Genomic DNA, 224,393 nt, shown 5'->3' on the forward strand with positions numbered 1-224,393 from the left:
TGGCTGCAGGAGCTGCTGATCTTGCTCGACAGGTCGTTCATCGCGCGGATGGTCTGTTCCACCACCTGGCGGCCGTCCTCGGCCTGGCCGCGGGCATCGGAGGCCTGGGTCGAGGCATCGGCGGCGTTGCGGGCGATCTCCTGGGCCGCGGCGCCCAGCTCGTTGATCGCCGCGGCCACGCTGTTGGTGCGACTGGCCTGCTCGTCGGAGTTGAGCATCGAGGAGTTGGAGGCGTTGACCACCAGCTTGGCCACCTCGTTGACCTGGATGGTGGCCGAGGACACCTCGCGGATCGAGGCGTGAATCCGCTCGACGAAACGGTTGAACGACTTGGCCAGCTCACCGAACTCGTCGTTGGACTGGATCGCCAGGCGCTTGGTCAGGTCGCCTTCGCCCTGGGCGATGTCCTGCATGGCCTTGCCCATCACGCGCAGCGGCTGCATCAGCACGCGGATCAGCATGCTCAGCAGCAGGATGATCAGCACCACGGCGATCAGGGTGGCGACAATGGCCGAGGCGCGGAACTCGCTGAGCATCGCATAGGCCTTGGCCTTGTCGATGGACAGGCCGATGTACCAGGAAACCGAAGGCAGGCCCTTGACCGGGGTGAAGGTGAACAGGCGGGTATTGCCATCCACTTCGGTCTCGCTGAAGTCGCTGCCGATACGCGGGGTGTCCTGGGGGAACACCTCCTTGAGGCTCTTCATCACCAGCGCCTGGTCCGGGTGCACGAGAATCTTGCCGTCGGCGCTGACCAGGAAGGCGTAGCCGATGCCGTTGAAGTCCAGCGAGTTGATCAGGTTGACCAGGGTGCTCAGGCCCAGGTCGCCGCCGACCACACCGGCGGGCTTGGCCGGCGTGGCGATGGTGATGGTCAGCTCGTTGGTGGAGGCATCCACGTAGGGTTCGGTGAGGGTGGTGCCACCGGCGGCCATGGCGTCCTTGTACCAGGGACGGGTACGCGGATCGTAACCCGCCGGCAGATCGCTTTCCGGACGCGAGGTGAAGGTGCCGTCGTCGCCGCCCAGGTAGGCGAAGGCGAAGGTCGAGGCCAGCGCACGTTGTTCCAACAGGCTGACGACCTTGTCATTTGCCGCCTCCCGGGTTATCGACTGGGCCGTGCTCTCCACCAGCAGGATGCGTCCGGACAACCAGTTCTGGATGGTGCCGGCGGTCACCTCACCCATCTCGTGCAGGTAGTTCTCCAGGTTGGCGCGGATCGCGTTGCGCTGCAGGTAGTCGTTGTACAGGGTGAACAGGGAGAAGGCCGCGATCACCACCAGCGAGGCGGCGAGCAGGATCTTGTGGCTGAACTTCAGGCTGTGGGTCATGGCTTATGCTGTCCGTTAGAGGCGGCTGCCAGTCTGGGCTGGCTTGAGGTTTCATGCGGTGCCGGAAATGGGGGCTGTCCAGGCGGCCAGCACTCCCCTTGTGTCGGCATTCGTGGACGAAAGCTTTAACTTGGGAGACACCGAAATGTCCGTATCCGAACAGTTCATTTTTGGCGCCGACAGTTCCGGCCAGCCGGTTGCGCAGCCCCTGCGCCTGGCCAACCGGCACGGGCTGGTCGCGGGGGCGACGGGCACGGGCAAGACGGTGACCCTGCAACGCCTGATCGAGGGTTTCAGCGATGCCGGGGTGGCGGTATTCGCCGCCGACGTGAAGGGCGATCTCTGCGGTCTGGGCGCCGCCGGCGCGCCCCAGGGCAAGGTGGCCGAGCGCATCGCCAGCATGCCCTGGCTGGACCACCGGCCGACGGCCTACCCGCTCACCCTGTGGGATATCCACGGCCAGAGCGGGCACCCGCTGCGTACCACCCTGAGCGAGATGGGGCCCTTGCTGCTCGGCGCGCTGTTGGAGCTGACCGACAGTCAGCAGGCCGCGCTCTACGCCGCCTTCAAGGTGGCCGACCGCGAAGGCCTGCTGCTGCTCGACCTGAAGGATCTGAAGGCCTTGCTGGCTCATCTCAAGGCCCATCCCGAGGTGCTCGGCGACGACAGCGCATTGTTCACCTCAGCCTCGGCCCAGGCCTTGCTGCGCCGCCTGGCGGGCCTCGAGCAGCAGGGCGCCGAGGCCCTGTTCGGCGAACCGGCCCTGCAGCTCGAGGACATCCTGCATCCCGATCGCGATGGTCGCGGGCGCATTCATCTGCTCGACGCCAGTCGCCTGGTGCACGAAGCGCCCAAGGTCTACGCGACCTTTCTGTTGTGGCTGCTGGCCGAGCTGTTCGAGCAGCTGCCCGAGCGCGGCGACGCCGACAAGCCGGTGCTGGCGCTGTTCTTCGACGAGGCACACCTGCTTTTCGCCGACACCCCCAAGGCCTTGCAGGAGCGCCTGGAGCAGGTGGTACGGCTGATCCGCTCGAAAGGTGTCGGGGTGTATTTCGTCACCCAGTCGCCCAGCGACCTGCCCGATGACGTGCTGGCCCAGCTCGGCCTGCGCATCCAGCATGGCCTGCGTGCCTTCACCACCAAGGAGCGCAAGGCCCTGCGCGCGGTGGCCGACGGCTTCCGCGCCAATCCGGCGTTCGACACCCTGAGCCTGCTGACCGAGCTGGGCATCGGCGAGGCCCTGGTCGGCACCCTGGAGGACAAGGGCACGCCGGCCCTGGTCCGGCACGTGGCCATTGCCCCGCCGCAGTCGCGTATCGGCCCGCTGAGCGAGCAGGAGCGCGCCGCACTGATCCGCCAGTCGCCCCTGGGTGGGCGCTACGACCAGGCGGTCGACCGCGAGTCGGCCTATGAGCTGCTGTCTGCCCGTGCCGCCAAGGCCAGCGCCGAGGCCGCCGAACTGCAGGCGCAGCAGGTCAGTGAGAAAGCCGACAAGTCGACGGCTGGAATCGGCGGCATGGCCGGTGGATTGCTCGGCAGCCTGGCCAGCCAGGCGGTGAAGAGCGCCGTGCGCCAGGCCGCCAACCAGATCGGTCGGCAGCTGGTGCGGGGGCTGATGGGCTCGTTGCTGGGCGGTAAGCGCCGCTGATCAGGCAGCCTCGCAGGCCGGCCCGGCCCTGGCAGGGCCTGGTCGGTCATGCGGATCAGTCGCCGGTGCCCGCGGCAACGGCGCGTCGGCGCCGTCAATCTTGCGATTTTTCGGCTTTGCTCTGCAGGTCTTTTTCGATCTTTTCCAGTTCTTTCTCGAATGCTTGATCGAGAAGATTGGCCTTCTTGCGCCAAGGCTTGCGCTCGGGATCAGGTTGAGCGGCGTAGGTAATGACTTCCCCGCCGTATACGTCCTTGTAACGCTGCGCCTGGCGCTCGAGTTCGGCGCGCAGTTCGTCTTTCGTCACGTGGTTACCCATGGTCTGTAACTTATGAGGTGACAACGTAAGGCTGCCTGCCTTACTGCTACGGTCACCGTTTGCGGTGCAGTCAAAGCTGCTTTGATTTTATTGAGTGTATTTGTAACAGGTTTATTGAGTGATAAATCCAATAATAAACAACGACTTAGGTTGTTTACGGGGCTTATTACGGCGCTTTCTATGGGCGCGGTAATAATTATGGCGAACACTCGCTAAAAGTCTAGCGCTGTCTTGAATTCAGTTAAGAACAGTGTGTGTGGCCTGTCACGAAAATCGTTTGCCGGCGATCGCCCAAGTAACACTGCGATATTGATTCGTGCTAGGGATAAGGCTGTAGCGTGACCGCCCGGTCGTTATATTGTCGCCGCAGTCAACGGTATTTTTCTTGAGACTTTCCGCTCGCCTAACTTCGCCGACAAGAATGCGGCGGCCCGCTTTGCGCTCTTTGCCGCGGACTGCGGCGGCGCTCGAGTTGTCCCCCGAGCGTGATACGGGACCTGGTGCTCAGGTATATGTCGCATTCAACGTTTCCAAGGGCCGGCCGAACTGCGATCCTCGCGGACTTCGGCAACCCCTTGCGCCTGAGGTAAGCATGCTCATCAGCTCCGACTTCGACAGCGGCAATATCGAGGTACTCGACGCCAGCAATCCACGGCAGGTTCGGCTCGCCATGCGCCCGGACCTCAATAGCCATCATTTTCAGTGGTTCCACTTCAAGGTGGCGGGCATGAGCCCCGGCCAGCGCTACGGCTTCAGCCTGTGCAACGCCGGCCAGTCGGCCTACAGCCACGCCTGGAGCGGCTACAACGCCGTCGCCTCCTATGACCAGGTCAACTGGTTCCGCGTGCCCAGCCGCTTCGAGGAGGGGGCGCTGCAGTTCGAGCTCGAGCCGCGCGAGGCCCAGGTCTGGTTCGCCTACTTCGAGCCCTACAGCCGTGCCCGCCACGACTGGCTGATCGGCCAGGCGTTGGAGAAGGCCGGGGCCGAGTTGTTCGCCTGCGGCAAGAGCATCGAGGGCCGGGACATCCAGTTGTTGCGGATCAGCCGCACGCCCCAGGCCACGCGCAAGATCTGGATCATCGCCCAGCAGCATCCCGGCGAGCACATGGCCGAGTGGTTCATGGAAGGGTTGATCGAGCGTCTGCAGGACCCGGACGACGCCGAGCTGAATGCCCTGCTGGCTCAGGCCGAACTGTACCTGGTGCCGAACATGAACCCCGATGGCGCCTTCCGCGGGCACCTGCGCACCAACGCCGCCGGCAAGGACCTCAACCGTGCCTGGCAGTCGGCCAGCGAGGCCGAGAGCCCCGAGGTGTTCTTCGTCCAGCAGCAGATGCGCCGGGTCGGTGTTGATCTGTTCCTCGACATCCACGGCGACGAGGAGATTCCCCACGTGTTTACCGCCGGTTGCGAGGGTAATCCCGGCTACAGTCCGCGCCTGGCGGCGCTGGAGGATGAATTCAGGCGTCGCCTGGTGGACATCGGCGCGGAGTTCCAGACCGCCTTCGGCTACCCCCGCGACGAGCCGGGCCAGGCCAACCTGACCCTGGCCTGCAACGCGGTCGGCGAGGAGTTCGACTGCCTGTCGTTCACCATCGAGATGCCGTTCAAGGACCACGACGACAATCCCGAGCCGCTGACGGCGTGGAGCGGTCGGCGCTCGAAACGTCTGGGCCATGATGTGCTCAGCGTGGCGGCGGCGATGGTCGGCACGCTGCGCTGATCGGCTCGTCGGCGGTTAGCCGGGGAGCGTGGCTGCGCCGTTGTCTTCGGCGGGGCCAGGCAGGGTGCGCAACTGAAAGCAGTTGCCGCCGCTGCCTTTGGCGCCGTACATGGCGTCATCGGCGTGCTTGAGCAGTTGCTCGACCGTATCGCCGTGCTCGGGGTAGAGGGCGATGCCGATGCTGGGCAGGATGCACAGGGGCTGGCCGCCCAGGTCCATGGGCAGGTTGAGCAGGCGGCGAATCTTCTCCGCCAGGTGCGCCGCTTGCTCCGGCGTCTGTATGCTCTCGAGCAGCACCACGAATTCGTCGCCGCCGATCCGGGCAACCGTGTCGACGCCGCGCACGCACTGCTTGAGGCGGCTGGCCACCTCCTGCAGCAGCAAGTCGCCGGCGGCATGGCCGAGGCTGTCGTTGACCTGCTTGAAGCGGTCCAGGTCGAGGTACAGCAGGGCCATTCTGTCCTGTTCCCGCCGCGCCCGTTCCAGGGCCGTCTTCAGGCGATCATGCAGCAGGCCGCGATTGGGCAGCTGGGTCAGCTGATCGTACTGCGCCATGTGCCGCAGGCGGGCCTGCAGCTGCTTGCGCTCTATCGCGGCGGCCACCTGATTGGAGACGAACTGCAGCAGTTCGGTGTCCTTTTCGCTGTACTGCGCGCCGCCGCGGTAGCTCTTCAGCGCCAGGGCGCCGATGACGCCGCCCGGCGAATTGAGCGGCACGCCCAGCCAGCACAGGGCGTCCTGGTCGGTGCTCGGCCGCAGCGGCTCGGCCGCCTTGCTCTGGGTTCCGGGGCTCAGCAGCAGCGCCTGGCCGCTGCGGATCACCTCGGCGCAGAGCGCGCCTGCGGTCGAGTTGCCGGACGCGTCGGACTGGTCGCGCTCATCGACGTGATAGGGAAAGCTCAGCCGGTCGTGGAGCGCATCGTATAGCGCCACGGAAAAGTTCTGCGCCGGCAGCAGCTCGCCGATGATCTGGTGAATCTGCCGGAACAGGGCCAGCAGGTCCTCGGCGACGTGCGCCGCCTCGGAGATGGCGTAGAGCGCGGCGTGCAAAGACTCGGCCTGCTTGCGCTCGGTGATGTCGCGGGCCACGGCAATGCGCAGCTGGTCGGACTCCGACCAGCGGGCCGACCACATGATGTGGGCGATCCGGCCGTCCTTGTGTCGGTAGCGGTTCTCGAAATAGGGCTTGGCCTGCCCGGCCATGATCTCGCGCGCTGTCTGCAGGGTCCTTTCTCGATCCTCGGGCAACACCAGGTCGATCATGTTCATGCCGATCATTTCTTCCGGGCGATAGCCGAAGATGCGCTCGCAGGCCGCGCTGACGAACACGAAGTGGCCCTCGGCGTCGACCGCGCACACGGCATCGAGCAGCAGGTCCATGAATCCGGTGGGCGGCGAATAGGGGCTCGTGTCCATAGGCGCTACGTACTGCCTCACTGGCTCGGCGTTATGTCTGGAGCCCGACCGGGCCTTGGCCGCTTGGGCCGCCCCATTGCAGCGGGCGAAGATCCAGCGGTCCGCGGTGGCGGCGGGTATCGCGTTGGGCAGAATGACTCGAAAGGTCCGGGCACGCAGTGGCGGGGACTTACCCTGCATTCTGGCCATCAGATTGCGATCGGGCAAGCCGTGAGGCGTGCAGCGGGGGCTCTAGCGCGAGTGATGCGCCGGAAGGCCCTCGCCGGCAGGCGGCGAGGGCCGGGGGATCAGCCGCGGTAGTAGCGCTGCGGCACGAAGGGGGTCTTGGCCACTTTCATGGCCACGCGCTTGCCGCGCACCAGCGCCCAGACCTCGCTGTCCACCGCCACATGGCTGCTCTGCACGTAGCCCATGGCCACAGGCGCGCCGAGGGTCGGGCCGAAGCCGCCGCTGCACACCTGGCCGATCACCTGGCCGTCGGCGTCGACGATTTCCGCGCCTTCGCGCACCGGCACGCGCTCCTGCGGCAGCAGGCCGACGCGCTTGCTGGCGACGCCTTCACGCAGCTGGGTGAAGATCCGCTCGGCGCCGGGGAAGCCGCCGGCACGGGCGCCGTCGGCGCGGCGGGCCTTGGAGATGGCCCACAGCAGGCTGGCCTCGATCGGCGTGGTGCTGGTGCTCATGTCGTGGCCGTACAGGCACAGGCCGGCTTCCAGACGCAGCGAGTCGCGCGCGCCGAGGCCGATGGCCTCGACTTCCGGCTCGGCCAGCAGGCTGCGGGCCAGGGTCTCGGCGTGCTCGGCCGGCACCGAGATCTCGTAGCCGTCTTCGCCGGTGTAGCCGGAGCGGCTGACGTAGCAGTCGACGCCGAGCAGGCGCACGGCGGCGAACTGCATGAAGGTCATCTTCGCCACTTCCGGGGCCAGGCGCGCCAGCGCGTCGACGGCCTTCGGGCCCTGCAGGGCGAGCAGGGCGCGGTCGAAGTGCGACTCGATCTGGCACTGGCCGGCGATGTGCTGCTGCAGGTGCATCAGGTCCTGCTGCTTGCAGGCGGCGTTGACCACCAGGAACAGGGTGTCGTCGCCCAGGTTGGCGACCATCAGGTCGTCGAGGATGCCGCCGTTCTCATCGGTGAACATGGCGTAGCGCTGCATGCCCACCGGCAGGTCGATGATGTCCACCGGCACCAGGGTTTCCAGGGCCTTGGCGGCCTCGGCGCCGCGCAGGACGATCTGGCCCATGTGCGAGACGTCGAACAGGCCGGCCTGCTCGCGGGTGTGCAGGTGCTCCTTCATCACGCCGAGCGGGTACTGCACCGGCATGTCGTAGCCGGCGAACGGCACCATGCGCGCGCCCAGTTCCAGGTGCAGGGCATGCAGAGGGGTTTTCGCCAGGGTTTCGGTGGTCATGCAATGTCTCCGGTAGGGTGCGCCGAGCGCACCGTTAAAGATCTGGGTGCGCCGTGCGCACGGGTAGGGCGTTGGTGCGTGGGCGCACGGGTAGAGCATTGGTGCGCATAGCGCACCCTACAAATCAGCATTCGATGATGTTGACCGCTAGGCCGCCGCGGGCGGTTTCCTTGTACTTGCTCTTCATGTCGGCGCCGGTCTGGCGCATGGTGCGGATCACCTTGTCCAGCGAGACGAAGTGCTGGCCGTCGCCGCGCAGGGCCATGCGGGCGGCGTTGATCGCCTTCACCGAGCCCATGGCGTTGCGTTCGATGCACGGCACCTGGACCAGGCCGCCGATCGGGTCGCAGGTCAGGCCGAGGTTGTGCTCCATGCCGATCTCGGCGGCGTTCTCCACCTGCGCCACCGTACCGCCGAGCACTTCGCACAGGGCCCCGGCGGCCATCGAGCAGGCCACGCCGACCTCGCCCTGGCAGCCGACCTCGGCGCCGGAGATCGAGGCGTTCTCCTTGTAGAGGATGCCGATGGCCGCGGCGGTGAGCAGGAAGCGCACCACGCCGTCCTCGTTGGCGCCGGCGATGAAGCGCATGTAGTAGTGCAGCACCGCCGGCACGATGCCGGCCGCGCCGTTGGTCGGGGCGGTCACCACGCGGCCGCCGCTGGCGTTTTCCTCGTTGACCGCCAGGGCATAGAGGTTGACCCAGTCGAGCACGCTGAGCGAGTCGCGCAGGGCCGCTTCCGGGTGCTTGCACAGCTGGCGGTGCAGCGCGGCGGCGCGGCGCTTGACCTTGAGCCCGCCGGGCATGATGCCCTCGTTCTGGCAGCCGGCCTCGACGCAGTCCTGCATCACCTGCCAGATCTTCAGCAGGCCTTCGCGGGTTTCCGCCTCGGGGCGCCAGGCGGTCTCGTTGGCCAGCATCACCTGGCTGATCGACAGGTTGTGCTCGGCGCAGTGGGCCAGCAGCTGCTTGGCGGTGGTGAAGGGGTAGGTCAGGGGCGTGCGGTCCTCGACGATGCGGTCGGCGCCGGCGGCTTCCTCGTCGACCACGAAACCGCCACCCACCGAGTAGTACTCGCGCGAACGGATCTGCAGGCCGGCGCCGTCGAAGGCGCGGAAGATCATGCCGTTGGGGTGGTAGGGCAGGGGCTTGCGGATCATCGCCAGGTGTTCTTTCTCGACGAAGCGGATCGCCTTTTCGCCGAGCAGCTTGAGCTCACCGGCCTTGCGCATCGTCGCCAGGCGCGAGTCCACCGTGCGCGTGTCGACGGTGTCCGGTTGCTCGCCCTCGAGGCCGAGCAAGACTGCCTTGTCGCTGCCATGGCCCTTGCCGGTGGCGCCGAGCGAGCCGTACAGCTCGACCTTGATGGATTCGGTGCTGGCGAGCAGGTCGTCGCGGCGCAGGCCTTCGACGAAACGCACGGCGGCGCGCATCGGCCCGACGGTGTGCGAGCTGGAGGGGCCGATGCCGATTTTGAACAGATCGAAAACGCTAAGTGACATGCTGATCTCCGGCTTCTGGCGGTACGGGCGGCGCGCCCAGGAATGGACGCGCTCCGGGCCAGGAAGCGACCTTATCTATTCAGCGTAGACCGGGAAGGTGGCGCACAGGTCCGCGACCTGACCACGGACCCGCTCGATCACGCTGGGGTTGTCCATCTCGTCGAGGATGTCGCAGATCCAGCCGGCCAGCTCACGGCACTCGCCCTGCTTGAAGCCGCGGGTGGTCACCGCCGGGGTGCCGATGCGGATGCCGGAGGTGACGAACGGCGACTGTGGGTCGTTCGGCACGGCGTTCTTGTTCACCGTGATATGCGCCGCGCCGAGCGCCGCGTCGGCGGCCTTGCCGGTCAGGCCCTGCTTGATCAGGCTGAGCAGGAACAGGTGGTTGTCGGTGCCGCCGGAGACCACCTCGTAGCCGCGGCCGACGAACACCTCGGCCATCGCCTGGGCGTTGTCGATCACCTGCTGCTGGTAGGCCTTGAAGCCGGGCTCCAGGGCTTCCTTGAAACACACCGCCTTGGCCGCGATCACGTGCATCAGCGGGCCGCCCTGGGCGCCCGGGAACACCGCGGAGTTGAGCTTCTTCTCGATCTCCTCGTTGGACCTGGCCAGGATCAGGCCGCCGCGCGGGCCGCGCAGGGTCTTGTGGGTGGTGGTGGTGACCACGTCGGCGTAGGGCAGCGGGTTGGGGTACAGGCCGGCGGCGACCAGGCCGGCGACGTGGGCCATGTCGACGAACAGCAGCGCCCCGACCTGGTCGGCGATGGCGCGGAAACGGGCGAAGTCCAGGGTCCGCGAGTAGGCGGAGAAGCCGGCGACGATCATCTTCGGCTGGTGCTCCACGGCCAGGCGCTCGACCTCGGCGTAGTCGATCAGGCCGTTCTCGTCGATGCCGTACTGCACCGCGTTGTACAGCTTGCCGGAGGAGCTGACCTTGGCACCGTGGGTCAGGTGGCCGCCGTGGGCCAGGCTCATGCCGAGGATGGTGTCGCCCGCGTTGAGCAGGGCCAGGTAGACGGCGGCGTTGGCCGAGGAGCCGGAGTGCGGCTGGACGTTGGCGTAGTCGGCGCCGAACAGCTGCTTGGCCCGTTCGATGGCCAGTTGCTCGACCTTGTCGACGTGCTCGCAACCGCCGTAGTAGCGCTTGCCCGGGTAGCCCTCGGCGTACTTGTTGGTCAGCCCGCTGCCCTGGGCCTGCATCACGGCCGGGCTGCAGTAGTTTTCCGAGGCGATCAGCTCGATGTGGTCCTGCTGGCGGCTCTCTTCGGCGGCGATGGCGTGGGCCAGGGCCGGATCGTAGTCGTTGAGGGTCAGGCTCTTGTGGAACATGGGAGAGGTCCTTGGCGAAGGGCGCGACCGTGAACCGGCCGCGCCAGGGTCATGCGAGGGGTTAGCGTTGTACGACAGCGGCGCCGCCGACGCTGGCCTTGTTGGCGAAATGGTCGCGGGTCAGCTTGACCACCACCGGGCTGAGCAGCAGCAGCGACAGCAGGTTGGGCAGTGCCATCAGGCCGTTGAGGGTGTCGGCCAGCAACCAGGCGAAGTCCAGTTGGGCGATGGCGCCGAACGGCACGGCCAGCACCCAGATGATGCGGAACGGCATGATCGCCTTGGTGCCGACCATGAACTCCCAGCACTTCTCGCCGAAGTAGCTCCAGCCGAGGATGGTGGTGAAGGCGAAGACCACCAGGGCGATGCTCAGCAGGGCGCCGCCGAAGCCGGGCATGGCCGCTTCGAAGGCCGCCGCCGACAGGGCCGCGCCGCTCTCGCCGCTGGTCCACACGCCGGAGGCGATGATCGCCAGGCCGGTCATGCTGCAGATGATGATGGTGTCGATGAAGGTCCCGAGCATGCCGATCATCCCCGAGCGCACGGCGCTGTTGGTGATGCCGGCCGCCTGGGCGATGCCGGCGGTGCCCAGGCCCGCCTCGTTGGAGAAGATGCCGCGGGCCACACCGAAGCGGATCGCCGCCATCACCGCCGCGCCGGCGAAGCCACCGGCAGCGGCGATCGGGCTGAAGGCGTGGGTGAAGATCAGCTCGAAGGCGCCGGGGATGGCGTCGGCGAAGGCCACCAGCACCGCCACGGCGGCGACGATGTAGGCCACGCACATGAACGGCACCAGGGTCGCGGCGACCTTGCCGATGCGCTGGATGCCGCCGAGGATCACCAGGCCGACCAGCACCATGCTGACCAGGCCGGTGGCCCACAGCGGGATGTCGAAGGTGCTTTCCAGGGCGTGGGCCATGCTGTTGACCTGGACCATGTTGCCGATGCCGAAGCCGGCCAGGCCGCCGAAGATGGCGAAGGCGGTGCCCAGCCACAGCCACTTCTTGCCCAGGCCGTTCTTGATCGCGTACATCGGCCCGCCGACGTGCTCGCCGCGGTCGTCCTTCTCGCGGTAATGCACCGCCAGCACCACTTCACAGTATTTGGTGGCCATGCCGACCAGGGCGGTGCACCACATCCAGAACAGCGCGCCGGGGCCGCCGAGGAAGATGGCGGTGGCCACGCCGGCGATGTTGCCGGTACCGACGGTGGCGGCCAGGCAGGTCATCAGCGCCTGGAACGGGCTGATCTCGCCGCTGGCCGCATCGTCCTTCTTGCGGCCTTGCCACATCAGGGCGAAGCCGGCGCCGATCTTGCTCAGCGGCATCAGCTTCAGGCGCAGCATGAGGAACAGACCGGTACCGAGGATCGCCACCAGCATCGGTGGGCCCCAGACCAGGCCGTTGATTTGATTGACCAGAGAGGTGATGAATTCCATGTAACGCTCCTTTTCTTGTTGTTAGGGCGCAGGGGTGGCCTGCTTCGAATAAGGGCTGTCGTGCGGTTGTGCCGCGATGGGAATTGCTGTTTTGCGCTAAACGATCCGCCGTGCAACGACGAACCGGTTGTGGGTGCGCGCTGTGTGCCATGGGTTTGCCGACACAGGGACGCACACCGCGCACCCACAAACTCCTGCCGGCCTCGAGCCGCTCAACGCCGCTCGAGGCCACTGTTGGCTGGCCCGGCATGCGCCGGGCCAGGGGTGCTGCTTAGGCGTCCTGGTAGGCCTCGATCGATGGGCAGGCGCAGATCAGGTTGCGGTCGCCGAACACGTTGTCGACCCGGCCGACCGGCGGCCAGTACTTGCCGTCCACCAGGGAGGCGAGCGGGTAGACCGCCTGCTCGCGGCTGTAGCCGTGGGTCCACTCGCCGACCAGCTCCAGGGCGGTGTGCGGCGCGTTCTTCAGCGGGTTGTCCTCGGCGTCCAGGTCACCACGCTCGACCGCGCGGATTTCCTCGCGGATGGCGATCATGGCGTCGCAGAAACGATCCAGTTCTTCCTTGGACTCGCTCTCGGTCGGCTCGATCATCAGCGTGCCGGCCACCGGGAAGGACATGGTCGGGGCGTGGAAGCCGAAGTCGATCAGGCGCTTGGCCACGTCGTCGACGCTGATGCCGCTGCTTTCCTTGAGCGGGCGGATGTCGAGGATGCACTCGTGGGCCACCAGGCCGCCTTCGCCGCTGTACAGCACCGGGTAGTGCTCTTCCAGGCGACGGGCGATGTAGTTGGCGTTGAGGATGGCCATCTGCGAGGCGCGCTTGAGGCCTTCGCCGCCCATCATGGTGATGTACATCCAGGTGATCGGCAGGATGCTGGCGCTGCCGAACGGCGCCGCGCTGACCGCGCCTTCCTTGCGCGCCATCTTGTCGTGGCCCGGCAGGAAGGGGATCAGGTGCGACTTGACGCCGATCGGGCCGACGCCCGGACCGCCACCGCCGTGGGGGATGCAGAAGGTCTTGTGCAGGTTCAGGTGCGAGACGTCGCCGCCGAACTGGCCCGGGGCGCAGAGGCCGACCATGGCGTTCATGTTGGCGCCGTCGATGTACACCTGGCCGCCGTTATCGTGAACGATCTGGCAGATCTCGCGGATGCCTTCCTCGAACACGCCGTGGGTCGACGGGTAGGTGATCATCAGCGCGGCCAGGCGGTGCTGGTGCTCCTGGGCCTTGGCGCGCAGGTCGTCGATGTCGACGTTGCCGCGGGCGTCGCAGGCGGTCACCACCACGCGCATGCCGGCCATGCTGGCGGTGGCCGGGTTGGTGCCGTGGGCGGACTGCGGGATCAGGCAGATGTCGCGCTGCTCCTCGCCGCGGCTGCGGTGGTAGGCGCGGATCGCCAGCAGGCCGGCGTACTCGCCCTGGGAGCCGGCGTTCGGCTGCAGGGACACGCCGTCATAGCCGGTGGCGGCGCACAGCATGGCCTCCAGCTCGTCGGTCAGCTGCTGGTAACCCTGGCTCTGCTCGGCCGGGGCGAAGGGGTGCAGGTTGCCGAACTCCGGCCAGGTGACCGGGATCATCTCGCTGGCGGCGTTGAGCTTCATGGTGCAGGAGCCCAGCGGGATCATGCTGCGGTCCAGGGCCAGGTCCTTGTCGGCCAGCTTGCGCAGGTAGCGCATCAGCTCGGTTTCGCTGTGGTAGCGGTTGAACACTTCGTGCTGCAGGATCGCCGACTGGCGCAGCAGGGCCTGGGGCAGGCGGGCGGCAGTGGCGGCGGCCAGCTCGGCGAAGTCCGGGAGGTTCTGGCCCGGCTCGGCGAAGACTTCCCACAGGCGCTCGACGGCGGCCTGGTCGGTGGTCTCGTCCAGCGACAGGCCGAGGCGCTCGGCGTCGATCTCGCGCAGGTTGATGCCCATCTCGCGGGCCTGCTGGTGCAGCTGCGCGGTGCGCGCACCGGTGGCCAGGGTCAGGGTATCGAAGAAGCTCTCCTGCTCGGCGGCCAGGCCCAGCTTGGCCAGGCCCGCGGCGAGGATGGCGGTCAGCTGGTGCACGCGCTGGGCGATGGCGGTCAGGCCCTGGGGACCGTGGTACACGGCGTACATGCTGGCGATGTTGGCCAGCAGCACCTGGGCGGTGCAGATGTTGCTGGTGGCCTTCTCGCGGCGGATGTGCTGCTCGCGGGTCTGCATGGCCAGGCGCAGGGCCGGCTTGCCGAAACGGTCGACCGAGACGCCGACCAGGCGGCCGGGCATGTCGCGCTTGAAGGTGTCGCGGGTGGCGAAGTAGGCGGCATGCGGGCCGCCGAAGCCCAGCGGCACACCGAAGCGCTGGGCGCTGCCGATGGCCACGTCGGCGCCGAACTCGCCCGGGGCGCTGAGCAGGGTCAGGGCCAGCAGGTCGGCGGCCACGGCGACCAGCGCCTTGGCCTCGTGGAAGCGCTCGACCAGCTCGCGGTAGTCGAAGATGTCGCCGTTGCTGGTCGGGTACTGCAGCAGGGCGCCGAAGTAGGCGCTGGCGTCGGCGATTTCGCGCTCGTCACCGACCACCACTTCGATGCCCAGGGGCTCGGCACGGGTGCGCAGCACGTCGAGGGTCTGCGGGTGGCAATGCTGCGAGGCGAAGAAGGCGTTGCTGGCCTTGTTCTTCGACAGGCGCTTGCAGAAGGTCATGGCCTCGGCGGCGGCGGTGGCTTCGTCCAGCAGCGAGGCGTTGGCGATCGGCAGGCCGGTGAGGTCGCTGATCAGGGTCTGGAAGTTCAGCAGCGCTTCCAGGCGGCCCTGGGAGATTTCCGGCTGGTAGGGGGTGTAGGCGGTGTACCAGGCCGGGTTCTCCAGCAGGTTGCGCAGGATCGGGCTCGGCGTGTGGGTGCCGTAGTAGCCCTGACCGATGTAGGTCTTGAACTGCAGGTTCTTGGCGGCGATGGCCTTGATCTTGGCCAGGGCGTCGGCCTCGCTCAGGCCCGGGGTCTGGCCGAGCACGCTGGTGCCCTTGATGGTCTCCGGGATGACGCTGGCGATCAGCGCCTCGACGGAGTCGAAGCCCAGGGTGGCGAGCATGGCGGCGGTGTCGGCGTCACGCGGGCCGATATGCCGGGCGATGAATTCGTTCTGGGTAGTGAGTTCAGACATGGCGCGGCCCTCAGGCTTCGTCGTTGGCTTTGAGCAGACGCTGGTAGGCGTCCTGGTCGAGCAGGGCGGCGACAGCGCTGGCATCGGTGGGGCGGAAGCGGAAGAACCAGCCCTTGTTCAGCGGGTCTTCGTTGACCAGCTCCGGGCTGCCTTCCAGCTCAGCGTTGACTTCGACGATTTCACCGTCCAGCGGCATGGCGATGTTGCTGGCGGCCTTCACCGACTCCAGCACGGCCACTTCGTCGCCCTGGGCATAACCCTGCGCTTCCGGCAGCTGCACGAACACCACGTCACCCAGGGCTTCCTGGGCATAGGCGGTGATGCCAACGGTAACCAGGCCATCGGCATCCTGACGCAGCCATTCGTGATCGACGGTAAAACGCAATTCGCTCATGTGAACTCCTCAAGTGGGCGGGTTCGCCCGTTTCTGCTGCGGGCGTGATCGGGGCGCTCGTGCCGGGCAGCGAGCCATCTGGCAGAAGACTAAGCAAGGGTAGTGCCATTGATAAAAAAATCAATAAAATCAATAAGTTAACGTTCGGCATATGAAGTGGTGTGCCGATGTTCTGTATTGAAATCAATACGGCTGGGATAGGTGCGAGCCGAATCGACGGGCAGGAGCCGCTGATGTCGCGGTTTGGCAGGTGTGCGTCGCTTTTGTGTCGATTTCGTTACGACGTATCGAAATCGATACGGTCGGACTGCCTTGCCCTACGACTGTCCGCGCCAGGGTGGCGCACCCGGCGCCCGATCAGCCCATCAGGCGTTCCATGAAGTCCGCCAGCCGGGCCGCCAGGGTGCGGCGCCAGGCCGGGCTGCGCGGATTCGCCAGCACCCGGTCCTCGTGGCGGAAACTGTTGGCGATGGCGTTGTAGCCGAGCCAGCGCCAGGGCTCCGGCTCCCAGGCGCGCAGGCTGGTCAGCGGCCGCCCGGCGAGCACCCAGGGTTGTTCGGTCAGGGGGCTGGCGCGGCCGAGCATGAGGTCGGCCAGGGTGCGCCCGGCCAGGTTGCTGGCGCCCACGCCCTCGCCGCCATAGCCGCCGGCCAGGGCGATGCGGCTTTGTCGGTCGAGCAGCATGTGCGGCTGGAAGCGCCTGGCCATGCCGAGGTTGCCGCCCCAGGCATGGCTGATCTCGACATTGCGCAGCTGCGGGAACAGCTCGCCGAGCAGTTCGCGGCGCAGGCCGATTTCCCCGTCATCGAGGGCGAAGTCCTGGCGCAGCCGACCGCCGAAGCGGTAGCCGCCGCGGGCGCCGAACACCAGGCGGTCGTCGGCGCTGCGCTGGCCGTAGGTGACCTGGCGGCTGAACTCGGCGAAGGCCTGGCCGCGGTCCAGGCCGATCTCCTGCCACAGCGCGCGCGGCAGGGGCGCGGTGGCCACCATCAGGCTCTGCACCGGCAGCTGATAGCGGCCCAGAGGCGGCAGTTCGGCGGCATAGCCCTCCACGGCCGGCACTATCCAGTCGGCCTGCAGCTCGCCCTGGGCGGTGCGCAGCAGGCCCGGCTGCCAGTGGCTGACCCGGCTCTGCTCGAACAGCCGTACCCCCAGGCGCTCGACCGCCAGGGCCAGGCCACGGACCAGCCTGGCCGGCTGGAGGGTGGCGCAGTGCGGGCTGTAGATGGCGCCGAGCGCGCCGTTGAGGCGCAGCTGCCGGTTCAGCTCGGCCGGCGTCAGCCAGCGGTAGTCGGCCTCGCCCAGGCCCAGGCGAAGCAGTGCGTCGAGCCAGGTGCGCAGGCGCCCGGCCTGCTCCGGATAGCGCGCCGCGCAGTGCAGCACACCGCCCTTGCGGTAGTCGCAGGCGATGCCCTCGCGCTGCAGCACCGTCGCCACCTCGTCGGGAATGCCGTGCAGCAGCTCGAAGGCCGCGTGGCGGCGCTCGGTCGGCAGGTCGCCGAGCAGGCGTTCCTCGCCCAGCAGGCCGCCCAGCAGCCAGCCACCGTTGCGCCCCGAGGCGCCGAAGCCGGCGTACTCGGCCTCAAGCAGGGCGATGCGCAGCGTGGGCGCCTGGCGCTTGAGGTAGTAGGCGGTCCAGAGGCCCGTGTAGCCGGCGCCGATGATCGCCACGTCGACTTCCAGGCTGCCGGCCAGCGCCGCACGGGTCGGCGCGGGCGGGTCGGCTTGCTCCATCCACAGGCTGATCGGCGGCCGGGCCGGCATCGCGGGCTCCTTCTCGTGCGTCACCCGGCGCGGCGGCGTCAGTGCAGCGCCGGGCTGGCGCTTAGCCGACGCAGGCGCTCGCCGAGCTGCAGGCGCTGGGCCGGCTCATCGCACAGCAGCAGGGCGCGCTGCAGGTCGAAGCGTTCGGCCTGGGGGCAGTCCAGCTGGTGGTAGAGGTCGGCGCGGGCCAGGTGGTCGGCGACGCTCGGCGGGCCCAGTTGCAGCACCCGCTCGGCATCCTTGAGGGCGGCCAGCGGGTCGTCGTTGAGTTGATGCAGCTGGCGCAGGTTACGCGACAGGCGCTGCAGCATGGCCCCGGCGTCGCAGCCCAGCAGGTGCGCGGCCGTCAGTTCGGCGTGGCCGCCGAGCTGACGCAGCAGCAGCTCGCGGCAATCGCGGGTGTACAGGCGCCGCCCGCCGCAGGGGTCGAGCAGGTGGTCGGCCCCCGGCACGCGCAACAGAAAGCGTCCGGGGAAGTTCACCCCCTGCAGGGGGATCTCCAGGCGCCGGGCCAGCTCCAGGGCGATCAGCGCCAGCGACAGCGGCTGGCCGCGGCGCTGGCGCAGCACCAGGTGCAGCAGGGCGCCCCGCGGTTGTGGCGGGCTGGCGTCGTCCTCGTGGAAGTCCAGCTCGTTGAGGCGGCGCAGCAGCGGCTGCGCCAGTTCCCGGGCGGGCAGGTCGGGCAGGCCGTTGGCCACCAGCTGCTGCAAGGAGTGCAGCTCGCGCAGCAGCAGCTGCGGCTGCAGCGCCGGGTCGTGCTCGGCGGCAATCCACAGCGCCGCCTCGAACAGGGCGGGCGGCTCACGGTCCAGGCAGGCAAGGCAGGATTGGCGGGGGCTCATGGTCACCTCGGCGAATCACTGGTTTGTAGCCGGCCAGGACGCTGGCGTCCAGTCTTGTGTCGGCTTGCCCCGGCGCCTGCGGAGGGCCTGCCTATACTGGCGATAACGACGATGCTCGGCGGAGCGGCAAGCGGATCGAGCGCCGCGCCGTCGCGAGCCCAAGGAGCCACAGCATGTTCGCCATGATGGAAGCCTCGCGGCTGGAGGAACTGCACCTCGCCCAGGACCCGGCAACCGGGCTCAAGGCGGTGATCGCCATCCACAGCACCCGCCTGGGTCCGGCCCTCGGCGGTTGCCGCTACCTGCCCTACCCCGACGAGCAGAGCGCCATTCGCGACGCCATCGGCCTGGCCAGGAGCATGAGTTACAAGGCGGCGCTGGCGGGCCTGGAGCAGGGCGGCGGCAAGTCGGTGCTCATCCGCCCGGCCCATGTGGCGAATCGCGGCGCGCTGTTCGAGGCCTTCGGCCGCATGATCGAGAGCCTGGGTGGGCGCTACATCACCGCCGTGGACAGCGGCACCTCCAGCGCCGACATGGACTGCATCGCCCAGCACACCAATCACGTCACCAGCACCACCCGCGGCGGCGACCCCTCGCCGCACACGGCCATGGGCGTGTTCGCCGGGATTCGCGCCACCGCCCTGGCCCGCCTGGGCAGCGACGACCTGACGGGCCTGCGCGTGGCCATCCAGGGCCTCGGCCACGTCGGCTATGCCCTGGCCGAGCAGCTGCACGCGGTCGGCGCCGAGTTGCTGGTCAGCGACCTGGACCCCGGCCGGGTGCAGCTGGCGGTCGAGCAGCTGGGCGCCCAGGCGGTGCCCAGCGAGTCCCTGCTCGCCACGCCCTGCGACATCCTCGCGCCCTGCGGCCTGGGCGGCATCCTCGACGCCGAGACGGTTCAGCAGCTGCGCTGCTCCGCGGTGGCGGGGGCGGCGAACACCCAGCTGGCCAGTGCGGAGGTCGCCGACACCCTGCAGGACCGCGGCATCCTCTATGCGCCGGACTACGTGATCAATTCCGGCGGGCTGATCTACGTGGCGCTGCAGCACCGTGGCGCGAGCCTGGCCACCATTACCGCGCACCTGACCAAGATCAGCGAGCGCCTGACGGAAATCTACGCCCACGCCGAGACCGAGAATCGCTCGCCGGCGCGGGTCGCCGACAGCCTGGCCGAGCGCCTGCTGTACGGCCGCTGAGGGGGCGCGCCGAGCGCCCTGCGACAGAGCGGGATGCCCGCCTACCGGCGGTGCCCCGGGTCAGCCCGCCGCCACGAGCGGCGGGTGCCGCTCAACCACCTACCAGGTGCCGAGGAGGTTTCGCATGCCTGAGAGTCTGAAACTGCCCTACACCCGTTACCTCGATCCGCATGGCGGCCTGGTCGGCGCGCTGCCGGATTGGGCCGACGACTTCGACCTGCTGATCCGCCTGTACCGGCAGATGGTGCTGACCCGCCTGTTCGACCAGAAGGCCGTGGCCCTGCAGCGCACCGGGCGCATCGGCACCTACGCGCCGACCGTCGGTCAGGAGGCCATCGGCGTGGCCATCGGCGCGCGGATGCGCCCCGAGGACGTGCTGGTGCCCTATTACCGCGACACCGCGGCGCAGGTCATGCGCGGGGTGAAGATGGAGGAAATCCTCCTCTACTGGGGCGGCGACGAGCGCGGCAGTGCCTACGTCGATCCGGCCGTGGGGCAGGATTTCCCGCTGTGCGTGCCGATCGCCACCCAGGCCCTGCATGCCTGCGGGGTGGCCACGGCGATGAAGATCCGTGGCGAGCACCGGGTGGCGGTGACCACCTGCGGCGATGGTGCCACCAGCAAGGGCGACTTCCTCGAGGCGCTGAACGTCGCCGGCGCCTGGCAGTTGCCGGTGGTGTTCGTGGTCAACAACAACCAGTGGGCCATCTCGGTGCCGCGACGCATCCAGTGCGGCGCCCCGACCCTGGCGCAGAAGGCCATCGGCGCGGGCTTTCACGGCGAGCAGGTGGACGGCAACGATATCCTCGCCGTCTACGACCGCATGGGCAGCGCCCTGGAGCGCGCCCGCCAGGGCAAGGGGCCGGTGCTGCTGGAGTGCCTCAGCTACCGCCTGGGCGACCACACCACCGCCGACGACGCCAGCCGCTATCGCCCGGCCGCCGAGGTCAAGCAGGCCTGGCAGGAGGAGCCGATCAAGCGCCTGCAGAGCTACCTGGCGGCCCAGGGGGTGTGGGACGAGAAGCGCGAGCAGGAACTGGTCGGCGAGTGCCAGGGCCTGGTGCAGCGGGCCGTGGAAGCCTTCGAGGCGGCCGGCGAGCAGCCCGTCGACAGCGTCTTCGACTACGTCTACGCGCAGTGGCCGGCGGCCCTGGCCGAACAGCGCGAGACGCTCAGGGAGCGGGCCGCGCGCCGCGAGGAGAAGCGCCATGAGTGAGCAGAAGCTGAGCCTGCTGGAGGCGGTCAACCTGGCCCTGCACCGGGCCATGGCCGAGGACGAGAATGTCGTGGTCCTCGGCGAGGACATCGGCGTCAACGGCGGCGTGTTCCGCGCCACCCTCGGCCTGCGCGAGGCCTTCGGCTTCAAGCGGGTGATCGATACGCCACTGGCCGAGACCATGATCGCCGGCCTGGCGGTCGGCATGGCCGCCCAGGGCCTCAAGCCGGTGATGGAAATCCAGTTCATGGGCTTCATCTACCCGGCCCTGGACCACCTGGTGTCCCACGCCAGCCGCCTGCGCAACCGCACCCGCGGCCGCCTGACCTGCCCCATGGTGCTGCGCACGCCGATGGGCGCCGGCATCCGCGCCCCGGAGCACCACAGCGAGAGCACCGAGGCGATGTTCGCCCAGGTGCCCGGCCTGCGCGTGGTCATGCCCTCGTCGCCGGCGCGGGCCTATGGCCTGCTGCTGGCGGCCATCGACGACCCCGACCCGGTGATCTTCCTCGAGCCGACCCGGTTGTACCGGATGAACCCCCAGGTGCTGGTCGACGACGGCAAGCGCCTGCCGCTCGATAGCTGCTTCACCCTGCGCGAGGGCAGCGACCTGACCCTGATCAGCTGGGGCGCCAGTGTGCACGAGACGCTGCAGGCCGCCAGCCAGCTGGCCGAGCAGGGCATCGCCGCCGAGGTGATCGACGTCGCCTGCGTCAAGCCGCTGGACCTCGACACCCTCGAGGCCTCGGTGCGCAAGACCGGGCGCTGCGTGATCGTCCACGAGGCGCCGAAGAGCTGCGCGGTCGGCGCGGAGATCGCCGCCAGCCTCTACGAGCGGGCCCTGCTCGACCTGCAGGCGCCAATCCAGCGGGTCACCGCGCCGGACATTCCACCGCCGCTGTACCGCCTGGAGCAACTCTACATTCCGGGTGTCGAGGACATACTCGCCGCCTGCGAGACGGTACTGAACTACGCCTGAGACGCCGCCGCGCCGATGCGCCCTCATGCACGGCGCATCCTCCGTAGGGTGCGCCCCGCGCACCGGCAACACTGGCGGTACGACGGTGCGCGCAGCGCACCCTACCCAGGCAAACCGTAGGGTGCGCCGTGCGCACCGGCAGCACCACCGCAGGACGACGGTGCGCGTAGCGCACCCTACCCCGGCAAACCGTAGGGTGCGCCGTGCGCACCGGCAGCACCACCGCAGGACGACGGTGCGCGTAGCGCACCCTACTCAGGCAAACCGTAGGGTGCGCCGTGCGCACCGGCAGCACCACCGCGGGACGACGGTGCGCAGAGCGCACCCTACTCAGGCAAACCGTAGGGTGCGCCGTGCGCACCGGCAGCCCCACCGCGGGACGATGGTGCGCAGAGCGCACCCTACGCGGGCACAAGGCCAACGAGGAGATGCAACGATGAAATACTTCAAGCTGCCCGACCTGGGCGAAGGCCTGCAGGAAGCCGAGATCGTCGAGTGGCACGTCAAGGCCGGCGACACGGTGAAGACCGACCAGCTGCTGGTCTCGGTGGAAACCGCCAAGGCCATCGTCGACATCCCCGCGCCCTACGATGGTGTGGTGCACAAGACCTTCGGCGCCGAGGGCGACATCCTGCATGTCGGCGAGCCGCTGTTGGCCTACGAGGGCGAGGCCGACTCCGGCACCGTGGTCGGCCGCTTGGAGGGCGGCGGTGAGGCCCAGGCCGACAGCTTCTTCGTCGGCGCCGCGCCCTCGACCCGCGAGCACCTGGCGCCGCGCGCCACCCCGGCGGTGCGCCAGCTGGCGCGCCAGCTGGGCGTCGACCTGGGCAGCCTGAGCGGCACCGGCAGCGACGGCCTGATCACTCGCGCCGACGTCGAGGCCGCCACCCAGACCGCCCGCGACAAGTTCGGCGGCGAGAAGCTGCGCGGCGTGCGGCGCAGCATGGCGATCAACATGGCCCGCTCCCACGCCGAGGTGGTGCCGGTGGTCATAGTCGGCGACGCCGACCTGCATCGCTGGAAGCAGGCCCGCGACCCGCTGGTGCGTCTGGCCCAGGCCATCGCCGCGGCCTGCGCGGTGGAACCGGTGCTCAACAGCTGGTTCGACGGCAAGAACCTGTCGATCAAGCAGCACGAGCAGCTCGACCTGGGCATCGCCGTGGACAGCCCCGAGGGCCTGTTCGTGCCGGTGCTGCGCAACGTCGGCGCGCGCAGCGCCGAGGACCTGCGCGAAGGGGCGACGCGCCTGCGCGCGGACGTCAAGGCGCGCTCCATCCCGCCCCAGGAAATGATGGGCGCGACCCTCACCCTGTCCAACTTCGGCACCCTGTTCGGCCGCTACGCCAACCCCATCGTGGTGCCGCCGCAGGTGGCGATCATCGGCGCCGGCGGCATCCGCGACGAGCCGGTGGCGGTGGACGGCAAGGTGGTGGTGCACCCGATCCTGCCGCTGTCGCTGACCTTCGACCATCGCGCGGTCACCGGCGGCGAGGCGGCGCGCTTCCTCAAGGCGCTGGTGCAGGCGCTGGAGGCGCCTGAATAGGCGCCTGCGGCCAGGCGGTCAGCGCCACTGGTAGACCCCGCGATTCAAGGCATCGCGCACGGCGGAAATGATCTTTGCGCCGCGCAGGGTGGCGCCGGTCAGGCCATCGTAGTCCTGTACCACCTGGGCCGGCTCATAGAGATCGAAGACCCTTTCCAGGGGCTGGCCTTCCAGGTGGGCGATGGCCTGGCGGTATTGTTGCAGCACCGGGTAGAGCGCCTCCTGCTCGGCCAGTTTCAGATAATCGATACCGGCATAGGCGAGGTAGCGCAGCTCGATGTCGTGCAGCCGATGGTCGCGCAGGTGGAACTGCAGGCTCACCTGCATCTCGCCGCGGTCGGAGAAGTGGCCGCGGTAGATGCCGTCGAGGTAGCTACCCGGCGCCAGGCCGAGCAATACCTTGGCAGAAGGCCGCGACGAGGCGGCATTGGCCGGCGGAATGGCGGCTCCGGTGGCGGCGGTGGGCATGGCCTGCTCCGGCGCCAGGCGGCCGATCAGCAGCGGCTGCAAGAGCCGCGAGGCGCTGGCGCTGTGGGGCTGGCCCGGGCGCTTGTTGTGCCAGGCCTGGCTGGCATCCTTACCGCACCAGGAAAGTGTCTGTTGCGGGTCGCCAGGATGTTCGGCGAGGTAGCGGGTGACGTCGTACACCAGGCCGTCGATGGCCTTCCAACAACTGTCGCGGTGGTCATGCCGGGCCAGTTCGTCCGGAGCGATCAATCGCGGCGTGTCGGCCGCGACGGCATGCTGCGGCGCGCCGGTTCCGAGCAGATGGGCCGCCAGCAGGGTCAGCACGGCGCTGACGAAGGCGACGAGGGCGGTGTAGGCGGTTTTGTTGAGGTTCATAGGAATTCGAATGCCTCCGTGTGGATCAGCTTGGGGTCGGCTCCGGTCGCGCGCAGCAGCGCCTGGACATGCCGGAGCATGGCCGGCGGCCCGCAGATGTAGATCTCGCGCTCACGAAAGTCGGGGCAGTGCGCCTGCAGGAAGGCCTCGCTGAGGGGGCCGCAGTCGAAAAAGTAATGGGTGGTGACGCTCAGCCGCGGCTGGTGGGCCGCGATGGCCTGCAGTTCCTTGAGGTAATAGGCCCGTTCGGCTCGGTCAGCCAGGTACAGCAGGCTGACGTGGCCGGCCGCCCCGGAAGGACCGGCCAGGGCGCGTGCGGCGCTGACGAAGGGCGCGATCCCGATGCCGCCACCCAGCCACAGCTGAGCGCGTGCCGGTGCCCGGCGCTCGAACAGCTGGCCATAGGGGCCCTCGACCTGCACTTGGCTGCCCAGGGGCAGCTCATGCAGGGCGCGGCTGGCATCGCCCAAGGCCTTGATGCCCAGCGTTAGCTCGGCAGCGCCCGGCGCCGAGCTGATGGTGAACGGATGCTCCTCCCCGCAGCCGGCGCTGAGTGATGGCTCCCGGGGGGTGAGGTAGACGAACTGCCCGGCCTGGTGAGCGATGCCGGCACCGCTCGGCCGCAGGCTGATCTCCATGACGTCCGGGGCGAGGCGGGTCAGTGCCGTTACCCGGTAGTTCTGGCGGGCGAAGGTCGGCGCCAGCAGTTTGCGCCAGGCGATCGCCGCCCAGGCGAGCAGGATCAGCAGCCAGACTCCAGGGTTGTCCGGGCTGAGGGGCAGGGCGTGCAGCAGGGCCAGCAGCAAGGTGAGCGCAGACAGCAGGTGCAGGCGCTTCCAGCGCTGATAGTGAAAGCGTTCGGACAGTTGGAAGGTTGGCGCAAGGAACACCACCATCACGGCCAGGGCCAGCCAGCCGACCCAGATCAGGTAGGCCGAGAGTGGCGGGAAGAGCACTTTGGTGGCAGCTGTCGGCGACTCCGGCAAGGCGGCAAAGCCGAGCAGCAGGGCGTGGCCGAGGATCAGGATGAAGGCGATGAAACCCAGGCGCCGGTGCAGCCGCCAAAGGCGCGGCAAACCGCCGAGCCAGCGGTCCAGTCGTGGCAAGCGAATGCACATGGCAGCCGTCACCAGCAGGCTGCACAACCCGGCCACGCCAGCCAGGAGGCCCGCCAAACCCAGCCAGCGCGCGGCGCCCTCGCCAGGCATGGCCCACAGTCGCGGCCAGGCCAGCAAGAGCGGCAGCAGGAGCAGCGCAGCGAGCACCAGGTCGCAGTACTTCAACTTTCCAGGCATCAGGCCTCCTGGGCGAGCCGGCCCATGGCGAGGCATGGGCCACTGATTGCCCAGCTCGGCAATCATCTCCGTTGCAAGCATGGTCGAAAACCCGGGTAGCGCCAGCCGGCTTAGCGCCCGCCCAAGCGCCTGGCGCGAGCACTGCGGCGACAGCGGGACCTCCTATACTGAAATCGGGATTGTGGTTGCTCTGTCAGCGGGGGGCAGTTGTTCAGTCAACGTATCGGCGTTGGCGGGCAGGTGATTGGACGGTTTTGCCAAGGCTGCGTGCAGCCGAGGAGGCCAGATGACTCGCTGGAGCTTCGAGGCGGACTACTTCACCGCCTGCAACTGCGACTGGGGTTGCCCGTGCAACTTCAACGCGCGACCGAGCGAAGGGCGCTGCATGGGCTGGGGCGCCTGGAGCATCCTCACTGGCCAGTTCGCCGAGCTCAAGCTCGATGGCCTGCGCTTCGCCCTCTATTACAAGTTTCCCGGGCTGGTCGAGGAGGGCCAGGGCAGTGCCTGCCTGTACCTCGACAGCCGCGCCGACACCGAGCAGCGCCAGGCCCTGCAGGCCATCGGCAGCGGCCAGGCCGGCGGCGGCATCTTCGAGCTGTTCGGCACGCAGCTGGTCAGCCAGTGGTTGCCGACCAAGGTGGCGCCGATCGACTTCGAGTTCGCCGGCGGCCAGGGCCGGGTGAGCATCGAGGGCTTCGCCGAGGCCGAGAGCGAATTGCTCAGCTACCCCGACGGCAGCGTCATCGAACCCTGGGTCGACCTGCCCCACGGCATCGAATACAAACGCGGCCTGATGACCAACGCCAAGCGCTGGTGGTGGCGCGACGAGCAACTGCTGGCGAGCTACGCCAACAAGTACGGTGCAGTGGCGCGGGTCCGGTTCAGCGAGCAGGGCTGCGTCGGTTGAGGGCTTTGCGGATCTGGACGGGTCATCTGGGCCTGCCTCAGCCCTTGCCCCGCCTCGCCAGCAGTTCGCTCGCGCCCCGGGGCTTGCGGGTGAACCACAGCACGCGGCTGACGCCGCGGGTGATGGCGACATAGGCCAGGCGCAGGCTTTCGTCCTGCATGGCCTGGTCGTAGCTGTTGCGGAAGAACCCCGACTGGGCGTAGAGGGCGTTGCGCAGCGGGTGCTTTTCCGGCGGCGCGCAGTCGTCGACGATGACGGCGACCTCGGCCTGCAGGCCCTTGGCGCGGTGGATGGTGTAGGCCTTGACCGGCAGCTTGCGCTCCAGCTGGGCCTGGATGGCCTGCAGGGGTTGGTTGCGCCGGCTCAGGACCAGCACGGCGGTGCGTTCGCGGCTTGGGCGTGCGGCAGCATGCCGGCACTGCGCCTCGATTTCCTTGATCAGCTCCGGCAGGCGCGCCTTGAGGTCGAAGCCCGTTACCAGCCTGACGCCGTGATCGCCCGGCTGCGCGGCCTTGAACGCCTGGCTGCGCTTGGCCTGATTGAATTCCACCCCTGCCAGCACCGCCTCGCCGTCGCGGATCACCGGCTCGATGGAGCGGTAGTTGGTTTCCAGCATGAGCACGGTGCTGTGCTTCGAGCGGCCGCGGCCAGGGAAATGCCTGTCGAAGTCCATGAACAGTTCGGGCGAGCTGCCGCGCCAGCCGTAGATCGACTGCCAGTCGTCGCCGATCGCCATCAGGCTGACCGCCTGTTTCTGGCGCTGCAGGGCGCGGTGCAGGGCCTGCAGCCACTGCACGATCTGCGGCGAGATGTCCTGGAACTCATCGATCAGCAGGTGCTGGAAGGGCGCCAGGGCCTGGGCCGGGACGTCGGCCGCGCCAGCGGCGAGGCTGTCGGTGAGGCGCTGGAAGGCGCCGTTGAAGGTCATCAGGCCCTGGGCCTGCAGGCTGGCCTGGAAGCAGCGCCAGAACGGGATCAGGGCCTCGACGAAGGTGCGCTCGCCGGCCGCGCCGGACAGCTCCGCCGGCTGCAGCCGCTCGATGCGCAGGCCGATGCTTTCGATGAACCCGGCCTGGGCATGGAAGGCCTCGTACAAGGGCGCCGGGGTGAGCTCGCCAGCCAGCTTGAAGCCGTCCAGGGGCGCCTTGGCGGCCGCCTGGCGCTGGCCTGCGTCGGCGGGCGGCGGCAACCCCAGCAGGCTGTGCACCCGCTGGCGAAACTGCGGGTCCTGGTCGTAGCAATCCTGATACGCCTGCTTGAGCAGGCGCGCCTGGGCCGGGCGCAGCCGCGCACCGGTCAACGGGTTGTCCGGCTCGCCGCCCGCCTTGTCGTCCAGCTGTTCGAACCAGGCCGGCTGGTCGAGCACTTCCCGGGCCAGGGCGGCCATCGCCGAGTGGAAGGTGCGCACCGTTTGCCGGGCCATGGCGGCGTCGAAGGGGAGCTGCCAGAACGCCAGGATCCGCAGCAACTGCTCGCGCAGCTCGGCGCAGGAGGCGTTGGTGAAGGAGATCACCGTCAGCCGGCCGGGCTCGATTCCCAGGTGACAGAGCATGAACACCACGCGCAGCACCAGGGTGGTGGACTTGCCCGAGCCGGCGCCGGCGAAGATGCGCGTGGCCGGCGCGCGGCAGAGGATCATCGCCCACTGCTCCTCGGAAGGCGGGCTGATCACCCTCGCGGCCACGGCGGCGGCGACCCGCTCGCGCATCGCTTGAGCCTGCGCATCCGCGACCGGCAGCGGGGCGGGGCCGTAGATGCCGGGGCTGGCCTGCTGGGTGGCCTTGTTCGGGCCGGGCGCCTTTTTCCGGGGAGTGCTCGGCTTCCTGGCACTGGCGGCGCCGGGCCTGCTCGAGCGCCGGGCGGGAGGCGGTTCGACCAGGCCGGCCTCACGCTCGGCGCGCAGGTAGGCGGTGGTGCGTGGGAAATAGCGTGCCAGCGCCCCGGAGAGCAACAGCTTGTAGCGGGCGACGGCAGCCAGCATTCGATGAGGTTCCCTTGGTTAATAGGTATCTCATTGAATGATATGTGTTTTCTGCATGCGCCTGGCAGCTGTCGGGTTGTTTGCGCCGCGCCGGGGTAGGCGCGGCCGGTTCCGGGTGCTTAGCGGCGCCAGTTGGCGGCGAGCTAGAAGTAGCCTTCGATCTTCTTCTTCTCCATCGAGCCTTCCTGATCGTGGTCGATGATCCGCCCCTGGCGCTCCGAGGTGGTGCAGGTGAGCATTTCCTGAATGATCTGCGGCAGTTCGCGGGCGGTGGAGGCCACCGCGCCGGTCAGCGGGTAGCAGCCGAGGGTGCGGAAGCGCACCCAGCGCGGCTGGACGCTGGCGCGCTGCTGCGCCGTCAGGTGCGGCAGGATGCGCTCGTCGTCGATGCAGATCAGGGTGCCCTGGTGGTCGACCACCGGCCGCTCGGCCGCGCGGTACAGGTCGACGATCTCGATCTGCTCCAGGTGGATGTACTGCCAGATGTCCAGCTCGGTCCAGTTCGACAGGGGGAACACGCGCAGGCTCTCGCCGGGGCCGACCCTGCCGTTGTACAGGTTCCACAGCTCCGGGCGCTGCTGCTTGGGGTCCCAGCGATGCTTGGCGTCGCGGAACGAGAACACCCGCTCCTTGGCCCGCGACTTCTCCTCGTCGCGGCGGGCGCCGCCGAAGCAGGCGTCGAAGCGATAGCGATCCAGGGCCTGCTTGAGCGCCTCGGTCTTCATGATGTCGGTGTACTTGGCCGAGCCGGCGGAGAAGGGCGTGATACCCGCGCTCACTCCGTCGGGGTTGATGTGCACCAGCATCTCCAGGCCCAGCTTGGCGGCCAGGCGGTCGCGAAACGCGCCCATCTCCTGGAACTCCCAGCCGGTGTCCACATGCAGCAGCGGGAAGGGCACCGGGGCGGGGTAGAAGGCCTTGCGCGCCAGGTGCAGGAGCACCGTGGAGTCCTTGCCGATCGAGTAGAACAGGCAGGGATTCTGCCGCTCCGCCACCACCTCGCGGAGAATGTGCATGGCCTCGGCCTCGAGGGCGCGCAGGTGGGTCAGCTGTGGTGCGCCGGCGGGCACCGTTGGCGAATGAATGATGGCGTTCATGGCAGCCTCATGGGTTGCACAGCTGGCAATCGGCTGGGTCGGCCCAGCCCTGGATTTCGCGGCTTTCGCCATGGCTGCAGGCCGGGCACAGCCAGTGCTCGCGCGTCGCCCTCCGGGTCGGATAGTCGCAGGCGCGGCAGCGTTGGCCGGAGTCGATGCGGGCCAGGGCGAAGCCCGGCGCCGTGCATTGCGGGCAACGGCAGCTGAGGCGCTCGGCCAGTCGCCCCGCGGCGCTGCGGATCACCCGCTGGCGGCTCGGGTTGAGGTGCGCGCGCATGTCGCTTTCCAGCCAGAGCTCGCCTTGTGCGGCGAGTATCGCAGCGGCCTGCTGCAGGGCGCTGGCCACGCGCAGGCCCTTGCTGAACCAGGGCTCGCCGCTGCGCCCGAGGATCAGCCCGTGCTCGGGGAAGCCGATCTGGCTGGCGAACTGCTCCACCTCGTCCAGGCGGGTGACCAGGCGCTGCGCATAATTGGTGTCGCTCGAACCCTGGCTGGCGTAGACCGGGTAGCCGCGCTCGCGGTCCCACCAGCACAGCAGCTCGCTGTCCCAGGGCAGGCAGCCGAGATACGGGTCGCGGCCGAAGCTGCCCTCGCTGCCCAGGCCGAAGCGTGTGCCGGCGCGCTCGGCGGCCATGCGGGCCTTGGCCAGGGCGGTTTCCTGGGCACTGCCGGGGCGCTCGACTTCGCGGCTGAAGGTGCCGAAGCGGTCGGTGTCGTAGTCGCCGACCGTCAGCACCTGGTAGCCGCAGGCGGCCAGGGGCTCGGCCACCAGCGGCGCCTTGCCGTGGCAGGTCAGGAAGGCCAGTGTCTGCATGTTGTTCCCCTCAGCCGTGGACCGCGGCGTAACCGGGTGCGCCGTCGAAGTTGTAGAGGTTCTCGGTCTTGATCGGCTCGAAGCCGGCCATGTACAGGCGGGTTTGCAGTGACAGCAGCTCGCCGAAGTCGAGGGTATCGCCTGAGTCCGCGAGGAAGCGGCAGCGCCAGTGGTCGACGCAGGAGGTCTCGGGGAAGCCCTTGGGCCACACCTTGACCCCGCGGTTGGTGATCACCGACAGCGGCAGGCCGGGGATGCCAAGGGACTTGAGGCGCTGGCCGAGGGCATCGGGGTCCCGGCCCTTGTGGTGCAGGAAGATGTCCACGCCCACCAGCTGTTTGCGCGCGGCCGGGCGCTCGGCCAGCGGTTTCAGGGCGATGCGGCTGTCGTCGGGGTAATCCACGGCCTTGAGGCGTTCGGGGCGCTGGCCGAGGCGGGCGATGATGGCCTCGGCGAACTCGCGGGTGCCGAGTTTCTGCCGGCTGTGCTCGGCATCGAAGATGTCGTAGGTGTGCAGGCCCTCTTCCAGGGTGCGCAGCCAGGCGTTGTGGATGCGCGTGGCCACCTCGCCCTGGCCGATGTGCAGGAGCATGAGGATGGCGCCTTGCAAGAGGCCCGAGGGGTTGGCCAGGTTCTGCCCGGCGCGCCGCGGCGCCGAACCGTGGATGGCCTCGAACATCGCGCACTGCTGGCCGATATTGGCCGAGCCGGCCATGCCGACGCTGCCGGCGATCTGCGCGGCGACATCGGAGAGGATGTCGCCGTAGAGGTTGGGCATGACGATGACGTCGAACAGCTCCGGCGTGTCGGCCAGCTTGGCCGCGCCGATGTCGACGATCCAGCAGTCCTGCTCCAGCTCCGGGTAGTCGCGGCCGATCTCATCGAAGACCTGGTGGAACAGGCCGTCGGTGAGCTTCATGATGTTGTCCTTGACGAAGCAGCTGACCTTGCGCCGGCCATGCTGGCGGGCGTATTCGAAGGCGTAGCGGACGATGCGTTCACAGCCCGGGCGCGAGATCAGCTTGAGGCACTGGTAGACCTCGTCGCTCTGGCGGTGCTCGATGCCGGCGTAGAGGTCTTCCTCGTTCTCGCGGACGATCACCAGGTCCATGCTCGGGTGGCGGGTCGCGACGAAGGGCGCGTAGGCCACGCAGGGGCGCACGTTGGCGAACAGGCCGAGGGCCTTGCGGGTGGTGACGTTGAGGCTCTTGTAGCCACCGCCCTGGGGGGTGGTGATCGGCGCCTTGAGAAACACCCGGGTGCGTCGCAGCGAGTCCCAGGCCTCGGGGGCGATGCCCGCGCTCTCGCCGCGCAGGTAGACGGCCTCGCCGACCTCGATCACCTCGGGCGCTATCGCCGCGCCGGCGGCCTCGAGGATCTGCAGGGTGGCCTGCATGATTTCCGGGCCGATGCCGTCGCCGTAGGCCACGGTAATGGGCGTCTTGTACATGGGAACCTCGTCGTTTCGGGTGGGCGAGGCTATTCTCGGAAGAATTCTTCATTGTTGATAATCGATTTAACTGCAAACAAGCATCGCGGATAAGCAATGGAAAGACTGCGTTTTCACACTCGCCAGACCACCTTCCGCCAGCTGGAGATATTCCGCGAGGTGGCCGAGCGCCTGAGCGTTACCGAGGCCGCCCATGCGTTGCACCTGGCCCAGTCGTCGGTGTCCAGCCAGTTGGGCAAGCTGCAGCAGGCCCTGGGCCTGAGCCTGTTCGAGCAGATCGGCAAGCGCCTGTACCTGACCGATGCCGGACGCGAGGTGCTGCACAGTACCCGCGAGCTGTTCGATGCCCTCGACCGCCTGGAGATGCGCCTCGGTCAGTTGCATGGCCTGACCGCCGGCCAGTTGCGCCTGGGCGTGGTGACCACCGCCAAGTACCTGGTGCCGCGCCTGCTCGGCCCGTTCTGCCAGGCGCACCCGGATGTCGAGGTGCAGTTCAACGTCGCCAACCGCTCCGAGGTGATCCGGCGCCTGCAGGACAACCTTGATGACCTCTACGTGTTCAGCCAGCCGCCCGAGCACCTGGATATCCAGGCCACGCCCCTGGCGGACAACCCGTTGGTGGTGATCGCCCCGGCCCGCCACCCGCTGGCCGAGCGTCGCAACCTGCGCTGGGAGTACCTGGCCGACCAGCGTTTCATCAGCCGCGAGGCCGGCTCCGGAACCCGGCGCGCCATCGAGGAGCATTTCGCCCGCTGCGGCTGGACCCTCAAGCCGCACATGACCATCGAAAGCAACGAGGCGATCAAGGAGTCGGTGGCCGCCGGCCTGGGCATTGCGATCCTGTCACGCCATACCCTGGTGCATACGGCGCCGGGCAATCTGGTGGAGTTGGATGTGGAGCAGTTCCCGATCCCCAACCGCTGGTACCTGGTGCGCTGGCGCAGCAAGCCGCCATCGCCGGTGGCGCAGGCGTTCTCCCGCTTCGTGAGTTCGGGCGCTTCATTGCTGTAGGGCGGCGCCGGGTTCCGCCGCCGGATCGATGGATTGGCCGTCCGCGGGCGCTGACTGCGGTTAAAATCGCCGGCAACGCCCTAGTGAATGCGAGTCATGAATCCTGCCGCCCTCGACACCCTGCAGCAACACCTGCTCGACGCCTTGAATCCGCCGCCGGCCGAGGCACGCCGGTTCTTGCACGGACGCGGGCGACGCTGGCCGGGCCTGGAGCAGCTCACCGTCGACTGGTTGCAGGGGGTGCTGCTGGTGGCGCTGTTTCGCCAGCCGCAGGCGGACGAGCTGGCCGGACTGCGGCGGACGTTGCTGGCGCTGGCCGAGTCGACGGCCTGGCGTGCCAGCCAGGCCCAGGCGATTGTGCTGCAGCACCGCTACCTGCCGGACAGCCCCGGCGAGTGGTTGCTGGGCGAGCCCCGCGAGCAATGGCAGATCAGCGAAGGTGGCCTGCGTTTCCAGCTGGACCTGGGGCGAAAGCAGAACACCGGCCTGTTCCTCGACATGCGTTATGGCCGCCGCTGGGTGCGTGAGCATGCCCGGGGCAAGCGGGTGCTCAACCTGTTCGCCTACACCTGCGGCTTCTCGGTGGCGGCGCTCGCCGGTGGCGCCGAGCATGTGCTGAACCTGGACATGGCCAAGGCGGCGCTGAGCCGGGGGCGGGACAACCACCGGCTCAACCGGCACGACCTCGCCCGGGTCAGCTTCCTCGGCCATGACCTGTTCAAGTCCTGGGGCAAGGTGAGGAAGTCCGGGCCCTACGACCTGCTGATCATCGATCCGCCTTCCTTCCAGAAGGGCAGCTTCGTGCTGACCCAGGACTACCAGAAGGTGCTGCGGCGCCTGCCCGACCTGCTGGCGCCGCAGGCCATGGTGCTGGCCTGCCTCAACGATCCGGCCATCGGCGCGCAGTACCTGATCGAGGCGATGGCCAGCCAGGCGCCGGCGCTGCACTTCGTCGAGCGCCTGGACAATCCCCCCGAATTCGCCGATGTCGATCCGCAGGGCGGGCTCAAGGCGCTGGTGTTCAGCCTGGCTGCGCCGGCCAGCTGAGCGCCCCGCGGGTCTTTGCCGCTCAGTCGCTCAGCACCTGGTCCAGCGCCTGTTCCAGGGTGTCGACGGTGCGTTGGATATTGTTCAGCTTGTCCAGGCCGAACAGGCCGATGCGGAAGGTCTGGAAGTCGGCCGGCTCGTCGCATTGCAGGGGCACCCCGGCGGCGGTCTGCAGGCCATGGGCGGCGAACTTCCTGCCGCTCTTGATGCCCTCGTCGTCGGTGTAGCAGACCACCACGCCGGGCGCCTGGAAGCCCTCGGCGGCCACGCTCCTGAAGCCGCGGGCGCTCAGCAGGGTGCGCACCCGCTCGCCGAGTTGCAGCTGTTCGTCGCGCACCTTGGCGAAGCCGTAGGCCTGGGTTTCCAGCATCACCTCGCGAAAGCGCGCCAGGGCGTCGCAGGGCATGGTCGCGTGGTAGGCGTGGCCGCCCTGTTCGTAGGCCTGCATGATCTGCAGCCACTTCTTCAGGTCGCAGGCGAAGCTGCTGCTCTGGGTGGCCTCGACCCGCGCCAGGGCCCGTTCGCTGAGCATCACCAGGGCGCAGCAGGGCGAGCCGCTCCAGCCTTTCTGCGGGGCGCTGATCAGCACGTCGATGCCGCAGGCCTGCATGTCGACCCACAGGGTCCCGGAGGCGATGCAGTCGAGCACGAACAGGCCGCCGACCGCGTGCACGGCGTCGGCCACGGCGCGCAGGTAGTCATCCGGCAGGAGCATGCCGGAGGCGGTTTCCACATGGGGGGCGAACACCAGCTGCGGGCGCTCGGCGGCGATGCTCGCCAGCACTTCGTCGAGGGGCGCGGGGGCGAACGCGGCCTGGCGGCCAGGCTCGACAGGGCGGGCCTTGAGCACCGTGCAGGCGGCCGGGATGTTGCCCATCTCGAAGATCTGGCTCCAGCGGTAGCTGAACCAGCCGTTGCGGATGACCAGGCACTGCTGCCCGGTCGCCAGCTGGCGCGCCACCGCCTCCATGCCGAAGGTGCCGCTGCCCGGCACCACCGCCACGCCCTGGGCGTTGTAGACCTGCTTGAGGGTGCGCGAGATGTCGTTCATCACCTGCTGGAACGACTGCGACATGTGGTTGAGCGAGCGGTCGGTATAGACCACCGAATATTCGATCAGGCCGTCGGGATCGATACTGGGGAAGAGCTTCGACATGGGGGCTTCCTGCGGCAGAGACGTTGGTCTGGTGACCCTGCCGCAGTCCCGGGTAAATGACAAGCTTGTGCCAGTACCAGCCGCTGCGCGTTACTCGGCGCTGTCGTCCTGGCCCAGCTCGCTCAGGGCGTCGGGCTGGTTCTTGAAGGCCTTGGCGAAGATGTCACGGTTCTTCGCCATGTAGATGCCCAGTTCCTCGCCCTGTTGCTCGTTCAGCGAGGGCACGGCCTTCTGCAGCACCTCGGTGAGCAGCTCGGCCAGTTCGAGCATCTTGTCGTGACGGTCGGCTTCGGCCTTATCCATAAACAAACGCTCCAGATCTCGACTGCTGCGGTACACCACTTCGACGGCCATTCATCACCTCTACGCCTTCACGCTGATAGGGTTGCTGGAAACTGTTTATTTATACAGTGGTGGCGCAGTGTAATGCACTCGCGTCGGCCTGCAAAGCCCATGGCGCTCAAGGCGCCGACGCCGCGCCGGTGGGCGCACGGCGATTCAGTCGGTGTAGCGCTGGACGATCCGCTCGATCTCGTGCGACTTCTGCAGCTGCTGCAAGGCCGCGTTCAGCTGGCGGACGAAGTCCTGCTTGTAGGGGAAACGCCCGCCGCCGCGGGCGCTGAAGCCGACGTAGCTGTTTTCCATCGAGATGGTAGGGCCCTCGACTATCACCGTGGCGTCGCTGTCGGTCAACAGGCCTTCGCGGCGCATCTGCGTGAGTTCGGCGAGGATCGACAGGCGTTCGTTGAAGTAGCAGTCGATGCGCCGGTGCAGCAGCTTCTGCAGGTTGGCCCGGTTGCCCGGGGCGTCCTCGACCTCGATCTGCTCGAGGTCCACTGCCCGCCAGAAGGCCGGGTCCGCCGACAGGTAGCCCGGGTTGTTGCCGAAGCGCAGGCCCTGGTAGTCATCCGGCCAGCGCGGCCGCGGCGCCTCGGCGAACACCGCGTGGTGGCAGAACACCACCACCCGCTCCTGGAGGATCGGCTCCGAGTAGGGGTTGATCCACGGCCGCTCCTGGGGCCGGTAGTAGGGCGGCACCACCGCCAGCGCCCGACCGGACTCGATCTCGGTCATCGCCCGGCGCCAGGGCATGGGCTGGAACTCGAGGCGGTAGCCGCGCAGAAGCGGCGCGGCGGCGCGCAGCACATCGACATAGATGCCGGCGGCCCCACCTTCGGCTGTGCGGTAGGTGAAGGGCGGGTAGGCCTCGTCGACCAGCAGGGTCACCAGCGTATCGGCGCGCGGCGCCAGCGGCGTCAGCAGCATCAGCAGGCTCAGCAGCAGCGAGCCGGCTCGCCAGGGCTTGATGTCGTGCATCGGCGGATTCCCTCGGTGGTGGCCATGCGGCGGCGATAGGGGCGATCGGCTCGGCCGGGCATCGCCCCCGCGCGCCTCAGGCGCTCGGCCCCACCCCCTGTGGACTATGGTGATAGCTAAGGCTTGACCCCGTCCTTCTCGCGCTGCCGATTCCGGTGCCCGTTGACTACGCCTGGGATCGGCGGGGGTAGGTGATGAGAAACAGCATAGCTTTCCGCCTCAATGCCCTGTTCGTGGTGCTGGTCACTCTGCTGCTCGGCTGTTCCGGCGCGCTGGCCTACTGGAGCATGCGCAGCCAGTTGCTCGAGCAGTACCAGCGCACCCGCGACAGCGTGCAGCAGCGCCTGCAGACCAATCTGGTCAACCCATTGTGGAATTTCGACACCACCACCCTGCAGGAAAACCTGGCCGCCGAGCTGAAGCCCCCGGTGCTGGGCATCCTGGTGCAAAGCGAACACGGCGAGCAGGTGGCCGCCGTCGGTGTGCTGGAGCCGGCGCGCAGTCGTGCCGGCGACTACGAGCAGCTGAACTTTCCGGTGTACAACCGGGGGCGCAACGAGCAGCAGGTGCTCGGTCGGACGCAGGTGCTGCTGTCGCGCCAGGCCATGCACGACACCCTGAACGAACAGGTGTGGCGGCGCTTCCTGGAGATCCTCGCCCTGGACGTGCTGCTGGTCGCGGCGCTGTCGCTCAGCCTGCGCCTGCAGGTGCTCAAGCCCCTGGCCGGGCTGCGCGACGCACTCAACCAGGCGGCCGAGCACCGTGGCCCGCCCGAGTCGCTGGAGCTGCCGAGCACCCCTCTCGACGAGTTCGGCGAGGTGCTCGGCGGTTTCAAGCGCATCACCCGGCGCCTGGCCGAAGACCTGGACGCCAGGCGCCAGGCCGAGGGCGATATCCGCCGGGCCTACGAGGAATTGCAGCGCGCCCAGGCCACGCTGATCCAGGCGGAGAAGCTGGCGGCCCTGGGCGGCCTGGTCGCCGGGGTCGCCCACGAGATCAACACGCCCCTGGGCATCACCCTGACCGGCGCCAGCGTGCTGGCCGAGCAGACCCGCCGCTTCGACAGCCAGTTGCAGGCCGGACAGCTCAGGAAGTCCGATGTCGAGGGCTACCTGCGCACCGCCGCCGAGAGCGTCGAGCTGATCCTGGCCAATGCCAACCGCGCCGCCCATCTGGTGCACAGCTTCAAGCAGGTGGCGGTGGACCAGACCAGCGAGGCGCGGCGCGAGTTCAACCTCGCCCGCTACCTCGACGAGGTGGTCGAGAGCCTGCGGCCGACCTACAAGCGCCTGCCGATCGAGGTGAGCAACAGCTGCCCGGCGGACATCCAGCTGGACGGCTACCCCGGCGCCCTGGCCCAGGTGGTGACCAACCTGCTGGTCAATGCGGTGACCCATGCCTACCCCTCAGGCGCGGCCGGACGGGTCGAGCTCAGCGCCCGAACCGAGGGCGAGTGGGTGGTCCTGCGCTTCGAGGATGACGGCCAGGGCATCGCCGCCGAGCACCTGCCGCACATCTTCGAGCCCTTCTTCACCACCAAGCGGGGCGCCGGCGGCAGCGGTTTGGGCCTGCATGTGGTCTATAACATTGTGACCCAGCGCCTGGGCGGGCAGATCCAAGTGGCGAGCACGGTCGGCAGCGGCACCTGCTTCACCCTGCACATGCCACGCACAGCCCCGCACCCGGCGGAGGAGGCGACGTGAGCAACGAATATCCTGACGAGGCGGACGACTGGCTGCTCGACGACAGCGTCGAACCCGCCGCCGACAAACCGCTGGCGCCGTGGCGGCTGCTGATAGTCGACGATGAGCCGGACGTACACCGGGTCACCCAACTGGCGCTGCGCGGCATCGAATACAAGGGCCGCGGCCTGGAGTTGCTCAGTGCCCATTCCGGCGAAGAGGGCTTTGCCCTGCTGCGCGACCAGCCGGATATCGCCCTGACCCTGCTCGACGTGGTGATGGAGACCGATGACGCCGGCCTGCGCCTGGTCCGACGGGTGCGCGAGGAGCTGGACAACCAGCTGGTGCGCATCGTCCTGCGCACCGGCCAGCCGGGGCAGGCGCCGGAGCAGGAGGTGATAGTCGCCTACGACATCAACGACTACAAAGCCAAGACCGAGCTGACCCTGCAGAAGCTCTACACCACGGTGATTTCCTCCCTGCGCGCCTACGAGAGCCTGCTGGCCATCGAGCGCAGCCGCCAGGGCCTGAGCAAGATCCTCGAGGGCTCGGCCAACCTCTACCAGATGCACTCGCTGCGCGAGTTCGCCTCCGGCGTGCTGGCGCAGATCGGCGCCATCCTCGATGTCGGTACCCATGGCATCCTCTGCGTGCGCCGCGGCGCCGGCTCGGGATCGGTGGCCCTGCAGGTGCTCGGCGCCACCGGCAGCTTCTCGGACATGGCCCAGCACGACGAACTGGACGAGCAGCACCCGGCCTATCCGCTGATGCTGAAGGCGATCGAGACTCGCCAGAGCCTGTATGACTACCCCAACGAGGTGCTCTACATCCCGACCCAGACCCGCCACGAGTTCCTCCTCTACTTCACCCCGCCCTGGCCGCTGACCGCGGTCGACAAGGACCTGCTGGAGGTGTTCTGCAGCCGCATCGCCTCGGCCTTCGACAACCTGCACCATCACCTGCAGATGACCCGCGCCCAGGAGGCCACAGTGGTGGCCCTGGCCGATCTGGCCGAGTACCGCGACAGCGACACCGGCGACCACGTGCTGCGCGTCGAGCGCTGGACCGCGCGCACCGCCCAGCGCATGGCCGAGCGCGGCGACTACCTCGAGCTGCTGACGCCACGCTTCCTCGAGCTGGTCGGCATGGCCAGCATCCTGCACGACGTCGGCAAGGTCGCGACCCCTGACCTGGTGCTGTTCAAGCCCGGGGTTCATGACGATGAGCAACGCGAGGTGATGCGCCGCCACGCCAGCATCGGCGCGGCCATCCTGCAGCGTTCGGCGCGCATGGTGGAGGGCCAGAGCTACCTGTCGATCGGCGCCGAGATCGCCGGCGGCCACCACGAGCATTTCGATGGCAACGGTTATCCACAGGGGCTCCGGGGCGAGGAAATACCGCTGGCGGCGCGTATCGTCGCGGTGATCGACGTGTTCGATGCGCTGATGCATCGGCGGCCGTACAAGGAGCCCTGGTCGCTGTCCGCTTCCCTGGACTACATCCAGGAGCGCGCCGGCAAGCAGTTCGACCCCAAGGTGGTCGCGGCCTTCCTCGAGGTGGCCGCCGAAGAGTACTCCTAGGGCCGGGCCGCGCCTGCCCGGTGCATGGTGGACGCCATGGTCCAGGCGACCCGAGGCGCGGCGTAGGCGGCTCGCTGCACTAGACTTAGAGAGTGGGCGGTGACGATGGCCGCCAGGCTCGCCAGGGAGGTTGGCAGCCTCCCGCGGCGCGCCACCGGCGCGCGGCGACCACGACCGGCGGCGCAAGCACCGGTTCTCGCAGGTTTCATCGGGACGATGGGGCCGGCGTCAATCCTCAGGCCAGCGGCAGGAGGTGCATCATGACCATGGCCAATCGTTTGCAAAACTATCTGTCGGAGCATCATTCGCGCTACGACATGCTCCAGCACGACCCCTCGATGACCAGCCGCGAAGCGGCCCGGCGTGCCGGCGTGCCGCCGCACCTGATGGCCAAGTCGGTGATCCTCGACGACTTCCAGGGCCACTGGCTGATGGCGGTGGTACCGGCCACGCGTCAGGTCAACCTCAACAAGGTACGCAAGCTGACCAAGCGGCACTGGCGCCTGGCGCGGGAGAACGAATTCACCCCGCGTTTCAGCGACTGCGCCAACGGCGCAATTCCGCCGGTGGGCAGTGCCTTCGAGATGGACACAGTGATCGACGAGTCGCTCAAGGAGGTCAAGGACCTGTACTTCGAGTCCGGCGACCATGAGGGGCTGGTGCACATGAGCTCCAAGCAGTTCCTCAAGCTCATGCCGACCGCCCAGTGTGGCGCCATCAGCGAGTGACCCGGGCGGCGTCCGGCTGAGGGCGCCCCTTTCTTGAACTCTGCGGCGATGCGCCGCAGAGCCTTCCTGCTGCTTCCACGTAGTATCGACCGCGCGAGCCGGCCCGTTCGGCGGCGGGCTGGCCCCGTTGCTGCATAAGACATTGTCACCTGGGGTGTGGGCCTCGACACGGCACGGTGCAACCTGCCGACGTGCATATCCGCGCGGCACACGCCCTGTTGGGGGGCGGTTTCTTGGCCGATGCCCCAATCGGCGTTTTCGTGCAGCCTGCTGGCCGGCGAGCCCAGCTGTCACTGTTTCTGGACTGATTTGAGGTAACCGAGGATGAAGTGGGTCGTAAGCAGCCGCAAGCGTATGCATGATGGGGCAAATTCCATCGGGAATCTGCTGGTCGAGGGGTTTCACTACCTGGGCTTGTTCGCCATCGGGGCGGCCACCGCGTGGGCCTCCGTGATGGCGTTCATGGACATGCTCGACAAAGGCCACGCGAGCATCGACGACATCCTCCTGCTGTTCATCTACCTCGAGCTGGGGGCGATGGTCGGCATCTATTTCAAGACCAACCATCTGCCCATCCGCTTCTTGCTGTACATCGCGATCACCGCACTGACGCGCTACCTGATCGGTGACGTGTCTCACCACAAGGCTCCGGATATCGGCCTGCTCTACCTGTGCGGCGGGATATTCCTGCTGTCGCTCTCGGTCGTGGCGGTCCGGTTCGCGTCATACAAGTTTCCTTCCAGCAAGGCGATCGACGCGACCGGGGAAGTGGTCGGGGACAATGTTCTGGACAGATGATTCACGGGCCGCGCAGACGCTGCCACCTGGCTGGTGCTCCGACGGAAATAGGGCGACAAGAGAGGTCGCGCGCTGCGCAACTCTCGAGCTGACCGTAGCCCGGATGTAATCCGGGAAAGATTTCGACGGCACACCGCACCCGGATTGCATCCGGGCTACGGGGCTGAGGGTAGTCAGTCCAGGGGGGCGAACAGCGCCTGCAGGTCGTCCTCGCTCAGTTGCCACTGCGCCTGGCTGCCGCCCTCCAGCACGCCCTTGGCCAGGCCGGCCTTGGCCTGCTGCAGTTGCTGGATCTTCTCCTCGACGCTGCCGCGGGCGATCAGCTTGTAGACGAACACCGGCTTGTCCTGGCCGATGCGGTAGGCGCGGTCGCTGGCCTGGGCCTCGGCCGCCGGGTTCCACCAGGGGTCGAAGTGGATCACCGTGTCGGCGGCGGTGAGGTTGAGGCCGGCGCCGCCGGCCTTGAGGCTGATCAGGAACACCGGGAACTGCCCGGCCTGGAACTGCTGCACCGGGGTGCGGCGGTCCTGGGTGCTGCCGGTGAGCTTGGCGTAGGCGATGTGCCGGGCCTGCAGTTCCGCCTCGATCAGCTCGAGCATCGAGGTGAACTGGGAGAACAGCAGCACCCGCCGGCCTTCCTCGACCAGTTCCTCGAGCATCTCCAGCAGGGCGCTGAGCTTGCCCGAGTCGCCGCTGTGCAGCTGCCCCGGCTCGTCGCCGAGCAGGCGCAGGTCGCAGCAGGCCTGGCGCAGGCGCAGCAGCGCTTCGAGGATGACGATCTGGCTGCGCGCCAGGCCCTGGCGGGCGATCTCGGCGCGGACCTTCTGGTCCATGGCCAGGCGCAGGGTCTCGTAGCGATCGCGCTGGGCCTCGGTCAGTTCGACCCAGTGGGTGATCTCGGTCTTGGGCGGCAACTCGCGGGCCACCTGTTCCTTGGTGCGGCGCAGCAGGAACGGCTTGATGCGCCCGTGCAGGTGCGCCAGGCGCTGGGCGTTGGCCTGCTTCTCGATCGGTGTGCGGTAGTCGCGGGTGAAGCTCTTGCTGTCACCGAGCCAGCCGGGCATCAGGCAGTTGAACAGCGACCACAGCTCGCCCAGGTGATTCTCCAGCGGCGTGCCGGTCAGGCACAGGCGTTGCCGCGCCTGCAGCTGCCCGGCGGCGAGGGCCGCCTTGCTGCGCGGGTTCTTGATGTTCTGCGCCTCGTCGAGAATCAGCAGCTGGTAGTGCTGCGCCCCCAGCACCTTGAGGTCGCGCGGCAGCAGGGCGTAGGTGGTGAGGATCAGGTCGTGCTCGCCGATCAGCGGAAACTGCGCCCGGCGCTTGGCCCCGTGCAGCGCCAGCACCCTGAGCTGGGGGGTGAAGCGCGCGGCTTCGTCCTGCCAGTTGGGGATCAGGCTGGTGGGCATGACGATCAGCGCCGGCCGCTGCAGGCGCCCGGCCTGCTTCTCGCAGAGGATGTGTGCCAGGGTCTGCAGGGTCTTGCCCAGGCCCATGTCGTCGGCCAGCACGCCGCCGACTTCCAGCTCGGCGAGGGCCTGCATCCAGGCCAGGCCGTGCAGCTGATAGGGGCGCAGCTTGGCCTGCAAGCCGGCCGGGGCCTTGACCCGCTTGCTCGGCAGCGCCTGCAGGCGCTGGGCGAAGCCGCGCAGCTGTTCGCCGCCCTGCCAGTTGAGTGCCGGGCCCTGTTCCAGGCCGCTCAGGCGCGCGGCATCGGCGCGGCCCAGACGCAGGCGCTGGCCGAGCTCGCCGGGCTCGCGGAAGAACAGCTCGCCGAGGGTGCCGAGCAGCGGCTTGAGGCGGGCGAAGGGCAGGGCGATGCGCCGGGCGCTGTGCGGCAGGTTGACCAGCAGCACCTCCTCATCGGCGCGCTGGGCCAGGGCGTCGCCGGTCAGCAGCCAGGGCTTCTGGCGGATCGCCTGCAGCAGGATCGGCAGCAGGCTGATGCGCTGGCCCTCGACCTCGATGCCCAGCTCCAGGTCGAACCAGTCGTGCTCCGGCGCATCCTCGACCTCGGCGTACCAATCATCCACCTGCGCCAGGTTGTACTGGAAGTCCGGCTGCATGCGCACCAGCCAGCCCTCAGCGCGCAACTGCGGCAGCTGCTGCTGGACGAACGCCAGCCAGGCCGCCTCGTCGAGCAGCTCGAAGTGCTCGCCGGGGTGCTCGGCCAGCGCCTCGCTCTGGCGCAGCGCCACCTGCACGCCGCTGCCGAGCAGGCGCTGGCGCAGCGCGGCCTCGGCGCCGGCGTCGCGGATGATGCGCAGGTTGAGCCTGGCGCTCTGGCGCACCACCAGGTCCTTGGTGGCCTTGCCGTGCGCCAGGTGGCCCTGGTAGTCGAAGGCCAGGGCGGCGCGGTGCTGGGTCTGCTCGTGCATGCGCCCCTTGCGCGCATCGAAATGCACCCGCACGTGGCTGCCGAGGGTCAGCACCGGCTGCGGCGCGAGGCCCTCGAGGCGCTGCTCCTCGGCGTCCTTGCTCGGCACGATCAGCGGGCTCAGGTCGATGCCGGCGAGTTGCTGCTGCTCCAGGGTCAGCAGGGCGGCGACCACATGCTTGCAGTTGAACCCCACCGGGCAGTCGCAGTGGCCGGTCACGTCCCAGTGCTGGCCGCGCGGATGCAGGCTGATGCGTTGCCGGTAGGTATTCGCGCCGGAGCCGCGGCAGCTGGCCAACAGGGTATGGTCCTTGAGGCTGAGCAGGCGGCTGCGGCCCTGCTGGGCGTAGACGAGGCCGCGGGTGAAGTCGCCGTCGCCGACGGCCGCCCGCCAGTCATCCTGGTGCAGGTGCAGAATATCCAGGCTCATTGGCTGAGCCCCGTGGGCATGTGGTCGAGTCTTGGCATGCGGGTGCCGAACGCTGAACAGCCGATGATTTTGACACAGCCGCGCCGCCTTGCGGGCGTCAGCCGGCGAATGCGCTGCGGTACTGGCCCGGGGTGGCGGCGAACGCCTGGCGGAAGCGGTTGCTGAAATGGCTGGCGCTGGCGAAGCCGCAGGCCAGGGCGATTTCGCCGAGGGGCAGGGCGCTCTGGCGCAACAGCACCTGGGCGCGGGCCAGGCGCTGGTTGAGCAGGTAGCGGTGCGGCGGCAGGCCGAAGCTCAGCTGGAACATCCGCGCGAAGTGGTATTCGGACAGCGCGCAAAGCGCGGCCAGCTGGCCCAGGCTCAGGGGCTCGGCCAGGTGGCTGTCGATGTACTCGCGCAGCCGCCGCCGCTGCGCCGGCGCCAGGCCGCCGGTCAGGCGCAGGCCGTCGCGGCGGCGGACCTGGGACAGCAGCGCGCGATCGAGCAGTTGGTGGGCCAGGCTGCTGGTCAGCAGGCGCTCGCCGGGCTCGTCCCAGTCCAGCCGGGTCAGGCGGCGGAACAGGCTGGCCTGCAACGGATCATCGAGGAAGGTGCGCTCGCGCAACTGCAACTCGCGCGGTTCGCGGTCGAGCAGGCGCACGGCGCCGAGGGCGAACTGCTCCTGGCTGACATACAGGTGCGCCAGCTGGATCTCGCCATTGATCACCCAGGCCGACTCGTGGCCGGCCGGCAGGATGCACAGCTTGTCCGGCCCGCCCTTGCTGTGCGGCTGATCGCGGCGGAAGGTGCCGGTGCCGCCGGCCAGGTAGCAGGACAGGGTGTGGTGGCTCGGCGCCTGGTAGTCCCGGCAGTCGTGGTGGTTGCTCCACTGCGCCGCCCCCAGCCCGTCGCCCAGCGCGGCGCTGCGCAGCAGACGCGCGTGCGGCGAGCTGTTCATGCTCTGGAAGACCTGTAGCTGATCGAGTGCTGCCATCGACTGTTCCTCTGACCCGGCCATGCTACGCCGCTGCGGCGCAACCGCCAGCCCGTGGGATGAGAAAAGCGCAGCTTCTGCCAGGGGCGGGATTCTCGCCCGCACGCCATCGCCCATCTGCGCCCGTGCCCTCGGCCCGAGCGTCCTGTCCGGCCGGCGCCATAAGCGCCCATCGCTGACCAATTGCACCTCCGACAACACTGGACCCTGTTCGCCGCCCGGCGCGGTCGGGTGAGTGCGCGAATGGATCGCGGATAAACGGCCATTGACAGGACCATCGCAAGCGATGTTTATTGTGCATATCAAAAATATATTTTAAATATTGTTTGGATAGATGAGCGCAGACATGACCTACACCCGAAATCTCCCCGCCGGATTCAAGGCCGAGCTGAACTGCTTCGGTCACTTCGATGTTGTTGTGGTCGGTGGAGGCCCGGCAGGCATCGCCGCCGCCGTCACCGCCGGCGAGCGCGGACTCAGCGTGCTGCTCATCGAGCGCCTGGGGTTCTGTGGCGGCGCCGCGGTGGCTGGCCTGTCCGGCACCATCTGCGGCCTGTACATGACGGTCGAGGACCCGAGCAAGGCCACGCCCGAACAGATCATCTTTGGCTTCGCCGAGCGCTTTCGCGATGCCCTGTACCGCGAGGGCGGCCTGACCGAGCCGCAGATCTACGGCAAGACCTGGGTCGCCACCCATGACTGCGCCAAGTACAAGAAGGTCGCCACCGACATGTTGCGGACGGCCAGGGTGACCGTGCTCTACCACACCCAGATGATCGATGTGATCGCCGAGGAGGAGGAGCTCAAGGGCATGGTGCTGCACACCAAGTCGGGGTTCACCGCGGTGTATGCCAGGAAGGTCATCGACGCCAGCGGCGACGCCGATGTGGTCTACAAGATGGGCCTGAAGACCACCAAGGGCAACAACGGCGTCATCCAGAACCCCTCGATGATGTTCAAGGTCGGCAACGTCAACCTGCCGAAGTACCTCGCCTACTGGGGCCAGGACACCATCTCGCCACCCAAGGTGGTAAGCATGCTGGAAGCCCAGGACGAACTGCTGCGCAAGAAGGTCTGGCTATTCCCCACGGTCAATCCCGGTGAACTGCTGGTCAATGCCACCAAGATCACCGGCTTCGACAAGCGGGCGCTGGACGTCACCGACCCGGTCGACCACAGCGAGGCGGAGCAGTTCTCCATCTACCAGGCCAAGGCCTTCTTCGACTTCATGAAGGCCAACCTGCCGGGCTGCGAAGACAGCTACTTCATCGACTACGCCACCGAGGTCGGCGTGCGCCAGACCCGTTCCATCGACGGCGTGGCGCGCCTGACCAATGACGACGTGACCAGCAAGCGCAAGTTCAGCGACGCCATCGCCAGGACCTCCTGGCCGATCGAACTGCACTACGGCGCCAAGCCGAAGACCGAGTGGCTGGTGGACGACTACTACGAAGTGCCGTTTCACACCCTGGTGCCCAAGGTCGGCAAGAACATCATCGTCGCCGGTCGCTGCCTGAGCAGCGAGCACGAGGCGCTGGCCAGCTGCCGGGTCACCGCGCAGTGCTTCGAATACGGCCGGGCGGCGGCGCTGGCGGCGGACCTGGCGATCAAGGAAGACCTGGCGTTTCAGGTCATCGAAGGCGGACATATGGCCTTCCTGATGCAGCAGTCCGGTTGACGGGCCGGTTGTTCAAACAATTCGTGGCAACTACAACAACAAGAGGTGCTTCAGTGAACATAAAAGCAATGGATATTCCAGCCGAGGAGGCTGCGGTCGAGCGCATCGCCATGCCCATCGAAACCAACCGGCAGATGCAGATCATCAGCCTGTTGATCATCTGCGCTGTGGCGATTCCGCTGGTGGCGTTCCCGGACGAGGGCGCCAGCACCATCAATGCCGTTTTCAAATGGATGACCCACACCTTCGACTTCGTCTTTCTCGCCGTCGGCCTCGGTGCACTGCTCTTTATGCTGGCCCTGGCCTGCTCCAAATACGGTGAGATCAAGCTCAGTGCCGACAAGAACGCCGCGCCCGAGTTCACCAGGTTCGGTTGGGGCACCATGGTGTTTCTCGCCGGCATCGCCTCGGGCCTGATGCTCTGGGCCGGTACCGAGTGGGGCTACCACTTCGCCTGGACGCCGTTCGGCCTGGAGGCCAAGACCAAGGAGATGTACACCGTGGGCCAGGCCTACGGCATCTTCCACTGGGGGCCTACCGCCTGGGCCATATACTGTGTGCCGACCATCGCCATGTCGTACATCTACTACGTGCGCCAGAAACACATCTACAAGATCAGCGAGGCGTGTCGCGGGGCGCTAGGCGACCTGGTGGACGGTCCTGTAGGGACGTTCATCAACTACCTGTTCATTCTCGGCGTGCTGGGTGCGTCCGCCACCTCGCTGGGGCTGGGCACACCGATGATCGGCGGCGCCCTGGCCGAGGTGCTGGGCATTAGTGGCAGCATCTACCTGGACATGGCGATCATCCTCGTCTGCACCGCGGTCTTCACCATCAGCAGCGGCCTGGGCCTGGCCAAGGGGATCAAGCGTCTGAGCACCTTCGCCACCGTGGTTACCCTGGCGATCGTGGTCTACGTCCTACTGGTCGGGCCGACCAAGTTCATCCTGGGGCTGGGCATGGACTCGCTCGGCTATATGGTGGAGAACTACATCCGCATGAGCACCTGGACTGACAGCGTCAACCAGAGCGGCTTCCCGCAGGCCTGGACGGTGTTCTACTGGGCCTGGTGGGTGGCCTACGCGCCGTTCATGGGCATGTTCGTCACCCGCATTTCCCGTGGCCGTACCATCCGCGAGGTGATCGTCGGCATGCTCACCTATGGCACGTTCGGCTGTGCGCTGTTCTACATCGTGCTGGGCGGTTATGGCATCAACCTGCAAATGACCGAGACCCTGGCGCTGTCCGAGCTGGTGAACACCAACGGCGTCGCGCCGGCGATTCTCGAGATGTTCAAGACCCTGCCCATGAGTGGTCTGGTGCTGCTGGCGGTCGCGGTCTCCGGGATCGTGATGCTGGCCACCACCTTCGACTCCGCCGCCTACGTGATGGCTTGCGCCACCACCAAGCAGCTTGGCGAGGGGCAGGAGCCGCAACGCTCCAACCGCCTGTTCTGGTGCTTCGCCATCGCCATCCTGCCCCTGGCGCTGCTGTTTCTGGGCGGCCTGAAAACCATGCAGACTACCTCGGTGATCATCGGCTTGCCGCTGATGGTGATCATGGTGCTGATGATGTTCACCACCATTAAATTCATCAAAGAAGACAACGCCTGATATGACCCAGCCAATTGTGAAAAACATCGAGATCTTCGCGATTGGCCCGGACGGGGAGAAGATCAGCTGGTCTTCTCACCTGGGGCCCATGTACGAAGCGCTGATCGTCGCTCGCCTGACCTTCGATGATGGCTTGCAGGGCATCGCCGGCCTGACCACCTACACCGAGCACGAGTTCGACCAGACGGCCTTCCACAGCCTGGCGCTGATGGCGCCTTTCCTGCTGGGCAGGGGGCTGTACGAGGCGCCGCAGATCGCCAAGGCCTTGGCCGGCAAGTACGTGCCGCTCAAGCACCTGGCGATGTCCCTGTTCGACATCGCCTTGCACGATGCCAAGGCCAAGGCGCTGAACCTGCCCATCTACCAGATGCTCGGCGCCGCCAAGCACAAGATCCGCGCCTATGCCTCCAGCCCGGTCATGGCCGGTGTCGATGAGTACATCGAGTACTGCCACCGGATGCTGGGGCAGGGCTTCAACGCCATCAAGATCCACCCGCGCTGCGTCTTTGCTGAAGACGTCGCCCTGGTCCATGCGCTGCACGAGGAGTTCGGCGAGCGCAATATCGGCTGGAGCCTGGATATCGACGCCAACTACGGTTTCCAGGAGGCCCTGCAGATGGGCCGCCTGCTCGACCGCTACCAGTGGGAATTCTTCGAGGAACCGCTGCCGGACGCCGACCTCGATGGCTACAAGAAGCTGGCTGCGGCCCTGGACCTGGACGTGATCAGCGGCGGCAACTCGCTGCCCAACCTGCAGCTGATCAAGCATGGCCTGCAGAACCACTGCTGGGACCGCAGCCGCTTCGATGTCACCAGCATCGGCGGCTACACTGGCGCCACCCAGGTCATGGGCGTGACCCGCGCCCAGGGTCTGAAGGCGGAACTGCAGTCCTGGGGCTATACCCTGACCCAGGCGGCCAACCTGCACCTGATGCTGGCCCACGACAACTGCGAGTTCTTCGAACAGGCCGCGCCCTACGAGAAGTACGAAGTGGGTGCCCGGCAGGTATTTCGCCCGGACAGTGAGGGCTTCATCCACCCCACCGGTTTGCCCGGCCTGGGCGTCGAGCTGGATTGGGAGGTGCTGGAGCCCTTCATCTACCAGCAGCGCCAGTTCAGCTTGGGGGGCGGACAATGAGCGTGCGGATCGACAGCGTCGAGGTCATCTGCCTGCAGGACCCGCAAGCGGACTTCGTCCGCTTCGAGGGCAGCTACCAGAATGCCCTGGTCGTGGTGCGCGGCGACAACGGCCTGTACGGCATCGGCGAGACCGACTCGCCGCCGCAGGTGATCAAGGCGCTGATCGAGTCGCGGCCCTACAACTACCTGTCTTCGGGACTGGCCAGCGTGCTGGTCGGCGAAGTGCTGGATGACCCGCGGCGCCTGTGGCGCAAGATGTACCAGGGCAGCAACTGGCATGGCCGCTACGGCGTCGCCATCCATGCCATCAGCGCCCTGGATATCGCCCTGTGGGATCTGTTCGCGCGCAGCGAGCGGCGGCCCTTGCACAGCTACTTCGGCGGGCTGAAGCACAGGCAGTTGCCGGTGTACGCCACCCTCTACCCGATGCAGGCGGAGCCGGAGCTGTTCCAGCAGCAAGTCGGCGCCTGCCTGGAGCAGGGCTTCAAACGCATCAAGATCTGCGTCGAGCCCTGGTGGCAGGACTCGGCGAAGGCCATCGGCAACCTCCAGCGCCTGCGCGAGTTCGTCGGCCCCGAGATCGAGCTGATGCTGGACGTGGCCATGGAGTTCACCCGTTTCGAGCAGCTCGAGCCGTTCCTCGACACCTTGCAGGCGCTGGACTTCAAATGGATCGAAGCCCCTTTCGATGCGGACAACCTCGATGACCATCGGCGGCTGCGCACCTCGACCGCCATCCCGGTGGGGGTGGGCGACCTGGGCTTCACCACCTGCAAGGAATTTCAGCCCTACCTGGCGGCCGATGCATTCGACATCGCCCAGCCGGACCTCACCCTGTTCGGTGGCGTCAGCGAGGTGATGAAGCTTCGCGATCTGCTGGCGCCGCAGGGCAAGCGCATCGTGCCCCACGCCTACAACACCGACCTGACCATCGCGGTAAACGCCCAGTTCCTCTGCACGCAGGCGCGCATCGAGCCGCTGGAGTATTCGACCAGTCCATCGCTTCTTCGCCGGCAGCTGGTGGTCAATCCACTTCGCCCGGACGAGCAGGGTATGATCACCCTCGAAGAAGGCGCACACGGGCTCGGACTCGAGCTCAACTGGGACTTGATCGACGCATGCAGAACACCGTAGATAAACGCAGCAAGGCTGAAATCGCCCATGACGAACTGGAGGCGGCGATAGTCGATTGCCGCCTCGCCCCGGGCACGGTCATGACGGAAACCGAGATCAGCGAGTACCTCGGCCTGGGCCGTACCCCCGTGCGTGAGGCGCTGATCGAGCTGGCCAACGAGAACCTCGTGCGCCTGTCGCGCGCCGGCGTGGTGATCCCCGAACTCAACCCGCTGACCATGCTCAAGCTGCTGGAGCCACGGGCGCTGATCGAGCGCCTGTGTATCGAGAAAGCGGTCGAACGACTGGTCGAGGACGACAAGCCACCGATCCGCGAGGTGATCCAGGCGCTTGAAAGCCTGGCGAGCGATGACCGCAAGGGCTTCATGGCCCAGCTGCGGCGCATGCATCACATCCTGGCGCGTTCCTCGAAGAACGAGTTCATTCTCTCGAGCATCAGAACCACCCAGGGCCTTTCCCGGCGCTTCTGGTGCTACTACGCGACGGCTGAAGATCAGGCCTACTGCACCCGGCTGTACATCAAGCAGATGCGCGCCCTGGTCGATCAGGACAAAGACGTCGCCGTGGGGGCTTCTGCCGAGCTCATGCACTACCTGCACGAGTTCACCAGGGCGCATCTGGAACACTTCAAGTAGGCCCCGGCTAGAGGCAGGCCGACGTTTCTCGGTAGTGAACCTGGGCGGCATCAGGCGCTGCGCGAGCTCCTTGCAGCCGCAAGACCGGCCGGACCATGGCGCTGGGCAGGGTGGACAAGGTGTCCTTGTCCGCCAACTTCTGCGGCTGGCCGCAATGCATCGACCGCTGCCGGCCTTGACTGGCCTCAACCGGCCAGGCGCTGCCCCTGGGCGCCTACGAAACCCCAGGGCGGCTCACCGGGAGGAGCCCCCAAGAAACGGAAACGGCCCCTCGCGGCTGAGAACCACTTCTGGGCAGAACTGATTTCGGGGCGACAGGCCGCGCTACTTGTCCTGCATGCGAACCTGACTGGCCCGTCGGGAGGCAGACTCAAAGGTATCGTGATAGCAGTAGCTGTTGCGGATGGGCTCGATGATCTTCCAGGTTGCGCTGGCGCCCGCCTCGATCGTCAGGAAATCGCCTGGTTGCAGGTCAACCACCTCGCCGTCCGAGAAGGTCAAGTCGGCTCTTCCCTGATGCACATAGAGCGAAACCCTGCGCGCGTAAGCGTATTGGAACTCGGGATCGGCACAGTCCCATGTAGCCCAGTTGGCGATCTTGCGTTTGGTGTCTTCGCTGGCCTTGCGGCGCTTGAAGAACCGGGAATCGACGATACGTTCGTGCAGACGGGTCATAACGCTCTCCTTTTCAGATGGCACGGTGATACGCAACGAACTCTGGAGTCAGAGGCGTTTTGCCGAGGATCAGGTCGGCGGCCTTCTCGGCGATCATGTACACGCAGGCATTGATATTGGCGCTGGGCACGGCGGGGATCACCGAGGCATCGACGATGCGCAACCCTTCGATGCCGCGCAGCTTGAGGTTCAGGTCCACCACGGCGCGCTCATCGCCGCTCGCCCCCATGCGTGCCGTGCCGCAGGGGTGGAAGGCCGAGGAGGCATCCTTGCGGATGAATTCATCCAGTTCCACATCCGTTCGCACGTTCACGCCGGGCAGGTCCTCCCGTCGGTGGAAGTCCTTGAAGGTAGGCTGCGACAGCAGCTCGCGGCCCATCTTCAGGCCCTGGCGCATCTCGTACCAATCCCGCTCGGTGGCGAGGTAGTTGGGGTCGATCAGCGGCGCATCCAGCGGATTGGCCGAGGCCAGCCGGACCCTGCCGCGGCTTTCCGGGCGCATCGGGCCTGCCCCCAGGCGATAGCCGTTTTTCGCCGGGTTCGGGATCCAGTTTTCGCCGAAGAACACCGGGAAGAAGTGGAACTGGATATTCGGGTGCGTGACATCCGCATCGGTGCGCAGGAACGCCCCGACATTGCATTGGTTGATCGAGGCCACGCCGCCCTTCCAGCCGAACCACTGCAGCCCGGCCCAGAGCATCAGATGGGGCTTGAGGTATCGATTCAGGGACACCGGCTGGTCCGTCTCCACCTGGATATGCGCCTCCAGGTGGTCCTGCAGGTTCTCGCCCAGCATGGGCGCAGGGTGGACGACCTCGATGCCGTGCTCGCGCAGATGCTTCTCGGGGCCGATCCCCGAGAGCATCAGAATCTGCGGCGTGCCGAACACCCCGGCCGACATCACCACCTCGCGTGAGGCTTGCACCCTGTGGATGCGCCGGCCCTTGGCCAGTTCCACGCCCGTTGCGCGGCCGTTCTGGACGATGACCCGCAAGACCTTGACGCCGGTGACCACATGCAGATTGGCGCGCTTGGCCTGGGCATGCAGGTAGGAACGCGCGGAGCTGCTGCGCACGCCTTTTTCCACCGACATCTCGAAGCGGCTCACGCCTTCCTGCGCATAGCCGTTCACATCCTCAGTCAGCGCATGCCCGGCCTGCTGGCCCGCCTCGAGGAACGCGGCGTTCAACGGGTTGAGGTCCTGCTGGGTCTTCACCCCCACCGGGCCCGAATGACTGCGGTAGTCGTCCGCCGGACCGTCGCGCCGCTCGAGCTTCTTGAAATACGGCAGGCAATCGGCGAAGGACCAACCGCTGCAGCCTTCGATATCCGCCCAGTCGTCATAGTCGCGCGGATTGCCGCGCAAGAAGGTCATGCCGTTGATCGAGGACGATCCGCCCAGCACCTTGCCGCGTGGCTGGTCGATCGCACGATTGTTCAGCTGGCGCTGCGGCGTGGTCTTGAACCAATAGTTGTACTTGCTCGTCGGCTTGAATGCCGAACGCAAGCCGGCCGGCATCTGGATGATCCAGCTGCGGTCATCGCCGCCATGCTCCAGCAACAGCACCGAATACTCGCCGCTTTCGCTCAGCCGATGGGCCAGCACGCAGCCGGCGGTGCCCGCGCCAACGATGATGTAGTCGTAACGGCTGTTCACAGATAGTCCTCCTCGAACGGGCAGTCGCTCAGCGGCACGGGACCATCCTTGGTGATCAGCACGGGCTGTTCGAGCTTCACCCCTTCATCGCCACCGACCGCGCCGATGTAGCTCTCGACGCACACGCACATGCCCTCCTGAAAGGTGCCGGCGTACTGCCAGGTTTCGTGGTCCTCGGGGTAGTAGATCACCGGGAACTCCACGCCGAAGCCGATGCCGTGGACCATCTCGGCATAGCGGTTGGGCACATAGATGTCGGGCATCTTCCAGGACAGTTCGCCGAATTCAGCGAAGCTCATGCCCGGGCGCAGCAGCGCCATGTTGTGCTGCAACTGCTCATGGGCGTGGGCATACAGGCGCCGTTGCTCCGCCGTGGGCCGCCTGTCGCCGATCACGAAGGCGCGGGTCTGGTCGACGAAGACGCCGTCCGGGCCGATCAGGTCGCTGTCGAAGACCAGCATCTCGCCCGCCTCGATCACCTTGCTCGAGGTCTCGGTGAACCAGGGGTTGGTGTGATGCCCCGAGCTCAGCAAGCGCGTCTCCTGCGCTTCGCCGCCATGCTCCAGGTTGTACTGGTTCATCAGCGACATCAGGTAGTTCTCGGTCACCCCGGGCACGGCGTGCTGACGCATGAAGGCGATGGCATCGGTGCAGACCTGCATCGAGTTCCTGATGATCGCCACCTCATCGGCCGACTTGATCGAGCGGGCGATCTCCATTGGCGCCTTGGCGTCCATCATCTGGATACCGCGCTTCTGCAGGGCCAACAGCGGCAGCAGATCGGCCCGGTCGATGCCCAGGGTGGCGCCGCGTCCGCAGGTGGTGTGCAGCAGGTCGACGATCTCTTCGGCCCACTTGCCGGCGTGCTCTTCAGCGCGGCTGCCGGAGCCGAAGTAATCCCAGGACTTCGCCGGTCGGGCCTCGTCGATGGTTTCCAGGTCATCGGACAGGTGCAGCGCACCGCCGTAGTCGAACAGCACCACGGGTCCTGCCGCCGGGACGAAGACGTAGCGCGCCAGGTGGTGCGAGGTCCAGACCTGCATGTTGCGACAACCGGTCGCGTAACGCAGGTTCAGCGGATCGAAGAGCACCGCCGCGTCCATCTTGAAGTGGGCCAACAGTTCGCGCGTGCGCTCGAGCCGATAGGCACGGACGCGTTTCTGGTCGAGGGTGGCGGACAGATCCAGCATGACTCACTCCAAAGGAAGGCTGTTGGGCGAGTATGGAAGGCTGCTATGGTTAATAAAAACTAAATAATTTTACCTTGTAGGTAAGGGAAATTTAATCATGTTGCCGGCGCTAGACCTCGAACTCATTCGGACGTTCCAGACCGTCCTGCAGGAAGGTGGCTTCAAACCCGCGGCCGAAAGACTCAATAAAACCCCCGCCGCTGTCAGCATGCAGATCAAGCGGCTCGAAGAGCTGCTGGGGCAGCGGCTTCTGGAACGCAGCAACCAGGGGATTGCCCTGACCGCGGCCGGGGACATCCTCAAGGAGAAGGGCGAAAAGCTGCTGGGCCTGAACTACGAACTGCTCAGCGATCTGCGCCAGGGCGAGTTGTTCGGCAAATTGAGTTTCGGCACCCCCACCGACTATGCGCCGACGCTGCTGCAGAAACTTCTGCCCATCTTTGGCCGTGAGTTCCCCAAGCTCACTCCCACCATCATTCTCGAACCCAGTCGCTCGCTGCGAGCACGCATCCAGTCCGGTGCACTGGATATGGCCATCGTGGCGCAAGAGCCCGGAACCGATGAGGGGGCTCATCTCTGGTCGGAAGAAATCGCCTGGTTTGGTAGCGCAAGAACCCAGGACGGCAAAGCCAAGGTGGGGGTGCTGACGACCAACTGCATCTTGCGTGATCGCGCGCTCGAAGACCTGAAGACCGTGCCCCGTGAGCACAAGCTGGTGCTCGAGGCCGCGACAGTCGCCTCCCTGCGAGATGGCGTCGAAGAAGGGTTCTGCCAGGCCTTTTTGCCGGTATCCATGGCCGGCAGACTCGTGCGCTCCAAGGAGATCAGGCCGTCCCATTCGCTGATGCTGAACTTCGTCCTGATTGCCGGCGTCGGTGCCGACGGCAGCAAGACTCATAGTGTCGCGTCCAAGTTCAGGCGAGCGCTCCTGGGTTAATCCCAGCGTTCGCCTGGATCAGCAGACCACTACACTGGTCTTTCAGCTAAATGACCCTGTGAGACAAGGCTATGTTGGATTTGCCATATACGTCGGTGATTGAAGGGAATGCAGTGAGGTGGGGACGCTGTGGCAGTGGTGCCCCCTTGGTCGCTATCCATGGCACACCGTTCTCATCCCAGGTCTGGCGCAGAATCATTCCCCATCTGGTCGATCAGAGGACGGTTTATTACTTCGATCTGGTGGGGTACGGGCAGTCCGAAATGCGGGCGGGCCAGGATGTCTCCCTGGCAATCCAGAACAAGGTGCTCGCCGCCCTCTTCGAGGAGTGGGGCATCAGCCGACCTGACGTTCTGGCCCACGATTTTGGCGGAGCCACGGCCCTGCGTGGCTACTACCTGAACGGGCTTCGCTATTCCTCTCTCACGATCTTCGACGCTGTGGCGTTAGCCCCATGGGGCTCGCCATTCGTCCGCCATGTTCGTCAGCATGAGGCCGCATTCGCCGGCATGCCGGACTACATGCACCAGGCTTTGCTCAGGGCGTATCTGCAAACCGCCGCGTGTAATCCACTGTCCGAGGAGGCGATGCAGCTGTACTGCAATCCATGGGTGGGAGCAGTCGGCCAGGCGGCCTTCTATCGACAGATTGCGCAGATGGATGAACGGTTTACCGATGAGGTTCAGGGCCTCTATGGCGCAATGGATTGTCCTGTCAGGGTCTTGTGGGGGCAGGAGGATGCCTGGATCCCAGCGGAGAAGGGCAAAGTGCTCGCCGAGTCGATCTCGGATCGGCCGTGTTTCCTGGTTGAAAACTCCGGGCACCTCATGCAAGAGGATCGCCCGGAGGCGATCGTTGCGGCAGTGCTCAAACAGATCGGCTCCGCCTGAAGCCGAGTGTCGGCTATTGGCTGGTTTTCGCCTGATACGACAGGCGGCTTGGGGCGACTTCCGCCAGGCAGCAGACGCGAAGCCTGGCAAGGAGCAAGCATTCACTGCAAGTCGGGTAGTTCCGCCCCTCTCTCGCTCATAAGCCACTGCCGAACCGCCTGGGTCGGCTCGGGGTGGCGTTGCCGGCGGGGGGCCACGACGTAGAAGTCCTGGGTGCCGCGCATCACAGCAGTGAACGGTTGCACCAACAGACCCGAGGCCAGTTCTGCCTGCACCAGAAAACGGCTGGCCAGGGCGAATCCCTGGCCGGCAATGGCTGCATCTATGGCCAGGCTGGTCTGGTTGAACTGCATGCGCTTGCTCCCGAGGGCATTGGCCTGGCCCAGGGCCCGTTCAAGATACTCGGGCCAGAGGTTGTGGCTGTCCTCGAGCAGCACCTGGCCGCGCAGGTTCGCCGGGGTCATCGGTGCGTCCAGGGACGCAAGCAGGGCGGGGCTGCAGACTGCAATCAGTGTCTGCGCAAACAGAAAATCCACTTCCAGCCCTGGCCCGAACGGCGGACGTCCCTGGCGAATGGCCAGGTCGACGCCATCGGCGTGGAAGCTCGACAGCTGCTCGCTCGCCAGAATGCGCAGGTCGATCAGCGGATGGGCGGCGACGAATCCGGGCAGCCTGGGCAGCAGCCATTTGGCTGCAAAGGTCGGGGTCGCGCTGATCGTCAGGCGAGTGGGGGCGGTGCGCAGGTTTGCCGTGGCGTCGCCGATCAGTTCGAAGGCCCGGCGGATGTTAGGCAGGAAGGCCCGTCCCGCGTCCGTCAACGCCACCCCATGCGCCTCGCGTATGAACAGGCGGATGCCCAGATCATCCTCGAGCTTGCGAATCTGCTGTGCCACCGCCCCCTGGGTGACGTTTAGCTGTTCGGCCGCCAGGCGGAAGTTCAGCTGCTGCGCGACCACGTCGAAGACGCGCAGGGCATTGAGCGGCGGCAGCCGCGCTGAGTTAGTTGTAGTCATGTAGTTTTTCTATAGTCACAAGGCAGTCGATCTGGTTCGAACGTGGGCGCTCATATACCTATAGTTCATGCAATTCATACGGATTTCCAGCAGCGATTTCCGGCATTCATGAGGAGGCAGCATGACTATAGAAAAAGTAGCCATCATTACCGCCGGTGGCAGCGGCATGGGGGCAGCCACCGCCAAACGGCTGGCCAGCGACGGCTTCAAGGTGGCGATCCTGTCGGCGTCGGGCAAGGGCGAGGAGCTGGCCAAGCAACTGGGTGGGCTGGGCGTCACCGGCTCCAACCAGTCGAACGATGATCTGCAACGCCTGGTAGACCTGACGCTTGAACGCTGGGGGCGCATCGATGTGCTGGTCAACAGCGCCGGCCATGGGCCGCGCGCACCGGTGCTCGAGCTGAGCGACGAAGAGTGGCACAGAGGGCTGGAGGTCTACCTGCTGAACGTGATCCGCCCGACGCGCCTGGTGACGCCAACCATGGTCGCCCAGCAGTCAGGCAGCATCATCAACATCTCGACCTTCGCGGCGTTCGAGCCTGATCCGGTGTTTCCGACTTCTGGTGTCTTCCGCGCCGGCCTGGCGGCGTTCAGCAAACTGTTCGCCGATCGCCATGCGGCCGACAACGTGCGCATGAACAATGTGCTGCCAGGCTTCATCGACAGCCTGCCGGAGAAGGAGGAGTTCCGTGCGCGCATCCCCATGGGCCGTTACGGACGCGCCGAGGAGATAGCCGCGACCATCGCCTTCCTCGCCAGCGAGGGGGCGGGCTACATCACCGGGCAGAACCTGCGGGTCGATGGCGGCATCACCCGCTCGGTCTGATCAAGGGAACGACCCTAGCGGGGGCAGGGAGCCGGCAGAAGCCAGCCAAGAGCAAACTGATCCGTACCAAGCTGAACGGGGCTCACATAGAGGCGTCTAGGCATTCAGGCGCGCGGGCCGATTCAATACTCCGCACCCGGCAGCGCCTGGTCCCAGTAAGGTTCCTCACCAAAATACTCGGCGTAGAAATCGATAAAGGCCCGCACCTTGGGGGCTAGCAGGCGTGAACTGGGGTACATCGCCCAGATCGCGGTTTGTGCAAGCAGCGGGCTGTGCGGTAGCACCTGGACCAGGTCGCCATGCGCCAGGTGCTGGTAGACGCTCCAGGTCGAGCTGATGGCGATGCCCAGTCCGCTGACACAGGCGTCACGCATGGCCTCACCGTTGTCGGTACGCAGCTGGCCATGGGTTTTGATGCTGAGCGGGCCATTCGCCGTGGCGAAGACCCAGGTCTCCAGCCCCAGCAGATTGATGCATTGATGATTGAGCAGATCCTGGGGCGAGAGCGGTTCTCCGTAATGCTTCAGATATTCCGGCGCGGCGCAGAGGATGCGCCGGTCCGGCGCCAGCCGGCGGGCCACCAGGCTGGAGTCCTTGAGCTCGGCATTGCGGATCGCAATATCGAAGCCGCCCTCGACCAGGTCGACGATCGAGTCGGACAGCCGCAGATCCAGCGACAGGTGCGGATAACGGGCGAGAAACGTCTTCAGCGAAGGCAGCAGATGCATGCGCCCGAACGAAGCGGGTGCCGTGACCCGCAGCGTCCCCCTGGGCGCCGTGCTGCCCGCGCCCACCGAGGCGCGCGCCATCTCCACGCTGGCCAGCACTTCTTCGGCATAGGGCAGAAAGGCCTCGCCCTCCTGGGTGAGCGACACCTTGCGTGTGGTGCGATGCAGCAAACGCACGCCAAGCCCTTGCTCCAGCTTGCTGATATGGGCGCTGGCCACCGCCGGCGACAGGCCCAATTCCTGGCCGGCCTGGCTGATGTTGTGGGTGACCGCCAGCCTGACGAAGAGCTTGAGATGCTCGATGTTCATGGTCGATATTCAGCGAAATCTAAAAAGTTATTGCTTGAGATGGTCGATTATCAATGGTCTGTCTGTCAAATATGCTGACCCCATCAAGCACACAGCGCTCACGGCAAGCCGTCAGTTCAGGGTGCTCGAATCATGGGCTGGATGAGTCAGCCTGAAGCATCACACCGAGTGGTCCGCACACAGCCTGTATTGCTCTCAGTGCCTCGACCACTTCCCGATATAAGCAGGAGATTTCCCCATGAAAGCAATGATCCTCGAGCAGTACGGCGAAAACGCCGCCTTCCAGGTGGCCGACCTGCCGAAGCCGGTGGTCAGGGCAGGCCATGTGCTGGTGCGCATCGCCGCCACCAGCGTGAACACCGTCGACACCATGATCCGCCAGATGGGCCAGGACCTGCCGCTGTCGCCGGCCCTGCCCGCCGTGCTGGGGATGGATTTCGCCGGCACCGTCGAGGCCGTCGGTGAAGGCGTCAGCGGCTTTGCGCCAGGCGATGAGGTGTACGGCTGTGCCGGTGGCCTGGCCGACCTGCAAGGCACGCTGGCCGAGTACATGCTGGCCGACGCCCGCTTGCTGGCCCACAAGCCCAAGTCGCTGTCGATGCGTGAGGCGGCCGCCTTGCCACTGGTGGGCATCACCGCCTACGAAGGCCTGCAGCGCGCCGGCACCCACGCCGGGCAGCGCGTGCTGGTGCATGGTGGTGCCGGTGGTGTTGGCCACGTGGCCGTGCAACTGGCCAAGTACCTGGGCGCGGAGGTGTACGCCACCTGCTCGGGTGAGCAGCAGGCCAGCGTGATTCAGGGCTATGGCGCCACGCCGATCAACTACAGGAACGAGTCGGTCGCCGACTATGTGGCGAAGCACACCGACGGGAAGGGGTTCGAGGTCGTCTTCGACAGCGTTGGCGGCGCCAACATGGCCAATTCCTTCGAGGCCGCGGCGCTGAATGCTCAGGTGGTGACCACCGTTTCCATGCTGGAGCTTGACCTGACGCCCGCGCACTTCAAGGGCCTGTCGGTGCACGTGGTGTTCATGCTGATCCCCATGCTGCACAACCACAAGCGTGAAGAGCATGGCGCCATTCTCACCAAGCTCGCCGAGATCGCCGATGCCGGGGCCCTCAAGCCGCTGCTGGACGACCCGCGGTTTGCCCTCGAAGACATCGGCCAGGCCCATGCACGCCTGGGCAGCGGCCAGGCGATCGGCAAGGTAGTGGTCGAGGCCTGACCACGCACGGTGGGGCGGGCCCAGGGTTGGAGCCCGCCGCACTCATGGCAAGAGGTGTCGCAATGCTGTCCGAACAACGGGGGTTCGCCCCCATCAATCAGGGCTACGAGGCAGTCTTTCGCCTGAACAGGCTAAGCCTCGGCCTCGTGGTGCCCATCGAGCGCTATGCGGACAGTCCTGTCCCCTCGATGCGCGCTCACCTCGAGCGGGTCAGGCTGGCCGAGCAGCTGGGGTTCGCCGCGGTCTGGCTGCGCGATGTGCCGTTCAACGTGCCGTCATTCGGCGATGCCGGCCAGCTCTACGATCCCTTTGTCTACCTGGGCCTGCTGGCCGGGCAGACCGAACGCATCGCTCTGGGCGTCGCCAGTCTCGTGCTGCCCTTGCGTCATCCGGCCCATGTGGCCAAGGCCGCTGCCAGCGCCGACGCCCTGTCGGGCGGTCGCCTGCTTCTGGGCGTCGCCTCGGGCGACCGGCCGGACGAATACCCCGCCCTCAAACTGAACTACGAGGATCGTGGCACGCGCTTTCGCGACAGCCTCGACTACATCCAGCGGATCTGGCAGCACGCGCCTGCGTTCGACAACCGCTATGGCAGCCCTGGCGGGGGCATGGACATGCTGCCAAAACCCGTCGCAGAAAAAGTGCCGTTGCTGATCACCGGCGCCAGCCAGCAGAACCCGGACTGGCTGGCCAGTCATGGCGACGGCTGGATTACCTACCCGCGGCCCGTGGCGGTTCAGCAGCAGATCATCGGCGACTGGCGAGCACGGGCAGCTGCCGCCGGCCATGGGATCAAGCCCGCCATGCAGTCGCTCTACATCGACCTGCTCGAGAAGGATGATGCACCGCCCCAGGCGATCCACCTCGGCTTTCGCGCGGGCATCCACTACCTGCGGGCCTACCTGAGATCGCTCGAATCCATCGGCATCAACCATGTGGCGCTGAACCTGCGCTTCAACCAGGCCGATATCGAAACCACGCTGCAGCGCATCGCCGACGCGCTGTTGCCGGACTTTACTGCGTGAGGAGGTGACCCATGCAAAAGACCATTCTGATTACCGGCGCCACGGACGGCATCGGCCTGGAAACGGCCAAGCTCCTGTGTTCCCAGGGGCATCGGGTGCTGTTGCATGGCCGCAATCCGGCAAAGCTGGAGGCGGCCCGGCAGGCGCTGTCGGGCGGCTACACGGAGACATACCTGGCCGACCTGTCCGACCCGAGCGAAGTCGTGGCGCTCGCCCAGGCCATCATCGAGCAGCACGACAGGCTCGACGTGCTGATCAACAACGCGGGCATCTTCCGCTCCGAGCAAAGCCGCACGGCCGAGGGTTTCGATGTGCGCTTCGCGGTCAACACCCTCGCCCCCTACCTGTTGACCCAGCGGCTGCTGCCCGTGCTGGGCCCGGACGCCCGGGTGGTCAACCTGTCGTCTGCCGCGCAGGCGCCCGTTGACCTGGATGCGCTGGCTGGGCGGACGCCGATTGCCGACCAGTTCGAAAGCTATGCCCAGAGCAAGCTGGCCCTGACCATGTGGACCCATGGCATGGCGCATGCGCTGAAGGGCAGGGGGCCGTTGCTGGTGGCGGTGAATCCCGGCTCCCTGCTGGCCACCAAGATGGTCAAGGAAGGCTTCGGCATGGCCGGCAAGGACCTGCGTACGGGGGCGGACATATTGGTCAGGGCGGCACTCTCGGATGAGTTCGCCACAGCCTCCGGCCGATACTTCGACAATGACGCCGGGTGCTTCGCCGCGCCGCACCCTGACGCGCTGGATCTGCAGAAGTGCCAAGAGGTCGTTCAGGTTATCGAGGCGGTGCTGGCGAAATATGGCTAGCGCCACTCTTGTCTGTCCTGACATCAGCAAGCCGGATTTAGATGCATGGCTGCATTGTCTACTTCGGGTCGACGCCGGCCTTGGGCAGATGCCCGCTTTCGGCCAAAAGCAGACGATCCAGATTTAGATAAGCTGCCCACAGCTGTGACTTGGAGGTGTCGAGAAAAGTAGGGGCGATTCATTAGAAAGCCTGAGCAATCTTAATAGCGAGTGCTGATGTAAGGATTAGTACTGCCTCATATTTAGAATTTCTAGCGCTGTAAATTATCTAGAGGTCGAACGCCATCATCGAAAACGACGTGCCGCTTTCGGAACGTCGTTCCTTCGATACAGTGCGGTTCTCTGATCCGGTCCATGCGGAAATGCCGAAAGTCTTCACGTGCAGGATCCCAGGCCACCAGATACCAAAGTGGCGGCAGAATCAGCATTGCCTGCGGCTCAACCACACGTATGCTGCTTTCACCTTTCGCATCGCGATAATTGAACCGTAGATGCTGGCGCTGAAGAAAGGCCACCTCGAATTCCGGAAGCAAAGCAGGGTCCATTGTTCCTATATTGGACCTGTCCACCTGCGGGGCAAGTTCTCCGATATACAGGCTGTCCAGAAAATGCCGTAAATCCCGAATTTTATCTGGCGGCAATGCCTTTTCAATCTTTGCAAGCCCGGTGTCCGCAAAGTTTGAAAATGGTAGGTTTCCCGCTGCACGCATCGATGCCACGCTGATCAAAAGGGCAAAAACCTCGGTCACTGAAAGACGTGGCGCGGTCTGAACCGAACGAGGGTCAAGTTGCAGCCCCCCGCCGCGACCAGGTTCAGAACAAATGACAAAACCCTGTTCTCGCAACGGGCTAATGTCACGTAGCAGTGTGCTACGGGATGCCCCCACCTGCCCTGCGAGCTCGGCAATGGTCGCTGATCCATTGCGGCGCAGGCTGCGTATGATGGCTTCTTGTCGAAGGCGAACATTCATCTTCTTTGGATCAATAATCAAAGGTGTCATATTTTGACACCTTTACCTCGTAGATTACGAGTGTCGACGCCAGTTGACGTCCGGCGCTGCCCCCTGACCTACCGGTCATCAAGTGTAGCGCCGCTGCCTGATCACCCATCCAAACACAAAAGGAAGATAAATGTTTAACCCCGATGACTTTCCCAAACCCACTTTGATCTCAGTTAACGGTGTGGAATTGGAAGTCTTTGAAGCCGGAAGTGAAAACTCTAGAAACCCGATCGTGCTGTGTCACGGCTGGCCACAGCATGCTTTTTCCTGGCGATATCAAATCCCCGCACTTGCGGCTGCTGGCTATCACGTCATCGTGCCAAACCAGCGTGGGTATGGAAATTCTGCGCGACCGAATGACGTGACAGCATATGACCTCGCACACCTGACCGGTGACCTTGTCGCCTTGCTCGATCACTTCGGATACGACGACGCCGTCTTTATTGGTCATGACTGGGGCGCAAATGTTGTCTGGGGCATGGCTCTACTGCATCCAAACCGCGTGAGTAAGCTCATCGCGCTCGCACTTCCCTATCAGGAACGGGGTGATATCCCGTGGGTGGAGTTGATCGAAGGCTTCATGGGGCCAGACAATTACATGGTGCATTTCAATAAGCACCCCGGTGTGGCGGATGCGATCCTGGATCAAAACAGGCTACGGTTCCTTCGAAATCTGTATCGCAAGAACCAACAACCACATACACCCGAACCAGGAATGGCAATGATCAATCTGGCGAAGGCTGAGGTTGCTACTGGAGAGGCGCTCATGACAGATGCCGAGCTGTCTGTCCTCGACGCCGCGTTTGAGGTCTCTGGCTTCACGGGCAGTATCAACTGGTATAGAAATCTCGATCGCAACTGGCATCTCTTGGCGGGCGTGGATCCGATTGTTCCCCATCCCGCCCTAATGATCTATGGAGAGCGCGACCTGATACCCAAGTCCCCAAATCTGAGTGACTTTGTGCCAAACGTCGAAATTGTCAGCCTGGACACAGGCCACTGGATTCAGGAGGAAAAGCCCAAAGAGACAACCAAGACAATTCTGGACTGGTTAAAGTAGGTTTCTGCAAGCTGCCCTCAAGAGCAATACCTCGCTTGCGCCCCGCCATGATTGGAGGACGCAAACGGACGCTGAAGGAAAGACAATGGAAGAGCCTACCCTTTTCGTCACTCCTTCGCGTCGATGTTCTGAGTTGTCCCCGTTTTGGTAGACGTATTTGAACGTCAGCTTTTGGCCGAAAGCGGCCGCTCTGCGACAGCTGCCCTAGCCATCCGCTGAGACTGTTAAGGCCCGTGGCCAATAACAACTGGGGGCAGATCGCCATTTCCTGAATCGTGGTCTGCCCCTGATGACGTGAACAACCCTGTCCGCTTTTAAGCTTGGGCCCCTGGGGCGCCGCGAGCGTATTTCTTCTGCAGGATTATCGATGCTTCGCTGTAGGCATTCTGGAAAGCCTCGCCGCTGATCCAGTCCACTGCCGTGTCTTCGTCTTCATCGTGGAAGATCCCCCGGTAGGTGATCAGCAGGCCCATCATGAAGTCGATCGCCGGGTCTTCCTCTTCCTCGGCGACCACCAGCTCCAGCACCGGGTACTGCAGGAACACCAGGCACATCGCCAGCAGGCTGGTGTTTTCGGCGACTTTCATCGCCTGGAACAGGTCGTCGAAGTGCGCCGGGTCGAAGCCGTTCTCTTCGATGTCCTTGAAGTCGAAGGTGCTCAGGTCGATTTCGACATCATCGAAGGGCTCGTCGATCAGCGGATTGGCCAGCAGCGGATGAACCGCATGGGCTTTGGACTTGCCCGAACGGTTCTGCTTGGCCTTGGCTTTGGCCCGCTGGGCGCGTTTCTTCTGTTTGTCTGGGGAGGCCATTGAGGCGAGTTCCTTGTTCGGTGCAGCCATATGCATGGCCCAGGATAATCGGGCGCATAGTGTATTCGGTCGGCCAAAGGGGGCAGATCTATTTTTCCTGCGCTGAGCGTCCGCCTTGGGCCGGCTACTCCTCGAAGCGCCCCGTGGCCTCGCGGTCGTGGGCGTATCGCCGGCTAAGGGGAAACGCCGGCAGCCAGGACTCGCGGCGGACGGTCCAGCTCTCGTAGGTGGGCGTCAGTTGGTCGGGGGCATCCAGGGCGCCCAGGTTCACTTCGATCTCGTCTGCGCTGCGGGCGAAAACCGATGAGCCGCAGCGGGGGCAGAAATACCGCCCGGCGTAGTCGCGGGTTTCTCCCTCGATCGTTACCGCATCCTGGGGGAAGATCGCGGATGCGTGGAACAGCGCGCCATGGTGCTTGCGGCAGTCGAGACAGTGGCAAAGGCCGACCCGGTAGGGGCGTCCCGAGGCCTCGATGCGCACGTTGCCGCACAGGCAACCGCCGGTGAATCGCTCCATGCCGCGTCTCCTCTGCAATCAAACGGTCGAATCTTTCCAGCTCGGGCGTCGATAGACGTTGCGCCAGCGTGCCAGCCTGGGCGAACTCGCGCGCTGTACCGGGTGGACGACCTCGCTCAATTATCCCCGGCGGCCAGCTGTTCCAGGATGCGCGTGTAGTTCTCCACCCCTTGCGCACCGCTGACGAGGTGGCGACGGTTGAAGATCACCGCCGGCACACCGCGAATGCCTTGGTTCAGCCATGCGCTCTCGGCCGCACGCACCGCTGAGGCAAAGCGCTGATCCTGAAGCACCGCCAGGGCTTCGGCTCGCGCCAAGCCGACTTCGGCGGCTACGTCCGCCAGCACGCCGAGGTCGGACAGGTCGCGGCGGTGGGTGAAGTGGGCGGTAAACAGCGCCTGTTCCAGGTCGTGCATGCGCCCCTGCTGATCGGCCCAGTGCAGCAGTTGATGCACGTTGAAGGTGTTGTGCATGCGCATGTCGTCGGCAAAGCGGAACGCGAAGCCGAGCTCTGCGCCGATCGCGGTCAACCTAGCCCGGCTGTCCTCCGATTGCTCCCGGGTGGTGCCGTATTTCTCGGCCACATGGTCGCGCAGGTTCTGCCCCTCGGGCGGCATGTCGGGGTTCAGCTCGAACGGGTGCCAATGGACCTCGTGCGGCGTGCCGGTCGCCTGCAGCGCGGTGGCCAGCTGTCGGTAGCCGATGATGCACCAGGGGCAGACCACATCGGAGACGATGTCGATCCGCAGCGCTTGCGGTGGGGTGGTCATGGAGCCTCCTTGGATCGAGTTCGAGGTGTTGCCCGGCGCTCAGTGTGCAGCCGGTACCGACGCTGTGGCGACCTGTTCGATGCCCGGCGGGCCCGCTGAATATAGTCGAGCGGTTGGCGCTCAGGGCCGGGTGCGCCCCGGCACCAGACTCAACTCGCTGACCGTGCCGCGCCGCTGGCTGAGAAAGCGTGTGCAGCTGACCCGCAGGAAGGAGGCGAAGTTGACCACCTCGCCACGGTAGTCGATGACCTCCTCGTACAGCTTGGTGATCAACTGATTGGTGGTCATGCCATCGACTTCGGCGATCTCGCGCAGGATGTCCCAGAACTGGTTCTCCAGGCGCAGGGTGGTGACCACGCCGCGAATCCGCAGCGATCGGGAGCGCGACTCGTAGAGAATCGGGTCGGCTTTGACGTAGAGCTCGCACATATTCCAAGGTCTCTCGAGCGGGATGCCGTGGCGGCGACCGCAGTCGCTGGCAGGGGACCCGATTGTCGCTTACCGGGCCGTCCTGCGGCCGCTGCCACAGTTGAACGTTACCCTTACAGGCTGATCCTGGTGCCCAGCAGCGTGAGGAAGCCGGCCAGCCAGGCCGGGTGCGCCGGCCAGGCCGGTGCGGTGACCAGGTTGCCCTGGATATGCGCTTGATCCACGGCGATGTCCATATACTCGCCACCGGCCTGCCGCACTTCCGGGGCACAGGCCGGGTATGCGCTGCAGGCACGGCCTTGGAGCACGCCCGCCGCCGTCAGCAGCTGGGCACCGTGACAGACCGCGGCAATCGGCTTGTCGGCCCTGGCGAAGGCCCGGACCAGCTCCAGCACCTGCTCGTTCAGGCGCAGGTATTCCGGGGCACGCCCGCCGGGAATCAACAGCCCCTGGTAATGCTCGGCCTCGACCTTGGCGAAGTCGTAGTTCAGGACGAAGTTGTGCCCGGGCTTTTCGCTGTAGGTCTGATCGCCCTCGAAGTCATGGATGGCGGTGCGCACGCTCTGCCCGGCGACTTTGTCCGGACAGACCGCATGCACGACGTGACCGACCATCTGCAGGGCCTGGAACGGCACCATCACTTCGTAATCTTCGACGTAGTCGCCGACCAGCATCAAAATATTCTTCGCAGCCATGCTGTCCTCCTGACAGGTTGATGACCCGACGAGTTTCCGCCTTCGAGTGCGCAGGCGGGTAATAGCCTGGAACTACGTCGGGGAAAACGGCAGCCGGCACCCAGACGGAGCGCGCGAGGCCCGTCGTCACTTCGTCAGCGTCAGCAGGATATCCGCGTACCAGGTGCAGTTCAGGCCGAGCGCCTCGTCCAGCTCCAGGTCGCGGGTGCCCAGGTCGAGGCGCGCCGAGTGCACACCCAGCAGGCGCCAGGGCAGCTCGTCCGCTTTGCCCTGGCGGTCGGGCAGGCGCAGCACCACCGGGGCGCCGCTGGTGCCGCGGTGGGTGCGGCCGTCGGTGAGGAAGTAGCCCTGGCCCTGGAAACGCAGGCCGAAGGAGGAGGCGAGCACCGCGTGGCGCACCACTGGCATGTGGTGCAGGGTGTCGTGGAAGCCGAGGGGGAAGCCCACCACCAGCAGCGACGAGCCGACCTCGACCGGCTCCTCCGGCCCCGGCAGGTGCTCGGGGGTGAAGGCGCTGTAGACCATGTCCTCGGGCAGGGCGGCGCGGTCCAGCTCGATGGCCGCCACGTCGATCTCGCCGGCGCTGTCCAGGCCCTGGCGCCAGAGGCTCTTGCCGTCGCGGTACAGCGGAATGGAGAAGCCGGTGGAGCTGGCCATGTTGGCCTCGGCGGTGTGCACCTCGATGACGATGCGATCGGGAAAATGCTTGCTCGGCTCGTCGATCATCACGTGGCGGCTGGTCACCACGAACAGGCGTTCGCCGCGGGCGAAGAAGAAGCCGCTGGCGTTGGTCAGCTGGCGCTGGCCGTCGTAGGTGCAGATGCGCGCCGCGGTGAGCAGCAGGGACTCGATCTTCGGCATGGCGGTGCATACTCTGGGTGGTGCGAAGCGGTTATCGACTGGCACCTTAGCACGCCGCTGGCGAACGGCCGGCGCGCGGTGCCCGCCTTCAGCGTGCTGGCGCGAGTTGGCGCGGCTGCACCCGCACGCCATCGCTCAGCTCGGCGCCGGGGTAGAGGATCACCTGCGCGCCGGCGTCCAGGCCGCCGAGTAGCTGCGCCTGGCGGCCGTTGTTGGCACCGACCTCGACCTGGACCAGGCGTGCCCGGCCGTTTTCGACGACGAACAGGGCCCAGTCGCCGTCCTCGCGGAACAGGGCGCTGGACGGCACGCTGAGGGTCTCGGCGGACTGCCAGACGACGATCCGTGCCAGCACCCGGTAGCCGTGGCCGAGGCCGGCGCGGCGCGCGGGCGGGTCGCTCAGGCGGATCAGGGTGTTGACCCGCTGTTCCTCGACGCCGAGGGCGGAGAACTTGGTGAAGCCCGCCGGTTCGACCCGCTCGACTTCGCCGTGCAGCGGGTCGGGGCCACCCCAGTTGTCGATGATCACCGGGTTGCCCGGGGCGACCCGCACCGCATCGCTGGACAGCAGTTCGACGAGCACCTCCAGGTCATTGTCCACGTCGCCGATCTCGAGGATGGGCGCGCCGTCGGCCAGGCTGGTGGCGCTCTCCTGGAGCAGGCGCAGGATCTGTCCGGAAACCGGCGCGAGCAAGGGCACCGCGTCCCCGTTGGCCGCCGTCGCGCCAGCCTCCTCGGCGTCCGGGGCGACCTGGCCCAGGCGCGCCCGGGCACTGGCCTGCTCGGCCTCGGCCCGGGCGACGGCGGCTTCGGCACGCTGTCTTGTCGCGGCAGCCGTGCGGGCGCTGCGCTGGGAGCGCTCCAGTTCGGCCTGGGCGAGGGCATCGCGGGCGTGCAGGCGGCGGGCGCGCTGCAGTTCGCGGTCGGCCAGGCGCCGCTCGGCGTCGGCGCCGGCCAGTTCGGCCGCGGCTGCGCGCTGGGCCGCGGTGCTGGCATCGAGCTGGGCGCGGGCCTGCTCGCGGTCGCGGCGGTCCAGCGGCGGCGGATGGCTCGGCAGCATGCGGGCGACCACGCTCCGGCCGCCCTCGACCCGGTCGCCGGGCTCCACCTCGACCCGCAGCAGGCGCCCGGCGAACGGCGCCGACAGCACATAGCGCTCGCGCACGCGGGTGCGGCCTTCTTCATCGATGCTCAGCTGCATGGGCGCGCGCTGCGCCGTGCCCAGGTCGACCGGCAGCGCGAGCGGCCAGAAGGCATAGGCCAGGGCAGCGGCGAGCAGGGCGCCGAGACCGAGGCTGATCCAGATGCGTGAACCGTTGTGCGCCACCGTTCGGGTCACTCCTGTGTCTTCAGCGCCGCGACCAGCTCGAGGCGGTCGATGTCGCGCTTGACCAGCCAGCCGGACACCACCGCCGCCGCCAGCACCGCCAGGGCCGCGCTGCCATAGCTCTGCGGCACCAGCAGCAGCGGGATGCGGTACAGGTCGGTGCTGAAACCGGCCGATATCGCCTGGGTTAAGTAGTAGCCGAGGAGCGCGCCGAGCGGCAGGGCCAGCAGGGTGATCAGCGCCAGTTCGCCGAGCAGGACGAAGGCCGTCTCGCCGCGGGTGAAGCCCAGCACCCGCAGGCTGGCGAGGTCACGGGCGCGTTCGGCGAAGGCGATGCGCGCGCTGTTGTAGACGATGCCGAAGGTGATGACCGCGGCGATGGCCGCCATCACGTAGCGGATCGCCCCGGCGCCGCTGTCCAGCAGCCGCTTGAAGGCGGCCCGGGCGTCGCTGCGCAGGCTGACGCCGGCCACCGCCGGCATGTCCTTGAGAGCGCGGTAGAGCGCCTCGCCCTGCAGGCTGTCGACCCGCAGGTAGGCACCGGACACCCGCCCGGGCTCGCCCAGCGCCCGGTTCAGCGCGCCCAGCTCGAGGTAGGCCGGGGCGCCGAGCAGGGTCTGGGCGATCCCCGCCACCGGCAGTTGCAGCCGTGGCCGGCGGCCCTCGCGCACCTCGACGGTCAGGTGCTGGCCGGGGCGGATGTGGAGGATCTGCGCCAGGGATTCGGCGAGGATCAGGCCGTCGGCGCGGATGAAGATGCCCTGCATGTCGGCGTCGACCGCGCGGTTCAGGCGCGGCTCGGCGACCAGGCCGCTGATCGCCCCGCGGTAGCTGTGGCGGCCGTGGCGCAGCAGCACCGGCACGCTGCGCAAGGGCTCGACTTCGATCACCCCGGCCATGCGCCCCAGCTCCAGGAGGGTCTTGTCGGACAGCGGCTCGATGAAGCTGACCGTGGCGTCGCTGCGGTCGATGACGCTGAAGCTCAGCTCCAGGCTGCGCTCGAAGGCGCTCATCAGGCTGAGCATCGCCACCGACAGGGCCATGCCGGCGCCGATCCCGCAGGCGGCGGTGAGGGTGCGCGCCGGCTGGCGCAGCAGGCGGCGCAGGACCATGCGACTGGGCTGGTCGAGCAGGCGCAGCAGGGCCTTGTCCAGGCGCGCGGAGCGGCTGTAATCGGCCGGCGCCGGCGGCCGCATGGCGGTGGCCGGGGTCAGCGCAAAGACCTGGCGGAGCACCAGCAGGCCGCCGGCCGAGGCCACCAGCACGCTGATCGCCACCCCGGCGAGGAACACCCCGGGATCGACCCGGAACAGCAGGAAGGGAAACTTGTAGTAGGCCAGGTAGACGTCCACCAGGCTGCGCCCGGCCAGCACCCCGAGCAGGCAGCCGAGCAGGGCGCCGGCCACGGCGATGGCCAGGACGAACTTGGCGTAGTGCAGGCCTACCGCCCGACTGCTGTAGCCGAAGGCCTTGAGCAGGCCGATCTGCTCGCGCTCGGCCTGGATCATCCGCGCGATGACGATGTACAGGAGAAAGGCGGCGACGCCGAGGAAGATCGGCGGCACCACCCGCCGGGAAGCCTTGAGGCCCTCGATCTCCTCGCTGATGAAACGGTTGGACAGCTGGTCGGCCAGGCCGAAGGCGCCGCTGCTGCCATAGGGCGCGAGCAGGCGCTCCAGGCCCTCGAGCACTTCGGCCAGGCGGGCGTCGCGGCTCAGCGCCAGCAGAGCCTGGTTGAACGCGCCGTCCAGGTCGAAGGCCGCGGCCAGGGCCTCCTCGTTCATCCACAGCACGGCGAAGCGCGCGTCGTCCGGGGCCAGCTCGCCCGGCGCCACGGCGTAGAGAAACTCGGGGGCCTGGGCCAGGCCGACGATGCGCAGGGTGCGCCGCGCGCCGTTGAGATTGACCCGCAGCGGGTCGCCGGGCGCCAGGCCCCGGGCCACGGCGAAACCGTGCAGCAGCAGGACCTCGTCGCGGCGCGCGGGGTCGAGCCGGCGCCCCTCCACCAGGTGCACCGCGTTCAGTCGTGGCGGGCGCAAGGCCGGCAGCGACACGGCCTGGGCGCGGATCGGCACCGCCACCCCCGGCAGGTCGATCAGCGCGCCGCCGCTGATGCGTCCCTCGACGGCGGCGACGCCCGGCAGCCCGGCGACCTGCCCGAGCACCTGGCGCGGCGCCCGCTTGACCGGGGCGAACACCTCGGCCAGGCGATAGCGCTGGTAGTAGGCGCGCTGGCTGTCCTCCAGGGAGTTGACCAGGCCGTCCATCATCACCAGCAACAGTACGCCGAGGGCGATGACCACGGCGATGGCCAGGGCCTGGCCGCGCACCCGGTACAGGTCGCGCAGCAGCTTGCGGTCGAGGGGGCTCATGGCTGACGCCGTCCGGCCTTCACCAGACGATCTCCTCGGCCGGGCGCTTGTGGGCGTTGAGTTCGACCTGGCGGATGCGCCCGTCGGCGAAGTGCAGGACGCGGTCGGCCATGGCCGCGGTGGCGGCGGCGTGGGTGATGATCAGCACGCTGGTGCCGAGCTCCTGGTTGATGTCCTGCAGCACCCGCAGCACGGCGCGTCCGGTCTCGCTGTCGAGGGCGCCGGTGGGTTCGTCGCAGAACAGCACGGTCGGGCGCTTGGCGATCGCCCGGGCGATGGCCACGCGCTGCTGCTCGCCGCCGGACAGTTGCGCCGGGAAGTGCTGCAGGCGCTGCTGCAGGCCGACCAGGGCCAGGGCTTCGGCCGGCGCCAGCGGGTCGTCGGCGATCTCGGTGACCAGCTCGACGTTCTCCTCGGCGGTGAGGCTGGGCATCAGGTTGTAGGACTGGAACACGAAGCCGACATGCCGCCGCCGGTACTGGGTGAGCTGGCCATCGCTCATGGCCGTCAGCTCCTGCTCGAAGAAGTGCACGCTGCCGGCGCTCGGCCGGTCCAGGCCGCCGAGGATGTTCAGCAGCGTCGACTTGCCGCTGCCGGAGGCGCCGAGCAGCACCACCAGCTCGCCGCCGGGCAGCTCCAGGTCGACCCCGCGCAGCGCGCGCACGGCCGAGGGGCCCTCGCCATAGACCTTGGTGACCCCCCGGGTGCGGAACACCGCCGCTGCGCTGTTGCTGGAACTGGCCATATACCCCTCAGTATGGGCGCTGGCGCCCCGGGGTCGAGAAAGCCGCAACTTTGTGCAAGCGCCGACCAGCCAAGGCGGCGCAGACTGACGGCCATTCACCGGGAGTCGTGCGATGAGCCTGTCGTTGTATCTGTTGACCGTCCTGATCTGGGGCACCACCTGGATCGCCATCAAGCTGCAGATGGGCGAGGTGGCGATCGCCGCGTCCATCGCCTACCGCTTCGCCCTGGCCGCGGCGGTGCTGTTCGCCGTGCTGCTGCTCAGCGGCCGGCTGCAGAAGCTCGACCGCCGCGGCCAGCTGATCTGCCTGGTGCAGGGGCTGTGCCTGTTCTGCATCAACTTCCTGTGTTTCTACACCGCCAGCCAGTGGATCCCCAGCGGCCTGGTGGCGGTGATCTTCTCCACCGCGACGCTGTGGAATGCGCTGAATGCCCGGTTGTTCTTCAAGCAGCGGATCGCCGCCAACGTGCTGGCCGGCGGCGCCCTGGGCCTGGCCGGCCTGGCCCTGCTGTTCTGGCCGGAGCTGGCCGACCATCCGGCCAGCGGCGAATCGCTGCTGGGCATCGGCCTGGCGCTGCTCGGCACCCTGTGCTTCTCCGCCGGCAACCTGCTCTCCAGCCAGCAGCAGAAGGCCGGCCTCAAGCCGCTGACCACCAATGCCTGGGGCATGCTCTACGGCGCGCTGATGCTGGTGGCGATCTGCCTGGTCAGCGGCACGCCGTTCGGCTTCGAGTGGAGTACACGCTATGTCGGCTCGCTGCTGTACCTGGCCATCCCCGGCTCGGTGATCGGCTTCACCGCCTACCTGACCCTGGTCGGCCGTCTCGGCCCGGAGCGCGCGGCCTATTGCACCGTGCTGTTCCCGGTGGTGGCGTTGAATATCTCGGTATTCGCCGAGGGCTATCAGTGGAGCGCGCCGGCGCTGGTCGGCCTGCTGCTGGTGATGCTCGGCAACGTGCTGGTGTTCAGGAAGCCCAGGCCGGCCGCACCGTTGGCGCAGGGCCTGGCGCAGAGCCGCTAGGCGAAGCACGCGGGTAGGGTGCGCCGTGCGCACCCAGCACCCCGCGGCCCGTTCACCCGCACTCAGTGCCAGCTGGAGCGGGCTTCCCAGGCGCGGAACTTGTCGGCGGGCAGCGGCTGGCTGATGGAGAAGCCCTGGGCGATGTCGCAGCCGAAGTTGCCCAGGCGGGTCAGGGTCTCGTGGTTTTCCACGCCCTCGGCGACCACCTCCAGGTCGAGGTTGTGCGCCAGCTCGACGATGGAACGGACGATCTTCGCCGAATCGTCGTCGTCGCTGAGCATGCCGGTGACGAAGGACTGGTCGATCTTCAGCGAGTCCACCGGCAGCCGTTGCAGGTAGGCCAGGGAGGAGTAGCCGGTGCCGAAGTCGTCGATGGTCAGGCGGCTTTCCAGGTTCCTCAGCTGCACCAGGGTTTCCAGCGCCGTCACCGGGTCGTCCATCAGCGCGCTCTCGGTCAGCTCGAATTCGATCCAGTCCGGCTCGGCCCCCCAGGTGGCGAAGGCGCCGCGCACCCGTTCCACCAGCTTGGGATCGCGCAGGTCGCGGGCCGACAGGTTGACCGAGATCGGCCGGCTGTCGCCTTCCTCGCGCCAGGCGTAGCCCTGGCCCAGCGCGCTGTCCAGCACCCAGTAGGTCAGCGGGGTGATCAGCCCCGAGCTTTCCGCCAGCTTGATGAAGTCGTTGGGCGGCAGCAGCCCGTGCTGCGGGTGCTGCCAGCGCACCAGGGCCTCGGTACCGCAGACCAGGCGGCTGGCGATCTGCAGCTTGGGCTGGTAGTACAGCAGCAACTGGTTGCCGTCGATGGCCCGGCGCAGGTCGCTCATCAGGGTCAGGTGCTGCGCGCATTCGCGGTCCAGGCCGCCGTGGAACAGGGCGTAGCCGTTGCTCGAGCGCTTGGCCTGGTCGAGGGCACTGCCGGCCCGCCGCAGCAGGGTGTCGGCGTCGGTGCCGTGCCCGGGGTAGAGGGCGATGCCGATGCTGGCGCGGGCATCGAGGCACAGCCCGGAGAGGTCGACCGGCTCGTACAGAGCCACCAGGATCTGTTGCGCCAGCTGGGCCGCCTGCTCGGCGCCGCCGCTGGGCATGAGCACGGCATATTCCTTCTCGCCGATGCGCGCCACCGGGCAGCAGGCGCCGACGGCCTGTTGCAGACGGGCGGCGATGGCCTGCTGCAGGCGGTCGCCTTCGCGATAGCCGAGGGTGTCGTTGATCTCCTGGTTGCTGCCGACCTCCAGGCGCAGCAGGCCGAGCGGGTGGTGCTCCTGCCTGGCGCGGGCGATCGCCTCTTCCAGCAGTTCGCCCAGGCGCAGGCGGTTCGGCAGGCCGGTGAGGCAGTCGGTAAAGGCCATGCGCCTGATGGTGGCCTCGGCCTGCAGCGCCCTGGCGCGGGTGCGCAGGGTGGCGATGCCGAAGCCCAGGTCGTTGGCCGTGGCGAACAGCAGGTCGACTTCCCGGGCGTCGAAGGCGTCGGCCTCCGAGGCCATGATCACCAGCCTGCCCAGCGGCGCGCCGTCGAGGCGCAGCGGCAGCACGATCGAGGCGGCGAAGCCGCGCCGGCTGGCTTCCTCGCGCAGCGGCAGGGGCGGACCCTCGGGACGGTCGCGGATCACCAACGGCCGGCCGTCCGCCAGCTCCTGGTCCAGCTTGCGGATATAGGCCTGGCCATCGGCGCTTGCCGCCCAGGCCTGGCCGATGGCGAGAAAACCCTTGTCGACGCCGGCATAGGCGACATGCCGGGACGGTTGCGTGGGGTCTTCGCCCGGGTAGCTGACCCAGGCCAGGCGGTAGCCGCAGTCGTCCACCAGGACCCGGCAGATTTCCCGCAACAGCGCCGGTTCGTCGCTGGCATGAATGACCGCATGATTGACCGCCACCCGCGTCGCCAGGGCGCGGTTGAGGCGCTGCACCTCCTGCTCCGCCTGGGCCCGGCGGGCCTCGAGGCGCAGGGTCTGGAGGCCGAAGGCCAGGTCCTCGGCGGCCTCGCCGAGCAGGTCCAGTTCCTGCTCACCGAAGGCATCCGGCTCCGGCGCGCCGATGCCGAGGGCACCGAAGATCTCGCCCTCGACCCGCAGCGGCAGCGACAGCACCGAGGCGATCCTGTGCTGGATGGCGCCCTCGCGCCAACGCACGGTGTTCGGGTCGGTCAACAGGTTGCGCGACAGGGTCAGGCGACCGGTGCGGATCGCCGTGGCGGTGGGCGCCCGGCCCCGTTCATTGTCGCCCCAGGAAATGTTCAGCGAGTCGATATAGGCCTTTTCGACCCCGGCGAAGGCCACCGGGGTGATCGATTTCGCCGCATCCGCCTCGGCGCGGCCGACCCAGGCCAGGCTGTAGCCGCATTTCTCGACGATGATCCGGCAGATGTCCTGCAGCAGGCAGGCTTCGTTCTTGGCGCGCAGCAGGGCGCGATTACAGCCGCTGAGGGTGCGCAGCGCGCGGGTGAGTTGCTGGTGCTCCTGGTTGGTGGCGCTTGGCTCTGGCATGGCTGGCCTCCAACCCATGCACGACCTGGCTTGAGTATAGAGCCACCCTGCTGGTGCCGGGTTCCGCGCGCCGAGCGGGTCGCGCCCGCCTCTGCGGGCGCTGGCCTCTGCTACTGGTTGCGTGGGTCATCCGCTGGATCGTGATAGCTGATGCCCCAGGGGCCGGTGCCATGCAGCTGCAGGACGGCTTCCTCGGCGCGGGTGCCGGCGGACATGGCCATGCCCGCAGGAATGACCAGGCTGTCGCCGGCCTGGTAGGTCGTGGCCTTGGCCGGGTCGAGGTTGTCGCCGGTGCCGAGGTAGAAACTGCCCGAGAGCACGGTGACCCGTTCGGTGGTGGGGTGGGTATGCACGCCTACGCTCGAGTTGGCGGGCAGCTTCAGGCGGAAGGTGAAGGGGCCGGCGGCCTTGGGGTCGCCCTCGATGACCGCCATCATCGCGCCCGGACCCACCGAAGGCGCCGCGGACCATTGCAGTTCGGACGCTTTGGCGGCGATCAAGGCGCCTTCTTCGGCCGCGGTCGCAGGCGTCAGCCAGGTGGCGCCCAGCACGCTCAGGGCAACGGCGAGGGTGTTCAAGTGGCTCATGATGGTTTCCTCTTGCAGGGTTGAGCCGGGTGGGCTCATCGCCATGCAGGCAACCCGGGAATCACTGCACCCGAGGGCGCGCTGAGCGATCGAGTCCTATCGAATTCTAGTGCCGACGATAGCCGGGGGGCAGGGCCGGCTTATGCCAGTTTGGAACAGCCCCAGAACGCCGCGCTATGGCCTGCCAGGCCAGGGGGCGGGGCGGCAGGCCGGGCCCGTTGCCGGCATGGCCCGCAGGCGGCTGAGCAGCTGGCCGCTGGTCACGACTGTGGCCGGCTGCAGCGGGCAACCACTGGCGCCAAGGGCCTCGGCCAGCCAGGTGTTGCAGGTGCGCAGCAGCGAGTAGCGGCCTTCGGCCCGATAGAAGCGGCTGTCGCGGTACAGCCCCGGCCCGAGGTCGTCCAGCCGGTCTGGCGCCGGACGACTGAAGCTTGCACCGATGAACGCGAGCAGCCGCCGGTAGCCTGGTGCGTCCAGGTGCACGGCGACGGGATCGCGCTCACCCAGGCGCCGCGGATCGACGCTGATGGCGCGTACATGCAGTACCGCCGGCGTTGGCCCGAGCAGCGCCTTGAGGGCCAGGCCGAGGCCGGCCTGCGGGGTCCGGTAGAAGTCTTCGTCGCCCCAGCCGAGTTCGACCCACTCGCCGCCGCCGAGCGTTTCGCCCAGCGCCGGAAGCGCCTGCAGCAGATCGTTGCGGGCGATCAGCAGGCCGGCATGGACGCCGTGATCCAGCAGCAGAACCAGCCGCCCTTCGTCGGTCATCGCCGGGCCAGATGCTGGCGCCGGCGCGACGGCGCAGCCGCACAGGATCAGGCTCAGAAGCAGCACCGCCAGGTTCGGCTTCACGGGGCTCGCGCGCCTTTGCCGAGATTCAGGCTGCGCTGGTCAGTTGCTGGTAGAGCTCCCAGGCGCTGCGCTCGACCCAGCATTCGGCCAGGCGGCCATCACGCACCGTCCAGATGGCGACACCGCTGAAGCAGATATCGCGACCGTCGGCCGGCGTGCCGAGCATGCCGTTGTTGCGCCCCGAGCACAGCCAGCGTGATACCACGCGGTCACCGCCGGGGCTGGCGAACACGTCCTGGCTGTCGGTGCGCGCATCCAGCAGCAGGGTCTGAAAGGCCTTGACCCAGGCCTTGAAGGCATCGCGCCCGCGGATGGTCTGGCCACCGGAGGTGATGACGTAGTCCTCGGTCATCAGCTCGTCGATGGCGTCCAGGTCATGGGGCGGCTGCCATACCCGGTCGAGAAAGGTCAGGGCCAGTTGCTCGGCCTGGCGGCTGGCGGCGGCGTCGAATGGCTGGGTCATCTTGGGGGCTCCCGTGCGGTGGCAGGTCGAAAGCCGCTGGCGCGGCGAGCGGCGCCAGCGGCGAAGTAGCGCCATTGTTATACACCCGGTTTTTCCGACCTGGCCAGGCTCTGGGGGCGGCCTGGCTCAGAGCTGAAGGTTCAAACCGAAGCGCCTTTTCAGCAGCAGGGCCAGCAGGCTTCTGGGCAGCAGCGCGGCCAACAGCGGCATGCTGCGGCTGCCGTTGCCCAGGCGCAGCAGCGCCGGGCGCCTGCGCCGTTGCACGGCGGCCAGCAGGTCGCCGGCGAACCGCCCGGCAGGGGTCGGGTTGTTCTGGGAGGCCTTGGCCCGCGCGCGAATGCCCGCGCGGACCGGCCACCAGGGCGAGCCTTCGGCGATCAGCTGTTCCGCCTCGCGGCTGGCGTTGGCGCCGAAGCTGGAGGCGATGGCGCCGGGCTGCACTTCCATCAGCTCGATGGAGAAGGGCGCCAGCTCCAGCCGCAGGGCGTCGGACAGGGCATGCACGGCCGCCTTGGAGGCGCAGTAGGCACCAGCGAAGGGGGTCGCCAGGACGCCGGAGACGCTGCCGATGTTGATCACCAGGCCGCTGCTCTGGCGCAGCAGCGGAAACAGCGCGCGGGTGACCCCGACCAGGGCGAACACGTTGGTCTCGAACTGCCGGCGCAGGGCCTCGACGCCGCCGTCGAGCAACGGGCCCATGGCGCCGTAGCCGGCATTGTTGATCAGCACATCGAGGCCGCCGGCTTCCTGCTGCAGGCGCGCGGCCAGTTGCTCGAGCGCCGCCCCATCGTTGACATCCAGCTGCACCGCGGTGAAACCCGCGGCCTCCAGCGTGGCGAGGTCTGCGGCCTTGCGTGCGCTGGCCCAGACCCGATAGCCGGCGCCATGGAAGGCATCGGCCAGGGCGCGGCCGATGCCGCTGGAGCATCCGGTGATCAGGACGACGGGCTGGCTCATGGGGGCTTCCTTTCAGGGGGGGATAAATGGCGGACGCGGCTCGCTGCGGCGGCCCGTTCAGTCGACGAAATGGCCCTGCAGACGCTCGGCGCGGAACTCCAGGGTGCTGGCGCGGTAACCGCTGCGCAGGGTCGGCAAGGGCAGGCAGTCCTGCCAGGTGGCGCCGGGAAGCAGGTCGCCGGGACCGCTGTAGCGTGGCGACTCATACAGCTGGCGGGCCAGGTTGACGGTCTCCCCGGGGCGGTAGGCGGCGACCTGCCAGTGCAGCTCCTGCAGGGTGGCGTCGCTGCCATTGGTCAGCTCCAGGGCCAGCGGGCGATTGCCCGGGCAGCGCTCGGGGGCGTACTCCAGGCGCAGCTGCAGTTGGCCCAGACGCTGCGATTCGCGGCTTTCCTGCCAGACCACCCAGCTGGCGACCAGGCCCAGGCCGAGCAGGGCGGCCATGGAGATCGGCAGGGCCTTGCTCGGGTAGCGGAGCAGCAGGATCAGCCAGGTCAACAGCAGAAACACGCCGATTAGCATGGGGGCGGCCTTGATGGACGGACACCGATCCATCCTACACAAGGCCGGGCCGGCGGGCATGCCTGGCGGCGGGAAAAACCTCGCCGAGACTCAGTCCTGCGGCTGGTCGCGCAGGAACACCAGCTTGTCCGCCTTGGACTGCTCCGCGGCGAAGCGGTAGCCCTGGCAGTTGAAGTCCTTGAGGCCTTCCGGGTCGCTCAGGCGCTCCTTGATCACATAGCGGGCCATCAACCCACGGGCCTTCTTGGCGTAGAAGCTGATGATCTTGTACTGGCCGTTCTTCAGGTCCTTGAACTCGGTGTCGATGATCCGCGCGTCGAGCACCTTGCGCTTGACCGCGCCGAAGTACTCGGTGGAGGCCAGGTTGAGCAGCACCTGGTCGCCCTGGGCGGCCAGGGCTTCGTTGAGCCAGCCGCTGATGCGCTCGCCCCAGAAGGCGTAGAGGTCCTTGCCGCGTGGATTGGCCAGCTTGGTGCCCATCTCCAGGCGGTAGGGTTGCATCAGGTCCAGCGGGCGCAGTACGCCGTACAGGCCGGAGAGCATGCGCAGATGCCGCTGGGCGAAGTCGAAGTCCTCCTCGTTGAAGGATTCGGCATCGAGCCCGGTGTAGACGTCGCCCTTGAAGGCCAGCAGCGCCTGCTTGGCGTTCTCGGGGGTGAAGGACGGGGTCCAGCTGCCGAAGCGCGCGGCGTTCAGCCCGGCGAGCTTGTCCGACAGGTGCATCAGCTCGGCGATCTGCGCGGGGCTGAGGTCGCGCAGCTGGGCGATCAGGTCCTGGGCGTGGTCGAGGTGTTCGGGTTGGGTGTAGCGTGGGGTCGCCGGCGGCGTCTCGTAGTCGAGGGTCTTGGCCGGGGAAATCACCATCAGCATCGGGCGGCTCCTTGAAGTCTTGGCGGCGATTCTAGGCCGAGTGGGGGCTATGGCTCTACCTATCGCTGCGATGCACTGCCCGATGGTCGCCCCGCCGATCCGCCGGCATGGGTTGACCTGGGGGCCGCCCCGGCCTTTTAGTGTGGGCAGGAACCCATGGCCAACAAGGAGTCCTGATGAGCGCTTGCAACCATTCCCGCTGGGAACCATCCCACGACTACCGTCCGCTGGAGAGTCGCGCCGAGCGCCAGGCCTGGCAGGTAGCGGCACTGACCGGGGCGACCATGCTGGTGGAGATCGCCGCCGGTTACGCCTTCAACTCCATGGCCCTGCTGGCGGACGGCTGGCACATGGCCTCGCACATGCTCGCCATCGGCCTGACCGCCCTGGCCTATCTGCTGGCGCGGCGTTACGCCAACGACCCGCGCTTCGCCTTCGGCACCTGGAAGGTGGAGGTGCTGTCCGGATTCGCCAGCTCGCTGCTGTTGCTGGTGGTGGTGGCCATGCTGGCCTTCGAGTCCTTGTGGCGGCTGTGGCAACCGCAGGTGATCGCCTTCGACCTGGCCCTGCTGGTGGCGGTGATCGGCCTGCTGGTCAACCTGGCGTCGGCCTGGCTGCTGCGCGATCAGCACGAGCACAGCCACGTCCATGCTCACGGCGACCACGACCACGACCACGACCACGACCATTCCCATGGCCGCGACCTCAATCGCCACGCCGCCTTTCTCCACGTGCTGGCCGATGCCCTGACGTCGGTGGCGGCCATCGTCGCGCTGCTCGGCGGCTGGCTGTTCGGCTGGAACTGGCTGGACCCGCTGATGGGGGTGATAGGCGCGGTGATCATCGCGATCTGGGCCAAGGGCCTGCTGCTGGACACGGCCAAGGTGCTGCTCGATCGGGAGATGGACAGCCCGGTGGTGGCGCGGGTGCGGCAGACCCTGGAACAGGAACCGGATACCGAACTGGCGGACCTGCACCTGTGGCGGGTGGGGCGCGCGCAGTTCGCCTGCATCGTCAGCGTGGTGACCCATGGCAACGGTTCGGCCGATCGTTACAAGGCGCGCCTGGCGAATATTCGCGAGTTGGTACACGTCACGGTCGAGGTCAACCGCTGTGTCGAAGTCGAGGGCTGAGCGGACTGGAAGTGAGTTTTTTGGCGTCATTTACGCCGATAGGACTTCCGACTTTAACGAGGCGCAGGGTACTCGCCAAGCATTATTCGTCCACAGGCAAAATAAACTTCAAAAAACTGAAAAGTCGTTTTCCTGTCATCTTTTTTGGAGTAATTAAAAAGCAAGACCGCCGAACCCTGCAGACAGGTGGCGGCCACCGGCCCCCATCCTGCTTGCACCTCCTCAGCCCCAAACTGAGACGTCGGCGGCCTCCCGCGGCGGAGCGCTGCACTGGCATTCCGTCGCATGGCTTCTTGAAGAAGGTGACCGAGTATGGATGACCATGGACGCTCCACGCGCACCGCTCCGACCCTCTACGCTCTCGACACCAATGTCCTGATCCACGACCCCAATGCGTTGCTGAATTTTCAGGAACACCACGTCGCCATCCCGATGACCGTGCTGGAGGAACTGGACAAACTGAAGACCGGTAAAGCCGGCGTCGCCGCCGAATGTCGCCAGGCCATTCGTCTGATCGACAAGATTCTCGGCAGCGCCGCGCCCGACGAAGTCGAACTTGGCGTACCCATCCAGCGGGAGAAGAGCGGGCCCTGCGGGTTCCTGTCGATTCTCATGAGCAAGAGCGCCTCGCCGATCACCTGGCTGCCGGAAGACCTCAACGACAACAAGATCATCAACCAGTTGGTCGAGCTCAAGTCGCGGCGTCCGGGCGTGGCCGTGGTGCTGGTGACCAAGGACATCAACATGCGCCTGAAGGCGCGCGCCTGCGGCATCGATTCGGAGGACTATCACACCGACCAGCTGGTCGACGACGTGTCTCTGCTGTCCCAGGGCTACCACAGCATGGACGGCTCTTTCTGGGACCGCGTGAGCACCGTGGAGACCCGCCAGGACCATGGTCGCACCTGGCACCGCGTGCAGCTCACCGACAACCTGCCGGCGGTGCACGTCAACGAGTTCATCGTCGACGAACAGGGCTTCGTCGGCTGGATCAAGGGCATCGAGGGCAGCGAGCTGGTGATCCTCGACCTGCACCAGGAGCCCTTGATGCACCAGGAGGCCTGGGGCCTGCGCCCGCGGGACATCTACCAGGCCCTGGCGTTGTACGCCCTGCTGGACCCGGACATCCACCTAGTCAACCTGTCCGGCGCGGCCGGTTCGGGCAAGACCATCCTGGCCCTGGCCGCGGCCATCGAGCAGACCATGGTCAGCAAGCGCTACCGGCGCATCATCGCCACCCGCAGCGTGCAGGGGCTCGACCAGGAGATCGGCTTCCTGCCCGGCACCGAGGCGGAGAAGATGGAGCCCTGGCTCGGCGCCATCACCGACAACCTGGAAGCGCTGCATATGGAGGATGAAAACACCCACGGCAGCGTCGACTACATCCTGCAGAAGGTGCCGCTGCAGTTCAAATCGCTCAACTACATCCGCGGTCGCAGCTTCCAGCAGAGCCTGATCCTCATCGACGAGTGCCAGAACCTCACCCCGCACCAGATGAAGACCATCATCACCCGCGCCGGCAGCGGCTCCAAGGTGGTCTGCCTGGGTAACCTAGCGCAGATCGACACCCCCTACCTGTCGGCGCCCAGCTCGGGCCTGACCTACCTCACCGAACGCTTCAAGGACTTCGAGCACGGCGTGCACATCACCCTGCAAGGGGTGCCGCGCTCGATCCTCGCCGAGTTCGCCGAAAGCCATATGTGACGCCCGTTCCCACCCATCCGCCGCGCCGGGGCTTTCCCGGCGCGGCGGCGCTCGCTCCAGACCCTGCATTCCTTTCCCGACCCTTGGCATTCGCAGGTGCCGAAAGCTGACTCGCGGGTTTACAATCGCCGGATACCCGTCTGGAGCAAGCCTGTGTTGACCCATCTCGATTCCCAAGGTCGCGCCAATATGGTCGATGTCAGCGATAAATCCCTGACCGTCCGTGAAGCCGTGGCTGAAGCCCGGGTGCGCATGCGCCCGCAGACCCTGCAGATGATCGTCGACGGCGATCACCCCAAGGGCGACGTGTTCGCCGTGGCGCGCATCGCCGGCATCCAGGCGGCGAAGAAGACCGCCGACCTGATCCCCCTGTGCCATCCGCTGATGCTCACCAGCGTCAAGGTCGAACTGGCTGCCGAGGGCGGCGACGCGGTGCGCATAACCGCGCGCTGCAAGCTGACCGGGCAGACCGGCGTGGAGATGGAGGCGCTGACCGCCGCCAGCGTCGCCGCGCTGACCATCTACGACATGTGCAAGGCGGTGGACCGCGGCATGCTCATCGAGAGCGTGCGCCTGCTGGAGAAGCTCGGCGGCAAGAGCGGCCACTACAAGGCCGAGGACGAACAATGATCCGCGTGCAGTATTTCGCCCGCTACCGCGAAACCCTGGGCCTGGACGGCGAGCAGCTGCGCGACAGCCAGGACTTCGCCACCCTCGACGACCTGCGCAGGCACCTGCTGGCCCGCGGCGGGGTGTGGCAGGTGCTCGCCGAGCGGAACCTGATGTGCGCCCGCAACCAGGAGCTGTGCAGCCTCGACGAACCCCTGGAGGAGGGCGACGAGGTGGCCTTCTTCCCCACCGTGACCGGAGGCTGAGCATGGCCATTCGAGTGCAGGTCGAGGCGTTCGATCCGGGTGTCGAAACCAATGCGCTGCATGCGGCCAACGTCGGCGTCGGCGCGGTGGTCAGCTTCGTCGGCTACGTGCGCGACTTCAACGAGGGCCGCGAGGTCGGCGGCATGTTCCTCGAGCACTTCCCCGGCATGACCGAGAAGGCCCTGGGCAAGATCGCCGAGGAGGCCGGGCAGCGCTGGCCGCTGCTGAATATCCAGATCATCCACCGTATCGGTCGCCTGGAGCCGGGCGAGCCGATCGTCTTCGTCGGCACCAGCAGCGCCCACCGCCAGGCGGCGTTCGATGCCTGCGCCTTCGTCATGGACTACCTGAAGACCCGCGCGCCGTTCTGGAAGAAGGAGGACACCAGCGAAGGCCCGCGCTGGGTCGAGGGCCGCGTCAGCGACCAGGATGCCGCCGAGCGCTGGCGCAACGCCTAGCGCTCAGGCGCGCAGCCGTGACGGCGACAGCCGTTCGGCGCTGACGCCGAAGCCGGTCAGCTGCGCCGGCAAGTGCTCGTCGCGCACCAGGGCGGCGCAGGCCTGGCCCATCGCCGCCGAAGTCTGGATACCATAGCCGCCCTGGGCGGCGACCCAGAAGAACCCCTGTCCCTCGGACTCGTAGCCGCCGACCAGATCGCCGTCGGCGACGAAGGAGCGCAACCCGGCCCAGCTGTGTTGCGGGCGGTGGATGTGCAGCTGGGTGGCCTGTTCGATGTGGTAGATCCCAGTGGCGATGTCCAGCTCCTCTGGCTGCACGTCATGGGGCTCGACCGGGTCGGCATTGGCCGGCGAGCCGAGCAGCATGCCGGCATCGGGCTTGAGGTAGAAGCTGTCATCGAGGGCCAGCAGCATCGGCCAGCTGTGCACATCCAGCTGCGGCGGCGGGGCGAAGGTGAAGGCCGAGCGGCGCTTGGGCACCAGCCCCAGAGGCCTGACCCCGGCCAGCTCGGCGATCCGGTCGCACCAGGCGCCAGCGGCATTCACCAGGACCCGGGCGTGGTAGTGCTGCTCGCCGCACTGCACGTGCCAGGTTTCGCCGCGCCGCTCGATGGCGGTCACCTCGCGGTTGCAACTGATCTGCCCGCCATGCTGGCGGATGCCGCGCAGGTAGCCCTGATGCAGGGCGTGGGTATCGATGTCGGCGGCAGTGGGGTCGTAGAAGGCGCCAAAGACTCGCTCCCGGCGCAATGCCGGCAGCAGGGCACAGGCCTGTTCGGGCGTCAGCCGCCGGGTCTCGGCCACGCAGGCCCGGGCGGCCTGGTACTGGCGCTCGAGCTCCTCCGGATCGCCGTTGAAATCCACCGTCAGCTCGCCGCGCGGGCTGAGCAGCGGCTGCTCGGCGAAGCCGGGCGGCGGGGCGTCGTAGAAGGCCCGGCTGGCGGCGGTCAGCGCGCGCACATGGGGCGGGCCGTAGGCCACGGTATAGAGCGCGGCCGAGCGCCCGGTGGCGTGATAGCCGGGCTGCGCCTCGCGCTCGAGCACCTGCACCCGGCCGTGGGGCGCCAGCCAGTAGCCGGTGGAGGCGCCGGCGATGCCGGCACCGATGATCAGGTAGTCCGCTTCATGCATGGCGATGGCTCCTTGCGTGGGGTCCGGCGCTGTCTAGTGATTGCGCAACGCCGGCAGAAAGGCCAGCAGGCCTTTGGGCAGGTGGGTGCGCAGGCCGCTGCTCAGCCGCTGGCGATGGCGCTGGTAGAGCAGGCCGAGGCCGATCACCGCCAGGCCGATCAGGCTGAGCACGATGGGAAACAGCAGCGAATCGGCGAACACCTCGTAGGCCAGATGGCCCAGATAGCCGGCCACGCCGAGCGCGCCGAACACCATGAACTGCACCCGACGCAGCAGCACGGCCAGGGCCATCAGCACCAGGTTGATCAGGCAGTAGAGGGCCTTGCCCAGTTCGCTGTCGCTGTCCATCAGGCTCAGGCCGCCCCAGAACGCGGCGAGTCCGGCGAGGTAGCCCCAGAAGGCATAGTCCTGGCGCGTGCGGCCATCCAGGCCGAGGCTGGCCAGCAGCAGCCCCAGGCCGAACCAGAGTGACACCCAGCGGCGCTGCTCCCAGTCGAACGGGCTGCCATAGAAGAGCTCGGTGAGGTCCATGGACATGAACCAGAGCGCCACGGCCATCGGCATGACGATGAAGGGAAACGGCAGCAGGCGCAGCATCAGCGCGCCGACCAGCAGCGTCGCGGCCTCCATGGCCAGCCAACCGCCCTGTACGTAGCGGTAGTAATGCTGGTAATCGTGCTGCTCGTCCTCCAGTGGCCACAGGCCGCTCAGGCGTTGCACGGCGAACACCGCCAGCGGTGTGAGGCTGACCGCCACGGCACCGAGCAGGCCGCCGGGAATCTGCTGACCGTGGCGCCACAGGCCGAGCCCGCACGCGCTGAACAGTCCCATGTAGCCGAGGGCGAGCAACAGCAGTGCGCCATCGCCCACCTGCATCCAGGCCTCGGTCAGCAGCCAGCCGAGGGCGCCGATGATCAGCACGGCGCCGCAGTAGTAGCTGACGTGGGCGAGCTGGAAACTGGCGTGCGGCGGCGCGCTGTGCTCGAGGAACTGCAGCAGGGCCCGGGCCTGGCCGGGCTGCAGGATGCCGGCGGCGGTCGCCCGGTCGAGGTCGGCGGCAGTGAGCTTGACGGACATGCTGTGGGTCCTCCCTTTCCCTGATGGACGCCGGTTGCGCCGCTGCGGGGCACAAAAAAGGCGAAGCATCCGCTTCGCCTTGTCACGCGCCGTCAGTGCTTGCGCGGCACCGGCTTGAGCAACTCGTCCGGCGGCATCTCGCAGTTGATCTTGCGCCCGAGCAGCTCTTCGATCGGCGGCAGGGCGAAGGCGTCGTCCTCGCCGGCGAAGCTGATCGAGGTGCCGCTGCTGCCGGCGCGGCCGGTGCGGCCAATGCGGTGCACGTAGTCGTCCGGGTCTTCCGGCAGGGTGAAGTTGATCACGTGGCTGATGCCTTCGACGTGGATGCCGCGGCCAGCCACGTCGGTGGCCACCATCACCTTGATCTTGCCTTCGCGGAAGCCTTCCAGGGCGCGGATGCGCTTGTGCTGCGGCACGTCGCCGGACATCTGCACGGCGCTGATGCCGTCGCGGGTCAGGCGTTCCTCGATGCGCCGCACCTCGTCCTTGCGGTTGGCGAAGACCATCACCCGGCTCCAGTCGTTCTGGGTGATCAGGTTGTACAGCAGCTTGTACTTGTCGGCGCCGGCGACGGCGTAGACATGCTGCTCGACCGTGTCGCTGGCGACGTTTTCCGGCTCGATCTCGACGATGGCCGGATCAATCGTCCATTGCTTGGCCAGGTTCATCACGTCTTCGGTGAAGGTGGCGGAGAACAGCAGGGTCTGGCGTTCGCCCTTCATCGGGGTCTGGCGGATGATCTGCCGTACCTGGGGGATGAAGCCCATGTCGAGCATGCGGTCGGCCTCGTCGAGCACCATCACCTCGACCATGTCCAGGTGCACCTCGCCGCGCTGGTTGAAGTCCAGCAGGCGACCCGGGGTGGCGACCAGGATGTCGCAGAAGCGCGATTCCAGTTGTTTGAGCTGCTTGTCGAAGTCCATGCCGCCGACGAACTGCATGACGTTGAGCCCGGTGTACTTGTTCAGTTCGGTGGCGTCCTTGGCGATCTGCACCACCAGTTCGCGGGTCGGCGCGATGATCAGTGCCCGCGGCTCGCCCATGTAGCGCTCTTTCGGCGGCGGGGTCTGCAGCAGCTGGGTGATGATCGAGATGAGGAACGCCGCGGTCTTGCCGGTGCCGGTCTGGGCGCGGCCGATGGCGTCCTGGCCCTTGAGGGTATAGCCCAGCACGCCGGCCTGGATCGGCGTGCAATAGGGGAAGCCGAGGTCGTGGATGGCGTGCATCAGCTCCGGGGCGAGCTTGAAGTCATGGAAGCGGGTCTTGCCTTCGGCCGGCTCGACCTTGAAGTCTTCCAGCTTCCAGGTGTCGACGGGCTTGGCCGCGCGCGCGCGTCGGGGCTTGGCGGCGTTGTCCTTGCCATCGCGCGCCGGCTTGGCCGGCTTGCTCGCAGGTTCTGCGCCGGCCGTGTTGGCGGGCGCCGCGTCGTCGCTGCGCTTGGGCTTGGCGGGGCGGCTGGTCGTTTCGGGCGAGGCGTCATTGCCGCGCGGCGTTGCGGGTGTGGCGGGCGTGCTGGGCTGCTCGCCTTCGGCTTTGCCGAACATCTTCTTGAGTGCTTTGAGCACGGTCATCTCATCAATTGGTTAAGGAGTGAACGGCGGCCAGTGTAAAGCAAGAACCCGGCGCGGCGAAGTACCGTGCTCGGGGGCTTGTCAATGCCTGGCGCGCGATATGCCTGAATCCTCTCGCCAGTCGGCTCGATCAGTCCGCCGGCAGGCTGGCGAGCAGCAGCCGTTGCACGTTGCCGCCCATGATCGCGGCGACCTCACTCTGGTTGAAGCCGGCCGCCAGCAGCCCTTCGGTCAGCTGGGCCAGGCCTGTGACGTCGAAGGGCGTATGCACGGTGCCATTGAAGTCCGAGCCGAGGGCGACATGCTCGACGCCGATCAGCTCGGCACTGTAGCGGATGGCCCGGACTATGGCCTCGATCGAGGTGGCGCACACGGCCGTGTCCCAGTAGCCGATGCCGACCACCCCGCCGCTGGCGGCAATGGCCTTGAGGTGGCGGTCGCTGAGGTTGCGCGTGCCGGGGCAGGTGCCTTCCACTCCGGTATGGGAGACCAGCAGTGGTCGTGTGCTCATGGCCAGCACGTCGTCGATCAGGGCGCGGGAGGCGTGGGCCAGGTCGATCAGCATGGCCTTCTCCTCCAGGCGCGTGATCACCTGGCGCCCAAGGGGGGTCAGGCCGCCCTTGTCCAGGCCATGGGCCGAACCGCCGACTTCGTTATCGAAGAAGTGGGTCAGGCCGGCAATGCGGAAGCCGGCATCGTAGAGCCGGTCGAGGTTCTCCAGGCGCTCCTCGAGCGGATGCAGGCCCTCGGTGGCGAGCAGGGCGCCGACCCGTTGCGGATCCTGGCGCCAGGCCTCGACGAAGCGCGCCAGGTCGCCGCGGGTGCGGATCAGCACCAGGCGCCCGGCGCTGTTCGCGGCAGCCGCCTCGAGTTTGCCGGCCTGGTACAGGGCGCGCTGCAGCAGGCTGTTCCAGGTAGCGCGCGGCCAGCGCTGGGCCATGGCCAGCAGGGTGATGTTGTCGCTGTCGGCGCCATTGCGTTCGTAGTTGAGTCCGCGTGGGGTCTTGGTCACGGTGGAGAACACCTGCAGCGCCACCCGCCCTTCGAGCTGGCGCGGCAGGTCGGAATGGCCGTAGCTGTGGCGCTGCAGCGGGTCGCGTTGCCAGAGCAGTGCGTCATCGTGCAGGTCGGCGACAAACAGCCGGTCATGCAAGTGCCGGGCAGCATCACCGGTCGGGTAGGGCGGTGGGCTGGCGACGCTGTTCAGCGTGCGGTCGAGGATGTGCGGCAGGGAGAAGAACACCAGGGTCGAAATGAGCAGCAGGAGCAGGGCGATCAGCAGTTTGCGCATGTTCGGGCCATCCAGGCTTGTCGTTTTGCCGGTCACTCTACAAGAGCGGGTGTGACGATAGCAGCGCGTTGGCCGCTAATCGGCGGCGATGTGCGGCACGTTCGGTTCGCCCAGGTGAGGTGCGGCACTGGCCGGGTGTCGGCGGTGCGTCAGTCCTCTATCCACACAGGCAGTTGCGGCCCTGCTGCTTGGCCCGGTACAGCGCGCTGTCGGCCCGGGCGACCAGACTCGGCAGGCTGTCCTGGTGGCGCATCTGCGCCAGGCCGATGGACAGGGTTACCCCCGGCAGCACGCCGATCGGCGCATAGAAGGAGGGGATGTGCTGCAGGGCCAGACGCAACCGCTCGCCGATGCCCCGCGCTTCCTGCTCGCCGATCTCCGGCAGCAGGATGACGAACTCCTCGCCGCCATAGCGGATCAGGCTGTCCTTGGGGCGCAGCTGGCCGCGCAGGGTCTGGGCGACCAGGCTCAGCGCATAGTCGCCGGCCAGGTGGCCGTGCTGGTCGTTGTAGGCTTTGAAGTGATCGACATCCAGCATCAGCATGCTCAGGGGCTGCCGGTTGAACGCGCAGCGGGTGCTTTCCCGGTCGAACACATGCTCCAGCCAGCGGCGGTTGTATGCGCCGGTGAGGCTGTCGACATTGGCGTTTTGCTCACTGTCCAGCAGGCTGCGGTTGCCTGTGCGCACGCGCTCGCAGAGCAGGCTCAACAGGTTGTGCATCAGGTCCGGCGATTGCTCGAACAAGCCGATCAGTGCGCTGCGGTGCAGGCGCAGCACGCGGCTCGGCTCGCTGGCCACCACATAGGCCGAGGGCGGCTGGTTGTCGATGAGGCTGATTTCTCCGGCGCAGTCGCCCACCTTCAGCGTGCCCACCGGCTGGTTGTCCGGCGAGCCCAGGTAGACCCTGAGCCGGCCCTTGACCAGCAGGTAGAGGTGTTCGTTGCGGTTGAACGGCGAGAGCAGTATCTCGCCGGCTTCCAGCTCGCGGGCGTGAAACGCCTCGAGTACTTGGTTCACGCTGCCGGCGGCGACGTTATTGAACAGTCGCTGCTGGCGAGCGTGCTGCAGGTCGGCCTGCCACTGCGCCTCGTTCATCGCAGGCGCGAGTGACGCGGGCCATGGGGGATGGTGGGCATCGCGAACACTCCCTGTCGTATGGCGATTTCCAATCCCGACAGTATGCCGGCCGGGCGGGGCTGGCAATCCTCAGGCCGCGACTCAACGAGCGGAGGCCGAGATTCTGACTACCCCGTCACGTTTCGGCGCTCGGCGCGCCCGTTGGGGCGTCATGGCGCGGTGCTGGACCCCGGGGTGCGGCGGCTGAGGCGTTCTTCCAGCCAGGCGGCTATGTCGCGTATCTGTTCCGGCAGGACCTCGTGGGCCATCGGGTACTCGCGCCACTTCGCGTCAACGCCCTGGGCCGTCAGATAGTCATGGGCGGCGCGGCCCAGTGTGGGCTGCACCACGTCATCGAAGGTGCCGTGCAGGCACAGCACCGGCACCTGCGTTTTGTCCTCTGTCAATTGGATGTCGTCGTTGAACGTCGGGGCGTAGGTGGACAGCGCCAGTACCCCGCCCAGCGGCCCCTGCCAGCGCAGGAACGCTGCATGCAGGACCACCGCGCCCCCCTGGGAGAACCCGGCCAGGAAGATCCGCGTCGGGTCTATGCCGCTGTCGCGCTGCGCTTCGATCAGGGCGATCACCTGCTGCGCCGAGGCTTCCAGTTGTTCCTGGTTGATTGCCCGGGCCGGACTCATGGCGAGGATGTCGTACCAGCTGGGCATGGCCCAGCCGCCGTTGATGGTCACCGCCTGGGTAGGCGCCTGGGGCAGCACGAAACGGGTGCTGGGCAGGCGCTCCTGCAACGCTTCGGCCACCGGCAGGAAGTCATAGCGGTCCGCGCCCAGGCCGTGCAACCAAATGACGCACGCGTCGGCGCTGGGTGTGGGGTGAAGAATCAGGGGTTCGCTCATGTGTGGCTCCAGTCTGGTGCGGCCGCGCTCATATTGGGCGGCTGGCTTTTCGGCCAGTGACTAATATCGGAAGAAGATGTCGCAAGGTTACAAGTTTTGCGCTTGACCTGTCCGTATGGTGGTAATGGCAAGGTGCTGGTACGGGCTTTGCTACAGCCAAGTGGACTGATGACGTTGCCCGGTGCGGTAACACATTGTGCCAGGCCGGGCGCGGAACAGATGGGAAGCCAATTTGATGGGGTTTCCAAAGGTTCGCCTAGCATTGCATGTGTGGCGATGAGCAAATGGCTATCCGTCTCTGACCCATTCGACCAATGGGTGAGCGAGAGTTTTATGGCCGAAGGAAGATTCGCCAACTAGACTCTCGCACAGGTCTAACCCGCCAGTTGGAGGCGTTGCTGCAGACGCGTTCGACGTGCCCCAAAAGGGTATGGTGGTAAGGCCGAGACTCCTACACAAAAAAAGCAACTGGAGGTTTTAATGAAGATGGTGAAATCCACCCTGGCGGTACTGACTACCGCAGCCGTACTCGGGGTTAGCAGCTTCGCCCAGGCGGGCGCTACTCTGGATGCAGTGCAGAAGAAAGGTTTCGTGCAGTGCGGTATCAGCGATGGTCTGCCGGGCTTCTCCTATGCGGATGAGAAGGGCAACTACCTGGGCCTCGACGTTGACGTGTGCCGTGCCGTGGCAGCCGCCATTTTCGGTGACGCGACCAAGGTCAAGTACAGCCCGCTGACCGCCAAGGAGCGCTTCACCGCGCTGCAGTCCGGCGAAGTCGACATCCTCTCGCGTAACACCACCTGGACCAGCTCGCGTGACGCAGGCCTGGGCCTGAACTTCGCCGGCGTCAACTACTACGACGGTCAGGGCTTCCTGGTGAACAAGAAGCTTGGCGTTTCCAGCGCCAAGGAACTCGATGGCGCCACCGTCTGCATCCAGGCCGGTACCACCACCGAGCTGAACCTCTCCGACTACTTCCGTGCCAATGGCATGAAGTACACCCCGATCACCTACGATACCTCCGACGAGAGCGCCAAGTCGGTTGAGGCCGGTCGTTGCGACGTGCTGACCTCCGACCAGTCGCAGCTGTACGCGCAGCGTATCAAGCTGGCCAACCCGGAGCAGTACGTGGTGCTGCCGGAAGTGATCTCCAAGGAGCCGCTGGGCCCGGTGGTCCGCCAGGGTGATGACGAGTGGTTCAACGTCGTACGCTGGTCGCTGTTCGCCATGGTCAATGCCGAGGAACTGGGTGTGACTTCGTCCAACGTCGTGGAAATGGCCTCATCCACCAAGAACCCGGATATCGCTCGCCTGCTGGGCGCCGAGGGTGAGTTCGGCAAGGACCTGAAGCTGCCGAAAGACTGGGCAGTACAGATCGTCAAGCAAGTGGGTAACTACGGTGAAAGCTTCGAGCGCAATGTCGGTGCCGGCAGCGAGCTGAAGATCGAGCGTGGCCTCAACGCCCTGTGGAACAAAGGTGGTCTGCAGTACGCACCGCCGGTGCGCTGACCGTCTTTGCTGGCGTCCCATTCTGGGCCGCCAGCATCGTTCTGATTACGTGAACCCCTGGCCCGCGGACGCGGGCAAGGGTGTTCCATGAGGGCTCCTATGCAAAACACCGCAGATACCCCGCACCCCAAAGGCTCGGTCTGGACCGATCCCAAGGTCCGCGCATGGATATTCCAGATTCTTGCCGTTATCGCCGTCGTGGCGATCGGTTGGTACTTGTTCGACAACACCCAGTCCAACCTGGAGAAACGCGGGATCACCTCCGGCTTCTCCTTCCTTAGCAACAGCGCCGGTTTCGGTATCGCTCAGCACCTGATCGAGTACACCGAAAGCGATACCTACGGACGAGTCTTCGTTATCGGCCTGCTCAACACCCTGCTGGTGTCGGTCATCGGCATCGTGCTGGCGACCATCCTGGGTTTTATCCTCGGCGTCGCGAGGCTGTCTCACAACTGGCTGATCAGCCGGCTGGCCACCATCTACATCGAGACGTTTCGTAATATCCCGCCACTGCTGCAGATTTTCTTCTGGTACTTCGCGGTCATGCTGTCCCTGCCGGGACCGCGGGGCAGTCTCGAGATCGGCCAGACCTTCTTCCTCAACAGTCGCGGTCTGTACATGCCGGCCCCGGGCGCGTCGGAGGCCTTTGGCACCTTCATCGGCGCGGTGTTGATCGCCATCGTCAGCACCGTGCTGATCGGTCGCTGGGCCAAGGCACGTCGGGAAGCGACGGGCAAGATCTTCCATGTATCCATCGCCGCGCTGGCGCTGATCATCGGGTTGCCGGGGCTGGCGATCATGGTGGCGGGTAATCCGCTGGTATGGAGCACGCCCGAACTGACCGGTTTCAACTTCACCGGCGGCTGGGTGATGATCCCCGAGCTGATCGCTCTGACCCTGGCACTGACCATCTACACCGCCGCGTTTATCGCCGAGAACGTGCGTTCCGGGATCATGGCGGTCAGCCATGGCCAGACCGAGGCGGCCCACTCCCTGGGCCTGAGCCGTGGCCTTACGCTGCGCTTCGTGGTGATTCCCCAGGCGCTGCGGGTGATCATTCCGCCGCTGACCAGCCAGTACCTGAACCTGGCGAAGAACTCCTCCCTGGCGGCCGGTATCGGTTACCCGGACATGGTCTCGCTGTTCGCCGGTACCGTGCTCAATCAGACCGGCCAGGCGATCGAGGTCATTGCCATCACCATGAGCGTGTACCTGGCGATCAGCATCAGCATTTCCATGCTGATGAACTGGTACAACAAGCGCATTGCGCTGATCGAGCGGTAAGGAGCAGCCCATGCAGACTCATACATTCAAACCCGACATGCAGCCTCCGGTGCTGAGCGTCGGTGTGCTCGGTTGGTTGCGCGCCAACCTGTTTTCCAACTGGTTCAACACCCTGCTGACCTTTCTCGCCATCTATCTGGTCTGGCTGATTGTTCCACCGATCATTCAGTGGGCCTTGATCGACGCCAACTGGGTCGGGACCACCCGCGCGGATTGCACCAAGGAAGGCGCGTGCTGGGTCTTCGTGCAGCAGCGTTTCGGCCAGTTCATGTACGGCTTCTACCCGACCGAGCTGCGCTGGCGTGTCGACCTGACGCTGTGGATGGCGGTGATCGGGGCAGCCCCGCTGTTCATCCCGCAGATGCCGCGCAAGGCCATATACGGCCTGAGCTTTCTGGTGGTGTATCCGCTGCTGGCCTTCTGGCTGCTGCATGGCGGCTTCTTAGGCCTGAGCGAGGTGGAAACCAGCCAGTGGGGCGGCCTGATGCTGACCCTGGTGATCGCCGCGGTCGGTATTGTCGGTGCCTTGCCGCTGGGCATCGTGCTGGCCCTCGGCCGGCGCTCGGACATGCCGGCGATCCGGGTGATCTGCGTGACCTTCATCGAGTTCTGGCGCGGCGTACCGCTGATCACCGTGCTGTTCATGTCCTCGGTGATGCTGCCGCTGTTCCTGCCGGAGGGCCTCTCCTTCGACAAGCTGATGCGTGCGTTGATCGGGGTGATCCTGTTCCAGTCGGCCTATATCGCCGAGGTGGTGCGCGGCGGTCTGCAGGCCATTCCCAAGGGCCAGTACGAAGCGGCCGCCGCCATGGGCCTGGGCTACTGGCGGATGATGGGCCTGGTGATCCTGCCGCAGGCGCTGAAGCTGGTGATCCCGGGTATCGTCAACACCTTTATCGCGCTGTTCAAGGACACCAGCCTGGTGATCATCATCGGCCTGTTCGACCTGCTCAACAGCATCAAGCAGGCGACCACCGACCCGGCCTGGCTGGGCATGGCCACCGAAGGCTATGTGTTCGCCGCCCTGGTTTTCTGGATTTTCTGTTTTGGTATGTCCCGCTACTCCATGCATCTGGAGCGCAAGCTGGACACCGGCCATAAGCGTTAGGAGTTTTGTCATGAGTGAAGCTATCAAGCAGTCGATCAGCGCCGCGCCGGGAATCATCCAGATGGACGGCGTGCATAAGTGGTACGGCCAGTTCCATGTGCTCAAGGACATCAACCTGAACGTGCAACAGGGAGAGCGCATCGTATTGTGCGGCCCTTCCGGCTCGGGCAAGTCCACCGCCATTCGTTGCCTCAATCGCCTGGAGGAACACCAGCAGGGGCGCATCGTCATCGACGGTACCGAACTGACCCACGACCTCAAGCACATCGAGGCGGTACGCCGCGAGGTTGGCATGGTGTTCCAGCACTTCAACCTGTTCCCGCACCTCACCGTGCTGCAGAACTGCACCCTGGCGCCGATGTGGGTGCGCAAGCTGCCCAAGCGCGAAGCCGAGGAAGTGGCGATGCATTACCTCGAGCGGGTGCGCATTCCTGAGCAGGCCAACAAGTACCCGGGACAGCTGTCCGGCGGCCAGCAGCAGCGTGTGGCCATTGCCCGTGCGCTGTGCATGAAACCGAAGATCATGCTGTTCGACGAGCCGACCTCGGCTCTCGATCCGGAGATGGTCAAGGAAGTACTGGACACCATGGTCGGCCTGGCCGAGGACGGCATGACCATGCTCTGCGTGACCCACGAGATGGGCTTTGCCCGTACCGTGGCCAATCGGGTGTTGTTCCTCGACAAGGGCGAGATCGTCGAGGAGGCCGACCCGGACACCTTCTTCACCAACCCGAAGAACGAGCGCACCCAGCTGTTCCTCAGCCAGATCCTGCACTGACCAATCGGTAACGTGCCGCATAAAAAAGGGAGCCAGGAGGCTCCCTTTTTTATGCGGCCGTATCTGAGCTTGCGGACCGCAAACGCGGTTCAGGCCGTCTGGCGCAGGCGCTGGCGAAAGGCGCCCGGAGACTCTCCGCACAGCTGCTTGAAGCGTTTGGCGAAGGTCGCGCGGTCGCCGTAGCCGACCTGCTCGGCAATCTGCTCCAGTGATCGCGCCGGATCGCTCAAGGTGCGCTGGGCGGCCTCAATGCGCAGTCAGGTTGTTGTCGATCGCGCTACCGGTCGCCGGCACTATCAGCAGCTCGGCGCTGGCTGCCAGCTCCAGGCCGCCGTCGACCCGGATGCAGGCGAACTCCAGTTCGACCGGTCGGGCATCGGCGCTGAAGCGCTGCAGATTGAACAATGGCCGTCCGGCCAGGCGGTTGCCCAGGGCGAAGGCATCGTGGGCCGTGCTCAGGCTGGAGCACGAGGTTTGCGGGCAGACATGCAGCGCGATCTGGAGCATGGGCTGGGCCGTCGACAGGGGTTTGGCGATTATTGACAAAAGATTGTCGATTGCGCCAATCGCGTCGCGGCGTAGCTGCCCCCATACTCATGGGCCCCATATCTTTGGAGCCGGACCTATGCGTAATCCCAATGCCGAACTGATCAGCCGGTTCTACCGGGCCTTCCAGCAACTGGATGCCGAGACGATGGCCGCCTGCTACGCCGAGGACGTGCGCTTCGGCGATCCGGTATTTCAGGACCTGCGCGGCGAAGAGGCGGCGGACATGTGGCGCATGCTGACGGCGCGGGCGCAGGACTTTTCCCTCACGTTCGACGCCGTGCAGGCCGATGATCACCAGGGCAGCGCGCGCTGGACGGCCCGATACCTGTTCAGTCAGACCGGCAACCACGTGGTCAACCATATCGAGGCGCATTTTCGCTTTGCCGACGGCAAGATCATCGAGCATCGCGATCAGTTCGACCTGTGGAGTTGGGCGCGCCAGGCGCTGGGTCGCAAGGGGCTTCTGCTGGGCTGGGCGCCGCCGGTGCAACGTGCCATTCGGCGCCAGGCAGCCAGGGGCCTGGAGCAGTTCCGGGCGGCGCGTCAGGCGCAGGGCTAACGCCGCGGCGGCGACGGCGATGGCGCAGTGTTAGTCTTGTGCTCTGCCCTTATCGTCGACAGGCAGTGGCATGTCTGCCGAATTGCGCGATGAGTCCATCCCCCGGTCAGGAAGCCGTCCGTGAGTGAATTGTTGCAGTCGATAAGCAAAGCCAAGGCCTGGAGCGTGCACGCGGTGACCGCCAGCGGGGTGATCCTGGCGCTGCTGGCGTTGCTCGCGGTGCTCGATGGGCGGCCCCAGGTGTGCCTGCTGTGGCTGGGTCTCGCGCTGCTGGTCGATGGCCTCGACGGCACGTTGGCCCGCCACTTTCACGTCAAGTCCGTGCTGCCGCATTTCGATGGGGTGACCCTGGACCTGGTGATCGACTACCTGACCTATGTGTTCATCCCGGCGATCTTCGTCTACCGCTTCATCCCCCTGCCCGAATACACCCCGTTGCCCGCGGTCGGGCTGATCCTGCTGTCCTCGCTGTTCTGTTTCTGCAACGTCAACATGAAGAGCCAGGACAACTACTTCGTCGGCTTTCCGGCCGCCTGGAACGTGGTGGTGGTGTACCTGTACCTGCTGGACTTCACGCCCTGGCTGAGCTTCGCCACCATCCTGCTGCTGTCCGGCCTGACCCTGTCGCGGATGAAGTTCCTGCACCCCTTCCGGGTCAGGCAGTTCATGGCGGTCAATATCGCGGTGACCCTGGTGTGGATGCTCGCCTGCGGCGTGCTGATTCTGCTGTACCCGGCCAACCCGACCTGGCTGCTGGTGATCTGGCTGCTGGCATCGACCTACTTCGTCGGCATCTGTCTGTGGCGCACGGCCCGGGAATGGTTCGCCAGCGATGCCTGAAACCCCCGACAAGGCCTGGTTCGTCTATCTGGTACGTGCCGGCAATGGTGCCCTGTACTGCGGCATCAGCGACGATCCGCGGCGACGCTTCGCCCAGCACCAGCGCGGCAGGGGCGCGCGCTTCTTTCATTCCAGTCCGGCGGTGGCGCTGGTCTACACCGAGGCCTGCGCCGGCAAGGGTGACGCGCTGCGCCGCGAGCGGGCGATCAAGCGCCTGGGCAAGGCCGCCAAGGAAAACCTGGTGGCCAGCGGCGGCCTTATCGGCCTTACTGATGACGGGCTATCAGGGTAGCCGGGTAGGCCGACGCGGCGCAGCCGAGTAAGCTTTGACTTTATCCCATACGTTGCGGAGCCATTCATGCACGAGCTGATCCTGCACCATTACCCGACCTCGCCGTTTGCCGAGAAGACCCGCCTGATGCTGGGCTTCAAGCAGCTGTCCTGGCGTTCGGTGATGATCCCGCCGCTCATGCCCAAGCCGGATCTGACCGCGCTGACCGGCGGCTATCGCAAGACCCCGGTGCTGCAAGTAGGGGCCGACATCTACTGCGACACGGCCGCGATCGCCCGCCGCCTGGAGGCGGAGAAAGCCACCCCGGCGCTGTTCCCCGAGGGCCAGGAGTTCAATGTCGCCAGCTTCGCCCAGTGGGCCGACTCGCTGGTGTTCCAGCATGCGGTGAGCCTGGTGTTTCAGCCCGAGTCCGTGGCGGTGCGTTTCGCCTCCCTGCCGCCGGAGTTCCTCAAGGCCTTCGTCGCCGACCGCAGCGCCCTGTTCAGCGGCGGCCAGGCCACCCGTCTGCCCCTCGAGCAGGCCAGGCACCAGTGGCCGACCCTGATGGCGCGCCTGCAACAGCAGTTGAGCCGGGAGCAGGGCGATTTCCTGTTCGGCGAGCCGTCCCTGGCCGACTTCGCCATGGCCCATCCGCTGTGGTTCCTGCGCGGCACCCCGGTGACCGCACCGCTGGTCGATGACTACCCGCTGGTCGCCGCCTGGCTGGCGCGGGTGCTGGGCTTCGGCCACGGTTCGCTCAGCGAGATGAGCGCCGAAGAGGCCATCGCCGTGGCGCGCGAGGCCACCCCTGCGGCCTTGCCGGATGAGCCTTTCGACGATGCCAATGGCTTCCAGCCTAGTCAGCGGGTGGCGATCGCCGCCACCGACTACGGCGTCGACCCGGTCGAGGGCGAGTTGCTGTTCTCCGGTACCGAGGAGCTGATCCTGCGCCGCGAGGATTCGCGCGCCGGCTGCGTGCATGTGCACTTCCCGCGCTTCGGCTTTCGCATCGAGGCGCGCTAGGTAGAGGCAGGTGCGTTGACGGCTGCGGTGAGCCCTGTGCTCGAGGTGTGCCAGTCGGGCGGCCGCTAGGGGCTGCGGCAGAGGGGGCATTGCCCGGGCACCTGGGCCTGGCGCAGGTCGGGCAGTTGCGCGGCGAGCGTCTGGAAGTGCTCCAGGCGCTCGTAGCAGAGCACCAGCTCGGCGCCGGTGCGGTTATACCAGGCGTCCGGTGCGCCGCAGTTGCTCAGGCGCAGCACCAGTTCGCGGGGTAGCCGGTAGGTCTCGCTGGCCCGGCGGGCGATGGCTTCCACCTCGCCGGAGCGGCGCAGCTGTTCGAGCAGGTAACGGCCATTGCCCAGGCGCAGGCTCGGTGGCTCGTAGATCACCCGAATAGTGTGGCGGATCTCCTCGTCGGGACGACGGCCATGTTGCCGCTCGACCCAGGCCAGGGCCGTGCGTACCTGGGCGTATTCCTGGTCGCAATACAGGGCGCGTTCTACCGGCAGGCCGGTGACCTTGGGGATCCACTCCAGGCGGTCCGGATCGCTGCCATAGATCAGGCAAGCGAGGTTGTAGAAGCGCTGGGCGTCCAGGCCGTGGGCGGCCCAGGCGAAGACCTCCTCGGACTCCGGCTTCGCGCGCTGCCATTCCAGGCGCCAGTAGTCGGCGACATCCAGCAGCCTGGCGTAGAAGTCGGCGTCGCGGTGGCGCCCCGAGGAGAGGAACAGGCTGATGAAACCGAGCTGGTCGGCGGCGTCCTCTTCGCGACCGAGCACCGGCAGGCCCAGCTCGGCGATCAGCAGGTGACCCATCTCGTGCAGCAGGGTGAATTCGACATTGACCGCGACGAAGCGCGCGGTGTCGCTGCGCAGCGCCGCCGGCGGCGGCTCCTCGCTGCTCATCACCGTGGCCGGGGCTGCCCAGGCCAGCAGGCCCAGCAGGCCCCGCAGCAGCCATTGGCGGCCTTGTGTGCACATGCTTGCCCGGTGGCCGGGGGATTTCATCTGCGGTTCCTGGCGACTGAGGCTGGACCCCGATCCTCTGACTCTAGTTCAGCATCGCGCGCCGTGGATCAGTCCTTGCGTCGCTTCAGCTGATCGGTCAGCTGGGTCGGCAGGTTGCGGATGATCAGGGTGTCCTGGGCCTCGTCGTACTCGATCTTCGAACCCAGCAGGTGGGACTCGAAGCTGATCGACAGGCCTTCGGCGCGACCGGTGAAGCGGCGGAACTGGTTGAGGGTGCGCTTGTCCGGCGGAATCTCCGGCGACAGGCCGTAGTCCTTGTTGCGGATGTGTTCGTAGAACGCCTGCGGGCGCTCCTCGTCGATCAGTCCGGAAAGCTCCTGCAGGGTCATCGGCTCGCCCTGCTTGGCCTGGCTGCTGGCGTAGTCGACCAGGGTCTTGGTCTTCTCCCGGGCCGACTCTTCCGGCAGGTCTTCGCTCTCCACGAAGTCGCTGAACGCCTTGAGCAGGGTGCGGGTCTCGCCTGGGCCATCGACGCCCTCCTGGCAGCCGATGAAGTCGCGGAAGTATTCCGAGACCTTCTTGCCGTTCTTGCCCTTGATAAAGGAGATGTACTGCTTGGAATTGGCGTTGTTGCGCCATTCCGAGAGGTTGATCCGCGCCGCCAGGTGCAGCTGACCGAGGTCCAGGTGCTTGGCCGGGGTGACATCCAGGGCCTCGGTCACCGCCACCCCTTCGCTGTGGTGCAGCAGGGCGATGGCCAGGTACTCGGTCATGCCCTGCTGGTAATGGGCGAACAGCACGTGGCCGCCGACCGAGAGGTTGGATTCTTCCATCAGCTTCTGCAGATGCTCGACCGCCTGGCGGCTGAAGGCGGTGAAGTCCTGGCCGTCCTCGAGATAGGCCTTCAGCCAGCCGCTGAAGGGGTAGGCGCCGGACTCCTCGTGGAAAAAGCCCCAGGCCTTGCCCTGCTTGGCGTTATAGCTCTCGTTGAGGTCGGCGAGCATGTTCTCGATAGCCTGGGAGCTGCCCAGTTCGCTGTCGCGGGCGTGCAGCACGGCGGGGCTGCCATCGGGCTTCTTGTCGATCAGGTGAACGATGCAGTGGCGGATCGGCATGGGTGACTCTCTCGGCATTCTTCAGCGGTAAGCGCGGTCGTGGCGGCGTGCGGGCGCTGTTCCACGACCTTGGGGCGCGCAGTTTACCCGACGGACTCGCCCTGGGTCGCCCGTCGTCGCTGCAAGGCCTGCAAGCGTTCGATGACGTAGCGCAGGTGCATGTGCAACTGGTACAGCTCGTTGGAGTAGGACAGCGGCACCTCGACCTTGGACAGGCTGTCCTCGAGGCGCTCCAGGCGCTGGATCTCGCTGCCCAGGCGCTCCGGCAGGGTGCCGGCGTCCAGCTGCCGGTCGATCTCGCGCAGGTATTTGTACCAGCGGTAGATGCGTGCGCGGATGCGCCAGCGGTAGAGCGGGCCGACCGCCTTGAACAGGGGGATCAGCACCATCAGCAGGGGGATCAGCAGGATGATGTAGCGGTCGGCCAGGGAGGCGATGCGAAACGGCAGGTAGCGCTGCAGAAGCGGCAGGCCGTTGTTGTAGTAGTGCGCGGCATCGCCGGCCAGGGCAAAGGTGCGTGGTTCGGCGCTGGGGAGGCTGCCGGCCGGGTCCAGCAGGCTGCCGTCCTTCATCACCTGGCGCGCCGCCTCGAGGAACAGCGGCGCCAGCCCCGGGTGGAAGTCCTGATTGACCACCAGGGTGGCGACCGGCGAGAGAATGTCGGTGTCCCGGGTCGGCGCGTTCAGGCGCAGGTTGAGCAGGCCTTCATGGACCGTGACGCGTTTGAGGAAGGGCAGGTGCGCCTGGTAGGCCGCGGCGCGGCCGAAGTGCGCCAGCGTCAGCGTGGGCGTGGCGGCCAGGCGCTGTATCCGGGCATTCTCCGCCGGGCTGACGAAGAAGGCGGCGTCCAGCTCGCCGGCGATCAAGGCATCGGCGGCCGGGTTGCCGCCCAGGGCCTGCCAGCTGCCCGGATACTGCTCGGCGGTGATGCCGTTGGCCGCGAGCAGCGCCTCGCTGGCGGCGCGGGTGCCGCTGCCGGCACCGCCCAGGGCCACCCGCAGGGGCCGCAGGTCGGCGAGCGAGCGGAAGTCGAGGTCCGCTCGGAGGAACAGCCACAAGGGTTCCTGATACACCGCGCCCAGGCTCTCCAGGCGCTCCCGCTCGGCGCTGCCGAGCGGGCGCTCCAGGCCACTCTGCACCAGGGCGATCTGCACCTGTGGCTCATCCGCCAGCAGCCGTTGCAGGTTGTCCCGCGAGCCGGCGCTGGGCTGCAGGGTCAGCTCGAAGCCCTGCTTGGCCAGTTCACCCTTGAGTTTCTCGGCGAAGGCCCGGTAGCCGCCGCCCTCCGAGCCGGTGGCCATGCTGGCGCTCATCGGCGGCGGCGGCGCGACGAAGTAGAACAGGGCGCCCACCAGGCCGGCCACCACCGGCACTATCCACAGATTGGCCAGCAGGATGATCTTCAGGTCTTTGAGCACACGGCGCATGGGGCATCCTTTCGGCGGGTTCGCCCCAAGCATAGAACCAGCTGCTGTCCGCGGTCATCCCGCAGCCCGTCAGGCTGTAGCTAGAGGGTGGTGCGCGTGGCGCCCGGCAATTTGCGCGGCCGCAGGTTGCGAGCGCCGTCGAGCAGCGCCAGCAGGCCCAGCAGTCCCAGGGCATACCAGGCGTCCACGCCGAGCATCGCCAGCACCAGGGTGCAGAGCAGGGTGCTGAGCCCCGCCAGCCAGCGCCACAGGCCTTTGAGCAGATACCAGCCGGCGGCCATGCTCAGCAGGTAGATCAGCACGAAGTTGCCGTTGGCGTAGCGGATCAGCTGATCGACCGACAGCGACAGGCTCCAGGCCAGGGTCGCGCACAGGGCGCAGCTCAACACCACCAGCAGCTGGGCGCGGCCGGGCACGCCATGGCGATTGCGCCGGGCCATGGCGGCGGGCAGCTTGCCTTCGTCGGCCAGGCTCCAGATCAGCCGGGCGAAACCCTGGATATACACGTTCATCGAGGCGAAGCAGGCCAGGTAGCCGACCAGCGCGCTGAGCCAGCGGGCCTTCTCGCCCAGCAGCAGGTCGAGCATGCGTGGCAGCGAGGCGGCGTCCGAGTGCACGTCGCCATAGGCCTGGAAGCTCAGCACGGCGACCGAACAGGCCCAGTACACCAGACCGGCCAGCAGCACGCCGAGCAGCAGGGCGAGGGGGAAGTCACGCTCGGGGCGCTTGAACTCCTCGCCCAGGTGGGTGAAGGCCTCGATGCCGACGAAGCACCAGAACATCACCCCCAGCGCCGCCGGCAGCAGCTGCCAGGAGCCCTCGATGGGCGGCAGCAGCTCCTGGCGCGCCAGTGGCAGTTCGCCGACCCACCAGATCAGCGCGATGGTGGCGATGATCGCCACGGCGATGGCGCCCTGCACGGCCCCGGAGGCCTTGGCCGGGCGCTGCCCGAGCAGCAGGATGGCGCCCAGGGTGGCGAGCTGAATGGCCAGGATCTGGCCGTGGCCGAGGTCGAACAGCGCCAGCCAGAATCCGCTGGCGATGCTCAGCGCCGCCGGCAGGCCGACCGGCAGCACTGCCAGGAACAGCCAGGCACTGATGCGTTCCAGGCGTGGGCCGAAGGCGCGGCCGATCAGGTGCGGCGCGCCACCGGCATGGGGAAAGTGGCGACCCAGTTGGGCGAAGGTGAAGGCCACCGGCAGCACCAGGGCGATGAGGATCAGCCAGGCCCACAGCGAGGCCTCCCCTGCGGCCGTGGCGGCCAGGGCCGGGACGACGAAAATTCCGGTGCCCAGCAGCGAAGTGCTCAGCAGGCCGATCCCTTGCAGCAGGCCCAGTTCTTGGTTGAGGCGGCTCATGATGTATGCTCGTGCGTCCTTTTTGGCCCTGCCATGTTACGCCGCCCAGCGACCTTCGATGGCTGGCGAAGCGCCGGCTTTGACCGGCAAAATGGCGGTATTGCCCGTCAATCTGTTCTTTGCGTGAGACCCCCGAGTGGACAAGTTCGATCAGCAGATACTCGCCCTGTTGCGCGCCGACGCCCGTCTGGCCGTGAGCCAGATCGCCCGCGACATCAACCTGTCGCGCTCCGCGGTCGCCGAGCGCATTCGCCACCTGGAGCAGGCCGGGGTGATCAAGGGCTACCACGCCAGGGTCGCCGAGCCCGCCGGCGCGGCGGTCAAGGCCTACCTGGAGCTGTTCTACCAGGGCGGGCGCTGCGAGAACTACGTGCAGCGCATGCGCAGCTTCAGCGAAGTGCGCCGCTGTAGCGGCATCAGCGGCGAGACCGACATGCTGGTGTACATCGAGGCGCCGTCCATGGAGCGGCTCAGCGAGATCCGCGGACAGATCGAAAACTACCCCGGCATGCACAAGGTCAAGACCCATATGGTGGTCACGGATTGGCCGATGTGAGTGGCTCCATGCGCATCCTCCACACCTCCGACTGGCACCTCGGCCAGCACTTCATGGGCAAGACCCGCCAGGCCGAGCATCGGGCCTTCTGCGCCTGGCTGATCGAGCGGGTTCGCGAGCACGGCGTCGATGCGCTGCTGATCGCCGGCGATGTGTTCGACACCGGCGCGCCGCCCAGTTATGCCCGCGAGCAGTACAACCGCTTGATCGTCGAGCTGCGCGACAGCGGCTGCGCGCTGGTGGTGCTCGGCGGCAACCATGATTCGGTGGCCATGCTCGGCGAGAGCAAGACCCTGCTGGAGCAGCTGGGAACCCGGGTGATTCCCGGGGTGAGCGGGGACCTAGCCGAGCAGTTGCTGGTGCTCACGCGCCGCGATGGCCAGCCCGGTGCCATTCTCTGCGGCATCCCCTTCATTCGCCCGCGCGATGTGCTGCAGAGCCAGGCCGGGCAGAGCGCCGCGGACAAGCAGCAGTCCCTGCAGCAAGCGATCCAGGCGCATTACCGCGACCTGTATGCCCTGGCCGAGGCCAGGCGCGCCGAGTTGGGCGGCGACTTGCCGATCATCGCCACGGGGCACCTGACCACGGTGGGCGCCAGCGCCAGCGAGTCGGTGCGCGAGATCTACGTCGGCAGCCTGGAGGCCTTTCCCACCAGCGCCTTCCCGCCGGCCGCCTATATCGCCCTGGGGCACATCCACCGGCCGCAGAAGGTCGGCGGCCTGGAGCACATCCGCTATTGCGGCTCGCCTATCGCGCTGAGCTTCGACGAGGCGCGGCAGCAGAAGGAGGTGCTGCTGGTCGAGCTGGATGGCGGCGGCCTGCGCGAGGTCAGGGCGCTGCCGGTGCCGCGTTTCCAGCCAATGCTGTCGCTGGGCGGGACGCTGGCCGAGCTGGCGCCGGCGATCGCCGAGGCGGCGGCCCAGGGCAGCGCCGAGCGGCCGGTGTGGCTGGAGGTGCGGGTCAGTGGCGACGACTACCTGAGCGACCTGCAGCAGCGCATCGCGGCCCTGTGCGAGGGGCTGCCGGTGGAGGTGCTGCGCATTCGTCGTGAACGCGGCAATGCCGTAGCGAGCCTGTACAGCCAGGCCCGCGAGACCCTGGATGAACTGAGCGTGGACGAAGTGTTCGCCCAGCGCCTGGCCGGCGAAAGCCTGGACGAGGCCGAGCAGGCGCGCTTGCAGGCGCTGTATCGCCAGGTGGTCGGCGAATTGCGCGAGGACCAGGCATGAAGATCCTCAGCCTGCGTCTGAAGAACCTCAACTCGCTCAAGGGCGAGTGGAAGGTCGACTTCGCCGCCGAGCCGTTCGCCGGCAATGGCCTGTTCGCCATTACCGGGCCGACCGGCGCCGGCAAGACCACCCTGCTCGATGCCATCTGCCTGGCCCTGTATCACCGCACGCCGCGCATGAGCACGCTGTCGGCCAGCGGCAACGAGCTGATGACCCGGCATACCGCCGACTGCCTGGCCGAGGTCGAGTTCGAGGTCAAGGGTACCGCCTACCGCGCGTTCTGGAGCCAGCGCCGGGCACGCGACAAGCTCGACGGCGCGTTGCAGGCGCCCAAGGTGGAGCTGGCGACGGCGGACGGGCAGATCCTCAGCGACAAGATCAGCGAGAAGCTGCGCGAGACCGAGCGCCTCACCGGCCTGGATTTCGAGCGTTTCACCAAATCCATGCTGCTGGCCCAGGGGGGCTTCGCCGCGTTCCTCGAGGCGGGTGCCAACCAGCGCGCGGAACTGCTGGAGGAGCTGACCGGCACCGACATCTATGGCCAGATCTCCCAGCGCGTGTTCGAGCAGACCCGCGAGGCGAAGGCCGCCCTCGAACAATTGCGCGCCAGGGCCGAGGGCGTCGAGCTGCTGAGCGAGGAGCAGCGTGGCGAACTGCAGGCGGAGGCCGAGCGCCTTGGTGCCGAGGAAGGCGCCTTGAGCCGGCAGCAGGCCGAGTTGCAGCGCCAGCGGCAATGGCACGAGGACCTGGCCAAGGCGCAGAGCCAGGAGCAGGCCGCGGCCCTCGCCGAACAGCAGGCCCAGGCCGAATGGCAGGCGGTCCAGGCGCAGCTGGCGCGCCTGGCGGCGAGCGAACCGGCGGCCGAGTTGCAGCCGACGCATCGTGAATGGCAGCGCGCCCGGCGACAGCTGCAGGACAGTCAGGCCGAGCTGCGCCAGATCGAGAATGAACAGCGGGACATGGCCGAGGCCCTGTGCCGCTCGGCCTGGCAGGGCGAGCAGTTGAGCCGGCAGGCGCTGCAGGCGCAGCAGCAGCGCCTGGACACGCTGGGCGAGCGCTGCGCCGAGCTGTCGCAGCGCCTGGCGGTGCAGCCGCAGCGCAGCCGCCTGGGCGAGTTCCTCGGCCTCTGGGGCAGTCAGTTCGAAGCCTTGGACAAGGGGCGAGTAGAACGGCTCGAGCTGGAGTCCCGCCAGCAGCGCGTGCAGGTTCAGCTCGGCGAGGTGGCCGAGCGCCTGCAGCAACAGCAGGCGGCGCTGGACCAGGCGCAGGCGGCGCGCGCCGCGGCGCAGCAGCTGCAGGCCAGCCAGCAGGCGCAGTTGCACGAGCTGCTGGACGGCCAGGATGACGCCGCGCTGCGTGCGCAATGGCAGCAACTGCTCGAGCAGCAGCGCCAGCTGGAGCGCCTGGCGCAGTTGGCCGGCCAGCGCCGGCAGCTGGCCACGCAGCTCGCCCAGCTGCAGCCGCAACTGACCGAGCAGCAGGCCGAGCGGGCCAGGCTGAGCGCCGCGCGCGACGAATTGCGCCGGCGCTTCGGCGAACTGCGCCAGCGGCTCGCGGAGCAGAACAAGCTGCTCGAACAGGAGCGGCGCATCCAGCAACTCGAGCAGTACCGCGCCGCCCTGCAGCCTGGCGAGGCCTGCCCGCTGTGTGGCTCCTGCGAGCACCCGGCGATTGCCGAGTACCAGGCGCTGAACCTGTCGGCCACCCAGCAGGCGCTGCAGGAGACGCAGCAGGCGCTCGACGCGGTGCATGGCCAGGGCGATCGACTGAACCAGCAACTGGCCCGGGTCGAGGCGCAGATCGAGCAGCTTCAGCAGGGCCTCGAGCGTTGCCGGCAGGAGGCGCAGCAGACCGATGAGGCCTGGGCGCAGGCATGCCGACAGGCGGGCCTGGCGCTGGACGATGAGCCGGCGCTGGTGCTCGAGCAGCAGCGTGCGGACGAGCGCCAGGCCGCCCTGCAGCAGCGCCTCGGCCAGCTCGACCGGCTCAAGTCGGCGCTGCAGCAGGCCAGCGAGGCGCTGCTGCAGCGCGACGGCGAGCTGAATGCCAGCCGCAATCAGCTGGCCATGCTGGAAAAGGACCGGCTTAACCTGGAGCAGGCGTTGCGCGACGCCGGCCAGCGCCTGGAGCAGCTGGCCGTGGCCCAGGCCGCGGAGCGCCAGCGTCTGGCTGACAGCCTGGCCGAGCTGGACTATCGGCTGCCGGAGGATGGCGCCGCCTGGTTGGCCGAGCGCGGCCGCGAGTGGCAGGCCTGGCAGCAGGACCGCCAGCAGCTGCAGGAGCTGACGCAGCAGCAAGGCGAACTGCGGCACCTGCTCAGCCGTGACGACGAGCAGGCCCGGCTCTGGCAGCAGCGCTGGCGCGACCAGCAGCGGGACGACCTCGCCGCGCTGCCGGCGGTGGCCGAGCCGCACGCCGCCTTGCAGCAGCTGGAGCGCGATTGGGCGCAGGCGCAGCAGCGCCATCTGCACTTGCAAGGCGGCGCGCAGTCGCTGCAGCGGCGCATCGAGAGCGAACGCCAGGGCCTCGAGGCGGCCTCCGGCGCCTGGCAAGCCGCGCTGGCGCTCAGCCCCTTCGCCGATGAGGCGGCCTTTCTCGCGGCCGTGCTGGACGATCGGCAGCGCCGCGAGCTGCGCGAACTGCAGGCGCGCCTGCAGCGCGCCCTGAACGAGGCCCAGGCCCTGGCCCAGGCGGCCAGGCAGCAGGTGGCCGAGCTACAGGCCGGTGGCCAGGCCGAGTCGGACCGTGAACAGCTGGAGGCGCGCCTGCTGGAGGTCGGCGGGCAGCTGAAGGGCCTGAGTCAGCGCCAGGGCGAAATCCGCGCGCAGCTGCAGGGCGACGCCGCGCGTCGGCTGAACCAGCAGGCGCTGTTCGCGGCGATCGACGCCCGCCAGGCCGACTACGACCTGTGGCAGCAGCTCAACAGCCTGATCGGCTCGGCCGATGGCGCCAAGTACCGCAAGTTCGCCCAGGGCCTGACCCTCGATCACCTGGTCTACCTGGCCAATCGTCAGCTCGAGCGCCTGCACGGCCGCTACCAGCTGGCGCGCAAGGCCGGTGGCGAGCTGGAGCTCGAGGTGATCGACACCTGGCAGGCCGACGTGGCCCGCGACACCCGGACCCTGTCCGGCGGCGAAAGCTTCCTGGTCAGCCTGGCCCTGGCGCTGGCGCTGTCCGATCTGGTCAGCCACAAAACCAGCATCGACTCGCTGTTCCTCGACGAAGGCTTCGGCACTCTCGACGGCGAGACCCTGGAGGTAGCCCTGGATGCCCTCGACAGCCTCAATGCCAGCGGCAAGATGATCGGCGTGATCAGCCATGTCGAGGCGCTCAAGGAACGTATCCCGGTGCAGCTGAAGGTGCACAAGGGCATCGGCCTGGGCTACAGCGGCCTGGACAAGCGCTTCGCCCTGTAGCGGCCGGCGGCGCTAGGTGGGCTGCGAGGCGTGGCCTTGGCTTGGCGTCCAGTCGGGGCAGGGCTGATGCAGCTCATGCGCGGCCTCGAAAGCCGTCCAGTCGAAGCCCCGGGCGAACGGCTCGACCTGCTCCGGCGGCAACGGCCGGGCGATCAGGTAGCCCTGCATCCAGTTGCTGCCGACCGCGCTCAGCCTGGCGAACTGCTCGGCGGTTTCGATGCCCTCGGCGATGACCTTGAGCCCGAGGCGCTGGGCCAGCGCCGCGAGCGTTTCGCAGATGGCCAGGCCCTGCTCGGTGTGGGTGTCGGTGACGAAGCTGCGGTCGATCTTCAGCACGTCCAGCGGCAGCTGGCGCAGGTAGCTGAACGACGAGTAGCCGGTGCCGAAATCGTCCAGGGCCACCTTGACGCCGAGCGCGCGCAGCTCGTGCAGCAGGCAGATATTGGCTTGCGGATTCTGCATCAGCATCGATTCGGTCAGCTCCAGGCTCAGGGCCTCGGCCTGGATGCCGGTGCTCTGGATGGTGTCCCGCAGACGTTCGGCGAAGCCTGGTTGGTTCAGTTGCCTGATCGAGACGTTGACGCACATCTGCTTGATCGGCGACGCCTGGTCCTGCCAGGTCTTGAGCTGGCGGCAGGCGGTTTCCAGGGTCCACTGGCCGACGTCGAGAATCAGCGCCGACTGCTCGAGCATGGTGATGAAGTCCGCTGGGTAGATCAGCCCGAGGGTCGGGTGTTGCCAGCGGATCAGCGCCTCGACGCAATCGATCTGGCCGCTGGCCAGGTTCAGTTCCGGTTGGTAGTGCAGGGTGAATTGCCCCTGGGCCAGGGCCGAGTGCAGGTCGCTGAGCAGCTGCAGGCGCTGCCGCGATTTCTCGTCGAGGTCCTGCTGGAACACCACGGTCTGCCCACGGCCCTGGCGTTTGGCCAGGTACATGGCGGTATCGGCGCTGCGCAACAGTACCGTACCGTCGTTGCCATGCTCCGGATACAGGGCGATGCCGATGCTCGCGTGCACGTAGATCTGCTCGCGGCCCAGGCTGATGGGCTCGCTCAGGCTCTGCTGCAGGCGTTCGGCGATGCCCAGGATCTGCTCCAGGCTGGACTGGTCCGGCAACAGCACGAGGAACTCGTCACCACCGAGGCGGCCGACCATCGAGGCGTGCTCATCCTGTGTGTCCTCGTCCATGGGCAGCTGAAACACCTCGTCCGAGGCCCGCAGGCTCTGCACGAAGCGCTGCGCGACCTCGATCAGCAGGCGATCGCCCACTTCGTGGCCGAGGGTGTCGTTGACCTCCTTGAAATCGTCCAGGTCGATCATCAGCACGGCATAGCGCTCGCGTCTGGGCGGCCTGCGGCTCAGCGCGCTGGACAGCAGCTCGGCGACCAGGCGCCGGTTGGGCAGGCCGGTCAGGGCGTCGTAGTTGGCCATCCGGGTCAGGGTCCGGGTGGAGCGCCGCTGCACCGCGAAGACCCGCGCCACGGCCAGCCCCAGGCCGGCCAGGAGCAGGCTGAGCAGTCCCAGGCGCAGCCACATCTCACGCTGGATGGGGGCGATCGCCGCGGCCAGGTCGGCCGCCGACTTGAAGCGCTGCAGCTGCCAGGCCGAGGTGTAGGGCAACTCGACCGGCTGTTCGAGGTGGATGGCCGGCTGCTCCAGGCCCGCGAGGAAACGCGGCAGCAGGTGACTGCGTCTGTCCATGATGCGGTCGCCGGTCTCGCGATTCTCCAGCACGTATTCGCCCGGCGCAGCGTCGAGGTCGATCCGCTGCTGGGCCAGGATCTCGAGGTCCAGTTCGGTGATCGGCAGCCGCGGCCAGCCGAGCAGCGTGGCTTCCAGCACGTTGGCGCGCAGCACGGCGGTCACCAGTCCCTTGAACCGCTTGCTGGTCAGGTCATAGATCGGGGTGGACAGCAGCAGGCCGTGGCTGTCGCGCTCGTCGCCGTTGGCCAGCGAGGTGTACTGGGAGTTGTCGCAGGTGCGCAGCAACTCCGAGGTGACGGCGGCGATCCCCTGCGGGGCTTCGGCCGGCAGCATCGGCGCGAAGCGGCGCAAATGATCGAGCTGGCGCACGTATTCGTCGTATTCGGCCGCCTCGTACTCTTCGGGTTCGTCGGCGTCGTGGGTGGGCTCGGCCTGCTTGGCCCGGCTGATGCGCTCGAGCAGCACCTGGTCGAACATCAGGAAGGGCACCTGGCCGCGCGTAGGGTCGAAGCCGTCGTAGACCAGATAGATTTCCGATAGGTCGATATCGGCGGCGATGTGGTTGTACAGCTGCTGGATGATGGTGGCGTCGCTGTCGCGAAAGTGGCCCTGCTCGACGACATCCTCGTCGTCGCTTTGACGATTGAGCGGTGTCGCGGCGCGAACCGCCGGTAGCAGCGAGATGGTCCTGATGGTGAGGTAGGTGCGCTCGAGCATCCCCGCCAGGGTTTGCGCCATGGCGCGGGTTTCGATGGCCATCTCGGTGCGGATCTTGGCTTGCGTATCGACCGCCAGGTGCCGGGCGTCACGGTAGATGGCCAGCGCGCCGATCAGCCACAGGAACACGAAGCCGAGGGCAATGGAATACCGCGCCCATCCTCGAAGGCGGCGCTTCGACCTGGCTGTCGGCTTGGGGCGAGCGGACTGATTGCTCATGGTTCCAGCCATTCCTTGCACCTGAGTTCTGGGCATAGGGTGGCGACGTTCGCCGCCGCCCGAGCCACCCGCTTGCGTCCAACCGACGAAAGTCGCCGGTCGCTAGGCTTCGCTGGCATATGGGCTTATAGCCTAGTCGTGGGGCATCTGGCGAGCCATGGGGCGCGGGCGGTACGTGGCATGTCGCTGGCTGGCCTTTGCGGCGGAGCGCGCGTGCCGGCCCTCTGCGGTCGAGCCGGTGGCCTGGCGCGCGGCCCGACGCCATACTGGTGGCCAAAGCGTGGCCGGCAAGCTGCGCCCTTCCTGCAAACCCTCCGCACCAGGGGCTTCCGTGCTCAGCGTATTTTTCGTCAACAGCCTGGTGGTGATCGCCGCGGTGATCATCCACTACGAGTTCCTCTATCGCCTCACCCAGTTGCTGCCGAAACTCAGGGTTCGCCATCGTTTTCGCCTGGTGCTGGGCGTCGGCGGGGCGCTGCTGGCCCATGCGGTCGAGGTGTGGCTATTCGCTTTCGCCTATTTCCTCATGCACAGCGCCGACGGCTGGGGCCGGCTGGAGGGCAACTTCGACGGCAGCTTCATGGCCTGTGTGTACTTCTCCTTCACCACCTTCACCACCCTGGGCTTCGGCGACATCGAGCCACTGGGCGAGCTGCGCTATTTGACCGGGATCGAAGCGCTGACCGGGCTGGTGCTGATCACCTGGACGGCCTCGTTCCTCTTCGTGGAAATGCAGCGCTACTGGCGCTCAAGCTAGCGCCTGGCGTCGCGCAGAGGGCCTACTGCCAGCGCGCCTGGCGCCAGCGCTGGTGCTGTTCGGCGCCCTGGAAGGTCCAGGCGACGAAACGGCTCTGCTTCTGTCCCTGGGCCATTTCCACGGTACGCACCTCGCGGGCGCCGGCTTTCTGCAGGGCGGCATGCACGCCGGGCAGGTTGCTGGCCTTGGACACCAGGGTGCTGAACCACAGCACCTGCTCCGGGCACTGCGCGCTTTCGCGGATCAGCCGGCCGATAAAGGCCGCCTCGCCGCCCTGGCACCAGAGTTCGGCGGCCTGGCCGCCGAAGTTCAGCAGCGGCAGCTTGCGCTTGGGGTCGAGCTTGCCCAGGTTGCGCCACTTGCGCTTGCTGCCGCTGGCCGCTTCGGCGGCCGAGGCATGGAAGGGCGGGTTGCACAGGCTCAGGTCGAAGCGCTCGTCGGCCTGCAGCAGGCCCTGGAAGATGTGCTCGGCGTCGCCCTGCTGGCGCAGTTCGATGGCCTCGCTCAGGCCCGGGTTGCTCTGCACGATGGCCCTGGCCGAGGCGATGGCGCTGGCGGCGATGTCGGCACCGAGGAAACGCCAGCCGTACTCGCGGTTCCCCAGCAAGGGATAGATGCAGTTGGCGCCGACGCCGATGTCCAGGGCGCGCACCCGGACGCCGCGCGGGATCTCGCCGCCGTTGCCGGCGGCCAGCAGGTCGGCCAGGTAGTGCAGGTAGTCGGCGCGACCGGGGATCGGCGGGCACAGGTAGTCCGCCGGAATGTCCCAGTGATCGATGCCGTAGAACTGCTTGAGCAGGGCGCGGTTGAACACCTTGACCGCCGCCGGGTTGGCGAAGTCGATGCTCTGCTTGCCGTAGGGGTTGAGGATGACGAACTCAGCCAGTTCCGGGCTGGCCGCGATCAGCGCGGGGAAGTCGTAGCGGCCCTGGTGGCGGTTGCGCGGGTGCAGCTGGCCCTTGTCTGCCTGGACGGCGGGTTTTGGCGGGCTGGGGCGTTGGCGGCGAGACATGGTAATCCGTGGGGACGAGAACTGGCCGGGGCATTATTCACAATGCGGCGGCCGTGGCTAGCCGCTGGCGATATTCAGCCACATGGCCAGGTAGTCGAAGAACAGGCAATACAGGGCGATCGGCAGCGGCAGGCCGAGCAGGGTGCCGAGCAGGTAATGGCGAAAGGGCACCCCGGCCAGGGCCAGGCTGTAGTTCAGCGCCGGAACGGTCTGGAACAGCATGCGCAGGGCGACGATGCTGGCCAGCGGATGCCGGTCCAGGCCCGCCAGCAGGCGCTGGGCCAGGGGGCTGTCGAGTGTGCGCAAGGCATTGCCGCCGAGCAGGCGGATGATGAAGAAGGTGAACACGCAGGAGAAACTGGCGGCCAGGTAGGTGGCCAGGCCGCCCTGGACCCGGCCCAGGGCCAGCACGGCGGCGGCGAGGAACAGCCAGCCGGGGATCTGGATCAGGTTGCCGAGGGCGAACAGCAGGGTGAACAGCAGCAGGCCGAGCACCGGGTGCATCAGGATCAGTTGCTGCAACGCTTGCAGGTTGAACTGGGCGCGCAGGCCCAGGACCTCGAACAGCAGGAACAGGCCGAGGAGGAACAGGACCACCAGCAGCAGGCGGAGGGAGCTGCGCATGCCAGGCTCCGGATCAGGGATACCCGAGTATGGCCTTGATCTGCGCCAGGTGGCTGGCGATCCACTGCGGGTCGATGGCGCCCCAGTCGCGGATCGCATAGTGGCCGGCGTTGTTGCGTTCACCTTCCTGCTGGACGAATTCGCAGTGGATATCCAGGTCGGCGAGGGCGCTCAGGGTGTCCTGGGCGGTGCGTCGCGGCATGCCGGTGACGGCCATCAGCTCCGGCACGCTGCGCGCGTTGCCACTGTCGATCAGCCAGGCGACGTACAGGCGCCGGTAGAAACTGCTGCGGGTTTTGCTGATTTCCATGGCATGCACCTTGAGAAAGGCAACGGGCGCCTGGCGAAGCACCCGTGCTATTCCATGAGCTAGAGGGCGAAGATGGCCATATAGGTCATCGCACCGGCGATATAGCCGGCGAAGGCCAGGCCGGTAATGTACTTGAGGTACCAGAGAAAGTTGATTTTCTCCATGCCCATGGCGGCCACGCCGGCCGCCGAGCCGATGATCAGGCAGCTGCCGCCGGTGCCGGCGCAGTAGGCGAGCATCTCCCAGAAGTTGCCGTTGACCACGAAATTGCTCAGCCACGGCACCTCAGCGGCGGCGGCCTCTGCCAGGGCTTGCGGGCTGACCAGCGGGTACATCTTCATGGCGCCAGCGACCATCGGCACGTTGTCCACGAGGGCCGAGAGCAGGCCGATGGAAATGGCGATGCTGTAGATGTTGCCCAGGCTGTCCTTGAGGTAGGTCGCCACCTCGAGCAGGTGGCCGGCGGTCGACAGGCTGGAGACCGCCAGCAGGATGCCGAGGAAGAACAGAACGCTGGGTACGTCTACGCGGCGCAGTACGCCGACCACCGAGAGCGGGTCTTTATCTTCGCTGTTCTTGCTGCGGTGGATGATTTCGGTGGTGATCCAGAGGATGCCCAGGCCGAAGAGGATGCCCATGTAAGGCGGCAGCCCGGTGACGGTCTTGAATACCGGGACGAACACCAGCGCAGCCAGGCCTAGGCAGAACACCAGATTGCGTTCGAAGGGGGTCGTGGGGTCCCGGCGGCTCTCCAGGGTTTCCTTGGGCTTTGGCGCCTTGATGTCACCCTTGAGCACGAAACTCATGATGATCAACGGGACCAGCAGGCACACCAGGCTTGGCACGATCAGCTTGACCACGATACCGCTGGCGGTGATCTGGTGGCCGATCCACAGCATGGTGGTGGTGACGTCGCCGATCGGCGACCAGGCGCCGCCGGAGTTGGCGGCGATGACCACGATGCCGGCGTAGAACCAGCGTTCGTGCTGGTCGGCGATCAGCTTGCGCAGCAGGGAGATCATGACGATGGTGGTGGCCAGGTTGTCCAGCGCGGCGGACAGGAAGAAGGTGATCAGCCCGACCAGCCAGAGCAGGTGTACGCGCTTGGTGGTGCGGATGCGGTCGGTGATGACCTTGAAGCCTTCGTGGGCGTCGATCAGCTCGACGATGGTCATGGCGCCCATCAGGAAGAACAGGATTTCCGAGATCTCGCCGAGGTGATGACGCAGTTCGCTCACTGCATAGTGAGCACCGTCGCTACTGCCATGCTCCAGGGCGGCGGCAATCAGCGGGGTGATGCTTTCGGCGCCGAGCACCAGTACGGTCCAGGCCAACACGGCGGTCAGCAGGGCCGAGGCCGCTTTGTCGATCTTCAGCGGGTGCTCGAGGGCGATACACAGGTAGCCGAGTATGAATATCAGGGCCATTAGGGCGTACATAGGCGGGTTCCAGTCAGCAGGTTGTTGTTATTCGGGTCTGAAAGCGGCGGGGAGCATGCCTCAAGCACAGGGTCCGTGGAAAGGCTTGCGCCGCGCCTGGGCGCCTCGCGGCCAAGCGCTAGGCGCTGCCACGGGTGCAAAAAGGCCCGCACGGGGCGGGCCTTTCACTTGGCTTAGAGGCTGGCGATGCGGGCGCGCTGGTCGACCAGCTTGCCCAGGGCCTGTTCCGCCTCGGCGAGCTTGGCGCGCTCCTTGTCGAGCACCTCGGCCGGCGCCTTGGCGACGAAGCCCTCATTGGCGAGCTTGCCGCCGACGCGCTTGACCTCGCCGTCCAGACGGGCGATTTCCTTGTCCAGGCGGGCCAGTTCGGCGTCCTTGTCGATCAGCCCGGCCATCGGCACCAGCACCTGCATCTCGCCGACCAGGGCGGTGGCGGACATCGGCGCTTCTTCGCCGGCCGCCAGCACCCGCACCGACTCCAGCTTGGCCAGCTTGTTCAGCAGCGGCAGGTTGTCGGCCAGGCGGCGTTGGTCTACGTCGCTGGCGTTCTGCAGGATGATGTCGATGCGCTTGGCCATGGAGATCTTCATCTCGCCGCGAATCTGCCGCAGGCCGAGCATCAGCTGCTTGACCCACTCGATGTCGCCTTCGGCGGCGGCGTCGATGCGGCTCTCATTGGCCACCGGCCAGGCCTGCAGCATGATGGTCTCGCCGCTGACGCCAGCTTGCGCCTTGATCCGCTGCCAGATCTCTTCGGTGATGAATGGCATGAACGGGTGGGCCAGGCGCAGGGCCACTTCCAGCACGCGGATCAGCGTGCGGCGGGTGCCACGCTGGCGCTCGATCGGTGCGTTCTCGTCCCACAGCACCGGCTTGACCAGCTCCAGGTACCAGGCGCAGTACTCGTCCCAGATGAATTCGTACAGGGCCTGGGCGGCCAGGTCGAAGCGGAAGGCGTCGAGCTGGCGGGTCACTTCGGCTTCGGTGCGCTGCAGGGCGGAGATGATCCAGCGATCCACCGAGGACAGCTCCACCGGCTCGCCATTCACGCCGGTGTCCTGGCCGTCGGTGTTTTCCAGGACGAAGTTCGCGGCGTTCCAGATCTTGTTGCAGAAGTTGCGGTAACCCTCGACCCGGCCCATGTCGAACTTGATGTCGCGGCCGGTGGAGGCCAGCGCCAGGTTGGTGAAGCGCAGGGCGTCGGTGCCGTAGGCGGCGATGCCTTCGGGGAACTCGGCACGGGTCTGCTTGGCGATCTTCTCCGCCAGCTTGGGCTGCATCATGCCGCTGGTGCGCTTCTCCAGCAGGGCGTCGAGGCTGATGCCGTCGACGATGTCCAGCGGGTCGAGCACGTTGCCCTTGGACTTGGACATCTTCTGCCCCTGGCTGTCGCGGACCAGGCCGTGCACGTACACGGTCTTGAACGGGATCTGCCCGGTCAGGTGGGTCGACAGCATGATCATCCGGGCGACCCAGAAGAAGATGATGTCGAAGCCTGTTACAAGAACATCCGTGGGGTGGAAGGTCTTCAGGTAGTCGGTCTGCTGCGGCCAGCCGAGGGTGGAGAAGGTCCACAGGCCGGAGCTGAACCAGGTGTCCAGCACGTCTTCGTCCTGGCGCAGGTTGGCGTCGCCGAGGTTGTGGGTGGCGCGCACCTCGGCCTCGTCACGACCGACATAGACGTTGCCGGCGTCGTCGTACCAGGCCGGGATGCGGTGGCCCCACCATAGCTGGCGGCTGATGCACCAGTCCTGGATGTCACGCATCCAGCTGAAGTACATGTTCTCGTACTGCTTGGGCACGAACTGGATCTCGCCGCTTTCCACCACGGCGATGGCCTTCTCGGCCAGCGGCTTGGTGCTGACGTACCACTGGTCGGTCAGCCACGGCTCGATGATGGTGCCGGAACGGTCGCCCTTCGGCACCTTCAGCGCATGCTCGTCGATCTTCTCCAGCAGGCCGGCGGCCTCGAAGGCGGCAACGATCTGCTTGCGCGCGACGAAACGGTCCAGGCCGGCGTATTCGCCCGGTAGGCGGCCGTCGACCTGGCTGTTGACGCTGCCGTCGATGTTGAACACCTGGGCCTGCGCCAGCACCGCGGCGTTCTTGTCGAAGATGTTGATCAGCGGCAGGTTGTGGCGCTTGCCCACTTCATAGTCGTTGAAGTCGTGGGCCGGGGTGATCTTCACGCAGCCGGTGCCGAACTCGGGATCGCAATAGTCGTCGGCGATGATCGGAATGCGCCGGCCGACCAGGGGCAGCTCGACGAAGGTGCCGATCAGCGCCTGGTAGCGCTCGTCGTCCGGGTGCACGGCCACGGCGGCGTCGCCGAGCATGGTTTCCGGGCGGGTGGTGGCGACGATCAGGTAGTTCTTGCCGTCGGCGGTCTTGTGGCCGTCGGCCAGCGGGTAGCGCAGGTTCCACAGGCTGCCCTTCTCGTCGTGGTTTTCCACTTCGAGGTCGGAGATGGCGGTGTGGAACTTGGTGTCCCAGTTGACCAGGCGCTTGCCGCGGTAGATCAGGCCGTCCTGGTGCAGGCGCACGAAGGCTTCCTTGACCGCCTCGGACAGGCCCTCGTCCATGGTGAAGCGCTCGCGCGACCAGTCCACCGAGCTGCCCAGGCGACGGATCTGCCGGGTGATGGTGCCGCCGGACTGCTCCTTCCATTCCCAGACCTTCTCCAGGAATTTCTCGCGGCCCAGGTCGTGGCGACCGATGCCGTCGGCGGCTAGCTGGCGCTCGACCACCATCTGGGTGGCGATCCCCGCGTGGTCGGTGCCCGGCTGCCACAGGGTGTTGCGCCCCTGCATGCGGCGGAAGCGGATCAGCGCATCCATGATCGCGTTGTTGAAGCCATGGCCCATGTGCAGGCTGCCGGTGACGTTCGGCGGCGGGATCATGATGGTGTAGGGCTCGCCCGAACCCTGTGGGGCGAAGTAATTGTTCGCCTCCCAGTTCTCGTACAGGGCGGTTTCAATGGCGTGCGGCTGGTAGGTCTTGTCCATGCGCGGCGGGACCCTTTTGACGGCTGATCGGAAAAGCCGGCAAGTATAACGGGGAAGGCGTGGAGGGCGTAAGGCCGCGCGCGGGGAAGCTGACTGGTGGGGCGAGCGTCGTCGGCGGCTGTCAGTTGCGGCGCGGCGGCAGCAGGCGGGTCAGGCGCGCCTCCAGGCGGCGCTTGAGCTCGGCCTCGATCTGCGGCACGAAATCGTCGATGACATCCTGCAGGATCAGCTGGGCGGCGGCACGCAGTTCGCTGTCCAGGCGCTTCATCTCGGCGCCGCTGTCGCGTTGCACCGCCTGCTCCAGGGCGCTGCGCAGGTCTGCCGGGGTGCTGGGCTGGGCCGGCTTGGCCGTTGCCGTGGGGCGGTAGCTGGGCGCCGGAGCCGGGGTGGTTGTCGCGGGTGCGCTGACGATGTCCGAGAGCACGGGGATGCTGTCCGGGTCGAGGGCGTCGACCAGCAGCGGCGGCTCGAGGTCCTGGTCGCCCAGGAGTTCGCGGATCGACTCCAGGTCGTTCAGCAGCTGGGTGGGTTTGTGCGGCGGCTTCGGTTTGTCCATGGCGGGCGGCTAGAGGTCGACTCGTTTGGGATCATAGCCGCGTTGGCGGTAGCTGCGGAAATTCTCCCGGCAGGCGGTCAGCAGGTCCGCTTCCTGGTTGACGATCTCGATGACCCGGCTGAAGCGATCGACGAGCGGCGAGAGGCTCGGATTGAGATTGATCAGCACGCCTTGCTCGGCCGCCGGCGGCTCATCCTGACCGATCACCACCGGGGCGTGCGGATCGTCCTGGTGCAGCTCGTGGGGCACGAAGGCCTCCGCCTTGAAACGCCACAGCAGCTCATCCAGTTCCGCGCACTGCTGGGCATCGGTGCCGCGCAGGAACACCGGCAGGCCGGCGCGCCAGGCCTTCATCGCCAGCTGGCAGGCGGCGCGCAGGCGTTCGGCCGGGGTGGCGGAGGAGAGGACGTAGAACTCGATTCGGGGCATGGCGACTTCGATGATGGACGGCGGAGGCCGGGGCGGACAGGGCCGCCCCGGCGCGGGTCAGGCCTGGCTGCGATCGAGCAGGTACTGGGTCAGCAGCGGCACCGGGCGGCCGGTGGCGCCTTTCTCCTTGCCCCCGCTGATCCAGGCGGTGCCGGCGATATCCAGGTGAGCCCAGGGGTACTGCTTGGCGAAGCGCGAGAGGAAGCAGCCGGCGGTGATGGTACCGGCCTTCGGGCCGCCGATGTTGGCGATGTCGGCGAACGGGCTGTCCAGCTGCTCCTGGTACTCGTCGAACAGCGGCAGCTGCCAGGCACGGTCGTCGGCGTGCTGGCCGGCGGCCAGGAGTTGCTCGACCAGCTCGTCGTTGTTGCCCATCAGGCCCGAGGTGTTGGCGCCCAGGGCGACGATGCAGGCGCCGGTGAGGGTGGCGATGTCGATCACCGCCTGGGGCTTGAAACGCTCGGCGTAGGTCAGGGTGTCGCACAGCACCAGGCGGCCTTCGGCGTCGGTGTTGAGGATCTCCACGGTCTGCCCGCTCATGCTGGTGACGATGTCGCCGGGGCGGGTGGCGCGGCCGCTGGGCATGTTCTCGGCGCAGGCCAGCAGGCACACCAGGTTGATCGGCAGCTGCAGTTCGAGCACGGCTTTCAGGGTGCCGAACACGCTGGCGGCGCCGCACATGTCGTACTTCATCTCGTCCATGCCGGCCGCCGGCTTGATGCTGATGCCGCCGGTGTCGAAGGTGATGCCTTTGCCGACCAGGGCGAAGGGCTTGTCGGTCTTCTTGCCGCCCTGGTAGTGGAGCACGATCATCCGCGGCGGTTGCTCGCTGCCCTGGGCCACGGCGAGGAAGGCGCCGGCGCCGAGCTCCTTGAGCTTCTTCTCGTCGAGGATCTCCACCTTGAGGTTCTTGTGCGCCTTGGCCAGATCTTTGGCTTGGTCGGCCAGGTAGCTGGGGTGGCAGAGGTTCGGCGGCAGGTTGCCCAGGTCGCGGGTGAAGGCCATGCCGGCGGCGATGGCCCGGGCGTGCGTGGTGGCGCGCTCGACCTCCGCCAGGCTGGCCTTGTCGCAGCTCAGGGTCAGCTTCTTCAGGGCGCGCGGCTCGGCTTTCTGGCTCTTGAAGCGATCGAACTGATAGTCACCGTCGGCTAGGCTCTCTACTATCAGGCGCGTTTTGCCGTAGGCGTCGCGGCCCTTGACGCCGAGGTCCTGCAGGGCCAGCACGGCGTCGCTGCCGCCGAGTCCCTTGAGTACCGCGTGGGCGGCGCCGATCAGTTTGCGCAGCTGGCGGTCCGACAGCTCGGCGTCCTTGCCGCTGCCGACCAGCAGCACGCGCTCGGCCTTGAGGCCGGCCAGGTTGTGCACCAGCAAGGTCTGGCCAAGCTTTCCGGCCAGGTCGCCACGCTTGAGCAGGGCGCTGATCGCGCCGGCGCAGGCATTGTCGACAGCGCTCGCCGTTTCACCGAGCTTGCGGCCTTCGCCGACGGCGATGACCAGGGTGGCGGTTTTCAGGGTTTCCGGGCGAGCGCTTTTGGCTAGAAATTCCATGGCGTAGTGTCCCCAAGACAAGAAGTCGGTATTGCAGGATAATGCCGGCTATTTTTTCAGTGGTTCGTCCGTGGGCGAGCCGGCATGCAGTGCGGCTAGTTTGATCGTAGCCGCCTGAGCCTGACAACCCTGGAGTGTCTGGTTTGATCGTCTTCCGTTATCTGTCCCGTGAGGTCTTGATTACCCTGAGTGCGGTGAGCGCCGTGCTGCTGGTGATCATCATGAGTGGCCGCTTCATCAAGTACCTGGCGCAGGCCGCCCAGGGTTTGCTCGATCCCGGGGTGCTGTTTCTGATTATGGGGTATCGCCTGCCCGGCTTTCTCCAGCTGATCCTGCCGCTGGGGCTGTTCCTGGGCATCCTGCTGGCCTACGGGCGGCTCTACCTGGACAGCGAGATGACCGTTCTTTCGGCCACCGGCATGAGTCAGCAACGCCTGATGGTGTACAGCCTGGCGCCGGCGCTGCTGGTGGCGTTGCTGGTGGCCTGGCTGAGCTTGAGTCTGGCACCGCAGGGCGTGGCGGAGCAGATGCGCATCCTCAATGAGCAGGACGCCCTGACCGAGTTCGACACCCTGGTGCCGGGCCGCTTCCAGGCCATGCGGGACGGCTCGCGAGTGACCTACACCCGGGAGCTGTCGAAAGACCGCGGCGAGCTGGCCGGGGTCTTCATCTCCGAGAAGCGCTTCTCCCGTGAGGGTGGCAAGGAGCGCGGCATCACCGTGCTGGTGGCGGAAAGCGGGCGCCAGGAGTTGCAGGCCGACGGCAGTCGCTACCTGATCCTGGAGAACGGCTATCGCTATGACGGCAATCCCGGTCAGGCGGACTACCGGGCGATTCAGTACGACACCTATGGCGTGTTGCTGCCCAAGCCCTCGGTCAGCGGTGAAATCAGCGAGCGCGAGGCGGTGCCGACCCGGGAGCTGATCGGCAGCGACAATCCGCGCCTGCAGTCCGAGTTGCAGTGGCGCCTGTCGATTCCGTTGCTGGTATTCGTCGTCGCCCTGCTGGCCGTGCCCTTGTCGCGGGTCAATCCGCGCCAGGGTCGCTTCCTCAAGCTGCTGCCGGCGATTCTCCTGTACATGGCCTACCTGGCGCTGCTGATCGCCGCGCGTGGCGCCCTGGACAAGGGCAAGATTCCCCAGGAGCTGGGCTTGTGGTGGGTGCATGGGGTGTTCATGTTGATCGGTCTGTTGCTGCTTTACTGGGAGCCGCTGCGCTTGAAGTGGGCCGCTCGTCGTGCTGCGCCGGAGGTGGCTCGTGGTTAGGTTGGATAGGTACATCGGCACCCAGGTGTTCGTCGCGATTCTTTCCGTGCTGGGGATCATCGTCGGGCTGGCCCTGATGTTCGCCTTCATCGATGAGCTGGGGGACGTCGAGGGCGATTACAGCCTGGGCGAGGCCGCCTGGTACGTGTTTCTCACCCTGCCGCGGCGGGTCTACGAGATGTTGCCGATGGCGGCGCTGATCGGTTGCCTGATCGGCCTGGGCAGCCTGGCCAGCAACAGCGAGCTGACCGTCATGCGCGCCGCCGGCGTATCGATCGGGCGCATCGTCTGGGCGGTGATGAAGCCGATGCTGGTGCTCATGCTGGCCGGCATCCTGATCGGCGAGTACCTGGCGCCCTGGAGCGAGAACCAGGCCCAGGCCAATCGCGCCATGGCCCAGGGCGGGGGCGAGGCACAGAGTGCCAAGCGCGGCATGTGGCACCGCCAGGGGCAGGAGTTCGTGCATATCAACGCGGTGCAACCCAATGGCGTGCTGTACGGGGTGACGCGTTACCGTTTCGACGAGCAGCGCCACCTGCTGTCCTCCAGCTTCGCCCGGCGGGCGCAGTACCAGGGCGATCACTGGCGCCTGGAGAACGTCGCCACCACGCATTTCCGTGAGCGCAGCACCGAGGTGGTCAAGTCGCTCAGCGAACGCTGGGACGTCGAGCTCAATCCGCAGTTGCTCGGTACCGTGGTGCTGGAGCCCGATGCGCTGTCGGTGACGGGCTTGTGGCGCTACATCCAGTATCTGGGTGAGCAGGGCCTCAACAATGGCCAGTACTGGCTGGCGTTCTGGACCAAGGTGTTGCAGCCGCTGGTGACCGCGGCCCTGGTGCTGCTGGCGATCTCCTTCATCTTCGGCCCGCTGCGCTCGGTGACCCTGGGGCAGCGGGTATTCACCGGGGTGCTGGTCGGTTTCGTCTTCAGCATCGCCCAGGACCTGCTCGGGCCGTCGAGCCTGGTGTTCGGCTTTTCGCCGCTGCTCGCCGTGCTGATTCCTGCGGTCATCTGTGCGGTAGCGGGCATGGGGCTGCTGCGCAGGGCAGGCTAGTTAATTCGCGCGCAGAAAAAAGCCGGCTCAGCGCCGGCTTTTTTCTGCAGCCTCACTTCTTGTGGATGTTCTTCGGCAGCTGCACGGTCCGGCTGGCGGAATAGATGTCGTGCCAGCTGCGTTTTTCCTTGTCCCAGAGAACCCAGAGAAAGCCCAGGCCGAGGCAGAGCCAGGAGGCGGTGGCGACCAGGAAGCGCAGCAATGCCTGCCACAGGGTGATGGCGCTGCCATCCTGGTTCTGGATGCGCAGGCCCCACACCTGCATGCCCAGGGTCTGGCCGTTGTGCGTCCAGAACTTGGCGAAGAAGCCGAACAGGCTGAACAGCAGAAGGGTCGAGAGCAGCGGGTCGCCGTCCAGGGCGCCGGCGTCGGAGAGTCGCTTGAGCTGCGCCTCGCCATAGAAGCCCATCAGCACCAGCTTGTAGATGAAAGTCACCACTATCAGCAGGGCGATGCACAGCAGGAAGTCGTAGAACATGGCCGCGAGGCGTCGGATCAGGCCGGCAGCGGGAAATTCACCCTGCGGGCGCAACAGGTGTTTCGGCATGGAGGGCTCGTCGGGTAATAGTGCGGTTGGGTCTATATCAGGTTTTTTTGCCTACAAATGGGCATAAAAAAACCCCTGATGATGCCATCAGGGGTTCTTCAAAGCGGCAGGATTAGCTCAGGACTTGAACCTGGTCAGCCTGCATGCCTTTTTGACCTTGCACTGCAACGAAGCTGACTTTCTGGCCTTCTTTCAGGCTCTTGAAGCCGTTGCCTTCGATCGCGCGGAAGTGCACGAACAGATCCGGACCGCTTTCTGGAGTGATAAAACCAAAACCTTTTTCGTCGTTAAACCACTTGACGGTACCGTTCTGACGATTCGACATGTCTTATTTCCTTGAAACTAGAGTTGATGACAGCCCCTAAATAATAGAGGACTGAGACTGGTTGCAAAGAGTAATAGAAGTCGAGCGGGATGTAGCGGATCGAGAGGATCTACTGCATCAGGTCACGATTCACGGCGACCCATGCAAACACAGTTCAATCACTCTACGCTAACTTTTGGGCAAATGCCAACCCCTGCGGAGCCCGAGAATCAAGGCGGATCGAGGTTGTTTGCGGACTATCGAAGAGAGCTGTGCAAGAGGGAGTCTTGGGGCTTTGGAGGGCAGTTCGGTGGGCTGCCGGGTGTCGCTTTGCGCTGGTTGCAGCGACTGGATTATTGGTGCCCCGGGGGAGACTCGAACTCCCACTCCTTTCGGAAACGGATTTTGAATCCGCCGCGTCTACCGGTTCCGCCACCGGGGCACAATGGCGGCGCAGTATAGGGAGGGCGCTGCGCCCGGTCAATCCACTTGCGTGGCCAGTATGCGCGATTTCCGGTAAGCTTTGCCGCCCCGAAATACGACCCCTTTCCGCCATGCGTGTTGCCGACTTTCATTTCGAGCTGCCTGATTCCCTGATCGCCCGTCATCCGCTGGCCGAGCGCCGCGCCAGCCGCCTGCTGGTGCTCGATGGCCCCAGCGGTCAGCTCGCCCATCGCCAGTTCAGCGACCTGCTGGAGTATCTGCGCCCTGGCGATCTGATGGTGTTCAACAATACCCGGGTGATCCCGGCGCGACTGTTCGGCCAAAAGGCGTCGGGCGGCAGGCTCGAAGTGCTGGTCGAGCGCGTGCTGGACGACCATCGGGTGCTGGCCCATGTGCGCTCGAGCAAGTCGCCCAAGCCGGGCTCGACCATTCTGCTCGACGGCGGCGGTGAGGCGCAGATGCTGGCGCGCCATGATGCGCTGTTCGAGTTGCGCTTCAGCGAGGACGTCCTGCCGCTGCTCGAGCGCATCGGTCATATGCCGCTGCCGCCCTATATCGACCGACCAGACGAGGCGGCCGATCGCGAACGCTATCAGACCGTATATGCCGCACGCGCCGGCGCGGTGGCGGCGCCTACGGCCGGGCTGCATTTCGATCAGCCAATGCTCGCGGCGATCGCCGAGATGGGCGTCGAGACCGCCTTCGTCACCTTGCATGTCGGCGCCGGCACCTTCCAGCCGGTGCGGGTCGAGCGCATCGAGGATCACCACATGCACAGCGAATGGCTGGAGGTCAGCCAGGAGGTGGTGGACGCCGTGGCGGCCTGTCGTGCTCGCGGCGGTCGGGTGATCGCGGTCGGCACCACCAGCGTGCGCTCGCTGGAAAGCGCCGCACGGGATGGCGTGCTCAAGGCGTTCAGGGGCGACACCGACATCTTCATCTACCCGGGACGCCCGCTGCATGTGGTCGATGCCCTGATCACCAACTTTCACCTGCCGGAGTCGACCCTGCTGATGCTGGTATCGGCATTCGCCGGCTATCCGGAAACCATGGCGGCCTACCAGAGCGCGGTCGCCGAGGGCTACCGCTTCTTTAGTTACGGTGATGCCATGTTCGTCACCCGCAATCCCGCGCCGCGCGGGCCCGAGGAAACACTATGACGCGCACCTGTCGCATGTCTTTCGAGCTGTTGGCGACCGACGGCAAGGCCCGTCGCGGGCGCCTGAGTTTTCCCCGGGGCGTGGTCGAGACGCCGGCGTTCATGCCGGTCGGCACCTATGGCACGGTGAAGGGCATGTTGCCCCGGGATATCGAGGCGATCGGCGCGCAGATCATTCTCGGCAACACCTTCCACCTGTGGCTGCGCCCGGGTACCGAGGTGATCAAGCGCCATGGCGATCTGCACGACTTCATGCAGTGGCAGGGGCCGATCCTCACCGATTCGGGTGGCTTCCAGGTGTTCAGCCTGGGTGCCATGCGCAAGATCAAGGAGGAGGGCGTGACCTTCGCCTCGCCGGTGGACGGCAGCAAGGTGTTCATGGGGCCGGAGGAGTCGATGCAGGTGCAGCGCGACCTCGGCTCGGACATCGTGATGATCTTCGACGAGTGCACGCCCTATCCGGCCGAGTTCGACGTCGCCAAGCGCTCCATGGAGCTGTCGCTGCGCTGGGCCAGGCGCTCCAAGGAGGCCCATGGCGACAGCAGCGCGGCGCTGTTCGGTATCGTCCAGGGCGGCATGCACGAAGAGCTGCGCATGCGCTCGCTGGAGGGTTTGAGCGAGATCGGTTTCGATGGCCTGGCGATCGGCGGGCTGTCGGTCGGCGAGCCCAAGGAGGAGATGATCCGCGTGCTGGACTATCTGCCGGCGCAGCTGCCGGCGGACAAGCCGCGCTACCTGATGGGCGTCGGCAAGCCGGAAGATTTGGTCGAGGGTGTGCGGCGCGGCGTCGACATGTTCGACTGCGTGATGCCCACGCGCAATGCGCGCAACGGCCATCTGTTCGTCGACACCGGCGTGCTGAAGATTCGCAATTCGGTGCACAAGCATGACGACTCGCCGCTCGATGCAACCTGTGACTGCTACACCTGCCAGCACTTTTCCCGGGCCTACCTGCATCATCTGGATAAGTGCGGCGAAATGCTGGGAAGCATGCTCAATACCATCCATAACTTGCGCCACTATCAGCGCCTTATGGCTGGTTTGCGCGAGGCAATTCAACAGGGTACATTGGCCGCCTTTGTCGATGCCTTCTATGCGCGACGCGGGCTGCCGACACCGCCGCTCGCCTGATCTATCGCTGTTCTAAAGACCTTATCCAACAGGAGTGTTAAATGAGCTTTTTGATCCCCGCTGCTTATGCCGATGCCGCTGCCCCGGCTGCTGGTCCTGCCGGTACCGGTTTCGAGTGGGTGTTTCTGGTCGGTTTCCTGGTCATCTTCTACCTGATGATCTGGCGTCCGCAGGCCAAGCGCGCCAAGGAGCACAAGAACCTGATCGGCAACCTGCAGAAGGGTGACGAAGTGGTGACCAGCGGCGGCATCGCCGGCAAAGTGACCAAGGTCAGCGACGATTTCGTGGTGATCGAGGCGTCGGACACCGTGGAGCTGAAGATCCAGAAGGTGGCCATCGCCGCCACCCTGCCCAAGGGCACGCTGAAAGCCATCTGAGTCACACATCATTACCATTCGACGGGGCGCTTAATGCGCCCCGCGTCATAACGGGCGGCGTCATGCTCAATAAATTTCCTCTGTGGAAGTACCTGCTGATCGCGGCTGTGCTGACGATCGGCTTTATCTATTCGGCACCCAACCTCTATCCAGACGATCCGGCCATCCAGATCAGTGGCAACAGCACGGCGATGCGCGTCGAGCAGGCCGACCTGGAGCGCGCCGGTCGCGCCCTGAGCGATGCCGGCATCGAGGTCAAGGGCGTGAGCCTGGCCGATCAGGGCCGCGCCGGCCTGCTGCGCCTGGTCAGCAAGGAAGATCAGTTGCCGGCCAAGGACGTGGTACGCAAGGCGTTGGGTGGCGATTTCGTGGTCGCCCTGAACCTGGCGCAGACCACCCCGGACTGGCTGCGCAATATCGGCGCCGGGCCGATGAAGCTGGGTCTGGACCTGTCCGGTGGTGTGCACTTCCTGCTCGAAGTGGACATGGACAAGGCGCTGGATGCCCGTCGCAAGGTCTACGAGGGTGAGGTCAAGAGCCTGCTGCGCAAGGAGCGGGTGCGCTATCGCAGCCTGCCGGAAGCCAATGGCGCGATCCAGCTGGGCTTTGCCGATGAGGCGACCCTGGAGCAGGCGCAGCGCCTGATTCGTCGTGATTTCATCGATTTCGAACAGAATGCCGTCGAGCGGGGCGACCAGCAGGTGCTGCGCCTGACCCTGACTCCGGCCAAGCTCGCCGAGATTCGCGAGTATTCGATCAAACAGAACCTGACCACCGTGCGCAACCGGGTCAACGAGCTGGGCGTGGCCGAGCCGCTGGTCCAGCGTCAGGGCGCCAACCGCATCGTCGTCGAGTTGCCGGGTGTGCAGGACACTGCCGAGGCCAAGCGGATTCTCGGCAAGACCGCCAACCTGGAGTTCCGTCTGGCCGCCGAACTGGATGCGCCCAGGGCGGCGACCGAAACCTTCGAGTTCCGCGAAGAAGGGCGCGCGCCGGTGCAACTGGAGCGCGAGCTGATCATCACCGGTGACCAGGTCACCGACGCCCAGGCCAGTTTCGACGAGAACGGTCGTCCGCAGGTGAACATCCGCCTGGATAACCACGGCGGCGACCTGATGAATCGCGCCACGCGCAACAATGTCGGGCGCAGCATGGCGGTGATCTTCATCGAGCAGAAGCCGGTGACCCGTTACGCGCGCCAGGTGGTCGAGGGCGTCGAGCAGGAGGTGGCGATAGCCAGTTTCGTCGAGGAGAAGAAGATCATCAGCCTGGCGACCATCCAGTCGCCGCTCGGCAGCCAGTTCCGTATCACCGGACTGGACGGCCAGGGCGAGTCCTCGGAGCTGGCGCTGCTGCTGCGCGCCGGTGGTCTGGCGGCGCCGATGTACTTCGCCGAAGAGCGCACCATCGGCCCGAGCCTGGGTGCCGACAACATCGCCAAGGGTGTCGATGCGTCGTTGTGGGGCATGCTCTTCGTGTCGCTGTTCATCATGGTGATCTACCGTTTCTTCGGCGTGCTGGCGACCGTCGCGCTGGGCTTCAACATGATCATGCTGCTGGCGCTGATGTCGCTGTTGAGCGCCACCCTGACCCTGCCGGGTATCGCCGGTATCGTGTTGACCATGGGTATGGCGGTGGATGCCAACGTACTGATCTTCTCGCGTATCCGCGAAGAGATCGCCAATGGCATGTCGGTGCAGCGGGCGATTCATGAAGGCTTCGATCGCGCCTTCTCGGCGATCATCGACGCCAACCTGACCACCCTGCTGGTCGGCGGCATCCTCTTCGCCATGGGTACCGGGCCGGTCAAGGGCTTTGCCGTGACCTTGTCGCTGGGCATTCTCACCTCGATGTTCACCGCCGTGCTGGTGACTCGCGCGATGGTCAACCTGATCTTCGGTGGGCGTGACTTCAAGAAGCTTTGGGTTTAAGAGGTCGAGATGAATCGTACGATCAACTTCATGGGCGTGCGCAAACTTGCGTTTGCCCTCACGCTGTTCCTCACCCTGCTGGCGTTGGGCAGTTGGGCGTTCAAGGGCCTGAACCTGGGGCTGGATTTCACTGGCGGCACGCAGATCGAGCTGGGCTACCAGCAGCCGGCCGACTTGAGCGGGATTCGCCAGCAGCTCGCCGCTGCCGGCTTCGCCGATGCCGTGGTGCAGAGCTTCGGCGCCACCACCGATGTGGTGGTACGCATGCAGGGCGATGATCCGGACCTGGGCAACAAGGTGGCCGAGGCGCTGGCGAAATCCGGTGCTGCGCCGGAGGTCAAGAAGGTCGAGTTCGTCGGCCCGCAGGTGGGGGAAGAGCTGCGTGACCAAGGTGGCATCGGCATGCTCCTGGCGCTGGGCGGGGTGCTGCTGTATCTGGCGTTTCGCTTCCAGTGGAAGTTCGCTGTCGGCGCCATCGTCTCGTTGATCCATGACGTGGTGGTGACCCTGGGCATCCTGTCGTTCTTCCAGGTGACTTTCGACCTGACGGTGCTGGCGGCGATCCTGGCGATCATCGGTTACTCGCTGAACGACACCATCGTGGTGTTCGACCGGGTGCGCGAGAACTTCCGCGTGCTGCGCAAGACCAGCCTGATCGACAACATCAATATCTCCACCACCCAGACCCTGTTGCGCACCCTGGCGACCTCGATTTCCACCTTGCTGGCAATCGGTGCGTTGCTGGTGTTCGCCGGCGACAACCTGTTCGGCTTCTCCATCGCGCTGTTCATCGGTGTGCTGGCGGGTACCTACTCGTCGATCTATATCGCCAACGTCGTGCTGCTGTGGCTGGACCTCACGGTCGAGGACCTGATTCCGCCAGTGGTGGCCGAAGAGGTCGACGAGCGTCCCTGAGTCTGTGCGCTCTGTCGCAGTTGGATCGAGCGGCATTGGCGGCGGTGGAACTTGCCGCAGGTCGCCTCGGTCCAACCGTGCGAACAAGGCGAAATTCGCCGGATAGCTAGAGCGTGAGCCAGGAGAAGCCATGAACAAATCGATGCTCGTGGGCGCGGTATTGGGCGCCGTAGGGGTCACTGCCGGGGGTGCTGTCGCGACCTATAAATTGGTCAGCGGTCCGGAGTACGCCGAGGTGCTGGCCGTGCAACCGGTCAAGGAAACCATCCAGACCCCGCGTGAGGAATGTCGCGAAGTCACCGTGACCCGGCAGAAGCCGGTCAAGGACCAGCATCGTATCGCCGGTACGGCGATCGGTGCGGTGGTCGGCGGCTTGCTCGGTAATCAGGTGGGCGGTGGCAATGGCAAGAAGATTGCCACGGTCGCCGGCGCGGTTGGCGGCGGTTACGCCGGCAACAAGGTGCAGGAGAACATGCAGGCCAATGACACCTACACCACCACCGAGACGCGCTGCAATACGGTCACCGATACCAGCGAGAAGCTGGTCGGCTACGACGTGAAATACCAGTTGGACGGCAAGGTGGGCCAGGTGCGCATGGACCATGATCCGGGCCGCCAGATTCCGGTAAAGGACGGTCAGTTGGTATTGGCGGCGTCTACACAGTAAGGCGTTCGGCAGTTGCAACGAAAAAGCGCCCCGCGGGGCGCTTTTTCTATGGGCGATAAAAAACCGGCGCTAGGCCGGTTTTTTCTGAAGCGGGGCGATCAGCGTTTCAGCGCGGTCGACAGGTGCGGCTGGATCGCCGTCAGCACCGCCTTGAAGCACTTGGTGTTGCCGGCGACGATCTGGCCCTTCTCGAGGAAATCGTGGCCGCCGCTGAAGTCGCTGACCAGGCCGCCTGCTTCCTGAATCAGCAGGGCACCGGCGGCCATGTCCCACTCGGACAGGCCGAACTCCCAGAAGGCGTCGAAGCGGCCAGCCGCCACATAGGCCAGGTCCAGGCTGGCGGCGCCGGCGCGGCGTACGCCGGCGGTCTGGCCGACCAGGCTGCGGAACATGCCCAGGTAGTTCTCCAGGTTGTCCAGCTGGCTGTCGCGGAACGGGAAGCCGGTGCCGAGCAGGGCGCCTTCCAGGCTCTTGCGGGTGCTGACGCGCAGGCGGCGGCCATTGAGGGCGGCGCCGCGACCGCGGCTGGCGGTGAACTCTTCCTGGCGAACCGGATCGATGATCACCGCGTGCTCGAGGCGGCCGCGGTATTTGCAGGCGACGCTGACCGCGAAGTGCGGCACGCCGCGGATGAAGTTGGTGGTGCCGTCCAGTGGGTCGATGATCCACTGGTAGTCCGCGCCCTCGCCGCTGCCTTCGATCAGGCCGCCCTCTTCGCCGAGGAAGCCGTGATTCGGGTAGGCCTTGCGCAGGGCCTGGATGATCAGCTGCTCGGCGGAGCGGTCGATTTCGGTCACGTAATCTTTGGCATCTTTCTCGTCGACCGAGATGACGTCCAAGCGTTCGATCGAGCGGAAAATCATTTCACCGGCGCTACGGGCTGCGCGCAGCGCGATATTCAGCATGGGCTGCATGGATGTTCACCTGGGTCGTTAAAGAAAGCCGGCCATTCTAGCAGAAAAGCCACGCGGTTGAAGTGCCGCCTGTGCCGTGCATGGCATTAATCAGGGGGGTTCTGTAAGATTTGCTCCCCTTCTTTTTTCATGTGAGCGTCTACGTTGCTGCAGAACATTCGCGTGGTTTTGGTCAATACCAGTCATCCGGGCAATATCGGCGGTGCTGCGCGAGCCATGAAGAACATGGGGTTGTCGCGCCTGGTGCTGGTCGATCCGATCGACTTTCCCAGTGGCGATGCGGTCGCGCGCGCCTCCGGGGCGACCGATATCCTCGATTCCGCCCAGGTGGTCGGTACGCTCGAGGAGGCGCTGGTCGGTTGCAGTCTGGTGATGGGCACCAGTGCCCGTGATCGGCGCATTCCCTGGCCCCTGCTGGATCCGCGCGAATGCGGTGTGACGGCCTGCGAACAGGCGGCGCAAGGGGGCGAGGTGGCGCTGGTGTTCGGTCGCGAATACGCCGGCCTTACCAACGAGGAACTGCAGCGCTGTCAATTCCATGTGCATATTCCGTCCGACCCGCAGTTCAGCTCGCTGAACCTGGCGGCCGCCGTGCAGGTGTTGGCGTATGAAGTGCGCATGGCCTGGCTGGCTGCGCAGAATCAGCCGACCAAGGTCGCCAAAGTGGAGGCCACGGCGATGCTCGACATGCAGCCGGTGACTGCAGACGAACTGGAGTCCTTCTATGCACACCTGGAGTTGGCGCTGGTGGAGATCGGCTTTCTCGAGCCGGCCAAGCCGCGGCACCTGATGAGTCGTCTGCGTCGGCTGTACGGGCGCAGCGGCGTCAGCAAGCTGGAAATGAATATCTTGCGCGGCATTCTGACGGAGACCGTCAAGGCCGCGCGTGGTCAGCACCATAGGCAGGGGAAATCTGATGTTTGAGCGCATGCGAGAAGATATCCAGAGCGTGTTCCATCGCGATCCGGCGGCGCGCAATACGCTGGAGGTGGTGACCTGCTACCCGGGCTTGCATGCGGTGTGGCTGCATCGCGTGGCGCACGCCTTGTGGGCGGCGGGCTGGAAGTGGCTGGCGCGGGTGGTGTCGAATTTCGGTCGCTGGTTGACCGGGATCGAGATTCATCCCGGGGCGAAAATCGGTCGGCGTTTCTTCATTGATCATGGCATGGGTATCGTCATTGGCGAGACGGCCGAGATCGGCAACGACGTCACGCTTTACCAGGGGGTGACCCTGGGTGGCACCAGCTGGAACAAGGGCAAGCGTCATCCGACTCTGGAAGATGGCGTGGTGGTCGGTGCCGGCGCCAAGGTGCTGGGACCCTTCACGGTCGGTGCGGGCGCGAAGATCGGCTCCAATGCCGTGGTGACCAAGGCGGTGCCGGCCGGGGCCACGGCAGTGGGCATTCCCGGGCGGATCATCGTCAAGGTCGATGGCGAGCAGGAGGCCAAGCGTCAGGCCATGGCCGAAAAGCTTGGCTTCGATGCCTATGGTGTCGGCCAGGACATGCCGGACCCGGTTGCGCGCGCGATCGGCCAGCTGCTCGATCACCTGCAGGCCGTCGACGGGCGCCTGGAGGGCATGTGCAGCGCGCTGACGGCTCTGGGTAGCGACTACTGCGCGAAGGAGCTGCCGGCGCTGCGGGACGAGGACTTCGCTGGCGTCTGCAAGGATCAGGACGACAAGCCGGCTGCGTGATGCGCGGCGCGCGGCATTTTGTTATGCTGCGCGCCCTTCGCGTCGCCTAATCCCGAGTAAAACCATAGGTCTTATAGTTGACTTAAATACTCGGGAATTGCATACTCGCGGCACACAGTGATCCCGTGGTAACCCTCCATGCGTCTGACCACCAAAGGCCGCTACGCCGTCACGGCAATGCTCGACCTCGCGCTTCACGCGCAGCATGGTCCGGTGTCCCTCGCCGACATATCCGAACGTCAGGGCATCTCCCTGTCCTATCTGGAGCAGCTGTTCGCCAAGCTGCGTCGTGGCAACCTGGTTTCCAGTGTGCGCGGCCCGGGCGGCGGCTATCAGCTGGCGCGTGACATGTGCGGCATTCAGGTGGCTCAGGTGATCGATGCGGTCAACGAGTCGGTCGATGCCACCCGTTGCCAGGGGCAGGGTGATTGCCATGCCGGCGACACCTGTCTGACCCACCATTTGTGGTGCGACCTCAGTCAGCAGATTCACGAATTCCTCAGTGGCATCAGCCTCGCCGACCTGGTGACGCGCCGTGAGGTGCAGGAGGTTGCTCAGCGCCAGGATCAGCGTCGCTGCAGCAGTGGCTTGATGCCGCATTTGGACAAGATTGAAGCGTCCACCGTCGATTGAATGCAAGGGCGCCGGGCTGCGAGGTCCGAGACCTGATAGGAGAGAGTCAATGAAATTTCCGATTTACCTCGATTATTCCGCCACCACGCCGGTCGACCCGCGTGTCGCCCAGAAGATGAGTGAGTGCCTGCTGGTCGATGGCAACTTCGGTAACCCGGCCTCGCGCTCCCACGTGTTCGGCTGGAAGGCCGAAGAAGCGGTGGAGAATGCTCGCCGTCAGGTCGCCGAGCTGGTCAATGCCGATCCGCGCGAGATCGTCTGGACCTCCGGTGCCACCGAGTCCGACAACCTTGCGATCAAGGGTGTGGCCAATTTCTACAGCAGCAAGGGCAAGCACCTGGTCACCTCGAAGATCGAGCACAAGGCGGTCCTCGACACCATGCGCCAACTGGAGCGCGAAGGATTCGAGGTCACCTACATCGAGCCCGGCGAAGATGGTCTGATCACCCCGGCCATGGTCGAGGCGGCGCTGCGCGATGACACCGTGCTGGTGTCGATCATGCACGTGAACAACGAGATCGGCACGATCAACGACATCGCCGCCATCGGCGAGCTGACCCGCTCGCGCGGCGTGCTGTTCCATGTGGATGCCGCGCAATCCACCGGCAAGGTGGAAATCGACCTGGAGAAGCTCAAGGTCGACCTGATGTCCTTCTCGGCGCACAAGACCTACGGCCCCAAGGGCGTCGGTGCGCTGTACGTGCGCCGCAAGCCGCGCGTGCGCCTGGAGGCCCAGACCCACGGTGGCGGCCATGAGCGTGGCATGCGCTCCGGCACCCTGGCCACGCACCAGTGCGTCGGCATGGGTGAGGCGTTCCGTATCGCCAAGGAAGAAATGGCCCAGGAAAACCAGCGTGTGCTGGCCCTGCGTGACCGCTTCTTCGCCCAGGTCGATGGCCTGGAAGAGCTGTACGTCAACGGCAGCCTGACGGCCCGCGTGCCGCACAATCTCAATCTCAGCTTCAACTATGTCGAAGGCGAGTCGCTGATCATGGCGCTCAAGGACCTGGCGGTTTCCTCCGGCTCGGCGTGCACCTCGGCCTCCCTGGAACCGTCCTACGTATTGCGCGCCCTGGGCCGCAACGACGAATTGGCGCACAGCTCCATCCGTTTCACCTTCGGTCGCTTCACCACCGAGGAAGAAGTCGACTACGCCGCGCAGAAGGTACGCGAGGCGGTCACCAAGCTGCGCGAGTTGTCGCCGCTGTGGGACATGTACAAGGACGGTGTCGATCTGTCGAAGATCGAGTGGGCAGCACACTAACTAGCGAGCTGCCGAAGAGCGGCACCTGATGAGAGAGGAATAGCAGCATGGCATACAGTGAAAAGGTCATCGACCATTACGAAAACCCGCGCAACGTCGGCAAGATGGACGCGGAAGACCCCAGCGTCGGTACCGGCATGGTCGGTGCGCCGGCCTGCGGTGACGTGATGCGTCTGCAGATCAAGGTCAACGAGCAGGGCGTCATCGAAGATGCCAAGTTCAAGACCTATGGCTGCGGTTCGGCCATCGCCTCCAGCTCCCTCGCTACCGAGTGGATGAAGGGCAAGACCCTGGATGAGGCCGAGACCATCAAGAACACCCAGCTGGCCGAAGAGCTGGCCCTGCCGCCGGTGAAGATTCACTGCTCGGTGCTCGCCGAGGACGCCATCAAGGCGGCCGTGCGCGACTACAAGCAGAAGAAAGGTTTGCTCTAAGGAGGTATGTCGATGGCTATCAGCATGACCGAAGCTGCCGCGCAGCACGTGCGCCGCTCCCTCGAGGGGCGCGGCAAGGGCGAGGGTATTCGCCTGGGTGTGCGTACGACCGGCTGTTCCGGCCTGGCTTATGTGCTGGAGTTCGTCGATGAGCCGGCCAGCGAAGACCAGGTGTTCGAGAGTCACGGCGTCAAGGTGATCATCGATCCGAAGAGCCTGGTCTATCTCGATGGCACCGAGCTGGACTTCGTCAAGGAAGGGTTGAACGAGGGTTTCAAGTTCAACAACCCCAACGTGCGCGGCGAATGTGGCTGCGGCGAGAGCTTCAACATCTGAGGCGCTTGTGGGAAGTCCTTGTCATTTTGCCCTGTTCGACCTGAAGCCGAGTTTCCGTCTGGACCTCGACGAGTTGGGTGCGCGTTATCGCGAGTTGGCGCGCACCGTCCATCCGGATCGATTCGCCGACGCCTCCGAGCGCGAGCAGCGGTTGGCCTTGGAGCGCTCCGCGAGTCTCAATGAGGCCTACCAGACGCTCAGGCATGCCCCGCAGCGAGCGCGCTACCTGCTGACCCTGAGCGGCCCCGAGCTGCCGCTGGAGGTCACGGTGCAGGATCCGGGTTTCCTGATGCAGCAGATGCACTGGCGCGAAGAGCTCGAGGATCTGCAGGACAGCGCCGATCTGGCGGGGGTGGCAGCGTTCAAGCGGCGCCTCAAGGTCGCTCAGGACGAGCTGAACGAAAGCTTTGCCGGCTGCTGGGACGATCCGGTGCGGCGCGAGGAAGCCGAGCGCCTGATGCGCCGGATGCAGTTTCTCGACAAGCTCGCCCATGAGGTGCGCCAGTTGGAAGAGCGCCTCGACGACTAACGCTTGCGCAGCTCGGCTGTGCACCTGAAATCCAGATAAGCATTTATTAATCATGGCCTTACTGCAGATCGCTGAGCCCGGACAGAGCCCCCAGCCACACCAGCGTCGATTGGCTGTGGGGATCGATCTGGGTACCACCAATTCCCTGGTCGCTGCCCTGCGCAGTGGCCTCTCCGAACCCCTGCCGGACGCCGATGGCCAGGTCATCCTGCCGTCCGCGGTGCGCTATCACCCCGATCGAATCGAAGTGGGCGAGGCCGCCAAGGCGGCCGCCTCCAGCGATCCGCTGAACACCGTGCTGTCGGTCAAGCGCCTGATGGGGCGCGGCCTGGAAGACGTCAAGCAGCTGGGCGAACAGTTGCCCTATCGCTTCGTCGACGGCCAGTCGCACATGCCCTTCATCGAGACGGTGCAGGGGCCGAAGAGTCCGGTCGAGGTGTCCGCCGATATTCTCAAGGTGTTGCGTCAGCGCGCCGAAGAGGCCTTGGGTGGCGAGCTGGTTGGCGCGGTGATCACGGTGCCGGCCTACTTCGACGAGGCCCAGCGCCAGGCGACCAAGGATGCCGCGCGCCTCGCCGGGTTGAATGTGCTGCGTCTGCTCAACGAGCCGACCGCGGCCGCCGTGGCCTATGGCCTGGACCAGCAGGCCGAGGGGGTCGTGGCGATCTACGATCTGGGTGGCGGTACCTTCGATATCTCCATCCTGCGCCTGACCCGCGGGGTGTTCGAGGTGCTGGCGACCGGCGGCGACAGCGCCCTGGGTGGCGACGACTTCGACCACGCCATCGCTGGCTGGATAGTCGAGCAGGCCGGCTTGTCCGCCGACCTCGACCCCGGTGCCCAGCGCAGCCTGCTCAGCACCGCCTGTACGGCGAAAGAGGCGCTGAGCGCCAACGCCGAGGTGGAGCTGAGTCATGGTGATTGGCGTGGCGTGCTCAGTCGTGAGCAGTTCGATGCGCTGATCGAGCCCATGGTGGCGCGCAGCCTCAAGGCCTGTCGGCGCGCCGTGCGCGATGCCGGCATCGAGCTGGAGCAGGTCGAGGCGGTGGTCATGGTCGGTGGCTCGACTCGAGTGCCACGGGTGCGTCAGGCCGTCAGCGAAATGTTCGGCCGCGAGCCCTTGACCGATATCGACCCGGACCAGGTGGTCGCCATCGGCGCGGCGATCCAGGCCGACACCCTGGCTGGCAATCAGCGCGGCGAGGGTGAAGAGCTGCTGCTGCTGGATGTGATTCCGCTGTCCCTTGGTCTGGAGACCATGGGCGGCCTGATGGAAAAGGTGATCCCGCGCAACACCACCATTCCAGTGGCGCGCGCCCAGGAATTCACCACCTACAAGGATGGCCAGACGGCCATGATGATCCATGTGCTGCAGGGCGAGCGCGAGCTGATCGGCGATTGCCGCTCCCTGGCGCGCTTCGAGCTGCGTGGTATTCCGCCCATGGTGGCCGGCGCGGCGAAGATCCGCGTGACCTTCCAGGTCGATGCCGACGGCCTGCTCGGGGTGTCGGCTCGCGAGCTGGCGTCCGGGGTGGAGGCGAGCATCCAGGTCAAGCCGTCCTATGGCCTGACCGATGGCGAGATCGCGCGCATGCTGCAGGACTCCTTCCAGCATGCCAGCGACGACAAGGTGGCCCGGGTTCTGCGTGAGCAGCAGGTCGATGCCCAGCGCCTGCTCGAGGCCGTGCAGGCGGCCCTGGAGGCCGATGGCGAGCGCCTGTTGAGCGCCGACGAGCGCCTGGCGATCGAGGCGCAGATGGACGAGTTGCGTGAGCTGATGGCGGGCAACGATGGCCTGGCCATCGAGCAGCAGACCAAGCGCCTGACCCAGTTGACCGACGCTTTCGCCGCGCGTCGCCTGGATGCCACGGTCAAGGCCGCGTTGGCCGGCCGTAGTCTTAACGAGATTGAGGAATAAGCATGCCGCAGTTGATTTTTCTGCCCCACGCCGAGCACTGCCCCGAGGGTGCGGTCATCGAGGTGGAATCGGGCGAGACGGTGCTCAATGCCGCCCTGGCCCATGGCATCGATATCGAGCATGCCTGCGAGAAGTCCTGTGCCTGCACCACCTGTCACGTGGTGATCCGCGAGGGCTTCAACTCCCTGGAACCGTCCGACGAGCTGGAGGACGACATGCTCGACAAGGCCTGGGGTCTGGAGCCCAATTCGCGGCTGTCTTGCCAGGCGGTGGTGGCGGATCAGGATCTGGTGGTGGAGATTCCCAAGTACACCATTAACCAGGTTTCCGAAGGTCACTGAACCCTTTAGTGAAGGAGCAGGTCATGAGTCTGAAATGGACCGATGTGCTGGAGATCGCCATCCAGCTGGCGGAAGCCAAGCCCGAAGTCGATCCGCGCTACGTGAACTTCGTCGATCTGCACCGCTGGGTGCTGGACTTGCCGGAGTTCTCCGACGATCCGCAGCGCGGCGGCGAGAAGGTCCTCGAGGCGATCCAGGCCGCCTGGCTCGAAGAGATCGACTGAGCCGGGCGCCGAGCCGGCGCCGCCCTACGCATTTAACCGGAACCCGCGTATAATTCGCGGGTTTAATTTTTCGCTTTAATCCCTGTTTCTGGAGTTTTTCATGGCTGTTCAACGTACCTTCTCCATCATCAAGCCCGACGCCGTTGCCAAGAACGTCATCGGTGAGATCACCACCCGTTTCGAGAAAGCCGGCCTGCGTGTCGTCGCTTCGAAGATGGTCCAGCTGTCCGAGCGCGAAGCCGCCGGCTTCTACGCCGAGCACAGCGAGCGCGGCTTCTTCAAGGACCTGGTTGCCTTCATGACCTCCGGTCCGGTCATCGTCCAGGTGCTGGAAGGTGAAGACGCCATCGCCAAGAACCGCGAGCTGATGGGCGCCACCAACCCGAAGGAAGCTGCCGCCGGTACCATCCGCGCCGACTTCGCCGTGTCCATCGACGAGAACGCCGTGCACGGCTCCGACTCCGAGGCTTCCGCCGCTCGCGAGATCGCCTACTTCTTCGCTTCCACCGAAGTGTGCGCACGCATTCGCTAAGGCGAACCATGCGAGGGTGAAGCCATGACTGAAGCTACCGGCAAGATCAACCTGCTGGGTCTGACCCAGCCAGAAATGGAGCAGTTCTTCGAGAACATCGGGGAGAAGCGCTTCCGTGCCGGCCAGGTGATGAAATGGATTCACCACTTTGGCGTCGATGACTTCGATGCCATGAGCAATGTGGGCAAGGCCTTGCGCGAGAAGCTCAAGGCCTGTGCCGAGATTCGCGGTCCGGAAGTGGTCAGCGAAGACATTTCCACCGACGGCACTCGCAAGTGGGTCGTGCGGGTGGCGTCCGGCAGTTGCGTCGAGACCGTGTACATTCCCCAGGGCGGGCGTGGCACCCTGTGCGTCTCCTCCCAGGCTGGCTGTGCCCTGGACTGCAGCTTCTGCTCCACCGGCAAACAAGGTTTCAACAGCGATCTGTCTGCCGCCGAAGTGATCGGCCAGGTGTGGATCGCCAACAAGTCTTTCGGCTCCGTGCCGGCGAAGATCGATCGCGCCATCACCAACGTGGTGATGATGGGCATGGGCGAGCCGTTGCTGAATTTCGACAACGTGGTCGCCGCCATGAAGATCATGATGGACGACCTCGGTTATGGCATCTCCAAGCGCAAGGTGACCCTGTCCACCTCCGGCGTGGTGCCGATGATCGACAAGCTGGGCGAGGTCATCGACGTGTCGCTGGCCCTGTCGCTGCACGCGCCGAACGATGAACTGCGCAACCAGCTGGTGCCGATCAACAAGAAGTACCCCCTGGACATGTTGCTGGCAGCCTGCAAGCGCTACGTGTCGCGTCTCGGCGAGAAGCGCGTGCTGACCATCGAGTACACCCTGCTCAAGGATGTCAACGATCAGCCGGCTCATGCTGAGGAAATGATCGCACTTCTCAAGGATGTGCCTTGCAAGATCAACCTGATTCCGTTTAATCCCTTTCCCCACTCTGGGTACGAACGGCCGAGCAATAATGCCATCCGCCGTTTCCAGGACCTGCTGCACAAGGCCGGGCACAACGTCACGGTGCGCACCACCCGTGGCGAGGATATCGACGCCGCCTGTGGTCAGCTGGTCGGTCAGGTCATGGATCGTACCCGCCGCAGTGCGCGTTATATCGCCGTGCGCGAATTGAGCAGCGAGGCGGATGCTTCGCCATCCGCCGCCGATCGAACCTGAAGAGAGGAAACCCATGACCCTGCGCCCAGCGCTGTTCTTGTTGTTCGCCGGCCTGCTGGCCGGATGCGTATCGACTGGCGATGTCGACCCGATGAGAACCGATAAGGGGCGCGACGAGGCGCGTGATGCCTATGTGCAGCTGGGTCTCGGCTATCTCCAGCAAGGCGCCAGCGGGCGTGCCAAGGTGCCGCTGAAGAAGGCCCTGGCCCTCGATCCTTCGAGTGCCGACGCCCACGCGGCCTTGGCCCTGGTGTTTCAGATCGAGATGGAACCCAAGCTGGCCGATGAGCACTATCGCAAGGCGCTGTCGCAGCGCGGCGATGACGCCCGTCTGCTGAACAACTACGGCAGCTTCCTGTTCGAGCAGAAACGCTACGAGGAAGCGCTGCAGCGCTACCAGGAGGCGGCTCGCGACAATCTCTATCCGGAGCGTTCGCGGGTGTTCGAGAACCTCGGTCTGACCGCCATGATGCTCAAACAGCGCGAGCAGGCGAAAACCTATTTCGAGCGTTCGCTGCGGCTCGACAGTCGCCAACCGCGGGCGCTGCTGGAGATGGCGCAGTTGCACTTCGAGGATCGGCAGTACGTGCCGGCGCGCCGCTACTACGAGAGCTACAGCGCACTGGCCGAGCAGAGTGCTCGCAGCCTGTTGCTGGGGGCCCGCCTGGCGGCGATCTTCGAGGACCGCGACCAGGCGGCCAGCCTCGGCCTGCAGTTGAAACGTCTTTATCCGGGGACCCCGGAATATCAGCAATACCTGTCGGAGCAAAGATGAAAGCGGCGCATTCCGAAGAAGCAGTGGCCCAGCAGGTCAATCCCGGCGAATCCTTACGCATCACCCGCGAAAGCAAGGGCTGGAGCATCGCCGAGGTGGCCGCGCAGCTCAACCTGACGCCCCAGCGCCTGGGGCAGATCGAAGACGGTGCCTTCGACAAGTTGCCGGGGCACACCTTCGCCCGCGGTTACATCCGCGCTTATGGCAAGTTGCTGGGCATGGACCAGGCGCGCCTGGTGCTGGAGTTCGATCAGTTCACCGGCAGCAACGCGGCGGGCAGCAGCGTGCACAGCCTCGGCCGCATCGAACAACCATTGAGCCACTCGCAGCACATCCTGCGTTTCGCCGTGCTGGCCGTGCTGGTGGTCCTGGCCGGGGCCGGCCTGTACTGGTGGCAGGAGCAGGCCCAGCGGGCGGCTGAGGAGCCGGCGAGCAGCTTCGAACATGTCGAAGTGGAAGGCGCCGACGGTACCACCCAGATCCATGTGCTGGACGAACCCGAAGACCAGGCGGTAGCCGAGGCCCAGCAGCCCAGCGAGCTCAATCTGTCCGCTACCGCGCTCGAGCCGGCACCGCAGACCGATGAGTCGGCGGCCGAGTCGAACGGCGATGCGGGCTTGGCCGAGCCGGTTGTGGCGGCGCCAGTCGCGCCGGCGCCGAGTCCAGCCGAACCTGCGCCGCAGGCGGCGGTGGCACCGACCCCCGGCGAGCCGGTCGCGCCGGCATCCGCCGCCGAGCAGCCGCCCGTGGCGGCGGCCGGCGAAGGCGTCGTCGAGCTGAGCTTTTCCGCCGATTGCTGGACCCAGCTGACCGATGCCAATGGCAAGATCCTGGTCAGCTCACTCAAGCGTGCCGGCGACAGCCTGCGGCTGGTTGGCAAGGCGCCGCTCGAACTGCGCCTGGGGTTTGCCCGTGGCGCCCAAGTCACCTACAACGGCCAGGCGGTCGATGTGGCGCCCTTCACAACCGGCGAAACCGCGCGCCTGAAACTGGGTGGGCAATAACATGCATTGCGAATCACCGATCAAGCGGCGTCAGTCGCGCAAGATCTGGGTCGGCTCGGTACCGGTGGGCGGCGATTCGCCCATCTCGGTGCAGAGCATGACCAACACCGATACCAATGATGTCGCCGCGACGGTCGCACAGATCCGCCGCCTGGAAGAGGCGGGTGCCGATATCGTGCGCGTCTCGGTGCCGGACATGGACGCCGCCGAGGCCTTCGGCAAGATCAAGCAGCAGGTCGCCCTGCCGCTGGTCGCCGACATCCACTTCGACTACCAGATCGCCCTGCGCGTGGCTGAGCTGGGGGTCGACTGCCTGCGCATCAACCCCGGCAATATCGGCCGCGAGGATCGCGTCCGTGCCGTGGTCGAGGCCGCGCGGGACAAGGGCATTCCGATCCGCATCGGGGTCAATGCCGGCTCCCTGGAAAAAGACCTGCAGAAGAAATACGGCGAGCCGACGCCCCAGGCCCTGGTCGAGTCGGCGCTGCGCCATGTCGAACACCTGGACCGCCTGAACTTCCCGGACTTCAAGGTCAGCGTCAAGGCCTCCGACGTGTTCATGGCGGTGGAGGCCTATCGCCTGCTGGCCAAGCAGATCGAGCAACCGCTGCACCTGGGCATCACCGAGGCCGGCGGCCTGCGCTCCGGCACGGTGAAGTCGGCGGTGGGCCTGGGCATGCTGCTGGCCGAGGGCATCGGCGATACCATCCGCATCTCCCTGGCCGCCGACCCGGTGGAGGAGATCAAGGTCGGCTTCGACATCCTCAAGTCGTTGCGGCTGCGTTCGCGCGGGATCAACTTCATCGCCTGCCCGAGTTGCTCGCGGCAGAACTTCGATGTGGTCAAGACCATGAACGAACTGGAATCGCGCGTCGAAGACCTGCTGGTGCCGCTGGACGTGGCGGTGATCGGTTGCGTGGTCAACGGCCCGGGCGAGGCCAAGGAAGCACATGTCGGCCTGACCGGCGGCACGCCGAACAACCTGGTGTATATCGACGGCAAACCGGCACAGAAACTGACCAACGACAATCTGGTGGATGAGCTGGAGCGGCTGATCCGCCAGAAGGCGGCCGAGAAGGTCGCCGCAGACGCCGCCTTGATCGTGCGCAGCTGAGCCTTCGCGCACCCGTAACAGCTAAGGAATAGAATTGAGCAAGTCCCTGCAAGCCATTCGTGGCATGAACGACATCCTGCCCGAGCAGACCCCCCTCTGGCGTTATTTCGAGGACAAGGTGGCGCGTCTGTTGGATGGCTACGGCTATCGGCAGATCCGCATGCCGATCGTCGAGTTCACCGAGCTGTTCAAGCGCTCCATCGGCGAGGTCACCGACATCGTCGAGAAGGAGATGTACACCTTCGATGATCGCAACGGCGACTCCCTGACCCTGCGTCCGGAAGGCACCGCGGCCTGCGTGCGGGCGGTGCTCGAGCACGGCCTGGCTGGTGGCGGGCAGACCCAGAAGCTCTGGTACATCGGCCCGATGTTCCGTCACGAGCGCCCGCAGAAGGGCCGCTATCGCCAGTTCCATCAGATCGGCGTGGAAGTGTTCAACATCGACGGTCCGGACATCGACGCCGAGCTGATCGTGCTGACCTGGCGCCTGTGGGGCCTGCTGGGGATCCGCGATGCGGTGACCCTGGAGCTGAACAGCCTGGGTACCAGCGAAGCCCGCGCGGTCTACCGCGAGGCGCTGGTCGACTACCTGTCGGCGCGCGCCGATCAGCTCGACGAAGACAGTCGCCGCCGCCTGACCAGCAATCCGCTGCGCGTACTCGACAGCAAGGTGCCGGAAACCCAGGCGCTGCTGGCCGATGCGCCCAAGCTGGCGGACTATCTGGACGAGGACTCGCGCACCCACTTCGAGGGCCTGAAGGCGCGCCTGGATGCTGCCGGCATTCCTTATGTGATCAATCCCAAGCTGGTGCGCGGCCTGGATTACTACAGCAAGACCGTGTTCGAGTGGGTCACCGCCAGCCTCGGTGCCCAGGGCACGGTCTGTGCCGGTGGCCGTTACGACGGCCTGGTCGAGCAGATGGGCGGCAAGCCGACGCCGGGCGTGGGCTTCGCCATGGGCATCGAGCGCCTGGTGCTGCTGATCGAGACGCTGGGCAAGGTACCAGCGGAGATCGCCCGTCAGGTCGATGTCTACCTGTGCGCCTTTGGCGAGCCGGCCGAGCTGGCCGGTCTGGCCCTGGCCGAGCGCCTGCGCGACCAGCTGCCGGGCTTGCGCCTGCAGGTCAACGCCGGCGGCGGCAGCTTCAAGAGCCAGCTGAAGAAGGCCGACAAGAGCGGCGCGCTCTATGCGTTGGTCCTGGGTGAAGACGAACTGGCCCAGCGAGTGGTAGGTTGCAAGCCGCTGCGCGACCAGGGCGAGCAGCAGACTATTGCCTGGGATGCTCTGGTCGAGCGCCTGGCACCCTGCCTCGAGCAGGCTTAAAGCATCAAGCACACGCCGATTTAGCGAACAGGAGTATTGGGGTGGAATCGCGTACCGAAGAAGAACAGCTGGCGTTGATCAAGGAATGGTGGCAGCGCAACGGCATGCCGTTGCTCACCGGCGCGCTATTGGCCCTGGTGGCGGTATTCGGCTGGCAGGGCTGGGAGCGATACCAGAGTAGCCAGGCGCAGAACGCCTCGATGCTTTACCAGCAGCTGCTGGAAACCGCACTCAATCCGAGTGGCGAGCCCGACGCGGCCAAGGTCGTCGAGCTGGGCAATCAGCTCAAGAGTGAATTCGGCGGCAGCCAGTACGCCCAGTACGGCAGCTTGTTCGTCGCCAAGGTCGCGGTCGAGTCCGGCAAGCTGGACGACGCGGCGAACGAGTTGCAGGCGATCGTCGATCAGCCGGCGGACAAGACCCTGGAAGAGCTGGCCCGTCAGCGTCTGGCCAGCGTGCTCGCCGCGCAGGACAAGACCGAAGATGCGCTGGCGCTGCTCGAGGGTGACGCCGCTGCGGCCTATCTGGCCAGCCGCGAGGAGCTCAAGGGCGACCTGCTGGCCAAGCTCGGGCGCGACGATGAGGCCCATGCCGCCTACCTGAAGGCCAAGGCCGCATTGGCGGAGGACGCCGCCGTGGGCGGTTTACAGATGAAGCTCGACGACCTGGCAAAAGGGGATGCGTGACGTGATGCGCTGGAAGAATGCCGCACTGCTGGCCCTGGCCGTTCTGGCCGTAGGTTGCAGCAGCAACAGTAAAAAGGAATTGCCGCCGGCCGAACTCACCGACTTCGAGGAAGAGGTGGTGCTGCAGGAGGAGTGGAGTCGCTCGATTGGCGAAGGCCAGGGTGACACCTTCAACATGCTGGTTCCGGCCGTCGACGGCGAGCGCATCTTTGCCGCCGACGTCGAAGGCCTGGTCATGGCGCTCGACCGCCTGAGCGGCAAGGTGCTCTGGAAGCAAGAACTCGACGCCCCGGTTTCCGGCGCGGTCGGCGCCGGCTATGGCCTGGTCCTGCTGGGTACGCTGAAGGGCGAGGTGATTGCCCTGGACGCGTCCAGCGGCGATGAGAAATGGCGCTCGCGGGTGACTAGCGAAGTGCTGGCGGCGCCGGCTGTCAACGGCGACGTGGTGCTGGTGCAGACCCAGGACGATCGCCTGATCGCCCTCGATGCCGACACCGGCAATCAGCGCTGGATCTTCGAGAACACCCCGGCGGTGCTGACCCTGCGCGGCACCGGTAGCCCGGTGCTGACCAACCGTCTGGCGATTGCCGGGCTGTCCAGTGGCAAGGTCATCGCCATCGACACCCAGCGCGGCCTGCCGGTCTGGGAGCAGCGCGTGGCGATTCCCCAGGGGCGCTCGGAGCTTGATCGGGTGGTAGACATCGACGGTGGCCTGCTGCTGTCCGGCGGCACGCTCTATGTCGTGAGCTACCAGGGCCGCGTGGCGGCGCTGGAGCTGGAGAGCGGCCGCGTGCTCTGGCAGCGCGAGGCGTCCAGCTCGGTCGGCGTGGCCCAGGGCTTCGGCAACGTCTACGTCAGCCTAGCCAACGGCAGCGTCGAAGGCATCGACGAGCGCAGCACCTCGGCGCTGTGGAACAACGATGCATTGGCCCGTCGCCAACTGTCGGCGCCGGAAGTGTTCTCCAGCTATGTCGCCTTCGGGGACCTGGAGGGTTACCTGCACCTGATCAGCCAGGTCGATGGTCGCTTCGTCGGCCGCAAGCGGATCGACAGCGACGGCCTGCGCGCTCGCCCGCTGGTGGTCGGCAACTGGCTGTACGCCTATGGCAACGGTGGCAAACTGGTCGCGCTGACCATCAAGTGACCGAGCGCTAGAGGGCTTGGCTATGCTGCATGGCGACGCCGTGCAGCGGGGCGGCCCCAGTTGTGAATTCGGCCGCTGCCCTGGCAGCGGCCTTTGTATTTTCTGAAATAACGTAGTGGAGAGCCTAATGGTTCCCGTAATTGCCCTGGTGGGTCGTCCGAACGTCGGCAAGTCCACCCTCTTCAACCGCTTGACCAGGACCCGCGACGCCATCGTCGGTGACCTCTCCGGCCTGACCCGCGATCGCCAGTACGGCGAAGCCAAGTGGCAGGGGCGCACCTATATCGTCATCGACACCGGGGGCATCTCCGGTGACGAGGAGGGGATCGACGCGAAGATGGCCGAGCAGTCGCTGCAGGCCATCGAAGAGGCCGATGCCGTGCTGTTCCTGGTCGACGCCCGGGCCGGGCTGTCGGCCTCCGACCAGATGATCGGCGAGCACCTGCGCAAGCGTAACAAGCACAGCTTCCTGGTGATCAACAAGGTCGACAACCTCGACCCCGACCTGGCTCGCGCCGAGTTCAGCCCCCTGGGCATGGGCGAGGCCCTGGCCATTGCCGGCGCCCACGGCCGCGGCATCAGCCAGATGCTCGAGGCGGTGCTCGGCGGTTTCCCCAAGGACGAGGGCGAGCCGCAGGAAGGCGAGGAACTCGAAGTGGTCGCCGAGGGCGAGGAAGCCAAGCGCATTCCCGGACCGAGCGAGAAGGACGGCATCAAGCTGGCGATCATCGGCCGGCCCAACGTCGGCAAGTCGACCCTGGTCAACCGCATGCTCGGCGAAGACCGGGTGATCGTCTATGACCAGGCCGGCACCACCCGCGACAGCATCTACATCCCCTTCGAGCGCGACGACGAGAAGTACACCCTGATCGACACCGCCGGCGTACGCCGTCGCGGCAAGATCTTCGAGGCGGTGGAAAAGTTCTCGGTGGTCAAGACCCTGCAGGCGATCCAGGACTCCAACGTGGTGGTGTTCGTCATGGACGCCCGCGAAGGGGTGGTCGACCACGACCTCAATCTGCTCGGTTTCGTGCTGGAAAGCGGCCGCGCCCTGGTCATCGCCCTGAACAAGTGGGACGGCATGGAGCCGAGCGAGCGCGACTACGTGAAGACCGAGCTGCAGCGCCGGTTGTTCTTCGTCGACTTCGCCGACATCCACTTCATCTCGGCGCTGCACGGCACCGGCGTCGGCCACCTGTACAAGTCGGTGCAGGCCTCGTTCCAGTCGGCCATCACCCGCTGGCCCACCAGCCGCCTGACCCAGATCCTCGAGGACGCGGTGCGCGAGCACCAGCCGCCGCTGGTCAATGGCCGGCGCATCAAGCTGCGCTACGCCCACCTCGGCGGCGCCAACCCGCCGCTGATCGTGATCCACGGCAACCAGGTCGAGTCGGTGCCGCGCGCCTACTCGCGTTACCTGGAGAACACCTACCGGCGCGTGCTCAAGCTGGTCGGCACGCCGATCCGCATCGAGTACAAGGGCGGCGAGAACCCCTACGAGGACAAGAAGAACACTCTGACCGACCGTCAGGTCAACAAGAAGCGCCGGCTGATGAGCCACCACAAGAAGGCCGAGAAGAAGCGCAAGGACAAGAAGCGCTGATTCTGCCCGTCCGGCTCGAACGGAAGGCGCCTGCGGGCGCCTTTTTCGTGTCCGGTCGATCGGCTATCCTGGCTCATCGGCACCGCCAGCCGTTCGCGGTGATCAGCAGGAAGACCTCATGTTCAACAGCAAGCTGCCGACTGTCGGCACCACCATCTTCACCCGCATGTCCCAGCTCGCCGCCGAGACCGGCGCCCTCAACCTGTCCCAGGGCTTCCCCGATTTCGACGGCCCCCAGGCGCTGCGCGACGCGGTCGGCCGGCACATTGCCGCCGGCCACAACCAGTATGCACCGCTGGCCGGGCTGCCGGCGCTGCGCGAGCAGGTGGCGGCGAAGATCGCCCGCAGCTATGGCCGCACGGTCGACATGGACAGCGAGGTGACCATCACCCCGGGCGCCACCCAGGCGATCTTCTGCGCCATCCAGACGCTGATCCACCCGGGCGACGAGGTCATCGTCTTCGACCCCTGCTACGACAGCTATGAGCCCTCGGTGGAGCTGGCCGGCGGCCGCTGCGTGCACGTGCCCCTGGCGCTACCGGATTTCGCCATCGACTGGCAGCGCCTGGCCGACGCGCTGAGCCCCAGGACCCGGCTGATCATCCTCAACAGCCCGCACAACCCCAGCGGCGCGCTGATTTCCCGCGCCGACCTGGACCGCCTGGCCGCGCTGATCCGCGACCGCGACATCTACCTGGTCAGCGACGAGGTCTACGAACACCTGGTGTTCGACGGCGCCCGGCACGCCAGCGTGCTGGCCCACGAGGAGCTGTACCAGCGCGCCTTCGTGGTCAGCTCGTTCGGCAAGACCTATCACGTCACCGGCTGGAAGACCGGCTACGTGGTATCGCCGCCGGCGCTCACCGCCGAGCTGCGCAAGGTGCACCAGTACGTGAGCTTCTGCGGAGTGACGCCGCTGCAGTGGGCGCTGGCCGACTTCATGGCCGAGCACCCCGAGCATGTCGAGGAGTTGCCGGCCTTCTACCAGGCCAAGCGCGACCTGTTCTGCGACCTGCTCAAGGACTCGCGCTTCAGCTTTCAGCGCGCCCCCGGCACCTATTTCCAGCTGGCCGACTATTCGGCGATCCGTGATGACCTGGACGATGTCGCCATGGCCGAGTGGCTGACCCGCGAGCATGGTGTGGCGACCATCCCGGTGTCGGTGTTCTACCAAGAGCCGCCCAAGGACCTGCGCCTGGTGCGCTTATGCTTCGCCAAGCGCGAGGACACCCTGCGCCAGGCCGCGGAGAAGCTATGCGCGATCTGACGGCGTTACCCGACCTGCAGTTGGCCCTGGTGCAGAGTGCACTGGCCTGGCACGATCCGGCCGCCAACCGGGCGCACTTCGAGGCGCTGCTGGAACAGGCCGCTGGCGCCGATCTGGTGGTGCTGCCGGAGATGTTCAGCACCGGCTTCACCATGGACTCGGCCAGCCTGGCCGAGCCCGAGGACGGTCCCAGCACTGTCTGGCTGCAGGAGCAGGCCCGCCGCCTGCAGGCGGTGGTCACCGGCAGCCTGATCATCCAGGCGGCCGACGGCAGCTACCGCAACCGCCTGCTCTGGGCGCGCCCGGACGGCTCGCTGGCGCACTACGACAAGCGCCACCTGTTCCGCATGGCCGGCGAGCACAAGCATTACGCCGCCGGCGAGCAGCAAGTGCTGCTGGAGCTCAAGGGCTGGCGGGTCCGTCCGCTGATCTGCTACGACCTGCGCTTCCCAGTGTGGAGCCGCGATCCGCGCGACACCGACTTGCTGCTCTATACCGCCAACTGGCCGGCCGCGCGGCGTCACCACTGGAACCGCCTGCTGCCGGCGCGGGCCATCGAGAATCTGTGCTACGTGGCGGCGGTCAACCGCGTCGGCGAGGACGGCAAGGGCCATGCCTACAGCGGCGACAGCCAGGTGCTGGATTTCCAGGGCGAGACCCTGCTCAACGCCGAAGCCGCTGCTGGCGTATACCGCTTGGCCCTGTCGGGTGCCGATCTGGCCGCGTACCGCGAACGTTTCCCCGCCTATCTGGATGCCGATGCCTTCGAGCTGCAGCCATAGCCTGGGTGTGGCGTAGCGATATCCCAAGCCAGTGGCAACGCTGCGCTCGAGTCATGCAGCAGATGCGACAGCGCCAGCCAGCATACGCAGCGCCCGTAATCCGGATTGCGTTATATAAGCAAACGCCGGGCAGAGCCCGGCGTTTTTGGTGCAGTCCGCGCTATCAGGCGGCCTGTTCGGCGGCCTGACCCATGGCCCGGTTAAGGGCGCTAAACAGGGCGCGGAAGCTGGCGGTGGTCAGGTTCTCGTCGATGCCCACGCCGTGCAGGGCTCGCCCGCCATTGACCCGCAGCTCGATATAGGCCGCGGCCTTGGCGTTGGTGCCGGCGCCTATGGCGTGCTCGCAGTAGTCCATGATCTCCACGTCCACCGGCAGGCCGGCCACCAGTGCCTCCAGGGGGCCCTTGCCGATGCCACGCCAGTGCTGGCTTTCGCCGTCGCTGACGATTTCCACGTCGACCGCGCTGGTGCCGTTCTCTTCCTGCAGGCGATGGCCCTTGAGGGTGTAGGGCGCACTGGCTTGCAGGTATTCGCGATCGAACAGCTGGTAGATCTGCGCGGCGCTCATCTCCAGGCCCAGGCGGTCGGTTTCCTTCTGCACCACCTGGCTGAACTCGATCTGCATGCGCCGCGGCAGGCTGATGCCGTATTCCTGCTCCAGCAGGTAGGTGATGCCGCCCTTGCCGGACTGGCTGTTGACGCGGATCACCGCCTCGTAGCTGCGGCCGATGTCGGCCGGGTCGATCGGCAGGTAGGGTACCTCCCAGACACCATCCGGGTCCTGCTGGGCGAAGCCCTTGCGAATGGCGTCCTGGTGCGAGCCGGAGAAGGCGGTGTGGACCAGGTCGCCGACATAGGGATGGCGCGGGTGCACCGGGATCTGGTTGCACTCCTCGACCACCTTGCGCACCGCGTCGATGTCGGAGAAATCCAGGCCCGGGTGGATGCCCTGGGTGTAGAGGTTGAGCGCCAGGTTGACCAGGTCGACGTTGCCGGTGCGCTCGCCGTTGCCGAACAGGCAGCCCTCGACGCGGTCGGCGCCGGCCATCAGGCCCAGTTCGCTGGCGGCCACGCCGGTGCCGCGGTCGTTGTGGGTGTGCAGGCTGATCAGCACGCTGTCGCGGCGGCTGATATGGCGGCAGAACCACTCGATCTGGTCGGCGTAGACGTTGGGTGTGGACACTTCCACGGTGGCCGGCAGGTTGAGGATGGCCTTGTTCTCAGGGGTTGGCTGCCAGACGTCGAGCACCGCGTCGCAGACCTCGACGGCGAACTCCAGCTCGGTGGAGGTGAAGATCTCCGGCGAGTACTGGAAGGTCCACTGGGTGCCCGGCTGCTGTTCGGCCAGGTCCTTGATGATCCGCGCGGCATTCACCGCGATGTTCACCACCCCGGCCTTGTCCTGGTTGAAGACGATGCGGCGGAACGAGGGCGCGGTGGCGTTGTAGACGTGGACGATGGCCTTCTTCGCGCCCTTGAGCGACTCGAAGGTGCGGGTGATCAGGTCTTCGCGGGCCTGGGTCAGCACCTGGATGGTGGTGTCCTCGGGGATATGCCCGCCCTCGATCAGCTCGCGGACGAAATCGAAGTCGGTCTGCGAGGCGGAGGGGAAGCCCACTTCGATCTGCTTGATGCCGACCTGCACCAGGGTCTTGAAGAAGCGCATCTTCTTCTGCGCGTCCATCGGCTCGATCAGCGACTGGTTGCCGTCGCGCAGGTCAGAACTGCACCAGACCGGCACTGCGGTGATGGTCTTCGACGGCCAGGTGCGGTCTGGCAGGTCGATGGCGGGAAAGGCGCGGTACTTGCTGGACGGGTCTTTGAGCATGCTCATGGGGAAATCCTTGTGGGCGGCGGCCGCTGAAGGGCCAGGCAATATCGGCAAGATCAGGAAGGGGGGGCGTTAGTCACGCAGTCGCTGGCTGACCAGGCAGAGGTTGGCGTGTTGCCGCAGCAGGATGAGGGTATGGGTAGCGTTCATGGCTTCAACCCTACCTATTTGAGGTAAATGCTGGCAAGCATTGTTGAAAAATTGGCAGAAGTCGTCGTTTGAGTGTCTATGTTGGTTGCCAGTTGCGAGAAGGCGCGCTGGAATGCCGACCGATTGCGCGGCGCTTTTGTCCCGGGGCGGCCTGTGCCCGGGCCGGGGCCGGGGCTCAGGTGGGCGCTCAAGAGGAGGCGCTTGCCGGCGGCAGCGGGCGGCCCAGTTCGCGCATGTCCGAGCCGCTCGGATGCTGGAACACGCGCAGGCCGAATTCCGGCAGGATCGCCAGCATGTGGTCGAAGATATCCGCCTGGATGCCCTCGTAACGCGCCCAGGCGGTGGTGTTGGTGAAGCAATAGAGCTGCAGCGGCAGGCCGTCTGCGGTCGGGCTGAGCTGGCGCACCAGCTGGGTCATCTCCTGATGGACCCCGGGATGTTGGCGCAGGTACTGCTCCACGTAGGCGCGGAAGGTGCCGATATTGGTGACGCGGCGGGTGTTGACCGGCTCGCGGCCGGCGTCGGCCAGGGCGTCGTTCCATTCCTGCAGCTCGCGCTGCTTGTCTTGCAGGTAGTCGCTGAGCAGGCGGAAGCGCCCCAGGCGCTCGATCTGCTCCTGGTCGAGGAAGGCGATGCTGGTCTGGTCCAGGTACAGGTTGCGCATGATCCGCCTGCCGCCGCATTCCTGCATGCCGCGCCAGTTCTTGAACGGGTCGCTGATGAAACGCTTGGTCGGGATGCTGGTGATGGTCTTGTCCCAATTTTGCACCTTGACCATGTGCAGGGCGATGTCGATGACGTCGCCGTCGGCATTGAGCTGCGGCATCTCCACCCAGTCGCCGACCCGGATGATGTCGTTGGAAGAGATCTGCACGCTGGCCACCAGCGACAGCAGGGTGTCCTGGAAGATCAGCATCAGCACCGCGGCCATGGCGCCGAGGCCGGACAGCAGGATCAGCGGCGAGCGGTCGATCAGGCTGGCGACCATGAGGATCGCGGCGATGGCGAAGATCACGATCTTGAGCAACTGCAGGTAGCCCTTGATCGGCTTGAGATGGGCGTCCGGGCGGCGCTGGTAAAGGGTGTTGAGCAGGCTCAGGGTGCCGCTCATGGCCAGGGCCACGGTCAGCACGATAAAGGCGCTGCAGACGTTGTCGACCACGGTCACCGCGGCATCGGGCAGGTGCGGCACCAGGTGGATGCCACTGGAGAGAATCAGCGCCGGCACTATGTTGGCCAGGCGCGCGCTGATCTTCGACTCCGACAGCGCCTTGTCCTGCCCCAGGGGCGTGGCCTCGAGCGCGCGATAGAGGCCGCGCAGGAGGATGCGCTTGACCAGCCAGTTGGCGATCCAGGCGCCGAGCACCAGCAGACCCAGGCTGATCAGGCTGTGCAGGTGCGGGTAGCGCTCGAGCCATTCGAGGGTGGCGGCGTAGTGTTGCTTCATGACGATCCTCGTTTGCTGCGTGTGAAGGCCGCGCAGGGCGAGCGCCTCGAGTCTGGCTCAGTGCGCGGAGGTCGAGGGCAGGCGGGCGACGAGGGCGCACCTTAACAAAGCGGGCCGGCGTTTGCCGTTACCGCTGTCTTGCGAGGTATTGCAGCTAGGGCTTGAAGGCGCCGATAAAGATCGACGGGTCGATGCGCGCATCGTTCAGGCTCACATTCCAGTGCAGGTGCGGCCCGGTGGCGCGGCCAGTGGCGCCGACCTTGCCGAGCACGCCGCCACGCGGCAGCTCCTGCCACAGCTTCACGTCGATCGCCGAGAGGTGGCAGAACATGCTGATCAGGCCCTGGCCGTGGTCGACGAACACCGTCTTGCCGTTGAAGAAGTAGTCGCCGATCAGGATCACCTGGCCCGCCGCCGGCGCCTTGACCGGGGTGCCACGCGCGGCGGCGAAGTCCAGGCCCGAATGGGGGTTGCGCTCCTCGCCATTGAAGAAGCGGCGCAGGCCGAAGGGGCTGGACAGCGGCCCGTCGACCGGCCTGTCGAACAGCAGGTTGCTCGGCTGGCGCGGGCTGAACTGGCGATAGGCGCGGGTCTGTTCGTCCAGCTCGCGCTCGATGCGCTTGAGGTTGGTCGGGTTGGGATTGACCTGCTGCTGGTTCTTCAGGGTGATGCGCTGCTCGGCATAGGCGCGGCCGCCGACCTGGAAGCTGTGCCGCCGGCCGTCCACCTCGATCTGCTGGCTGCCGGGGCGGACGCTCAGGGGCAGGCCGACGATGGCGATCCAGCGCTGGCCGTCCTCGTGAATCACCAGCAGCGGTTTGCCTTGGTAGGTGGCGCGTGGCGCCGTGGCGGCCGGGCCGAGATCGACCACGGCGACCCCGCCCGGCACGGGCTTGTTCAGCAGGCGGCTGATGAAGCCCTCGGCCTGGGTGGGCAAGGCGAGCAGGAGGGTGATCAGCAGTGGGATGAGGCGCATGGTGTACTCCCGGGCAGGGTGGTTGACGCGCTGTTCATCCACCATCGGTAAGGGTCAATCCAGCAGCGACAGGGTCGCCGGCTGTACATGGTTGTCTTCGACCCGCACGTCCAGCTCGCCCTCGCCCAGGCGGGCCTTGAGGCGCTGGCCCGGCTGGGTGTCGCCTGCCCTGCGGATGGCCCGGCCGCGCTCGTCGAGGAGGATGCTGTAGCCGCGGCCCAGGGTCGCCAGGGGGCTGACCGCATTGAGCGTCTGCATCTGGCTGTGCAGTTGCAGGCGGCGCTCCTTGAGGCCTTCGCGCATGGCCCGCGGCAGGCGCTCGGCGAGGCTGGCCAGGCGCTGGCGCAGGAGCTGCAGGGCGCGTTCCGGGTGCTGGCCGGCCAGGCGGGTCTGCAGGCGCGCCAGGCGTTCCTGGCGGGCGGTCAGCTGGCGCGTGAAGGCTCGCTGCAGGCGCATCTCCAGGTCATCCAGGCGCTGCGCCTGCTGGCGCAGGCGTTCGCCGGGGTGACGCAGGCGCCGACGCAGGCCATCCAGTTGCATGTGTTCGCGCGCCAGGCGGCCCTTGATGTAGAGCAGCAGGCGACGCTGCAGGCCGTGCAGGCGCTGCACCAGCTCGCTGGAGTCGGGCGCCAGCAGCTCGGCGGCGGCCGAAGGCGTCGGTGCCCGCACGTCGGCGACGAAATCGCTGATCGAGACGTCGGTCTCGTGACCCACGGCGCTGACGATGGGGGTGGCGCAGGCGTCGATGGCGCGGGCCACCGCTTCTTCGTTGAAGCTCCAGAGGTCTTCCAGGGAGCCGCCACCGCGCGCCAGGATCAGCGCATCGAAGCCCCGGCGGTCGGCCAGTTGCAGGGCTCGAACGATCTGTCCAGTAGCCTCGCGGCCTTGCACAGCGGTGGGGATCAGGGTCAGTTCGACCTGCGGCGCGCGGCGGCGGAACACGCTGACGATGTCGCGAATCACCGCGCCGGTGGGCGAACTGACGATGCCGATGCGCCGCGGGTGGGCGGGCAGGGCAACCTTGCGCTCGGCGGCGAACAGGCCTTCACCGCTGAGCTTTTCCTTCAGTGCCTCGAAGGCCAGGCGCAGGGCGCCGTCGCCGGCCGGCTCCACCGCATCGAGGATCAGCTGGTAGTCGCCGCGCCCCTCGAACAGCGAGACCTTGCCGCGCACCTTCACCGCCAGGCCGTCGCGCAGTGCCTGGCGCACCCGCGCGGCGTTCTGCCGGAACAGCGCGCAGCGCACCTGGGCCTGGCTGTCCTTGAGGGTGAAATAGATGTGCCCGGAGGCTGGCTTGGCCAGGTTGGAAATCTCGCCCTCGACCCAGATACTGGCGAACACGTCCTCCAGCAGCAGGCGGGCGCGGTTGTTGAGCTGGCTGACGCTGAGCACCTCGCGGTCGAGGTTCAGGCGCTGGAAGGGGTCTTTGATCATGGCCGGCATGATAAAGGCTTTGCCGGGCCGGCCATAGGCCGCCGGCCTTGACCGCTGCGCCAGTGGCATTAAGCTGCGCGCCTTTCCTGCAGAGTGGGTCGCTCCATGGCTGAACAACAGACCATCCTCGTGCCGCGTATATCCAGCTTTCCCGGGCATGAGGCGCGGGCGCGGGCGATCGTCCGCTGGCTGGTGCAGCAGGGCATAGTCGATGAGCGGCTGAGCACCTGCGGCGGCCTGGGCAATCGCATGGCCCATGCCATCGGTCCCGGCGCGCGGCGGGTGGTCGAACGCCCGCAGCTGCTGCCCTTCGACCGCCCGGCCAATGGCCTGGAGATCGTCAGCAAACGTTGCATCTATACCCCGACCAGGGACTTTCTCGAGGAAGCCGGCTGCCCCGAGTGTCGCCAGGAAATCGGCGAGGCGCTGTTCGACAGCCTGGAGGAGTGGATGCCCGGGCGCACCGACAACTTCATCTGCCCGGAGTGCGGCCATGAGGACGACGTCAACGGCTTCCTGTTCCTGCAGCCTTGCGCCTTCTCCAACCTGGGCTTCGTCTTCAACGGCTGGGGCGCCGCCGGGTTCAGGCAGAGCTTTCTCGATGAGTTCGCCGAGCGCCTCGGTCATCCCGTCGCGCAGGTCCACGTCGACCTGTGAGTAGCCGGCAGGGGCTGCAGCTCGTCGCCCGGCCTGGCGCCCCTGAGCCTACGGTGCATTCTTTGCATTGAGTGGACGAGGTCGCCTGGGTATAATGGCGCGCTTCCAATTTTCCCGTCTGGGAGCCCCCGCCATGCTGCGTATCAGTCAAGAAGCCCTTACCTTCGACGACGTTCTACTTATTCCTGGTTATTCCGAAGTTCTGCCGAAGGATGTCAGCCTCAAGACTCGCCTGACCCGTGGCATCGAGCTGAATATCCCGCTGCTGTCCGCCGCCATGGACACCGTCACCGAGGCCCGTCTGGCGATCGCCATGGCCCAGGAAGGCGGCATCGGCATCATCCATAAGAACATGACCATCGAGCAGCAGGCTGCCGAAGTGCGCAAGGTCAAGAAGTTCGAGGCCGGCGTGGTCAAGGACCCGATCACCATCGAGGCCGACGCGACCATTCGCGACCTGTTCGAGCTGACCCGGCAGAACAACATCTCCGGCGTGCCGGTGCTGTCCAACGGCGACCTGGTGGGCATCGTCACCTCCCGCGACGTGCGCTTCGAGAACCGCCTGGACGCCACCGTGCGTGAAGTGATGACGCCGAAAGAGCGTCTGGTCACGGTCAAGGAGGGCGCCGACAAGGAGACCGTGCGCGAGCTGCTGCACAAGCACCGCATCGAGAAGGTGCTGATCGTCGACGACGGCTTCAACCTCAAGGGCATGATGACCGTCAAGGACATCGAGAAGGCCAAGGCCTACCCGCTGGCCAGCAAGGACGATCAGGCTCGCCTGCGCGTCGGCGCCGCGGTGGGCACCGGCGCCGATACCGGCGACCGGGTCGCCGCGCTGGCTGCCGCCGGGGTCGATGTGATCATCGTCGACACCGCCCACGGCCATTCCAAGGGCGTGATCGACCGGGTGCGCTGGGTCAAGCAGAACTTCCCCGAAGTCCAGGTGATCGGCGGCAACATCGCCACCGGCGACGCCGCCAGGGCCCTGGTCGAGGCCGGCGCCGACGGCGTCAAGGTCGGCATCGGTCCGGGTTCGATCTGCACCACGCGCATCGTCGCCGGTGTCGGCGTACCGCAGATCTCCGCGGTGGCCAACGTCGCCGCCGCCCTGGCCGGCAGCGGCGTACCGCTGATCGCCGACGGCGGCATCCGCTTCTCCGGCGACCTGTCCAAAGCCATCGTGGCCGGCGCCTCGGCGGTGATGATCGGCTCCATGCTGGCCGGCACCGAAGAGGCGCCGGGCGAGGTCGAGCTGTTCCAGGGCCGCTCCTACAAGGCCTACCGCGGCATGGGGTCGCTGGGGGCGATGTCCCAGGCCCAGGGCTCCTCGGATCGCTATTTCCAGGATTCCTCCGCCGGTGCCGAGAAGCTGGTGCCCGAGGGCATCGAGGGCCGGGTGCCCTACAAGGGCGCCATGGCGGCCATCGTCCACCAGCTGATGGGCGGCCTGCGCGCCTCCATGGGCTACACCGGCTGCGCGACCATCGAGGAGATGCGCACCAAGCCTGAGTTCGTGCGCATCACCGGTGCCGGCATGGCCGAGTCCCATGTGCATGACGTGCAGATCACCAAGGAAGCGCCCAACTACCGTGTTGGGTAACGCCACAGAGTTGCTATGAAGTCACGGGGCTGTTCGATTCAGCCCCGTGTCATTTGTGAATTCCGCTACGAGAGACGGCCATGGCCCATCCTGATATTCACGCCCACCGCATCCTGATCCTGGATTTCGGTTCCCAGTACACCCAGCTGATCGCCCGCCGCGTGCGCGAGATCGGCGTGTATTGCGAGTTGCACCCCTTCGACATGAGCGACGAGGACATCCGCGCCTTCGCCCCGCGCGGCATCATCCTCGCCGGCGGCCCCGAGTCGGTGCATGCGGCTGACAGCCCGCGCGCGCCGCATGCGGTGTTCGACCTCGGCGTGCCGCTGCTCGGTATCTGCTACGGCATGCAGACCATGGCCGAGCAGCTGGGCGGCAAGGTGCAGGGCTCGGACATCCGTGAGTTCGGCTACGCCCGCGTCGACGTCGTCGGCAAGGGTCGCCTGCTCGACGGCATCGAAGACCATGTCGACGACGATGGCGTGTTCGGTCTGGACGTGTGGATGAGCCACGGCGACAAGGTCACCGCCTTGCCGGAAGGCTTCCATATCCTCGCCAGCACCCCGAGCTGCCCGATCGCCGCGATGTCCGACGACGAGCGTCGTTACTACGGCGTGCAGTTCCACCCGGAAGTGACCCACACCAAGCAGGGCGGTCGCATCCTCTCGCGCTTCGCCCTGGATATCTGTGGCTGCGAGGCGCTGTGGACGCCGTCGAATATCGTTGAGGACGCCATCGCCCAGGTGCGCGCCCAGGTCGGCAGCTCCAACGTGCTGCTGGGGCTGTCCGGCGGTGTCGATTCCTCGGTGGTCGCGGCCCTGCTGCACCGCGCCATCGGTGATCAGCTGACCTGCGTGTTCGTCGACAACGGCCTGCTGCGCCTGCACGAGGGTGAGCAGGTGATGGCCATGTTCGCCGAGAACATGGGGGTCAAGGTGATCCGCGCCAACGCCGAGGAGCAGTTCCTCGGTAACCTGGCCGGCGAGGCCGACCCGGAGAAGAAGCGCAAGATCATCGGCCGTACCTTCATCGACGTGTTCGATGCCGAGGCCAGCAAGCTGCACGACATCAAGTTCCTCGCCCAGGGCACCATCTACCCGGACGTGATCGAGTCGGCTGGCGCCAAGACCGGCAAGGCCCACGTGATCAAATCGCACCACAACGTCGGCGGCCTGCCGGAGGAAATGAACCTCAAGCTGGTCGAGCCGCTGCGCGAACTGTTCAAGGACGAGGTGCGCAAGATCGGCCTGGAGCTGGGCCTGCCCTACGACATGGTCTACCGCCACCCGTTCCCGGGCCCGGGTCTGGGCGTGCGCATCCTCGGCGAGGTGAAGAAGGAATACGCCGACCTGCTGCGTCGCGCCGACCACATCTTTATCGAGGAGCTGCGCAACTTCGACTGGTACCACAAGACCAGCCAGGCATTCGTGGTGTTCCAGCCGGTCAAGTCGGTCGGTGTGGTCGGCGATGGCCGTCGCTACGCCTGGGTCGTGGCCCTGCGCGCGGTGGAAACCATCGACTTCATGACCGCACGCTGGGCGCACCTGCCCTACGAGCTGCTGGAGAAGGTCAGCAACCGCATCATCAACGAGATCGAAGGCATCTCCCGCGTCACCTACGACGTGTCGAGCAAGCCGCCTGCCACCATCGAGTGGGAGTGATCTGAACGACAAGGGCAGCCCAGGCTGCCCTTGTCGCATCTGCAGATTGCCGGGCCGCCGCTGGCGATCAGGCTCGCCAGCGGCGCCGCTTAAATGAGAAGATGTTGCAATTGAGTGTCCGGATACGGTCCGGTACGCGACTTTCCCAGATTTCATTCGGGCCACGGAACTGAACATGTCCTTTACCCGCAGACAGATGCTGGCCGGCCTGGCTGGGCTCGGTGTGGTCGGCCTCGGTGCCGGCGGCGTGCGCTATTGGTTGGGGCGGCCGCTGGTCGCCGCCGAGTACGATTACCAGCTGATCGCCGCGCCGCTGGACCTCGAGCTGGTGCCGGGACATCTCACCCCGGCCTGGGCCTTCGGGGGGCAGGCGTCGGGCATGGAGATCCGCGCCAGGCAGGGCGAGTGGCTGCGGGTGCGCTTCATCAATCGCCTGGAGGTGCCGACCACCATTCATTGGCACGGCATCCGTCTGCCGCTGGAGATGGACGGCGTGCCCTATGTCTCGCAGTTGCCGGTGCTGCCGGGCGAGTACTTCGACTACCAGTTCAAGACCCCGGATGCCGGCAGCTTCTGGTATCACCCCCATACCACCAGCAGCGAGCAGCTCGGCCGTGGCCTGGTCGGTCCGCTGATCGTCGAGGAGCGTGAGCCGACGGGCTTCGTGCACGAGCGCACGCTGTGCCTGAAGAACTGGCACCTGGACGAGCAGGGCGCCTTCAGCGCCTTCAGCGTGCCACGCCTAGCGGCGCGCGAGGGCACCCGCGGGCGCCTGAGTACGGTCAACGGCGCCCATGCGCCGACGCTGCGGTTGCCGGCCGGGCAGGTGGTGCGCCTGCGTCTTATCAATGTCGACAACACCGTGACCTACCGGCTCAACCTGCCGGACGCCGAGGCGCGCATCTACGCCCTGGATGGCAACCCGGTCGAGCCGCGGCCGCTGGGCGAGGAGTACTGGCTGGGCCCCGGCATGCGCCTGGATCTGGCGCTCAAGGTGCCGGCCGCCGGCAGCGAGCGGGCCCTGCGTAACGGTCCGCTGCGCCTGGCGACGATCCAGAGCACGGCCAGCGATGCGCCGCTCGGCGACTGGCCGCCGGCCTTGCCGGCCAACCCGGTGGCCGAACCGGACCTGGCCAGCGCGGAAACCCTGAGCTTCAACTTCGAGTGGGCGGCGATGCTCTCGCAGAATGCCGAGCAGGCCGGCTACCGCTATTGGCAGATCAATGGCCAGGCCTGGAACATCAATGACAAGACCTGCGCAGACCGGCCCATCGCCACCCTGAAGCGCGGCGGCCACTACATCTTCGTGTTGCGCAACATGGCCCAGTACCTGCACCCGATTCACCTGCACGGCATGACCTTCAAGGTGCTGGATTCGGATCGGCGCCAGATCACCCCGTACTTCACCGATACCTACCTGCTGGGCAAGAACGAGACGGCGCGCATCGCCCTGGTCGCCGACAATCCCGGGGTGTGGATGTTTCATTGCCATGTCGTCGATCATATGGAAACCGGCCTGATGGCCGCGATTCAGGTGGTGTGATGCGTCAGCCGAAAATCATCGACCGCAGCCAGGATCAGCATTTCATGCGCGAGGCCCTGGCGTTAGCCGCCGAGGGGGCGGCGCTCGGCGAGGTGCCGGTCGGCGCCGTGCTGGTGCTGGGCGGCGCCGTCATCGGTCGCGGCTTCAACTGCCCGATCTCCACCCACGACCCCAGTGCCCATGCCGAGATGGTGGCGATTCGCGCGGCGGCGCAGGCACTCGGCAATTACCGCCTGCCCGGCAGCACCCTGTATGTGACCCTGGAGCCGTGCAGCATGTGCGCGGGCCTGATCGTCCACTCGCGGGTCGAGCGGGTGGTGTACGGCGCCACCGAGCCCAAGGCCGGGGTGGCGATGAGTCGCGGCGAGTTCTTCAGTCAGGGCTTTCTCAACCATCGGGTGCTGATCGAGGGCGGGGTGCTGGCGCAGGAGTGCAGCGAGTTGCTCAGCGCCTTCTTCAAGGCCCGCCGCGGCGCGCGTTAGGGCTCAGAGCGGGGGCAGCTCGTCGCGCGGCGGGTTCTTGTTGACGCCCGGCACGTGCATGCCGGACTCGGCCACCTGGGTGCCTTCCAGTTGTGGCTGCGTGACCCAGGTGAGGATGTCGTAGTAGCGGCGGATGTTGCGCACGAAGTGCACAGGCTCGCCGCCGCGGGCGTAGCCGTAGCGCGTCTTGCTGTACCACTGCTTCTGCGCCAGGCGCGGGAGGATCTTCTGCACGTCCAGCCACTTGTCGGGGTTCAGGCCCGCGGCCTCGGTGAGCTTGCGCGCGTCCTCCAGGTGGCCGGCGCCGACGTTGTAGGCGGCCAGGGCGAACCAGGTTCGGTCCGGCTCGACGATGCTGTCGGGCAGTTGCTTCTTCACCTTGACGATGTACTTGGCGCCGCCGTCGATGCTCTGTTTGGGATCGAGGCGGTTGGATACGCCCATGGCCTGGGCGGTGCGCAGGGTCAGCATCATCAGGCCGCGCACCCCGGTCTTGGAGGTGGCGGTGGGTTGCCACAGCGATTCCTGATAGCCCATGGCGGCGAGCAGGCGCCAGTCCACGCCCTCGACGCGGGCGGCTTCGCGAAAGTACTTTTCGTAGCGCGGCAGGCGCTGCTGCAGGTGTTTGGCGAAGGTATAGGCACCGACATAGCCGAGTACGTCGACATGGCCGTAATAGCGTTCGGTCAGGCGTTTGAGGGTGCCGTTTTCCTGGGCGCGGGCGAGGAAGGCGTTGATCTCGTCCAGCAGGCTGCTGTCCTCGCCGGGGGCGACCGCCCAGCCCAGGCCCTGGGAGTCGCCGAAGTCGAAGGCGACGCGCACGTTGGGGAAGTACACCTGGTTCATCGCCAGCTCGTTGGAGTCGACCAGGGTCAGGTCGATCTGTCCTTCGTCGACCATGCGCAGCAGGTCGACCACCTCCACCTCGGCCGATTCCTCGTACTTCAGTTCCGGCAGTTCGGCCTTGAGCGCCGCCAGTTGCTCGGCGTGACTGCTGCCCTTGAGCACCAGGATGCGCTTGCCGAGCAGGTCCTGCGGGCGGGTCGGACGCTGCTGGGCGTTGCGATAGATGACTTGCGGGGTGATCTGCAGGTAGGGGCGGGAAAACCGAGCGATCTGCTGCCGTCCGTCGCTTGCCACCAGGCCGGCGGCGGCCAGTACCGGCCCCTTGGCCTCGCCGAGGCGGGCGAACAGCTGGTCGAGGTTGTCGGCGGTCTCGATCTGCAGCTCGACATCCAGGTCGCTGGCGAAGCGCTTGAGCAGTTCGTACTCGAAGCCGGTTTCGCCGTTGCGGTCCTGGAAATAGGTGGACGGGCTGTTGCGGGTGATCACGCGCAGCACGCCGTCCGCCTGGACGCGCTCGAGGGTGCTGGGTTCTTCAACACAGCCGCCGAGCAGCAGGAGGATCCCGATCGCTGACAGCCAGCTGGCGCAGCGGGAGCGGAACGCGGATTGGGCAAACATTACCGCAGTATACGCAAAGCACCCGGCGCGCCATATCTCGACAGCAGCAACCTTCTCTGCTAGCGCTCGAGGCGCCGCACAGGCTGCGCTACGGGTGCCGCGGCGCGCTGCTTTAGGCTAGAATGCACGGCCTCAAAGTACACCCCCTTCCCAGAGGCTGTCCCCGATGTTGATCCTGCGCGGCGCTCCCGCCCTTTCTGCTTTCCGCCACGGTAAATTGCTCGAGCAACTGACCGGCAAAGTACCTGCTGTGACCGGGCTGTACGCCGAGTTCGCGCATTTTGCCGACGTCACCGATGTGCTCGGCGCCGACGAAGAGCGGGTGTTGGCCCGTCTGCTGAAGTACGGCCCGAGTGTGCCGGTGCAGGAGCCCAACGGCCGCCTGTTCCTGACCATCCCGCGCTTCGGCACCATCTCGCCCTGGTCGAGCAAGGCCAGCGACATCGCCCGCAACTGCGGCCTGGCGAAGATCCAGCGCATCGAGCGCGGCATTGCCTACTACGTGGCCGGTGAGCTGAGCGCGGTCGAGGCCGAGCAGGTCGCCGCCCTGCTGCACGACCGCATGACCCAGCTGGTGCTGGACACCCTGGAAGGCGCCGCGGCGCTGTTCAGCCATGCAGCGCCCAAGCCGCTGACCGCAGTGGACGTGCTCGGCGGCGGCCGCGCCGCCCTCGAGCAGGCCAACGTCGAGCTGGGCCTGGCCCTGGCCGAAGACGAGATCGACTACCTGGTGCAGAGCTTCAATGACCTGGGGCGCAATCCCCATGACATCGAGCTGATGATGTTCGCCCAGGCCAACTCCGAGCACTGCCGCCACAAGATCTTCAACGCCAGCTGGGATATCGACGGTCAAGCCCAGGAAAAATCCCTGTTCGGCATGATCAAGAACACCTACCAGATGCACAGCGAAGGCGTGCTGTCGGCCTACAAGGACAACGCCGCGGTGATCGTCGGCCACAAGGCCGGGCGCTTCTTCCCGAACGGCGAGACCCGCCAGTACGGCGCGGTCGAAGAGCCGGTGCACATCCTGATGAAGGTGGAGACGCACAACCACCCGACCGCCATCGCACCCTTCCCGGGCGCCTCCACCGGCTCCGGTGGCGAGATCCGCGACGAAGGCGCCACCGGTCGCGGCGCCAAGCCCAAGGCCGGTCTGACCGGCTTCACCGTGTCCAACCTGCAGATCCCCGGTTTCGAGCAGCCCTGGGAAGTGCCCTACGGCAAGCCCGAACGCATCGTCACCGCGCTGGACATCATGATCGAGGGTCCGCTCGGCGGCGCCGCGTTCAACAACGAATTCGGCCGCCCGGCGCTGACCGGCTACTTCCGCACCTTCGAACAGGCGATCAGCACGCCGCGCGGCGAAGAGGTACGCGGCTACCACAAGCCGATCATGCTGGCCGGCGGCATGGGCAACATCCGCGGCGAGCACGTGCAGAAAGGCGAGATCACCGTCGGTGCCAAGCTGATCGTGCTCGGCGGCCCGGCCATGCTGATCGGCCTGGGCGGCGGCGCCGCCTCGTCGATGGCCACCGGCACCAGCTCGGCCGACCTGGACTTCGCCTCGGTGCAGCGCGAGAACCCGGAGATGGAGCGGCGCTGCCAGGAAGTCATCGACCGCTGCTGGCAGCTCGGTGACAAGAACCCGATCGCCTTCATCCACGACGTCGGCGCCGGCGGCTTGTCCAACGCCTTCCCCGAGCTGGTCAACGACGGCGGCCGCGGCGGACGATTCGAGCTGCGCAACGTGCCCAACGACGAGCCGGGCATGGCGCCGCTGGAAATCTGGTGCAACGAGTCCCAGGAGCGCTATGTGCTAGCGGTCGACGCCGCCGATTTCGAGCGTTTCAAGGCGATCTGCGAGCGCGAGCGCTGCCCGTTCGCGGTGGTCGGCGAGGCCACCGAAGAGCCGCACCTGACCGTCGCCGACAGCCATTTCGGCAACAACGCCGTGGACATGCCGCTCAACGTGCTGCTTGGCAAGGCGCCGCGCATGCACCGTTCGGCCTCCCGCGAGGCCGAGCTGGGCGATGACTTCGATGCCGGCAGCCTGGACCTCGAAGAGTCCGTCAGCCGCGTGCTGCGACACCCGGCCGTGGCCAGCAAGAGCTTCCTGATCACCATCGGCGACCGCACCATCACCGGCCTGGTCGCCCGCGACCAGATGGTCGGTCCCTGGCAGGTGCCGGTGGCCGATTGCGCGGTCACCGCCACCAGCTTCGACGTCTACACCGGTGAAGCCATGGCCATGGGCGAGCGCACGCCGCTGGCCCTGCTCGACGCCCCGGCGTCCGGGCGCATGGCGATCGGCGAGACCCTGACCAACCTGGCGGCCTCGCGCATCGAGAAGATTTCCGACATCAAGCTGTCGGCCAACTGGATGGCCGCCGCCGGTCATCCGGGCGAAGACGCGCGCCTGTACGACACGGTCAAGGCCGTCGGCATGGAGCTGTGCCCGGAGCTGGGCATCACCATTCCGGTGGGCAAGGACTCGATGTCGATGAAGACCCGCTGGCAGGACGCGGGCGCCGAGAAGAGCGTCACCGCGCCGCTGTCGCTGATCGTTACCGGCTTCGCCCCGGTCAGCGACATCCGCCAGACCCTGACCCCGCAGCTGCGCATGGACAAGGGCGAGACCGACCTGATCTTGATCGACCTGGGCCGCGGACAGAACCGCATGGGCGCCTCGATCCTCGCCCAGGTTTACGGGCAGATCGGCCGCCAGGCGCCGGATGTCGACGATGCCGAAGACCTCAAGGCGTTCTTCGCGGTGATCCAGGGCTTGAATGCCGACGGCCACCTGCTGGCCTATCACGACCGCTCCGACGGCGGCCTGCTGGTCACCGCGCTGGAGATGGCCTTCGCCGGCCACTGCGGCCTCAACCTGCAGCTCGACGCCCTGGCCGATGGCCGCGAGGAGCTGGCCGCGGTGCTGTTCAACGAGGAACTGGGCGCGGTGATCCAGGTGCGCCAGGATGCCACGCCGGACGTACTGGCGCAGTTCAGCGCCGCCGGCCTGGGTGACTGCGTGGCGGTGATCGGCCAGCCGCTCAACAACGCCGAGGTCAGGATCAGCTTCGACGGCCAGGCGGTGTTCGACGGCGAGCGTCGCCTGCTGCAGCGCCAGTGGTCCGAGACCAGCTACCAGATCCAGCGCCTGCGCGATAACGCCCAGTGTGCCGATCAGGAGTTCGATGCGCTGCTCGAAGAGGACAATCCGGGCCTGAGCGCCAAGCTGGGCTACGACGTCAACGAGGACATCGCCGCGCCCTATATCAAGAAGGGTGTGCGTCCGCAGATCGCCGTGCTGCGTGAGCAGGGCGTCAACGGTCAGGTGGAGATGGCCGCGGCCTTCGACCGCGCCGGCTTCAATGCCATCGACGTGCACATGAGCGATATCCTCGCCGGTCGCGTCGACCTTGAAGCCTTCAAGGGCCTGGTGGCTTGCGGCGGCTTCTCCTATGGCGACGTGCTCGGCGCCGGCGAGGGCTGGGCCAAGTCGATCCTGTTCAACAGCCGCGCGCGCGACGCCTTCCAGGGCTTCTTCGAGCGCAGCGACAGCTTCGCGCTGGGCGTGTGCAACGGCTGCCAGATGCTGTCGAACCTGCATGAACTGATTCCCGGCAGCGAGTTCTGGCCGCACTTCGTGCGTAACCGCTCCGAGCAGTTCGAGGCCCGGGTGGCCATGGTCCAGGTGCAGGAGTCGGCGTCGATCTTTCTGCAGGGCATGGCTGGTTCGCGCATGCCGATTGCCATCGCCCACGGTGAAGGCCATGCCGAGTTCGAGAGCGAAGAGGCGCTGCTGGAGGCCGATCTGTCGGGCTGCGTGGCCATGCGTTTCGTCGACAGCCACGGCAAGGTCACCGAGACCTATCCGGCCAACCCCAACGGTTCGCCGCGCGGGATCACCGGCCTGACCAGCCGTGACGGCCGGGTCACCATCATGATGCCGCACCCGGAGCGGGTGTTCCGCGCCGTGCAGAACTCCTGGTGCCCGGACGACTGGCAGGATGACGCCGGCTGGCTGCGCATGTTCCGCAACGCCCGGGTATGGGTGGACTGATGCCCATGGCGCGGAATCAGGTTCTCTGGTTCCGCGCCTCTCGAGCGCGTTCGTCCCGTCCGTCGGTACAGGGCGGCCGTCGCGCCATGACTGTCACGCCGCCCTGCCGGTTGCCGGGGAATGATTCCGCTGCTCGTCTACTCTTTAATCTGTGAGGGAGGTCCGGGCTCGCCGGCAACCTTTGGCGCCGCCAGGCGGCTGCGCTCGGTTCGGCGAGGCTTGTTGGGCCCAGCTGCGGAGATCGCGATGTACAAGCTGTGTTTCTACGTGCCGGAAAGCCACCTGGAGGCGGTAAAGCAGGCAGTCTTCGCTGCCGGCGGCGGGCGCATCGGCGGCTATGACAGCTGCAGCTGGCAGGCCCTCGGGCAAGGCCAGTTCCGCCCCTTGGCCGGCAGCCAGCCGTATCTTGGGCAGACCGGCCGGCTGGAGCAGCTGGCGGAGTGGAAGGTCGAGCTGGTGGTGGCCGATGAGTTGATCCATGACACGGTCAAGGCGCTCAAGCACAGCCATCCCTACGAGACACCGGCGTTCGAGGTGTGGCGCCTGTCCGATCTGCAGTTCTAGTTCGGCTAATGCCAAAGAAAGGCGCCGCAAGGCGCCTTTTTCATGCCCGCAGCTCAGGCCGTGGGCTCAGGGGCGGATCTCGATCAGGGTGCCGTCCTTGACCAGTTGCCACACCTCGCGCATGTCGTCGTTCTTCATGGCGATGCAGCCCTCGGTCCAGTCCAGGGTGTGGAAGAACCACTCCGGATACTCCTCGTCCAGGGGCGTGCCGTGGATCATGATCATGCCCCCGGCAGGCACGCCCTGTTCGCGAGCGCTGGCCAGGTCGCGGGCGTTGGGATAGGAGATGTGCAGGGACAGCTGGTACTTGTCGCTGGTCTTGCGCCAGTCGATCCAGTAGAGCCCCTCCGGCGTGCGCTTGTCGCCCTCGCGCTGCTTGGCGCCATTGGGTTGCTTGCCCAGGGAGATGCGATAGGACTTGAGTGGCTGGCCGCGGCTGATCAGCTGCAGCTTGCGCTCGGATTTGACCACCAGCACCTTGTCCACGCTGGGGCCGTCGAGGCTGGTGGTGGTGCTGGCCTGGGCGGGTAGGGCCAGGGACAGGCAGAGCAGGGCGAGCAACCGGCGCATGGGGGTATCCAGGGGTCAGAGTGGTTTCTTGTAATGCGCGCGCAACGCTTCCAGGGGCTCGTTGCGTACCGGATACACGTGCTCCCGGCGGTCGGCGAAGAAGCATTCTAAGGTACGGCCCACGGTCGGGAAAGCCAGCTCTGACCAAGGGATATCGCCTTCGTGAAACAGCTGTACCTCGAGGCTTTCCTCGCCCACGGCGAAATCCAGATCGACCAGCTCGGCACGGAAGAACAGGTACACCTGGTTGATGTGCGGCAGGTCGAACAGGGTGTAGAGGGACAGGTCGCGCACCCGGGCGCAGGCTTCTTCCTGGGTTTCCCGGGCCGCCGCCTGCTCCAGGGTCTCACCGTTCTCCATGAAACCGGCGGGCAGGGTCCAGTAGCCACGCCGCGGCTCGATGGCGCGACGGCACAGCAGCACCTGCTCGCCCCAGATCGGCAGGCAGCCGGCGACGATGCGCGGATTCTGATAGTGAATGGTATGGCAGTGTTCGCAGACGTAGCGCAGGCGATTGTCGCCGGCGGGAACGCGCTGGCTGACCGGGTTGCCGCAATGGCTGCAGAACTTCATGCCGATTCCTCCGGGCTCATGAGCTATCTTGGCGCGCCAGCAGGCCTGGCGGCAAGCGCCGTGGGCGATGCGCTCGAGCGGCCGGAGCAACCGGCCAGGTCGGCGGGACTTGGGTGGCGGTCGGCTTTCATGCGATTATCCGGGGCAGAAGAACAAGCTCGAGAGTGCCCATGCTGGACGAGTTACTCCACCGCGTGCGCGGACACCGACCGCGTCTACTGGAGGCCGACCGCGACTTTCCTGAGGCGGCGGTGCTGGTGCCGATAACCCGTAGCGACGAGCCGGAGGTGGTGCTGACCCTGCGCGCCAGCGGGCTGTCCACCCACGGCGGCGAGGTGGCCTTTCCCGGCGGTCGCCGTGATCCGGAAGACCCTGACCTGATCCACACCGCCCTGCGCGAGGCGGAGGAGGAGATCGGCCTGCCGCCTGGCCTGGTCGAAGTGATAGGGCCGCTCAGCTCCGTGGTGTCGCGCCACGGCATCCACGTCACGCCCTATGTCGGCCTGGTGCCGGACTACGTCGAGTACCAGGCCAACGACAGCGAGATCGCCTCGGTATTCTCGGTGCCGCTGGCGTTTTTTCGCGACGATCCGCGGGAGGTGACCCATCGCATCGACTACCTCGGCCAGAGCTGGTATGTGCCGAGCTACCGCTATGGCGAATACAAGATCTGGGGGCTGACGGCGATCATGCTGGTCGAGCTGGTCAACCTGTTGTACGACGCCGAGATTGCCCTGCACCAGCCGCCCGCGCATTTCATCGCGCTCAACTGAACCGCAAGACGAGGAGCAGCCCATGATGTACCGCCTGGGACAGGTGCAGGTCGAAGCCCACCCCGACAGTTGGGTGGCGCCAAATGCCACGCTGGTCGGCAAGGTCAGGCTCGAGGCGCAGGCCAGCGTCTGGTTCAACGCGGTGTTGCGCGGCGACAACGAGCTGATCCATATCGGCGAGCAGAGCAACGTGCAGGACGGCACCGTGATGCACACCGACATGGGCTTTCCGCTGTCCATCGGCAAGGGCGTGACCATCGGCCACAAGGCCATGCTGCACGGCTGCTCGGTGGGCGATTACAGCCTGATCGGCATCAATGCCGTGGTGCTCAATGGCGCCAAGATCGGCAAGTACTGCATCATCGGCGCCAACACCCTGATCGGCGAGGGCAAGGAGATTCCCGACGGTTCGCTGGTGGTCGGTTCCCCGGGCAATGTGATCCGTACCCTGAGCGCGGAACAAAAGAAGATGCTCGAGGCCAGCGCCGCCCACTATGTACGCAACGCTCAGCGCTATGCCCGCGAGCTGGCCGAGCAGGCGCCATGACCCGCGCGGATCGCCCGGTCGCCTCGCCCTGCGTGCAGATTTGCGCATTGGATGACGAGGACATCTGCATCGGTTGCCAGCGCAATGTCGCCGAAATTACCCGTTGGAGCCGCATGGACGACGGCGAGCGGCGACAGGTGCTGGCGCTCTGTCATGAGCGTGCCAGGGCCAAGGGCGTGCTGCTGTAGGAGTGCGGCCTGCCTGTCGCTACATGGTTGTTCCCCTCTTATATACGTAACCTCTCGAGGATGAGTTATGCCCCGTATCGGAACCCCGCTGTCGCCGAGTGCGACCCGCGTCCTGCTCTGTGGCGCTGGCGAATTGGGCAAGGAAGTGGTGATCGAGTTGCAGCGCCTGGGCGTCGAGGTGATCGCCGTGGATCGCTACGCCAACGCCCCGGCCATGCAGGTGGCCCATCGAAGCCATGTCCTGGATATGCTCGACGGTGCGGCGCTGCGTGCGGTTATCGAGCTGGAGCGGCCGCACTACATTGTCCCGGAGATCGAGGCGATCGCCACGGCGACCCTGGTCGAGCTGGAAGCCGAAGGCTATACGGTGATACCCAGCGCGCGGGCCGCGCAGTTGACCATGAATCGCGAGGGTATCCGCCGCCTGGCGGCCGAGGAACTGGGACTGCCGACTTCGCCCTACCAGTTCGCCGATTCCCTCGAGGAATGCCGTGAGGCCGTGCAGGCGTTGGGCTTTCCCTGCCTGATCAAACCGATCATGAGTTCCTCGGGCAAGGGCCAGTCGCTGCTCAGGAGCATCGACGATTTTCCGGCGGCCTGGGACTACGCCCAGGCGGGCGGACGGGCCGGCAAGGGCCGGGTGATAGTCGAGGGCTTCGTCGACTTCGACTACGAAATCGCCCTGCTTACCGTGCGTCACGCCGGCGGCACCACCTTCTGCGCGCCGGTCGGTCATCGCCAGGTCAGGGGTGATTACCAGGAATCCTGGCAGCCGCAGCCGATGAGCGCCAGGGCCCAGGCCGAAGCCGAGCGCATCGCCCTGGCGGTTACCGCCGCGCTGGGTGGGCGCGGGCTGTTCGGCGTCGAGCTGTTCGTCAAGGGCGACCAGGTGTGGTTCTGCGAGATTTCCCCGCGGCCCCACGACACGGGTCTGGTAACCCTGATCTCCCAGGACTTGTCCGAATTCGCCCTGCATGCGCGGGCCATCCTCGGCTTGCCGATTCCGGCGATCCGCCAACTGGGGCCCTCGGCTTCGGCGGTGGTGCTGGCCGAAGGCGAGTCGCAGCAGGTGCGTTTCGGCAATCTCGGCATGGCCCTGGCCGAGCCGGACACCGCCTTGCGCCTGTTCGGCAAGCCGGAGGTCAGGGGCCAGCGCCGCATGGGCGTGCTGCTGGCTCGCGACGAGTCGCTGCAGGCGGCCCGTGACAAGGCGGCCCGCGCGGCCCGGGCGGTCAGCATCGAGCTGTGACGGGCTGGCGCGAACTGGGTTGGTGGCTGCTGCTGGTGCCGGCGCTGCCGCTGCTCGTGCCGCTGGCCCTGCATACCCGTTGCCAGGCGCTGCGCTTGGCGCCGGCAGCGGGACCGACGCACGGGATGGCGGGTGCCGAATTGCCCGGGCAGCCCGTTCGCCTGCTGGTGCTCGGTGAGTCGACGGTGGCCGGGGTCGGCGTCAGTTGCCTGCAGCATGCCCTGGTCGGCTGCCTGGCGCAGGCCCTGTGCGAGCGCCATGGGCGGCCGGTCGTCTGGCGCGCCTGCGGCGAAAATGGCATTACCGCGGCACAGGCCCGCCAGCGCCTGCTGCCGCAGGGGCTGGCGGACGCGCCGGAGCTGGTGCTGCTGGTCTTCGGGGTCAACGACAGTACCGGGCTGACCTCGATGGGGCGTTGGCAGCTGGCGCTTGGGGGGATGGCCGAGGCGTTCCGCTCACATGGTGCGCGGGTGGCCTTCAGTGCGGTGCCGCCCTTGCAGCACTTTCGCGCCTTGCCCTGGCTGCTGCGGGCGTTGCTCGGTGCGCGGGCGGCGTTGCTGGATGCGCGCCTGCGCCGGGTGGCGCGGCTGGTGGAGGCTGACTACTGTTCGGTGAGCCTGCCGTTCTCCCCGCAATACCTCGCGCTGGATGGCTACCATCCGTCCGCGCTGGGCTATCGGCTGTGGGCGCAGGGGCTGGCCGAGCGCCTTACTCTTCCGGGGACTCCGGCTGCGGCGTAGCGCTGGCCTGCCAGACGCGCACGCTCTTCACGCGGTTCTCCGAGGATTGCAGGATTTCCAGGCGGTAGGGGCCGATTTTCAGGCATACCGTGCTTTCGGGAATGCTTTCCAGCGCCTCGGTGATCAGGCCGTTGAGGGTCTTGGGGCCGTCGCAGGGCAGGTGCCAGTCGAGGGCCTTGTTCACCTCGCGGATATAGGCGGCGCCGTCTATCACCTGGGTGCCGTCTTCCTGGGGGTGGATGTCTGGACTGCGCAGGCTGTCCTGGTTGTTGAAGTCGCCGACTATCTCTTCGAGGATGTCCTCCAGGGTGACGATGCCGATCACGTCGCCATACTCGTCGACCACTATACCGATGCGTCGCTTGTGCTTCTGGAAGTTGAACAGCTGGGTCGACAGTGGCGTGCTTTCCGGCACGAAGTAGGGCTCGTTGCAGGCGCCGAGCAGGGCCTCCTTGGTCAGCTGGTCGTGGCTGAGCAGGCGGGCGATCTGGCGCATGTGCACCACGCCCTCGATCTGGTTGATGTCCTCGCGGAACACCGGCAGGCGGGTGTGCGGGGTGGTGCGCAGCTGGGCGATGATGGTCTCGAGGTCGTCTTCCAGGTCGATGCCGACCACCTCGTGGCGCGGGATCATGATGTCGTTCACCGTGACCTTCTCCAGGTCGAGGATGCCCAGCAGCATGCTCTGGCGGTTCTTCGGCAGCTCGTGGCCGGACTCGCGCACCACGCTACGCAGTTCCTCGGTGGTCAGGCTGTCGCTGCTCTTGCTCGCGGGGTCGACGCCGAGCAGGCGCAGCAGGCCGTTGCTGATCCAGCTGAGCAGCACCACCAACGGATAGAGCAGCTTGAGCAGCAGCAGCAGCGGCAGGCTGAACGGATAAGCGACCCGCTCCGGGTGCAGGGCGGCCAGGGTCTTCGGGGTGATCTCGCCGAAAATCAGCAATGCGATGGTCAGGCCGATGGTGGCGATGGCGATTCCCGCTTCGCCCCACAGCTGGATGGCCAGCACGGTGGCGATGGCCGAGGCGAGGATGTTGACGAAGTTGTTGCCGATCAGGATGGTGCCGAGCAGCCGATCCGGGCGGCTCAGCAGGTCGCTGACCCGCTTGGCGCCGCGATGCCCTTCTTTCGCCAGGTGGCGCAGGCGGTAGCGATTGAGGCTGAGGATGCCGGTCTCCGAGCTGGAGAAGAAGGCCGAACAGGCCAGCAGGAAGATCAGCAGGCCGAGCAGGAAACCGGGGTGTACGTTGTCCACGGAGAAGGGCCTAGATATGCAGGATGAATTCGCGGACCAGTTTGCTGCCGAAATACGCCAGCATCAGCAGGCAAAAGCCCGCCAGGGTCCAACGGATGGCCTTGTGTCCGCGCCAGCCGAGCTGATGGCGCCCCCACAGCAGCACCGCGAAGACCACCCAGGCGAAGCTGGAGAGGATGGTCTTGTGCGCCAGGTGTTGGGCGAACAGGTCGTCGAGAAACAGCGCGCCAGACAGCAGTGACAGCGACAGCAGTGCCCAGCCGGCCCAGAGGAAGCCGAACAGCAGGCTTTCCATGGTCTGCAGCGGCGGGAAGCTCTTGATCAGCCCGGACGGGTGCTTGTGCTTTAGCTGGTAGTCCTGCAGCAGCAACAGCAGCGACTGGAAGGCAGCGATGGTGAGAATGCCGTAGGCGATGATCGACAGCAGGATGTGGGCGAGGATGCCGGGATTCTCGTTGATCGGCCGCAGGGTGCCGTTGGGCATGAGCTGGGCGAGTAGTACGGTCAGACAACCCAGGGGGTACAGCAGCAGCAGCAGGTTCTCCACCGGCATGCGCACGCAGGCCAGCAGGCTGAGCAGGATCACCGCGAAGGCGATCAGGCTGGCGGCGTTGAAGAAGTCCAGTGCCAGGCCGGCCGCATGGTTCATCTGCACGAACAGGCTGGCCCCATGAAACAGCAGGGCGAGGACGCCGAGCAGGGCCAGCAGGCGTTTGTCTGGCGTGCTGCGCCGACTGAGTCGAAGGCTTTGGTAGGCAGTGGCGCCGGCGTAAAGGCAGGCGGCTGCGAGGCTGGGCAGCAGAGGGTGCATAAATCCTTGTTAGGCAGGCCCGAAAGGCGCTGAGTGTGGCATACAACCGGCGCCCCACGAAAGACCGCTGGCGGTGTCGGTGCCCGGGAGTCTCCGCTATAATCCGCCGCCTGCCGCAAGCTCAGCCTCGGTTCCGCAGAACCTGAAAGGAACGCGCATGTTCGAAAATCTTACCGACCGCCTCTCGCAGACCCTGCGAAACGTCACTGGCAAAGCCAAGCTGACCGAGGACAACATCAAAGACACCCTGCGCGAAGTGCGCATGGCCCTGCTTGAGGCCGACGTCGCCCTGCCGGTGGTCAAGGACTTCGTCAATAAGGTCAAAGAGCGGGCGGTCGGCACCGAGGTGTCGAAGAGCCTGACGCCGGGCCAGGCGTTCGTGAAGATCGTCCGCGCCGAGCTGGAAAGCCTGATGGGCGCGGCCAACGAAGACCTGGCGTTGAATGTCGCGCCACCGGCGGTGGTGCTGATGGCCGGCCTGCAGGGCGCGGGTAAGACCACCACGGTGGGCAAGCTCGCGCGCTTTCTCAAGGAGCGTAAGAAGAAGAGCGTGCTGGTGGTCTCGGCGGACGTCTACCGGCCAGCGGCGATCAAGCAGCTGGAGACCCTGGCGGCCGATATCGGCGTGACCTTCTTTCCCTCGGACATCACCCAGAAGCCGGTGGCGATCGCCGAGGCGGCAATCCGGGAAGCCAAGCTCAAGTTCATCGATGTGGTGATAGTCGACACCGCTGGTCGCCTGGCCATCGATGCCGAGATGATGGCCGAGATCCAGGTGCTGCACGGGGCGATCAAGCCGGCCGAGACGCTGTTCGTGGTCGATGCCATGACCGGCCAGGACGCCGCTAATACCGCCAAGGCCTTTGCCGATGCGTTGCCGCTGACTGGCGTGGTGCTGACTAAGGTCGATGGCGATGCTCGCGGCGGTGCGGCCCTGTCGGTGCGCCACGTCACCGGCAAGCCGATCAAGTTCATCGGTATGGGGGAGAAGAGCGAGGCGCTCGAGCCCTTCCATCCGGAGCGGATCGCCTCGCGCATCCTCGGCATGGGCGACGTGCTCAGCCTGATCGAGCAGGCCGAACAGACCCTCGACCGCGAGAAAGCCGAGAAACTCACCAAGAAGCTGAAGAAGGGCAAGGGCTTCGACCTGGAAGACTTCCGCGACCAGCTCCAGCAGATGAAGAACATGGGCGGTCTCGGTGGCCTGATGGACAAGCTGCCGCAGATGGGCGGCGTCAATCTGGCGCAGATGGGCAATGCCCAGGGCGCGGCCGAGAAGCAGTTCAAACAGATGGAGGCGATCATCAATTCGATGACGCCTGCCGAGCGTCGCGATCCGGAGATCATCAGCGGTTCGCGCAAGCGCCGCATCGCCATGGGCTCCGGCACCCAGGTGCAGGACATCGGGCGGCTGATCAAGCAGCACAAGCAGATGCAGAAGATGATGAAGAAATTCACCGCCAAGGGCGGCATGGCCAAGATGATGCGCGGCATGGGTGGCATGTTCCCCGGCGGCGGCCTGCCGAAGATTTGATCCCGGCCTGGCCTCGGGCATAGTGGCGCGGCCGCTGCACGCCCCGCGCCCCGGGGCTTGGCGCCGGCACCGACCGGCGGCCGGAAAAAGAGATTTGCAAAAGGCCGGATAATCCTTAGAATATGCGGCCTTTCGGGCCTAGTGCCCTATGCGTGCATTTCAGTTTTGCAGCACCGACTACAGGAACGAAGTTCAATGGTAACCATCCGTCTTGCCCGTGGCGGCTCCAAAAAGCGCCCTTTCTACCACCTGACCGTGACCAACAGCCGCAATGCGCGCGATGGTCGCTTCGTTGAGCGCGTCGGTTTCTTCAACCCGGTTGCCTCGGGTGCCGAAGTGAAGCTGTCCGTGAATCAGGAGCGTGTCAGCTACTGGCTGAGCCAGGGCGCGCAGCCGTCTGAGCGTGTTGCTCAGCTGCTCAAGGAAGCTGCCAAGGCTGCTGCCTAAGCACTCCTTATGAGCACGATGCCGGCGCCCGCCGAGGATCTGGTTGTACTCGGCAAGATTGTTTCGGTGCATGGCGTGCGAGGTGAGGTGAAGGTGTACTCCTTTACTGATCCAGTGGACAACGTGCTCGAATACCACCGTTGGACGCTCAGGCGTGACAACGAGGTAAAGCAGGTCGAATTGGCCAGTGGACGCTTGCAAGGCAAGGTCCTGGTGGCAAAGCTCAAGGGGCTCGATGATCGGGAAGTGGCTCGTACCTTCGCCGGTTTCGATATTTGCGTGCCCCGCAGCGAGCTGCCGGAACTCAGCGATGGCGAGTTCTACTGGTATCAGTTGGAAGGTCTCAGGGTCATAGATCAGGTTGGGCAGCTGCTCGGCAAGATCGATCACCTGTTCGAGACTGGCGCCAACGATGTAATGGTGGTCAAACCCTGCATCGACAGTCTGGATGAGCGCGAGCGCCTGTTGCCCTATACCGAGCAATGCGTGCTGTCGATTGATCTGGCTGCCGGCGAAATGCGGGTCGACTGGGATGCGGACTTCTAAACGCCATGCCGAGCTTGCGCGTTGAAGTCATTACGCTGTTCCCGGAGATGTTTGCCGCCATCGGCGATTACGGCATTACCAGCCGTGCGGTGAAGCAGGGGCTGTTGCAGCTGTCCTGTTGGAATCCGCGCAGCTACACGACGGACCGTCATCACACCGTGGATGACCGGCCTTTCGGTGGCGGTCCCGGCATGGTGATGAAGATCAAGCCGCTTGAGGATGCTTTGCTCGATGCCAAGCAGGCCGCAGGTGGTCAGGCGAAGGTGATCTACCTGTCGCCGCAAGGTCGTCAGCTGACCCAGTCAGCGGTACGCGAGCTGGCGAGCGAGGAGGCATTGATCCTTATCGCCGGACGCTACGAAGGCATCGACGAGCGCTTTATCGAGGCGCATGTCGATGAGGAATGGTCGATCGGGGATTACGTCCTGTCCGGCGGTGAGCTGCCGGCCATGGTGCTGATCGATGCGGTAACGCGCCTATTGCCTGGTGCACTAGGTCATGCGGACTCGGCCGAGGAGGATTCCTTTACGGATGGCCTGCTCGACTGCCCGCACTACACCCGCCCGGAGGTGTATGCGGATAAACGTGTTCCCGAAGTGTTGCTTAGTGGCAACCACGAACACATCCGGCGCTGGCGTTTGCAGCAGTCCCTTGGTCGGACCTGGGAGCGCCGTGCCGATCTTCTGGATAGCCGCTCGCTTTCTGGAGAAGAGAAGAAGCTGCTGGAGGAATTCATCCGCCAGCGGGACGATAGTTAACGTATCGATGACCGGCCCGACGGCCTGTCTTAGGAGCGCAGCATGACCAACAAAATCATTCAGCAGATCGAAGCTGAGCAGATGACCAAAGAGATCCCGACCTTCGCCCCGGGCGACACCGTGGTCGTTCAGGTCAAGGTGAAGGAAGGCGACCGCCAGCGTCTGCAGGCCTTCGAAGGCGTTGTGATCGCCAAGCGTAACCGTGGTCTGAACAGCGCCTTCACCGTGCGCAAGATCTCCAACGGTGTCGGCGTCGAGCGTACCTTCCAGACCTACAGCCCGCTGGTCGACAGCCTGGCTGTCAAGCGTCGCGGCGACGTGCGCAAGGCCAAGCTGTACTACCTGCGTGACCTGTCCGGTAAGGCCGCACGCATCAAGGAGAAGCTCGCCTAAGGCGCGCTTCCCTGCAGAAAAAAGCAGCCCTCGGGCTGCTTTTTTTGTTTCTGGGCTCGGCTCCTGTCCTGCCCGTACCTTGTTCCCCGTGCGCCTGGGCAAATCCCGGGGCAGTCGAGGCCATCGATTTAGCGCGTTCGATCATTCTCCTGCTGGCTGGCTGGCTGGCTGGCCGGGGATATCGGCCCCTGGGGGGCGTGGAGAGTCGCGCCGGCGCCGGCGCCGGCCGCCTGGGCGCCAGGGCGCCAGGGCCGGCGTGGTCTGGATTGCTGCTATCGCTGGTAGGGGTGGTCGACGCCGGTGTTGCCTAGTTTCTGCGCCGGAGGCGCCGAGCCGGGCGCCGCCTGGGCGGCGGCGCTCGGCAGTCCGGCGCGCGGGTTCGTTCAGGAGGCCTGCAGGCTTTCCTGCTTGGCCTTCGCGGTATCGGTGGTCTGGGGCTCTATCAGGGCCACCAGGGTCCAGCCGGCTTGCGGATGCATGGTGTCCTGAGGGGTGATCACGTGCACCCAGCCCTCGCGGTCGCGGGCGAACAGCAGTGTGGCTCGCGCGCCATGCAGGGCCTGGTAGTCCTCCCAGCTGAACGCGTCGGTCAGGGTCGTGCTGTACAGCTCGGCATCCTTGGCCAGCCGGCTGGCTGCCTGGGGGTAGGTCAGTGGCTGGCTGCCCAGGGGGCGGCCACGGTGCTCGTCACTGGCGCGGTGCTTGTCGCTGCGCCGGCTTTCCTGGCCGCTGGCCAGGCTGAACAGCCGGGTGTGCCCGAACTCGTGGCGAAAGCGCATGCTCGCCAGGGTGTTCAGCTCGCCGGCCGGGGACAGCGCCAGCAGGTGGCCAATGCCGACCAGGTCGAGGTGGGCCTCGGCGTGCTGGGAGGCCGGGTTGCCGAAATAGGTCGGCAGGTTGTCCATGCGGGCGGCGCGAATGTTCTCCCAGCTCGAGTCGGTCAGGAGTACGCGGCAACCGAGCTGCTGCAGGGCCTTGCCGATGGTCCGTGCGACCGGGTTGGCGCCGATGATCAGGAAGCCGCTGGGGGCGGGCTCCGCTACGTTCAGCAGGCTCGCCAGGGGACGAGCGGTGGCGCTCTGCAGTACCACGGTGCCGATGATCACGGCGAAGGTTAGCGGAACCAGTAGTTCGGCGCCGGCGTGGCCGGTTTCGCTCAGGCGGATGGCGAAGATCGCCGAAACCGCGGCGGCGACGATGCCACGTGGGGAGATCCAGGCGAGCAGGGCGCGCTCGCGCCAGTTCAGGCTGGAGCCGAAGGTCGACAGGGCGACGTTCAGTGGGCGGGCGATGAACTGGATGATCGCCAGCAGCAACAGCACCGCCGGGCCCAGTGCCAGCAGGGCGCTGAGGTCCAGGCGCGCGGCGAGCAGAATGAACAGGCCGGAAATCAGCAGCACGCTGAGGTTTTCCTTGAAGTGCAGGATGTGTCGGACGTCCACGCCCTTCATGTTGGCCAGCCACATGCCCATCAGGGTCACGGCGAGCAGGCCGGACTCGTGCATCACCTCGTTGGAGGCGATGAACACCCCGAGCACCGTGGCCAGCACGGCGAGGTTGTGCAGGTAGTCGGGCAGCCATTGGCGGCGCAGCACCTGGCCGAGGGCCCAGCCGCCCGCCACGCCGAACAGGGTGCCACAGAGGATGACCCCGGCGAAGGTGGTCAGGCTCTGGCTCCAGCCTTCGCCCTCGCCGCTGGCGATGATGAAGCTGAACACCACGACCGCCAGCAGGGCGCCGATCGGGTCGATGACGATGCCCTCCCAGCGCAGGATATTGGCCACCGAGGCCTTCGGGCGTACCACGCGCAGCATCGGCACTATCACCGTCGGGCCGGTGACCAGGGTCAGGGTGCCGAACAGCAGGGCCATCTCCCAGCTGAAGCCGAGCAGGTAATGAGTGGCGACGGCGATCACGCCCCAGGTGGCCAGGGCGCCGACGGTCACCATGCGCTTGACCACGCTGCCGATCTCCCGCCACTCGGACAGGTGCAGGGTCAGGCTGCCCTCGAAGAGGATCAGCGCGACGGCCATAGACACCATGGGGAACAGCAGCGAGCCGAACAGCGCCTGTGGGTCGAGCCAGCCGAGCACCGGCCCGGCGAGAATGCCGCAGATCAGCAGGAACAGGATCGCCGGCAGGCGCAGGCGCCAGGCCAGCCACTGGCAGGCGAGGGCGGAGGCGCCAATGGTGGCGAAGGCGAAGAGGATTTGCTGTTCGTTCATCGGGTGTCCTTGGAGTGCAGGGCGCTGGCCGTACTTGGCCAGGCTGTGAAAGACTAACCCGCTTTATGACGCCGCCATAGTCCCGCATGCCAGCCATAGACCATCCCCTGATCGACCGCTTCCTTGATGCCCTGTGGCTGGAAAAGGGCCTGTCAGCGCATACGCGTGCGGCCTATCGCAGTGATCTGGCGCACTTCAACGGCTGGCTCGATGAGCGCGGCCTGCTGCTCGAGCGCGCCGGGCGCGAGGCGATTCTCGACCACCTCGCCTGGCGCCTGAACGAAGGCTACAAGGCGCGCTCCACCGCGCGCTTCCTCTCCGCTGCCCGCGGCCTCTATCGCTTCCTGTTGCGCGAGGGGTTGATCGCGCTCGACCCGACCCTGCAGGTCGACCTGCCGCAACTCGGTCGTCCGCTGCCCAAGTCGCTTTCCGAGGCGGATGTCGAGGCGCTGTTGGCGGCCCCGGAGCTGGGCGAGCCACTCGGCCTACGTGATCGGGCCATGCTCGAGGTGCTCTATGCCTGTGGCCTGCGGGTCAGCGAGTTGGTCGGCCTGACGCTGGAGCAGGTCAACCTGCGCCAGGGCGTGCTGCGGGTCTTCGGCAAGGGCAGCAAGGAGCGTCTGGTGCCCCTGGGGGAAGAGGCGATCGCCTGGATCGAGCGCTACAGCAAGGAGGCGCGTCCGCTGCTGCTCGACGGCAGGCCCAGCGACGTGCTGTTTCCCAGCTTGCGCGGCGAGCAGATGACCCGCCAGACCTTCTGGCACCGCATCAAGCTGCAGGCCCGGGTCGCGGGTATTTCCTCATCGCTGTCGCCGCACACCCTGCGCCATGCCTTCGCCACCCACCTGCTCAACCATGGCGCGGACTTGCGCGTGGTGCAGATGCTGCTGGGCCACAGCGACCTGTCGACCACGCAGATTTATACCCATATCGCCCGTGCGCGCCTGCAGGAATTGCACGCCCAGCACCATCCACGGGGCTGAGATGGCCGTCCGGCTGCCGTGGTCTGTCATTGCCGGCTTCTATGGTAGGCTGTGCAAATCTTCGTTAGTCCCTCGCTCGACAGGAGTTTCCATGCGTTTGACCCGCATTTCTGCGGCCCTGGCTGTTGCCCTGGCCAGCACCTTTGTCCTGGCCGCAGATCCCGATCAGGCCATCCGCCAGAACCTGCTGTCGATCCAGCCCGACATGCCGATCGAGGCGATCGCCGAGAGCCCGATGCCGGGTCTCTATCAGGTCCAGCTCAAGGGCGGACGCCAGCTGTATGCCAGCGCCGACGGCCAGTTCGTCCTGCAGGGCTATCTCTACCAGTTCAAGGACGGCCAGGCGATCAACCTGACCGAGCAGGAAGAGAGTCGCGCCATCGCCAAGCAGATCAATGGCATTGCCGCCAAGGAAATGGTGGTGTTCCCGGCCAAGCAGGCCAAGACCCACATCACCGTGTTCACCGATACCGACTGTGGCTACTGCCAGAAGCTGCACAGCGAAGTGCCCGAGCTCAACCGTCTCGGCGTCGAGGTGCGCTACGTAGCATTCCCGCGCCAGGGCTTGCAGAGTCCGGCTTACCAGGAGATGGTCAGTATCTGGTGCGCCAAGGATCGTCTGGCGGCCATGGATCTGGCCAAGGCCCGCAAGGACGTGCCCGAGGCGCAGTGCGACAACCCGGTCGCCCAGCAGTACGCCCTCGGGCAGATGATCGGGGTCAACGGTACGCCGGCGATCGTCCTGGCCAACGGCAAGCTGATCCCCGGTTATCAACCGGCGCCACAGCTGGCCCAGCAGGCCCTGGAGGCCAAGTAGCCCCGGGCCTCGACTCGATTGACTAATAATCGGCCGCTTCGTAAGGTGCGGCTCATTTTCCACGGCCGGAGCTTGCTCCGGCCGTTTTACGCAGTGCAGATGGGGAGTTCAGTGTGAAACCGGTCAAAGTAGGCATCTGTGGGTTGGGCACCGTCGGTGGCGGTACCTTCAACGTGCTCACGCGCAACGCCGAGGAAATCGCGCGTCGTGCCGGGCGTGGCATCGAAGTGGCGCAGATTGCGCTGCGTTCGCAGAACCCGCAGTGCGACATTACCGGTATTGCGATTACCCAGGATGTCTTCGAGCTGGTCGACAATCCCGAGATCGAGATCGTCATCGAGCTGATCGGTGGCTATACCCTGGCTCGCGACCTGGTGCTCAAGGCCATCGACAACGGCAAGCACGTGGTCACTGCGAACAAGGCGCTGATCGCCGTGCACGGCAACGAAATCTTCGCCAAGGCCCGCGAGAAGGGCGTGATCGTCGCCTTCGAGGCGGCCGTGGCCGGCGGTATCCCGGTGATCAAAGCGATTCGCGAGGGCCTGGCCGGCAACCGCATCAACTGGCTGGCCGGGATCATCAACGGCACCGGCAACTTCATCCTCAGCGAGATGCGCGAGAAGGGCCGCGCCTTCGAGGACGTGCTCAAGGAAGCCCAGGCCCTCGGCTACGCCGAAGCCGATCCGACCTTCGACGTCGAAGGCATCGATGCGGCGCACAAGCTGACCATCCTCGCCTCCATCGCCTTCGGCATTCCGCTGCAGTTCGACAAGGCTTACACCGAGGGCATCACCAAGCTGACCACGGCCGACGTCAACTACGCCGAGGCCCTGGGCTACCGCATCAAGCACCTGGGCGTGGCGCGCAGCACCGACGCCGGCATCGAGCTGCGCGTGCACCCGACCCTGATCCCGGCCGACCGCCTGATCGCCAACGTCAACGGCGTGATGAACGCGGTCATGGTCAACGGCGATGCCGCCGGCAGCACCCTGTTCTACGGCGCCGGCGCCGGCATGGAGCCCACCGCTTCCTCGGTGGTGGCCGACCTGGTCGACGTGGTGCGCGCGCTGACCACCGACCCGACCAACCGCGTGCCGCACCTGGCGTTCCAGCCGGATTCGCTGTCCGATCACCCGATCCTGGCGATCGAGTCGTGCGAGAGCGCCTATTACCTGCGCATCCAGGCCAAGGACCATCCGGGCGTGCTGGCCCAGGTGGCGAGCATCCTGTCCGAGCGCGGCATCAACATCGAGTCGATCATGCAGAAGGAAGTCGAGGAGCATGACGGCCTGGTGCCGATGATCCTGGTCACCCACCGGGTGGTCGAGGCGCGCATCAATGGGGCCATCGCCGCCCTGGAGGCGCTGGACGACGTGGTCGGCAGCGTCGTGCGCATCCGTGTCGAGCAACTGGTCTGAGGAACAGAGTCATGCGTTATATCAGTACCCGCGGCCAGGCACCGGCCCTGAATTTCGAAGACGTGCTGCTGGCCGGCCTGGCCAGCGACGGCGGCCTCTACGTGCCGGAGAACCTGCCGCGCTTCACCCAGGAGGAGATCGCCTCCTGGGCCGGCCTGCCCTACCACGAGCTGGCCTTCCGGGTGATGCGCCCGTTCGTGACTGGCAGCATCAGTGACGGCGACTTCAAGAAGATCCTCGAGGAAACCTACGGCGTGTTCGCCCACAACGCCGTGGCGCCGCTGCGCCAGTTGAACGGCAACGAGTGGGTGCTCGAGCTGTTCCACGGCCCGACCCTGGCGTTCAAGGATTTCGCCCTGCAGCTGCTCGGTCGCCTGCTCGATCACGTGCTGGAAAAGCGCGGCGAGCGCGTGGTGATCATGGGCGCGACCTCCGGCGACACCGGCTCGGCGGCCATCGAAGGCTGCCGTCGCTGCGACAACGTCGACATCTTCATCCTCCATCCGCACCAGCGGGTGTCGGAGGTGCAGCGCCGGCAGATGACCACCATCCTCGGCGACAACATCCACAACATCGCCGTGGAAGGCAACTTCGACGACTGCCAGGAGATGGTCAAGGACAGCTTCGCCGACCAGGGCTTCCTCAAGGGTACGCGCCTGGTGGCGGTGAATTCGATCAACTGGGCGCGGATCATGGCCCAGATCGTCTACTACTTCCACGCGGCCCTGCAGCTCGGCGGTCCGGCCCGTTCGGTGGCGTTCTCGGTGCCGACCGGCAACTTCGGCGACATCTTCGCCGGCTACCTGGCGCGCAACATGGGCCTGCCGATCAGTCAGCTGATCGTCGCGACCAACCGCAATGACATCCTGCACCGCTTCATGAGTGGCAACCAGTACGTCAAGGACACCCTGCACCCGACCCTGTCGCCGTCGATGGACATCATGGTCTCGTCGAACTTCGAGCGGTTGCTGTTCGACCTGCATGGACGCAACGGCGCGGCGATCGCCGAGCTGATGGCCAACTTCAAGCAGGGGGGCGGTTTCAGCGTCGAGCAGGATCGCTGGACCGAGGCGCGCAAGCTGTTCGATTCCCTGGCCGTGGATGACCGGGCCACCTGCGAGACCATTGCCGAGGTGTTCAAGGAGTGCGGCGAGTTGCTCGATCCGCACACCGCCATCGGCGTGCGCGCGGCGCGCGAATGCCGGCGCAGCCTGGCCGTGCCGATGGTGATCCTGGGTACCGCCCACCCGGTGAAATTCCCGGAGGCGGTGGAAAAGGCCGGCATCGGCCAGTCGCCGCAGCTGCCGCCGCACCTGGCCGACCTGTTCGAGCGCGAGGAGCGTTGCACCGTGCTGGCCAATGATCTGAAGACCGTACAGGGCTTCGTCACGGCCCACGGCAATCGCGGCAAGCCGCTGTAAGCCCCGCGCCAGCGCCTGCAAAGCCCGTTGTCGCCCCAGGCGGCAGCGGGCTTTCGCGTTTCTGCGGGCGGCGCCGGCGGCCATGGCCGGCTAGGCTCAGAGTGTTACAGGCGTGGCGGCGCGAGGCAGGCCATGAACGAGCAGCGCGATGAATTGCCGCCCCAGGTGATGGCGGCGTTGCAGCAGGGGCACAAGGTCGAGGCGATCAAGGTGCTACGCGAAAGTCGTGGGCTGGAGCTGCGGCAGGCCAAGGCGGTGGTGGACGCTTACCTGCATGCCCATCCGGAGTTGCTTGCGGCTCGGCCCGCGAGCAGCCATCGGCATGGACTGCGCTTCTGGGTGCTGTTGAGCCTGCTGCTGGGCGTGCTTCTGCTGCTGTTCAGCAATCGCCTGTAGGGCGCGGACTCCGCCCCTCAGCTGGCCAGCAACAGGTACGCCAGGCCCATCAGTACGATCAGCGCGACCCACACCAAGGCATTGAGCCGGCTGGAGGCCACGATGCCGGGGCCGCGCAGGGGGATCGGCGGGTTGTCCTCCAGGTAGCGGTCGATGCGCGCTTCGGCCTCCTTGGCGCCGATGGCCGAGTGGGCGCGCAGCAATCCGATGGCCCTCACGCGGTGACCGGCGTGCAGGGCCCGGAGCACGTCAGGCGGCAGTTGCTCTTCGGCCTGCTGCATCGCATGCCTCCCGGTCGCCTTCAGATGACTCCGCTGCGCCGAAGCTCGGCGACCTGCTCTTGCTCATAGCCTAGTTCAGCGAGCAGGGCCTCGGTGTGCTCGCCGAGCCTGGGGCCTATCCACTCGGCAGAGCCCGGGGTGTCCGACAGCTTGGGCACGATGCCGGGCATCTTGAATGGCTTGCCGTCCGGCAGCTTGGCGCTGAGGAACATCTCGCGGGCGAGAAACTGCGGGTCGGTGAACATGTCCTCGGCGCTGAAGATGCGGCTGGCCGGCACCTCGGCCCGGCTCAGGATGGTCAGCACCTGCTCCAGCGGCAGTGCGCCGACCCAGCGGTCGATCACTCCGTAGAGTTCGTCGCGGCGCGCATCGCGGCCGTCGTTGCTGGCCAGCTGCGGGTCGTCGGCCAGGTCGTGGCGGCCGATGGCCTGCATGAAGCGCTTGAAGATGGCGTCGCCATTGGCGCCGATCTGCACGTGCCGGCCGTCGGCGCTGGTGTGGATGGAGGAGGGGGTGATGCCCGGCATGATGTTGCCGCTGCGCTCACGGATGAAGCCGAACACGTCGAACTCCGGGACCATCGACTCCATCATGGCGAACACCGCCTCGTACAGGGCCACGTCCACCACCTGGCCCTGGCCGCCGTTGACCTCGCGATGGCGTAGCGCCATGAGCGCACCGATCACGCCCCAGAGGGCGGCGATCGAGTCGCCGATGCTGATGCCCGTGCGCACCGGCGGGCGATCCTCGAAGCCGGTGATGTAGCGCAGCCCGCCCATGGACTCGCCCACCGCGCCGAAGCCCGGCTGGTCCTTCAGCGGGCCGCTCTGGCCGAAGCCGGACAGACGTACCATCACCAGCCTGGGGTTGAGCGCGTGCAGCACGTCCCAGCCCAGGCCGAGCTTCTCCAGGACCCCGGGGCGGAAGTTCTCGATCAGGATGTCGGCCTCGGCGAGCAGCTTCAGCAGTACCTCGCGGCCCTGCTCATGCTTGAGATTGAGGGTGATCGAGCGCTTGTTGCGTGCCTGCACGAACCACCACAGCGAGGTGCCCTCGTACAGCTTGCGCCACTTGCGCAGCGGGTCGCCGCCGTCCGGTGACTCGACCTTGATCACCTCGGCGCCGAACTCGGCGCAGATGCGCGCGGCGAAGGGGCCGGCGATCAGGCTGCCGAGTTCGATGACCTTGAGGCCGGCGAGGGGTTTGCTGGGATTCATGCATGACTCCGTGTGGATGGCGCTTCGCGCCTAGCCTATTCGATTGCGTGTCTGCAGGCTAAGGGTTGCCATGTCTTATGTGCGGGGCGGCGATCTTGCGTTTGTATGAGACGCAGTTGGCACTTTTGTCGGACGTGCGTGCGGGGTTCTGCGGTTAAATTCCCCGGGGCGTGACGCCCAGCGCTTACGAGTGGCAGGTCGGCTTGCTTCGGCGCTGTCCGGCCTCTTTTCCTGTCTCCAGGTCGACGTCCGTTGGTGGTTGCGGGGCCTTGTTGTTCATCGTCTGAGTCTGTTCAGGAAATTACATGTGATGCATTGATTCATTACATGTGATGGCCTAGTCTCTGCGTCATGGAAAGCAAATCGTCAGCCCATTATCAGCGTTTGTTTCGCCAGCGCCTGCGCGAGCAGGGATTGGTGAAGAAGGAAGTCTGGATATTGCCCGAGCACGCCCAGGTGCTCGCGGCCTTTGAACGGAAACTGCGCCAGCCGCAAACGAGGCTGGCCTCTATGGAGAAGGAGGGAGGTATGCATATGCCTCAGGTTTGGACTGCACAAGCACTGTTCGATGCGCTCTCGGCCGCCGAGCTGTGCAAGGAAGGCGGCGCTTCAATCGAGCTGATACAGGGCGCCGATGCGAGCCTGCATGTGACCATGCGTGAATATGGCGATCTACCGCTGTTTGTCGCCGTGTATGGCGAACAGATTATCGTCGAGGCGCTGCTCTGGCCCGCCAGCGATGTGCGCGACGTTCAGGCCTTCAATGAAGAAGTGCTGCGCAGCCACAAGCTGTTTCCGTTGTCGAGCATCGGTCTGGAAACCCTGCCGGATGGACAGGACTGTTACACCATGTTCGGCGCGTTGAGTGCGGCCTCGACTCTCTCTGATGTGGTACTGGAGATCGAGTTGTTGGCGGACAATGTGATCAAGGCAACCGAAGCCTACGAGGGCTTCCTCAAGGCTAGCGCTTAGAGCCACTGTGAAGGAGAGAGTCCGATGAACGTCTGGAGCAAGTTGCTGACGGCACTGCGTGGCGGTGCCAATGAAATGGGCGAGGCCATAGTCGATGGGCAGGCCTTGCGTATCCTCGACCAGGAAATTCGCGACGCCGATCTGGAGCTGCGCAAGTCCAAGGAGGCTCTGGCCGAGATCATGGCCAAGCAGAAGCTAGCCGCCGAGCGTGCCAGTAAGGGTGCAGCCAAGGTCGCCGAGTATGAGCAGTACGCCCTCAAGGCGCTGGAAGCGGGGGACGAGGGGTTGGCCAAGGAAGTCGCGATGAAGATCGCCAACCTGGAAAGCTCCCTGGCCAGTGATCGTGAGCAGGCCGAAGGCTACGCCGCCAGCGTTGCGCAATTGCGTCACGCGGTGAGCCAGGCCGAGGGCAATATCAAGCGCTTGAAGCAACAGGTGGACACTGTCAAGGCCACAGAAAGCGTGCAGAAAGCTCAGATGGCTGTGGCCCAGCGCTTTGGAGGCTCGCAAGCCAAACTGCACACCGCGGTGGAGTCGCTGGAGCGGATCAAGCAGCAGCAGGCCGAGCGTGCGGCCAAGATGGAGGCCACGGCCGAACTGGCCGCCGCGGAAGGTGGCGATGCAGCGCTGGACAGCAAGCTGCGCGCCGCCGGCATAGTGCCGGATGGCGCCAGCGCCGATAGCGTGTTAGCCCGCCTCAAGGGCAAGGCCAAGACTTGATTGCTCGCTAAAGCGGCGCCGGGGCAGCAAGGCCCCGGCGCGTCGTGCACCGGGATAGGAACCATATGGATATTTTCCTGCAGAGCGCCCTGGCGTTTCCCACACTGCTGTTCAGCTTCCTGCTGAGCCTGGCAATTCTCTACTGGTGTGTCGCCGCCCTGGGGATACTCGAGGTCGACCTGCTGGATATCGAGGCCGATTCGGCGCTCGATTCGCTGCAGCCGGAAGGCCTGGCCGGGCTGCTGCTCAAACTGGGGTTGAATGGCGTGCCGGTGACCCTGGTGCTGACCCTGCTGTGTTTCTTCGCCTGGCTGGTCAGTTACTTCGCCGAGTTGTTTGTGCTGCGTTACCTGCCGCTGGAGCTGTTGCGGTATCCGCTGGGGATCCTGGTGGCCGGTGTAGCACTGCTGTTGGCGGTACCGGTCAGCGCGGCGTTATGCCGCCCGCTGCGCCCGCTGTTTCGCAAGCTGGAGGCTACCAGTAGCAAGTCGGTACTGGGTCAGACTGCGGTGGTGCGCAGCGGGCGAGTCAGCCTGAGTCATGGTGAGGCGCTGTTGGAGGACGGTGGCGCGGGACTGATCCTGCGTGTGCGTGCCGAGGAGGCGAGAGGTTTCAAACGCGGCGACCGAGTCGTGTTGTTGGAATATCTGGAGGGCGAGCATGCCTACCGGGTTATTACCGAGGACGAGTTCAAGGGCCTCTAAGGCCCCACTCACCCCAGAATCAAAGGAGATTGATCGCAATGAGCCTCGAGTTACTGATGCCCTTCCTGACCGGTGTTGGCCTGTTCTTCTTGCTGATATTCGGCTTTTTCGTGCTGTTCAAGGCCTTCTATATCAAGGTCCCGCAGGGCACGGCACTGATCGTCAACGACATGTCGTCGACGCCCAAGGTGCATTTCACCGGCGCCCTGGTCTATCCGGTGATCTACCTCAAGGAGTTCATGAAGATCTCCCTGATCACCCTGGAAGTGGACCGCCGCGCCAAGGACGGTTTGATCTGCAAGGACAACATGCGCGCCGACATCACCGTGGCCTTCTACCTGCGCGTCAATGAGACCCAGGAAGACGTGCTCAAGGTGGCCAAGGCCATCGGCGTGGATCGCGCCTCCGATCGCGCCGCGGTCAACGAGCTGTTCAATGCCAAGTTCTCCGAGGCGCTGAAGACCGTCGGCAAGCAGTTCGACTTCGTCCAGTTGTTCGAGAACCGCCAGGACTTTCGTGACCGCATCGTCGAGGTGATCGGCAACGATCTCAACGGCTATGTCCTGGAAGACGTCGCCATCGACTACCTGGAGCAGACCTCCAAGGCCTCCCTGGACCCAAGCAACATCCTCGACGCCGAAGGCATTCGCAAGATCACCGAGCTGACCGCCGCGCAGAATGTGATCACCAACGATCTGGAGCGCAACGAAGAACTGGCGATCAAGAAGAAGAACGTCGAGACCCGCGAGGCGACCCTGGCCCTGGAGCGCCAGCAGGCCGACGCCGAAGCGCGGCAGAAGCGCGAGATCGAGACCATTCGCGCCCGCGAGGAGGCCGAGACGCTCAAGGTCAAGGAAGAAGAACGGCTTAAGGCGGAGCAGGCGCGTATCCAGACCCAGCAGGAGCTGGACATCCGCGCCGAGAACCATCAGCGCGAGGTCGAGGTGGCGCAGCAGAATCGCCAGCGCGCGGTGGTCATCGAAGTGGAGAAGGTGACCCGCGCCAAGGAGTTGGAAGTGGTGGCCCGCGAGCGCGAAGTCGAGCTGCAGCGTATCGAGAAGGAAAAGGCGCTTGAAGAAGAGCGCAAGAACATCGCCGGGGTGATCCGCGAGCGCGTGGCGGTGGAGAAGACCGTGGCTCAGGAAGAGGAGCGGATCAAGGAGGTGCGCGAGGTCTCCGAGGCCGACCGTGCCAAGCAGGTCATCGTCCTGCAGGCCCAGGCCGAAGCCGAGCAGGAGCTGGTACGCCAGGTCAAGCAGGCCGAGGCCGACGAGACCCGTTCCAAGCACAAGGCGGTGGAGATCAACACCCTGGCCCAGGCCGAACTCGAAGCGGCGGCCAAGCAGGCCGAGGCCAAGAAGAAGCTGGCCGAAGGCATCGAGGCCGAGCGTGCCGCGCCAGGCCTGGCCGACGCCCGAGTGCGCGAAGTCACCGCCGCGGCCAAGGAGAAGGAAGGTCTTGCCGAGGCGCGGGTGCAGGCCGAGCGACTGATCGCCGAAGCCAAGGGCGAGCAGGAGAAAGGCCTGGCCGAGGCGCGGGTTACCGAAGCTCAGGCGGCGGCCAAGGAGAAAGATGGCTTGGCCGAGGCCAGGGTGCTGGAGGAGAAGCTGGGCGCCCAGGCGCGTGGCGAAGAGCAGCTCGGCGTGGCCAAGGCCAAGGCGACCAAGGACCTGGGCATGGCCGAGGCGGACGTCCTGCTGGAGCGCTTGAACGCCGAGGCCGAGGGCCTGGGCAAGAAGTTCGGTGCCCTCGATGCGCTGAGTGACAGCGCCCGGGCTCATGAAGAGTTCCGCATGCAGCTGGAGAAGAGCTTCGAGGAAGCCATGGCGGCTATCGCGGCCAACAAGGACATCGCCAAGGACCAGGCCGAAGTGCTGGCCACCGCACTGGGCAAGGCGAAGATCGAGATCGTCGGCGGCGAAGGCGACTTCTTCAACTCCTTCGCCAAGTCGCTGTCGGTGGGCAAGGCCATCGAGGGCGTGGTAGGCAAGAGCCCGGTGGTTCAAGACGTGCTGGCGCGGCTGCTGAATGGTCGTTCGGCCGAGGCCAAGACGCCGGCAGTGGCGGATATCAAGGAGGCTTGAGGCGCCAGAGCCGCCAGCGCCGCTGAGGGCGCTGGAGGCTGGTCGATCAAGGAACGAGTCGCTCGCTGGGCACCTGCCATGCAGGTGAACGCCGAGCCTCATACCACCAGCAATGAACAGGGAAAGCTTGATGTCGGAACCAAGAGACTATTTGGAAATGTCCTTCCGTTCGATCCAGTGCTTCGCCAATGACGGTCGTCTGGATGTGCAGGAGTTGGGCGCGCTACTGGATATCGCCGAGCGCGACGGGGTGATTGATGACAACGAGATTCGCGTGCTGAAGAGGATCATCGGTCACATCAAAGCGGAGGAGATCGATCAGGCCATGCACGACAAGCTTGCCGAGATCGCGAGAAAAATCGGGGCATAAATAAGGGGCAAAGCCGTTCGTTTCGCCCTCGGGGCAAGCCAAGGCTTGCCCTCTGGCCTCTGCCCCCGCCTGGTGGGGCGTCTTTGCTTGCAGACAGCGCAGATTCAGGAAGACCACGATGTCGGATGCTCCAGCCGTAGCCCAGCCACAGGATGTATTGGACAAGGCCGTCGCCGAAGGCGGCGCCTACGAGGTGCTGCACAAGCGCCTGCAGGAGCAGGGGCAACGCCTGCGCCAGATTACCGAGACGCTCAATCAGCAGCGTCTTGACGAGTTCGGCAGCAGCCAGATGGCGGTGGTCGGGCGGGTGCGCATCCGCACCGAGAACAACTGCACGGCGCGCGATATCGTGCAGGTCGGCGACTGCCTGCTGTTCGGCTACAACGTGTTTCTCGGGCTGAAGAAGGAAACCCGCGTCGGCGACGTGTTTTCCCTCTATCGCCTGAGCGAGCAGGGCGAAGGCTACGAGGCCGAAGCGCTGCCGCTGGATGGCAGCTTTCTGGCCCAGAGCAGCTTCGTCAACGACTTCAACGAGCTCTACACCTATTACAAGAACACCCGCCTGCTGCAGCTGCTGGTGCGCGACGGCAAGCTGCTGGCCAGCTTCCAGATCGGCGAACGCATCAGCGATATCCGGGTGTTCCGCTGGTCGATCTCGGTCGACGGCACGGAGATCCGCTACATCGACAACCGCGGCGAGCGCGACATCGCCTTGCCGGAACCATTCGATTTCGAGTGGCAGAAAACCACTCGCGAGATGGTGGTCAGTGGCCGCCATCCGCACCTGAACATCCTCGATACGCTGTTCGTCGAGACCATCGGCGGCGACCTCACGGTCAAGGTCGAGAACAACACCGAAGATGGCCTGGGCATCTACCGCGAAGCGGTACTGGACAAGACCCAGTCGCTGGATGATGCACAGATCGAGTTCGCCCGGCTGGGCAGTCTGATCCTGCTCAAAGTGCTGCCGTACCGTGAAGAACAGTGGCGCTACCTGGTGTTCAACAGTCTGACGCGCAAGGTCGAGCGCATCGACGCCATAGGCCTAGCCTGTGTGCAGTTGCCGGAAGACCACGGCATCATCTTTCCCGGCGGCTACTACCTGCAGAACGGAGAAAGCAAGGCGTTCGAGCAGTCCATGGCGGGCATGCGCTTCAAGCGCGCAGTACGTTCGCCCAATGGCGAGGACGTGCAGTACATCTTCTATCACCCCGAGCAGGGCCGTTCGGTGCTGCTTACCTACAACATGATCACCCGCCAGTTGCAGAACCCGCTGTTCGGCCACGGCTACGCGCGCCTGGAAGACGGGCGCATGGTGATCTTCGCCGCCGAGGGCGAGGAGCCGACGCGCATTCACCCCATGCAGATCTGGCAGACGCCCTTCTTCACCGAGGAGTTCGCCGCCCGCCAACCGTCCCGCGGCGGTTTCTTCGGGCGCATAGGCAACGCCGAGCTGGTGCGCGGGGTGTCCGATCTCTTCAACCTCAGTCGCGAGATCGACAGCCCGGAGGTCTCGGTCGCCCGTTATACCCAACTGTGCCAGAACACCCGGCGCTTGTTCGATATCTACCACTGGCTCGACGACGCCCAGTGCCAGGGCCTGGCGCCGCTGTTGCGCGAGATAGCCGGCAGCGGCGAACTGGTGCTGGATGAGTTCGAGAAGGTCGAGAGCATCCGTCGTCAATCCAGTCGCGCCATGGGCGAGGCCGAGACCCGGCAGCAGGCATTGCTGGGCAGCTTGCGGACGGACAGCTGGGACCAGGTGCAGCATTTCGTCGATGCGCTCAATGGCCTCACCGCCCAGCGCGGCCAGTTGTTGACCATCCGCGACTACCGCTACATCGACGTGGCGCGCATCGACGCCATGGAAGCCGAGCTGCGCGTCGCCCAGGAGCGGGTGGCGCTGGCTACCTCGGCCTTCCTCGCCAGCGACGCGGCCTTGCAACCCTACGTCGAACAGCTGCAAGCACTGGATGGTCAGGCGCAGAAAGCCGAAAGCGTGGCGCAACTGAGCGAGCCGCTGGCCGAGTTGCGGGCCATGGCCGGCAACCTCGACATGCTCTCCGGGCTGATGGCCTCGTTGCAGATCGACGATGCGACTCAGCGCACCCGCATCGTCGAATCCATCTCGGAGATATACGCTCGTCTCAACCAGGCCAAGGCCCGTGCCGAGCAGCGGCGCAAGGGGCTCGGCTCGGCGGAAGCCGTGGCGCAGTTCGGCGCCCAGTTCAAGTTGTTCAGCCAGGGCATCACCAACGCCCTGGCCATGGCCCAGGACCCCGAGCGCTGCGACGAGGAGCTGTCGCGGCTGCTGGTTCAGCTCGAGGAGCTGGAAAGCCAGTTCGGCGATCATGAGCAGTTCCTCGGCGACATCATGGCCAAGCGCGAAGAGCTGCTGGAGACCTTCGAGGGCCACAAGCAGGCGCTGCTCGACGAGCGTCAGCGCAGGGCCCAGGGCCTGCAGGATGCCGCGCGGCGCATCCTCGACAGCCTCGGCCGGCGTACCGCACGGTTCACCCAGGCCGAGGAGCTGAATGCCTTCTTCGCCGCCGACCCGCTGATCCTCAAACTGCGCGAGTTGGCCGAGCGCCTGCGCGAGTTGAAGGACAGCGTCAAGGCCGACGATGTCGAGGCGCGCCTGAAGGGGGCCAAGGATCAAGCGGTGCGTGCCCTGCGCGACAAGAGCGAGCTGTTCGAGGAAGGCGGTAACGTCATCAAGCTCGGGCCGCGCCATCGCTTCAGCGTCAACACCCAGGAACTCGACCTGACCCTGATGCCACGCGGCGACCAGCTGTACCTGCACCTGACCGGCACCGACTTCCTCGAGCCGTTGCGCGACGCGGAGCTGGAGTCGCTGCGCGATTATTGGCAGGTGTCCCTGGAGTCGGAGTCGGCCAGCCTGTACCGCGCCGAGTACCTGGCCGGTGAGCTGCTGGCGGCAGCCGATGCCGGTCGTGACGGGCTCGATCTGGCGCACGTGAAGAGCCTGCTGATGCAGCCCGAGGGCCTGGTCAAATTGCTCCGCGACTTCGCCGCGCCGCGCTACAAGGAGGGCTACCAGAAAGGCATCCACGACCATGACGCGGCGGCCCTGCTCGGCCAGCTGCTGCCGCTGCGCGAGAGCGCCGGGCTGTTGCGCTACGCGGCACCGTCGCGGGCGCTGGCCAGCCTGTTCTGGAGTCTGCGCCGGGGGCAACCGGCAATCGGCCAGTGGCCGGAGCGGGCGCGTACCAGCCGGCATATCCTTCAGCTATTCGGGCGGCGCGACGGCCTGCTCGGCCTGCAGGCGGAAATCGCCACGGCCCTGCAGGCGTTTCTCGTCGAGCAACCCTTGGGCGTGCCACCAAACCAGGTCGAGGAGGCCGCCGAATATCTGGTGCAGGAGCTGGCGGCCGAGCGTATCGAGTTCACCTTCAGCAAGTACGCCAAGCAGCTGTTGGATGGCCTCAAGTCGCGCTTGCAGGAGGCGCGCATGTGGGACGATTTCCAGCAGGCATTGGCGCGCCTGCACGAGCGTCCGGCGGCGCAATGGGGGCTCGTCGAGAACTGGCTGCATGGCCTGTGCATGGACCCGGGGTTCGCCGCCTTGCGCGGCTATGTTGGCGAGGCGGTGGCCTTGTCGCTCCTGGCCGAGGAGGTACCGCGGCGCATAACCGAGGTCGACCTGCGTTTCACGGTGACCGGGTTGCTGGGCGACCACCCGCGTATTCAGGAGCGCAGCCTGGTGCTGGCGGTGGATGATTACTTCGCCCGCCTGCGCGCCCATCGCGCACAGTTCCTGCCTGGCTTGCAGCGTTATCAGGCGCTGCGCCAGGAGGTGGTCACCCGCGAGCGCGAGGCACTGCGCCTGGCCGAGTTCAAGCCGCGGCCGCTGAGCTCCTTCGTCCGTAACAAGCTGATCAACGATGTCTACCTGGGCGTGATCGGCGACAACCTGGCCAAGCAGATGGGCACCGCCGGGGAAAACAAGCGTAGCGACCTGATGGGCCTGTTGATGCTCATCTCGCCACCGGGCTACGGCAAGACCACGCTGATGGAGTACGTGGCACACCGCCTGGGGCTGATCTTCATGAAGATCAACGGCCCGGCCCTGGGCCATGAGGTGCGCTCCCTCGACCCGGCCCAGGCGCCGGACGCCACCTCGCGGCAGGAGCTGGAAAAGCTCAATTTGGCCCTGGAGATGGGCAACAACGTGATGCTTTATGTCGATGACATCCAGCACACCCATCCGGAGTTCCTGCAGAAGTTCATCTCGCTCTGTGATGGCACCAGGCGTATCGAAGGCGTGTGGAAGGGCAAGACCAAGACCTACGACATGCGCGGCAAGAAGTTCTGCGTGGTGATGTCCGGCAACCCCTATACCGAGTCCGGCGAGGTCTTCAAGATTCCCGACATGCTGGCCAACCGCGCCGATATCTATAACCTCGGCGACACCCTGGGCGGCATGCAGGAAGCTTTCGCGCTGTCCTATATCGAGAACGGCCTGACCTCCAATCCGGTGCTGGCACCGCTGGCCACCCGCGACATGGGCGATGTCTATCGCTTCGTCGCCAAGGCCGAAGGCAAGCCGTTCTCCAGCAATGAACTGAGCCACAGCTACAGCGGCGCAGAGATCAACGAGATCGTCAGCACCTTGCAGCGCCTGATGCAGGTGCGCGACGTGGTGCTCAAGGTCAATCAGCAGTACATCGCCAGCGCCGCCCAGGCCGATCACTACCGCAGTGAGCCGCCTTTCAAGTTGCAGGGCAGTTACCGCAACATGAACAAGATGGCTGAGAAGATCAGCGCGGTGATGAATGATGCCGAGCTGCTGCAGCTGGTCGCCGACCACTACCAGGGTGAGGCGCAGTTGCTGACCACCGGCGCCGAGGAAAACCTGCTGAAACTAGCCGAGCTGCGTGGCAATCAGACCCCCGAGCAGGCCGAGCGCTGGACCCAGATCAAGCGCGACTTCCTGCGCAACAAGGCCATGGGCGGCAGCGACAGCGACGTTGGCGGGCGAGTGGTGGCCCAGCTCAACGACCTGGTCGAAGGCGTTCGCGCCCTCGGCGCCAGCCTGCAGCGGCAGCCTGAGCAGGCCGCACAGTTGCCCTGGGAACAGTTGCTCGCCAGCCTGGAACGCTTCGGCCAGGCGCAGCCGCAGGTGGCGGTGGAGGTAGTGGCGCCAGCGCAACCGGGGGTGCAGGTATTGCTGGAAAAGCTGGCCGACACCCTGCAGAACAGCTTCATGCCGCTGATCAATGCAATGGACAAGAAGCTCGACATCGACCTGCGCACCCACAACCGCATGGGCGAGATGGCCGCGCGGTTGCGCGAGCTTGGCCACTTCGTCGGCCAGCGGCCCGATCAGGCGGAGCCGGAAGCCGGCGAACGATGAGCGCCTGGTGGGCGCCGCGCCTGCAGCTGCTGCTGGGGATTGCGGCGCTGATGCTGGTGCTGCAGCTGTTCAACAGTGTCAGCGGCAATGCGCTGAATGCCTGGGGGCTGTTGCCGCGCCATCCGGCTAGCCTGCCGGGCATCCTGTTCGCGCCTTGGCTACATGGTGGCTGGCTGCACCTGTTGGGCAACCTGCCGGGGGTGCTGGTCCTCGGCTGGCTGGCCATGCTCGATTCGCGCCGGCGCTTCGTCCTGGCCAGTCTGTTCATCATCCTCGGTAGCGGCCTGTTGGTATGGCTGTTCGCCCGCCCGGGCATGCATGTCGGTGCCAGCGGCTGGCTGTTTGGCCTGTGGGGGCTGTTGCTGGCCAACGCCTGGTTCCAGCACAGCCTGCGCAACCTGCTGGTGGCCCTGCTGGTGCTGTTCTATTACGGTGGCTGGTGGTTCGGCCTGTTGCCGCATCAGGGCATTTCGTTTGAATACCATCTTGCCGGTGCCTTGTGCGGGGTGCTCTATGCGGCAATCGCGCGCAGGCCGCGGCAGGGCTGACGACAAGGAGTCAACATGGATTTCCAGCAACTCGACCGGCAGTTGCGTGACAGCCTGGCCGACCTGCGCCTGAGCAACGAGGAGCGCGCCGAGCTGCGCCAGCTCGGCAGCGAACTGACCCCGGACCAGGTGCGTTTCATGCGCAATCGCGCCTTCGCCCTGGTGCGCGAACTGGTCGCCGACCCGGGTAATACCGAGGCGGCGTTGAAATGGCTTGAGCAGGTGGTCAAGACCCTGGATGTCAGTGTCACGCCAGCGCGCCTCGACAGCGCCAGCGCCCACTTCAGCCCCGGAGAAAGCTGTCGCCGGACGATCCGTGAGCTGTGCCGGCAGGCCCGCCGCAGCGTGGATATCTGCGTCTATACCATCTCCGACGACCAGCTCAGCGAGGAGGTCCTCGCCTGTCACCGGCGCGGCATTGCCGTACGAGTGATCAGCGACAACGAAAAGCAGTTCGATGCGGGCAGTGACATCGAGCGCCTGCGCAGTCAGGGCGTGCCCTTGCGCATCGATGCCGGCCCGCACCATATGCACCACAAGTTCGCCCTGTTCGACGGCCGCCTGCTGCTCAACGGCAGTTTCAACTGGACCCGCAGTGCCAGTACCAGTAACGCGGAAAACCTGCTGGTAATCGAGCACCCGCAGCTGGTGGCGGCTTACAGTCGCGAGTTCGACGACCTCTGGGGGCGCTACGCGGATAATTGATGGCAGCAGCTGAACAGGCCGCCGAGCGGGCCCGCCGACTGATTGGTTTCTACCGTAGCTGCTACCTGGCCGACAGCCGTGAGCTGGATCTGGATAACCTGGGCAAGTTACCGGGCGAGCGCTGGGCCTGGTTCTCCGGGGCGGAGGAGTTGGCCAGCGGCGCCTTGCCCAAGCTGCCGCTGCCGCCGGCCCTGGGGGCCGCCCTGGACAAGCAGCAGAGCCTCTATCAGCGCGAACTGCAGCTGGTCTATGGGGTCTTGCCGATCTGCGGGCGCCTGGTGGCCGAAGATGCACCGGTACGCTCGGTCTGCGGGCCGCTGATCTATTACGAGGCGCGGCTGGAGGCCGGCGCGGATGGCCAGAGCTACTTCCTCTCCATCGATTTGCAGCAGCCCCACGGCAACTGGCGCTTGCTGCGCAGCCTGATGACGGACGAGCAAGATGTGGAGCTGGACGGTTTGCCGCTGCCTCAGGAGCCGCTCGACGCGCTTGGTCTGGCCGATCTGCTCGGCTGGGTCAGCCGGCACACCCGGGTGCAGGATGTGACCGGTGCCGCGGCTTTTCCACGCCTGGAGCATGCCGTGGCACTGCAACAGGCGCAGCGGCGCAAGTTCCTGTCCCTTCAGGCGGCGGCCCTGGTGGCGTTGGTGCCGCGTGGCAGCGGCAGTCGTGGTATCGCCCATGAGCTGCAGGAGTTGCAGGGATGCGCGCAGCTATCGCCAGCCTTGCTGCAGCTGCTCGGCGCGACCGACAGGGCTGACCCCGCGGCACCTTCCAGCACGCCCGAGCGCTTGCCGGCGCAGCTCAGCGGGACCCAGGTCGAGGCGCTGGCCAATGCCGCGCGCTTTGCCCTGAGCCAGCTATCCGGGCCGCCGGGCACCGGCAAGACCTATACCTTGGCAGCGCTGGCCCTGGACCGCTACCTCAACGGCGAGACGGTGTTGCTGGTCAGCCGCAGCGAGCAGGCGGTACGCGTGATTGCCCAGAAGCTGCGCGATGATTTCGGACTCGAGGATCTGGTTCTCGCTGGTGATGGGCAGAGCATGCTCGCGAGCCTGCGCGACAGGCTTCAGCGGCTTTTGCAGGGCGACCTGCCGAAGGCATCGAGTCGCGCAGAAGAACGGTTGGCCGTCGAGCTGCAGCGCCTGGAGGCCCGCGAACGTCGCTTGCGCGAGGGCTTCCAGAAGCGCTGCGCGCAAGCCTTACGCTGGAGTGCGCTGTTGGCCCGCGGCGAACGTGGGGCGCTGGGTTTCTGGCAACGCCACCTGCAGCTGCCCTGGGCCCTGCGCCGGGCCCGCGGCAGCGCGCGCCCCTGGGACCTGCTCGATGAGTTGCGCGAGTGCCAGCGGCGCCGCCAGGCGTTGAGCCGCGAGCATATCAACTGCCGTCGCGCGACCAGGCTGGGACGCTTGCTGGGCACCGAGCGGAGTACCTTCGTGCGCTACCACCAGGCGCTGCGGGCCCGCAGTTCGCAGCGCCAGCTGGCCTTGTTCGAGGATATCGATCCAGCGCAGTTGCTGGCGGCCTTTCCTATCTGGGTGGTGACCCTGGACGAATTGCACCGCCTGTTGCCACTGCGCGCAGGCTTGTTCGATGCGATGGTCATGGATGAGGCCACACAATGCGACATCGCCTCGGCCCTGCCGGCTTTCCAGCGCTGCCGGCGAGCGGTGATCAGCGGTGATGCTCGGCAGCTGCGGCATATCTCCTTCCTTTCTCGCGCCCGCGAGCTGCGCCTCTTGCAACAGGCCGGTGTGGGGGGGGAGGAGCGCGAGCAGTGGAGCTATCGCGACAACAGCGTGCTGGATTTGGTGGGGCTGCGGCTGAGCAGCCAGCAAGCGGTGACCTTCCTCGACGAGCACTTTCGCAGCCGCCCGGCGTTGATCCGGTTCAGCAACGACGAGTTCTACCAGCGTCGGCTCAAGGTGATGAAGGAGCGCCCCGGCCAGGAGCACTGCGACAGCCTGCAACTCGAACGGATGGCGGGTGAGCGGGGTGGCGATGGCGTCAATCCGCTCGAGGTCGAGCGGGTGCTGGACGTGCTGCGCGCGCATGTCGAGCGTTATCGCGACAGCCCGTTGAAACCCAGTGTCGGCGTGCTTTCGCCGTTCCGCGCTCAGGTCGAACAGATCCGCCAGCGCATCGCGGCCAGCCTGTCGTTGCAGGTGGTGCATGAGTTTCGCCTGTTGGTGGCGACGCCCTACGGCTTTCAGGGCGAGGAGCGCGATCTGATGATCATCAGCTTCGCCATCCATGGCGGGGCGAGCCAGGCGGCGGCTTACCTCAACCGTGCCGATATGTTCAACGTGGCCATCACCCGCGCCCGCGAGCGTCAACTGCTGTTGTTCAGTGGTGACGAACGCCAGTTGCCGCCGCAGCACCTGCTGCGGCGCTATCTGGAACGGCTCGGGCGATCCGGGCCGGTTGCGCCGCCCGGCGGCCTGGACGATTTCCAGCGGCGAGTCTGCCGGGCCCTGCAGGCCCATGGGGTGACAACCTGGGCAGGCTATCCGTTGGCCGGGCAGTTGCTGGATATCTTCTGCCAGCGTGGTGACAAGTGCCTGGCCATCGATCTGATCGGCTTCCCCGGTGAGGCCGAGGGTTTCCTTCAGCTCGAACGCTACTTGCTGTTGTCGCGCGCCGGGCTGGAGACGCTGCCGCTGAGCTACGCGCTATGGACGCTGCAGCCTGAGGCGACGCTGCAGGCCTTGCTGCAGCGGCTCTAGCGGCATGGCCTGGGCGCGGCAGCGAGGCGGCGATTGCCGTGCCTGGCTTGACGGGGGGCGCTAGGCTGACCTAGGGGTTAACCCGTGGTCTGGCGCTGCGTCAGTCATTCCCACCGTACCAGGAGGCCGTATGTCCTTGCGCAACGCTGTCCAACTGATCGCCTATCCCGACCGCCTTGGTCGCAATCTCGGTGAACTCTACCAGCTGCTCGATCAACACCTGGGCGATGCCCTGGGTGGGGTGCATCTGCTGCCGCTGTATCCGTCCAACGCCGATGGCGGTTTCTCGCCCCTGACCCACATGGAGGTCGATCCGCGCTATGGCGACTGGGCCGATGTCGAGCGCATTTCCGCGCGCTTCGATCTGTGTGTCGACCTGATCATCAGCCATATCGCCGATGAGTCGCCGCAGTTCCTCGACTTCCTCGCTCGCGGCCAGGATTCGCCCCATGCCGAGCTGTTCGTGCAGGTCGACAAGCTGGGCGAGATCAGCCTGGAGGACCTGGCGAAGATCCATATCCGCCGGGAGAAGGAGCCCTTTCGCCAGGTGCAACTGGCCGACGGCACGCAATGCCGGGTCTGGTGCACCTTCACCGAGCAGCAGATCGACCTGAACTACGAGTCGCCGCAGACCTACCGGCTGATGGAGGAGTACATGGCCTTCCTCGCCGCGCGCGGGGTCAAGCTGTTCCGCCTGGATGCCTTCGGCTACACCACCAAGCGCATCGGCAGCAGCTGCTTCCTGGTGGAGCCGGAGGTCTACGGGATTCTCGAGTGGTTCCGCGAAACCGGGGCGAAGTACGGTGCCGAGATGCTCCCCGAGGTGCACGATCACATCAGCTACCAGTACGCCATCTCGCGGCGCAACATGCGGCCCTATGCCTTCGCCCTGCCGCCGCTGGTGCTGCATGCCTTTCTCGCCGGCAACAGCCGCTACCTCAAGCAGTGGTTGCGCATGTGCCCGCGCAACCAGGTCACGGTGCTCGATACCCACGACGGCATCTGCATTCCCGATGTCGAGGGCGTGCTGCCCGAGGCGGAGATCCGCTACCTGGTCGACGAGGTCTCGACCCGCAGCGCCGATCCGATCATGCGCCGCTCGGCGGTCAACGTGCACAGCGTGGGGGCCATCTATCAGCTGACCTGCACCTTCTTCGAGGCGTTGATGCGCAACGAGGAGGCCTATATCGCCGCGCGGGCCATCCAGTTCTTCACCCCCGGCATCCCCCAGGTCTACTACGTCGGCCTGCTGGCCGGCTGCAACGATTTCGAGCTGGCCGAGGCCAGCGGCGAGGCACGCGACGTCAATCGCCACTTCTACAGCCTCGACGAAGCGCAGGCGGCCCTGCAGCAGCCTGTGGTGCAGCGCCTGCTGAGGTTGATGCGCCTGCGTTGCCAGCACCCGGCCTTCGCCGGCCGCTTCGAGCTGATCCAGTCCAGCGACAGCAGCCTGGCCATGGCCTGGCGTCACGGCGAGCATTACTGCCGGCTGCAGGTCGAGCTGAGCACCAGTCAGGCAATCATCCATTACCGCGACCCCGAGGACGGCAGCGAGCGGCAGATGCGCTGCTGACTCGACGGTTCGGCGTTCCGACGCTTCGACGGTCCGGCGATCCGGCAATCCGGCGGCGGCCGTTTCGGGTTAGACTTGCGGCCTTTTCGCCCAGCCAAGAAGCCCGCCCATGGCCCTGCCGTCCACCACCTACAAGATCGACCTGAACCTCACCGACATCGATCGCAGCGTCTACGAGAGCCTGCGTTTCACCGTCGCCCGCCACCCCTCGGAAACCGAGGAGCGCCTGGCCGCCCGGCTGATCGCCTACGTGCTGTTCTACCACGAGCAGCTGGCCTTCGGCCGCGGCCTGTCGGATGTCGACGAGCCGGCGCTGTGGGAGAAGAGCCTGGACGACCGCGTGCTGCACTGGATCGAGGTCGGCCAGCCGGACAGCGAGCGCATCACCTGGTGCTCGCGGCGTACCGAGAAGTTCAGCCTGGTGGCCTATGGCAACCTGCGGGTGTGGCAGACCAAGGAACTCGATCCGGTGCGCAGCCTGAAGAACATCAACGTGGTGGCGGTGGGGCAGGAAGCCCTGGCTAGCCTGGCCCTGGACATGCCGCGGGCGCTGAGCTGGAGTGTGATGATCAGCGATGGCGAGCTGTTCGTCACCGACGAGCGCGGCCAGCACGAGATTCCCCTGGAGTGGCTGGTCGGCGAACGCTGAGCGCCTGCGCCGAGTGGTGCTGCGATCTGCTTCCTCCGGCTTGAGGTGGCAAACGCTTCGCGGTTTTCCACCCTACAGCTGGCTTGTCTAAACCCGATTCAGGAACCCCGATGCGTATCGAACCCCGCCCGCTGCCTGAAACCCTGCCCGACCTGGGCGAACTGCCGCCGCTGCTGACCCGCCTGTATGCCGCCCGCGGCGTGCAATCGGCGGCCGAGCTGGACAAGGGCCTGGCGCGGTTGCTTCCGTATCAGCAGCTCAAGGGCATCGAGGCGGCGGTCGAGTTGCTGGTGCAGGCCCTGGAGCAACGCCAGCGCCTGTTGATCGTCGGTGACTTCGATGCCGACGGCGCCACGGCCAGCACGGTCGGGGTGCTGGGCCTGCGCCTGCTCGGCGCCGCCCATGTCGACTACCTGGTACCCAACCGCTTCGAGTACGGCTACGGCCTGACTCCGGAGATCGTCGCCGTGGCCCTGGAGCGCCGGCCGCAGCTGTTGATCACCGTGGACAACGGCATCTCCAGCGTCGAGGGCGTGGCGGCGGCCAAGGCCGCCGGGCTCAAGGTGCTGGTCACCGATCACCACCTGCCCGGGGCCGAGTTGCCGGCGGCCGACGCCATCGTCAATCCCAACCAGCCGGGCTGCGCCTTCCCCAGCAAGGCCATGGCCGGGGTCGGGGTAATGTTCTACGTGCTGCTGGCCCTGCGCGCGCGCCTGCGCGAGCTGGACTGGTTCGCCCGGGCCGGCGTGGCCGAGTCGCGTCCGGCCGAACCGAACCTGGCCGAGCTGCTCGACCTGGTGGCCCTGGGCAGCGTCGCCGACGTGGTGCCGCTGGACGCCAACAACCGCATCCTCGTCCATCAGGGCCTGGCGCGCATCCGTGCCGGCCGCGCCCGTCCGGGCCTGCGGGCGATTCTCGAGGTGGCCGGCCGCGACCATCGGCGCATCACCTCCACCGACCTGGGCTTCATCCTCGGCCCACGCCTGAATGCCGCCGGGCGCCTGGACGACATGAGCCTGGGCATCGAGTGCCTGCTCTGCGAGGACGAGGCGCTGGCCCGCGACATGGCCCAGCAGCTCGATCAGCTCAACCAGGACCGCAAGGCCATCGAGCAGGGCATGCAGCGCGAAGCCCTGGCCCAGCTCAAGGAGCTGCCGGTGGAAAGCTTGCCGTTCGGCCTGTGCCTGTTCGAGCCGGACTGGCACCAGGGGGTGATCGGCATCCTCGCCTCGCGTCTGAAGGAGCGTTACCACCGCCCGACCATCGCCTTCGCCGATGCCGGCGAGGGTGTGCTCAAGGGCTCGGCGCGTTCGGTGCCGGGCTTCCACATCCGCGATGCGCTGGACGCGGTGGCGGCCAAGCATCCGGGGCTGATCAGCAAGTTCGGCGGACACGCCATGGCCGCCGGCCTGTCCCTGCCGCAGGAGCATTTCGGCGCCTTCGCCGCGGCCTTCGATGCCGAGGTGCGGCGCCAACTGGTGGAGGACGACCTGACCGGGCGCCTGCTCTCCGATGGCAGCCTGGCGGTGGAGGAATTCCATCTGGAGCTGGCCCGGGCGCTGCGCAATGCCGGGCCCTGGGGCCAGCACTTTCCGGAGCCGCTGTTCCACGGCATCTTCCAGATCGTGCAGCAGCGGGTGGTCGGCGAGAAGCACCTCAAGCTGGTGCTCAAGACCGAGTGCGGCGGCCAGACCCTGGACGGCATCGCCTTCAACGTCGACCGCGAGGTCTGGCCCAATCCCACGGTGCGTTGGGTCGAGCTGGCCTACAAGCTGGACGTCAACGAGTACCGCGGCCAGGAAAGCGTGCAGCTGATGGTCGCGCATATCGCCCCGCGCTGAGGCGGGGCGTTCGTCGTTGTGGCTTCAGGACGGCGCGATCTGCGTCCCGTGCGGGGCCGCAGGCGGCGCTGAGGCATTAGCCTCCTGTGACGGCGGCACGTGGAACTCGGCGCAGTTCTTGCCCGCATGCTTGGCGCGGTACAGGGCCTTGTCGGCCAGCTCCAGTGCCTGTTCGATTGCCCTGTGGTCCTGCGGCCAGATGGCGCCGCCGATGCTGCAACTGACGCTGGCCTGGTGCTTGCCCAGGTCCAGGGGCGCGCTCAGTACGTTGAGTACGCGCTGCGCGATCAGGCGCGCCTGCGGCAGGGCTTCAGCGCCGGGCACCCGCAGGACCATGACGAATTCATCGCCGCCCAGGCGCGCCACCAGGTCGCCGTCGCGCAGGCATCCGCGCAGGCGCGCGGCGACCTCCTGAAGCAGCTGGTCGCCGGCGGCATGGCCGAATCGGTCGTTGACCGGTTTGAAGCCATCCAGGTCCAGATAGAGCAGGGCCAGGTGGTTGTTCTGCTCCGGGCAGTGCTGGGCCGCGCTGGCCAGAAACTTCTCCAGGGCGGCGCGGTTGGGCAGGCCGGTCAGGGGGTCGTGGTGGGCAAGGTTTTCCATCTTGCCGAGCGCCGCCTGCTGATGGCTCAGACTGTCCACCAGATGGCGAATCGACTGGCTCAGGCGGCTGATCTCGCGGGTGCTCCGGATATCCGGGATTTCCGTGATCACGCCGGCGCTCAGGCGGTCCGCGGCCTTGGCTATCTGCCGCAGGGGACGGGTGACATAGTCCGCCAGCAGCCAGCCGAGCAGGGCGAACAGCGCGGCCAGGGCGCTGCCCCAGAGCAGAATGCTGCGTTGCATTTCATGGGCCGGGGCGTAGGCCTCGTCCACCGGTTGACGGGCGATCACGGTCCAGCCGAGGCCCGGGTAGTCCTGGTAGCCGTGGCTGAGGCTCAGGCCGGTCAGGTAGCGCCCGCCGTCCGGCCAGCGCTCCAGGCTCCAGCGGCTCTGGCCTTTGCCGAGGCCATCCAGGGCGGCAAGGTCCAGGCGCTGGCCGACCATCTGCTTGTCCCCCAGTAGCACGGTGCGGTCCTGGCCGATGACGAAGAACTCGACATTGCGGCGCTGCTGGATGGGCTCGAGGATCGCCTGGCGGACCTCTTCGGCCCAGGCCCACGACAGGTGCGAGGCCAGTACGCCGACCAGGCTGCCGTCCTTGGCATGCACCGGCAGGCTGATGTCGACGAACTTCATGGCCTCGCCGCTCGGATTGGGCAGCAAGCCGGCCAGCAACACCGCTTCGTGCACGTCGCCGACGAACAAACCCGAGCGGCCCTGCAGGTAGACCGGGCGTTGGGCGATGCTGACGCCCTGCAGGATACCGTCGCTGGCCGCCAGGACCCGGCCGTGCGGATCGGTGAAGCCGATCCAGGCGAAGCTCGGGAACTTGTCCTGCAGGCGGTTGAGCAGGGCGTCGATCTCTTCCAGGTCCTGCGGGGAGGTGAGGGCGCGCAGCCGGCCGAGCACCGCCAGCATGCCGGCGCGGCTCTGCATGTCGCGATCCAGGCGATCGACCATCATGTAGGACACTTCGGCCAGGTCGCGGCCGACTTCCTCGGCAATGCGTCGGCTGGCGTCCTGGCTGATCAGGCTGCCGAACAGCCAGCTCAGGCCCGCGACCAGCAGGGCGATGAGCAGCGCGAAACGACTGCGCAGGCTTTGCGAGGAATGCATGGCGCTTCGGCTCCTTGGGCGGGCACTTATTCTTGGCGGCGGCGATTATGCTGCCGTGCACGGGATTTTGCAGCGCCGTCGGTCCGCATCGCGGCAAAACAGGGTGGTCGCCGTGCTGCCAGGCGCCGGCCGAGTCGGGTATACTCGCCGGCTTTTCCGAAGTTTTACCTGCGAGTGCCGCCAGCCATGGAAATCAACCCGATCCTTAACAGCATCAAGGACCTGTCCGAGCGCACCCAGACTATTCGGGGGTATCTTTGACTACGATCAAAAGCATGATCGTCTGATCGAAGTAAACCGCGAGCTGGAAGACCCGAACGTCTGGAACAATGCCGAGTACGCCCAGAACCTGGGGCGTGAGCGTGCCTCCCTGGCCCTGATCGTCGAGACCCTCGATGACCTGGGCGGCAGCCTGGCCGACTCCCGCGACCTGCTGGAAATGGCCGCCGAGGAAGGCGACCAGGGCGCCGTCGACGATGTCGCCGCCGAGGTCGAGCGCCTGCGCGGCATTCTCGAGAAACTCGAGTTCCGCCGCATGTTCAGCGGCGAGATGGACCCGAACAACGCCTACCTGGACATCCAGGCCGGCTCCGGCGGCACCGAGGCCCAGGACTGGGCCAACATGCTGCTGCGCATGTACCTGCGCTGGGCCGACAAGCGCGGCTTCGACGCCACCATCATGGAGCTGTCCGCCGGCGAAGTGGCGGGGATCAAGGGCGCCACCGTGCATATCAAGGGCGAGTACGCCTTCGGCTGGCTGCGTACCGAGATCGGTGTGCACCGCCTGGTGCGCAAGAGCCCCTTCGACTCCGGCAACCGTCGTCACACCTCGTTCACCGCGGTGTTCGTCTCCCCGGAGATCGACGACAACATCGAGATCGAGATCAACCCGGCCGACCTGCGCATCGACACCTACCGCTCCTCCGGCGCCGGTGGTCAGCACGTCAACACCACCGACTCGGCGGTGCGAATCACCCACGTGCCGACCAACACCGTGGTCAGCTGCCAGAACGAGCGCTCCCAGCACGCCAACAAGGACACCGCCATGAAGATGCTGCGGGCCAAGTTGTACGAGCAGGAAATGCAGAAACGCAACGCCGCCTCCCAGGCCCTGGAAGACTCCAAGTCGGATATCGGCTGGGGTCACCAGATCCGCTCCTATGTGCTCGACCAGTCGCGGATCAAGGATCTGCGCACCGGCATCGAGAACAGCAACTGCGACGCGGTGCTCGACGGCGACCTCGATGAGTTCATCGAGGCCAGCCTGAAACAGGGCCTGTAAGGCTTTTTTACGCCATCCCCCGTCGCCGGGGGAGGACGGGGGTGAGGGGCCGGAGCCTGGCGTTTCCTGCCCGCCCCCTCACCCCGACCCTCCTTCCGCTGGAAAGAGGGGCCGAACCAGTCACGGAACCAAGCGATCATGAGCGACCAACAACTCGACCAGCACGACCACCAAGAACTGCAGCAGGAAGAAAACAAGCTGATTGCCCAGCGCAAGGAAAAGCTTGCCGCCGCGCGTCAGCAGGGCAACCCCTTCCCCAACGATTTCCGCCGCGACTGCTATTGCGCGGACCTGCAGAAACAGTACGTCGACGCGAGCAAGGAAGAGCTGGCCGAGGCCGCCATCCCGGTCAAGGTCGCCGGGCGCATCATGCTCAACCGCGGCGCCTTCATGGTGATCCAGGACATGAGCGGGCGCATCCAGGTCTACGTCAACCGCAAGACCCTGCCGGCCGAGACCCTGGAAGCCATCAAGCACTGGGACCTGGGCGACATCATCGGCTGCGTGGGCACCCTGGCCCGTTCCGGCAAGGGCGACCTGTACGTCGAGATGACCGACGTGCGCCTGCTGACCAAGTCGCTGCGCCCGCTGCCGGACAAGCACCACGGCCTGACCGACACCGAGCTGCGCTACCGCCAGCGCTACGTCGACCTGATGGTCAACGAGGAAGTGCGTCACAGCTTCCGCGTGCGTTCCCAGGTGATCGCCCATATCCGCAACTTCCTCATGCAGCGCGACTTCCTCGAAGTGGAAACGCCGATGCTGCAGACCATTCCCGGCGGCGCCGCGGCCAAGCCGTTCGAGACCCACCACAATGCCCTGGACATGCAGATGTTCCTGCGCATCGCCCCGGAGCTGTACCTCAAGCGCCTGGTGGTCGGCGGCTTCGAGCGGGTCTTCGAGATCAACCGCAACTTCCGTAACGAAGGCGTCTCGACCCGGCACAACCCCGAGTTCACCATGCTCGAGTTCTACCAGGCCTACGCCGACTACGAAGACAACATGGACCTGACCGAGGAGCTGTTCCGCGAGCTGGCCCAGCTGGTGCTCGGCAGCACCGACGTGCCCTACCAGGGCAAGGTGTTCCATTTCGGCGAGCCCTTCGCCCGCCTGTCGGTGTTCGACTCGATCCTCAAGTTCAACCCGGAGATCAGCGCCGCCGACCTGATGGACATCGACAAGGCCCGCGCCATCGCCAAGCAGGCCGGCGCCAAGGTGCTGGGCTTCGAGGGCCTGGGCAAGCTGCAGGTGATGATTTTCGAGGAGCTGGTCGAGCACAAGCTGGAGCAGCCGACCTTCATCACCAAGTACCCCTTCGAGGTGTCGCCACTGGCCCGGCGCAACGACCAGGACCCGAGCGTCACCGACCGCTTCGAGCTGTTCATCGGCGGCCGCGAGATCGCCAACGCCTATTCCGAGTTGAACGATGCCGAGGACCAGGCCGAGCGCTTCATGGCCCAGGTGGCCGACAAGGATGCCGGTGACGACGAGGCCATGCACTACGACGCCGACTTCGTCCGCGCCCTGGAGTACGGCATGCCGCCCACCGCCGGCGAGGGCATCGGTATCGACCGCCTGGTCATGCTGCTCACCGACGCGCCGTCGATCCGCGACGTGATCCTCTTCCCGCACATGCGCCCACAGGCCTGACGGGAATGCAAGCCGCCTTAGGGCGGCTTTTTTGTGAGCGGACCATGGCCTATCCTGCGGTCTAGAGGCTGTACCTGAAGTCAGTTCGTTCGCGCCAGAGGATTGTTCCACCGTGATTCTTACGCCTGCTCAAGAAAACGCCACCCGCGTGGCCACCGCCGTCGCCGAGAGTGTCCAGTACCAGGGGCGCAAGGCCAGCCGGCGCGGCAGCGAACAGCGCCGCCAGGCGATTCTCGACGCGGCCATGCGCATCATCGTGCGCGAGGGAGTGCGGGCCGTGCGCCATCGCGCGGTGGCGGCCGAGGCCGGGGTGCCGCTGTCGGCCACCACCTACTATTTCAAAGACATCAACGACCTGATCACCGACACCTTCGCCCAGTTCGTCGAGCGCAGCGCCGCCTACATGGCCAAGTTCTGGAGCAGCACCGAGGGCGTATTGCAGGAGCTGGTCGGCCAGCTCGACGGCACGCGCGAGGCGCGGCGCCAGCTGGCCGATGAGATCGCCCGGCTGGCGGTGGAGTACGTGCGCTATCAGCTGGTCAATCGCCGCGATCACCTGCTGGCCGAGCAGGCGTTCCAGCAGGAGGCCTTGCTCAACCCGCGGCTGCACGGGCTGGTGCGTGCCCACGCGCAGATCCTCGCCCAGGGCGTCATCCAGTTCTTCGAGGTGCTCGGTTCGCAACAGCCGGAGCAGGATGCCCGGCTGCTGACCGCGATCATCCTGCGCATGGAGTACCAGGGCCTGCTCGACGGCGTCGAGCACCTGGACAACCAGGGCATGCTGGCCACCCTCAAGCGCTATATGCACCTGGTCCTGGGCCTCTGAGCGCCCGGCCCACGCCACGTCGAGGTGGGCCCGGGGCAGGCGGCTGTGTTATACGCTTAAGTTATATGTGAGCCTTGGGCTGGTGGCGAACCTCTCAACGGCGGGGTTTGTCATATATGACGAGCCGGCTGAGTCCGGCGGGCAATGCCGAATCGTTTCACAAGGAGATCGTAATGAGAGCCTGGCGCATGGTAGTCGCCGTGTCCTTCCTGTTGTTGAGTGGCTGTCTGGTCACCGTCAAGGACCCGATCCCGGCCAACGAGGCGGCGCCGATCCCGCTGCTCGGCGAGTGGGCGCGCACCAACGAGTGGGGTGAGGAACAGTTCCTGCAGATCAGTCGTTCCGGCGCCAATACCTACAAGGCCGAGACCTATGACGACGACCCGGACAACCTCGACAGTCGCAAGGAATATGGCTTCACCGTGGCCCACCACGGTCGGCGCTGGTACCTGTCGCTCGGCCTGCCCAAGCGCCTGGGGGCGAACTTCGCCATCGCCGGGTTCGAGCTGACCCCGCGCAGTGAGCTGGTGCTCTACAGCCTGGATGTCGATCGCATCCTGCAGGTGCTGGAGCAGGGCGTGCTGGAGGGTGAAGTGGTGGAGACATCCCAGGGCGACGGCGCGCTGATCACCAGCCCGCTGGACAAGGTCTTCGCCTACCTCGACGACCCGGCCAACTCGGACGTGTTCGTCGAGGTGGCGCGCTATCAGCGCGTCGGCCAGTAACCGGCCCTTCACCCATGAGCGTGCGCTGCACCGAGGATTCGATGAACAGTCTTAGTGAGCTGGACGAGTATCAGATGACCGTGCGGGGGCTGTCCGACCGCATCGTCGAGGCGCAGACGCCGATTCGCGTGCTGGATGCGGTGAAGTGGGATGAGAACGTCCGCGCTGACTTTCTCAAGCACAAGGGCAAGAAGCTGCCGGTGGTCGATCGCGACTACTACGCCGGGCGCCCGCTGGCCTTCGACACCGCGGCGAAGAAGCTGGAGTTCCAGAACATCGAGCGCGACATCACCCGCCAGCTCGGCCAGTTCAATCCGGTCGGGCAGATCATGCGGCGCATGTGCCGCGAATACCGCATGGTCATCCGCATGCTCGAGGCGCGTGGCACCGAGGACTTCGGCCTGATCTCCCAGGACCTCTATGGCGCGGCGTCCGATGCCTTCCATGCCGGCGACCCGACCCTGTCCGACCTGGGGCTGATGTTCTCCGAGTTCCTGAACAACATCGACGACCGCGGCGACCTCAAGGACGAACCGAAGGACCTCACGGCCAAGCAGGCGGTCGATATGCTGCAGCATCGCCTGAACAAGGTGTTCGGCGAGGCGGAGGAGACCATTCGGGTGTTCGAGTCCGACGGCATCCTCGCCGATGCGGCGGCCGGCGCCGACTACATCAAGATCCGCACCGACGCCATGTTCAACGAGCGCGACGTCAGGGCCCTGGAGGTGCACGAGGGCCTGGTGCACGTGGCCACCACGCTGAACGGACAGAACCAGCCGATCTGCACCTTCCTGGCCAAGGGGCCGCCGTCGTCCACCGTGACCCAGGAAGGCCTGGCGATTCTCATGGAGGTGATCGCCTTCGCCTCCTACCCGACCCGGCTGCGCAAGCTGACCAATCGCACCCGTGCCATTCACATGGCCGAGGAGGGCGCCGACTTCCTCCAGGTCTGCGGTTTCTACCGCGAGCAGGGTTTTAGCCTGGAAGACAGCTACAGCAATGCCAGCCGCGCCTTTCGCGGATCGTCGCCGACCGGGCTACCCTTCACCAAGGACCTGTCCTATCTGAAGGGCTTCATCATGGTCTACAACTACATTCAACTGGCCGTGCGCAAGGGCAAGCTGGAGCAGATCCCGCTGCTGTTCTGTGGCAAGACCACCCTGGAGGACATGCGCACCCTGCGCCAGCTGGTCGACGAGGGCCTGGTGGTGGCGCCGAAATACCTGCCGCCGCAGTTCAGCGACCTCAACTCGCTGTCGGCCTGGATGTGCTTCTCCAACTTCCTCAACCACCTGAGCCTGGATCGGATCGAGGCCGATTACGCCAATATCCTCTGAAAGCTGCCGCATGCGGCGCTGAGGGGGAGGCCGAAAACGCTTACTTACTCCGGTAAACGGCGCTTTTCGGCCCCACCTTCGCCCAGCCTGAACTGCGTTCATGATGCCTTCAGACGCAGTGCCTGGTCCTCCAGCGGGGGCCTGTTCCGGATGAAATCCGGGAGGCACTCAACCCTATAGCCGGAGCCTTGTGCAGTGCCCAGCCACCAGCTCGAATACGAAATCCTCGGAACCTCGGCGCAGAGCGTGGAGATCATCCTCGACCCGGGTGAGACGGTGATCGCCGAAGCCGGGGTGATGAACTACATGACCGAGGGCGTGCGTTTCGAGACGCGCATGGGCGACGGCTCGACCAGCGGGGTGTTGGGCAAGCTGTGGGGCGTCGGCAAGCGCCTGCTCACCGGCGAGTCGCTGTTCATGACCCACTTCAGCAATGCCGGCAAGCGCCCGGCGCGGGTGGCCTTCGCCGCGCCCTATCCGGGCACCGTGGTGCCGATCCAGCTGGCCGAGGTGGGCGGCCGGCTGATTTGCCAGAAGGACGCCTTTCTCTGCGCCGCCCACGGCACGGCGCTGGGCATCAGCTTCAACAAGCGCCTGGGCGCCGGTTTCTTCGGCGGCGAGGGCTTCATCCTGCAGAAGCTCGAAGGCGACGGCCTGGCCTTCGTGCATGCCGGCGGCACGGTGATTCGCAAGGAACTGAACAACGAGACCCTGCGCCTGGACACCGGTTGCCTGGTGGCGTTCAGCTCGGGTATCGACTACGACATCGCCCTGGCCGGCGGGCTCAAGAGCATGCTGTTCGGCGGCGAGGGCATCCTCCTGGCGACGCTCAAGGGCAGCGGCACGGTGTGGATCCAGAGCCTGCCGTTCTCGCGCCTGGCCGAGCGGGTCTACGAGGCCACCTTCAAGGCGCGTGAGGAAACTCGCGCCGGCGGCAAGTGAACCGCCGCGCCTGGCTCCTGGCCGCGCTGCTGTCGCTGCATGGCTGCAGCGAACTGCTGTTCTACCCCGAGCGGGGGCTGCCTTTCACCCCGGCCAATGCCCGCCTGGACTACCGCGACCAATACCTGCGGGCGGCAGACGGCACGCGCCTGCATGCCTGGTGGCTGCCGGCCAAGGCCGGCGTCGAGGTGCGCGGTACGGTGCTGCACCTGCACGGCAATGGCGGCAACCTGTCCAGCCACCTGGGCGGCACCTGGTGGCTGCCGGAGCAGGGCTACCAGGTGCTGATGCTGGATTACCGCGGCTATGGCCTGTCCCAGGGCGAGCCGAGTCTGCCGGCGGTGTATCAGGATATCGAGGCCGCCTTCGCCTGGCTGGAGCAGGCGCCGCAGGTGCAGGGCGCACCCCTGTTCGTTCTCGGCCAGAGCCTGGGGGGCGCCTTGGCCATTCGTTTTCTGGTCGAGCTGCCGCACCGACGAGGGCGCCTGAGCGCGCTGATCCTCGACGGCGTACCGGCCAGCTATCGCGAGGTCGCCCGCCATGCCCTGGACGCCAACTGGCTGACCTGGCCGCTGCAGGTGCCGCTGAGCTGGCTGGTGCCCGACGACGACAGCGCCATCCACGCCATGGAGCGACTGGAAGACCTGCCGCTGCTGATCTATCACAGCGTCGACGATGCGCTGGTGCCCCTTTCCAACGGCGAGCGCTTGTATCAAGCTGCGCCGCCGCCACGGGTGTTCCAGCCGACCCGCGGCGGCCATGTGCAAACCTTTGAGGACCCGGACTGGCGTCAGGTCATGCTGCAGTTCATGCGCGACCCGCGTGGCTTCGCCGGCCTGCGCCATCTGGCGGAACTCCCCGATTCTGAGAAACGACCATGAGTGAACGCGACCCCATTCCCCTGATTCTCACCGCCATCGGCAGCGTCTGCGCGACGGTCGCGGTGCTCTGGTACTACGGCTACCTGCATATCGCCAAGCCCGAGGACGCCCTGCTGCTGTCCGACTTCACCATGCTCAAGACCATCCCGGGCGAAGACTACAAGGTCTCGCTCAAACCGGCCGAACAGGTGGCGCAGTGCATCGATGGCGTGCTGGTGATGTTCGACTTGCAGCAGAAGGGGCTGACTGGCGTGCTGGTGGACAATCGCAAGCGCGCCGTGCGCTGCCTGGGCGAGCAAGTCCCGGCGGCAGCGCAATAAAGCGGTGCGGCGTCAGTGCTCGGCGCTGTTCTGTTGCTGCATCAGCTCGCGCAGGTACTTGCGTGACAGGGCGAGGAAGCGCGGGGTCGGGCCGATGTCCTCGTACAGCGGGTCGCCCTGTTCGTCGGTCGCCACGACCTGACTGCCCTTGACATAGGGCAGGCTGGCCTCCAATTCCTCCAGCGCCGCGCCGATCAGCTCGCCGAGCAGTTCTTCGGTGTGGTGCTTGGGGTACATCTCGGTCAGCGCCGCCAGGCGCGCGGCCGCTTCCAGATCGAGGTGGATCTGGTAGGTGTTGCGGGTCAGGCGGCCCTTGGAGTTCTGTTCCCAGTGATGGACAAGCTCGCGAATCTTCATAACTACCTCGTCCTGTGCCTGCTGCGGGTAAGCGGTTGGTAAGCCGCTGCTGAGGCAAGTCGTTGCGGGCTCGCCCTCTTCTTTAGACTAGACCGCTCCTGGCGTTCGCAGGTTCGACGTCGCACGCTTGTAAGAAGTCGCCGCGCTGGGCACTCTTGAGCCACGCACTGACGGAGGACTGACCGTGACGGAAATTGACGCGCGTTTGCGCGAGGACGTGCACCAGCTCGGCGAACTGCTGGGCAACACCATCAGTGCCCAGCTGGGCGAGGCCTTCCTGGGCAAGATCGAGCGCATCCGCAAGGGTGCCAAGGCGGCTCGCCGTGGCTCGGCCGCCGGCGCCGAGCAGCTCAGCGAATCCCTCGATGGCCTCGACGACGATGAGCTGCTGCCGGTGGCGCGGGCGTTCAACCAGTTCCTCAACCTGGCCAATATCGCCGAGCAGTACCACCGCGTCCGCCGCCGTGGCAGCGACGAGCCGGAGCCCTTCGAGTCGCGGGTGCTGCCGGAACTGCTGCAGCGCCTGCGTGCCAGCGGTCACGCCCCCGAAGAGCTGGCGCGCCAGCTCGGCAACCTGGATATCGAGCTGGTGCTGACCGCCCACCCGACCGAGGTGGCGCGGCGCACCCTGATCCAGAAGTACGACGCCATGTCCGCCCAGCTGGCCGCCCAGGACCACAGCGACCTGTCCGCCGCCGAGCGTGAGCTGGCCGCCCAGCGCCTGCAACGCTTGATCGCCGAGGCCTGGCACACCGAGGAGATCCGCCGCAGCCGGCCCAGCCCGGTGGACGAGGCCAAGTGGGGCTTCGCGGTGATCGAGCATTCGCTGTGGCAGGCGGTACCCAATTTCCTGCGCCAGGCCGACCGCGCGCTGCACGCCGCGACCGGCCAGCGCCTGGCACTGGAGGCCGCGCCGGTACGCTTCGCCTCCTGGATGGGCGGCGACCGCGACGGCAACCCCAATGTCACCGCCACGGTGACCCGCGAGGTGCTGTTACTGGCGCGCTGGATGGCCGCCGACCTGTACCTGCGCGATATCGACCAGCTGGCGGCCGAGCTGTCCATGCAGCAGGCCAGCCCCGAGCTGCGCGCCCGGGTCGGCGACAGCGCCGAACCCTACCGCAGCCTGCTCAAGCAGCTGCGCGAGCGCCTGCGGGCGACCCGCGCCTGGGCCCACGACGCCCTGCAGGGCGCCGTGACGCCGCCTGCGGCCGTGCTGCAGGACAACGACGAGCTGCTCGAGCCGCTGAACCTCTGCTACCAGTCCCTGCATGCCTGTGGCATGGCCGTGATCGCCGACGGTCCGCTGCTCGACTGCCTGCGCCGGGCGCGCACCTTCGGCCTGTTCCTGGTGCGCCTGGACGTGCGCCAGGATGCCAGCCGCCATGCCGCGGCGCTCGACGAGATCACCGACTACCTGGGCCTGGGCCGCTACGCCGAGTGGGACGAAGAGGCTCGCCAGCAGTTTCTCCTGACCGAGCTGGACAACCGTCGGCCGCTGCTGCCGGCACACTTCCAGCCGAGCGAGGAGACCGCCGAGGTGCTGGCCACCTGTCGCGAGGTGGCGGTCGCGCCGGCCGCTTCGCTGGGCTCGTATGTGATCTCCATGGCCGGCGCGCCCTCCGATGTGCTGGCCGTGCAGTTGCTGTTGAAGGAGGCTGGCCTGCAGCGCTCCATTCGCGTGGTGCCGCTGTTCGAGACCCTGGCCGACCTGGACAACGCCGGTCCGGCCATCGACCGCCTGCTGAGCCTGCCCGGCTACCGCTCGCGCCTGCAGGGGCCGCAGGAGGTGATGATCGGCTACTCCGACTCGGCCAAGGACGCCGGCACCACGGCGGCGGCCTGGGCCCAGTACCGTGCCCAGGAGCGCCTGGTGCAGGTCTGCGCCCACCATCGGGTCGAGCTGCTGCTGTTCCACGGTCGCGGTGGCACCGTGGGCCGCGGCGGCGGCCCGGCCCACGCGGCGATCCTGTCGCAGCCGCCGGGCTCGGTGGTGGGGCGTTTCCGCACCACCGAGCAGGGCGAGATGATCCGCTTCAAGTTCGGTTTGCCGGACGTTGCCGAGCAGAACCTCAACCTCTACCTGGCCGCCGTGCTGGAGGCCACCCTGCAGCCGCCGCCAACCCCCGAGCCGGCCTGGCGCGAGCTGATGGACCGGCTGGCCGCCGATGGTGTCAGCGCTTACCGCGGCGTGGTGCGCGAGCATCCGCAGTTCGTCGACTACTTCCGCCAGGCCACGCCGGAGCAGGAGCTCGGTCGCCTGCCACTCGGCAGCCGCCCGGCCAAGCGCCGCGAGGGCGGGGTGGAGAGCCTGCGGGCGATCCCCTGGATCTTCGCCTGGACCCAGACCCGCCTGATGCTGCCGGCCTGGCTCGGCTGGGAGTACGCCCTGGGCAACGCCCTGAAGCGCGGCGAGGGTGAGCTGCTCGGGCAGATGCGCGAGCACTGGCCGTTCTTCCGCACCCGCATCGACATGCTAGAGATGGTCCTGGCCAAGGCCGACGCGGCCATCGCCCGACTCTACGACGAACGCCTCGTGCAATCGGATTTGCGACCATTGGGCGAGCATCTGCGCGACCTATTGTCGCAGGCGGTGGCGACGGTGCTGGGACTGACCGGGCAGTCGCAACTGCTGGCGCACAGTCCCGAGACGCTCGAGTACATCACCGTGCGCAACACCTATCTGGACCCCTTGCACCTGCTGCAGGCCGAGCTGCTGGCCCGCTCCAGACAGCGCCAGAATGAGGCCGACAGCCCTTTGGAACAGGCCTTGCTGGTCAGCGTCGCGGGTATCGCCGCGGGGCTGCGCAACACCGGCTGAAGGGGCCGTGCCTGCGTCCCTCAGGGGCGCGGGGCGGTGGCTGCAAGTGGCTTGGCGGGCGTCTTTCAGGCGCCCGGGCTGCGACCCGGTGTGCGACTTTTGGCGGCTTGTGCGCCAGAGGTGCGCTGTGTATCTTGATCGGCCTTCTGGCAGTCAGGCACCCGTGCGCAGTGCTGCCGAAACTATTCTGAGATTGGCCCCATGAGGCGAGTCCGACGATTTCTACTTAAATCTTGAGGAGCACATCGATGCGCGTGATTCTGCTGGGGGCGCCCGGTGCCGGTAAAGGTACCCAGGCTGGCTTCATCACCAAGAAGTTCGGCATTCCGCAAATCTCCACCGGCGACATGCTGCGCGCGGCGGTCAAGGCTGGCACCGAGCTGGGCCTGAAGGCCAAGAGCGTCATGGACGCCGGTGGCCTGGTCTCCGACGACCTGATCATCAACCTGGTCAAGGAACGCATCGCCCAGGCGGATTGCGCCAATGGCTTCCTCTTCGATGGCTTCCCGCGCACCATTCCCCAGGCCGAAGCCCTGAAGGAAGCCGGCGTGACCATCGACTACGTGGTCGAGATCGCCGTCGACGACGAGGAAATCGTCAGCCGCATCGCCGGCCGTCGCGTGCACCCGGCCTCGGGCCGCGTCTACCACACCGAGCACAACCCGCCCAAGGTCGCCGGTATCGACGACGAGAGTGGCGAGGAGCTGATCCAGCGCGACGACGACAAGGAAGAGACCGTGCGTCACCGCCTGTCGGTCTACCACTCGCAGACCAAGCCGCTGGTGGACTTCTACCAGCAACTGGCCGCCCGTGAAGGCACGCCGAAGTACAGCGCCATCGCCGGTGTCGGTTCGGTGGACGAGATCACCGCCAAGGTACTGGCCGCGCTCAGCTGAGCCTGCGCCCTCCTTGAAACAACGGCCCGCTTGCGGGCCGTTGTCGTTTCTGGCGCTGGGTCGGCCAATTTGCTGTCGTTCTCAGAACAGTAACCTTGTTCGCCTAAGCTAGCATCGATATCTGGTCTAGACCATCGCGAGATGCTCCTAGACCTTAGGTCTTAACCCATACTTAGGAAGAGGGCGCGTTCAATGACTGAAAAAGCAGCAAAGAGAGCTATCTGGCTGGGCCTTGCAGTGTCGCTGTTGGCTATTCCCGTGGCCTTTGCCGATACATCTGCGAAGCCCAAGACGGAGTGCGCTGTCGCCGAGTTCGCCATGGGCCTGCGTTTCCAGCAGCAATCGGCGGAAGTTCAGGCGCTGCAGCTGCAGGCCTACAACATCGCGACGCTGAAGCTGGATGCGGCCGTGGCCGCCGCGAAAGATCCGTCGAAGTTGGCCATCGTGACTGACCTGGATGAAACCGTTATCGATAACAGCGCCCTGTTGGCGAGGGACCTGGCCAACTGTCACACCTATGACGCCTGGGACACCTGGTTGCCCTGGGAGCGTGATGGCACCCCGCAGCTGATCCCCGGTGCCAAGCAGTTCCTGCAGCACGCCGACAGCCTGGGCGTGACCATTCGCTATATCTCGGACCGTTCCGACGAGCAGAAGCAGCACACCCTGGCCACCCTGAGCAAGCTCGGCCTGCCGCAGATTTCGGCGCAGAGCGTGCTGCTGCTGGGGCCGCCCAAGGTCGAGCGACGCGCCATAGTCAGCGCCGATCATCAGATCGTATTGCTGCTGGGCGATACGCTGCACGACTTTGATGCGCGTTTCCGCAAGACGCCGCTGGCCGATCAGCGCGCCACCGTGGCCGCCGAAGGCGGCAAATGGGGCACCGAGTGGATCGTCTTCCCCAATGCGACCTACGGCACCTGGTCCAAGGCGCCCCTGCAAGCCTGGGAAGCGGAGACCGTTATCGAGGCCTGGTAAGCCGCTGTTGGCTGAGGCTGCGTCGGGTCGTACTGGCCCGGCGCGTGCTTGCTGTCCGGCAGGCCAGGGTGATTGCGCTGGAAAAAAAAGCCTCAAGCCGTTCTAATGCCGATCCATTTCGTCACCTTTCCGAATGCAATGACCACTCTGCTGGCCCTTGATACCGCCACCGAAGCCTGTTCCGTCGCCCTGCTGCATGACGACCGGGTGTACAGCCATTACGAAGTGATTCCGCGCCTGCATGCCCAGCGGCTGTTGCCGATGATCAAGGCCTTGCTGGAAGAGGCGGGCGTCGCCCTGTCGGCGCTGGATGCGATCGCCTTCGGTCGTGGCCCCGGCGCCTTCACCGGGGTGCGTATCGCTATCGGCGTGGTCCAGGGCCTGGCCTTCGGCCTGGACCGGCCGGTGCTGCCGGTCTCGGACCTGGCCGTACTGGCCCAGCGGGCCCTGCGTGAGCATGGTGTACAGCAGGTGGCCGCGGCCATCGACGCGCGCATGGACGAGGTCTACTGGGGCTGCTACCGGGCCGAGAAGGGTGAGATGCGCCTGCTCGGCGCCGAGGCGGTGCTGCCGCCGGAACTGGCGGGCCTGCCCCGCGATGCGGCCGGCGACTGGTTCGGTGCCGGTACCGGCTGGGGTACCCACGCCATTCGGCTGCCGGCGATGCTGGCGGGCCAGGATGGCGCCATGCTGCCCCATGCCGAAGACCTGCTCAGCCTGGCGCGCTTCGCCTGGGCCCGTGGCGAGGCGCTGCCGGCCGATGAGGCGCAGCCGGTGTACCTGCGCGACCAGGTCGCCACGCCCAAGGCGCCGCAGTAGCCCGCGCCGGCCATCCAGCCCTTACGCCTGCCCGGATGCTCGATTGCCAAGCCGGGTCGACGGCGGTAGATTGGTCGAATCCCACACAGTTGGCCAATCGGCCGAGCAGTAACTGATGCGTATCGACGGCTCAATCGCTCCCTTCTCGCCAGATCGCGGCCCCCGCTCGGGGACCGCGGTCACGCCCTATCGCGAGGCCCAGCGGGAAGTCGAGGCGCGTCGCGAGCAGCCGGCCGCGCCGGCCAGCAGCCAGGGTTTCGAGCAGCTGCCTCAGTTGCGCCGCGTGCAGGCCAGCAACGGCGGCAGCGACAACCTGGCGGCGCGTAGCCAGGAGCCCGACTACCGGCCGGCGCTGAGCAACCGCGCCGCCCAGGCCCTTGCCAGCTACAGCAGCACCGCCTCCTTCGCCGGCGAGTCCGACGCGCAGCAGGTGCTGGGTCTCGACCTCTACGCCTAGTGCTGCCTTATTTCCTCGGTTGCCCGTCCTGGAGCGAGCCGGCCTGGCGCGGCGCGCTGTACCCGGAAACCGCCCGGACCAGCGACTTCCTGCCGCTCTACACCCAGCTGTTCAATGCCGTGGAGGGCAACACCACCTTCTATGCCAGCCCCACGGCCGACACGGTGGCGCGCTGGGCCCAGGCGATGCCGGCGCAGTTCCGCTTCTGCGCCAAGCTGCCCCGGGACATCAGCCACGGCGGCGACCTGCGCGAGCAGCTGGCCGCCGCCGATAGCTTCCGCCGCCTGCTGGCGCCCCTGGGTGGTCGCGTGGCGCCGTTCTGGCTGCAGCTGCCGGCCAGCTTCGGCCCCTCGCGCCTGGTCGAGCTGGCCGCCTTTATCGAGCACTGGGCGGGGGACGAGCTGGCGGTGGAGCTGCGTCACCCGGCGTTCTTCGCCAAAGGCGAGGAGGAGCGCGCGCTCAACCGTCTGCTGCTGGGGCGCGGCATCGAGCGCATCTGCCTGGACTCGCGGGCGCTGTTCAGTTGCAGTTCCGACGATCCGGCCGTGCTGCATGCCCAGGCGAAGAAGCCGCGCCTGCCGGTGCGCCCGACCGCCTTCAGCCAGACGCCGCAGCTGCGCTTCATCGGCCACCCGGAGCTGGCGGCCAACGATGCATTCATGGCCCCCTGGCTGGACAAGCTCGCCGCCTGGATCGAGGCGGGGCGCACGCCCTACGCCTTCCTGCACACCCCGGACAACCGCCTGGCGGCGCAGCTGGCGCGGCGCTTCCATGCCCAGCTGATGCTGCGCCTGCCCGGTCTTCCCGACCTGCCCGAGCCTGCCGTTGCGACGCCCAGCCCGCAGCTGGGCCTGCTGTGACCGGCGCGGCGCCTAGTACTCGACCTCGACGGCGCCGCTGACCCGGGTGCAGCAGCTCAGCACATAGCCCTCGGCGATCTCCTCTTCGCTGATGCCGCCGTTGTGCTCCATGGCCGCCTCGCCGCTGACCACGCGCACCTTGCAGGTGCCGCAGATACCCATGCCGCAGGCCTTGGGGATGGTCAGGCCGGCGCTGGCGGCGGCCTCGTACAGGGTGCTGCCCAGGGCGGCCTGCACCGACTTGCCGGACTCGCTGAAGGTTACCCAGTGGCTGGCCTGGGGTTCCTCGGCCTGGGCTATCGCTGCCTGTTCCTCGGCCGTGGCGATATCCTCGCCCGGCGTCGCGCCGAAGGACTCCTCGTGGTAGCGCGCCATGTCGTAGCCGGCTTCGCCGAGCAGGCGTCGTACCGCGCGCATGTAGGGCGCCGGACCGCAGCAGAACACCTCGCGCTCGAGGAAGTCCGGGGCGATCAGCTGCAGCATCTCGCGGCTGAGAAAGCCGCGGTAGCCGCCCCAGATCTGCCCGGTCTCGTTGCGTTCGCAGATCAGGTGCAGCTTGAAGTTGTCGATGCGCGTGGACATGTAGTCCAGCTCGGCGCGGTAGATGATGTCGGCCGGGGTGCGCGCGCTGTGGGCGAACACCATGTCGACTTCGCTGTTGGTGTTGAAGAACCAGCGGGCCATGGACATCACCGGGGTGATGCCGACGCCGCCGGACAGCAGCAGTACCTTGTCGGCGGGAAAGTCGATGCAGTTGAACTGGCCGA

At 66.3% G+C, this 224,393-nt stretch carries 203 protein-coding genes and 1 tRNA gene (2 of these 204 running past the window's edge); 120 read left to right on the forward strand and 84 right to left on the reverse strand.

The annotated features are described in order from the left end of the window. Positions 1–1,331: the 5' portion of a methyl-accepting chemotaxis protein gene (locus LPB260_RS09780; RefSeq protein WP_208708530.1), read on the reverse strand. It extends 547 nt beyond the left edge of the window; only the first 1,331 of its 1,878 coding nucleotides appear in the window; its start codon is at positions 1,329–1,331; the stop codon falls past the left edge of the window. Positions 1,332–1,476: 145 nt separating this feature from the next. Here LPB260_RS09780 and LPB260_RS09785 point away from each other — a divergent pair, with 145 nt between their 5' ends. After that, complete coding sequence (locus LPB260_RS09785; RefSeq protein ID WP_208708531.1) at positions 1,477–2,979, forward strand: helicase HerA-like domain-containing protein; 1,503 nt, start codon at positions 1,477–1,479, stop codon at positions 2,977–2,979. 94 nt (positions 2,980–3,073) lie between these two features. Here LPB260_RS09785 and LPB260_RS09790 read toward each other — a convergent pair whose 3' ends face one another. Further along, the gene (locus LPB260_RS09790; protein WP_208708532.1) at positions 3,074–3,286 is read right to left on the reverse strand and encodes a hypothetical protein; all 213 of its coding nucleotides are present in this window, start codon (positions 3,284–3,286) and stop codon (positions 3,074–3,076) included. Between the two features lie 604 nt (positions 3,287–3,890). On the opposite strand from LPB260_RS09790, the gene LPB260_RS09795 reads away from it, so the two are divergent. Next, positions 3,891–5,021: a M14-type cytosolic carboxypeptidase gene (locus LPB260_RS09795; protein ID WP_208708533.1), complete on the forward strand. Its 1,131-nt coding sequence runs from the start codon at positions 3,891–3,893 to the stop codon at positions 5,019–5,021. A 15-nt stretch (positions 5,022–5,036) separates the two neighbouring features. Here LPB260_RS09795 and LPB260_RS09800 read toward each other — a convergent pair whose 3' ends face one another. The 9 genes from LPB260_RS09800 to LPB260_RS09840 all read right to left on the reverse strand — a co-directional run bounded on the left by LPB260_RS09800 (position 5,037) and on the right by LPB260_RS09840 (position 18,241). Next, on the reverse strand, positions 5,037–6,437 hold the full coding sequence (locus LPB260_RS09800) for a diguanylate cyclase domain-containing protein (RefSeq protein ID WP_208708534.1): 1,401 nt from the start codon (positions 6,435–6,437) through the stop codon (positions 5,037–5,039). 287 nt (positions 6,438–6,724) lie between these two features. Beyond that, positions 6,725–7,846, reverse strand: coding sequence for a glycine cleavage system aminomethyltransferase GcvT (gene gcvT / locus LPB260_RS09805; RefSeq protein WP_208708535.1), 1,122 nt, complete (start codon positions 7,844–7,846; stop codon positions 6,725–6,727). A gap of 124 nt (positions 7,847–7,970) precedes the next feature. Further along, positions 7,971–9,347 (reverse strand): L-serine ammonia-lyase, encoded by a 1,377-nt coding sequence (locus LPB260_RS09810; protein ID WP_208708536.1) that lies wholly within the window; start codon positions 9,345–9,347, stop codon positions 7,971–7,973. A gap of 75 nt (positions 9,348–9,422) precedes the next feature. After that, complete coding sequence (gene glyA, locus LPB260_RS09815; RefSeq protein ID WP_208708537.1) at positions 9,423–10,676, reverse strand: serine hydroxymethyltransferase; 1,254 nt, start codon at positions 10,674–10,676, stop codon at positions 9,423–9,425. Between the two features lie 61 nt (positions 10,677–10,737). Continuing rightward, the gene (locus tag LPB260_RS09820; protein ID WP_208708538.1) at positions 10,738–12,114 is read right to left on the reverse strand and encodes a sodium:alanine symporter family protein; all 1,377 of its coding nucleotides are present in this window, start codon (positions 12,112–12,114) and stop codon (positions 10,738–10,740) included. A 271-nt stretch (positions 12,115–12,385) separates the two neighbouring features. After that, positions 12,386–15,241 (reverse strand): aminomethyl-transferring glycine dehydrogenase, encoded by a 2,856-nt coding sequence (gene gcvP / locus LPB260_RS09825; RefSeq protein ID WP_208708539.1) that lies wholly within the window; start codon positions 15,239–15,241, stop codon positions 12,386–12,388. Positions 15,242–15,251: 10 nt separating this feature from the next. Continuing rightward, entirely contained in the window at positions 15,252–15,635 is a 384-nt protein-coding gene (gcvH, locus tag LPB260_RS09830) for a glycine cleavage system protein GcvH (protein WP_208708540.1), read from the reverse strand. 357 nt (positions 15,636–15,992) lie between these two features. Continuing rightward, entirely contained in the window at positions 15,993–17,399 is a 1,407-nt protein-coding gene (locus tag LPB260_RS09835; protein ID WP_208708541.1) for an FAD-binding oxidoreductase, read from the reverse strand. Positions 17,400–17,437: 38 nt separating this feature from the next. Next, positions 17,438–18,241 carry a SirB1 family protein gene (locus LPB260_RS09840; protein WP_208708542.1) on the reverse strand — a complete coding sequence of 268 codons (804 nt, stop codon included), beginning with the start codon at positions 18,239–18,241 and terminating at the stop codon, positions 17,438–17,440. 173 nt (positions 18,242–18,414) lie between these two features. On the opposite strand from LPB260_RS09840, the gene LPB260_RS09845 reads away from it, so the two are divergent. From LPB260_RS09845 to LPB260_RS09860, 4 genes are all read left to right on the forward strand, one after another. After that, positions 18,415–19,437: a Glu/Leu/Phe/Val dehydrogenase dimerization domain-containing protein gene (locus LPB260_RS09845; protein WP_208708543.1), complete on the forward strand. Its 1,023-nt coding sequence runs from the start codon at positions 18,415–18,417 to the stop codon at positions 19,435–19,437. A gap of 124 nt (positions 19,438–19,561) precedes the next feature. Continuing rightward, positions 19,562–20,653, forward strand: a complete 1,092-nt coding sequence (gene pdhA, locus LPB260_RS09850; RefSeq protein WP_208708544.1) for a pyruvate dehydrogenase (acetyl-transferring) E1 component subunit alpha — start codon at positions 19,562–19,564, stop codon at positions 20,651–20,653. Continuing rightward, entirely contained in the window at positions 20,646–21,632 is a 987-nt protein-coding gene (locus tag LPB260_RS09855; protein WP_208708545.1) for an alpha-ketoacid dehydrogenase subunit beta, read from the forward strand. The genes pdhA and LPB260_RS09855 overlap by 8 nt, the downstream gene beginning before the upstream one ends. A gap of 436 nt (positions 21,633–22,068) precedes the next feature. Next, positions 22,069–23,175 (forward strand): dihydrolipoamide acetyltransferase family protein, encoded by a 1,107-nt coding sequence (locus LPB260_RS09860; protein WP_208708546.1) that lies wholly within the window; start codon positions 22,069–22,071, stop codon positions 23,173–23,175. Positions 23,176–23,193: 18 nt separating this feature from the next. On the opposite strand, the gene LPB260_RS09865 is transcribed toward LPB260_RS09860, so the two are convergent. Both LPB260_RS09865 and LPB260_RS09870 read right to left on the reverse strand, forming a co-directional pair. Beyond that, positions 23,194–24,018: a cytochrome b5-like heme/steroid binding domain-containing protein gene (locus tag LPB260_RS09865; RefSeq protein ID WP_208708547.1), complete on the reverse strand. Its 825-nt coding sequence runs from the start codon at positions 24,016–24,018 to the stop codon at positions 23,194–23,196. Continuing rightward, complete coding sequence (locus LPB260_RS09870) at positions 24,015–25,313, reverse strand: ferric reductase-like transmembrane domain-containing protein (RefSeq protein ID WP_208708548.1); 1,299 nt, start codon at positions 25,311–25,313, stop codon at positions 24,015–24,017. Before LPB260_RS09870 ends, LPB260_RS09865 begins: the two co-directional genes overlap by 4 nt. A gap of 286 nt (positions 25,314–25,599) precedes the next feature. On the opposite strand from LPB260_RS09870, the gene LPB260_RS09875 reads away from it, so the two are divergent. Next, a complete protein-coding gene (locus LPB260_RS09875) occupies positions 25,600–26,220 on the forward strand; it encodes a DUF1326 domain-containing protein (RefSeq protein ID WP_208708549.1) in 621 nt (206 codons plus the stop codon). Positions 26,221–26,257: 37 nt separating this feature from the next. Here LPB260_RS09875 and LPB260_RS09880 read toward each other — a convergent pair whose 3' ends face one another. The 4 genes from LPB260_RS09880 to LPB260_RS09895 form a co-directional block, all read right to left on the reverse strand. Beyond that, positions 26,258–28,201: a DEAD/DEAH box helicase gene (locus tag LPB260_RS09880; RefSeq protein WP_208708550.1), complete on the reverse strand. Its 1,944-nt coding sequence runs from the start codon at positions 28,199–28,201 to the stop codon at positions 26,258–26,260. 143 nt (positions 28,202–28,344) lie between these two features. Further along, complete coding sequence (gene cysD, locus LPB260_RS09885; RefSeq protein ID WP_208708551.1) at positions 28,345–29,298, reverse strand: sulfate adenylyltransferase subunit CysD; 954 nt, start codon at positions 29,296–29,298, stop codon at positions 28,345–28,347. 7 nt (positions 29,299–29,305) lie between these two features. Continuing rightward, the gene (locus LPB260_RS09890) at positions 29,306–30,112 is read right to left on the reverse strand and encodes a DUF6671 family protein (protein WP_208708552.1); all 807 of its coding nucleotides are present in this window, start codon (positions 30,110–30,112) and stop codon (positions 29,306–29,308) included. Positions 30,113–30,122: 10 nt separating this feature from the next. Beyond that, the gene (locus LPB260_RS09895; protein ID WP_208708553.1) at positions 30,123–31,562 is read right to left on the reverse strand and encodes an NADP-dependent isocitrate dehydrogenase; all 1,440 of its coding nucleotides are present in this window, start codon (positions 31,560–31,562) and stop codon (positions 30,123–30,125) included. 96 nt (positions 31,563–31,658) lie between these two features. Here LPB260_RS09895 and LPB260_RS09900 point away from each other — a divergent pair, with 96 nt between their 5' ends. Together LPB260_RS09900 and LPB260_RS09905 are read left to right on the forward strand one after the other, a co-directional pair. Beyond that, complete coding sequence (locus LPB260_RS09900; RefSeq protein ID WP_208708554.1) at positions 31,659–32,573, forward strand: LysR family transcriptional regulator; 915 nt, start codon at positions 31,659–31,661, stop codon at positions 32,571–32,573. Positions 32,574–32,669: 96 nt separating this feature from the next. Then, the gene (locus LPB260_RS09905) at positions 32,670–33,620 is read left to right on the forward strand and encodes a class I SAM-dependent methyltransferase (RefSeq protein ID WP_208708555.1); all 951 of its coding nucleotides are present in this window, start codon (positions 32,670–32,672) and stop codon (positions 33,618–33,620) included. A 22-nt stretch (positions 33,621–33,642) separates the two neighbouring features. Here the strand turns inward: LPB260_RS09905 and LPB260_RS09910 are convergent, their stop codons facing one another. The 3 genes from LPB260_RS09910 to LPB260_RS09920 all read right to left on the reverse strand — a co-directional run bounded on the left by LPB260_RS09910 (position 33,643) and on the right by LPB260_RS09920 (position 36,093). Further along, a complete protein-coding gene (locus LPB260_RS09910) occupies positions 33,643–34,776 on the reverse strand; it encodes an aminotransferase class V-fold PLP-dependent enzyme (RefSeq protein ID WP_208708556.1) in 1,134 nt (377 codons plus the stop codon). Positions 34,777–34,866: 90 nt separating this feature from the next. Continuing rightward, on the reverse strand, positions 34,867–35,130 hold the full coding sequence (locus LPB260_RS09915; RefSeq protein ID WP_208708557.1) for a YebG family protein: 264 nt from the start codon (positions 35,128–35,130) through the stop codon (positions 34,867–34,869). A gap of 144 nt (positions 35,131–35,274) precedes the next feature. Further along, positions 35,275–36,093: an ABC transporter substrate-binding protein gene (locus LPB260_RS09920; protein ID WP_208708558.1), complete on the reverse strand. Its 819-nt coding sequence runs from the start codon at positions 36,091–36,093 to the stop codon at positions 35,275–35,277. 194 nt (positions 36,094–36,287) lie between these two features. Here LPB260_RS09920 and LPB260_RS09925 point away from each other — a divergent pair, with 194 nt between their 5' ends. The 4 genes from LPB260_RS09925 (at position 36,288) to LPB260_RS09940 (ending at position 40,881) form a co-directional block, all read left to right on the forward strand. Next, positions 36,288–37,796: a sensor histidine kinase gene (locus tag LPB260_RS09925; RefSeq protein WP_208708559.1), complete on the forward strand. Its 1,509-nt coding sequence runs from the start codon at positions 36,288–36,290 to the stop codon at positions 37,794–37,796. Further along, the gene (locus LPB260_RS09930) at positions 37,793–39,355 is read left to right on the forward strand and encodes a response regulator (RefSeq protein WP_208708560.1); all 1,563 of its coding nucleotides are present in this window, start codon (positions 37,793–37,795) and stop codon (positions 39,353–39,355) included. Before LPB260_RS09925 ends, LPB260_RS09930 begins: the two co-directional genes overlap by 4 nt. Before the next feature lie 260 nt (positions 39,356–39,615). Continuing rightward, complete coding sequence (locus tag LPB260_RS09935) at positions 39,616–40,083, forward strand: aminoacyl-tRNA deacylase (protein WP_208708561.1); 468 nt, start codon at positions 39,616–39,618, stop codon at positions 40,081–40,083. Between the two features lie 324 nt (positions 40,084–40,407). Further along, entirely contained in the window at positions 40,408–40,881 is a 474-nt protein-coding gene (locus LPB260_RS09940; protein WP_208708562.1) for a phosphate-starvation-inducible protein PsiE, read from the forward strand. 173 nt (positions 40,882–41,054) lie between these two features. Here LPB260_RS09940 and LPB260_RS09945 read toward each other — a convergent pair whose 3' ends face one another. Beyond that, positions 41,055–43,685: a DEAD/DEAH box helicase gene (locus tag LPB260_RS09945; protein WP_208708563.1), complete on the reverse strand. Its 2,631-nt coding sequence runs from the start codon at positions 43,683–43,685 to the stop codon at positions 41,055–41,057. Positions 43,686–43,782: 97 nt separating this feature from the next. Further along, complete coding sequence (locus LPB260_RS09950) at positions 43,783–44,658, reverse strand: helix-turn-helix domain-containing protein (protein WP_208708564.1); 876 nt, start codon at positions 44,656–44,658, stop codon at positions 43,783–43,785. 346 nt (positions 44,659–45,004) lie between these two features. Between LPB260_RS09950 and LPB260_RS09955 the strand changes: the two genes are divergently transcribed. The 5 genes from LPB260_RS09955 to LPB260_RS09975 all read left to right on the forward strand — a co-directional run bounded on the left by LPB260_RS09955 (position 45,005) and on the right by LPB260_RS09975 (position 50,858). Further along, positions 45,005–46,336, forward strand: coding sequence for an FAD-dependent oxidoreductase (locus LPB260_RS09955; protein WP_208708565.1), 1,332 nt, complete (start codon positions 45,005–45,007; stop codon positions 46,334–46,336). 68 nt (positions 46,337–46,404) lie between these two features. Next, positions 46,405–47,949: a BCCT family transporter gene (locus LPB260_RS09960; RefSeq protein ID WP_208708566.1), complete on the forward strand. Its 1,545-nt coding sequence runs from the start codon at positions 46,405–46,407 to the stop codon at positions 47,947–47,949. A 1-nt stretch (position 47,950) separates the two neighbouring features. Further along, on the forward strand, positions 47,951–49,087 hold the full coding sequence (locus LPB260_RS09965; RefSeq protein ID WP_208708567.1) for a mandelate racemase/muconate lactonizing enzyme family protein: 1,137 nt from the start codon (positions 47,951–47,953) through the stop codon (positions 49,085–49,087). Next, positions 49,084–50,223 carry a mandelate racemase/muconate lactonizing enzyme family protein gene (locus LPB260_RS09970; RefSeq protein WP_208708568.1) on the forward strand — a complete coding sequence of 380 codons (1,140 nt, stop codon included), beginning with the start codon at positions 49,084–49,086 and terminating at the stop codon, positions 50,221–50,223. The genes LPB260_RS09965 and LPB260_RS09970 overlap by 4 nt, the downstream gene beginning before the upstream one ends. Continuing rightward, the gene (locus tag LPB260_RS09975) at positions 50,208–50,858 is read left to right on the forward strand and encodes a GntR family transcriptional regulator (protein WP_208708569.1); all 651 of its coding nucleotides are present in this window, start codon (positions 50,208–50,210) and stop codon (positions 50,856–50,858) included. The genes LPB260_RS09970 and LPB260_RS09975 overlap by 16 nt, the downstream gene beginning before the upstream one ends. Before the next feature lie 324 nt (positions 50,859–51,182). Here the strand turns inward: LPB260_RS09975 and LPB260_RS09980 are convergent, their stop codons facing one another. The 3 genes from LPB260_RS09980 to LPB260_RS09990 are packed head-to-tail and all read right to left on the reverse strand — an operon-like array spanning position 51,183 to position 54,380. Further along, the gene (locus LPB260_RS09980) at positions 51,183–51,533 is read right to left on the reverse strand and encodes a cupin domain-containing protein (protein ID WP_208708570.1); all 351 of its coding nucleotides are present in this window, start codon (positions 51,531–51,533) and stop codon (positions 51,183–51,185) included. 13 nt (positions 51,534–51,546) lie between these two features. Beyond that, entirely contained in the window at positions 51,547–53,190 is a 1,644-nt protein-coding gene (locus tag LPB260_RS09985) for a choline dehydrogenase (RefSeq protein WP_208708571.1), read from the reverse strand. After that, on the reverse strand, positions 53,187–54,380 hold the full coding sequence (locus LPB260_RS09990) for a Xaa-Pro peptidase family protein (protein WP_208708572.1): 1,194 nt from the start codon (positions 54,378–54,380) through the stop codon (positions 53,187–53,189). Before LPB260_RS09990 ends, LPB260_RS09985 begins: the two co-directional genes overlap by 4 nt. Before the next feature lie 97 nt (positions 54,381–54,477). Between LPB260_RS09990 and LPB260_RS09995 the strand changes: the two genes are divergently transcribed. Together LPB260_RS09995 and LPB260_RS10000 are read left to right on the forward strand one after the other, a co-directional pair. Beyond that, positions 54,478–55,317, forward strand: coding sequence for a LysR family transcriptional regulator (locus LPB260_RS09995; RefSeq protein ID WP_208708573.1), 840 nt, complete (start codon positions 54,478–54,480; stop codon positions 55,315–55,317). A 146-nt stretch (positions 55,318–55,463) separates the two neighbouring features. Then, entirely contained in the window at positions 55,464–56,207 is a 744-nt protein-coding gene (locus LPB260_RS10000) for an alpha/beta fold hydrolase (protein WP_371926132.1), read from the forward strand. A 101-nt stretch (positions 56,208–56,308) separates the two neighbouring features. On the opposite strand, the gene LPB260_RS10005 is transcribed toward LPB260_RS10000, so the two are convergent. Then, positions 56,309–57,220 carry a LysR substrate-binding domain-containing protein gene (locus LPB260_RS10005; RefSeq protein ID WP_208708575.1) on the reverse strand — a complete coding sequence of 304 codons (912 nt, stop codon included), beginning with the start codon at positions 57,218–57,220 and terminating at the stop codon, positions 56,309–56,311. Between the two features lie 121 nt (positions 57,221–57,341). Here LPB260_RS10005 and LPB260_RS10010 point away from each other — a divergent pair, with 121 nt between their 5' ends. Further along, positions 57,342–58,046, forward strand: a complete 705-nt coding sequence (locus tag LPB260_RS10010; protein ID WP_208708576.1) for an SDR family oxidoreductase — start codon at positions 57,342–57,344, stop codon at positions 58,044–58,046. A 122-nt stretch (positions 58,047–58,168) separates the two neighbouring features. On the opposite strand, the gene LPB260_RS10015 is transcribed toward LPB260_RS10010, so the two are convergent. Then, positions 58,169–59,083, reverse strand: a complete 915-nt coding sequence (locus tag LPB260_RS10015; protein ID WP_208708577.1) for a LysR family transcriptional regulator — start codon at positions 59,081–59,083, stop codon at positions 58,169–58,171. Between the two features lie 238 nt (positions 59,084–59,321). On the opposite strand from LPB260_RS10015, the gene LPB260_RS10020 reads away from it, so the two are divergent. The 3 genes from LPB260_RS10020 (at position 59,322) to LPB260_RS10030 (ending at position 62,142) form a co-directional block, all read left to right on the forward strand. After that, a complete protein-coding gene (locus LPB260_RS10020; protein ID WP_208708578.1) occupies positions 59,322–60,308 on the forward strand; it encodes a zinc-dependent alcohol dehydrogenase family protein in 987 nt (328 codons plus the stop codon). 62 nt (positions 60,309–60,370) lie between these two features. Further along, complete coding sequence (locus LPB260_RS10025; protein ID WP_208708579.1) at positions 60,371–61,333, forward strand: TIGR03571 family LLM class oxidoreductase; 963 nt, start codon at positions 60,371–60,373, stop codon at positions 61,331–61,333. An 11-nt stretch (positions 61,334–61,344) separates the two neighbouring features. Beyond that, positions 61,345–62,142: an SDR family NAD(P)-dependent oxidoreductase gene (locus LPB260_RS10030; RefSeq protein ID WP_208708580.1), complete on the forward strand. Its 798-nt coding sequence runs from the start codon at positions 61,345–61,347 to the stop codon at positions 62,140–62,142. A 251-nt stretch (positions 62,143–62,393) separates the two neighbouring features. On the opposite strand, the gene LPB260_RS10035 is transcribed toward LPB260_RS10030, so the two are convergent. Next, positions 62,394–63,143, reverse strand: a complete 750-nt coding sequence (locus LPB260_RS10035) for a YafY family protein (protein ID WP_218281512.1) — start codon at positions 63,141–63,143, stop codon at positions 62,394–62,396. Between the two features lie 130 nt (positions 63,144–63,273). Here LPB260_RS10035 and LPB260_RS10040 point away from each other — a divergent pair, with 130 nt between their 5' ends. Continuing rightward, positions 63,274–64,203 carry an alpha/beta fold hydrolase gene (locus LPB260_RS10040; protein WP_208708581.1) on the forward strand — a complete coding sequence of 310 codons (930 nt, stop codon included), beginning with the start codon at positions 63,274–63,276 and terminating at the stop codon, positions 64,201–64,203. Between the two features lie 314 nt (positions 64,204–64,517). Here the strand turns inward: LPB260_RS10040 and LPB260_RS10045 are convergent, their stop codons facing one another. The 9 genes from LPB260_RS10045 to LPB260_RS10085 form a co-directional block, all read right to left on the reverse strand. Next, a complete protein-coding gene (locus LPB260_RS10045; protein ID WP_208708582.1) occupies positions 64,518–65,015 on the reverse strand; it encodes a hypothetical protein in 498 nt (165 codons plus the stop codon). Between the two features lie 124 nt (positions 65,016–65,139). Beyond that, on the reverse strand, positions 65,140–65,532 hold the full coding sequence (locus LPB260_RS10050; RefSeq protein ID WP_208708583.1) for a GFA family protein: 393 nt from the start codon (positions 65,530–65,532) through the stop codon (positions 65,140–65,142). A 116-nt stretch (positions 65,533–65,648) separates the two neighbouring features. Then, positions 65,649–66,302 (reverse strand): DsbA family protein, encoded by a 654-nt coding sequence (locus LPB260_RS10055; RefSeq protein WP_208708584.1) that lies wholly within the window; start codon positions 66,300–66,302, stop codon positions 65,649–65,651. Positions 66,303–66,422: 120 nt separating this feature from the next. Beyond that, on the reverse strand, positions 66,423–66,731 hold the full coding sequence (locus LPB260_RS10060) for a ribbon-helix-helix domain-containing protein (RefSeq protein ID WP_208708585.1): 309 nt from the start codon (positions 66,729–66,731) through the stop codon (positions 66,423–66,425). Positions 66,732–66,844: 113 nt separating this feature from the next. Further along, positions 66,845–67,426 carry a DJ-1/PfpI family protein gene (locus tag LPB260_RS10065; protein WP_208708586.1) on the reverse strand — a complete coding sequence of 194 codons (582 nt, stop codon included), beginning with the start codon at positions 67,424–67,426 and terminating at the stop codon, positions 66,845–66,847. A 126-nt stretch (positions 67,427–67,552) separates the two neighbouring features. Further along, a complete protein-coding gene (locus LPB260_RS10070) occupies positions 67,553–68,287 on the reverse strand; it encodes a serine protease (RefSeq protein WP_208708587.1) in 735 nt (244 codons plus the stop codon). Between the two features lie 88 nt (positions 68,288–68,375). Then, positions 68,376–69,626 carry an efflux RND transporter periplasmic adaptor subunit gene (locus LPB260_RS10075; RefSeq protein WP_218281513.1) on the reverse strand — a complete coding sequence of 417 codons (1,251 nt, stop codon included), beginning with the start codon at positions 69,624–69,626 and terminating at the stop codon, positions 68,376–68,378. Further along, positions 69,623–71,986, reverse strand: a complete 2,364-nt coding sequence (locus LPB260_RS10080) for an ABC transporter permease (RefSeq protein ID WP_208708588.1) — start codon at positions 71,984–71,986, stop codon at positions 69,623–69,625. Before LPB260_RS10080 ends, LPB260_RS10075 begins: the two co-directional genes overlap by 4 nt. A gap of 19 nt (positions 71,987–72,005) precedes the next feature. Further along, the gene (locus LPB260_RS10085) at positions 72,006–72,731 is read right to left on the reverse strand and encodes an ABC transporter ATP-binding protein (protein WP_208708589.1); all 726 of its coding nucleotides are present in this window, start codon (positions 72,729–72,731) and stop codon (positions 72,006–72,008) included. A gap of 112 nt (positions 72,732–72,843) precedes the next feature. Here LPB260_RS10085 and LPB260_RS10090 point away from each other — a divergent pair, with 112 nt between their 5' ends. Further along, a complete protein-coding gene (locus tag LPB260_RS10090; RefSeq protein WP_208708590.1) occupies positions 72,844–73,752 on the forward strand; it encodes a DMT family transporter in 909 nt (302 codons plus the stop codon). A 62-nt stretch (positions 73,753–73,814) separates the two neighbouring features. Here the strand turns inward: LPB260_RS10090 and LPB260_RS10095 are convergent, their stop codons facing one another. The 7 genes from LPB260_RS10095 to yaaA form a co-directional block, all read right to left on the reverse strand. Beyond that, a complete protein-coding gene (locus tag LPB260_RS10095) occupies positions 73,815–76,235 on the reverse strand; it encodes an EAL domain-containing protein (RefSeq protein WP_208708591.1) in 2,421 nt (806 codons plus the stop codon). Between the two features lie 110 nt (positions 76,236–76,345). Further along, entirely contained in the window at positions 76,346–76,822 is a 477-nt protein-coding gene (locus LPB260_RS10100; RefSeq protein WP_208708592.1) for a cupin domain-containing protein, read from the reverse strand. A 174-nt stretch (positions 76,823–76,996) separates the two neighbouring features. Beyond that, positions 76,997–77,671 (reverse strand): DUF2459 domain-containing protein, encoded by a 675-nt coding sequence (locus LPB260_RS10105; protein ID WP_208708593.1) that lies wholly within the window; start codon positions 77,669–77,671, stop codon positions 76,997–76,999. Between the two features lie 25 nt (positions 77,672–77,696). Next, on the reverse strand, positions 77,697–78,134 hold the full coding sequence (locus tag LPB260_RS10110) for an ester cyclase (protein WP_208708594.1): 438 nt from the start codon (positions 78,132–78,134) through the stop codon (positions 77,697–77,699). Positions 78,135–78,260: 126 nt separating this feature from the next. Then, positions 78,261–79,091, reverse strand: a complete 831-nt coding sequence (locus LPB260_RS10115; RefSeq protein ID WP_208708595.1) for an SDR family oxidoreductase — start codon at positions 79,089–79,091, stop codon at positions 78,261–78,263. Between the two features lie 57 nt (positions 79,092–79,148). Beyond that, entirely contained in the window at positions 79,149–79,613 is a 465-nt protein-coding gene (locus LPB260_RS10120) for a multidrug transporter (RefSeq protein ID WP_208708596.1), read from the reverse strand. 90 nt (positions 79,614–79,703) lie between these two features. Then, entirely contained in the window at positions 79,704–80,483 is a 780-nt protein-coding gene (gene yaaA / locus LPB260_RS10125) for a peroxide stress protein YaaA (protein WP_208708597.1), read from the reverse strand. Positions 80,484–80,659: 176 nt separating this feature from the next. On the opposite strand from yaaA, the gene dmeF reads away from it, so the two are divergent. The 5 genes from dmeF to moaE all read left to right on the forward strand — a co-directional run bounded on the left by dmeF (position 80,660) and on the right by moaE (position 84,653). After that, positions 80,660–81,616 (forward strand): CDF family Co(II)/Ni(II) efflux transporter DmeF, encoded by a 957-nt coding sequence (gene dmeF, locus LPB260_RS10130; protein ID WP_208708598.1) that lies wholly within the window; start codon positions 80,660–80,662, stop codon positions 81,614–81,616. A 312-nt stretch (positions 81,617–81,928) separates the two neighbouring features. Then, positions 81,929–83,320, forward strand: coding sequence for a PhoH family protein (locus LPB260_RS10135; protein WP_208708599.1), 1,392 nt, complete (start codon positions 81,929–81,931; stop codon positions 83,318–83,320). A 153-nt stretch (positions 83,321–83,473) separates the two neighbouring features. Continuing rightward, positions 83,474–83,950: a cyclic pyranopterin monophosphate synthase MoaC gene (gene moaC / locus LPB260_RS10140; RefSeq protein WP_208708600.1), complete on the forward strand. Its 477-nt coding sequence runs from the start codon at positions 83,474–83,476 to the stop codon at positions 83,948–83,950. Then, positions 83,947–84,195: a MoaD/ThiS family protein gene (locus tag LPB260_RS10145; protein WP_208708601.1), complete on the forward strand. Its 249-nt coding sequence runs from the start codon at positions 83,947–83,949 to the stop codon at positions 84,193–84,195. The genes moaC and LPB260_RS10145 overlap by 4 nt, the downstream gene beginning before the upstream one ends. 2 nt (positions 84,196–84,197) lie before the next feature. Next, positions 84,198–84,653, forward strand: a complete 456-nt coding sequence (gene moaE / locus LPB260_RS10150; protein WP_208708602.1) for a molybdopterin synthase catalytic subunit MoaE — start codon at positions 84,198–84,200, stop codon at positions 84,651–84,653. A 3-nt stretch (positions 84,654–84,656) separates the two neighbouring features. Here moaE and LPB260_RS10155 read toward each other — a convergent pair whose 3' ends face one another. The 6 genes from LPB260_RS10155 to LPB260_RS10180 all read right to left on the reverse strand — a co-directional run bounded on the left by LPB260_RS10155 (position 84,657) and on the right by LPB260_RS10180 (position 91,697). Next, positions 84,657–85,784, reverse strand: a complete 1,128-nt coding sequence (locus tag LPB260_RS10155) for an FAD-binding oxidoreductase (protein ID WP_208708603.1) — start codon at positions 85,782–85,784, stop codon at positions 84,657–84,659. 33 nt (positions 85,785–85,817) lie between these two features. Then, a complete protein-coding gene (locus tag LPB260_RS10160; RefSeq protein ID WP_208708604.1) occupies positions 85,818–86,861 on the reverse strand; it encodes a DUF2157 domain-containing protein in 1,044 nt (347 codons plus the stop codon). 92 nt (positions 86,862–86,953) lie between these two features. Beyond that, positions 86,954–88,426 carry an ATP-dependent RNA helicase RhlB gene (gene rhlB, locus LPB260_RS10165; RefSeq protein ID WP_218281514.1) on the reverse strand — a complete coding sequence of 491 codons (1,473 nt, stop codon included), beginning with the start codon at positions 88,424–88,426 and terminating at the stop codon, positions 86,954–86,956. Positions 88,427–88,562: 136 nt separating this feature from the next. Further along, the gene (locus tag LPB260_RS10170) at positions 88,563–89,723 is read right to left on the reverse strand and encodes a dipeptidase (protein ID WP_208708606.1); all 1,161 of its coding nucleotides are present in this window, start codon (positions 89,721–89,723) and stop codon (positions 88,563–88,565) included. Positions 89,724–89,880: 157 nt separating this feature from the next. Further along, complete coding sequence (locus LPB260_RS10175) at positions 89,881–90,819, reverse strand: GGDEF domain-containing protein (RefSeq protein ID WP_208708607.1); 939 nt, start codon at positions 90,817–90,819, stop codon at positions 89,881–89,883. Between the two features lie 191 nt (positions 90,820–91,010). Next, positions 91,011–91,697: an alpha/beta hydrolase gene (locus LPB260_RS10180; RefSeq protein ID WP_208708608.1), complete on the reverse strand. Its 687-nt coding sequence runs from the start codon at positions 91,695–91,697 to the stop codon at positions 91,011–91,013. Positions 91,698–92,177: 480 nt separating this feature from the next. Here LPB260_RS10180 and LPB260_RS10185 point away from each other — a divergent pair, with 480 nt between their 5' ends. The 4 genes from LPB260_RS10185 to LPB260_RS10200 all read left to right on the forward strand — a co-directional run bounded on the left by LPB260_RS10185 (position 92,178) and on the right by LPB260_RS10200 (position 96,376). After that, positions 92,178–93,206, forward strand: coding sequence for an amino acid ABC transporter substrate-binding protein (locus LPB260_RS10185; protein WP_208708609.1), 1,029 nt, complete (start codon positions 92,178–92,180; stop codon positions 93,204–93,206). 99 nt (positions 93,207–93,305) lie between these two features. After that, positions 93,306–94,490 carry an amino acid ABC transporter permease gene (locus LPB260_RS10190; protein WP_208708610.1) on the forward strand — a complete coding sequence of 395 codons (1,185 nt, stop codon included), beginning with the start codon at positions 93,306–93,308 and terminating at the stop codon, positions 94,488–94,490. Between the two features lie 10 nt (positions 94,491–94,500). Beyond that, a complete protein-coding gene (locus LPB260_RS10195) occupies positions 94,501–95,598 on the forward strand; it encodes an amino acid ABC transporter permease (protein ID WP_208708611.1) in 1,098 nt (365 codons plus the stop codon). Between the two features lie 10 nt (positions 95,599–95,608). Beyond that, on the forward strand, positions 95,609–96,376 hold the full coding sequence (locus tag LPB260_RS10200) for an amino acid ABC transporter ATP-binding protein (RefSeq protein ID WP_208708612.1): 768 nt from the start codon (positions 95,609–95,611) through the stop codon (positions 96,374–96,376). 89 nt (positions 96,377–96,465) lie between these two features. Here LPB260_RS10200 and LPB260_RS29020 read toward each other — a convergent pair whose 3' ends face one another. Next, positions 96,466–96,606: an AraC family transcriptional regulator gene (locus LPB260_RS29020; RefSeq protein WP_256625594.1), complete on the reverse strand. Its 141-nt coding sequence runs from the start codon at positions 96,604–96,606 to the stop codon at positions 96,466–96,468. Between the two features lie 16 nt (positions 96,607–96,622). Then, on the reverse strand, positions 96,623–96,883 hold the full coding sequence (locus tag LPB260_RS29025; RefSeq protein ID WP_256625595.1) for a hypothetical protein: 261 nt from the start codon (positions 96,881–96,883) through the stop codon (positions 96,623–96,625). 118 nt (positions 96,884–97,001) lie between these two features. Here LPB260_RS29025 and LPB260_RS10210 point away from each other — a divergent pair, with 118 nt between their 5' ends. From LPB260_RS10210 to LPB260_RS10225, 4 genes are all read left to right on the forward strand, one after another. Further along, positions 97,002–97,484 (forward strand): nuclear transport factor 2 family protein, encoded by a 483-nt coding sequence (locus tag LPB260_RS10210; RefSeq protein ID WP_208708613.1) that lies wholly within the window; start codon positions 97,002–97,004, stop codon positions 97,482–97,484. Between the two features lie 120 nt (positions 97,485–97,604). Further along, entirely contained in the window at positions 97,605–98,324 is a 720-nt protein-coding gene (pcsA, locus tag LPB260_RS10215; protein ID WP_208708614.1) for a phosphatidylcholine synthase, read from the forward strand. Then, on the forward strand, positions 98,317–98,616 hold the full coding sequence (locus LPB260_RS10220; protein ID WP_208708615.1) for a GIY-YIG nuclease family protein: 300 nt from the start codon (positions 98,317–98,319) through the stop codon (positions 98,614–98,616). The genes pcsA and LPB260_RS10220 overlap by 8 nt, the downstream gene beginning before the upstream one ends. Before the next feature lie 66 nt (positions 98,617–98,682). Continuing rightward, positions 98,683–99,618 (forward strand): glutathione S-transferase family protein, encoded by a 936-nt coding sequence (locus LPB260_RS10225; RefSeq protein WP_208708616.1) that lies wholly within the window; start codon positions 98,683–98,685, stop codon positions 99,616–99,618. 65 nt (positions 99,619–99,683) lie between these two features. On the opposite strand, the gene LPB260_RS10230 is transcribed toward LPB260_RS10225, so the two are convergent. The 4 genes from LPB260_RS10230 to yjeH all read right to left on the reverse strand — a co-directional run bounded on the left by LPB260_RS10230 (position 99,684) and on the right by yjeH (position 104,462). Next, positions 99,684–100,601 (reverse strand): DUF4344 domain-containing metallopeptidase, encoded by a 918-nt coding sequence (locus LPB260_RS10230; protein WP_256625596.1) that lies wholly within the window; start codon positions 100,599–100,601, stop codon positions 99,684–99,686. Positions 100,602–100,669: 68 nt separating this feature from the next. After that, positions 100,670–101,677 carry a nucleoid-associated protein YejK gene (gene yejK / locus LPB260_RS10235; protein WP_208708617.1) on the reverse strand — a complete coding sequence of 336 codons (1,008 nt, stop codon included), beginning with the start codon at positions 101,675–101,677 and terminating at the stop codon, positions 100,670–100,672. A gap of 83 nt (positions 101,678–101,760) precedes the next feature. Then, positions 101,761–103,104 carry a TAXI family TRAP transporter solute-binding subunit gene (locus LPB260_RS10240; protein ID WP_208708618.1) on the reverse strand — a complete coding sequence of 448 codons (1,344 nt, stop codon included), beginning with the start codon at positions 103,102–103,104 and terminating at the stop codon, positions 101,761–101,763. Between the two features lie 80 nt (positions 103,105–103,184). Continuing rightward, positions 103,185–104,462, reverse strand: coding sequence for an L-methionine/branched-chain amino acid transporter (yjeH, locus tag LPB260_RS10245; protein WP_208708619.1), 1,278 nt, complete (start codon positions 104,460–104,462; stop codon positions 103,185–103,187). 136 nt (positions 104,463–104,598) lie between these two features. On the opposite strand from yjeH, the gene LPB260_RS10250 reads away from it, so the two are divergent. The 3 genes from LPB260_RS10250 to LPB260_RS10260 are packed head-to-tail and all read left to right on the forward strand — an operon-like array spanning position 104,599 to position 109,663. Then, positions 104,599–105,018, forward strand: coding sequence for an Lrp/AsnC family transcriptional regulator (locus LPB260_RS10250; protein ID WP_208708620.1), 420 nt, complete (start codon positions 104,599–104,601; stop codon positions 105,016–105,018). Between the two features lie 8 nt (positions 105,019–105,026). Beyond that, the gene (sbcD, locus tag LPB260_RS10255) at positions 105,027–106,247 is read left to right on the forward strand and encodes an exonuclease subunit SbcD (protein ID WP_208710157.1); all 1,221 of its coding nucleotides are present in this window, start codon (positions 105,027–105,029) and stop codon (positions 106,245–106,247) included. Next, positions 106,244–109,663, forward strand: coding sequence for an AAA family ATPase (locus LPB260_RS10260; protein WP_208708621.1), 3,420 nt, complete (start codon positions 106,244–106,246; stop codon positions 109,661–109,663). Before sbcD ends, LPB260_RS10260 begins: the two co-directional genes overlap by 4 nt. Positions 109,664–109,675: 12 nt before the next feature. Here the strand turns inward: LPB260_RS10260 and LPB260_RS10265 are convergent, their stop codons facing one another. Next, positions 109,676–112,303: a bifunctional diguanylate cyclase/phosphodiesterase gene (locus LPB260_RS10265; protein ID WP_208708622.1), complete on the reverse strand. Its 2,628-nt coding sequence runs from the start codon at positions 112,301–112,303 to the stop codon at positions 109,676–109,678. Between the two features lie 331 nt (positions 112,304–112,634). On the opposite strand from LPB260_RS10265, the gene LPB260_RS10270 reads away from it, so the two are divergent. Continuing rightward, entirely contained in the window at positions 112,635–113,060 is a 426-nt protein-coding gene (locus LPB260_RS10270) for a potassium channel family protein (RefSeq protein ID WP_208708623.1), read from the forward strand. Between the two features lie 22 nt (positions 113,061–113,082). On the opposite strand, the gene rlmF is transcribed toward LPB260_RS10270, so the two are convergent. The 8 genes from rlmF to LPB260_RS10310 all read right to left on the reverse strand — a co-directional run bounded on the left by rlmF (position 113,083) and on the right by LPB260_RS10310 (position 121,983). Beyond that, complete coding sequence (rlmF, locus tag LPB260_RS10275; RefSeq protein ID WP_208708624.1) at positions 113,083–114,072, reverse strand: 23S rRNA (adenine(1618)-N(6))-methyltransferase RlmF; 990 nt, start codon at positions 114,070–114,072, stop codon at positions 113,083–113,085. A gap of 57 nt (positions 114,073–114,129) precedes the next feature. After that, on the reverse strand, positions 114,130–114,696 hold the full coding sequence (locus tag LPB260_RS10280) for a VTT domain-containing protein (protein ID WP_208708625.1): 567 nt from the start codon (positions 114,694–114,696) through the stop codon (positions 114,130–114,132). A gap of 13 nt (positions 114,697–114,709) precedes the next feature. Then, positions 114,710–115,006, reverse strand: coding sequence for a helix-turn-helix domain-containing protein (locus tag LPB260_RS10285; protein ID WP_208708626.1), 297 nt, complete (start codon positions 115,004–115,006; stop codon positions 114,710–114,712). A 59-nt stretch (positions 115,007–115,065) separates the two neighbouring features. Further along, complete coding sequence (gene nhaD / locus LPB260_RS10290) at positions 115,066–116,445, reverse strand: sodium:proton antiporter NhaD (protein ID WP_208708627.1); 1,380 nt, start codon at positions 116,443–116,445, stop codon at positions 115,066–115,068. Positions 116,446–116,618: 173 nt separating this feature from the next. Then, positions 116,619–119,450, reverse strand: a complete 2,832-nt coding sequence (locus LPB260_RS10295; RefSeq protein ID WP_208708628.1) for a valine--tRNA ligase — start codon at positions 119,448–119,450, stop codon at positions 116,619–116,621. Positions 119,451–119,571: 121 nt separating this feature from the next. Then, positions 119,572–120,006, reverse strand: coding sequence for a DNA polymerase III subunit chi (locus tag LPB260_RS10300; protein WP_208708629.1), 435 nt, complete (start codon positions 120,004–120,006; stop codon positions 119,572–119,574). Between the two features lie 9 nt (positions 120,007–120,015). Beyond that, the gene (locus LPB260_RS10305) at positions 120,016–120,435 is read right to left on the reverse strand and encodes a DNA polymerase III subunit chi (protein WP_208708630.1); all 420 of its coding nucleotides are present in this window, start codon (positions 120,433–120,435) and stop codon (positions 120,016–120,018) included. A 57-nt stretch (positions 120,436–120,492) separates the two neighbouring features. After that, entirely contained in the window at positions 120,493–121,983 is a 1,491-nt protein-coding gene (locus tag LPB260_RS10310; protein ID WP_208708631.1) for a leucyl aminopeptidase, read from the reverse strand. Positions 121,984–122,126: 143 nt separating this feature from the next. On the opposite strand from LPB260_RS10310, the gene lptF reads away from it, so the two are divergent. Both lptF and lptG read left to right on the forward strand, forming a co-directional pair. Continuing rightward, positions 122,127–123,248, forward strand: coding sequence for an LPS export ABC transporter permease LptF (lptF, locus tag LPB260_RS10315; protein ID WP_208708632.1), 1,122 nt, complete (start codon positions 122,127–122,129; stop codon positions 123,246–123,248). Further along, positions 123,241–124,302: an LPS export ABC transporter permease LptG gene (gene lptG, locus LPB260_RS10320; RefSeq protein WP_208708633.1), complete on the forward strand. Its 1,062-nt coding sequence runs from the start codon at positions 123,241–123,243 to the stop codon at positions 124,300–124,302. The genes lptF and lptG overlap by 8 nt, the downstream gene beginning before the upstream one ends. 52 nt (positions 124,303–124,354) lie before the next feature. Here lptG and LPB260_RS10325 read toward each other — a convergent pair whose 3' ends face one another. The 3 genes from LPB260_RS10325 to LPB260_RS10335 form a co-directional block, all read right to left on the reverse strand. Then, positions 124,355–124,849: an RDD family protein gene (locus tag LPB260_RS10325; protein WP_208708634.1), complete on the reverse strand. Its 495-nt coding sequence runs from the start codon at positions 124,847–124,849 to the stop codon at positions 124,355–124,357. A 112-nt stretch (positions 124,850–124,961) separates the two neighbouring features. Beyond that, on the reverse strand, positions 124,962–125,174 hold the full coding sequence (locus tag LPB260_RS10330; protein WP_208708635.1) for a cold-shock protein: 213 nt from the start codon (positions 125,172–125,174) through the stop codon (positions 124,962–124,964). A gap of 336 nt (positions 125,175–125,510) precedes the next feature. Beyond that, positions 125,511–125,595, reverse strand: a tRNA-Leu gene (locus tag LPB260_RS10335). A gap of 112 nt (positions 125,596–125,707) precedes the next feature. Here LPB260_RS10335 and queA point away from each other — a divergent pair. The 6 genes from queA to LPB260_RS10365 all read left to right on the forward strand — a co-directional run bounded on the left by queA (position 125,708) and on the right by LPB260_RS10365 (position 131,777). Further along, complete coding sequence (gene queA, locus LPB260_RS10340) at positions 125,708–126,757, forward strand: tRNA preQ1(34) S-adenosylmethionine ribosyltransferase-isomerase QueA (RefSeq protein WP_208708636.1); 1,050 nt, start codon at positions 125,708–125,710, stop codon at positions 126,755–126,757. Between the two features lie 14 nt (positions 126,758–126,771). After that, the gene (gene tgt / locus LPB260_RS10345; RefSeq protein ID WP_208710159.1) at positions 126,772–127,887 is read left to right on the forward strand and encodes a tRNA guanosine(34) transglycosylase Tgt; all 1,116 of its coding nucleotides are present in this window, start codon (positions 126,772–126,774) and stop codon (positions 127,885–127,887) included. 41 nt (positions 127,888–127,928) lie between these two features. Continuing rightward, on the forward strand, positions 127,929–128,264 hold the full coding sequence (gene yajC, locus LPB260_RS10350; RefSeq protein WP_208708637.1) for a preprotein translocase subunit YajC: 336 nt from the start codon (positions 127,929–127,931) through the stop codon (positions 128,262–128,264). 62 nt (positions 128,265–128,326) lie between these two features. Further along, positions 128,327–130,195 (forward strand): protein translocase subunit SecD, encoded by a 1,869-nt coding sequence (gene secD, locus LPB260_RS10355; protein WP_208708638.1) that lies wholly within the window; start codon positions 128,327–128,329, stop codon positions 130,193–130,195. Between the two features lie 9 nt (positions 130,196–130,204). Then, on the forward strand, positions 130,205–131,110 hold the full coding sequence (gene secF, locus LPB260_RS10360; RefSeq protein ID WP_208708639.1) for a protein translocase subunit SecF: 906 nt from the start codon (positions 130,205–130,207) through the stop codon (positions 131,108–131,110). A gap of 130 nt (positions 131,111–131,240) precedes the next feature. Beyond that, positions 131,241–131,777 carry a glycine zipper 2TM domain-containing protein gene (locus LPB260_RS10365; RefSeq protein WP_208708640.1) on the forward strand — a complete coding sequence of 179 codons (537 nt, stop codon included), beginning with the start codon at positions 131,241–131,243 and terminating at the stop codon, positions 131,775–131,777. A gap of 98 nt (positions 131,778–131,875) precedes the next feature. Here the strand turns inward: LPB260_RS10365 and suhB are convergent, their stop codons facing one another. Beyond that, a complete protein-coding gene (gene suhB, locus LPB260_RS10370; RefSeq protein ID WP_208708641.1) occupies positions 131,876–132,691 on the reverse strand; it encodes an inositol-phosphate phosphatase in 816 nt (271 codons plus the stop codon). 144 nt (positions 132,692–132,835) lie between these two features. Here suhB and trmJ point away from each other — a divergent pair, with 144 nt between their 5' ends. From trmJ to LPB260_RS10475, 21 genes are all read left to right on the forward strand, one after another. Further along, the gene (trmJ, locus tag LPB260_RS10375; RefSeq protein ID WP_208708642.1) at positions 132,836–133,615 is read left to right on the forward strand and encodes a tRNA (cytosine(32)/uridine(32)-2'-O)-methyltransferase TrmJ; all 780 of its coding nucleotides are present in this window, start codon (positions 132,836–132,838) and stop codon (positions 133,613–133,615) included. After that, on the forward strand, positions 133,608–134,387 hold the full coding sequence (cysE, locus tag LPB260_RS10380) for a serine O-acetyltransferase (RefSeq protein WP_208708643.1): 780 nt from the start codon (positions 133,608–133,610) through the stop codon (positions 134,385–134,387). The genes trmJ and cysE overlap by 8 nt, the downstream gene beginning before the upstream one ends. A 138-nt stretch (positions 134,388–134,525) precedes the next feature. Beyond that, complete coding sequence (gene iscR, locus LPB260_RS10385) at positions 134,526–135,020, forward strand: Fe-S cluster assembly transcriptional regulator IscR (RefSeq protein ID WP_208708644.1); 495 nt, start codon at positions 134,526–134,528, stop codon at positions 135,018–135,020. 49 nt (positions 135,021–135,069) lie between these two features. Then, a complete protein-coding gene (locus LPB260_RS10390; RefSeq protein WP_208708645.1) occupies positions 135,070–136,284 on the forward strand; it encodes an IscS subfamily cysteine desulfurase in 1,215 nt (404 codons plus the stop codon). A 47-nt stretch (positions 136,285–136,331) separates the two neighbouring features. Beyond that, the gene (iscU, locus tag LPB260_RS10395; protein WP_090239371.1) at positions 136,332–136,718 is read left to right on the forward strand and encodes a Fe-S cluster assembly scaffold IscU; all 387 of its coding nucleotides are present in this window, start codon (positions 136,332–136,334) and stop codon (positions 136,716–136,718) included. Positions 136,719–136,730: 12 nt separating this feature from the next. After that, a complete protein-coding gene (gene iscA, locus LPB260_RS10400; protein ID WP_208708646.1) occupies positions 136,731–137,054 on the forward strand; it encodes an iron-sulfur cluster assembly protein IscA in 324 nt (107 codons plus the stop codon). 7 nt (positions 137,055–137,061) lie between these two features. Further along, the gene (gene hscB / locus LPB260_RS10405) at positions 137,062–137,583 is read left to right on the forward strand and encodes a co-chaperone HscB (protein ID WP_208708647.1); all 522 of its coding nucleotides are present in this window, start codon (positions 137,062–137,064) and stop codon (positions 137,581–137,583) included. 52 nt (positions 137,584–137,635) lie between these two features. Further along, on the forward strand, positions 137,636–139,501 hold the full coding sequence (gene hscA / locus LPB260_RS10410; protein ID WP_208708648.1) for a Fe-S protein assembly chaperone HscA: 1,866 nt from the start codon (positions 137,636–137,638) through the stop codon (positions 139,499–139,501). Between the two features lie 2 nt (positions 139,502–139,503). Continuing rightward, positions 139,504–139,842, forward strand: a complete 339-nt coding sequence (gene fdx, locus LPB260_RS10415; protein ID WP_208708649.1) for an ISC system 2Fe-2S type ferredoxin — start codon at positions 139,504–139,506, stop codon at positions 139,840–139,842. Between the two features lie 23 nt (positions 139,843–139,865). Then, positions 139,866–140,066 carry a Fe-S cluster assembly protein IscX gene (iscX, locus tag LPB260_RS10420; protein ID WP_208708650.1) on the forward strand — a complete coding sequence of 67 codons (201 nt, stop codon included), beginning with the start codon at positions 139,866–139,868 and terminating at the stop codon, positions 140,064–140,066. Positions 140,067–140,166: 100 nt separating this feature from the next. Next, positions 140,167–140,598, forward strand: a complete 432-nt coding sequence (gene ndk / locus LPB260_RS10425; RefSeq protein WP_208708651.1) for a nucleoside-diphosphate kinase — start codon at positions 140,167–140,169, stop codon at positions 140,596–140,598. 24 nt (positions 140,599–140,622) lie between these two features. Further along, entirely contained in the window at positions 140,623–141,771 is a 1,149-nt protein-coding gene (gene rlmN, locus LPB260_RS10430; protein ID WP_208708652.1) for a 23S rRNA (adenine(2503)-C(2))-methyltransferase RlmN, read from the forward strand. A gap of 13 nt (positions 141,772–141,784) precedes the next feature. After that, a complete protein-coding gene (gene pilW / locus LPB260_RS10435) occupies positions 141,785–142,546 on the forward strand; it encodes a type IV pilus biogenesis/stability protein PilW (RefSeq protein WP_208708653.1) in 762 nt (253 codons plus the stop codon). After that, positions 142,543–143,550 carry a RodZ family helix-turn-helix domain-containing protein gene (locus LPB260_RS10440; protein ID WP_208708654.1) on the forward strand — a complete coding sequence of 336 codons (1,008 nt, stop codon included), beginning with the start codon at positions 142,543–142,545 and terminating at the stop codon, positions 143,548–143,550. The genes pilW and LPB260_RS10440 overlap by 4 nt, the downstream gene beginning before the upstream one ends. Position 143,551: 1 nt before the next feature. Next, positions 143,552–144,664, forward strand: coding sequence for a flavodoxin-dependent (E)-4-hydroxy-3-methylbut-2-enyl-diphosphate synthase (gene ispG, locus LPB260_RS10445; protein ID WP_208708655.1), 1,113 nt, complete (start codon positions 143,552–143,554; stop codon positions 144,662–144,664). Between the two features lie 34 nt (positions 144,665–144,698). Beyond that, entirely contained in the window at positions 144,699–145,988 is a 1,290-nt protein-coding gene (gene hisS / locus LPB260_RS10450) for a histidine--tRNA ligase (RefSeq protein ID WP_208708656.1), read from the forward strand. 41 nt (positions 145,989–146,029) lie between these two features. Then, positions 146,030–146,674 carry a tetratricopeptide repeat protein gene (locus LPB260_RS10455; RefSeq protein ID WP_208708657.1) on the forward strand — a complete coding sequence of 215 codons (645 nt, stop codon included), beginning with the start codon at positions 146,030–146,032 and terminating at the stop codon, positions 146,672–146,674. Further along, positions 146,667–147,818: an outer membrane protein assembly factor BamB gene (gene bamB / locus LPB260_RS10460; protein ID WP_208708658.1), complete on the forward strand. Its 1,152-nt coding sequence runs from the start codon at positions 146,667–146,669 to the stop codon at positions 147,816–147,818. The genes LPB260_RS10455 and bamB overlap by 8 nt, the downstream gene beginning before the upstream one ends. Positions 147,819–147,945: 127 nt before the next feature. After that, the gene (gene der, locus LPB260_RS10465) at positions 147,946–149,421 is read left to right on the forward strand and encodes a ribosome biogenesis GTPase Der (RefSeq protein ID WP_208708659.1); all 1,476 of its coding nucleotides are present in this window, start codon (positions 147,946–147,948) and stop codon (positions 149,419–149,421) included. Positions 149,422–149,539: 118 nt separating this feature from the next. Then, a complete protein-coding gene (locus LPB260_RS10470) occupies positions 149,540–150,688 on the forward strand; it encodes a pyridoxal phosphate-dependent aminotransferase (RefSeq protein WP_208708660.1) in 1,149 nt (382 codons plus the stop codon). Beyond that, complete coding sequence (locus LPB260_RS10475) at positions 150,676–151,470, forward strand: amidohydrolase (protein WP_208708662.1); 795 nt, start codon at positions 150,676–150,678, stop codon at positions 151,468–151,470. The genes LPB260_RS10470 and LPB260_RS10475 overlap by 13 nt, the downstream gene beginning before the upstream one ends. A 163-nt stretch (positions 151,471–151,633) precedes the next feature. Here LPB260_RS10475 and leuA read toward each other — a convergent pair whose 3' ends face one another. The 4 genes from leuA to xseA all read right to left on the reverse strand — a co-directional run bounded on the left by leuA (position 151,634) and on the right by xseA (position 157,308). Continuing rightward, on the reverse strand, positions 151,634–153,304 hold the full coding sequence (gene leuA, locus LPB260_RS10480) for a 2-isopropylmalate synthase (protein ID WP_208708665.1): 1,671 nt from the start codon (positions 153,302–153,304) through the stop codon (positions 151,634–151,636). 334 nt (positions 153,305–153,638) lie between these two features. Beyond that, positions 153,639–154,898, reverse strand: coding sequence for a mechanosensitive ion channel family protein (locus LPB260_RS10485; RefSeq protein WP_208708666.1), 1,260 nt, complete (start codon positions 154,896–154,898; stop codon positions 153,639–153,641). Between the two features lie 154 nt (positions 154,899–155,052). After that, positions 155,053–155,874 carry a peptidoglycan DD-metalloendopeptidase family protein gene (locus LPB260_RS10490; RefSeq protein ID WP_208708667.1) on the reverse strand — a complete coding sequence of 274 codons (822 nt, stop codon included), beginning with the start codon at positions 155,872–155,874 and terminating at the stop codon, positions 155,053–155,055. A 54-nt stretch (positions 155,875–155,928) separates the two neighbouring features. Continuing rightward, positions 155,929–157,308 carry an exodeoxyribonuclease VII large subunit gene (gene xseA, locus LPB260_RS10495; RefSeq protein ID WP_208710161.1) on the reverse strand — a complete coding sequence of 460 codons (1,380 nt, stop codon included), beginning with the start codon at positions 157,306–157,308 and terminating at the stop codon, positions 155,929–155,931. Between the two features lie 105 nt (positions 157,309–157,413). Here xseA and LPB260_RS10500 point away from each other — a divergent pair, with 105 nt between their 5' ends. The 5 genes from LPB260_RS10500 (at position 157,414) to tadA (ending at position 163,254) form a co-directional block, all read left to right on the forward strand. After that, positions 157,414–157,965: a sugar ABC transporter ATPase gene (locus LPB260_RS10500; RefSeq protein ID WP_208708668.1), complete on the forward strand. Its 552-nt coding sequence runs from the start codon at positions 157,414–157,416 to the stop codon at positions 157,963–157,965. Between the two features lie 133 nt (positions 157,966–158,098). Next, the gene (guaB, locus tag LPB260_RS10505; RefSeq protein ID WP_208708670.1) at positions 158,099–159,568 is read left to right on the forward strand and encodes an IMP dehydrogenase; all 1,470 of its coding nucleotides are present in this window, start codon (positions 158,099–158,101) and stop codon (positions 159,566–159,568) included. Between the two features lie 80 nt (positions 159,569–159,648). Then, positions 159,649–161,229, forward strand: a complete 1,581-nt coding sequence (gene guaA / locus LPB260_RS10510; protein WP_208708672.1) for a glutamine-hydrolyzing GMP synthase — start codon at positions 159,649–159,651, stop codon at positions 161,227–161,229. Positions 161,230–161,404: 175 nt separating this feature from the next. Continuing rightward, a complete protein-coding gene (locus LPB260_RS10515; RefSeq protein ID WP_208708673.1) occupies positions 161,405–162,772 on the forward strand; it encodes a multicopper oxidase family protein in 1,368 nt (455 codons plus the stop codon). Next, positions 162,772–163,254 (forward strand): tRNA adenosine(34) deaminase TadA, encoded by a 483-nt coding sequence (tadA, locus tag LPB260_RS10520; protein WP_208708674.1) that lies wholly within the window; start codon positions 162,772–162,774, stop codon positions 163,252–163,254. The genes LPB260_RS10515 and tadA overlap by 1 nt, the downstream gene beginning before the upstream one ends. Positions 163,255–163,257: 3 nt before the next feature. On the opposite strand, the gene mltF is transcribed toward tadA, so the two are convergent. Beyond that, complete coding sequence (gene mltF, locus LPB260_RS10525; protein ID WP_208708675.1) at positions 163,258–164,718, reverse strand: membrane-bound lytic murein transglycosylase MltF; 1,461 nt, start codon at positions 164,716–164,718, stop codon at positions 163,258–163,260. Between the two features lie 166 nt (positions 164,719–164,884). On the opposite strand from mltF, the gene purL reads away from it, so the two are divergent. Then, on the forward strand, positions 164,885–168,781 hold the full coding sequence (gene purL / locus LPB260_RS10530; protein WP_208708676.1) for a phosphoribosylformylglycinamidine synthase: 3,897 nt from the start codon (positions 164,885–164,887) through the stop codon (positions 168,779–168,781). A 246-nt stretch (positions 168,782–169,027) separates the two neighbouring features. Beyond that, complete coding sequence (locus LPB260_RS10535; RefSeq protein WP_208708677.1) at positions 169,028–169,345, forward strand: YqfO family protein; 318 nt, start codon at positions 169,028–169,030, stop codon at positions 169,343–169,345. Between the two features lie 66 nt (positions 169,346–169,411). Here LPB260_RS10535 and LPB260_RS10540 read toward each other — a convergent pair whose 3' ends face one another. After that, complete coding sequence (locus LPB260_RS10540; RefSeq protein ID WP_208708678.1) at positions 169,412–169,915, reverse strand: murein L,D-transpeptidase family protein; 504 nt, start codon at positions 169,913–169,915, stop codon at positions 169,412–169,414. 15 nt (positions 169,916–169,930) lie between these two features. Then, positions 169,931–170,488, reverse strand: a complete 558-nt coding sequence (locus tag LPB260_RS10545) for an NUDIX hydrolase (RefSeq protein WP_208708679.1) — start codon at positions 170,486–170,488, stop codon at positions 169,931–169,933. Between the two features lie 170 nt (positions 170,489–170,658). Between LPB260_RS10545 and LPB260_RS10550 the strand changes: the two genes are divergently transcribed. The 5 genes from LPB260_RS10550 (at position 170,659) to LPB260_RS10570 (ending at position 173,985) form a co-directional block, all read left to right on the forward strand. Further along, entirely contained in the window at positions 170,659–171,261 is a 603-nt protein-coding gene (locus LPB260_RS10550) for a CoA pyrophosphatase (protein WP_208708680.1), read from the forward strand. A 22-nt stretch (positions 171,262–171,283) separates the two neighbouring features. Next, positions 171,284–171,808 (forward strand): gamma carbonic anhydrase family protein, encoded by a 525-nt coding sequence (locus LPB260_RS10555; protein ID WP_208708681.1) that lies wholly within the window; start codon positions 171,284–171,286, stop codon positions 171,806–171,808. After that, the gene (locus tag LPB260_RS10560) at positions 171,805–171,996 is read left to right on the forward strand and encodes a DUF1289 domain-containing protein (RefSeq protein ID WP_208708682.1); all 192 of its coding nucleotides are present in this window, start codon (positions 171,805–171,807) and stop codon (positions 171,994–171,996) included. Before LPB260_RS10555 ends, LPB260_RS10560 begins: the two co-directional genes overlap by 4 nt. Before the next feature lie 67 nt (positions 171,997–172,063). Next, positions 172,064–173,245, forward strand: coding sequence for a formate-dependent phosphoribosylglycinamide formyltransferase (gene purT / locus LPB260_RS10565; RefSeq protein WP_208708683.1), 1,182 nt, complete (start codon positions 172,064–172,066; stop codon positions 173,243–173,245). Then, positions 173,242–173,985, forward strand: a complete 744-nt coding sequence (locus tag LPB260_RS10570; protein ID WP_256625599.1) for an SGNH/GDSL hydrolase family protein — start codon at positions 173,242–173,244, stop codon at positions 173,983–173,985. The genes purT and LPB260_RS10570 overlap by 4 nt, the downstream gene beginning before the upstream one ends. Here the strand turns inward: LPB260_RS10570 and LPB260_RS10575 are convergent. Together LPB260_RS10575 and LPB260_RS10580 are read right to left on the reverse strand one after the other, a co-directional pair. After that, positions 173,954–175,240 (reverse strand): HlyC/CorC family transporter, encoded by a 1,287-nt coding sequence (locus LPB260_RS10575; protein ID WP_208708684.1) that lies wholly within the window; start codon positions 175,238–175,240, stop codon positions 173,954–173,956. The genes LPB260_RS10570 and LPB260_RS10575 overlap by 32 nt on opposite strands. 10 nt (positions 175,241–175,250) lie before the next feature. Next, on the reverse strand, positions 175,251–176,051 hold the full coding sequence (locus tag LPB260_RS10580) for an inner membrane protein YpjD (RefSeq protein WP_208708685.1): 801 nt from the start codon (positions 176,049–176,051) through the stop codon (positions 175,251–175,253). Between the two features lie 157 nt (positions 176,052–176,208). Between LPB260_RS10580 and ffh the strand changes: the two genes are divergently transcribed. The 5 genes from ffh (at position 176,209) to rplS (ending at position 179,729) form a co-directional block, all read left to right on the forward strand. Continuing rightward, the gene (gene ffh, locus LPB260_RS10585) at positions 176,209–177,585 is read left to right on the forward strand and encodes a signal recognition particle protein (protein ID WP_208708686.1); all 1,377 of its coding nucleotides are present in this window, start codon (positions 176,209–176,211) and stop codon (positions 177,583–177,585) included. A 195-nt stretch (positions 177,586–177,780) separates the two neighbouring features. Then, positions 177,781–178,032: a 30S ribosomal protein S16 gene (gene rpsP / locus LPB260_RS10590; protein ID WP_208708687.1), complete on the forward strand. Its 252-nt coding sequence runs from the start codon at positions 177,781–177,783 to the stop codon at positions 178,030–178,032. A gap of 18 nt (positions 178,033–178,050) precedes the next feature. After that, the gene (rimM, locus tag LPB260_RS10595) at positions 178,051–178,578 is read left to right on the forward strand and encodes a ribosome maturation factor RimM (protein ID WP_208710165.1); all 528 of its coding nucleotides are present in this window, start codon (positions 178,051–178,053) and stop codon (positions 178,576–178,578) included. A gap of 5 nt (positions 178,579–178,583) precedes the next feature. Further along, positions 178,584–179,336 (forward strand): tRNA (guanosine(37)-N1)-methyltransferase TrmD, encoded by a 753-nt coding sequence (gene trmD / locus LPB260_RS10600; protein WP_208708688.1) that lies wholly within the window; start codon positions 178,584–178,586, stop codon positions 179,334–179,336. A gap of 42 nt (positions 179,337–179,378) precedes the next feature. Continuing rightward, a complete protein-coding gene (gene rplS, locus LPB260_RS10605) occupies positions 179,379–179,729 on the forward strand; it encodes a 50S ribosomal protein L19 (protein WP_208708689.1) in 351 nt (116 codons plus the stop codon). Between the two features lie 383 nt (positions 179,730–180,112). On the opposite strand, the gene LPB260_RS10610 is transcribed toward rplS, so the two are convergent. Beyond that, entirely contained in the window at positions 180,113–181,954 is a 1,842-nt protein-coding gene (locus LPB260_RS10610) for a sodium:proton antiporter (protein ID WP_208708690.1), read from the reverse strand. An 86-nt stretch (positions 181,955–182,040) separates the two neighbouring features. Here LPB260_RS10610 and xerD point away from each other — a divergent pair, with 86 nt between their 5' ends. The 5 genes from xerD (at position 182,041) to LPB260_RS10635 (ending at position 186,989) form a co-directional block, all read left to right on the forward strand. Continuing rightward, positions 182,041–182,937 (forward strand): site-specific tyrosine recombinase XerD, encoded by an 897-nt coding sequence (gene xerD, locus LPB260_RS10615; RefSeq protein WP_208708691.1) that lies wholly within the window; start codon positions 182,041–182,043, stop codon positions 182,935–182,937. A gap of 91 nt (positions 182,938–183,028) precedes the next feature. Further along, on the forward strand, positions 183,029–183,754 hold the full coding sequence (locus tag LPB260_RS10620; protein ID WP_208708692.1) for a thioredoxin fold domain-containing protein: 726 nt from the start codon (positions 183,029–183,031) through the stop codon (positions 183,752–183,754). 113 nt (positions 183,755–183,867) lie between these two features. After that, complete coding sequence (locus LPB260_RS10625; RefSeq protein ID WP_208708693.1) at positions 183,868–185,172, forward strand: homoserine dehydrogenase; 1,305 nt, start codon at positions 183,868–183,870, stop codon at positions 185,170–185,172. A gap of 11 nt (positions 185,173–185,183) precedes the next feature. Then, complete coding sequence (thrC, locus tag LPB260_RS10630) at positions 185,184–186,593, forward strand: threonine synthase (RefSeq protein ID WP_208708694.1); 1,410 nt, start codon at positions 185,184–185,186, stop codon at positions 186,591–186,593. Positions 186,594–186,725: 132 nt separating this feature from the next. Next, positions 186,726–186,989: a 50S ribosomal protein L7/L12 gene (locus LPB260_RS10635; RefSeq protein WP_208708695.1), complete on the forward strand. Its 264-nt coding sequence runs from the start codon at positions 186,726–186,728 to the stop codon at positions 186,987–186,989. 17 nt (positions 186,990–187,006) lie between these two features. Here the strand turns inward: LPB260_RS10635 and LPB260_RS10640 are convergent, their stop codons facing one another. Then, on the reverse strand, positions 187,007–187,270 hold the full coding sequence (locus LPB260_RS10640) for a hypothetical protein (RefSeq protein WP_208708696.1): 264 nt from the start codon (positions 187,268–187,270) through the stop codon (positions 187,007–187,009). Positions 187,271–187,290: 20 nt separating this feature from the next. Next, entirely contained in the window at positions 187,291–188,487 is a 1,197-nt protein-coding gene (locus tag LPB260_RS10645) for a CaiB/BaiF CoA-transferase family protein (protein ID WP_208708697.1), read from the reverse strand. A gap of 351 nt (positions 188,488–188,838) precedes the next feature. Here LPB260_RS10645 and LPB260_RS10650 point away from each other — a divergent pair, with 351 nt between their 5' ends. The 12 genes from LPB260_RS10650 (at position 188,839) to recJ (ending at position 206,756) form a co-directional block, all read left to right on the forward strand. Beyond that, the gene (locus LPB260_RS10650) at positions 188,839–189,459 is read left to right on the forward strand and encodes a YjfI family protein (protein WP_208708698.1); all 621 of its coding nucleotides are present in this window, start codon (positions 188,839–188,841) and stop codon (positions 189,457–189,459) included. A gap of 24 nt (positions 189,460–189,483) precedes the next feature. After that, a complete protein-coding gene (locus LPB260_RS10655; RefSeq protein WP_208708699.1) occupies positions 189,484–190,179 on the forward strand; it encodes a PspA/IM30 family protein in 696 nt (231 codons plus the stop codon). Positions 190,180–190,244: 65 nt separating this feature from the next. Further along, positions 190,245–190,883, forward strand: coding sequence for an OB-fold-containig protein (locus tag LPB260_RS10660; RefSeq protein ID WP_208708700.1), 639 nt, complete (start codon positions 190,245–190,247; stop codon positions 190,881–190,883). Between the two features lie 38 nt (positions 190,884–190,921). Then, a complete protein-coding gene (locus LPB260_RS10665) occupies positions 190,922–192,967 on the forward strand; it encodes a flotillin family protein (RefSeq protein ID WP_208708701.1) in 2,046 nt (681 codons plus the stop codon). A 157-nt stretch (positions 192,968–193,124) separates the two neighbouring features. Continuing rightward, positions 193,125–193,337, forward strand: a complete 213-nt coding sequence (locus LPB260_RS10670; protein WP_256625601.1) for a hypothetical protein — start codon at positions 193,125–193,127, stop codon at positions 193,335–193,337. Between the two features lie 118 nt (positions 193,338–193,455). Beyond that, the gene (locus tag LPB260_RS10675; RefSeq protein ID WP_208708703.1) at positions 193,456–198,714 is read left to right on the forward strand and encodes a DNA repair ATPase; all 5,259 of its coding nucleotides are present in this window, start codon (positions 193,456–193,458) and stop codon (positions 198,712–198,714) included. Beyond that, positions 198,711–199,262: a rhomboid family intramembrane serine protease gene (locus tag LPB260_RS10680; RefSeq protein ID WP_208708704.1), complete on the forward strand. Its 552-nt coding sequence runs from the start codon at positions 198,711–198,713 to the stop codon at positions 199,260–199,262. Before LPB260_RS10675 ends, LPB260_RS10680 begins: the two co-directional genes overlap by 4 nt. A gap of 15 nt (positions 199,263–199,277) precedes the next feature. Beyond that, positions 199,278–199,967, forward strand: coding sequence for a phospholipase D-like domain-containing protein (locus LPB260_RS10685; protein ID WP_208708705.1), 690 nt, complete (start codon positions 199,278–199,280; stop codon positions 199,965–199,967). After that, positions 199,967–202,693 (forward strand): DEAD/DEAH box helicase, encoded by a 2,727-nt coding sequence (locus tag LPB260_RS10690; protein WP_208708706.1) that lies wholly within the window; start codon positions 199,967–199,969, stop codon positions 202,691–202,693. The genes LPB260_RS10685 and LPB260_RS10690 overlap by 1 nt, the downstream gene beginning before the upstream one ends. Positions 202,694–202,823: 130 nt before the next feature. After that, positions 202,824–204,266 carry a sucrose phosphorylase gene (gene gtfA, locus LPB260_RS10695; RefSeq protein ID WP_208708707.1) on the forward strand — a complete coding sequence of 481 codons (1,443 nt, stop codon included), beginning with the start codon at positions 202,824–202,826 and terminating at the stop codon, positions 204,264–204,266. A gap of 109 nt (positions 204,267–204,375) precedes the next feature. Further along, on the forward strand, positions 204,376–204,915 hold the full coding sequence (locus LPB260_RS10700) for a YaeQ family protein (RefSeq protein WP_208708708.1): 540 nt from the start codon (positions 204,376–204,378) through the stop codon (positions 204,913–204,915). A 110-nt stretch (positions 204,916–205,025) separates the two neighbouring features. Next, complete coding sequence (recJ, locus tag LPB260_RS10705) at positions 205,026–206,756, forward strand: single-stranded-DNA-specific exonuclease RecJ (protein ID WP_208708709.1); 1,731 nt, start codon at positions 205,026–205,028, stop codon at positions 206,754–206,756. 24 nt (positions 206,757–206,780) lie between these two features. On the opposite strand, the gene LPB260_RS10710 is transcribed toward recJ, so the two are convergent. Then, a complete protein-coding gene (locus LPB260_RS10710; RefSeq protein ID WP_208708710.1) occupies positions 206,781–208,475 on the reverse strand; it encodes a diguanylate cyclase domain-containing protein in 1,695 nt (564 codons plus the stop codon). A 186-nt stretch (positions 208,476–208,661) separates the two neighbouring features. Here LPB260_RS10710 and prfB point away from each other — a divergent pair. The 8 genes from prfB to LPB260_RS10750 all read left to right on the forward strand — a co-directional run bounded on the left by prfB (position 208,662) and on the right by LPB260_RS10750 (position 216,438). Further along, a protein-coding gene (gene prfB / locus LPB260_RS10715; RefSeq protein WP_208708711.1) for a peptide chain release factor 2 occupies positions 208,662–209,757 on the forward strand; the annotation gives its coding sequence in 2 pieces (ribosomal slippage) (positions 208,662–208,733 and positions 208,735–209,757; 1,095 coding nt in all). Between the two features lie 138 nt (positions 209,758–209,895). Then, the gene (gene lysS / locus LPB260_RS10720; RefSeq protein WP_208708712.1) at positions 209,896–211,407 is read left to right on the forward strand and encodes a lysine--tRNA ligase; all 1,512 of its coding nucleotides are present in this window, start codon (positions 209,896–209,898) and stop codon (positions 211,405–211,407) included. A gap of 115 nt (positions 211,408–211,522) precedes the next feature. Then, positions 211,523–212,233 (forward strand): TetR/AcrR family transcriptional regulator, encoded by a 711-nt coding sequence (locus LPB260_RS10725; protein WP_208710167.1) that lies wholly within the window; start codon positions 211,523–211,525, stop codon positions 212,231–212,233. A 173-nt stretch (positions 212,234–212,406) separates the two neighbouring features. Continuing rightward, positions 212,407–212,958 (forward strand): hypothetical protein, encoded by a 552-nt coding sequence (locus LPB260_RS10730; protein ID WP_208708713.1) that lies wholly within the window; start codon positions 212,407–212,409, stop codon positions 212,956–212,958. Positions 212,959–212,999: 41 nt separating this feature from the next. Further along, positions 213,000–214,295: a flavohemoglobin expression-modulating QEGLA motif protein gene (locus LPB260_RS10735; RefSeq protein WP_208708714.1), complete on the forward strand. Its 1,296-nt coding sequence runs from the start codon at positions 213,000–213,002 to the stop codon at positions 214,293–214,295. 195 nt (positions 214,296–214,490) lie between these two features. After that, positions 214,491–215,237, forward strand: coding sequence for a TIGR00266 family protein (locus LPB260_RS10740; protein WP_208708715.1), 747 nt, complete (start codon positions 214,491–214,493; stop codon positions 215,235–215,237). Then, positions 215,234–216,118: an alpha/beta hydrolase gene (locus LPB260_RS10745; RefSeq protein ID WP_208708716.1), complete on the forward strand. Its 885-nt coding sequence runs from the start codon at positions 215,234–215,236 to the stop codon at positions 216,116–216,118. The genes LPB260_RS10740 and LPB260_RS10745 overlap by 4 nt, the downstream gene beginning before the upstream one ends. Further along, positions 216,115–216,438 carry a hypothetical protein gene (locus tag LPB260_RS10750; protein ID WP_208708717.1) on the forward strand — a complete coding sequence of 108 codons (324 nt, stop codon included), beginning with the start codon at positions 216,115–216,117 and terminating at the stop codon, positions 216,436–216,438. Before LPB260_RS10745 ends, LPB260_RS10750 begins: the two co-directional genes overlap by 4 nt. A gap of 12 nt (positions 216,439–216,450) precedes the next feature. Here the strand turns inward: LPB260_RS10750 and LPB260_RS10755 are convergent, their stop codons facing one another. Beyond that, positions 216,451–216,795, reverse strand: coding sequence for a pilin assembly protein (locus LPB260_RS10755; RefSeq protein WP_208708718.1), 345 nt, complete (start codon positions 216,793–216,795; stop codon positions 216,451–216,453). A 184-nt stretch (positions 216,796–216,979) separates the two neighbouring features. Between LPB260_RS10755 and ppc the strand changes: the two genes are divergently transcribed. The 6 genes from ppc (at position 216,980) to LPB260_RS10785 (ending at position 223,626) form a co-directional block, all read left to right on the forward strand. Then, complete coding sequence (gene ppc / locus LPB260_RS10760; protein ID WP_208708719.1) at positions 216,980–219,616, forward strand: phosphoenolpyruvate carboxylase; 2,637 nt, start codon at positions 216,980–216,982, stop codon at positions 219,614–219,616. A gap of 248 nt (positions 219,617–219,864) precedes the next feature. Then, positions 219,865–220,512, forward strand: coding sequence for an adenylate kinase (gene adk, locus LPB260_RS10765; RefSeq protein WP_208708720.1), 648 nt, complete (start codon positions 219,865–219,867; stop codon positions 220,510–220,512). Between the two features lie 192 nt (positions 220,513–220,704). Then, positions 220,705–221,490, forward strand: a complete 786-nt coding sequence (locus LPB260_RS10770; RefSeq protein WP_208708721.1) for a 5'-nucleotidase, lipoprotein e(P4) family — start codon at positions 220,705–220,707, stop codon at positions 221,488–221,490. A gap of 138 nt (positions 221,491–221,628) precedes the next feature. After that, a complete protein-coding gene (gene tsaB, locus LPB260_RS10775) occupies positions 221,629–222,309 on the forward strand; it encodes a tRNA (adenosine(37)-N6)-threonylcarbamoyltransferase complex dimerization subunit type 1 TsaB (protein WP_208708722.1) in 681 nt (226 codons plus the stop codon). Between the two features lie 115 nt (positions 222,310–222,424). Next, on the forward strand, positions 222,425–222,766 hold the full coding sequence (locus LPB260_RS10780; protein WP_208708723.1) for a hypothetical protein: 342 nt from the start codon (positions 222,425–222,427) through the stop codon (positions 222,764–222,766). Then, on the forward strand, positions 222,766–223,626 hold the full coding sequence (locus tag LPB260_RS10785) for a DUF72 domain-containing protein (protein ID WP_208708724.1): 861 nt from the start codon (positions 222,766–222,768) through the stop codon (positions 223,624–223,626). The genes LPB260_RS10780 and LPB260_RS10785 overlap by 1 nt, the downstream gene beginning before the upstream one ends. Before the next feature lie 12 nt (positions 223,627–223,638). Here LPB260_RS10785 and LPB260_RS10790 read toward each other — a convergent pair whose 3' ends face one another. Beyond that, a protein-coding gene (locus tag LPB260_RS10790; RefSeq protein ID WP_208708725.1) for a hybrid-cluster NAD(P)-dependent oxidoreductase crosses the window boundary here: on the reverse strand, positions 223,639–224,393 show its 3' portion. It continues 349 nt past the right edge of the window; only the last 755 of its 1,104 coding nucleotides appear in the window; the start codon falls outside the window, past its right edge; the stop codon is at positions 223,639–223,641.

The sequence above is a fragment of the Pseudomonas sp. LPB0260 genome, assembly GCF_013388395.1.

Excerpts from the sequence above, each read along its gene's own strand:
- LPB260_RS09785 (WP_208708531.1), top strand. The coding sequence starts at position 1,477 with ATGTCCGTATCCGAACAGTTCATTTTTGGCGCCGACAGTTCCGGCCAG.
- LPB260_RS09795 (WP_208708533.1), top strand. The coding sequence starts at position 3,891 with ATGCTCATCAGCTCCGACTTCGACAGCGGCAATATCGAGGTACTCGAC.
- LPB260_RS09800 (WP_208708534.1), bottom strand. The coding sequence starts at position 6,437 with ATGGACACGAGCCCCTATTCGCCGCCCACCGGATTCATGGACCTGCTG.
- gcvT (WP_208708535.1), bottom strand. The coding sequence starts at position 7,846 with ATGACCACCGAAACCCTGGCGAAAACCCCTCTGCATGCCCTGCACCTG.
- LPB260_RS09810 (WP_208708536.1), bottom strand. The coding sequence starts at position 9,347 with ATGTCACTTAGCGTTTTCGATCTGTTCAAAATCGGCATCGGCCCCTCC.
- glyA (WP_208708537.1), bottom strand. The coding sequence starts at position 10,676 with ATGTTCCACAAGAGCCTGACCCTCAACGACTACGATCCGGCCCTGGCC.
- LPB260_RS09820 (WP_208708538.1), bottom strand. The coding sequence starts at position 12,114 with ATGGAATTCATCACCTCTCTGGTCAATCAAATCAACGGCCTGGTCTGG.
- gcvP (WP_208708539.1), bottom strand. The coding sequence starts at position 15,241 with ATGTCTGAACTCACTACCCAGAACGAATTCATCGCCCGGCATATCGGC.
- gcvH (WP_208708540.1), bottom strand. The coding sequence starts at position 15,635 with ATGAGCGAATTGCGTTTTACCGTCGATCACGAATGGCTGCGTCAGGAT.
- LPB260_RS09835 (WP_208708541.1), bottom strand. The coding sequence starts at position 17,399 with ATGCCGGCCCGGCCGCCGATCAGCCTGTGGATGGAGCAAGCCGACCCG.
- LPB260_RS09840 (WP_208708542.1), bottom strand. The coding sequence starts at position 18,241 with ATGAGCCCCCGCCAATCCTGCCTTGCCTGCCTGGACCGTGAGCCGCCC.
- LPB260_RS09845 (WP_208708543.1), top strand. The coding sequence starts at position 18,415 with ATGTTCGCCATGATGGAAGCCTCGCGGCTGGAGGAACTGCACCTCGCC.
- pdhA (WP_208708544.1), top strand. The coding sequence starts at position 19,562 with ATGCCTGAGAGTCTGAAACTGCCCTACACCCGTTACCTCGATCCGCAT.
- LPB260_RS09855 (WP_208708545.1), top strand. The coding sequence starts at position 20,646 with ATGAGTGAGCAGAAGCTGAGCCTGCTGGAGGCGGTCAACCTGGCCCTG.
- LPB260_RS09860 (WP_208708546.1), top strand. The coding sequence starts at position 22,069 with ATGAAATACTTCAAGCTGCCCGACCTGGGCGAAGGCCTGCAGGAAGCC.
- LPB260_RS09865 (WP_208708547.1), bottom strand. The coding sequence starts at position 24,018 with ATGAACCTCAACAAAACCGCCTACACCGCCCTCGTCGCCTTCGTCAGC.
- LPB260_RS09870 (WP_208708548.1), bottom strand. The coding sequence starts at position 25,313 with ATGCCTGGAAAGTTGAAGTACTGCGACCTGGTGCTCGCTGCGCTGCTC.
- LPB260_RS09875 (WP_208708549.1), top strand. The coding sequence starts at position 25,600 with ATGACTCGCTGGAGCTTCGAGGCGGACTACTTCACCGCCTGCAACTGC.
- LPB260_RS09880 (WP_208708550.1), bottom strand. The coding sequence starts at position 28,201 with ATGCTGGCTGCCGTCGCCCGCTACAAGCTGTTGCTCTCCGGGGCGCTG.
- cysD (WP_208708551.1), bottom strand. The coding sequence starts at position 29,298 with ATGAACGCCATCATTCATTCGCCAACGGTGCCCGCCGGCGCACCACAG.
- LPB260_RS09890 (WP_208708552.1), bottom strand. The coding sequence starts at position 30,112 with ATGCAGACACTGGCCTTCCTGACCTGCCACGGCAAGGCGCCGCTGGTG.
- LPB260_RS09895 (WP_208708553.1), bottom strand. The coding sequence starts at position 31,562 with ATGTACAAGACGCCCATTACCGTGGCCTACGGCGACGGCATCGGCCCG.
- LPB260_RS09900 (WP_208708554.1), top strand. The coding sequence starts at position 31,659 with ATGGAAAGACTGCGTTTTCACACTCGCCAGACCACCTTCCGCCAGCTG.
- LPB260_RS09905 (WP_208708555.1), top strand. The coding sequence starts at position 32,670 with ATGAATCCTGCCGCCCTCGACACCCTGCAGCAACACCTGCTCGACGCC.
- LPB260_RS09910 (WP_208708556.1), bottom strand. The coding sequence starts at position 34,776 with ATGTCGAAGCTCTTCCCCAGTATCGATCCCGACGGCCTGATCGAATAT.
- LPB260_RS09915 (WP_208708557.1), bottom strand. The coding sequence starts at position 35,130 with ATGGCCGTCGAAGTGGTGTACCGCAGCAGTCGAGATCTGGAGCGTTTG.
- LPB260_RS09920 (WP_208708558.1), bottom strand. The coding sequence starts at position 36,093 with ATGCACGACATCAAGCCCTGGCGAGCCGGCTCGCTGCTGCTGAGCCTG.
- LPB260_RS09925 (WP_208708559.1), top strand. The coding sequence starts at position 36,288 with ATGAGAAACAGCATAGCTTTCCGCCTCAATGCCCTGTTCGTGGTGCTG.
- LPB260_RS09935 (WP_208708561.1), top strand. The coding sequence starts at position 39,616 with ATGACCATGGCCAATCGTTTGCAAAACTATCTGTCGGAGCATCATTCG.
- LPB260_RS09940 (WP_208708562.1), top strand. The coding sequence starts at position 40,408 with ATGAAGTGGGTCGTAAGCAGCCGCAAGCGTATGCATGATGGGGCAAAT.
- LPB260_RS09945 (WP_208708563.1), bottom strand. The coding sequence starts at position 43,685 with ATGAGCCTGGATATTCTGCACCTGCACCAGGATGACTGGCGGGCGGCC.
- LPB260_RS09950 (WP_208708564.1), bottom strand. The coding sequence starts at position 44,658 with ATGGCAGCACTCGATCAGCTACAGGTCTTCCAGAGCATGAACAGCTCG.
- LPB260_RS09955 (WP_208708565.1), top strand. The coding sequence starts at position 45,005 with ATGACCTACACCCGAAATCTCCCCGCCGGATTCAAGGCCGAGCTGAAC.
- LPB260_RS09960 (WP_208708566.1), top strand. The coding sequence starts at position 46,405 with ATGGATATTCCAGCCGAGGAGGCTGCGGTCGAGCGCATCGCCATGCCC.
- LPB260_RS09965 (WP_208708567.1), top strand. The coding sequence starts at position 47,951 with ATGACCCAGCCAATTGTGAAAAACATCGAGATCTTCGCGATTGGCCCG.
- LPB260_RS09970 (WP_208708568.1), top strand. The coding sequence starts at position 49,084 with ATGAGCGTGCGGATCGACAGCGTCGAGGTCATCTGCCTGCAGGACCCG.
- LPB260_RS09975 (WP_208708569.1), top strand. The coding sequence starts at position 50,208 with ATGCAGAACACCGTAGATAAACGCAGCAAGGCTGAAATCGCCCATGAC.
- LPB260_RS09980 (WP_208708570.1), bottom strand. The coding sequence starts at position 51,533 with ATGACCCGTCTGCACGAACGTATCGTCGATTCCCGGTTCTTCAAGCGC.
- LPB260_RS09990 (WP_208708572.1), bottom strand. The coding sequence starts at position 54,380 with ATGCTGGATCTGTCCGCCACCCTCGACCAGAAACGCGTCCGTGCCTAT.
- LPB260_RS09995 (WP_208708573.1), top strand. The coding sequence starts at position 54,478 with ATGTTGCCGGCGCTAGACCTCGAACTCATTCGGACGTTCCAGACCGTC.
- LPB260_RS10005 (WP_208708575.1), bottom strand. The coding sequence starts at position 57,220 with ATGACTACAACTAACTCAGCGCGGCTGCCGCCGCTCAATGCCCTGCGC.
- LPB260_RS10010 (WP_208708576.1), top strand. The coding sequence starts at position 57,342 with ATGACTATAGAAAAAGTAGCCATCATTACCGCCGGTGGCAGCGGCATG.
- LPB260_RS10015 (WP_208708577.1), bottom strand. The coding sequence starts at position 59,083 with ATGAACATCGAGCATCTCAAGCTCTTCGTCAGGCTGGCGGTCACCCAC.
- LPB260_RS10020 (WP_208708578.1), top strand. The coding sequence starts at position 59,322 with ATGAAAGCAATGATCCTCGAGCAGTACGGCGAAAACGCCGCCTTCCAG.
- LPB260_RS10025 (WP_208708579.1), top strand. The coding sequence starts at position 60,371 with ATGCTGTCCGAACAACGGGGGTTCGCCCCCATCAATCAGGGCTACGAG.
- LPB260_RS10030 (WP_208708580.1), top strand. The coding sequence starts at position 61,345 with ATGCAAAAGACCATTCTGATTACCGGCGCCACGGACGGCATCGGCCTG.
- LPB260_RS10035 (WP_218281512.1), bottom strand. The coding sequence starts at position 63,143 with ATGACACCTTTGATTATTGATCCAAAGAAGATGAATGTTCGCCTTCGA.
- LPB260_RS10040 (WP_208708581.1), top strand. The coding sequence starts at position 63,274 with ATGTTTAACCCCGATGACTTTCCCAAACCCACTTTGATCTCAGTTAAC.
- LPB260_RS10045 (WP_208708582.1), bottom strand. The coding sequence starts at position 65,015 with ATGGCCTCCCCAGACAAACAGAAGAAACGCGCCCAGCGGGCCAAAGCC.
- LPB260_RS10050 (WP_208708583.1), bottom strand. The coding sequence starts at position 65,532 with ATGGAGCGATTCACCGGCGGTTGCCTGTGCGGCAACGTGCGCATCGAG.
- LPB260_RS10055 (WP_208708584.1), bottom strand. The coding sequence starts at position 66,302 with ATGACCACCCCACCGCAAGCGCTGCGGATCGACATCGTCTCCGATGTG.
- LPB260_RS10060 (WP_208708585.1), bottom strand. The coding sequence starts at position 66,731 with ATGTGCGAGCTCTACGTCAAAGCCGACCCGATTCTCTACGAGTCGCGC.
- LPB260_RS10065 (WP_208708586.1), bottom strand. The coding sequence starts at position 67,426 with ATGGCTGCGAAGAATATTTTGATGCTGGTCGGCGACTACGTCGAAGAT.
- LPB260_RS10070 (WP_208708587.1), bottom strand. The coding sequence starts at position 68,287 with ATGCCGAAGATCGAGTCCCTGCTGCTCACCGCGGCGCGCATCTGCACC.
- LPB260_RS10080 (WP_208708588.1), bottom strand. The coding sequence starts at position 71,986 with ATGAGCCCCCTCGACCGCAAGCTGCTGCGCGACCTGTACCGGGTGCGC.
- LPB260_RS10085 (WP_208708589.1), bottom strand. The coding sequence starts at position 72,731 with ATGGCCAGTTCCAGCAACAGCGCAGCGGCGGTGTTCCGCACCCGGGGG.
- LPB260_RS10090 (WP_208708590.1), top strand. The coding sequence starts at position 72,844 with ATGAGCCTGTCGTTGTATCTGTTGACCGTCCTGATCTGGGGCACCACC.
- LPB260_RS10095 (WP_208708591.1), bottom strand. The coding sequence starts at position 76,235 with ATGCCAGAGCCAAGCGCCACCAACCAGGAGCACCAGCAACTCACCCGC.
- LPB260_RS10100 (WP_208708592.1), bottom strand. The coding sequence starts at position 76,822 with ATGAGCCACTTGAACACCCTCGCCGTTGCCCTGAGCGTGCTGGGCGCC.
- LPB260_RS10110 (WP_208708594.1), bottom strand. The coding sequence starts at position 78,134 with ATGACCCAGCCATTCGACGCCGCCGCCAGCCGCCAGGCCGAGCAACTG.
- LPB260_RS10115 (WP_208708595.1), bottom strand. The coding sequence starts at position 79,091 with ATGAGCCAGCCCGTCGTCCTGATCACCGGATGCTCCAGCGGCATCGGC.
- LPB260_RS10120 (WP_208708596.1), bottom strand. The coding sequence starts at position 79,613 with ATGCTAATCGGCGTGTTTCTGCTGTTGACCTGGCTGATCCTGCTGCTC.
- yaaA (WP_208708597.1), bottom strand. The coding sequence starts at position 80,483 with ATGCTGATGGTGATTTCCCCGGCCAAGACCCTCGACTACGAGACGCCG.
- dmeF (WP_208708598.1), top strand. The coding sequence starts at position 80,660 with ATGAGCGCTTGCAACCATTCCCGCTGGGAACCATCCCACGACTACCGT.
- LPB260_RS10135 (WP_208708599.1), top strand. The coding sequence starts at position 81,929 with ATGGATGACCATGGACGCTCCACGCGCACCGCTCCGACCCTCTACGCT.
- LPB260_RS10145 (WP_208708601.1), top strand. The coding sequence starts at position 83,947 with ATGATCCGCGTGCAGTATTTCGCCCGCTACCGCGAAACCCTGGGCCTG.
- moaE (WP_208708602.1), top strand. The coding sequence starts at position 84,198 with ATGGCCATTCGAGTGCAGGTCGAGGCGTTCGATCCGGGTGTCGAAACC.
- LPB260_RS10155 (WP_208708603.1), bottom strand. The coding sequence starts at position 85,784 with ATGCATGAAGCGGACTACCTGATCATCGGTGCCGGCATCGCCGGCGCC.
- LPB260_RS10160 (WP_208708604.1), bottom strand. The coding sequence starts at position 86,861 with ATGTCCGTCAAGCTCACTGCCGCCGACCTCGACCGGGCGACCGCCGCC.
- LPB260_RS10170 (WP_208708606.1), bottom strand. The coding sequence starts at position 89,723 with ATGCGCAAACTGCTGATCGCCCTGCTCCTGCTGCTCATTTCGACCCTG.
- LPB260_RS10175 (WP_208708607.1), bottom strand. The coding sequence starts at position 90,819 with ATGAACGAGGCGCAGTGGCAGGCCGACCTGCAGCACGCTCGCCAGCAG.
- LPB260_RS10180 (WP_208708608.1), bottom strand. The coding sequence starts at position 91,697 with ATGAGCGAACCCCTGATTCTTCACCCCACACCCAGCGCCGACGCGTGC.
- LPB260_RS10185 (WP_208708609.1), top strand. The coding sequence starts at position 92,178 with ATGAAGATGGTGAAATCCACCCTGGCGGTACTGACTACCGCAGCCGTA.
- LPB260_RS10190 (WP_208708610.1), top strand. The coding sequence starts at position 93,306 with ATGCAAAACACCGCAGATACCCCGCACCCCAAAGGCTCGGTCTGGACC.
- LPB260_RS10195 (WP_208708611.1), top strand. The coding sequence starts at position 94,501 with ATGCAGACTCATACATTCAAACCCGACATGCAGCCTCCGGTGCTGAGC.
- LPB260_RS10200 (WP_208708612.1), top strand. The coding sequence starts at position 95,609 with ATGAGTGAAGCTATCAAGCAGTCGATCAGCGCCGCGCCGGGAATCATC.
- LPB260_RS29025 (WP_256625595.1), bottom strand. The coding sequence starts at position 96,883 with ATGCTCCAGATCGCGCTGCATGTCTGCCCGCAAACCTCGTGCTCCAGC.
- LPB260_RS10210 (WP_208708613.1), top strand. The coding sequence starts at position 97,002 with ATGCGTAATCCCAATGCCGAACTGATCAGCCGGTTCTACCGGGCCTTC.
- LPB260_RS10220 (WP_208708615.1), top strand. The coding sequence starts at position 98,317 with ATGCCTGAAACCCCCGACAAGGCCTGGTTCGTCTATCTGGTACGTGCC.
- LPB260_RS10225 (WP_208708616.1), top strand. The coding sequence starts at position 98,683 with ATGCACGAGCTGATCCTGCACCATTACCCGACCTCGCCGTTTGCCGAG.
- LPB260_RS10230 (WP_256625596.1), bottom strand. The coding sequence starts at position 100,601 with ATGAAATCCCCCGGCCACCGGGCAAGCATGTGCACACAAGGCCGCCAA.
- yejK (WP_208708617.1), bottom strand. The coding sequence starts at position 101,677 with ATGCCGATCCGCCACTGCATCGTTCACCTGATCGACAAGAAGCCCGAT.
- LPB260_RS10240 (WP_208708618.1), bottom strand. The coding sequence starts at position 103,104 with ATGCGCCGTGTGCTCAAAGACCTGAAGATCATCCTGCTGGCCAATCTG.
- yjeH (WP_208708619.1), bottom strand. The coding sequence starts at position 104,462 with ATGAGCCGCCTCAACCAAGAACTGGGCCTGCTGCAAGGGATCGGCCTG.
- sbcD (WP_208710157.1), top strand. The coding sequence starts at position 105,027 with ATGCGCATCCTCCACACCTCCGACTGGCACCTCGGCCAGCACTTCATG.
- LPB260_RS10260 (WP_208708621.1), top strand. The coding sequence starts at position 106,244 with ATGAAGATCCTCAGCCTGCGTCTGAAGAACCTCAACTCGCTCAAGGGC.
- LPB260_RS10265 (WP_208708622.1), bottom strand. The coding sequence starts at position 112,303 with ATGAGCAATCAGTCCGCTCGCCCCAAGCCGACAGCCAGGTCGAAGCGC.
- rlmF (WP_208708624.1), bottom strand. The coding sequence starts at position 114,072 with ATGTCTCGCCGCCAACGCCCCAGCCCGCCAAAACCCGCCGTCCAGGCA.
- LPB260_RS10280 (WP_208708625.1), bottom strand. The coding sequence starts at position 114,696 with ATGCGCAGCTCCCTCCGCCTGCTGCTGGTGGTCCTGTTCCTCCTCGGC.
- LPB260_RS10285 (WP_208708626.1), bottom strand. The coding sequence starts at position 115,006 with ATGGAAATCAGCAAAACCCGCAGCAGTTTCTACCGGCGCCTGTACGTC.
- nhaD (WP_208708627.1), bottom strand. The coding sequence starts at position 116,445 with ATGTACGCCCTAATGGCCCTGATATTCATACTCGGCTACCTGTGTATC.
- LPB260_RS10295 (WP_208708628.1), bottom strand. The coding sequence starts at position 119,450 with ATGGACAAGACCTACCAGCCGCACGCCATTGAAACCGCCCTGTACGAG.
- LPB260_RS10300 (WP_208708629.1), bottom strand. The coding sequence starts at position 120,006 with ATGGACAAACCGAAGCCGCCGCACAAACCCACCCAGCTGCTGAACGAC.
- LPB260_RS10305 (WP_208708630.1), bottom strand. The coding sequence starts at position 120,435 with ATGCCCCGAATCGAGTTCTACGTCCTCTCCTCCGCCACCCCGGCCGAA.
- LPB260_RS10310 (WP_208708631.1), bottom strand. The coding sequence starts at position 121,983 with ATGGAATTTCTAGCCAAAAGCGCTCGCCCGGAAACCCTGAAAACCGCC.
- LPB260_RS10325 (WP_208708634.1), bottom strand. The coding sequence starts at position 124,849 with ATGCCGAAACACCTGTTGCGCCCGCAGGGTGAATTTCCCGCTGCCGGC.
- LPB260_RS10330 (WP_208708635.1), bottom strand. The coding sequence starts at position 125,174 with ATGTCGAATCGTCAGAACGGTACCGTCAAGTGGTTTAACGACGAAAAA.
- queA (WP_208708636.1), top strand. The coding sequence starts at position 125,708 with ATGCGTGTTGCCGACTTTCATTTCGAGCTGCCTGATTCCCTGATCGCC.
- tgt (WP_208710159.1), top strand. The coding sequence starts at position 126,772 with ATGTCTTTCGAGCTGTTGGCGACCGACGGCAAGGCCCGTCGCGGGCGC.
- yajC (WP_208708637.1), top strand. The coding sequence starts at position 127,929 with ATGAGCTTTTTGATCCCCGCTGCTTATGCCGATGCCGCTGCCCCGGCT.
- secD (WP_208708638.1), top strand. The coding sequence starts at position 128,327 with ATGCTCAATAAATTTCCTCTGTGGAAGTACCTGCTGATCGCGGCTGTG.
- secF (WP_208708639.1), top strand. The coding sequence starts at position 130,205 with ATGAATCGTACGATCAACTTCATGGGCGTGCGCAAACTTGCGTTTGCC.
- LPB260_RS10365 (WP_208708640.1), top strand. The coding sequence starts at position 131,241 with ATGAACAAATCGATGCTCGTGGGCGCGGTATTGGGCGCCGTAGGGGTC.
- suhB (WP_208708641.1), bottom strand. The coding sequence starts at position 132,691 with ATGCAGCCCATGCTGAATATCGCGCTGCGCGCAGCCCGTAGCGCCGGT.
- cysE (WP_208708643.1), top strand. The coding sequence starts at position 133,608 with ATGTTTGAGCGCATGCGAGAAGATATCCAGAGCGTGTTCCATCGCGAT.
- iscR (WP_208708644.1), top strand. The coding sequence starts at position 134,526 with ATGCGTCTGACCACCAAAGGCCGCTACGCCGTCACGGCAATGCTCGAC.
- LPB260_RS10390 (WP_208708645.1), top strand. The coding sequence starts at position 135,070 with ATGAAATTTCCGATTTACCTCGATTATTCCGCCACCACGCCGGTCGAC.
- iscU (WP_090239371.1), top strand. The coding sequence starts at position 136,332 with ATGGCATACAGTGAAAAGGTCATCGACCATTACGAAAACCCGCGCAAC.
- iscA (WP_208708646.1), top strand. The coding sequence starts at position 136,731 with ATGGCTATCAGCATGACCGAAGCTGCCGCGCAGCACGTGCGCCGCTCC.
- hscA (WP_208708648.1), top strand. The coding sequence starts at position 137,636 with ATGGCCTTACTGCAGATCGCTGAGCCCGGACAGAGCCCCCAGCCACAC.
- fdx (WP_208708649.1), top strand. The coding sequence starts at position 139,504 with ATGCCGCAGTTGATTTTTCTGCCCCACGCCGAGCACTGCCCCGAGGGT.
- iscX (WP_208708650.1), top strand. The coding sequence starts at position 139,866 with ATGAGTCTGAAATGGACCGATGTGCTGGAGATCGCCATCCAGCTGGCG.
- ndk (WP_208708651.1), top strand. The coding sequence starts at position 140,167 with ATGGCTGTTCAACGTACCTTCTCCATCATCAAGCCCGACGCCGTTGCC.
- rlmN (WP_208708652.1), top strand. The coding sequence starts at position 140,623 with ATGACTGAAGCTACCGGCAAGATCAACCTGCTGGGTCTGACCCAGCCA.
- pilW (WP_208708653.1), top strand. The coding sequence starts at position 141,785 with ATGACCCTGCGCCCAGCGCTGTTCTTGTTGTTCGCCGGCCTGCTGGCC.
- LPB260_RS10440 (WP_208708654.1), top strand. The coding sequence starts at position 142,543 with ATGAAAGCGGCGCATTCCGAAGAAGCAGTGGCCCAGCAGGTCAATCCC.
- ispG (WP_208708655.1), top strand. The coding sequence starts at position 143,552 with ATGCATTGCGAATCACCGATCAAGCGGCGTCAGTCGCGCAAGATCTGG.
- bamB (WP_208708658.1), top strand. The coding sequence starts at position 146,667 with ATGCGTGACGTGATGCGCTGGAAGAATGCCGCACTGCTGGCCCTGGCC.
- der (WP_208708659.1), top strand. The coding sequence starts at position 147,946 with ATGGTTCCCGTAATTGCCCTGGTGGGTCGTCCGAACGTCGGCAAGTCC.
- LPB260_RS10470 (WP_208708660.1), top strand. The coding sequence starts at position 149,540 with ATGTTCAACAGCAAGCTGCCGACTGTCGGCACCACCATCTTCACCCGC.
- LPB260_RS10475 (WP_208708662.1), top strand. The coding sequence starts at position 150,676 with ATGCGCGATCTGACGGCGTTACCCGACCTGCAGTTGGCCCTGGTGCAG.
- leuA (WP_208708665.1), bottom strand. The coding sequence starts at position 153,304 with ATGAGCATGCTCAAAGACCCGTCCAGCAAGTACCGCGCCTTTCCCGCC.
- LPB260_RS10485 (WP_208708666.1), bottom strand. The coding sequence starts at position 154,898 with ATGAAGCAACACTACGCCGCCACCCTCGAATGGCTCGAGCGCTACCCG.
- LPB260_RS10490 (WP_208708667.1), bottom strand. The coding sequence starts at position 155,874 with ATGCGCCTCATCCCACTGCTGATCACCCTCCTGCTCGCCTTGCCCACC.
- xseA (WP_208710161.1), bottom strand. The coding sequence starts at position 157,308 with ATGATCAAAGACCCCTTCCAGCGCCTGAACCTCGACCGCGAGGTGCTC.
- LPB260_RS10500 (WP_208708668.1), top strand. The coding sequence starts at position 157,414 with ATGGCTGAACAACAGACCATCCTCGTGCCGCGTATATCCAGCTTTCCC.
- guaB (WP_208708670.1), top strand. The coding sequence starts at position 158,099 with ATGCTGCGTATCAGTCAAGAAGCCCTTACCTTCGACGACGTTCTACTT.
- guaA (WP_208708672.1), top strand. The coding sequence starts at position 159,649 with ATGGCCCATCCTGATATTCACGCCCACCGCATCCTGATCCTGGATTTC.
- LPB260_RS10515 (WP_208708673.1), top strand. The coding sequence starts at position 161,405 with ATGTCCTTTACCCGCAGACAGATGCTGGCCGGCCTGGCTGGGCTCGGT.
- tadA (WP_208708674.1), top strand. The coding sequence starts at position 162,772 with ATGCGTCAGCCGAAAATCATCGACCGCAGCCAGGATCAGCATTTCATG.
- mltF (WP_208708675.1), bottom strand. The coding sequence starts at position 164,718 with ATGTTTGCCCAATCCGCGTTCCGCTCCCGCTGCGCCAGCTGGCTGTCA.
- purL (WP_208708676.1), top strand. The coding sequence starts at position 164,885 with ATGTTGATCCTGCGCGGCGCTCCCGCCCTTTCTGCTTTCCGCCACGGT.
- LPB260_RS10535 (WP_208708677.1), top strand. The coding sequence starts at position 169,028 with ATGTACAAGCTGTGTTTCTACGTGCCGGAAAGCCACCTGGAGGCGGTA.
- LPB260_RS10540 (WP_208708678.1), bottom strand. The coding sequence starts at position 169,915 with ATGCGCCGGTTGCTCGCCCTGCTCTGCCTGTCCCTGGCCCTACCCGCC.
- LPB260_RS10545 (WP_208708679.1), bottom strand. The coding sequence starts at position 170,488 with ATGAAGTTCTGCAGCCATTGCGGCAACCCGGTCAGCCAGCGCGTTCCC.
- LPB260_RS10550 (WP_208708680.1), top strand. The coding sequence starts at position 170,659 with ATGCTGGACGAGTTACTCCACCGCGTGCGCGGACACCGACCGCGTCTA.
- LPB260_RS10555 (WP_208708681.1), top strand. The coding sequence starts at position 171,284 with ATGATGTACCGCCTGGGACAGGTGCAGGTCGAAGCCCACCCCGACAGT.
- LPB260_RS10560 (WP_208708682.1), top strand. The coding sequence starts at position 171,805 with ATGACCCGCGCGGATCGCCCGGTCGCCTCGCCCTGCGTGCAGATTTGC.
- purT (WP_208708683.1), top strand. The coding sequence starts at position 172,064 with ATGCCCCGTATCGGAACCCCGCTGTCGCCGAGTGCGACCCGCGTCCTG.
- LPB260_RS10580 (WP_208708685.1), bottom strand. The coding sequence starts at position 176,051 with ATGCACCCTCTGCTGCCCAGCCTCGCAGCCGCCTGCCTTTACGCCGGC.
- ffh (WP_208708686.1), top strand. The coding sequence starts at position 176,209 with ATGTTCGAAAATCTTACCGACCGCCTCTCGCAGACCCTGCGAAACGTC.
- rpsP (WP_208708687.1), top strand. The coding sequence starts at position 177,781 with ATGGTAACCATCCGTCTTGCCCGTGGCGGCTCCAAAAAGCGCCCTTTC.
- rimM (WP_208710165.1), top strand. The coding sequence starts at position 178,051 with ATGCCGGCGCCCGCCGAGGATCTGGTTGTACTCGGCAAGATTGTTTCG.
- trmD (WP_208708688.1), top strand. The coding sequence starts at position 178,584 with ATGCCGAGCTTGCGCGTTGAAGTCATTACGCTGTTCCCGGAGATGTTT.
- rplS (WP_208708689.1), top strand. The coding sequence starts at position 179,379 with ATGACCAACAAAATCATTCAGCAGATCGAAGCTGAGCAGATGACCAAA.
- LPB260_RS10610 (WP_208708690.1), bottom strand. The coding sequence starts at position 181,954 with ATGAACGAACAGCAAATCCTCTTCGCCTTCGCCACCATTGGCGCCTCC.
- xerD (WP_208708691.1), top strand. The coding sequence starts at position 182,041 with ATGCCAGCCATAGACCATCCCCTGATCGACCGCTTCCTTGATGCCCTG.
- LPB260_RS10620 (WP_208708692.1), top strand. The coding sequence starts at position 183,029 with ATGCGTTTGACCCGCATTTCTGCGGCCCTGGCTGTTGCCCTGGCCAGC.
- thrC (WP_208708694.1), top strand. The coding sequence starts at position 185,184 with ATGCGTTATATCAGTACCCGCGGCCAGGCACCGGCCCTGAATTTCGAA.
- LPB260_RS10635 (WP_208708695.1), top strand. The coding sequence starts at position 186,726 with ATGAACGAGCAGCGCGATGAATTGCCGCCCCAGGTGATGGCGGCGTTG.
- LPB260_RS10640 (WP_208708696.1), bottom strand. The coding sequence starts at position 187,270 with ATGCAGCAGGCCGAAGAGCAACTGCCGCCTGACGTGCTCCGGGCCCTG.
- LPB260_RS10645 (WP_208708697.1), bottom strand. The coding sequence starts at position 188,487 with ATGAATCCCAGCAAACCCCTCGCCGGCCTCAAGGTCATCGAACTCGGC.
- LPB260_RS10650 (WP_208708698.1), top strand. The coding sequence starts at position 188,839 with ATGGAAAGCAAATCGTCAGCCCATTATCAGCGTTTGTTTCGCCAGCGC.
- LPB260_RS10655 (WP_208708699.1), top strand. The coding sequence starts at position 189,484 with ATGAACGTCTGGAGCAAGTTGCTGACGGCACTGCGTGGCGGTGCCAAT.
- LPB260_RS10660 (WP_208708700.1), top strand. The coding sequence starts at position 190,245 with ATGGATATTTTCCTGCAGAGCGCCCTGGCGTTTCCCACACTGCTGTTC.
- LPB260_RS10665 (WP_208708701.1), top strand. The coding sequence starts at position 190,922 with ATGAGCCTCGAGTTACTGATGCCCTTCCTGACCGGTGTTGGCCTGTTC.
- LPB260_RS10670 (WP_256625601.1), top strand. The coding sequence starts at position 193,125 with ATGTCCTTCCGTTCGATCCAGTGCTTCGCCAATGACGGTCGTCTGGAT.
- LPB260_RS10675 (WP_208708703.1), top strand. The coding sequence starts at position 193,456 with ATGTCGGATGCTCCAGCCGTAGCCCAGCCACAGGATGTATTGGACAAG.
- LPB260_RS10680 (WP_208708704.1), top strand. The coding sequence starts at position 198,711 with ATGAGCGCCTGGTGGGCGCCGCGCCTGCAGCTGCTGCTGGGGATTGCG.
- LPB260_RS10685 (WP_208708705.1), top strand. The coding sequence starts at position 199,278 with ATGGATTTCCAGCAACTCGACCGGCAGTTGCGTGACAGCCTGGCCGAC.
- LPB260_RS10690 (WP_208708706.1), top strand. The coding sequence starts at position 199,967 with ATGGCAGCAGCTGAACAGGCCGCCGAGCGGGCCCGCCGACTGATTGGT.
- gtfA (WP_208708707.1), top strand. The coding sequence starts at position 202,824 with ATGTCCTTGCGCAACGCTGTCCAACTGATCGCCTATCCCGACCGCCTT.
- LPB260_RS10700 (WP_208708708.1), top strand. The coding sequence starts at position 204,376 with ATGGCCCTGCCGTCCACCACCTACAAGATCGACCTGAACCTCACCGAC.
- recJ (WP_208708709.1), top strand. The coding sequence starts at position 205,026 with ATGCGTATCGAACCCCGCCCGCTGCCTGAAACCCTGCCCGACCTGGGC.
- LPB260_RS10710 (WP_208708710.1), bottom strand. The coding sequence starts at position 208,475 with ATGCATTCCTCGCAAAGCCTGCGCAGTCGTTTCGCGCTGCTCATCGCC.
- lysS (WP_208708712.1), top strand. The coding sequence starts at position 209,896 with ATGAGCGACCAACAACTCGACCAGCACGACCACCAAGAACTGCAGCAG.
- LPB260_RS10730 (WP_208708713.1), top strand. The coding sequence starts at position 212,407 with ATGAGAGCCTGGCGCATGGTAGTCGCCGTGTCCTTCCTGTTGTTGAGT.
- LPB260_RS10735 (WP_208708714.1), top strand. The coding sequence starts at position 213,000 with ATGAACAGTCTTAGTGAGCTGGACGAGTATCAGATGACCGTGCGGGGG.
- LPB260_RS10750 (WP_208708717.1), top strand. The coding sequence starts at position 216,115 with ATGAGTGAACGCGACCCCATTCCCCTGATTCTCACCGCCATCGGCAGC.
- LPB260_RS10755 (WP_208708718.1), bottom strand. The coding sequence starts at position 216,795 with ATGAAGATTCGCGAGCTTGTCCATCACTGGGAACAGAACTCCAAGGGC.
- adk (WP_208708720.1), top strand. The coding sequence starts at position 219,865 with ATGCGCGTGATTCTGCTGGGGGCGCCCGGTGCCGGTAAAGGTACCCAG.
- LPB260_RS10770 (WP_208708721.1), top strand. The coding sequence starts at position 220,705 with ATGACTGAAAAAGCAGCAAAGAGAGCTATCTGGCTGGGCCTTGCAGTG.
- tsaB (WP_208708722.1), top strand. The coding sequence starts at position 221,629 with ATGACCACTCTGCTGGCCCTTGATACCGCCACCGAAGCCTGTTCCGTC.
- LPB260_RS10780 (WP_208708723.1), top strand. The coding sequence starts at position 222,425 with ATGCGTATCGACGGCTCAATCGCTCCCTTCTCGCCAGATCGCGGCCCC.